Source organism: Chryseolinea serpens (genome assembly GCF_900129725.1).
GTDB classification, from domain to species: Bacteria; Bacteroidota; Bacteroidia; order Cytophagales; family Cyclobacteriaceae; genus Chryseolinea; species Chryseolinea serpens.
This window is the reverse complement of sequence record NZ_FQWQ01000003.1, coordinates 691,060-921,745: the sequence shown is the minus strand read 5'-3', so window position 1 is coordinate 921,745 and position 230,686 is coordinate 691,060. Positions and strand designations below refer to the sequence as shown.

Below are 230,686 nucleotides of genomic sequence, written 5' to 3'. Positions count from 1 at the left end.
GTGGCCTCGGAGGGTGCTGGTGATGTGAATCTCCCGGGCTAGAAACTTGTTGGTGAAGAACACCAACAAGGGCGGTGGCGGGTTTATAATTTTGCGCAGGATCAGCATGTGGTGGATGCGTTTTTTATAGCGAGGGGGATGATGAAGGAGGGGGTTGCTTTGGTGAGGTCACGGTATTGGAATAAAACTTGTTAGCGTTCCGCCAACAAGTGGGTGCGCCCTTCTTATGGAGACACTGGCAAGGATGGGTAGAACTCGTTTTTGAAGGTCCAACAAACAACAGAGCGTTGGGTGACCATCATCACCCAAAATCAATGATTTGGGCTTGTCCTGTACAGGATCATTGCCGGATGGGTTAATTCCCGGGGGATTTTATCAGACGATCCAATTTCCGAAATTAGACGCCGGACAGGCGGCCTTCTGTGCGCGTCTGTTTTTGATTGTGCTGACTAAATCGACCGTCTATGAAATATGGTGTCATTGTTCTCTTTCTGGCCGCTTTGAATTTTCATTTCGCGCCAAGGAAGGTATATGTTTCCGAGCCCGTGGCCGTCGTGGAGTTGTTCACGGCCGAAGGATGTTCGAGCTGTCCGGCGGCCGATGAGCTCCTGGACGAGATGACCAGCATCATGCAAAAGGAAGGTAAGCGTGTCATCAGCCTTGCTTATCACGTCACCTATTGGAACCACCTGGGATGGATCGACCCCTACAGTGTCGAAGCCTATACCGACCGGCAAAAACTCTATCAAAAAACGTTGAAGCTGCCAATGCTTTACACGCCGCAAGCGGTGGTGAACGGAAAATATGAATTTGTCGGATCCAATCCTGTTTTCTTTCGCTACCTGGTGCAGGCTGCCCTCGATTCTGTGCCGGCGCGTTCACTCGAAGCCATCGCGACGAAAAGCGACAGTGTGGTCACCGTACAATACTCGCTCAGTAAACTCCCCAAGAACAGCGTACTAAATGTTGCCGTCATCGAGGAGCGCGTCGAGCATTCCGTGCTGCGGGGGGAAAATAAGGACAAGGTGTTGAAGCACTTTCATGTGGTCCGCTCCATGAAGCAACACGAGGCAAAAGAAAAGGACGAGATCAACCTGGTGTGGCCGCGCGGTCTTGGTGAAAATAAGGGCAGCATCATTCTCTATCTTCAAAATGCGAAGACTTTAAGGATCATCAGCGCCGCGGAGATTAAATTGAAAGCTTCGTAGCCTATCTTTCATAGCATAGTGACGGCACAAGGATGAACGTCTTCACCGTCACGCAATCATTTCAGTTTTTCCTTCACCAGGTCCAGCACCAGGTTATCTCCGATGTATCCACCATAATGGGCGGTACTCAAGTTACCTTTTTCATCGATGATGAATTCGCCCGGGATGGTGCTCGTGTGTCCATCTTGCGTCGTGGGTTCCCTGAAAAGTTTCTTTCCGGCCATGGCTTTTCCGATGAGCCCGTAGAACAATCCTTTGAAGATTTTTAAAAACGATCGCTCGATTTGATATTGTTTGTACAGTGTGTTTTCGGGATCCGCAATAAAATGAAAAGGCGATCGAATATCCACCAGGTAGTCTTTCATTTTTTCAACCGTCGATTCATAGACCAGCAGTACCGCGACTTGGTGGGTGGAGAAATAATCCACATGTTTCAAGAGTTCGTGTATCCGGAGATTGCAAACCGGGCAACCGGCGTTTCGTTCGAAGCTAAGATAGACTTTCTTTCCCCGCAATGCTTGCAGGGCGATTTCCCGGCCATAGACATCGTGTGTGGTAAAAACAGGAGCTTGTTGGTTGACTTGAAGTTTCATCGTTGGATTTTTATTCAGCTTTAATTCCAACGACCGGATCGGATCACCCGCCGCAACTAACTATTTTTTCTCGCCTGATCGAGACACTTATATTTCTGATTGTCGAACGTATGACTATTTCTATAGCCCATCTCCTCGATGAGTTGTTCGCGTGAGACACCCGCCAGAAAGGTCTTGGTCAGGAAGATCACACAATGTTTGGTGAGCTTGGCAAATATCCGTTGCAGGGCATTTTGCTTTACCGTTGCGGCTTCTTTCTCCTCCCACTCGGCCAAGGTCATGTCTTCCAGCTCATAGCTCGCGTCAAGTTTGGTGATGCGCCTGGCGTCCCTGAGCCGCTTCAGCCAAATGTTGCTGGCCACGGCAAAGATGTAGGTCTTGATCGATGAGGTAAGGATAAAATCCTCCTTGGGCACTTTGTCGAGCAAAACGATAATGGTCTCCTGAAACACGTCCTCGGCATCCGCATCGGTGCCGCTGTTCTTCTTGACGAACCCGGCGATGGTAGGGTAATAAAAAGTATACAGCAACGTATAGGCTGCATTGTCTCTTTTTCTTAAGGCCGAAACGGTGGGTTCGTTCATGGTTTCTGGTTAATTCCCATCAGGAAGGCTCAATCACCCAATTCTCAGAACTTTTTTTATAACCCGGAGGGGCCCTTTTTAGTTGCGCTGGCCCTTATTTTAGACGAAGTAATGTTGAAACGGCCAACTGGCCTTATACCGCCAGCGATGGTCACCACCATAAATAGAGCAACAGCAGCAGCACAGCCAGAAGAAATGCCGCCCATTTCAGGCCCCGGTTATGGTCCGGGAACTCATAGTTGCATACTTCGCAGACCTTGCTCCTCGCATCGATCTTCATAGCACATGAGGGGCATTCTTTCTTCTTCATATCCAAAGATAAAAAACAAGAACGACATTTTCCCGGACAGCCCTGGCGCTGACGCCGAGCCGTTACGGCTTAATTGATCCTTTCCAAAGCCTGGAGCTTGCGATCGGAATGCTCGTCAATGATCACCATGGTTCCATCGGCCTTGATGGTAGCCACGATCTTTACGCCATCCGAATAGCGCAAAGCACTAAACGTGATCTCTCCCTCACGCGACATGGTAGCGGAGTAGATCTCGTACGTATCGGTGGCGGGCAGACCTATCGGCTCCAATTGAAAGGTGCTTTTATCAACTTTATAGAACTTGTAGTTGTCTCTGCCATAAATGTGCGTATCGGTTATTCCCAATATTTTCATTTCGGGAAAGGCGCCGAGCGAATGGGCCACATAATCGCTTTTCGAAATCCTCGACCACGCCCAACCCCCGATAAAATAAATAAAGTCCTCGTCTTCCGCCCGGGTGAAATACCAGCTGCCCCCCACATTGCTGGTGTAGGCCGTGCTTTCCGTTCCCGTAAAATTCGCATTCGCGTAGTCGTACAATGAAAAAAGTATTTCCTTGGTCACATTGCCGTTTTCCACTTTATATTGAATGATCCTCTTGTCCTGTCCCTCAACCAAGATCAACCGGTTATCCAGTGTGGTGAACATCGAACCAAACGCTCCGGACATATCGGCGTAGAGTCCTCCCGATGCTTTTCTGACTTTTATTCCGTTTCCACCGGTGTATAAGCAATTACCCTCCTGATCGACCGCATAGCCTCCAGCCGTTTGGCCGTCCGGCAGATACGCTTCGCGGGTGATGTTGTCCGGGTCCGCTAAAGACATTTTCATGATCATTGATCCATACCGGTAATAAATATTGTTATTGCCATCTTGATAGTAAGCCGGGTCATCGTCTCGCGAGGATGGCACTGACTCGCCAAAATCGTAGATAGCGCCATCAACCGTTCGCACCAGCAGGTTAGTATACACCAGTGGATTGCCGATGGAGTCGTTCACCTGGAAATTTCCCGATAATAAAATATAATCATCCGTCAATTTCATCATGTTATAGACCTCCACAACCATCGTCATCTTTGTCGTATCGATGGCTGATCCATCGGCATTGACAAATTTGACCAGCCTCGACTCACCGGAGGGCAACAATTTATACAACGTTGAGCCCGAGGTTTTCACGCGTCCACCAGACAAGGCACTGTTTTCGTAGACCATCAACCCCTTAGCATCCCCTATATCGAGTTTGGCCTTTCCTTTCGTCGCGGCAGGAACATCGATGTCCTCGTCGTGACTACAGGAAAACAGGGTGATTATTAAAAGGGGTACGACACTCCATAGGAATTTCATAGACGATAACGATTTATAATTGCACCGAAAAATAGGAAGGGTTTCCCCGGGCGGTTCTTCGATAACCGCTGTGACCTATTCCATGTAAGATTTTGAGTAAAAAACATCTAGCCGCAACGGCCCCGCTAAGCTACATCCGGGATTACCCCTATGCGGACAACTCAATTGCAGAGCGACAAGGATTGATTCGCTGGCATCAGATCATTCCTTTACCACCTTAAATACTTTCACTCCATTGCCGTATTGCACTTTGACCACATACACGCCGGCTTCAAACTTTCGCAGGTCGGCTACGCGATCGGCTATCGTCAATGCTTGCGAACGGCCGGTCACGTCGGTAATGGCCACTTGCCGGATCGGTGATGAGAATGAGAAGATCAGGAAATCCGCGGTCGGATTCGGATGGACGGTTACATTCGCCAACGGGTCTTCTATGCCCGTGACGAGTTGAACCGTCAATTTTCTGGACACGGTTGCCGCAGGTTCATAGTTCCCATTGCCCGGTTGCAGGGCGGAAATAAGGGTCTCCCCTGATCCGTGAATTTTCAACACCTCGCCCTCCACGGTGGCTACGTTGGGATGTTCCGACACGTAGGAAACCGGCAACGCGGAACTCGCCACAGCATCCAGCACTACGTCATCGGCGCTCTCTGCCAATCCCATTTCACTAAAGCTGATTTGCTGAAGGGCTTTGGACACCACGAGGGTTTGTTCTACCGGGGTGGCGGGCTGATAATTATCATCACCTTGCTGAAGCGCGGTGATGGTCGTTGTGCCGGCGCCAACAATGACCACCTTCCCTGCTTCGATCCTGGCTACGCCGGGTTGCGAGCTGGTATAGGAAATCGGGAGCGCCGCATCGGTGGTGGCTGCCAAGGCAAAGGGTTCGTCGGCATATCTTTTCCCCGACAACGTTCCAAAAGTAATGCGCTGCTTCAAAAGAAGGACAGTGACTTGCCCTTGCGTTCCCGTAGGGGAAACGGAGATGTCAACTTGCGCGCTGCGAAGCCTGACGTCGGCCGTGATGGGCTCCTGCATTTGCACTTCATCCAACGCAAAAGATATAAGCACCATATACCTGCCTACGGGCAGATTGGCGAACTGATAAAAACCAGTGTCATCGGTTTGGGTCAGCCCAACCACGTTGCCGGATGCGGACAGCAGAATCACCGGCAAGCCGGCAACGGACAGGGTCTCGCTCCGTCCGTTTGGATTTTGAGTTTGACTAACGGTGCCGCTGATGACCATGGAGCCTTGGACCAATGGATTCACTTTCAGAATCGTGAATCGCACGCCTTTATCTTCTGTGAGCGACAAAAAAGCTTGATCGTCCAGTATAAGGCTCTTTCCAAGGATGGTTGGAACATAGCCGGGGAATGCTGTTTTGTCGGGAATAAAATATAAGGTGAAGGGGCTTGTATCCACCTGAAAGCTAAACGTACTATCCGTAAGCTCTCTTTGATCGACGAATTCGATCTCGTTGTTTGCCTTCCGGTATAAAAAAACTTTACCCTTCGTCAGGAACACGCCGTCTTCACCCTTTATAGTTCCATAGAGGTTGAACTTCGCTTCTTGAATGGTGAGGGGCATGGTGTAGAAGCCTCTAGCGAACCCAGCGTTGATGGTCAGCGTGTATTCGCCTGGCGCCAAAACGTGGTCTAACGGCAAGCTCCAATGAAAAGGACTGGTGCCGCCTGGGGGCAGGTAAATGTTTTCATATAGTGCGGTGGAATAGACTTCCACATTGTTCGCGTCCGTGATGAAAACCTTGTTGGGCACGGGTCCGCTGAAAAACGATCCGCGATTGATCATCGTACCATCCAGTTCAAGATGCGTATCCAGATTGCTGTATACGCCTGAAGGGCTTGCGTTCAAAATTTCTATATACTCATTCGGGGGATTGATGGTGATGGTTCCTAAGGACGTCGCCACATTGTTGAAGGTGTTCGTCTCCGGAATGGCGCCGTCGGCATTGATTTTTAGGATAACATAATTTGTCCCCCACAACCTGGGTTCACGTAAGTCGTTGAGAAAGACATCGAACGTACTGGAAATCTGACCGCCAGCAGGAACATAGAAGGCATTGTGTGTCATCGGCGCCGACGTGTTAACGAGATAGTCATTGACATCCAACGCACGATCCGCTGAAAGATATACATTGAAGGAATACCCCAACACACCGGTGGTGCCTTTGTTCAGTAAATTGAACATCACGCGGATTCCCGTAAGACCAGACTCCACATAGATGGCATCGGGCATCATGCCACTGGCTAAGTCCATGTCAACGTTGCCGTTCACCAAAGTGACCGGGGCAGAAACGGTATTGTTATTCTCGTTGGTTTCGGCAATTTCCGATTGTCCATTAGTGTTCTTATCGGCGATGGCAATAATGTAATATTGTCCGGCGGGTTTATGTGGCATCAGTAATTGATACCACGTTTGACTCGTTGCCTGCCCGGACGAGAATGCATCATAATATGCATTCAGCTTCACATCACTGGCGTCATACACGTTGTCCGTACTCAAATAGAAGGTGGTAAAAATGCTGCCCGTGAAGGCTGTGGATCCGTTGTTCTTTAGGGTGTATACCGGAACCACCACATCATCCATGGCGGCAGTTGACTTATCTAAACTAAACGACTGAAATGCAAAGTCGATATTCGGCGCCGTGACAACGTAGTCCGAAACTACCGTGATGTTGTTCGACTCATCCGTTTCCGCTTGAGCGTTTTGGGCGTCGGCCTTCAAAATAACATAGTAATTTCCCGGCGCAGATTTGATGACATTCGCACTGGAAGCCGAGAAGGAAGGCACTAAGGATTCACCTGCCTTTATAGACGTTACCGTGAAAAAACCCGTCCGAATGTCAGCCCCATCGATGGTCGCGTCTGTCGATAAATAGACGTCCACGAACGTAGTCTTGGTAATGTCCACAATACCCTGATTCTTAACGGTAGCGGAAACTGTAAACGGAACATACTGTTCGAAGGTCTTGGGCCCGCTTGTGCCGGTGATGACGAGGTCCTGACAATAGCCAACAACAGCCGTGAGCACAAGGAGTCCTGTGCCAATTAGATTTTTCATACGAAAGCCAACTTATATGACGCGTCAAAAATAGGAATTGCCACCAAACGCCCGCTAGCCATGTAAGAAAAGACCGGCGATCGTAGAAATCCCAAGCGTCTCGGCCTTCTATTGGCCGCATTATCGGGTTCCGTTATTTTTTCGACAAGTATACCTGTACGCCTATACTCAAATTGAATGAAGAATCCCGCTCTTTCCACTCCCCGCTTAGCTGACTGGCGTCGTCACGCGAAGTAGCGGTATCGTGTTGATAGGAAAGCACTCCTTCTACACCGACATTTTTTGCAACAAAGTAGGTTATACCAACCCCACCGTTGAAGCTATTCATGTTCCCTTTCACTTTCGTGGGAAAATCATTGTAGTCGGGATAGCCGGACTTCATCGTGCGCCATCCGTGCATGAAACTTGCCGTAGGAAAAACCGCCCATGATCCGAAAGGGAAATAGTATCGAACCGCGGGCCCCACAAAATAGGTGGAAGTGGTCGTAACCCGTTTACTATTGCTTGCTTTCTCATACGTATAGTCCCAGGGTGTGATCAACCCCACGGCAGCGTTATTCGCCACAAAATAAAAAAGACTAGGGTTGATGTTGATCGACCGGGTTTTCCATTCAGAGGATCGCTCCTTCGTGCTCTTTGCATTGGCTGATAGGGTCCCTCCCATCATAAAAGTTCCTTTGCTGAGTTGCGCGCAACTGTGCTGAATGCTCATGAAGATAAGGACGACGGAGAAAAGAATGGATTGGAATTTCACAAAACGCGTCATAACGAATTATTTTAACAACGGGCGCGAAGATAGAAAACGTTCAGACATCAAAAATGACAATGCCAGTAAGCATCAATCATCAAAATCTATGGACTGCCTCTGTATGACCCTATACTCGCCCAGAAGCCTTTCATGCAACCCTTCCTCTTTCGTATAGCCCGGCACCTTTATGCCCTCTTTGTTTGAGTTCGTAACCCCCACGGGAAGGGTTAGGCCACTGACGTTCATCCCGGCTCTTTGCATGCCATGGATGCTGTTGGTGAAAAAGTTGTTGTTTGCGCCTTTTCCACAAACTTCAAATGTTCTTTTAGAGTCGTCTTTTATAACTTCCCAACAGCTGGAATACATAGTATGTGCTTTAAATGATGAATGTTTGTCCTCTACCCCAACCCTGCTGTCATATCCTAACCAAGTTCAGAGACCGGGACTTTTCGGCCCGATGCAATTTAGCCAATTCTTTTACAATCAGGTTCCGGGGTTTCCGGTCAGGGATCAAACAAAAATGGAATCCCCTCCGTTTAACTCTTTTTGTCGGCCTTGGAGGAAGTTAATATATTTAGTGTGTATCCACTTCTTTGAAACTACCGACGCCAGATCACCCCCATACCCATGAAGCCCGTGACCATCATTGCCTACGAAGACCGTTACCAACCCCAGTTCAAAGCCCTGAACCTGGAGTGGCTCGATCTGCACCACCTCACCGAACAACGCGACCTCGATGTGTTGAACGATCCCAAAACACACATCCTGGAGCAAGGCGGTTTTATTTATCTCGCCATGGAGGGTGAAGAGGTGATCGGTTCCGCAGCCTTGATGAAAGAACACCATGGCGTCTATGAACTCGCCAAGATGGCGGTGGGCGTAAATCACCGTGGCAAAGGGCTGAGCAAGCCACTCATTGAAACCTGCATTCAAAAAGCAAGAGCGCTAAAGGCCGAAAAGATCGAGTTGTTCTCCAGCAGCAAACTCCAACCTGCCCTCAGGCTTTATGAGCGCTATGGATTTAAACACATTCCCCTAGAGGACTCTCCCTTCGAAACAGCCGATGTAAAAATGGTGCTGATGCTTTAAGATCCGCGAGACCGACACAACAAGCATGCCGGCTGACCCACGTTGCTAACTCGCCAAAACGTGCGATGGGTCTTCGTCTAACGGCAAGGTGATCGTAAAGCGCGAGCCTTGGCCCGGCACCGACTCCACCTCGATCGTTCCATGCAGTATTTCAACCTGCGACTTCACCAGGTAAAGACCGATGCCACGACCTTCCACGTGATTGTGAAACCGTTTGTAGAGCTTGAAAAGTTTTTCCTTGTGCACCCCAATATCGAATCCCATACCGTTGTCGCGGACCTCCAACCGAGCTTTCCCATCGACATAACTGCTGGTGGCGGTCACTTTCAGATCGCGGTTGGGTGAGCGGAACTTGATGGCGTTGCTCAATAAATTGTAGAACGTGCTTTGCACCATGGCCCGCACCGTGGCGATCTGGGGCAACGCTTCGAAGTTCGCCGTGATCTCTTCGTGGCCGTTGAGGCTGTCCTGTAGCAGACTAATGCTCTGCTTCCATTCTTTGTCGAGCTCCACAGTCTCGCGGTACTGGTGGGGTTCGTTGCGCAGATCCAGGATCTTGTTCAAGTCCTTTATGATCAGGTCCAGGTCTCCTGCGGTCTTACCGATCAGGGCAACCCATTTTTGGGCTTCTTTAAAATCCTGTTCGGCGATCACAATATCGGAAAGCCCCAACAGTCTCGCTACCGGGCCCCGCAAATTGTGTGATACGGTATAGGAAAATTGAAGTAATTCGTTGTTGTGCTTGGCCAGTTCCTCGTTGGTCGTGCGAAGCTCCAGTGTTTTCTGCGCTACGATCTGTTCCAGGCCGCGGTTAAGATCGCTGATGCTCTTGTTGCTGGCGGCAAGTTTGCTGGCTTGCGCCTGTATCTCTTCGTTCTGCTCCGAAACCTCGTGATACAAATGCTTTAACTCGGCATTCACCTCATGGAGTTTATCGGCTTGGGTCTGGATGCGTTTGTTTTTATCCGTGATGTCTGCATGGAGCACTTTGATGCGTTTATAAAAACGATAATACACCAGGGCCAGCGCACCCAACAAGGCCAGGCTGATGACGCCCCCGATCAGCATAATAAATTGCTGGCGTATCTGTGCTTGCTGCAAGTTTATTTTATTCTCCGCCAGTTGCTTGTCATTTTGCAACGCCTTGATGTCGCGGTCGCGTTGTTCGATCTCCTGCATTTTCTCCAGGGTCACAAACCGCCGCGCCAGGTCTGTGCGGTGAATGGAATCTTTCAACTGGCTGGCCAGGACGGAAAATCCCAAGGATTCTTTAAATCGATTTTGCGCGGCCAGCAGATCTCTTCGGGTGTTGTAGTTGATGATCAGGATTTCGTGGGCATGGATGACCCGGCAATATTCTTCCGATCGGTCCAGAAACTGTGCGGCACTTTTGTAGTCACCCTGTTTGAAATAAATGTCGCCCATTCCCCAATTCGACCAAGCCAGGCCATAGATATAATGGGACGCTTCGGCAAGCCGGATGCTTTCTTTGTACAATCCAAGGGCCTGCGAATACCGCTTCTGTTTCTCCTCTAAAAATCCAAGATTCATCAGTCCTTCACTGATCCCGCGATTGTCGCCCAACTGCTTGTAGATTTGAATAACAGAATCCAGGCAGGCCTTGGCGTGTGTGAATTCATTGAGGTCGGTAAGGACCACGCCCTTGAGGTTAAGCGCGTTCGCGATGTCTGCTTGCGGCTGGCGTTTGGTGGTATAGTTCAACGCTTCGTTCGCCAGTCGAAAGGCTTGTTTTAAATCGCCGAGGCGAAAATTTATCCAGCCAATACGCGTACGGATCACATGGGTCTCGACTTCATAACCACGCAGCTTGGCCAGCTCCAGGGCGACATATAAATTATCGAGGGCTAGTTCGTATTCACCACGATCGGAAAACACTTCTCCAATGTCGATGAGCATCGTCACGTATTTCCGGTACAGGGATGTTCTTAAATAATAATTGCGGGCCGAATCAAATAGCGCGACCGCTTCGTCGAACCGACCTTGTTGAAAAAAGACCATCGACTTCAGGTGGTGAATGTCCTGGAGATTTTCCTCGTCCTCAGGATGCTTGACGGCGACTGCCAGCGCTTCGTCGAGGAGGGCTTCGGCGGCGGGGACGTCGCCCATCATCCATTTGTTTGTGGCTTTGAGGGTCAGGGCGTCGGTGAGCAGGGTTTGGTCGGGTAATAACCGGCGGATCGCAATGGCGCGATCGAGATACACTCCTTGTTTTTCGTATTGATAGCGCTGGCCATAGACCGCGCTCATATTCCGGTAGATCTTGGAAAGCGATGCCGGCTGGGTGCTGTCTTTAAAAAATTCGTAGGATCGTTGAAGGAAAAGTAGTGCCGAGTCATTCTCCACTTCTTCGAGGCTGCAATTGCCTAACTGAAGCAACGTGTATCCCTGGTTTATTTTATCGTCCACTTGCGCCGACAACGAAAGTCCCCGGTGCAGATCTTTATGGGCTTGCTGAAGTTGTCCGGAAAGATATTCTTGCACGCCCCGGTAGGTATAGGCAATGCCCTCTCCTTTTACGTAGCCGATCTTGTGTGAAAGACGAAGTGCGTCATCACCATATTGCAGGACCTTGTCCGTGTTAACGGAAATGAATTCGTAAGTAAGTTGATTGAGGACGTCGACGCGCTCGCGATCGCGGGCATTTCCGAGTTTTTGTTCAAGGCTGTCAATAACTTTCGTCTGACAAAAGGCTTCCGCACCCAGGAACCCGAAAACGCACATGAGCCATAGGCCTTTGCTGAAAAGCATCCACTAAACGTTAACAGCCAGCAAGATAGCCAGATTAGACCGCTAAAAAAACCACCGTTGAGCGAACGGTCGCCCAGCGTGCGTACATGGCCGATGGACTACATTTGCCGAGGCTATGCCAATCCATATAAAATTCTGATCAACGCAACTCTGTTACAAAAAAGCGTTGTCCTTCCCGCATCTTGCCCTATGACCCACTCCCCGAACATTGTTGCACGGTTCAACTAAACTTTATTATATTTTTTTTTCGGTGGTTACCTTTTCGCGAACAGAGGCCTTCCTATGAGAATGATGCGGCGTTTGCAAACGTATGAAAGGAAAAACAAGATCTGGAAACGGTGATATGCTATCTTTTTGACAGAGGCTGCTTCCAAACACTTCCCTTAGCTCCTTCGGAGCAGGCCGTCAATGCTTAAAAAATTGATTATTCAGAATCAAAGAGTCATAAAAATCGTTTTTCAAAAACTTTCCGTTTTCGTAAACGCCAAATCCAATCCGGAGATTTCTAAGCACCTTTGCCGAATCGTTTGCCGCCCTTTCTAAATCTTCCCTTCCCAATATACCCCGGAAGAATTTTTTCTTGAATTCCGGATTAATATCGTTTATGTTCTCAGCAAGAAGGAAGACATGAAAAGAGTCTAATTTTATTGACCGCTGTATGTCCGACATGTAGTCATTGAACTGCGCTTCAGTAACCGGCTGATAATTTTTTAAGTAGACTTGATAAGGGCTCCATTTCTCTTGTTCAAATTCAAGCTTTGCCTTCTTTTCTCCACAGGATGCGATGAGCAATGACAATAGCAGCAGTCTTTTCATTTCATTTTTCATTCTAAACGTCATGCGAAAACAAAACTAATCCTTTAGAGACCATCCTCATACTCACTGCCGCAAAAGACGTGAAATCATTGCCCTGCCGGAAACACCACGAAGCGATGTTTTTCTACGCGTCTCCGGATTTTTTAATAACTTATCCCTTCAGAATCACCTTTCATGGCATCTCCCAGACCAGCGATGACAACCTACGCTTACCCCAAGATATTCCTCTACCGAAGACTTGTGCAAGCCAAGCTTTTCATCGATGCCCATTACGCAAGACCCATCGACCTCGACAACATCGCCGATGAAGCCTACTCTTCCAAATTTCATTTCATCCGGCAGTTTAAAAGCATCTATCGCCGAACGCCACACCAATACCTGATTTCGGTGAGGACAGAAAAAGCAAAGATCCTCTTGAAGGATGGCATGGCCGTTTCTGAAGTGTGTTATGCCGTCGGGTTTGAAAGCCTGAGTTCTTTCAGTGGACTGTTCAAGCGACTCTATGGCATCACGCCTTTGGCGTATTCCAAACAGCAACAACATGTAAAGGCGCAAATCAAAGAAACGCCACTCCGCTTCATCCCGGGTTGCTTCGCGCACAAAAGCGGCTGGCTCTGAAAAACAGCAATTTTAGAGAAATCAAAACCTCCGTCAGGACCGTTCTTTGTCCAAAAACAACCATGAAAACAGTATACGACAAAGCCACGCGCGACGAGTTGATCCACCGCATCAACACCCTGCAGGAGAACAGCGCGGCGCAGTGGGGCAAAATGAAAGTTTACCAGATGGTGAAACACTGCCGTCTCTGGGAGGAGATGATGTTGGGGAAGACGAAATATGATCGCGCCTTCATCGGCCGCCTGTTCGGCAAAATGGCCTTGAACAAGCTGCTGAAAAATGAAGCACCCCTGACACGAAATTCTCCCACGATCTCAGCGCTCATCATAAAAGATGATGGCGATGTTTCGATCGAGAAGTCGAAATGGATCGCCCTCATCGAGGAACACGCGCAGACGTGGGCGCCCGATCTCGTCCATCCCTTCTTTGGTAAATTAACCCGGGAACAGATCGGACGATTGGTCTATAAACATTGTGACCACCATCTCCGGCAATTCAATAGTTAACCCTACTCAACCCATGATCACAAAACTAACTCACGTGAGCATCTACGTGCTCGACCAGAACAGCGCTTATGATTTCTATATCAACAAACTTGGCTTCAAAGTCGTCATGGATGTGCCCCTCGTGCCGGCCAATGGCCATCGCTGGCTCACGGTGGCACCGCCAGACCATCCCGACTTCGAGATCAACCTGACGCCCATCACCGAGGGCATGTGGTACTCGAAAGAAACCGCCGAAACCTTGAGAGACCTTGTAAAAAAAGGAACCTTCGGCTGCGGCGTCCTCACCTGCGACGACATCTATGCCACCTATGAAGAGTTGAAGGCGAAGGGTGTTGAATTTACGAAGCCACCCAAAAAGGAATTCTATGGCGTCGAGGCCCTCTTCAAAGACGATTCCGGCAATTGGTTCTCGCTCGCGCAATTGGAAAAAGGGTAATCTGATTTACCGCACTCAATCTTTCTTTTCCTTTACCGCCAGCGCCCTGACCAACCGGACAAAATACACCGTCAACGGAATGGCCACAACGCCTTGCAGCACGCCGGTGAATTCAAACCAAAAGTCATTGGGCATTTCATATGTCGGCGGGGGGAATAGAAAGAGCAGCGTATCGTGGCTGACTCCCGTATAGAACAGCGCGTTTTTCAGAAGGTGATTGTAGACGCCCTCAAAGAGTCCGATCAACGCGACCGAAGCAACCAAGGTCAGCACCAGGTATATTCCAAAAAACAAGCTCCGGGTGCGGATTCCCTTTTTTAAAAACCAGTAGTAAAAAATAATCGTGAAGACGATCACCGGGACGCTGATCATTAGAATATGCAAACGCCAGGGCGTGTTGTAAATAATAGCACCATAGGCATGGTGGATCGATGTCAGGACCATTAGCGCTACGCTAAGACGACTGACGGTGGTAACTTCTTGTTTCATCATAACGTTGCAAGGTTATGAACGGGCGCACCGCAGGTCAAGTAGTTACCGGATGGGAACCGCGTGCATCCTGAATTAACCGACTGACAATCAAACGAATTGTTTTTTTATGGCGACCACCACCTACGATGCCTCCATTTGCATGATGACCCGGATCTTCGAGATGATCGGCGGAAAATGGAAGCCGATCATTTTATACCTGATCCAACACGACATCAACCGGTTCGGGGCGTTGCAAAGAAGCATGCCCCGGATCAGTAAAAAAGTGCTCACCGAGCAATTGCGGGAGCTGGAACAGGATCAACTCCTTGTGCGCCATATTGTTGTGGCCCATCCACCGCAAATCATTGAATATCACCTGACCTCTACAGGCGTTTCCCTGCGTCAATTGCTCGATGACATGGTGCGCTGGGGAACAACCTAAATCCGTGTGTGTCAACGGTTGACACATACGGAATTTTCCGGTTTTTTCTGTGCTCATAATTGCGTGAGTTACCAATTCGCACTCGCTGAAGATGAACATTTGTTCTGTTTGTAGTCACTTTCAGCAATGAATTGCGTATATGACCTTTCGATGAATTAAGCAGCACCACGACACAGTTCTTGCGGGTGTAAGAAAAGGGCGCGATTTCACAAGTTTGCTGCTTGAAATGCAATGAATTTTCGGCGTCTAAACTATTTGGCCGCAAATGAAGACCGTGCTTGTGCTGTTGAGTACCGATCAGTTTTCAGTGCCGTTGGTCCGTTATCTGGCGTTGGAAGGAAAACGCTATGGGTGGAAGATCTGCGTGGGAAGTATGTTTGGGGAAAGTTGCGTCCGGCGCATGCGCGAGGAAAAATTCAGCAACGATGTTCTCTTCATTAATATCACCGACTACCGCCAATGCGATCACGCCATCCGCAAGGTGGACCTGGTCATCGGCATGATTCCGGATGTTATGTTATTGCAGGTGGCCGACAGTTGCATCGCCCACGGAAAAGATCTTATTACGCCATCCCGTCTCACCCGTCAGTTGGTCGCTAAAAAATCGCAAGCTGAAAAAAGCGATGTCTTATTGCTTTTCGAATGCGGGTTCTCCCCCGGTTTAGATCACGTCACGCTAAAAAAAGCCATCGACAATATTCATATCCGCGGTGGCAAAATTGCTTCCCTGAAGACCTACAGCGGAAGCCAGATCGCAGAGTCTTATATCGACAATCCGTGGGAATATAAATTGACGGAACCGTCGCGCGAACTCATCAACCTGGGGAAGGGCAACAACCGTCACCTGCTCAACGGCCAGCTTCAACATATTCCTTACCATCAACTGCTGGACAGAAGCGAACCGATCGTCATCCAGGGCCTTCCCGATATCGTAGCCATTCCCGAAGGCGACGCGCTATATTATCGCAAGCTATACGACCTCACCGAGGCCCATACGGTGACGAAGGGAAGACTGGTGCGAAAGGGATTCGAGCGCATTTGGAAACTCATCGTCCAACTGGGACTGACCGACAACACCAACCGGATCGAGCTTTTTGAAAATAAATCCATTCGTTATTTCCTGCGCTCCCTCCTACCCTACTCACCCACAGAACCCCTGGAGACCCAACTCCAAAAACACCTGGGTGCAAACTGGATCGAATTGGAAGCGCTCCGCTGGCTCGGCCTGTTTGAAGACGATTGGCCGGAGGGACACCGGGAGATTACGCCGGCTATCATTCTGCAACACTTGCTGGAGAAAAAACTCAGCATGCGCGCGGAGGATAAAGATTGCATTGTCATGCGACACGAACTGGAGTACGACTACCAGAACTTCCGCCACAAATTCACGTCCACCCTTATCACGCAGGGCGAAGACCTCTTGAATTCGGCGACCGCCAAGGCCATCAGTCTCACCACCGGCGCCGCTGCAAAAGCTTACCTGGTGGGCAACATCAAAGTGAAAGGGCTTCACACACCCACAAAAAAAGAGATTTACGATCCCATCCTGAACGAGCTGGACGACCTGGGCGTGGCGTTTCATGTCGAGGACAAAAAGATCCTGGACGCCGATGTGAAAGAACCCTTTGATCAGATCGAATACATTGTTTCACAACTTCATACTCCACGTTACTCCTGAGAACCTTTACCAAATTCTATACGCAATGAAAAAGATCATTGATTTTCTTAAATCCGAAACGCTTGTTTTTCTTACGCTCATTTTTGTGCTCGTCGCCCAGATCATCCACACGATGTATATTTTCGAACACATCCGCGTGGCCGACATGAGTTTTAATTATGGGGGAGTAAGAATCACCGCGTTCAACTGGGCCCATGCTTTCATCTTTGCCGTCTCCATCGAGGCGGCCATCCTGATGTTTATCCTCAATGGAAAACGTCTGCCTTCCAAGATCTACGCCGTGGCTTCTTTCGCCACCAACATTCTTTACTACGGAACCTGGAACCCGAAACTACCGATACCCGACATGGTGGCCACGATCATCGCCAGCAGCATGCTCGCCGGCTCCATCTGGTTCTTCTCCGACCTGTTTGCCGAAAAGGTAGACTTGTTGCCCTACGGCCAGTCGCAGGAAGAGCTGAAAAAATTCCTGGCTTCGCAAGAGTTGGAAGAACGCAACAAGGTGACCTTTAAGAAGGCATTGTAAGCACGCTCCAATCGCCATCAAGTAATTTATCCCCTGGTTTCGCCAGGGGATTTTTTTTATCCTACGCGTTATTTGTACGTGACGTTGCCAGATTTACTTCAAGCTCGTCCCCGGCAGCCACTTTGCAGCATTCTTGAAATATAGTTTGTCCACCACCGTACGGGGCAACTTCAGTCCTTTGAATTCGCCATCAAAGCCATTCGATGTCATTTTGTTTTCGGTTGTAAAAAATTCCCAATCGCGCAGCCTGGCTTCGTGCACGAGCGTTTTCATTTCGACGGAATCTTTATCCGGATTCACCGCACGGTCGGTTGCGTAGAGCAGGCGATCCTGGTATTTCACAAAAAAATCGTGTGTCTTTTGCCAGTCCGTCATGGCATGATGCTGCAGGTTGGACATGCGCGCCAGGTCTACCGCCATGTTGGGAAACCGGTCGAGTCGTTTCGCCAGCTCATCCAGGCTCCATTCCAGGCTGCCCAAGTGCGCCCCAATGAAAAACAGGTCACGGTGTTTCTCCAGCATATGATCCCGTGCTGCGATCTGGTCGTCATAGGATGGGAACTCCGGGTGCAGATACATGTGATAGTCGGGGTGCTCGGCGTAGTAAGCACGGTTTCCCTTCATCGTCATTTTGTCGAGGGGCAGCCAGCAATCTTTGGGTTCGCCCAGGTGACCGATGAGTGTGATCTTATTTTTAGCCAGGTAGTTCAACAGGGAGTCAAACCTGGGATGGTCGATCATGACAAACTTCCCGTCCCTGTCGCGCAAGCTCATCCCCACATTCTTCCAAACTTTAACGGCCACCGCCCCGTGAGCGAATGCATTCTTCAGGTGGTCGATCGTTTCTTGCTCCCAACGATCGCTGTTCCAGTGCTTCACCGAAAACGTAGTAGCGTATGCCACACGGCCGGGGAATGTCTCCACTTGCTTCTGCGCAATCATTTCCTGGTCTTCCATCGGCAGACCGAAAGGCCGGTCATCGACAATGTCGAGGAAACGAAAATTGTCTTCGGCCGATTGGTGTATGAAAGCAGGAGCGTCCGTGTTCAAATGAATGTGGGTATCGAATTTTTCAACCGCCGCAAAATCGCTTACCTGATAAAAATCCGAAACCGGCGCTGCGGTTGATTCGGTGCGTTTTGCTTGCGTACAACTTTGTGAAACGAGAAGGCAAAAAATTAGAAAGCGATGATTCTTAAGGCTTGAGAAGTTTTTCATGGTTAGGCTGATCAGGTTTCCGGTAGACAACCGGTTCACAACCTAATCTGCTAAAACATACCACGCCATCAAACGGCGTTGTGGCGGATAGCCAAATAGACATTTTAAAGGCCGGAAGAAAGGATGAAAAATCCAACCACAAAAAATCGGCACCTCCACGATGTCAGGCTACTTCAATTTCAAAGCCATCTGAATATTGCAGCGTTCATAGGGGCTTGGTTCTCCAAATGTTTTTTGAAAGCCGAGTTTATAGTATAGGCTGATGGCGGGCTTGAGAATAGTATTGCTCTCGAGGTACACCGACGACCCGCCCAGTGCCTTTGCTTTTTTCAGGATGGCCTTGCCCAGCAGATAGCCGATGTTCTTCCCTTGCGCTTTTGGGGAGACCGCCATCTTGGCCAGTTCGTAGCTGTATTCCGGATGGTTCATCTTGATGAGGGCGCAAACGCCAACGGGTTCCCCTTCGTATAGCGCCACTAAAATAGCACCCCCTTTGTCGAGAATATATCCCTTCGGATTTTCGAGCGACTTAAAATCCGCGGCTTCCATCTTGAAGTAGGTGGAGATCCATTCCTTATTCAATTCCTTAAAGGCCTTTGCGTAAGCCGGCGTGTAGTCGACGATCTTCACTTTCTTGCTCTCGCGAAGCTTCTTTTTTTCGTGCACGCGGCGCAGCAGGTTTTTCTGATCCAAAAGGATTTCCCATTCCTCGATGGCTTTCCAAAGATCGTTTGTGGTTTGCGTCAGCATTTCCTCGATGGCCTCGTTCACGTCTTTATACTGATCCTGAATGCTCGTGGCAATGGCTTTCCCTTTTTTTGAAAGGCTGATCACATTCCGGCGCTTGTCGGCTTTGTCCTTCTTCTCCGAGACCACGCCTTTCCGCAGCATTTCGCCCACGATCTTGCTTACGGAAGGATGCGAGTGGCCGATTTGCTGGGCGATCTCCGTGATCGTCGAATCCCCACTGCACAGGGTGTAGAATACCGGGAACCACTTGGGTTGCAGGTCCACGTCATACAATTTGTAGATCTCCGCCGCGTCGGTAGTGACTTTGTCAGTGAGCAACCTCAATCGGCTGCCGATGGCCATTTTGCCGGTTTTGTTGTAGAAATCCATGGTGATCCCTTTTATGTTAATCAATTACGTAACCAGTTACATAAATATACCGAGCGGATTTGAGAAATCAAAATAATCACGTTTATAGTCGTGGGGGCTGACCCTAGCGTCCCGGGTCACGGACCCAGGGCAAGGCCCTCCAATGTTCCCCGGTTTTATGCTTATTTCTCTGTTTCGTCGTCATTTCTGCGTAATTTTTCCATATGAAAAAAATCCCCCTCTTGGTTTTCCTGGTGGCTTGTTTTTGTGGTTGTAAAGAGACCTCCCATCTCACCGACCAGGCCGGCGCCGATTCCCTGCGCGAACAAAAAATGCAGGAAGCCCAACTCGTGGCCGGCAATTTCAGCGACCAAACCTCCTTTCATTTCGACAGCAGTGCCTTGCTCTCGTTTGTGAAAAAGTACCCCGACTTTGCTTCCTACACCGACGACCTCGAGAAATTCTATCGCGCACGCAGCTACTCCTATGCCTGGTATGACCGCCGCGGACTGATCGAGCAGGCCACAGGGTTGTTCAACCGGATCCGAAATCTAGACGAAGACGGCCTCACCAAGACATTACCCTACATCCGTTTGTTCCAGGCCCTGATGGACGACCGGGACACGCTGTTGCAACGCGAGCCCATGAACGCCGAGGCCGAACTGATGCTCACCTCGCAATACTTCAGTTTTGCCCGTCACGTCTGGCAAGGCATCGGCGAAGACGAGACGCGTAAACTCGAATGGTATCTGCCCCGCAAAAAACTCGATCTCAAAACACTTATGGACTCCCTCCTCCTGCCGTCGGGGCATGCGTTTGTGGCGCGCGAACCCGTTTACCGCCAATACGCATTGCTGAAATCGTATCTAAAAAAATACAAGGAGATCGAATCGGCCGGTGGATGGAAACCCATCTCACCGGAAAAGAAATCCTATCAAAAAGGCGATTCGTCGTTGGTCGTTCTCCAGATCCGCAAGCGACTGTTCGCCACGGGAGAGTATGCCGGAGATACGACCTCGCTGCTTTTCACCCAAGATCTTGAAACCGCTGTCAAAAGTTTCCAGGAAAGCCGGGGTGCCATGACCGATGGCGTGGTGGGCACGGGCGTGATCCGTGAAATGAATATACCGGTGGGCGATCTCATCGAGAAGATTGTGGTCAACATGGAACGGTGCCGGTGGGTGCCCGAGCGGATGGATGGCGATTATATGGTGGTAAATATTCCTTCTTTTAAGCTGTATGTGTATCAGTCCGATTCGCTGGTTTGGGATATGAATATCGTGGCGGGGCAGGTGCTTCACCAGACGGTGATCTTTACGGGCGACCTGAAGTATATTGTATTCAGCCCGTATTGGAACGTGCCCACGAGCATCCTGCAAAACGAGATCATGCCGGGCATTCAAAAAGATCCGGACTACCTGGAGAAGCATAACATGGAGCGCGTAGACAACATGGTGCGCCAAAAACCGGGTCCACGAAATTCGCTGGGCCTGGTGAAGTTTCTCTTCCCCAACAGCTACAGCATTTATTTTCACGACACACCCTCCAAAAGCCTGTTCGACAAAGACAACCGTGCCTTCAGCCATGGTTGTATCCGGTTGGCCGAGCCCAAAAAACTGGCTCAATATCTTTTGCGAAACAATCCAGAGTGGACAACAACGAAAATAGATGCCGCCATGAATGCGGGCCAGGAAAAATATGTAACACTCAAAAAAACAGTCCCCGTGCTCATTGCCTACCTCACCGCGTTTGTCGGCCGCGACGGAAAACTGAATTTGCGCAAGGATGTATACAACATGGACACGCGACTCGGACAAATGATGTTTCAATAATCGTCATGTCGCAGGCACGAATGGTTTAAAACCGCATGCAATTCAAGACATCCCGAGTTTCGAGAGCACGAAATCCGGAAGCACTACAAAAGAGATAAAACGAAACCCGGCAAATTCAGAAAGCGCGCCACCCGTTCAGAAATGGGTACCACGCAGATTCCGGGGTGATTTATTTTATCAACATTTTAAATGTCTTGATCTAAATATCCGCTATCAATTGTGTCTATGAACGGTCGGCGTGTTCCCTCCAAACTCATGTTGGTGAAGAACACCAACATGGGCAAATTTCAATAAGAATTCGTACCTTATATATCATCGGGTGGATAATCATTATCAAAAATCATCATGCGCCAATCAATCTTACTTTTGTTTTCGGTCCTTCTTTCAACCAAAGGCATCTCGCAAGATCCTCCCTGGACAAAACTATTGACTGAAAAAGATCTGGCCGGCTGGGATACGTATTTGGGTCCCTCCTACGACACGATCTTAAACGTGTGGGACCACACTCCCCTCGGTCTGAACACCGATCCCCTGAAAGTCTTCTCTATCGTGACCATCGATGGCCGCGCGGCACTGCGAATATCCGGTGAACGTTTCGGCGGCATTTCCACACAACGGGCGTTCAAGAACTATCACCTGCGGCTGGAGTTCAAATGGGGCCAGTCCAAATCACATCCCAAGAAAAACAACAAGCGCGACAGCGGCTTGCTCTACCATGCCGTTGGCGAGCACGGGGCCGACTTCGGATTCTGGATGCGCTCACAGGAATTTCAACTCCAGGAAGGCGACTGCGGCGACTATTGGGGTGTTGCCGGCGGATCGTTTGAAGTGACCGCCAAGGGAGATTCTGCTAACTACATTTACAACCCCAAAGAAAAACTACTCCTGTTCAACGAGAAATCGCCCCAGGGAAGACACTGCATAAAAAATCCCGACGCCGAGAAACCGTCTGGCGAATGGAACGTGGTGGAGCTCTATTGTTATGGTGGCACGGCGGTGCACGTGATGAATGGGAAAGTGGTCATGGTGCTGCAACATTCCAGTCAGCTCGACAACGGCAAGCTGACGCCATTGCAGGAGGGGAAGATCCAGTTGCAAAGCGAAGGCGCTGAGGTTTATTACCGGAATATTGAGATTCAGTCCATTAGTAAAATACCAGCTAATTTGTTGAGGTGACACCCTATCGATATGTCGCAGGGCCCGCACGTCATGTCGCAGGCACGAATGGTTTAAAAACGCACGCTCGTAATTCAAGACATCCCGAGTTTCGAGAGCAGTGAATCCGGAAGCACTGCACGAGAAATAAAACGAAACCCGGCAAGTACAGATAGCGCGCCGCTCGTTCAGAACGCGTCACCCTGCAGATCCAGGGATTCGTTTTGTTTTATATGACATGAGATGTGCTCCACGTTGAATAATGCCAAGCGCACACCGAAAGCGTTCCGCCCCCTTCGAAATGCATCACCACACGGATTTCATTGCGCTATCCACGGGGTTCCTTGAACGCGTGCGAGGCTCGAGGCAGTTTGTGCCTGCGGAACGACATGCGCTGTCGGCAAATCTGTAGGGCTTCTTTAATTGCATCACCACACGAATTTCATTGCGCTATCCACGGGGTCCCTTGAACAAGTGCGAAGTTCGAGGCAGTTTGTGCCTGCGGGACGACGTGCTCTGTCGGCAAACTTGTAGGCCTTCCTTATTCCTGTCGCAATGAGTTTGTTGGGTTGGCGGTGGCGGCGCGGAAACAGATGAACCCTACCGTTGAAATGGAGATGATCAGCAAGATGATCAGGGGCGCTACGTACACATCCCATCCCGGAGAGATGTGGAAGGCAAAGCTCGAGAGCCAGCGGTTCACAGCAAAATATACAAGGGGCATGGCGATGAAATAGGCCACCAGCAGGAGCTTTATAAAATCGCGGGAGAACAAAGCCAGGATGGTCGTTACCGACGCTCCCAGCACTTTGCGGATGCCGACTTCTTTGGTGCGATGGACCACGGCAAAAATCGAAAGCCCCAGCAAGCCCATGCAGGCAATGATGATCGCCAGGACGGTGAAGATGCCAAAGACACTGCCGAGGCGGACGTCGGAATTGTACTGACGGTTGAAGTATTCGTCGAGGAAAAAGTACTCGAATGCGTTGTTGGGGAAAGCTTCGTCATATACTTTTTTTACGGCGTCGATCGATGCGGTCATGTTGCCGGTGCCCAGGTGGATGGAAATATAATTCCAGGAAAAGAAATCGGGGTTGATGAACATCATCGGCTCATAGCTCTCGTGCAGTGAAACCTGGTGATAGTTTTTGATGACGCCCACGATCTCTCCGTGTTGCTCGTTCGGTCCCATGCCAAAGGATATTTTTTCGTGGAGCGCATCCTCCGGTTTGGCAAAGCCTAACTTTTGGCTCATGACTTCGTTGATGAGGATCGGCGCTTCCTTATCATAGACAAACAAATCTTGCTTGGTCAGATCGTGGCCGGCCAGCAGCGTGATGCCGAAGGTGGAAAGAAAATTTTCATCGATTGATTTCTGGTAGCAGTTGAAGTTTGCGTCGGGCGCCTGGCTGATCCTGCGGGCTCCGTTGCGGGCCAGTAGCACTTTGCCCGGAACGCCATTGGAGACGGTGGCATTTTTTACGGAAGCCAATTGGGTCACGGCATCTTTGAACCATGAAATATGGGTCATGATCGTGGAGTCGAACACGGCCGGTGTCTTTAGCACCAGCACCTGGTCTTTCGCATAGCCCAGATCCTGTTTCTGCATGAACGACAATTGACGGTACATGGCGATCGTGCCCGCGATCAGAAAAATTGACAACATATATTGAAAGGAAACCAAACCTTGTCGCAGCCATTGACCCGACGCCGATTTATAGAATTTTCCTTTCAACACCTGCGCCGGATTGAACGACGACAGCAATAATGCGGGATAAGCGCCCACCAAAAGCGTTCCGATAAAAAGAATGAGGAGGGCCAGGATCAAAATGCCGGGGTTTGCCCACAAGCCATGCTCATACAATACACCACTGATATCCTTTTCAACGATCTGCTCAAAGAACGGCATCGCCACCACCAGCACGCCGGCCGACACCACCATCGCCAGGAAGTTCACCAGGAAAGCATCGAAGAAGAATTGGATGACCAATTGCTGTTTGCTCGCCCCAACCACTTTGCGCAGTCCTACTTCCTTGCTGCGTTCCAGTGACTTGGCCGTAGACAAGTTGATGTAGTTGATCCACGCCACCACCAGGATGAAAATGCCCAGCAAGCCCAGGAAGTAGACCACCCGTTCGCTTCCGTTGGTATCTTGTTCCAGGGCCAGGTTGGAGGTGAGGTGAATGGAAGACACGGGTTGCAGGAACATGCGGATGTCCCACTTGTACTCGCGCTTCACGTCGCCCAGGTATTTATCGACAAAGGCCGGCAGTTTGCTTTCTAACGCGGTGCGGCTTGCTCCTGGTTTGAGCAAAATGTAGTTGTAGAATTCCGGCCAGCGCCATTGATCATAGCCCCACTTTTCGCTGAGGGAAGAGAAGGAGACGAGCACGTTGAACGACAGGTGTGAATTTTGAGGAACATCTTTTAACACGCCTGTTACTGTGAGGCTGACTTCACGGTTCAGGCTCAATTGTTTTCCCAGTGCGGGTTCATCGCCAAAGAATTTTTTGCTGATGGTCTCGGAGATAACGATGGAGTTCGGCTCCTTCAGCGCCGTGGCCGGGTTGCCTTGCAACAGCGGATAGGAAAACATGGTAAGAAACGGCGCGTCGGCCAGAAACATTTTCTCTTCGTTGAACGCCAGTGCATTTCCCTTTTTATCCTGCGTGGAGAGGGTGACGGAGCTGACGAAGAAATTGGTCCGCGCCAAACGCGAAAACGCCTCCACTTCGGGGAAATCGGCCTTCATGGCCGGGGCCACAGCCGGGTGGTTCGTAGCGGACTCGTGTTGGGAATGGTCGGCGTCAATGTTGCTCAGGGTGACGCGATAGAGCCGGTCGGCGTTGGCATTGAACCGGTCGTAGCTGCGTTCGAATTGAATGTATTGATAGATCAGACCACAAATGGACAGGCCGATGGCGAGCCCGGCAATGTTGATGGTTGAAAACACGCGATTCCTTACAAGGTTGCGCCAGGCTACAATTAAATAATTCCGGATCATGCGCTAAAAGTTTTGGTTGGCGTTACCAAATTCGTTCCACCTTTCAAACGGGTCGAAAGGCTCATTTTGAGGTCATTTTGCGCCCATGCCGGGTGCGTTGTATCCGTTTTTGAAAATGGGGGGTTCGGAATCGGGCAGCGGCGCGGGTGTGATCCAGACCTCTCCGCCCATGGCACTGGCGCGATGCCGCTTACACTTCAAGTCGTGGAATTTTGATTGGCGTATGATCGTATCCCGTGTTGAGATTGATCTGCTGGGGGCTTTGCAGGCAACGAAAAAGACCAAGTGAAGAAGAAGAGCTTTTTCTCTTACCGACTGATAACTATAACGGGTTGTGTCCGGCTTGCTGATCTCCCCGCTTTCTTTCGTCCGCTTCCGTTTGCTCAAATACTTTTTCCCACTCGTTCCAGTCTACGCTGTTAAGGTATTCTCTCGCCTCTTGATTTTTACGAAAAACCTCCACCTTCATTCTTGTTAGTCCATAGATCGGAAAATAGATTTGAATTTTTTTTTAGATGATTGAAAATCATCAATGAGACATTTCCATGGCTAACATTTTGAAAGAATTACCTAACGCGATCGCTCTCCGGACACCAACACAATGTTAGCATCCATCACTGAAAGGATTTTGCAGCCTGTAAATTCGTGATGGCTTTCTCAAATATTTTTAAGACACAAGGCGGGCGTTCCACCAAACGATGTTATAATCCAGTCCCGGCAATAGTACAATAAAGAAAGTGGCGTTGTAAGACAGAACCTTCTTCGGCGAGCGCCCGTTTTAAATTCGCTATATTCGACGATTGGAATTTTCGGATTACACATTTTTTGATTCAGTTGGTCTATGGATAAAGCTTATTTACGTCTTGCCAGGTATTTCCAGGAAAACACGGCATTGAGCGAGGCCGATATTGAAGCCGTGATTTCGCTGTTCCATTATAAAAAGGTGAAGCGTCATCACATGCTGGAGCAAGAGGGAAAGGTGTGCAAGCATTTTTATTTCGTGGCCACGGGTTGCCTGCGGCTTTATGAAATCGATAAAAAGGGAAATGAGATCACGGGCAAGTTTGCGCTGGAGGACAGTATCATCAGTGCCATCACCAGTTTCATCACCCAGAAAAAGTCACGCGATTTTTTGGCTGCGCATGAGCCCTCGGAGCTTCTGATCATCAACCGGGAGGATTTCTACAAAGCCTTTCAAACCTTTCCCGCGGTGGAGGCGCTCTACCATAAGTTTATGGAGTTTGCCTTTGTCCATTCGCAAATGCGGGTTTATATATTTCTTGGAATGGAAGGCATCGACAGACTTAAATGGGTCATGGAACACGAGCCCAAGCTTTTGACCCGTATTTCGAGCAAGGCCGTTGCCTCTTATCTGGGCATGACCAACTCCACGCTGAGTAAATTAAAAGCAAAGCTCTAAAACGTTGTCATATGACAACGTTTAGGAATGATCGCCCCGGCATCTTTGCATAGTGATTTAAGTTTCATCCTTAAAAATTATTCATTATGCCACTTACAGTAATTGCAACACAAGGTGTCTTCTCACCTGCCAACGAAAAGAAAATCGTGCCCCAGCTATCTGCATTGATGCTTCGCGTGCATGGTCTGACCGGCAACAAATTCATGACCCCGGTGGTGATCGGTCACCTGGAGGTGGTCGCTCCGGACCTGATCTTTTCAGGAGGCGTTCCCGTCACTTCCGTTTTTATCGAATGGAAGGTGCCGTCCTTTGGTTTTGCCAGCCAGCAAATTCTGAATGACTATGTTAAAGAAGCTACCGAAGCGGCAGTGGAGCTCTCGGACGGAAAACTATCAAAGAAGAATGTCTTTGTAAATGTTGTTCATGCCGTGGATGGGTCGTGGGGGATCCATGGGAAGGCGTATACCAATGCAGAACTCGGCGCAGCAGTGCAAGCCAATCTGCCTTATTAGTACACATTCCTTGCGTTCGACGGTTGCCATTCAGATCGGTCGACGCAGGTCAATGCAACGGTTGCGGATATTGTAGGGACAAGAAAAACCAGTGACCATCCGCGCTTCACAGAATTCCCGCATGCCGGTCATGACATCCTTAACCGTTTTCAGGGACGCGCCAAGCATCATGCATTCCTCCTGCTGTGCGCGTCCCTATCGCATCACATTTCTGTAACAAAATGCACAGCAAATGGAACAAACCTGCTATCGGCGCACAAGTGACAAAACGAACTTCATGTCCCATTAATTTGGATCAGACAACAAGTTAGGACAACCAAAAAAGTACCCTTATGAAAACACCCTCACTCACGTCGTGGAGGATGCTCCTCCTTGCGCTCTTTGTAACCTTGCGTGCTGCAGGCCAGTTTAGCCCCGTTGCATTGCCCCTCGGCCTTCAGCCGACCGAATCCGAGATGGTCGTTTACCAGAACAACCTGTACCTGGTGCTGCAGAATGCGACGCACGACAGCTTCTCGCTTCACAAATACAACGGCAGCGTGTTCACGGCTGTGCCGCTGCCGGCCAGCTACAAACTTTATCCCAACACCCAGTTTGAAGAAGTGAACGGCCAACTCTATTTCATGCCCGACCACACCGCCGGCGATTTGGTCAACACCGCCGAGCTGATGCGCTATGACGGCACCACCCTGACGGCCATCGACATTCCCGATGCCATCATTCCCAGCGACATCCTGCAACTTTCAGGGCACCACCCGTTTGCCTTTGGGAACACGCTCTATATCGAAGCCGTGCACCTGGATTCCATCACATTCGATCTTTTCACACAGACCGTTTGGATAAAATATGATGGCACCACCTTCTCCCGGATGCAGGTGCCCTATCGGTTCACGTGCCAGCCCGTAGGCGAACCGGCGAGACCCAGCGACAAGAGGATCTATCAAGGCAAGATCTATATGCGTTACCAGGACCACATCACGGGCAGACGCGAGCTGATCAGCTTTGACGGCACCACCGTTAGTGTCGAGACGATGCACCCGGATGAAATCGCGCTTCCCGGTGGATGCGACATGGAGGTCTACAACGGAAATCTCTACATACCCACGTCGACCCCAACCTCACCCGACCGACCCTTTGCCGGCAAACTGGACCGCTATAACGGCACGGCCATCACGGCGGTGACTATACCTGCCAGCCTCAGTTATGCCAAAACAACACTAGCGGAATACGGCGGAAAATTATTTGGCGCCATGCACGATGCCAGTGTCGCGCCGCGGTGGTATGCCTATGATGGCACAACGTTCACCCTGGTTCCCACACCCTCCGGAACCGCCATCCACCCGGCTGGCGATCAGCAAGTCTTCCAATGCAAGCTGTACATCAACCTGCAAATCGGCATCTATGCCGGCACGCTCATTCATGCGCTCTATACCTACAGTGATATCGCAGCATGTTCTATAATACCCCTGCCCTTCGAACGGTTCGACGGGTTTGACATCCGGAACTATCGCCGGGAGCGCGACTGGTGCTGGACCGGGCCCGAAATCGATTGGTCGATTACGCCGTGCACATTGCCCGATTGCATCGACCCGCTCGTCCGCCTGTCGCTGCTTGACAAAGATTCCAAGACGGTGTGGTCGGAGACTTATCAGAAACCCTTCAGCACCGTCTTTCCCGTGGAAGACAAGCAGCCGCTAACGGAAGTCGTTGCCTTGGGACAAAAAGACAAAACCTTCCAGGACGCGCTCATCTTCGACAAGGATCTTGTTCCCGGCGGCATTCAGACCATCGGTCTGTCGATGAAGCCAAAGCAAAACAAGGTTCAGCTCGTCGTGGAAACCCAAAAAGGTCAGACAGTCCCGATCGTCATGGCCTTGCTGGATAGCAAAGGGAAAACATTATGGCAAGAAAAATTTGTGGCACCGCTCAATACTCAAGTCAACGCGGTGAGTTCCCAACGCGGCGTGACGTTGCGCTTTACGCTGGCCGAGGCACTGAAGGGAATAACCTCCGTATCCATTTTCCCTAACCCGGCCGTGGGCGCACCAGCCATCAACATCGCGACCAACGGTACGAAGGTACCGGCCACGGTGACGATCACGAACTTTAACGGCAAGACGGTCTACCAGAAAAATCTCACTGCCCCGATCATTGACCACCCCGATCTTTCGTTGGCGACACCCGGTTTGTATATCGTTACCGTTACAAGCGGAGTGGGTAGTGCGTATAAGCAGACTATTGTAATTAAATAAAAGGAGCCCATCGCGCTGGAGTGACTAGTGCGTGTCCGCAGAATGATGAAGTACTGCCGGTTTTCCGACAACGCTCGTCGTTCCGCAGGCACGCACGTTCCCCGTGCTTCGCACGTGTTCAAGGAACCCCGTGGAGAGCACAATGGAATCTGTGTGGTGATGCATTTCTAATCGGGCGGGACACTATCGGTGTTTGCCGGTTTTCGTTTTAACCCGTGTGCAGTACATCCGAGTTTTGTGCTCTCGAAATTCGGGATGTCTTGAATTGCGCGCGTAGGTTTTAAATCGTTCGTGCCTGCGACATGACGTGCGTCCGTCTTTCGTACAGCAAAAGATTAGAGCACCAAGTCATGTTTGACCGCTACACGTAACACCTCCGCCACACCCCAGGCCTGTGCTATGCAGCCTCTTGGGGTATGAGGAGCTTCCCCATCAAATATTTCAGAGACCGATCCAATGCAGGCTTCGTCCAGATGATGGAAGAATTTCAAAAGGAGGCGCGTCGCTTCCGCTTTGCCTTTGTCTTCTTTCACATACATCACGGCGTCGATATACGGCCCCAGCAGGAAGCTCCACACCGTGCCCTGGTGATAGGCACCGTCGCGGTACCAGAGGTTGCCCATGTACACGGGTTTATATTCGCTGTCGGTGGGCGACAGGCTGCGCAATCCTCTTGGTGTCAGCAAATGACTGCTAATGGTCGCCAATACTTTTTTTGCACGTTCCTTGGTGAGCAAAGGAAACGGCAGGCTTATGGCGAAAACCTGGTTGGGGCGGAGCGCGCTGTTTTTTTCTGTTTCCGTTATATAATCAAACAGCGCTTGCTGGTCTTCATTCCAGAACAGGATGTTGAATTGCTCTTTTACTTTTGCAGCTTTGACAGCATAGGGTTTTCCCAGGTCGGCTTTGCCGCTTTCGGTGAGCAGGAAATTCATGATACAATGTGCATTGTACCAAAGGGCGTTGATCTCTACGGCTTTTCCGCGCCGTGGCGTCACCACCCAATCGGCAACCTTGGCGTCCATCCAGGTGAGTTGCACGCCCTCTTGTCCACCGGAGAGGAGGCCGTCCGCTTCGTCGGCTTTGATGTTGTAGCGCGTACCCTTTTCGTGCCACATCATGATGTCTTCCAGGATGGGAAGGATCTTTTTCAGGAAGGCCTTGTCTGTTGTGCTGTTGTAGTAGTGATAGATGGCTTGAAAAAACCAGAGTGTGGCGTCGATGGTGTTGTATTCGGGTGGTTCGTCGCGGTCGGAGAAACGGTTGGGCAGCATGCCTTCGCTGACGATGCCCGCAAACTGAAGCAGGATTTTCTTGGCTTCATCAAAACGGCCGGTGACCAGGCATAGCCCGGGCAGCGCGATCATGGTGTCGCGGCCCCAGTCGGCAAACCACGGATAGCCGGCGAGGACGGTGCTGAGCGCTCCCCGCTTCACAATAAACTGATCGGCCGCGAGTGCGAGGCGCTTCAGATTTTCGTTGCTGGAAAATTTACCGACCAGGCCTTCCCTTCTTTTGGTTTCCCGGGCAAACAGTTTGGCCGCATCCTTTCCGGTAGGATCGTCTGTAGAAATGATCACACCCAAGGTGTCGCCTTTCTTTAGGGTGACGGAAAAGTTGCCGAGCGTATAAAGATCCTCGCGATAGTCCAACCCTCGCTCCTGCTCTACGGCATATTCAAAATTGCGATACCAGGTTTGATTTTCGGTGAAGCTTGAACCGGGCACCGCGATAAAAATCTCCGGGCACGTCAGATAATTCAACGTTCGAAAAATACCTTCATCAAAAATATACTGGGTACCAATGGCATCGTTGGCAAACGTGAGGCTGTGAAAATCGCGGCAAGAACTCAATGGCAGCAACTCCAACGTGAAGGGCCGCCGGGCGCGGATCACTTCGTATATCACGAGCGTTGTGTTTTCGCCGTGCACGGCAGCAATGGTTTTCCGGATCTCGACACCACCGGCCTCGTAGGTGAACACGGGGAAAAGCTGCCGTTCAAAATTTTTCAGATATTGAAATCCTTTTGGGTGCACAGCACCGGGATATTGGTTGGCGCCCAGCTCGAAACGCTCTTCCGTGTTGCCAGGCCCTTTCACCACCAACGTCTCTTCCAACTTCGACAACGCCACCACGCGACCCACGGGTGGATGTTGTGCCGACACCAGCAAGCCGTGATACTTGCGCGAATTTGCCCCGGAGACCGTACCGCTGGCGTACCCTCCTATACCGTTGGTCTCCAGCCACTCCAAACGAAGGGACTGATCAAAATCTGAAAGCGTTTTCTTGTCAAACTTCATGGCCTCATCCTTTTGTGGACGTTTAGCTTCCTCACTAAAAAAGAAACGGGATGAAATAGTTCCTAATTCTTTCTCCGCGGTTGTATCAATTTGGCAACGAGACCCGTCCAGCCCGTTTGGTGCATGGCACCCGCGCCCCGTCCCGTGTCGCCGTGAAAGTATTCATAGAAGGGTATATAATCCCGGAAGTGGGGGTCGTTCTGAAATTTCTTAGATTCTCCGAACACCGCGCGATGGCCATTGGCATCCCTGCGGAAAATACTGATCATGCGTTCCGACAGATCGTCGGCAATCTGTTTCAGTGTCCGCATGTTACCGGAGCCGGTGGGGTGCTCCACTTTGAAGTCGTCGCCATAGTAGTGGTGAAAGCGTTGCAGTGACTCGATCAACAAAAAGTTTACGGGAAACCAAATGGGGCCACGCCAATTGGAGTTTCCTCCAAACAGGGAGGAGTCGCCTTCGCCGGGCGTGTACTTCACCTTGAACTCGTTGCCGTTGGCGTGCAACACATACGGATGATCGAGGTGATAGCGCGACAAAGCGCGGATGCCATAGCCTGACAGGAACTCGCTTTCGTCCAGCATGCGCTTCAACAGCCGTTTCATGCGGTGGCCGCGCAACAGCGACAACAAGTGACGCGCGCCCTTGCCTTTCACGGTCCACCGCGAAATGAGGTTGGCCAGGTCGGGACGATTTTGCAGGAACCACCGGGCGCGTTCATAAAAGGCCGGCATCGCGTCGTAAAGCTCCTGGTCCAGCACCTCCACGGCAAACAAGGGGATGAGGCCCACCATGGAGTGGATCTTCATCATCGTGCGCTGGTTGTCGGGGGTGCGCAACACATCATAAAAAAATTCATCTTCTTCATCCCACAAGTCGATCTTTTCATTGGCCATGGCCCCGGCAATGTAGAGGAAGTGTTCAAAGAACTTGGTGGCCAGGCTTTGATAGATGGGGTTCTCTTTTGCCAACTCCAGCGAGATGCGCAACATGTTCAACGTGAACATCGCCATCCAACTGGTGCCATCCGACTGCTCGATGTATCCTCCGGTGGGGAGCTGCGAACTGCGATCGAACACGCCGATATTGTCCATTCCCAGGAAGCCGCCTTGAAAAATATTGTTGCCGTTATAATCTTTCCGATTCACCCACCACGTGAAATTGAGCAGCAGCTTGTGAAACACTTCTTCCAGGAATTTCCGGTCGCCTTTTCCACCTTGCAGCTTCTCGTCCATTTTGTAGACCCGCCAGGTAGCCCAGGCGTGCACGGGTGGGTTCACGTCGCCCAATGCCCACTCGTAGGCCGGCAGTTGTCCGTTGGGGTGCATATACCACTCCTTGGTGAGCAGCACCAATTGGTGTTTGGCAAACTCGGGGTCCACCATGGCGATGGGAAGACAGTGAAAGGCCAAATCCCAGGCGGCATACCACGGGTATTCCCAGGTGTCGGGCATGGAAATGATGTCGCAGTTGCTCAGGTGTGTCCAGTCGTGGTTGCGGCCATGCTCTCGTTGTTCGGGTGGCGGCGGTTGCGCCGGGTCGCCTTTTAGCCATTCCGATACATCGTAGAAATAGAACTGCTTGCTCCACAGCATGCCGGCAATGGCCTGGCGTTGGATGTTCTTCTTGTCGTCGTCGGCAATGCCGGTCTGCACCCTGTCGTAGAAGGCATTCGCTTCCTGCAGGCGTTGCTCAAACAAAGCATCGAAATCCTGGAAGGGATCGACTAAGTATTTTGCCGACAATCGCAGGGTGATGGTGCTGGATTTTCCGGCAGCGATGGAAAGGTTGTAATCGAAGGCGCCCTTTGTTCCGCGGTGCACGCTGCTGATGGCCTCGCGGTTGCCGTGCACGACAAAGTCGTTTATGCCATCTTTAAAAGGACCACTACCCTCGACGTTGTAGAGGCGCTTGAGGTTGGTTTCGTTCTCGCAGAACAACACTTCGGGCTTGCCGGCACCCACCAGGTAGTAATTGCCAAGATCGCGGTGATTGATCTCGATCACGCCGTCTTCGTCGCGGGACGCTTCGGGCTTATAGTTGTCATAACCCCACGCCCATGTGTTTCTAAACCAGATCTGCGGCAACACGCGGAGCGATGCTTTTTGGGGTCCGCGGTTGTGCACGGTGATGCGGATCAGCAAATCGTCCACGTCGGCTTTGGCGTATTCCATGAATACGTCGAAGTAGCGATCATCGTCGAAGATGCCGGTGTCGATCAGTTCATATTCGGGATCGAGCTTGCCGCGACGGCGATTTTCGTCTACCAACTGGCTGTAGGGGTATGCTTGCTGCGGGTATTTGTACAGCATCTTCATGTAGGAGTGCGTCGGCGTGCTGTCGAGATAGTAATAGATCTCCTTAACGTCTTCGCCGTGGTTTCCTTCGTGCCCGGTGAGGCCGAAGAATCTCTCTTTCAGAATGGGGTCTTTTGTGTTCCACAGCGCAACCGAAAAACAGATGCGCTGTTTCTCATCGCTTATGCCGCCAATGCCTTCTTCGCCCCAGCGGTAGGCCTTGCTTCGGGCAGCATCGTGCGACACATATTCCCAGGCGGTGCCACCCGGACTGTAGTCTTCGCGGACGGTGCCCCATTGCCGTTCGGTGAGGTAAGGTCCCAGAAAGCGCCAGTTCGCTTTCTTGTCGCGGTCGTCCAGCAGGCGTTGTTCTTCGGCAGTTGGCGTCATCGTGGTGGTGCTTGCGCAGTTTACGCTGAGTATTATTTTTTCAGGAATGAATTTTTATAAGGGAAGCTTCTGCAGATAGAAGTTTCCGTTAGCCGTTGTCTTCAAAGCCGGGATAGAGCAACATGCCGCCGTCGACAAACAGCGTGATGCCGTTCACATAGTCCGAGTCGTCGGAAGCCAGCCACACGGCTGCGCCGCCGATGTCTTCCGCTTCGCCGATACGTTTTTGGGGGATGAGTTTTAGCAACTGGTTGTACGACTCCGGCGTTTGCCAGGCCGCGTGATTGATGGGGGTGCGGATGGCGCCGGGGCCGATGCTGTTGACGCGGATCTTTTGCGGTGCATATTCCTGGGCGATGGTTTTCATCAGCATCATGATGCCGCCCTTGGAGGCTGCATAGTTGGCGTGGCCTGCCCAGGGAATGACTTCGTGTACCGAGCTCATGCAGATGATCTTGCCCGCGGCCCTCGAACGTTCGGGCACCACACCGCGGCGCAGGAATTCTTTTATGGCTTCGCGGGCGCAGAGGAACTGGCCCGTGAGGTTGATGGCGATGACGCGGTTCCATTCGTCCAGCGTCATGTCGTGAAATTTGGCGTCCTTCTGCAATCCGGCGTTGTTCACCAGGATGTCGACGGTGCCAAATTGTTTGATGGTTTCCTGGAACATGGCCTGCACGTCGGCTTCGTTGCTCACGTCGGCCTTTACGACGAGGCCGTTGCCCCCAGCGTGTTTTATCTCGTTCAGAACGGCCATGGCCTTGTCGGCGCTGGCGGAGTGGTTGATCACGACTGCGGCTCCTTCGGCCGCCAGGGCTTTGGCCACTCCCGCGCCAATGCCCGAGCTGGCGCCCGTGACGATGGCGGTTTGTCCTTCCAGTTTACGTCTCATGCAGTAGGGTTTTTTACGTAGGTCAAATTACGGGTTTTATCGCTATAAATTTATTGCACAACGGTAGTCTTCGGCTATATCTTTTACGGGTGGCCATTCAGGTTTGTTTGAGGATGCAAAGACGGCGGCCTCCTCTGTGAACACGAAGTCATTTTTTGGGCTCGAAAACCTGCCTCCGGGTGAGGCTTCCATTGCTAACTCGGCCGGGTCAGGAAGTGAAAAAAGCGTTTCGAGACCAAAAACAACATGGGTAACGCTTGCGATAGTGTGTGCCCAACACACTTTTTTATTTACGGCAAAGGTCTTTACCTTGCCACAAGTTTGTTTTACGGATCCCGCATTGCCCCGGGCCTTTACCTTGTTATTTGTATGAGATTTTTGACGGTTATCACGTTGTCCTGTTTTACCCAGAGACATCATTACCCTGCCCAAAACTTTGTTCTGTTAACCCCCTAACCCCCTAGTCCTTTTAGCTATGAGAATTTTGTTTGTTATTGTTTTGTCCTGTTCCTTTTTGCACGCTTTTAGTCAAATTGAATACGAGAAAGGTTATTTCATCAACAACGACGGCGTTCGAACCGACTGCCTGATCAAGAATAGCGATTGGTTTGGTAGTCCCGACAAGATCCGGTATAAGAATTCAGAGAGTTCCGACCCCGTTTCCCTGAGTGTTTCCGAGATCAAAGAGTTGGGCGTTGGCAACGCCAGGTTTATCCGAACAACCTTGATGGCAGAACTCGCGACCCGGGATATCCGGAAGATCTCGGTCAATAAAAATCCGGAGTGGAAGGAACAGACGCTCTTTCTACGCGTTCTGGTTGAGGGCAAAGCCAACTTGTACCATCACCGCACAAAAGGTTTTGACTACTTCTTCTTTTCCATCGACAATGGTGACATCAAACAACTGGTATACAAACTGTACCTGCTCACCTACGAGGAGATGAGGAGCAACGTGTATTATAACACCAATACCAACTATGGCGAGAACCGTGAATACATCAATCAACTTCAAACCTATGTGTATTGCGCTTCGTTTTCCATCGAAAAAGTAAAGCAGGTCAAATACGAACGGAAACCCCTCGCCAAATATTTCACCGACTACAATACCTGTCATGGCATCGTGGCGGTGGATCGCGAAAAGCATTCTAAACAAAAGGTCCATCTCAAGATCGCACCCGGCATCGGCACAGGTTCACAGACCCGGACCGGGACCGTTACGCATATTGATTACGGCAAAGGAACCGACTACCGGTTGGGAGCCGAACTGGAATTTGTTTTGCCCTTCAATAGAAACAAGTGGTCCATCTTTTTGGAACCGGGATATCATTCTTTTAAGACGACCGGAAAGAACGCCGTCACCTATCAATCCATCGAAACTACTATTGGTGCACGGTATTATTTTTTCCTGGGTAAAAACACGTCCTTGTTCCTCAACGCAGGGATAGTCGGCGATCTGGCCCTTACCTACCAAGCTCGCGATTTCAACGCATCGGGAGTCAGCATAAGTTTCGCGGGCGGCGGCGGCTTTCAATATAAAAAGTTTAGCCTTGAGGCGCGCCAATACGGCACCCGGAGACTGCTTACCGACGGATCAGACACTTGGTTAAATTTTCAGAAGCTATCTTTCATCTTGGGGTACAAGATCTTTTAAAGCTCATGTATAGACCATCATCAAAAAAATATTCAATTGAACAAGTTCGTCCCGCTCATATGAAATTCAAACCTTAACCAACCTTATATCTTATGACACAAACACAGAAACCATCCAATGCTTTTATCGCCGCATCCTGGATCGCACTCCTCGCGGGCATGGTCTCCTTCAACATCGGGCTCTGGAATGCTGAAATGATGCTGAACGAAAAAGGATATTACTTTACCGTGCTCATGTACGGATTGTTCTCTGCCGTGTCGCTTCAGAAAAGTGTGCGCGACCAACTGGAAGGCATCCCCGTCACCAACATCTATTATGGCCTCAGCTGGTTCTCGACCATTCTCGCCATCCTGTTGCTCGTGGTCGGTCTCTGGAATGCAACGCTGACGCTGAGCGAAAAAGGATTTTACGCCATGTCCTTTTTGCTGAGCATGTTTGCCGCCATCGCCGTACAGAAGAACACGCGCGATATGGCTAAAGCCGAAAAGGAGCAGGAACAACCCTAGTACGAATCGACCGACCGACACAAAAAAAACGTCCTGTGATCCAGGACGTTTTTTTTATTTAAGGGTATGTAGAAGCCGTCAGCTTCGCTGTTGACTGCTTAGAACTTAGCTGATTTCTTTACGATCTTACCCAACTTGCCTTTCAGTTCTTCGAACAATGCATCGGTGGCGTCCTGGCAAAGGGGTTGGATTTTGTTTACGTCCATGATCGGAATATTGCCTACTGCGGGCACTTTTCCTTTCGATTCGCCGAATTCGCGGATGCGGAAAACCTTGTCGCATTTCTTATCATACAAAAACATGTTGAGGTAGGCTACGGCTCCTGCCGCAAAGCCCATGCTGCGTCCTTTGAACTCGTAGTCCATGGTCACAAACAAAATGCCGTCAGCCTGGGGGAAGATCTTGGCCAGGTTGCAAGGGTCGCGCTTTTCTTCTTTCAGCAAGCCCTGGATATCGCCATAGGCCCAGATCATGCCTTTTACCATCGCGTATTGGATACCCATCGACTTGTTGAAGCCGCTGGAGGTGTCGGCCAACATAGACGACTTGAAGTTCTGATAGTCCGGGTTGCTGCTGATCTCATTCTGATCGATCAACTTGAAGGGGAAGTCTTTGGCAAACTCGTTCACGAAACGCTCGTAGGCTTTGTCTACCAGGGGTTGAAGGTTGAAGTTGGGATCTTTCATCAACGATTCGCCTATGGTGCTCATGCCGGTGCCACCAATTTTTTTGTCGCCATAAAACGTGACGAGCGCTACTTTCTTTTCCTGGCTAAAGCCGGTCAAGATCAAACTAAGGATGAGGGATGCAGATAAAATGATTTTTCTCATAGATAAGGTTTTAGGTACACAAGTCGAAAGATACGGGGACTTACCCATACTTTCTCCAGGGCAAATATTAAGATATTATGCAGGATTCGTGTTACCACGTAATAATTCCCTTCCTTTTCCAGAAATTCAGCGTGGTCTTGTCCCTTAAACCAGTTAGAGCAGTAGGGTTAGGGTGGTCTATTTCTTCAGGTCGGCATAACTGACCAACTGGACGCCCTTTCGGCGTATAGCCTCCCGTATACGATTGTCGGTGAACAAATCCGTTACCCCCTGCCGGTCCGTGGCCACATTCTCATAGCCAATGTGGAAGATGGCCTGTAGCTCGGGCGTATCCAGACCGGGGTGGTCTACAAACAAGTAGGTTTCTCCGGGCTTTAGCGTCTCCAGCATCGCCAGGAAGCTGCTCACCTTCTCTTCAACGGTTTGGTGAGGGCCCTTGTAGCCCACTCCCTTCACCCCTCGCTCGGCCGGGTCGATGTCGATCTTGTATTCTACGGCCAACCGTTTGGCTAGTGCCTTCACGGCCGGATCCATGTCGTAGCACCCCATGTGGGCACTGATGTGACTTATGCGCGGGATCTTTTTCAGCGCCAGCCCGATCTGTGCGCGCATCTCTTTTTCGATGTCGGCCAACGTCCATTTGTTTTCGGTGAGCGATTGGCCTGGGTAGTTCTTGTTGGGCCAGATCATGGGATAGAAATAGCCATCGGCGTCCGTCAGACTGGGACACGCCGAAACGGGGCGGTACTTGATGTTCTCCCATTCGCTGGTCAACGCAATGTGAATGCCGACGTCGATGCCCGGGTTATCGCGCAGCAGCTTCACCGCCTCCGGGAACCACGGCGAGGGCACGATCACTTCGATGGACGTTTCGATGCCGTCCTTATAACTCTTGATCAAGGCCTCGTTGCCGGCGTGTGAAAATCCCATGTCATCACCACGCACAATGAGCCGGGGCGGTGTTTGGGCCTGGAGCGTGGCGGCGGCCAGGAGCAGGATGGGGAACATGCTTTTCATGCGTTCTTTGCTTTGGGTGGATATTAATTATGGGTTGTCGCTTCAAAGGTGTAGTCGCCGCTGCTGATCTCTACCACACCGTAGCCGTCCACATAGCGCACATGCTTCGACATGCCCTCCTTGCCGATGATGGTGCCATTCTCTTTCAAGTCGCCGCCCGGCGTCAACGGGACCCACACTTCGCCGCGGGTGTTGGCGGGTATGGACACCGTGAGCAGAAAGCGGTTCTCCTCTTTTTTCCAGTCGCTCACGATCTTGCCCTGGATAGACGTATAACTGCCTTTTGCCCACGTCAGGTCACCGGCGGGCTGTGGCTTGATCTGTATTTTGCGGAATCCAGGGGCCAGCGGGTTGATGCCCAGCAACGAGCGGTAGAACCATTCGTCGATAGAACCGAACATCGGATGGTTTTGCGAGGGCGCGTTGTCGGGATATTCCCACGACTCCCACAAGGTGGTGGCGCCTTCATTCAGCATAAATCCCCACCCGGGATAGTCCTTTTGATTGGCGATGCGATAGGCCACTTCATTCTGCCCGCTTTGTCGCAGCACATCAAACATCATTTTAACACCAAAGATGCCCGACGCCACGTGATCCTTATGACGCGCAAACTCGCTCATCAACACCGCCCACGTTTTGTCTTTTTCCGGCGACAGGTCATACCACAGCGCAAACAGTTGTGCCGACTGCGTGCCGTTGTCGAAGCGGCCCGTATGCGGCACCAGGTATTTCTCCGCGATGCGCTGCCGGGTCTGACTGGCCAGCTTGGCATACTTCACGGAATCTTCCGGCTTCTTCAAGATGCCCGCAAACTTCGCCGCCAGCAACGCATGGTGATAATAGAACGCAGACGCGCTCAAGGCTTCCGGTTTTGGATCGATCGCCACGTGGTCGCTAATGTCCCAATGAAAGAGGCCGTCGATGGCTTTGGATTGGAGGAAGGCCAGTTGCCGGACCACGTTGTCGTATTGTGTGGCGATGATGCGTTCGTCGCCATAAAATTCATAGAGTTGTTCCTGCAGGTAAGGGAACCCCAGCTGCCATCCCAACGGACCCGATTCGTCGCCCAGGCCTTTGTCGGCGATGCCCGTGTAGGGCGCGGTTTCTGTGATGCCGCCGCCGGGTCGTTGTTCGTTGGCGAAATCGCGCACGGCCTTGGTGTAGAAGGTGCTCATGTCGAAGTTGTACATAAAGGCATCGGCGGTCACCACCATGTCGGCACCATAGCCCATCTTCTCCCGACCGGGACAATCGGACTGAACGCTAAACACGTTGCTCAAAAAAGTCCACTGGATGGCTTCGTGGATTTTGTTGAACATGGCATTGGAACAAGCAAACTCGCCGTTGCGGGTCAGGTCGGCGTTCATGCGCAGGCCTTCGATGTTGTCAACCGTGGGCTTGCCAGGCCACCCGGTGATCTCTACGTAACGAAAGCCGTGAAAGGTGAAGCGGGGCGACCACGTTTCGGTGCCTTCCCCTTTCAGCGTGTAGCTGTCTTCCTGCCAGGCCGTGGCCGGCGCACCCGGACCGCCGTTCATGTTCCATAGGGCTTTCAACTGGCCCGCTACTGTGGTGAGATAATTCAAAGTGCCATCGGGGAGCAAGGCCTCTCCATAGCGCAGGCTGACCCGGGTTCCTTTCTTTCCTTTGACCGTGATGCGTGCCACGCCGGCAAAATTCTGTCCCATGTCCGCGATGTAGACGCCGGGTTTTATTTCAAGGATTCGGGTGGGCTTTAGCGTGCGGGTGATCCGGATGGGGGGCTGCATTTGGGCGTGTAGCGCGCCCGCCGGGCCCTCGGCAAGGGATGCATTTTTCCACGCGTTGCCTGAGGGTTTCAACCCATTCCAGCCCTTTATTTCCAGGCGGGCGTCATAGTGCTCGCCCAGGTAAACGTTGTTGCGCACGATGGGGCCGTTGGCGGTTTGCCACGAGGCATCGGTGCCGATCACGTCGCTCGTGCCGTCGGTATAATTCAGATGGATCTCTGCCTTCACGCAAGGCCGGCCCGTCTGCTGCACCGTGCGGAGATTGAAACGGCCAAATAGTTTCAGGGGCAGCGGATCCCACCAGCCATTGCCCAACATGATGCCGATGACGTTCGGGCCGGCCTTTAGCGTTGGGGTGATGTCGTGCACGACATAAAGGGCTTCTTTTTTATAGGTGGTCCACCCAGGATCCAGCACGTGGTCGCCGATCTTCTTTTCATTGAGATAGGCTTCGTAGTAGCCTAACCCCGAAATGTAGAGACGCGCAGAGGCGAGTTTCTTTTGGACGTTCAGCGTTTTTCTAAACAAAGGCATCGGGTCGTCTTTGTAAAAATCCTCGTCGCGTGCGGGCAGCGTGCTTCCGTTGTCGATCCACTTGGCCCGCCAGTCGGATGGTTTCAACATAGCCGTTTCAAACCAAGCTTCACTGCTCCAGGAAGAGGGAGGATCGTGTTCGTGGTAGGTGCGCACTTTCCAATAGTAGCGGGTGAATGAGCGCAAGGGTTCGCCCTTGTAGTCGATCTGTGTGTTTCTATTGCTGATCACCTTGCCGGTCGACCAGACCGTTGATGGCCCGCCTTCCTGGCGAACCTCGATCTCATAGGCTGACTGGTACTGGTCTTTTGCCGCCGTCTCAAAATTCCATCCCAGCCGTGGTGTGTCCGTATCGATGCCCAGCGGATTACTTTGGTATTCGCAGGTAAGGTGTGCGGGTTGAAGGAAAGAAGTGCGTTGTGCAAAGGAAGCGGGAACGAGGACGAGGGCAAGCAGAAATGAGATGAGCGTTTTCAAAGGCGTACGATTTAGGGAGATGTTCAAAAGTATCGGGTATCACAGGAGTGGCTATCCTGTGCTGTCGGGCAACATGGCGTTCCGCGTGTTCATGAAAGTTACACAACAACGCGCCATCCTGAAATAACCCGGAAGTGAAATTTTTAAAGTACATTTCAGGAATTATGAAGCTTCACATTTACCCCGACTATAAAACCCTGAGCCGCGCCGTGGCGGATGTGGTCGGTCTGTATATTTCCAAAAAACCAAAATCGCTGGTTTGCCTCGCTTCCGGGCATACGCCAATGGGTGTGTTCCAATGTATGGTGACGGATATTTTGGACAAAAGACTGGATGTGAGTCAATGCACCTTTGTCGGCCTAGACGAATGGGTAGGCTTAGGCCCGCAAGACGATGGCTCTTGTCGCGCCATGATGGACGATTCCTTTTTTATCCCCGCCAGCATTCTGCCGGAGCAAATTCATTTCTTTGATGGATTGGCGACCAACCTGCAACACGAAGCCGAGCGCATCAACGCACTGATCAACAAGCACCACGGCCTGGATATTATGCTGGTGGGCGTTGGCACCAACGGTCACATCGCCATGAACGAGCCGGGAACACCGTTTGACACACCGGCCCATGTGAGCACGCTGGCCGAAGAAACCAAGACGGTCGGACAAAAATATTTCTCCCAATCCACCAAGCTCGACAAAGGCATCACCCTGGGGCTACGACACGTTCGCGAAGCCAGGCTGCCCATCCTCATTGCCAATGGCTATACAAAGAACGCCATCCTGAAAAAAGCCCTAGGCCTTCCTCCATCCGAAGCACTGCCGGCAAGTATCTTTCAACAATTGGAACACGGTGTGGTCATGGTCGATGCGGAAGCCGGCGAGGCCTTGTAACGCCGGGATAGTGGTGCAGAATTCAGATCAGACTAATCTCCGACAACTCCTTCCCTATGGCTTGCATGCCTTCCAGAATTTTCTCGGTTTGTTTTGGCGAAGGTTTTTTCACGCCTTTCACATATTGGATCAAAAGCGTGTAGTTCATCCCCACACGGTTTGAGAACGCCTTCACATTGATGGGAAAAATTTCAAACAGGTTGCTCATGTCAAGCTGAAAGTCAAGGTCGCGCGCCGTCACCTCCCGCCCTTTTCCCTCCTCCTCCAAATAGAGATTTAAGGATTCGATCATATTGGTGGAGAGTTCTGTCAACGTTTTTCCCGTGGTAAAGGCTGGATACTTTTCGCAATAGGCGGAAAAACCTGTTCCTGTTTTCTCAATTTTTACAACCAACTTCTTCATGTTGTTCTTTTTTAGGGTCTTAAAAAATTAGGGTCACTATTCTGTTTCTAAAGGCCTGCTCTTTTTTGAATATTCCGGAGAAGCCCTTTACCGATCTCCGCACTGCCATGATTGGGCACGGAGATAAACGCCTTTTCTTTTTCCGGATGCTTCATGATGACGTGCGATCCGCTTTGCCTGTCCACGTACCACCCCGCACGCTGAAGCCTGCGCAGCAATTCACTCGCTTTCATGCTTTTTCATTTGCCCCCAACGTTTACAACAAAGTAAATAAAAGTTTACCTACAACACAACAAATAAGTAAATAAAAATTTACCTTTATTATGCCCTTGGTGTCGAATTACAACGAACTTTAGCCGCGATGTTCCTCTCACATTTCCAACCGATTACTAACACCTGAATTCTAGCTCCCGACTCCCACATTCTGACTCTGGCTCCTGGATTCTGGATTCTGGATTCTGGCTCCCTGATCACAAAGGGTCTAGTCCTCCGTAAGTGGTCAGCCATCTTCGAAAACGTTCCTTAATATCCTTCATGTAAGCAATAGACCTCACGATGCGATCGTGACACCAGGGATCATCTGCACAGTCCGTTAGTAAAAGTTAATATGATCGGCGCTTCATCGTGCCTATACCTTTATCCGCAGAGGAGAATTTTATTTTTTATCATAAGAATAATCTTAACGAAATAATAATCAATACTTAATACTTGTCATATGCTATTCATGAAGAGAAGAAGAACGCAACGAATGAACATTGTCCGTGTGGGATTACTGTTGAGTCTGGCGATTTGTATCCGTGGTGTTTCCTTGGCGCAGACAGGCTACGTTAATCCGTGGGCGATAAAAGATGTGGGCACATTGCCGCCGGTTGCCAGTCTTACCGATGGCGTGTGGCTAAAGGGTGATCTTCATGTGCACTCGCGGCATAGCAAAGAGTCTTCGAATCATCCGATTTCAAAAATCACAGCCTTCGCAAAATCCGTTGGTATAGACTATCTCTGCATCACCGATCACGACAATCATGTGAATGGCGATGTTGCGCACAACACGTGGGCAGATCCTGAGTTCAAGTCATCGCCGGTGTTGCTTTTATATGGTGCGGAGTGGACTACCACCCGCGGTCATGGCAACACGTTCTCGGCGAAGCCTTATGATCACCAGCGGCTCTATGATGTCCGCGATCAGCGCGATGCAACGGTGGGTGCGGTGAAGAAGGAATTGGGCATTCATCTTTCGGCCAATCACCCGAGTGGGAAAGACCATTTTGGATATTCGTATGATATGATCGAGTCCATCGAAGTCTGGAACTCGGCCATCTGGTCCAAGAATGCCAACGCGATCATGATTTGGGATGACATGCTTTCGTCGGGCCGCAAGCTCACCGGCCGCGGGGGCAGCGACGTGCATCATGGCACTCCTGACACACCTGAACAGGCAACAAAAAATACGCCCCAGGCAAAGGCCAACTACATCGGAACGCCCACCACCTGGGTGTTTGCCACGGCAAGGACTTCACAAGCGATCATCGATGCGCTCACCAATGGGCGGGTTTCGGTCAGTGCAAATCCTTATGCACCCCGCGTTGAATTTTATGCAGACCTCAACCAGGATGGCAAGATGGACATGATGATGGGCGACAACGCCAAGGCTGCCGGAAAGCTCGTCACCTTCCGCGTGCAGCTCTCGGGAAGCGCTGCGGATGGCGAGTACACGGTGAACGTGGTGAAGAATGGTGGTACGTTCGGCACCTATCAGATCAGTGGCAAAACACCTTTTGTCGAGTTTACAGATACACCGGCAGCCTTGGGTCGCACCTATTACCGCGTCGTGGTCGAGGGCACACCCACGGCCTATCCGCAGGTTCCCGAATCCATGGCGTTGAGTGAGCACATGGTTGGGTTGTCGAACCCGATCTGTTTCAACTTCGACCCGAACTTCTGATACCCTGGCCCGACCCCTGGCCGGACCCCTGGCCCGCTACGCGTTGGCCAGTCCCCTATCGAGATGAACATATCCACCGTCCACGTAGACAAGTTGTCCTGTGGTGTGGCTGGAGCGTTCGGAGAGCAGGAAGGCCACGGCGTTGGCGATTTCCTCGGCGGTGGTCATGCGCTGGCCAAGCGGGATCTTGGATTCGATCTCGGCTAATTTTTCTTTGGGATTGGGCAGCGTTTGGATCCATTTTTCATAGAGCGGCGTATAGCATTCCGCGACGATGATGGCGTTGACCCGGATGTTGTATTTCAACAACTCGACCGCCCACTCGCGGGTGAGTGCGTTGCGGCCACCGTTGGAGGCGGCATACGCCGAGGTGCCGCCTTGACCCGTCTCGGCGGTCTTTGAGCCGATGTTTACAATGGCACCCCGGGTCTCTTTCAAGGCAGGCAGCGCGTAGTGCGCCATGAGGTAGTAGTGGATGAGGTTCTTATGCAGGGAGGCCACAAATTTTTCGTAGGAGCCATTCTCCAAACCCACGCCATCGTTCACGCCGGCGTTGTTCACGAGACCGTGGATCTTACCATATTTTTGCAAGGTGGCTTTCACGGCCTGTTCCGAAGCTTCGGGGTCTGTGAGCTCGGCTACGATCTGCGAAGCTTTGCCCCCCGCGGCCACGACTTCGTTGACGATCTTCAGGTTGTCTTCTTCGCTGCGGCCAACCACCACAGGAATGGCACCTTCGCCGGCCAGCACTCTCACGATGCCTTCGCCGATCCCTTTCGCACCGCCCGTGACGATGATCACTTTATCTTTCAGGAGTAAGTCCATATATAAATATTTTTATAGGTTATAGAATTTCATTGCGTTGGTTCCAAAGATCGCGGCTTGCTCGGATGTGCTGAAGGGCGAAAAATATTTCTTCGCCAGGTCATGCACTTCCGCATAGGAGGCTGCTACCAGGCACACGGGCCAATCGCTGCCAAACATGAGCCGATGGGTTTCAAAGGCTTCCACGACCGTGTCGAGATAGGGAACAAAATCGGCGGGCTTCCAATGTTTCCAGTCGGCTTCGGTCACCATGCCGGAGACTTTACACCAGACGTTGTCGTGCGCCGCCAAGGCCTGAATCCCTTTCTTCCACGACGACAAGTCGCCTGTGCGAATGGAGGGCTTGGCGATATGATCCAGCACAAAGGGTTGATCGGGAAATGCTTTTGCGAATTTTTCAGCGTATGCCAATTGATCCTGGTGGATCAGTATATCGTAGGTGTACCCGAATTTCTTCAATTTCCCAACGCCGCGCATGAACGCCGGGTTCAGCATATAGTCGCGCTTCGGTTCGCCTTGCAATACGTGGCGGAAGCCTTTCATTTTTGGAAAGGATTTGTAGTGCGCCAGTTGATCCTCCACGTCCTCCGCCTGCAGATCGACCCAGCCCACCACACCTTTTATAAAATCATGACCTTCGGAATGCTTTAACTGAAAAACATTCTCCGCCTCCGATTGATCCGACTGCACGACTACACACCCGTCGATCCCCTGGGCATCCAGCAACGGCTTCAGGTCGCCGGGGAAAAAGTCGCGTTGGATGGTGGCCATGGTGGCGTCGATCCAGCTGTCGCGCACGGGATCGAACTTCCAGAAATGTTGGTGAGCGTCGATGCGCATGCCGAGAAGTTAGAGTTGAAAGATCTTTTCCATGGGTATCCACTTCTCGCCGGGCTTGGCGTGCGGAAGCGGTTTCTGATAGTTCCACATCAGCTCCTCCCATTGCTGCACTTTGGGGTTGGCGGCATCTTGTGCGGCCTTGGCTTGTGGATCGAAGCTGTCGGTGGTTTCCATGATCATGAAGAGCCGGTTCAGGATGCGGTAGATCTCCATGTTGGTGATGCCGGCATCCAAGATGCTTTTCCGTATCTCGGGCCACACATTGCGGTGCCAGAATTCGTATTCAGAGATCAGGGCGGGGTCGTCCTGCAAGTCCAGGGCAAAGCAAAAACGTTTCATAATACGCTTTCCATTTTTATCGGTGGCTTTCGTGGGGATCGAAAGATATCTTTCCGATCCGTCATTCTTTAATTTTTTACAATCGTGTGTAGTCCTTAAATATAGTAGGATTCCGGCAACACAAACAATTTATCTTATTTCCCATCCGGGACAGCGCATCACAAAAAAGCATTTTCGTATTTTCGCCCGTGCCTTTCCAGAGGCAAAAACGAAACGCGCACGACATGAAGGCATGGCTTCTTTCTGTAGGAAATAAAATCAAAAACGTTTTCCTGTTCCTGTTTGCCGCCCAACTCATCTACATCATCATCCTGAAATGGGTTGACCCACCCGTCACGGCCACACAACTCATCAGTTGGGTAAAGGGCGACGGCCTGAAACGCGACTACATCCACCTGAACGAGATGTCGCCCAACGCCTGTCTCGCCGTCATGGCCTCGGAAGACCAGCTCTTTCCCGACCACAACGGCTTCGATGTGAAGAGCATCAAGAAGGCCATGGAGATCAACAAGAAAAAACCAAACCGCCTGCGCGGCGCCTCCACCATTAGCCAGCAGGTGGCAAAGAATGTTTTTCTGTGGCAAGGCCGCAGCTGGCTGCGCAAGGGCCTGGAGGTATACTTCACGTTCATGATCGAGGCCGTGTGGGGAAAGAAACGCATTTTGGAGATGTACCTCAACGTGGCCGAGATGGGCAAGGGGGTGTTCGGCATTGAGGCCGCATCCCGAAAATTCTTTAATAAGCCCGCCAAGAAGCTCACCCGTACCGAAGCTGCCATGATTGCGGCCTCGCTACCTAATCCCAAGAAATATACCGTGAAGCCGGTGTCTAAATACATCGCCAGGCGCTATCCTTGGGTGATACAGCAAATGAATTTCTTGGATGGGGATGAGGATATTAGGGCGTTAATGCCTGTGACGAAGGGGAAGCAATCTTAGGAGCCAGGAGCCAGGAGTCAGCAGGCGGCCTTCAGTAGCCAGTAGCCAGTAGCCAGTAGCCAGTAGTCAGTAGCCAGTAGCCAATGATTCGGTAAGCAATTGGCCACGCGAGTTGTTTGAGAACAAACATCATTACGTATATTCTACCGGTCACCGACCAGGGCATTGACCATTAACTACTTTGGCCCATAGCATACCGACTGCCAATCGATTGGCTATTGACTTCTAAATACTGGCTACTAGCTACTGAATACTGACTACTAGCTACTGACTACTGAATGCCGAGCACAAGCTCCTGACTCCTGGCTCCTGATTCTTTTACACTGGCGGCAACCTAACCGTAAGCTAAATTTAGATTCTTACCGTACCTTCACTGCACTATTATTTATCCCTATATGAAACGAGCATTATCCTTTATCTTTTTTGTGTTGGGCCTTGCCACTGTGGTGGTGGCGGCTCCAAAGCGTGAATTCTACGAGATCAAGATCTACCATGTTGCCAACAGCACCCAGGAACAACGGGTGGAGAAATTTTTGAAGGAGGCCTATCTGCCCGCCTTACACCGGGCGGGCATCACCAAGGTGGGTGTTTTCAAACCCGTTGAAACCGACACCACGTTTGGCAAACGCATCTATGTGCTTACCCCGTTTTCCTCGATGGATCAGTTTGTGAAGCTTCCCGAAACCTTGTTAAAGGACAAACAATATGAGTCGTCGGGTACGGACTATCTCAATGCCCCCTACGATAATCCACCCTATGCGCGCATCGAGACCATCGTGCTCCAGGCCTTCGTAAAGATGACACAACTGGAAGTTCCCAAATTGTCCACGCCGGTGAACGAGCGCGTCTACGAGTTGCGCAGCTATGAAGGATATACGGAAAAGATCTACCGGAACAAAGTAAAGATGTTCAACGACGGCAACGAAGTCGCCCTGTTCAAACGCCTCGGCTTCAACGCCGTCTTCTATGCCGAAGTGCTCTCCGGCAGCCGCATGCCCAACCTCATGTACATGACCACCTTCGCCAACCAGGCTTCCCGCGACGAGCATTGGAAAGCATTTTCCGCGGACCCCGAGTGGAAGACGCTTTCGGGTATGAGCGAGTATCAGCACAACGTCTCGAAAATCAACATTTATTTTCTGCGGCCCGTGGAGTATTCGGATATCTAGGGATTCAGGAGCCAGAAGCCAGGAGCTTGTTCTCGGCATTCAGTAGTCAGTAGCCGGTGTCTGTTGTTTTAAGAAGCAATAGACACTGGCTATTTTGTTTATGGGCAGCTGATTGGGTATTGGCTGGCAACTACTTGGCATATGATGACTACTTTCTGCTGGTGCACGATGACTGACTTCTCGCTACTGACTACTGACTACTGGCTACTGACTACTGATCTCCGATTCAAAAGATTCTGGCTCCTGGCTCCTGGCTTCTGGCTCCTCATTTCACCACCCCCATCACCTGGCGCAACGAATTATAATCCGCATCCGAAGCTTTCACAAATCCTTCCGATCCATACAATTCCCGAAGAATTTCCTTGCCCTTTTGTTCCGTCGTGAGTTTCACCAACGCGACGTACAGCTTTCGGGCAGCTTCGGGATCAAAGGCTTTGGAGAACACGATGGGATCGTTTGGAATGGCTTCGGTCTTAACGAGGGTGATCACTTTCTTTTCCACATCGGGATATTTGTCTTTGATGCGGGCGCGGGCGTCGTGCATTTCGCCGTCGGGGCCGGGAGGGGAGTAGAAGGCGGCGCCGGCGTCTACTTTGCCTTCGTATACCATGCGCACGACTTCATCGTGCTTTTTGGCAAACACCACCTTGGCCGGTTTGATGTTGTTCTTGTCCAGGATCTGTTTGGGATATAAGTAGCCGGATGTGGAGAGCTCGTCGGTGTAGGCGATGCTTTTTCCTTGCAGGTCTTTGATGGTCTTGATGCCTGAGCCGGCGCGACAAATGATCTGGCCGTAGTATACCGACTGGCCATAGCGCAGCGACCGGAGCTTTACCTGGGCTCCGAATTTTTCGTGGGCCAGCACATAGCTTTGGCTACTCATGATGGAGAAGCAAGGCTCCTTTTGCCCGAACTTGTCGACCAACTCGTCGTAGCTAGGTGGCACCCCCAGCTTGATGGTCATGCCGGTTTCCTTCTCCAGGAAATCCTTGATGAAGTTGCCACTCTTCTCCATGGATTCGACGGATACAGAGGGCGTGAGATAGAAATAGATGACCGGCTGCGTCTGTCCTTTCGCGGGAAGGCCATAGAAAAGAACAGATGCTACGATCGAAACGACCAGCACAACCAATTTTGATTTTCGCATGATGAGGGATTTAGAGGGTTTTTAAAGTTTTACTAACGATTTACAGGGACACCTGCTGGAAGCCTTTATAAGCCATACTACCCAACAACACTTTCGCAACCCTATTGAGCTTCCTGCAGCAATTCCAAATATAGGCAGCTTTCCAAACAGTGGAAACCGGGAAAGACCGTTCTGGAAGGAATTTCCGGCGTATGGTCAGCAGGATAAGGCTGTCCACCGAACAGGCCGGAAAAGGCGTTTTGGGGATGTGTGATAATTTTAGTTTTTTCGGGCTTTATTTATCCGTGTTCCTCATGAAGCATTCTCTCTTTGTACCGGTTGCCGCCCTCCTTTTCCTGCTCGCTTCGTGCACGAAAAATTCAGACTCCAACACCGAAACGCCCGCAGACACCCTGGCCTTGACCTACAGTGTCCTGAAAACGCTGCCCCACGACCAGGAAGCTTATACGGAAGGGTTGCTGATCTACAAAGGGAAGGTGCTGGAAAGCACCGGGCTGAACGGGAAATCATGGGTCGCCGAGGTGGATCCGGGCTCGGGCGTCCACACCAAAAAGATCATGCTCGATCAGCAGTATTTTGGTGAGGGCATTTCGGTCATCAACAATAAACTGTATCAGCTCACCTATCGCACCGGGGTCGGGTTCATCTACAACGCCACAACCTACAAACAGATCGGTGAGTTCAAGTTCAGCAACGCCGAGGGCTGGGGCATGACGCATGACAACAAAAACCTGATCATGAGCGACGGCACCGAAAAATTGACCTACCTCGACACCGCCAACCTGAGCGTAGTGCGTACGTTGACCGTGACCAACGAAGGCCAGAAGCTGAAGAATGTGAACGAGCTGGAGTATGTTGACGGCTACATCTACGCCAACGTTTATGAAACCTCCTGGATCGTGAAGATCGACGCCACTTCAGGAAAAGTAGTAGGGAGAGTGGACCTTTCACCCCTCACCGAAGAAGTGCGGCGCATGTATCCCAACATTGACTATTTGAATGGCATCGCCTACGATGTGAACTCCAAGGCATTTTTGGTTACGGGAAAGAATTGGCCAAAGGCCTTTTTGATCCGGATCCAAAAGCCTGCTGTAGCAAATCCTTAGTGCAATGCGTAACCGTCATCCATAAGGATTCAGGTATAGACACTTGAATCCTTTCTTATTTTTCGCTGACGTGCATTTTCCGCTCCGCGAAATGCTTCACGGCAAAACCGATCATCAACCCAAAGCAAGCAAAGCCCAGCACGATGAACAGGAGGTTGTCTTCAAAGACAGACGTCTTGAGGTCCAGGAACCGGCCGATGGAATAGCCCACCGCATTCACGGTCGACGACCAGATGAGCCCACTCAGCAAACTATAGAACAGATATTGCATGGGGCGGATGTTGCTCATGCCGATCACCAGGGGAATGATGACCCTGAAACCATAGAGGAAGCGGTACGAAAACAAGATCTGTATTTTATGCGTGTCGAAGAACTGTCGCACGGGGGCGAGCTTTTCTTTTAGGGCCGGGCGTTTCTCAACAAAGTATTTTCCATTCAGCCGCCCGATGGTGTAATAGAGCCAGTCGCTCACAAACGATCCGGCAAACCCAAAGAGGATCGTGTAGGGCGCTTCGAACAACCCCTGGTGAATGAGCGACGACGCTACCAGGATGGCGGTTTCGCCTTCAAAGAAGGTCCCAATGATTAGAGCGATGTATCCGTATTGATCCAGAAAATTTTCCACGCTGTTTCATTTACTTCACTATCCTAAAAACCGCCGGGCGTAACGAAAGTTACCTTAGTCTTCGGCAGGCTGGTCGAGCTTACAAAAATTGTCCATGCCCAGGTGCATGAGGGCATCTCCCGCGTTGATGACGGGTATGTTGTTGAGGCCGATGACAAACGCTGTCTCCGGTGCCATCACTTCTTCTTTGAATTCCCCGAAAGGGTCGGTAATGGTCCCCACCCACTCGCCTTTGTGCACCAGTTGTCCGCACTTCACATTGGGCTGAAACAGGCCGGCGTGGTGCGCGCGGATCCAGCTGGTGTTCCAGACGATCCGGTTTTCGTCCGTTGCTTCGGGCGCCACGTCGATCATGTTCAGGTGTTTCATAACGCGCAGTGTGCCGGCAATGCCGATTTCGATCGCCTGCTGGTCAAAGCGCAGCGACTCGCCGCCTTCATACACGATAATATATTTACCCCGGCGTGCTGCCTCCTTGCGCAGGGAGTTAGGGCGATACGGTGCATCGATGGTGAAGGGGGCATGAAAGGCTTCGGCAAGTTTCAGGTTGGTTTCGTGTCTCAACACGGCCCGCACCTGGGGATAGTTGGCGCGCATGGCGCCCCCGGTATGAAAGTCGATGCCGATGTCGATGAGGGGGATCACATCGTGCATGAGGTGATAGGCCACCCGGCTGGCCAGCGACCCCGATTTGTTGCCGGGGAAAGACCGGTTGATGTCCTTGCCATCGGGCACGTCGCGTGAATAGTTGAGGAAGCCGTACATGTTCACGATGGGCATGCAGATGGTCACGCCGCGCTTGGGTTTGTGCAGGCCGCTGTCGAGCATGCGGCGCACGATCTCCATGCCGTTGATCTCGTCGCCGTGCATACCGGCGGTGAGGGCGAGCACCGGCCCTTCTTCTTCGCCCCGCGACACATAGATGGGCGTGTCGATCACCGTATGCGAAGGAAGCCTTGCAATGTTGATGTCTATTTCCTTGAATTCCCCGGGCAGGATCTCTTGCCCGGCTATGACGATCTTACGCAATGGTGATATGGGTATGTGAAATCACGCGTTAATTTTATCCTTCTGGATCTTTTTCTTCCCCGCATTTTTCTCAATATACTGAAAAATCTTCCCCGCGATGTCCACCTTGGTGGCCCCTTCGATGCCCTCCAGTCCGGGTGACGAGTTCACCTCCAGGATGAGCGGCCCGCGAGCCGAAGGTAGCATATCCACACCGGCCACGTCAAGACCCATTTTTTTAGCGGCAGTGATGGCCGCCACTTTTTCGGCACGGCTCAGTCTCACCACCTTGGCGGTGCCGCCGCGATGCAGGTTGGAACGGAATTCCCCTTCCTTGGCCTGCCGGCGCATGGCACCCACCACTTCGCCGTTCACGACGAATGCACGGATGTCGGCACCCTTGGCTTCTTTGATAAATTCCTGTACGATGATGCGGGCATGCAATCCATGAAAGGCCTCGATCACCGACTTGGCGGCCTTCTTGTTCTCGGCCAGCACCACACCCAAACCCTGCGTGCCTTCCAGCAATTTGATCACGACCGGCGCACCGCCCACGGCCTCGATGATGCCTTCGGTTTCGCGCGAGTAGTCCATGAAGATCGTCTTGGGCAACCCCAACCCTGCGCGCGAAAGGATCTGCAGGCTGCGCAGCTTGTCACGCGAGCGGATGAGCGCCTGCGACTCCACGGCGGTGAACACCTTCATCATTTCAAACTGCCGCACGACGGCCGCACCATAGAAGGTGACCGACGCACCGATGCGCGGGATGATGGCGTCGAAATAGTCGAGGCGTCGGCCCTGGTAAAGGACCACTGGGTTTCGCTTCTCGATAAAAAGAACGCACTTCATGTGGTCGATGATCTCAACCTTATGGCCACGCGCCTCCCCGGCCGCTTTGAGACGGCGGGTAGAATATAGCTTGGCGTTTCTCGACAATATGGCGATGTTCATGAGGGACTGGTTTGCTTTACGCGTTATCGATTTTTACTCTTCTGCGCCCGGCGCTGCCGGCGTTTTTCCTGGTAGGAAAGGTTCTTTTTTGTGACGTCGATGAGAAAGCGGTTTCGCAGGATCTTTCGCCCGATCAGGATCGGAAATTTAAGCGAACCCCGGTTGCTGAGCGAGAACTCGGTCGTTATGTCTTCGTTAAAAATTTTTAGCGTGGTGTGGATCACAAACCGGCGCTCCACTTCACCAAACGAATTTTTGATGAGGCGCTCTTCGAATTCGCGGAACTGAAACTTCATCCCCGTAAATTCCGGATGCTCTTCATCCAATAAAATAAATTCAAGTACACCGTCGATCACTTCGGCCCGGTGGCAATGGAGGCTGGAAGTGAAGGCTCCCGTATCCACCTTCGCATGAATATTTTTCAGCCCCAGCAAGGGTAAGTCAACCCGGTCGTAACGTCCTAGAATATACATGGTGGCATGGTAAGGGATGCCAATATGCGGAAAATAAAAAAGCCCTGCCAGTGCAGGGCTTTTTTATTATTTATAAGAAGATTAACCTTTTATTTTGAATGCTACAGCGGTGTTCTCCCATTTCAATTGCACGTCGTCTTTGCCGAGTGCAATGTTGAAGGTTTCCACGGCAGCGGAAGTTTTGGTGGGTTTCACGGTCACGCGCAGCACGTCGTCTTTGTCCTTGTAGCTGTAGGCGCCCCACTGTTTTGCGTCTTTGTTGATGATGATGGTCCACTCATTTTCACCGGGGATGGTGAAGAGGGCGTATTTGCCGGCTGCCAGGTCTTTGCCTTCGATCTTTACGGGCTTGTCGAATTCGATGGTCGTAGCATCGTTCGCACCCGTTCTCCACACTTCACCATAAGGAACAAGGCCACCCATGATCTTGCGACCGCGGGCTGAAGGTTGACAATAAACGATTTTTACATTGGTGGCTCCGATCTTGCCTTCCACAGTGGCCTGGGGGCTGGCGGGTTTGTCCTGGGCAAATGCAGTGGTCAATACGGTTGCCAGGGCCACCATCAGAAATGTAATTCTTTTCATACGTTGTTTGAGTTTGGTTTAAGTGTTTTTACGATGTTGTATATACGTAAAAATGCCCCGAGTAGTCGGGGCATTTTCTCTAATTTATATAACAACCTGTAAACTACTGTAAGAACGGTGATATTGCCCGTTTGGTTTGTCTCATTCCCCTAAATTTTTCAGAAAAATTAGCACCGCAACCCGGCCGTTATCCGGCTTCTTTCTAACGTATTGAACGGCAGTAGCTTCACTGCTACCGGCAGGAAACCATGCATTGCACAACAAAAAAAATGATCCTAAGCCTTGGGTTTAGGATCATCATCTGAGAAAAGCCTGCGATTATCGTCCAAACGGATTCAATGCTGAAAGCGCACGTTTGCCGCCGCCCATTTTATTCATGGTCTTCATCAGTTTGCGCATGTCACCAAACTGCTTTAACAGCTGATTGACTTGTTGCACCGACGTGCCACTGCCCGCGGCAATACGATTCTTGCGACTGCTGTTGAGCATGTCCGGGTTTTCGCGCTCCTGCAAAGTCATCGAGCGAATGATGGCCTCGATGGGTTTGAAGGAATTATCATCGATGTCCACGTCTTTGATGGCCTTGCCCATGCCGGGGATCATGCCCAGCAGGTCTTTCATGTTCCCCATCTTCTTCACCTGTTCCAACTGTGACAGGAAGTCGTTGAAGTCGAACTGATTTTTGCGGATCTTTTTGTTGAGGCGGGCGGCTTCTTCCTGGTCGAATACTTCCTGTGCTTTTTCCACCAGCGACACCACGTCACCCATGCCCAGGATCCGGCTCGCCATACGTTCGGGATAGAACCGGTCGATGGCTTCCATTTTCTCCCCGAGGCTCATGAACTTGATGGGCTTGTCCACCACACGGCGAATAGAAAGCGCAGCACCCCCGCGGGTATCGCCATCCAATTTCGTGAGCACCACGCCATCAAAATTGAGGCGGTCGTTAAAGGCCTTGGCCGTGTTCACGGCATCCTGACCGGTCATGGAGTCGACCACGAACAAGGTTTCGGATGGATTGAGGGCGGCCTTCAGGCGGGCGATCTCATCCATCATCTCTTCATCCACCGCCAAACGGCCGGCGGTATCGACGATCACGATGCGGTGGTTATTTTTCTTGGCGTGCTCAATGGCGGCCTTCGCTATCTTTACGGCGTCTTTGTTTTCGGGCTCGGCATAAACCTCCACACCCACTTGCTCGCCCAATACTTTCAACTGGTCGATGGCAGCGGGACGATAGATATCGCAGGCGGTGAGCAACACCGAGCGGCCTTGTTTTTTGAGATAGTTGGCCAGTTTTCCGGAGAATGTGGTTTTACCGGAACCTTGCAAGCCGGCGATAAGAATGACGGCCGGGCTTCCTTCGATCTTGATGTCTTCACTTTGACCGCCCATGAGGGACGTCAGCTCATCGTTGGTGATCTTCACCAGCAACTGGCCGGGCGAAATGGCCGTGAGCACATCCTGGCCCATGGCCTTGTCGCGGATGTCGTCGGTGACTTCCTTGGCGACCTTATAGTTCACGTCGGCGTCGATGAGCGCCTTGCGGATTTCCTTGACCGTGGTGGCCACGTTAATTTCGGTGATCCTTCCCTGTCCTTTCAGGCTCTGAAAGGCTTTATCCAGCTTAAGACTTAAATTATCGAACATGGATCGTTGTATTATTTTTTAAAAATGAATTCAGATGCTTAAAAACGGGGTTTTCCGTCCTCTCCCTGTGGGATAAGGGGCCAAAGTTAAGGCGCTGAGGGCTAAAGAAAAAGCGGAATAATTTCTTCTTTGATCCGCTGCCGGATCAGGGAAAAGGCGTGATGCATGGCCTCCTTTTCGGAGGTCGTTTGATTGACCAGGTCCACCACTTTCACGGCCCCCAGTTCCAGCAGTTCGGCCGAGGTTAGGTCGGACGTTCCCGCCACAATGAACAGGGGCTTACTGTGTTTTACGGCCAGTTCCGAGACGCCTTTCACCACTTTGCCATACAGCGTCTGGTGGTCGACCCTTCCTTCTCCCGTAAAAATGATATGACTTTGAGCTACCTTCTCTTCCAATTTCACAAAGGATTTCAAAAAGTCGATGCCCGGCTGAAAGGTGATGTTCAAAAACGCCCGGGCGCCCGCCCCGATCCCGCCGCCCGCCCCAGCCCCGGGGAAGTTAATGTCCACCCCAAACTGGCGTTCCACCACCGCGGCAAAGTTGCGCAGACCATCGTCCAGGCAAGCCACGGCCCCGGCGTCGGCGCCTTTCTGGGGACCAAAAATCTGGGCCGCACCTTCCGGACCATACAAGGGATTGTTCACGTCGCACAGCGCCGTGAATGTGATTTTCTTTAGGGCCGTATCCAGGTGTGACGCATCGATGCGGTCGACATGCACCAGGTTTTTTCCCACGGGCAGCAACGGTTCGCCTTGCGCATTCAGGAAGACAACACCCAGTGCATCCAGCATGCCCATGCCCGCATCGTTGGTGGCGCTGCCGCCGATGCCGAGGATCACCTCTTCCACGCCCTCCCCGATCGCATGATGGATCAACTGGCCCGTGCCCCGCGTGGAAGTTTCCAGCGGGTTTCGCTCGCCCGGCTTGAGCCATTGCAAACCCGATGCAGCGGCCATCTCGATGAAGGCCGTGGTGCCGTCGCCGGATATGCCATACGTTGCAGGCATGGGTTGGAGACGCGGGCCGGAAACGGGTACGCTGATCTTTTGGCCGTGGCTGAAATGGGTGAGCATGTCGCACGTTCCCTCGCCGCCATCGGCCATGGGCAAATGGAGCGCGTGGAAATTGAAGCCGCCTTCATGCATGCCCTCTTCCATGGCCTGGCAAACCTGCGCGGCGTTGAGTGAGCCTTTAAATTTATCGGGCGCGAAAAGGATCGTCATCATAGCCGATGCGGGTAAAGAGAGGGTTGGTCGGTTATTGCCGGAAGGGAATATACGGAAAAGTTTCGCCCGCCTTAAAGGTGGATGCGGTGGCCGGCAATTCCAGGAACCCGGTAACGTTTTTCAAGTTTGCAAAATCACCCGAACCGCCACCGGCTTCGGGGTAGGCCATGAGTTTTCCATTTTCATTTTTTACGGTCACCTGCAGGAAGTAAGTAAGCGAGGGAGCGAAAGCGAAATCCGATGCCAATACCGCATAGGACGGATCGACGGACGTTTTCAAACTCTTCATCACCCACGGCCGGATGTAGCGATAAAAACACATGTAGGTGGACACCGGGTTACCGGGCAACGCAAACACCGTTAACCCTGCAGGGGAAACACCAAACCAAAAAGGTTTGCCCGGCCGCTGACTCACCTGGTGAAAGAGTTTCTTAACACCCAATGCCTCCAGAGCATCGGGCACAAAATCAAATTTCCCTTTGGAGACACCTCCCGACAAAATAATGACCTCGGCCGTCTGCGCTATTTTCTTCAAGCCTTCGATCATCGATGCTTTATCATCTTTCAAATGATGGATCGCTCCCTCCCAACCCAGCGTCTTCATGGCGGCTTGCAGCGCGTAGGTATTTGACCGGCGGATCTGGTGTGGAAGGGGTATGTCGTCGATGTGCACCAACTCATCGCCCGTGGAAACCACCGCGGCCTTGGGGAACACATAAACCTTCACCCGGCTTTTGCCGACCGAAGCCAGCAACGCAATTTCAGCGGATGACAAAAGGATGCCGGGTTCGAGCAGCACGCTGTCTTTCGCGGCGTCGACGGCCTGCCGGTGAATGAACGCGTTGTCGGCGGCCATCTCCGAGGTGATGTGCGCTGTCGCCTCCTCTATGCGAAGATCTTCATACCGGATCACCACATCGGCTCCGTCCGGCATGGGGGCGCCGGTCATTACTTCGATGGCGTTTGTTTTATTTTTTAATGTTTTGCGCGGTTCGCCCGCGGCTTGCACGGCCTCCAACTTAAAGGCGCGCTGTCCCATTTTCCAAGCGTCGCGGCGGATGGCGATGCCGTCCATGGCCACGCGGTCGAAGGGTGGGAAGTCGCGGTCGGCCGTGATGCGTTCGGCCAGCACCTTGTTCACGGCGTCCGTGAGGGAAACGGACATGGTGGTGGGTTGGAAGAGATTTGAAAAAACGACCGAGGTGGCTTCTGCTACGCTTACCATGTTAATTCTTTTTACCTTTACTGGCACCCAAGATACATGAGTACAGAACAATTTACACACATCGACGACGCGGGCAATCCCCGGATGGTCGATGTTTCCGAAAAGAAGGTCACCACCCGCACCGCCAAAGCACAGGCGCTGGTTCAGGTTGGCCCGGAAATTCTGCAACACCTGCAGGGCGACGAGCTGATCACCAAAAAAGGGCCCGTCTTTCAAACCGCCATCATCGCCGGTGTGATGGGCGCCAAACAAACGTCATCGCTCATCCCTTTTTGTCACCCCCTCGGGTTGGAGGATTGCCAGGTGCACATCGCTGTGCGGAATAACAAGATTGTTATCGATAGTGTTGTCACCATCACGGCGAAGACCGGTGTCGAGATGGAGGCGCTGACCGCGGTTACGGTGGCTGCCTTAACGGTTTATGATATGTGTAAAGCTTTGTCGCATAATATTGTGATCGAGGAAATAAAATTGATGAGCAAGACCGGTGGGAAAAAGGACTTTACCCGCTGACCCCCCGAAGCCCCCTTACCCTATGACCTTACGCCGAAGACTCTACCTCATCCTGGACCCCACAGCCAAGGGCGACATCTGGGAACGCATTTTCGAAACGGCGCTGATCGCCATCATTCTTGTGAACATCCTGGCCATTGTGGTGGATTCCGTAAAGGAGATCGATCATCAATATTCCGCGCTGTTCCGTCAAATTGAAGTGTTCTCCATTTTTTTCTACACAGTCGAATATGTGGCGCGGATCTATTCCATCGTGGAGAATCCAACCTATGGCGAACCGATGAAAGGCCGTCTGAAATACATGGTCACGCCCATGGCGATCATCGATTTACTGGCGTTCCTCCCTTTCTATCTGATCTTTCTTCCCCTCGACCTCAGGTTCCTGCGGATCTTCCGGCTCATGGCCCTGTTTCGCGTCTTCAAAATTGCCCGCTACCTGCAAGCCCTCACCATTTTCAAACAAGTTCTTTCGAAGCGCAAGGAGCAATTGGTGCTGAGTTTCTTGTTTATCCTTTTCATTTTGGTGATCATCAGCTTCATGATGTTCTATGCCGAACGCGAGGCGCAGCCGGATAAGTTCAGCAGCATACCGGCCACCATGTGGTGGGGCATCGCTACGATCACCACCGTGGGGTATGGCGACATGGTGCCGATCACTCCGTTAGGGAAATTTCTTGGGGGCGTGTTTGCCATTGCCGGTGTTGGGTTACTCGCGTTGCCTGCGGGTATTCTTTCTTCTGGTTTTTTCGAAATGCTCCACAACGAACCCATCAAGGAAAAAGGATCATCCATCTGCCCGCATTGCGGACGGGATATTCACGAAGGGACGGAACATAAAGCTGAATGATCTTTGTATCAAGTAATCAACTTGGGTTGATCTATTGCCGATACAGGATGGTTAAATGCAACCTGAGTAACTCTGGCCTTCAGACCTGGTCTATGCACACATCTTTCGAAGAGAAATGTGAATAACCCCGGACTTTAGTCCGGGGAAATACAAGCCATATCTACTCACGGGCTTTAGCCCTGACCACGCCGATGATCGGGCGGACAGCGATACATACAGACGGAAAGTCAGGGCTAAAGCCCGTCATAAGTGGGTGTCTGTCCCCCGGACTAAAGTCCGGGGTTATTCAAGACATTATTGCTGATATAGGATGGTCAACTCCACTCTTCGGTTCTGTGACCGGCCTTCTTCCGTCTTGTTGTCGCGGATGGGTTCGCTCATGCCTTTGCCATCGGCGGTGATGCGCGAAGGCTCCACGCCGCGTTCCAGCAGGTAGTCTTTCAACGTTTGCGCCCTGTATTGTGAAAGCTTGAGGTTGAATTTTTCGGAGCCGATGTTATCGGTGTGCCCGGTGAGTTTGATCTTCAGTTCAGGGTTGTCGTGCAGGGCCTTGGCCAGATCGTCGAGGTATTCGCGGGAATGTTCATCGAGTTCGGTGCTGTTGAACTCGAAGTTGAAATGGAGCGTGGCTTTTTCCAGGACCAGCGGGGTGTGGCTCACGGCGCCCACTTGCGCTTGCGTGCGGACGGAGTCTTGTTTCTGTTTGAGACGTGCGCTGAGCGCGGCCTCTTTTGCCTTCTTGTCTTTTATTTGAAGCGAGTCCTTTGCGATCGTACGCGGCTGAGGTTTTTTTACGGCGACGGTCGCTCCCAGTTTCTTTCCTCCCTTGCCTCCTGTTGTCTTGCGCTGTGCTTCATCGCGGGTGCGTTTTTTGGACACGACCAGCTTACGAAATATCACGCCGACTTCTATCGCACCTGTGTTGGCCACGTTCCGCGTAACCACCGGAAAATCGTAGCTGATGCCAACACCAAACTTCTCGCGATGCAATTGCAACCCCACAATGCCCGAACGACCGATGACATATTTTGTGATGAGATCCAAATGTGTTGCCGGTTGATTGGCCACCGGCTTGAGATCATAGCGCGTGATGCCACCCACATTGAAAACGGCTGTTCCGGAACCCATCGTCAACAGCGCCTCGGGGAAGATGCTGATGTTTCCTTTTTGATAAACACGAACGCCCACCGTGGCCACCGACGTGCTGTGCAGCGTGCTCGCCGCATCGAGGAAGGCATCGTCGGGATGGTTGAAGTCGAAGAACGAAAAGCCGGCATAAGCCAGCCGGTTTCCTTTGCGGTCTTCTTGTTGCCAGAAGAGGCCCGCGCTAAAGGTCATGAAGCTGGTGTTGAGTTGTCCCAGGTTCTCTCCGGATGCGAGCGATTCGTCAAAGCCGCGGTCAGGAATATATTGCGAGCCGGTGTACAAACCGTCGAGATTGATCTTGCGGGTTTGATACAGCACCTTCACGCCCATGGCCAGCACCTGGTATTTAGCCATGGGAATGTTGATCGCATACGACACGGCCGCTTCCTGTGTATTGAAGATGCCTGCTTGCCCGGACCGATCGTCCATCAATGAAATGCCCACCCCAGACCAACGCGTTCCATTGCGCGACAGGATGGGATAAGACGCGTTCACGATGTTGCTGTTCAGATGAAAGCCTCCCGCCGTCGATTGATTCCTGTAGTCAAAACTTAATGAAGCATAGTCGCTCGTGGCCACGGTGGCCGGGTTGATGCGTTGGGGGGTGAAATTATACTGGCTGAATTGAAAATACTGTGCCCTGCACCCTATTGATGCTCCTAAGCAAATTGCAGCCAGTATGAAATTCCTCATCTTTATTTGTTCTTATCGCACCAACACGATAGATCCGCTCTCTTTGCCATTTAACAATACCTTTTCTCCGTCGGCCAGGACGCCTTTCACTTTCCAGAAGTAGACACCCGCCGGTTGTCGCGACCCGTTCCGTGTTCCATCCCAACCCCGCTGTACAGCGTCGTTCACGTCCTGTGTTTTGAAGACCAGGTTGCCTTCGCGGTTGTAGATGCTGAGTGAGAAGTTCTGGGCGCTGGTAAGGCCATACACTCTAAGCTCATCGTTCTGACCGTCCTCGTTTGGTGTGAACAGGTTGGGAATGAACCCGGACACTTCCACGATCACGTTGGCATGGGCTGTGCCCTGACATCCCAACGAATCATAACCCGTGACAGTATAGAGCGTGGTCACGGTCGGAGATACAACCGGCCCCGAAAGATTGGCATCGATCAACCCCGTGGTAGGCGTCCAGGAATAACTGGCGGCGCCGGTGGCGGTCAGTTGCACCGAACTTCCTTTCAAGATCTTGACTTCTTCCGGCGTCACCTTCACATCCGGCACGCTAATGCCCAACCCTGTTTTGCGGATGATCGTGCAACCCACATCATTCGTCAGGACGACCGTTACCGTGTCGGGCTGGGTTGCCGTGTAGTTGATGGAAGGCGCAGACCCGAGCCCCTTTTTGACGTCGCTCATCCAGGTGATGGTTTGCCAACCGGGTTCGGTGGTGAAGGTGATCGGCGCATCTTTACATACGTAGCGTTGCGACCTCTCTGTTTTTATGGTATCGTTCTTTATTTTCCATGTGTAGCGCTTCAAGGCCGCACAGCCACCGCGCGCCGGCGTGTAGGAGAATACCGTATCGGTTTTATCCGCCCCTATAGTCCACGTAGAACCCTGTCCTAAAAATCCGCTCGCAAACGAAAACCACAGGGTCTCGGGTGGCGCGGTGAGGTCGGCTTGTTCGTTTTTGCAAAGCGACAATTCCTCGGTGGTGGCGTCGGCACAGGGTGTGCGGCCGCCGATACACAACGCACCTCCATGCAACGCATTGTCTACCGCCTGCACCGAGAAGTTAAAGGCTCCTGCCGGAATGTCTCTCAACAACTTGAAATTGTTCGTGCCATTGTTGCCATGCGCCGATACCAGTCGCTTTTCATTCAGCAAGTCGAAGCTACCCGTCTGATATTCCTGTGCGCCATTCAAAAACACATCGAAGGTTAGTGAAGCCTTGGGCGTGTGGTCGTCGCCAGGCTTTTCCCAATACAAAAAGGTGCGACCGAATACCGGCAGGGCCAGCCCCTTGGCAGGCGTGCCGGGCGCTTTGTTCTTTTGCGCCTCCGTATTTTTATAGATCACCACATGCAGAGCCGTTTCTTGTACCAGTTGGACCACATCCAGATCGCCGTCGTGCTCCAGGTCGCCGACGGCCTGTTGGATTAGGTTGACAGACTCCAATGTGTCATAATCACCTGCAGCATATTCGATGATGTTTACGGCATCACCCTCTGCGTTTGTGCCACGATACTGGACGTCGGCCACGCCGTTGGAGTTGAAGTCGGCCACAAAAAGTTGTGCATGGTTCAACGTAATGGGCAACGGCACGCTGGCATACAGTCCTTTGTTGCTTTGATACAGGCTGGTAAACCCTGTTCCGTTTTTATCCTTGCCGGCAACCCACACATCGAACAGGCCATCGCCATTCATGTCGCCGATGGAGGTTGTGCCCTGTCGGGACGACGTGAGGTAGGGCTTGAAATATGAATTGCCGTCGTTCTTCAGAAAGCCTGTGCACAATGAATCGGGTTTCACGCTTCCGCTGACGAACAAGTCGATGTCGCCATCACCGTCGGCGTCGAAGGTTTCGAGGGCGGTGGCTTTGATTTTCAGGGAGTCGAATACGGTAAACGAGAGGTCATCGCGTTGGGAGTAAAGCGAGGTGGGATAGTCCCAGGTCCAGGGTTCGCCGCTGGCGATCCATTCCTCGCGGCCGTTGTTGTCAAGGTCGGCGCGTTTTAAGATCGCGAACGGCCTTAGAGAGAGCGGCTGCTCTGCAAAACCAAAGCCTCCCTGGTTCACATACACCGCCGTTACGCGCACTGCATTCTTCAAACCACTGACCACAACGTCCATACGATTGTCGCGATTATAATCGGTCACCACGAAAGCTGATACCTCCATGGTCCGCGTCTTCTGTGCCGACAACACCGGCGTGTTCACCGTGTCGCCCTTCACAAATTGAAGATAGCTCCTTCCCCCTTGTGACTTCGTGAGCAACAAGATGTCCAACACACCATCGTTGTCGAGGTCGGCCCATTGGGTGGAGGCCGTGCCGATGGAATCGGGAAGCACGATGTCGGGTTGCTTTGCAAAATGCTGCGCAGTCGCTGTCATGGCCACCATCAGCAGGAAGCACCATAAGGTCCACGTGCGTTTCATAGCTATTCCTTTGATTTGATTCTCTGAATTTGAAAGGTAATGGGCAGCGCAATGCTGCTGGGCACCGGGCGACCATTGAGGGTTGCCGGTTTCCAGGCAGGCATACCGGCCACCAGGCGGCGCGCTTCCTTATCGAATGCTTCACCCAGTGACTGTTTCACCTCCACCTTCTCTGCCTTCCCTTCAGCATTGATCACAAATGAGATCGTCTCCACCCCCTGAACCGAATCTTTCACAGCCGACGGCGGGTAGACCAGGTGATCATTAAAGTAAGCATACAACAAAGCATAGCCCTGCACCGGCTCGGCCTGCACATAAACATCCTCCACTTTGGTAGAAGAGATGGCGCTGCCGGCAGGCTTAGGATCATTTTTCTTTGCGCGGGCAGGTTTGGTTTCTTCAGTTTGGGCCGGCCCCTCTTCCTTTCTCAACGGAACGGTAGCCTCCGGCTTCACTTCCAACGCGTTGGGGTCGGTCTTGGATGGTGTCTCTGCAGGTTCAGCTGCCGGGAGGGTTTCCTGCGGCGGAACAACGGCAGGCTTTTGTTCTTCCCGGAAGAAATACAGACTGCCTCCCACCAAAACCATGAGCGTTATCACGGCCAGCGACCACTTCACCACCGTATACTTTTTATTTATGCGCACGGCCAGTTGCTTATCGGCCACGAGGCGGTCGAAGTCCATGTAGCTTCGAATCTCTTCATCCGGGAGCTCAGGCTTGTGTTTCATTATCGTAAGGGATTGTTTCATTGTCGTTCTCAAGTCGTTTTCAAAAAGAGCTTTTTCATTTTGTCCAGTGCGCGATACACTTTCACTTTGGCATAGGTCTCACTGATCCCCAGGATGTCGGCCACTTCGCGGAAGGGCCGTTGATCGAAATAGCGGAGCTCGATGATCTGCAGGTCGTCGGCGCTCAGTTGCTGCAGGATGAGGGGCAGTTGTTGCTCCAGGTCTTCCTGTCGCGCGGCGGCGGTGAGTTCTTCGTGCAGGTTTTGAATGGTGTGTTCGTCCAGGCTCACCACGCGGTGGCGTTTGTGTTTGCGGAAGAAATCGTGGCACTCGTTCAGCGCGATGCGGAAGAGCCAGGCCGAAAACGGGAGACCACGGAAGGCATACTTGTCCAGGTGAAGTAAAGCTTTAAGAAAGACCTGGGAAGTGATGTCGGCCGTGAGCGCTTTGTCGCCCACGCGGTGCAGCACGAAGAGGAAGATCTTCTTGAAATACTTCTCATATAAAGGCCTGAATGCTTCGGGGTTGGCTTGCGCTTGCCGGATCATCGACGCTTCGTCGGCCGTTTCCTCGCGGGGTTGGATGTTTTCCTTGTGCACGTACAACTTGGTGAATTTATGGGTTCAAGTTTCTGAATTCTAAATGCAGAATTTCCAAAAAGATACACGCACAGCAAAACTCTTTTGCAAATTATTACAACGGGGCCGGTTACGGGAACAACTTTTTCGCGCATCTAAGCGTTAGAGGGTGAAAACTAATCCTCTCACACTTAAAACTAGTTGGTTATGAAAACGCTTAAACTTCACGTCAATCCCATCCATCGCGACTTGTTCATCGCTTTGCTGGCAGGTTTCTCGGTGGCCGTGTTAATTGTCTCGGCCCTCGTGATCGCGATGGGATAAAAAAGAAAAAGGCTCCGACACCGGAGCCTTTTTTTTATTGCCAGCTATTTGACCAACCCGGCTCAGGCTTTTTCCGCCACGGCTGCAGGCCGCGCGGAGATCCACTCTTCGCCATCTTCAAAAACTTCCTTCTTCCAAATGGGCACGTTCATCTTTACGTTGTCAATGATATATTCGCACGCATCAAAAGAATCCTTACGATGAGGTGTGGAAACCGCCACTGCTACTGCTACCTCCCCGGGTTTCAACGTACCAATGCGGTGACTGACGGCAAACCCTAACAAGGGCCATCGGTGCGACGCATCGTCAATAATTTTCCTGATCTCGCCTACGGCCATCGTCTCGTAAGCTTCATATTCCAGCCAAACCACGTTCTTTCCGTTCGCCTGATTGCGCACGGTACCGACAAAAACATTTACAGCTCCGGCACCTAAGCACGAAGCTGTATCAATGACCTTCTGAATGTCAATGGGCTTTTCCGTTATTTTAATCATGTTTAATAGGGTTGGATTGAACAATAAGGAAGAGGTGATGAAGGTAACGAAATGCCACCCAAATCACAAAACAAATCCCTTTTAGCCCCCGCTCACGGGCGGAATGAGGGCGATCTCGTCGGCGGCGGTGAGTACCCGGGTTTCGTCGGCATAGTCGTTGTTGACGGCGATGTAGAGGGAGCGCAAACCCAGCAATTGCGGGTATTTTGCCGTTAATTCGGCCCTTAAAGCCCCCACGGTGTTCCCTTCGATCGTCACTTCCGAGTCCCTTCCCCCCAGGAAATCCTTCGTGATGCCGAAGGCTTTAATGCGAAATGTATTCATAGGCCCTAAATTTACTAAAGGTTTCAATTTCCCGAAACCGGGGTGATCCCTGGGCTTGGTTAGATTCCGGAAATTTCCTTATACTTGTATATCAGTAACCAAAAAGAAGAATTTGATAAAACTCTCTACCTAACCTAACCTAATGAAAAGACCGCTTACCTGGCGGTCTTTTTCGTTGGGGCCATGTTGCTAGGTTATTGGCAACGAACACCTTGTTGCTATTCCTACGCATTAATAATATTTTTCGCCGCGTCTGTTATCGCTGTAGACGCCAACAGCGCTGTAGAGCTTTATGAATAAGTACACACTTGTTTCCGGTTTCCTGGACAGACCCCGGGAATTGATTATGGCTTCGGATCATATCGCCTATGAAAACAAGGATACAGTCGGTGACACCTTTACCAAACTTCTCCAACCCGATATTATTGGCCTGAAATGCAAGACGGAGGCAGTCTTCTGGTACGATGTGCGCGTGGGGGAAAAGTTCGCTTTCGCATTAAAAGACAAACATGGCAAAGAAATTCATGTGGTTATTAAAAATCACTTTGGCCTACGGAAGGACTTTGATGCATTGCACAAAGACATCGTCGCCGATCTGAAAAAATATTTCCTGATGCCACTTGCCCGCCACTACCTGGACACCTTCTTTGAGGAAAACTCGCTAACGCTCGGCTCATTAACGCTTGGGCCCTCCGGCATACAAACCCCTACCCTAGTTCTCTCCTGGCATGAACTTGCCATACGCGAATATCATAGTTACTTTGTCCTTTACAAGGCGAATGATCCGAACCTACATTATCGCGTGGGATTCACTGAATGGGACGCGAGCATCATGTTTACCGTTGTAAAGACTATTATACAAGTGAAAGCGTCTGAGGCATAAACCGCGCCGTCCGCATTTCGGGCCATATTCTGGGGCGTCGTGGCCCCATCTGGAATGAGGAGTTTACCGCGCGGGCCAGCTTGCAATCCATCATATTAGTACCTTAATTTCCATCATGAAAATCTTTGGCGTCAATTTCGGTTCCAGCAGCAATCACTTTAAAATTATTGAAGACGACAGGACTTGGTTGGAAGAAAACTTTAGGTGGTTAAAAAGTGCATTTGGCTATCCTAACAAGAGACAGGAGCAGGTGTTGCTGACGCCGAAATTTTTCCCGGCTACCTATTCCGTGACAACAGTTAGCGTCGACAATATAGTCACCGATCTCTGCAAATTGTTTGGCTTAGCCCGAAATGCCGTAGCATTCGAAATCGTGACCGACATCCGCGACTTTGGCATTCCGTACCAGATGGAAGGCCCCCCTTTTGAATGCGAAACCGACTTAACAAAAGGGCACTATAAAATTTCAATCGCCAACGACTTGCAGAAACGTCCCCAGAGATTGCTTCACCGACTTATCTACGAGTTTATCCGCATTCGGCTCACCGAAAGCAAAATTGAGTTCGATGGCGACGACGACGCTGGTCCGTTCATCTACCTCGCCGGTATCTATTTTGGATTTGGAGTTATTCTCTCACAAAATCTTTCGGATGTTGGGCGAAGCAGTCAAGGGGGATGGCAATCCAAGTGGGGCTACGTTTCTGAAATAGCGGAACCTGTGATGGCCTACGGCCTCGCGATGCCAACCTTTTGGGCGATAACGATCCTTCCTGGAAAAATGAGTTGAGGGCCGATTTCAAAAAACTGTTCGACGGTGCAATTGCTTATCTCCAAGCCAATCCAAATGATATCTATGATGAAAAGGAAGTAAAGGCCAACGATCTGTTCAACGAAGCCTGTAAATATTCCGAAAGCAATCAGTTTGAAACGGCTATCTCCACGTTGCAGAAAATACTCTTCCTGACCAAGGATGATCTTTTGAAGACAGATGTGTACAACAACATTGGCTATTACTACGCACGACTAAAGGATTATCAGCAAGCCATATCGAACTACAGAAAGGCATTGACTATCGATCCTGACCATGCATACACCAATGATAATCTGGGCTTTGCGCTAATCATGACAGGCGAGCCAAATGAAGGCGTGTTATGCCTTGAAAAAGCTATGCAAAACGAACAAAATGATCCGGCCTATACATACCGGAATTTTGCATTGTATCATCAGCACAAGAAAGCGTTCCACCTCGCCGAACAATTTTTCCAAAGATCCTTCAACGAAGGAACTCCTGTCGATTTGCTGGAGTATTACTACGCTGAATTTTTGCTTGAGCAAGGCGACATCGAAAACGCAAAGGCGTTCTTTCTAAAGTCCGCTCAGAAAAACGAGGAAGAAGGGATTGCCAGGCTTCGCCAATTCGACAGATCAGATTAATTGAAATATGTAACCATCCCCGGAGCAGCGCGGGAGAGGTCAGGGCCAAAGCCCGGTATTTGTCTGCTTGAGATAACGTTAAATTAACAGTGTCCAAAACCGTTCCCAAGCGTTTCGATTCCGGCCACCCTCTCCGCTACACGCCGTTCAATTTCAGCACCCATACAATCTTTTCGCCTTTAGCACAGTCTTTGCTAAGTGCCCTTCGTCAAACCGTCAACTCCCCCTTGAACTTTATAGTGGACGCGGGCGGTGGACCTTTAGCACATTCACCATGATCAGGAACTACTTCAAAATCGCACTTCGCTCCATCTTCCGGAACAAGCTCACCGCCTTCATCAACATCGCGGGCCTTGCCATCGCCATGACGGCCGTCCTCCTCATCTACTTTTTCATCAGCGACGAGCTCAGCTACGATCGCTATCACAGTAAAATAGACCGTACCTATCGCGTGACCCGCGAATTCCTCGGCGAGAACGGCGAAACAACCCTTAACCTCCCCTGCATCGCCGCACCCTTTGGCCCCTTCCTCAAAAACGACTTTGGCGAGATCCAGGCCATGGCCCGCACACTCGCCTACGGCCGCTACGGCTTCGACATGGCCGTCGAAGAAAATGGTGAAATCACCAAAGCCGCCCAGGAAGAAGACTTATTCTTCGCCGAACCCGACGTCTTCAAAATATTCGACATCCCCGTGCTCAGCGGAAACCCCGCCAAAGCACTCGAGCGTCCCCTCACGGTTATGCTCTCTGAACGTACCGCCCGGAAATATTTCGGCACCACCGCCGTTGTGGGCAAGCACCTCAAAGGCAACGGCAACCTCGACCTCGAAGTCACCGGTGTCTACAAAGACCTCCCCACTCAATCACACTGGCACCCCGATCTGCTCGTAGCCTTCAGCACCCTCAACAACATCTTCGGCCCCAATGCGTTCGACAACGACTATGGCGGCAACAGTTTCTACACCTACATCCTCCTCGAGCCCGGCGCCGATCCCAAAAAACTCGAGGCCGCCATGCCCGCCTTCATCGACAAGCACATGGGCGCCCACGCCCGCGCCAACTGGGGCGTAGCACAAAACTGGGTAGCTTCAAAAACCACCCGGCTGTATGTCCAGCCCGTAGCCGACATCCACCTCCGCTCTCACCTCGATGATGAGATCGAGGTGAACGGCAACATCAACAGCGTCTACATGATGGGCGTCATCGGCCTATTCATCGTCCTCATCGCCTGTTTCAATTTCGTAAACCTCTCCACCGCGCGCGCCACCAAACGCGCCAAAGAGGTAGGCATGCGCAAGGTAGCCGGTGCGTTGAAAAGCCAGCTCATCGGCCAGTACCTCAGCGAGTCCGTGCTCATCGCCCTGTTTGCCCTCATACTGGCCACCGCCCTCGCTGGCATTGCGCTTCCGTGGATGAATGACTTCACCGGCAAGTCCATCGCCTTTCATCTCACCACCCATTGGCCCGTCGTCATCGGCACGATAGCGTTCGCTTGTATCGTCGGTCTTCTCGCAGGCACCTACCCCGCGTTCATCATGGCCGCCTTCAGACCCGCTGCCGTACTCAAAGGCCAGCAGGCTTCCGTAAACGGTAAAGGCGGAATACGCCGGGTGCTCGTCGTCGCCCAATTCGCCATCTCCATCGTGCTCATCATCGCCACCGCCGTCACCTCCCAGCAGCTTGGATACCTCAACGCCCGCGACATCGGCTACAACAAAGACCAGATCATCACCCTGCGCAGCTACCCCGAGCTCGCCGATAACTACGACGCCTTCTACAACCAGCTCACCGGCTCCTCCGCCATACAAAACATCGGCCGCTCCTCACGCATCCCCACAGGCCGCCTCCTCGACTGGCAAGGCAACGCTTCCGTTGTCAAAGGCGATAGTCTCGTATCCACAGACATATTGCTCAGGTCCCTGCAAGTAGACTACGAGTTCTTCGCCACCTACGGCATCAACGTCGCCGCAGGCCGCCTCTTCTCGCGAAACATACCGAGTGACGACACCATCGCCTTCATCATCAACGAAACCGCCGCACGCCAGATCGGCTGGAAAAATATCGACGATGGCATCGGCAAAGACTTCGAAGCCGGCGACGCGAAAGGAAAGCTCATCGGCATCGTCAAAGACTTCAACTTCGAATCGCTCCACCAGGAGATCGTGCCCATGATTTTCCGCATCGGCGACCGTTCCAACAACAACCTCTCTGTCAGGATCGATGGCGCCAACTTCCAGCAAGCCATCGCCGATCTCGAAAAGAAATGGAAAGCGTTTCTCCCCACGCGCCCTTTCGAATACCAGATCATGAGCGACCGCTACCGCCTCCTCTATGAAGACGATCAGAAACAAAGCCAGCTCTTCACCATCTTTTCCGGCATGGCGATCTTCATCGCGTGCCTCGGTCTGTTCGGCCTCGCCACGTTCAATACCCTGCAACGCATCAAAGAGATCGGCATTCGCAAAGTGCTCGGTGCGTCGGTACCGAACATCCTCGCGCTGCTGTCGCGCGAGATCGTCACACTTATCCTCGTCGCCAGCTTCATCGCCTGGCCCGTAGCCTGGTTTGTCATGAGCGAGTGGCTGGATTCGTTCGCATATCATGTGGATATGAATGTGTTGGTATATGTGCTTGCAGCAATAGGCGCTGTATTCGTCGCCCTGCTCACCGTAAGCGTGCAGACTCTCCGTGCAGCCCTCACCAACCCGTCAGACACCTTGCGCTACGAATAGCAGCATACGTCCTGACATTAGGGTGAAACCGAGCGAAAAGAAAATTCACAATGGTGTGCCAGCGGAATGGCTGGATCAGGCTTCATGCTTTCTGGCCCGCAACGGCGCCCTGCATCCAGGCGCTGCGACGATGCGCCATGAACGCGGGCGCTTCGATTTCAATTCCTGCGTGGCGCAATTATTTTACTGCCTTTGTTTCCCCCAGTTTCACTGGGGGCTATGGTCGGTAACCCCATTCGGGGTTTAATGCAGGCAAAGCATAGTAATGTTTGCTGCCATATCTGTTGTTGGTGAAGAACACCAACAACGGCGGGCGCATTGCAACCCCGAAGGGGTTAACGAACAATGGCCCCCGGTGAACCCGGGGGAAAAAGCGAAAATTTCACGAGGGAGTGCCACAGGAACGATTGGATCTGGCTTCGTGCGTTCTGGCACGCAACTGCGCTCTGCATCCGAGCGCTGCGACGATGCGCCATGAACGCGATGCTCTTCGATTTTAGCACGAGCGTGGCGCAATTGTTTTTGTCTTTGGTTTCCCCCAGTTTCACTGGGGGGCCATTGTTCGTTAAACCCCATTCGGGGTTTAAGAATACAGGCAATGCGTAACAATGTTTGTGAGTCGCATCTGTTGTTGGTGAAAACACCAACAACGGCGGGACAATGGCGGAACGGCGGACAGCTACCGGTCAGCCGATCTCAGTTTCTTATTTTCTTCTTCCAGTTCTTTGATGTAGGCGTTCTGTTCTTCCACGATTCGCCTGAGTGCTTCCATTTCTGCTTCCGTGGTCCGGCCCGGGGTTGCTTGATCGTTTGAAGGAGTGCTTGGATTTTGAATTTGTTCGCGGATGTGCGCTAGGTATTGTGTAGCCTCCTGATAGGCAGGATTCATGTAGGTTTCGTATGCATCCTCGGCGAGCAGCAGGGTGAGGGGGTCGTCATAGTTCTCTTTCGACTGCAGATTGGCAACGATGGTCTGTTTGGAAACCATGGCTAACGTGTCCAGCCTGGCCGCTAGCAGGGAAGCTTGGGAGGCATGCTCACCTTCTAATCCCAATCGTTGGCGTAGCGTTGACAACAAAGCCGGTAGTTCGACATCGAGGTCTTTTTTAAGGGCCTCTTTCGATCGAAAGTCTTCGGGGCGATAGAGCCAGCTCAGTGTCCGGGTGTGAATTTCCCAGGCCATGCCTTCGGCCTGATAGTAGCTGCGCATCCGTTTATGACGGTTAACAATCGCTTGCACATCGGCATCGTCGTTACCCGCAGTCTGCGCTTCAAAGAGCGAGTCCTGTCTTGACAAGATGTCGTTGTAGCGCAATTCCAATGCATCAAAAACGGCGCCGGCCCTTTCGCTGAACGCGATGGCTTCGGCCATTTTCATATCATCTTCATAGTCCTCGAACGACAACACCGTACCCATCGCGCTTGCTGCCAGATCGACCAGCGTGTCCATCTCCACAAAGCCGACGTCCTCCTTCACATCGCCATACTTATGTTGCCACTGACCTTTCAACACCACATAATCAATTTGTGTGCTGCTGCGGAGGGCATCTTTGCTGCGGGTGTCCGTTTGTGTGTATACCCAGTGCAACATGCCCGAATATATATTCCGATAGAGGTATTTCAATTCATGAAGCGCGGTGATGGTCGAATCGGCTTTCTGCAAACGGGCGAGCCGTTCGGCCTTTTCTTTTTGGCCGCAGCCTGCCAAAATAATAGTCACTGCGATGAGGATGGCGAACAGTACCTTGATGGATGGCGTTTGCATGATAACGTTTTCGTTGGAGGATGCAAGATCAGAAAAAAAGTTAAATCATCAACAACATGCTTCAGTACACCGTTATCCTCGAAAACGATACCGGTATGGAGGCACTTTATCTAACTTGTGTTCCCCTTCTTTGGACTCTTAATTCATGAAGTTTTTTGTTGCTATTCGGCGCTGTCAACAATGCCCCTCGTCGCGTCTGTTGTTGGTGAAGAACACCAACAACGGCGTGGGACACCAACAACGGGGTAGCTGGTGTTGGTTGTGCGGCTGGTGAGGGTTTGTGATTGGGCACGTGTTTGGCGGTGGCCCGGCCAGGGATAGTAGTGGAAAGCCCGTAGTGGGTGGGTCGTGCGTGGACGGACTTGGAACGAATAGCCCGGCCCCGAGGTACGAGGGGGGGCCGCATGGGGCACTGCTGTTTCGGCACTGTCAACAATGACTTTCGCCGCGTCTGTTGTTGGTGAAGAACACCAACAACGGCGGGAGAACACCGACAACGGCGGGATTTTATTAAATTGGCGAATGAAGAAACTCCACTATGTTCTTGCGCTAGCTTTTCTAGCGCAACCTACGCCGGCCTATGCCGATCATGAAGAGGGGTTGATACCTTTGTTCTTGGGGTTATTGACGGTTATTGTGCTTGCTGTTGTGGTGCTTGGCGCGCCCCTGAATAGAATCGGCACACTAATACTTGCGACCATCTGTCTGTTCGCTATCGTACTGACGTTTAGCATAGTCGATTCGCTGCCGTTGCTCGACAATTTGGCCACGATCAATTTACTGGTTGTTGGTGTACCCACCATGGCATGCATTATTGGTTATTATGCCTTAAGAAATCGATTTGGAAAGAAATGAAGGTTAATGTTTTTTCGCGAATCCCTATGGAAAATAAGCATGCGTATGAAATTCTGGCGGAGGTGGTTCCGCATATGAAGGAGCGGCCGGGAATGTATTTTCATCCGGTGAACTTCAACAATTTGAGGCTTTATATGGAGGGCTTTATCACGGGCCTGGCGTGGGGTCCGGGCGAAGAAGGGAACCGGGAAATATCGCGGTGGCTGGGCAAGAAAGTGCAGCGGGGATCCAATGTTATTTGGACCGCTCATGTGCTTGCGTTGGCAAACGACGACGAGCAGAAAGCCTGGGATCTTCTCTTTCACTACCTGGAAGAGTTCTTGAAAGAAAAAGGAAACCCGCCTTCCAAAGAGTGAACCTTTAGAAAGCAGGTATTCATCTTGCCCTTGTGCGCCAACGGAGATGATCTCCACCCGCCGTTGTTGGTGTTCTTCACCAACAACAGATGCGGCGAATCATTGTTGATGGAAGAGAACGGCAGTAGTTATCCAATTCCTGCCCGAATATTGATTTGGTTCGGTCAATGTACGTTGCCATCAAATGTTGTTGGTGAAGAACACCAACAACGGCGTAGGGTGGGATTAATGACTCAACTGGAACCGGATGGGTAACACCATGCGGACCATGACGGGTGTGTTGTCTTGGTGGCCGGCGATCCATGGCGGCATGTTCTGCACGACCCGTACCGCTTCTTCGTCGCACTCTTTCATGATGCCCTTGATAACTTTCACATCGATGACACGACCATCGGTGTTGACGACGAAGCTGACGAACACGGCACCTTCAACCGTCATGCGGCGCGCGATGGCGGGATACTTCAGGTTTTTGCGCATGTATCTCGCCAGGGCCTCCGGGCCGCCATCGAATTGGGGCATGGCCTTGACCCAAGTGAGCGGGTCGGAATGTGTTTCCGGGGGAGCTATTGAAACGACCTCGGTCTTTGTTTCTATGGCTCCCGGGTCTGTGGGTTCCTCGCCAACGAGCGGGCCATCTGCAGTTCCTGAAGTGGCGTCGGTTTGTTGTTCCTTTACTTCCTCGGGGTCGCGGTGCGTTGATACGGTAGGTGCCACGTTGCTTTGTGCGCGACGCACCGGCGCTGATGGAGCGCGTTTCTGTGGTGTTAATTTGAATTGCGGGAAATCATTCCATACAATGCCCGTGTTGGGCTTCGTGTCTACCAGCATGGGCTCGCCGTGAAAAAAGAGCGTAACGATCAGGGCGGCGGCGAGAGCGGCGAGCACAAATAACAACGCTTTTTGAACATTGTTGGCGTAGGCCTGTCGGATGGAGTAGGCACCGTAGGCTTTGTTCCGGTTTTCAAAGACGAGGTCATTCATGCTTTGTATTTCTGCATTTTCGATTCTCATAAGACAGTCGGTTTAGGATGAACGGGGAGTAAATGTTTTCGCAACGAAAGTAGCGGACAGAGTTTGCCGGGGTTGGTGTACTTCACCAGCCCGGTCAACTCAATCTTGCCCCTGTGCGCCGAACCAACGGAGATGGCCTATACAACGGGGATGCGGTAGGCAAGGCGCACAGGGGAAGCCTGATGGGGTTATCGATTCAATTGAAATCGGATGGGCAGTACCATGCGGACCATGACGGGTACGCCGCCTTGGCGGCCGGCGAGCCAGTCGGACATGGCGGATACCATGCGAACGGCTTCTTCGTCACATTCCTTGCTGATGCCTTTTATTGCCTTGGCCTCGATGACACGGCCATTGGTGTCGATGATAAAGCTTACGTAAACTAAGCCTTCCGTCTCCATGCGCCGTGCCACGGCGGGATACTTCAAATTTCTTTGCACAAATCTTGCCATGGCTTGCAAGCCACCTTTGTATTGCGGCATGACTTCAGCGATGTCAAGCGGTCCTTTAGGTGCTGTTTCCACAGGCGTGGCTACAACGGGTTCGGCAGTCGCAGGTCCCGTACCTTCCATGGGTGCCACACCATCGACGGCGCCATCCGGCACACCCGTGTTTGTGTCCGTTGCCGGCGGAGTGATTTCCTCGGGGACAACGGCCGTTGTTACCGTGGGGGCTACGTGCGAGGCCGCTCGCCGCACCGGAGCACTAGGAGCCGCCGGACGGGGTGCTTCTATGGTTGGAAGAATATTGAATTGAATGATTTTCTTGGCGACTTCCGGCACCTTGATCAGGGGCTCGCCCGGATAGAATATTGTCAGCAGCATGACGCCGGCGAAGAAGACCATGACATATAACAGGGCCTTGTGAACATTGTCGTAGTAGGCTTTACGGATGACGTAGGCGCCGTATTCTTTGTTCCGGTTTTCAAATACCAGATCATCCATGCTGGGAACTTCTGCATTTTCGTTTCTCATAAAAACAGACGGTTTAGGTTGAACATGAACTATATGTTTTCGCGACGAACATCAGGGGCAAAGTCGTTCCTGTCCGGGTCGTTTTTCGCTACCGGCTTTGCCATTTGTGTGTTGTCACGGGCAATTAGAGTGTGATTCTTAGAAGCTTGTTTCCCCTATAAGTTCGGCGTCACGGAAAAGTCACGGGGTTTATCAGAATTTATTTTCACCCAACCTGGGCCATCCGCCGTTTGCGGAAACGGATCACAAAACCTATGACCGCAAAGCCTACGAACGCCCACGGCCAAACGCTGACACACGCCAGCACGGCGTTCATGACGCTGCGCCAGCCGTTTCTCAAGGCTACACTAAACTCCTGGGCGAAGCCCGTTGGCGGGGCTTGCAGGCGCTGAATGAAAACAACGTCGAGCGTGCAGTAGGTGGTGAGGTTGGTCATGCGCTTGAAGCGTGCTTCCATGGATTCGATCTCTTCGCGGGTCGTGCCCAACTGTTCCTCGATGGCAAGCATGTCTTTTACGGTCTTGGCTTGCTTGAGTATTTCGTGATAGCGGACCTCCAATTCTTTTTTGGAGCGAAGACGCGCCTGGAGGTCGGTGTATTCCATGGTGACATCCTGCGTGGTGACCGACCGTTCGACGATGCGCGTGGCCAAGGTTTCCAGTCGTTTCATCATGGGCTCAAACTGCGCTTCGCCGACGCGGATGGTCATGGTCTTTCGAAGATCATACCTTTGATTTTCCTGCGCTTCGTTGGAGGCATAGGCTTGGTATTGGCGCAAGAGCACGCTCACGGAATCGCTGATATTTTTTAGCGAGGCAACGTCCATCTCCAGTCGCGCCTCGCGGATGAGTTTACGATCGGTTTCTGCGGGTGGGGTGAGATAATTCTGCGCCCCCGGAGCTTCATCTGCGGCTGCCACGATCAAATCAGAATACGTAACCTTACTTTCTTGTTCTTTTTCACTACGGGGATGACACGCCATCAAGGTGACGACGGCCAGGGAAAAACAAATTGCTTTCATGGCTTTAACGTTTAGATAACACCCCTCATAATTCTCTTACACGAAGCAAGTCACAACAAAAGGCAAAAGAAATTTTGGAGCGAGGGCCTTCTTGGGAATTTGCGTGGTTTCAAATAGCTTTGCGTTACTTCAAATACCCTCTGTATGTCCCTCACTATCATTCGCGAAAGCAAGCAGTACAAGATCGCCGTGTCACCGGAAAAGAACCGGGCCTATTTGACCATCGTTGGTTTCTGGAGAAGTCCGGAAGTGGTGCCCGACTATTTGCCGGACTGGACCAAGGCCGTTTCAAAATTAAAAAGTGGTTTCACGTTGCTGACCGATGCGCGTGAAATGAAAACCCATCCCCAGGAAGTGCGCAAGCTTCATGAGCAGGCCCAGGCGACGTTGTTGAAGGGCGGTGTCAGGAAAGTGGCCGAGCTCGTGAAAGATGATGTGGCGGAGATGCAGTTGGATGCGGTGGCGAAGACTACGCAGTTTCCGAAGAAGAATTTCAGGAGCGCGGAGGAGGCGGAGAAGTGGTTGGATGAGAACGCATAGTCCCTGGAGAACGCATACCTTGAGGCAGGAGACCAGGCTGCCGCGGAGAACGCATAGTCACTGAGGCAGGGGACTATGCTACCACGAGATCGCATAGTCCCTGAGACAGGAGACTATGCTACCCCGGGATCGCATGGTCCTGAGACGGGGGTGCTGTGCTGACGTGCTGGCTGGGAAGAATATGTCGGCAGCCGCTGTAACCTTCTTTAAAAGTGATGGTATTGTAGCTATGTACCAAACTCCCAATTCGCTATGAGCCCTTTTAGCCGCTTCCTTGTCGCTTTCGCGATGATTTTTATGATCGCTGTGCCTGGTTTTTCGCAGGCTGTCGGCCCCGCACCTGCAAAGCAGGAAAAGAAGCCTGAAAAAGAAAAGATCAAAACAGATGAGCCTACTGACGAGTCAGACCGGTCAAGGGGTCTGAGGAAAGTATCTACCCGATCAAATGAATGGGATATTGATATTGACATAGACGAGGCGGAGATCGAAAACGAGGTTGAATCGAGTATTGAACTGGCCATGGAATCGATGGAGGAGGAGCTGGAAGACCTGGACATTGATGTTGAGCCAGTAGAGGTTGATATCGAGGATATCGACGTTGATGTTGAACCTGTGGAAGTTGATATCGAGGATATTGACGTTGATGTTGAACCCGTTGAAGTTGATGTCGAGGAAATGGATATCGATGTTGAGCCTGTAGAAGTTGATATCGAGGAAGTGGATATCGATGTTGAACCCGTGGAAGTTGATGTCGACATGGATGTTGATGTAGACGTTGACCTGGATAATGATCGCTTCGATTGGGATGATCATGATGATGACGAAGCCATCTTACAAGACGAGTTGAATTCATCGGCTGATAAGGATAAAGACAAGGATAAGGATAAGGATAAGATTAAGGAAAAGACTAAGGATAAGACCAAGGTCAAAGACAAAGACAAAGACAAGCAAAAGGACAAATCCGATACCAAAGAAAAGTATAAGCCAGCTAAGAAGGAGAAGAGTAAATCGAAAGGAAGTCGTGCGGATGAGTAGTCGTGCGTGTGGGTAAGGGGACGCATAGTCCCTGAGACAGGAGACTATGCTGGGACGGATGAGTGGTGGCTACTGCTTTATTTCCCAGCGGCCGTTTTGGTCTTTGCCGTAGGTGAGGCCGTTGCTCATGGTGTGTAAGGTGTTGCCGGCGGCGTCGGTGTTGGCGCGTTTTTCGTAGACGCGTATGCCGCCGTTCTCGAGGGTGAGGAAACGGATGAGGGCGTTTAGGGTTGGGTCGATCTCCGACAACGATTGTTCGTCGCCTTCTCTGACAAATGCCTGGCTCATGGTGGTGTGTTTATGATGTAAAGATACGTATCGTTGGCTGGTATTGGGAATGAGTGACGAAGCTGGTGTTGTTGGAGAAGAACTCCAACAACGGCGCTCCAACAACGGCGTGTGGCGGGTGTGTCACATTTTTCTTTTCAAATTCCATCCTTTGTCTAACAACCCTGAAGCGATCCTGTTCGTTCTGTGGACATGGATAGACGCGTAAAATTTGATTTTGAGATTTATTTCACCAATGGTGGCAACATCAAGGGGGAAGATTTTCGCCTCGACATCGAGGGGGATACTATTTCTGACAAAGCCCTGGCCGACTATATCATCGCCGACCTGCGGCTGCTGATGGTGGGGGAAGCCAAGATTCTGAACAAAGAAATTCTGACGGAGCCGCATAAGCGAAAGCCTATCAAGGAACAAAGCGGGTCGTCTGTACTCATCGATCTTAGTCATACCATCACGGCCGGGTTGGTCACCTACAAGGGTTTGCCTGCCCCGGTGATCTGTGATTATTTGAGTCGCGAGGATTCGAAACAATTTTATGCGCCGGGCACAACCTTTCAGATCGGGAAAATAGAAATGGTGACCAACACGGGGACCTACATCGATTGTCCCTTTCACCGGTTTGAAGATGGCAAAGATGTTTCCGAGTTTGGGTTGGAACGGTTTGCCGACCTGGAAGGGGTGGTGATCCGCGTGCCCTACACGGAGTCGCAAGCCATCACGCGGGAGCATGTGCAAAACTATGAAATACGGAACCGCGCGGTGTTGCTCCACACGGGCTGGGATGCGCATTGGAATACGGAAAAATATTATGAAGGCCATCCCTATGTGACCCGTGAAGCCGCCGAATTCCTGCGCGACTGTGCCGTGAAACTGGTAGGCATCGACTCCCACAACATCGATGATACCCGGGATAAGGAGCGGCCTGTACATACCACCTTACTGGGGGCAGAGATACTTATTGTCGAACATTTGTGTAACTTGTATACACTGCCGGCCGATGGGTTCACGTTCAGTGCCGTCCCACCCAAGTTCAAGGGCGTGGGCACATTCCCGGTTCGCGCCATGGCCCGGATACGATAGAGGGCGTAAACGGTTTTGACTTCCCCGCGAATCCATTCGTCGGGAAGGGAATGCAGAGTGTGCTGTGCTTCTGGTTTTCTGTAGAAGCGTGTGGATGGTTTTAGCAACCTAATGCTGCCCTTATGCGACTCCGAGTAGTTGCCGTGATCCTGATCGTGACGGGTGCCTTCTTTACCGTCTTTCAACTGGCCCGCACGGGCAATACGTGGTATTGCCTTGTTTACGTCATATTTTCCATGTTCTATATAGTGTTGGTGAACACCCCAGCGGCGCGAAAGCATCACAAACATTGAAAAGCATTGAATTCTATGGGCCAGGAAAATGTTGTAGAGACACCCCGTTTGCTTGAAACAGGCGACCGGGGAATTGTCAAATATTGAATATCTTTGACATTTACGACTGGTAAATTCAACGCTGCTGTGACCCCGCTTTACGACAATCATGGAAGGCCCCTCACCTACTTGCGCCTGGCCGTAACCGACCGCTGCAACCTGCGTTGCTTTTATTGCATGCCCGAAGAGGGCATCCGCTACCTGCCCAAAAAAGACTTGCTCACCTTCGAAGAGATCGAACGCCTCATCACACTCCTGGCGTCGCTCGGCGTGTCGAAGATCCGGCTCACCGGCGGCGAGCCCTTTGTACGGCACGATCTCATGGACCTGATGCAGCGCATCACCGAAATTCCAGGCATCAAAGACCTGCACCTCACCACCAACGGCGTGCTGACGGCACCACATGTGGGCGCTCTCAAAAAGATGGGCATCGCCTCTGTAAACCTCAGCCTGGACACGCTCGACCGCGAGCGCTTCCGGGTCATCACCCGCCGCGACGAATTTGAGCCCGTCATGAACACCCTGAACCTGCTGCTGGAACACGACATTGCTGTGAAGATCAATGCCGTGGTGATGGAAGGAAAAAATATCGACGACATCGTGCCGCTGATCGAGCTCACCCGAAACCAGCGCGTCGAGGTCCGGTTCATCGAAGAAATGCCGTTCAACGGCGAGGGCAACCACTACCCCACCCTGCATTGGACGTACACCCGCATCCTGGACTATATCAAATCGCATTACCCCAACCTGGTCAAACTTCCCGACCCGCAGCACTCCACGGCCTACACCTACTCCATCCCAGGCCACCTCGGAAACCTCGGCATCATCGCCGCCTTCAGCCGCACCTTCTGTGGCACGTGCAACCGCCTTCGCATCACCGCCCAAGGCACCCTCAAAACCTGCCTCTACGACGACGGCGCCCTCGACCTCCGCGCCCTCTTGCGCGCGGACCACTCCGACGACTATATCAAACAACAACTCCACACCGCCTTCCAACACCGCGCCAAAGACGGCTTCGAAGCCGAACAACGCCGCAAAAATCACCTCCCCGTAAGCGAATCGATGTCCACCATAGGCGGATAACCTGCACGCGTGGCAGGCACGTAACGCACTGTCCGATAAACAATTAAATCCCGTTAAGCCGCACAAAACTCCTGGCTCCTGGCTTCTGGCTCCCGGCTCCTATTTCTCCCAAATCCTTCTTATTTTGCACCCCTTATACCACATCCCCTTAACGGATTCATGAAAAAAATAAACTTCGCCAAAGACGTTCTGCCCCACGGCGTGGCCATTGGAATCTTCCTGATCGTAACGTTCTTCTTCTTCAACCCGGTGTTCTTCGACCACAAGGTGATCAACCAACATGACATCCAGCAGTGGGAAGGGTCTTCCAAGGCATCGCGCGACTATCGCGAGAAGACCGGCGAAGAACCGCTTTGGACAGAGACCATGTTTAGCGGCATGCCCGCCTACCTGGTCAACGTGCAGTGGAGCAACCAGGCGGTGTCTTATGTCAAGGCCGTCATCAGCTTCAAGCTTCCACATCCCGTTGCCAATATCTACCTCGCATTTTTGTGCTATTATATCATGCTGATCACTTTTGGCGTGCGACCCTATTTGGCGATCGCGGGTGCGATCGGGTTTGGGTTGTCGACGTATATGATCATCGGCATCATGGCCGGCCACAATGCGCGGGTCGGCGCTATCGCTTTCATGCCCTTAGTAGTGGCGGGAATTCATCTTGCTTTTTCAGGGAAGCGAATCCTTGGGTTTGGTGTGACCACGGCGGCGCTGGCATTGCACTTTCGTGAGAATCACTTGCAGATGACCTATTACTTGTTGCTGATCGTTTTGATCTATGGCCTGATCCGCCTCATCGAAGCCTTCCGCGAGAAGACCCTCCCCGACTTCGCGAAGACGATCGGTGTTCTGATTGTGGCGGCCGTCATAGGTGCCGGCACATTCTTTGGACCGATGTGGGCTGTGACGGAATATACATCCTATTCCATTCGTGGAAAGTCGGAGTTGGTGGCACACGGGGCCGAACAAAGTCAAACCGGCCCTGGCAAAAACTGGGCCTTCGACTACAGCAACAGCATCCTTGAACCCATGGTGTTGCTCATCCCGAATTTCTATGGCGGCAGCACCAGCAACCTGATCGCGAACGATCAGAACAGCGAGGTATACAAAGCACTGGTGCGCTCGAAAGATGAACAAATGGCCAACCAACTGGCGAACTACACGGTCGCCTATTGGGGCGAGCAAGGCCTCACGGCGCCTTACTATGCCGGCGCAGTGATCGTTTTCATTTTTGCCTTGGGAATCGCCTTCGCGGATAAAAAGTATGTTTGGTGGCTGGCATCAGTGGCTGTGCTGGGGATCATGTTGAGTTGGGGAAAGAATTTCTCGACCTTCAATTATTTCCTGTTTGACTACCTGCCGGGATATAACAAATTCAGATCTGTAACCTTCACCCTGATCCTGTTCCTGTTTGCTGCACCCTTCCTGGGATTGCTCGGCGTGGAGAAGATCATGCAAAAGGGATTGACAAAAGAAGCCAAGCGGAAAGTGCTTATCGCCTTTGCCTCCACTGGCGGCTTGTGCTTGTTGCTCTGGATGGGCGCGGGCATGTTCAGCTTTCTCCGCGAAGGCGAGAACCAACTTCCGGTCTGGTTCACCGGCGCGATGATCGACGACCGCATGAGTCTTTTCAGAAGTGACGCGTTCCGCTCCCTCGTTTTTATTGTGCTGGCGTTTACCACGATCTACTTTGAAGTTTGGACCAAAATATCGCCCGTGGCTTTCTACGCGTTCTTCATCGCCCTCATCACCCTCGATGTGGCCATTGTCGACAACCGTTACTTTACGAAGGCCAACTATCAGCGCAAGCGCGAAGACACGTTCTATACGATGACCGAGGCCGACAAAGCCATCGCACAGGACAAGACACTGTATCGCGTGTACAACATTCAACCCGGCGCCTTCACCAGCGAAGCCCACACCTCCTACTTCCACAACTCCATCGGCGGCTATCACGGCGCCAAGTTGAAACGCTACATGGATCTCTATGATTCTTGTCTCTTCAAAGAGACCAACGCGTTCATCACCGATGCGCAAGCCGGAAAGTTTGATCTTGAAAAGCGGGGCATCATGAATATGCTCAACATCAAGTACCTCGTATATGGCCCCGGACGCGACAATATCATACCCAACTCAAGCGCATTGGGAAATGCCTGGTTTGTCAACGATGTGGTCACGGTTAATTCCCCCACCGAAGAGTTGGCCAAAGTATGCAGCCTCGATACGCGCCATGCGGCTGTAGTGGATGCCTCGAAGTTTAAGGCGGGAAGTTTTTCGGCGGATAGCGCAGCAACCATTACGTTGACCGAACATTCACCAAACCGGATGAAGTACGAAAGCCAATCGCAACAAGACGGTTTCGCGGTGTTCTCAGAAATCTATTATCCGAAAGGATGGAAAGCCACGATCGATGGAAAAGAAACCGAGATCCTGCGCGCCAACTATGTGCTGCGGGCATTGAACATCCCGGCAGGCAAGCATACCATTGAATTCAAATTCGAACCTGCTGCTTATGTGACGGGCAATAAAGTGACGATGGCGGCTTCATGGATGATGCTACTGGTGTTGGTCGGTAGCATTGGATGGTCGTTGCGCGAAGAAAAATCATGATTTGAACCGCCTCACCTTCACTAAAGCTTCGGCGAGCGAAGGTGAGGCGGTGAAAAATTTTATACCGTCGGATACACCCACTCTCCCCGATACGCCCGGCTCAACAGCTTATTCGCCTCCGCGTCGTTCTTGATCAATCCCTTCTCTCCATCCCACTCCACACTTCTTCCCAACTTCCAACTGAGCATCCCCAATAAACTCATGTTTGTTGACCGCTGCCCTATTTCAATATCACACATAGAAAGCTTATTCGTTTTGATGGACGTTAAGAAATCCGCCCACAGCGCCGCGATGTTTTGCTGATCGGGCTCGTCCAGCTTTGGTGCTTCATGAATGATCTGTTTTTTTGTATCTGCAGGGTAGAACGTCCAGCCATCGAGCCACCCCATGTGGAAGGTGCCTTCCGTGCCATAGAAGTAGCAGCCGAGGTTGGTCTTCTCCGCTTCGTTGCCGGCATAGAGGCGGTGTTCCCAGGACGCCGTGAACGTCTCAAATTCGAAGAGCACGTTTTGCGTGTCAGGCGCGTCGGTGCTGTCCTGGCGGATGAAGCGGTTGGCCGTAGAGTAGACTTTCTTGGGATGTTTTTCTTCGGTCCACCACAGGATCTGATCCATCCAGTGAATGCCCCAGTCACCCAATTGGCCATTGGCATAATCCAAATACGAGCGGAAACCCTTCGGATGCATGGTGGGATTGTAGGCGCGCAACGGTGCGGGACCACACCACATGTTCCAATCCAAGGTAGACGGCGCTTCGGCATCGGGTGTCTTCTGGCCGGGGCCGCCCGGATAGTGCACGAATGCTCTCACCGATCCGATCTTTCCTGCCTTACCCGACTTCAAAAACTGCATACCGGAAATATTATGCGGCGACGCACGGCGATGCGTTCCCACCTGCACGATGCGCTGTGTGTCGCGCGCCGCTTTCACCATTGCTTTGCCTTCGTTGATGGTGTGACAGATGGGCTTCTCCACATACACGTGCGCCCCGGCCTTCATGGCCGCGATGGCGATGAGTGGATGCCAATGGTCGGGCGTGGCCACGATCACGATCTCGGGTTTTTCCTTGGCCAGCAACTCGCGATAGTCGCGATAGATCTTCGGCGTGTCGCCGCTGAGTTTTTTTACTTCCGCCAGCGTGGCTTTGATTTGATTTTCATCGACATCGCACAAGGCCACCACTTTACTTTCGCCGGCCTGGATGGCGCAGCGCAAAATGTTGCCGCCCCACCATCCCGAGCCAATGAGTGCCGTGGTGTATTTTTTATCCTTCCCCAAAACTTTGATGAGTGGTGCCGCCGCAAATCCCACAGTGGCAGCAGCAGTCGTTTGAATAAATGTTCGGCGTTGCATAATTTTTATGGTTGACGTTTTACTGATCGTCGCCTTTAGAATATGACTTCAATGTAACCCTGCGAGGGCAACTTCTCATAACCATGCAATAAACCGGGACGCCATGGAGGTCCTTCCTTGATAAGGCGGATCGCTTCCGCATCGTGCTCCGACGACACGCCCTCGATGATCACAAAGTCCCACATCGACCCATCGGCCCCTACATTGAATACCAACTTCACTGTACCACTCTTGAACCCCGGTGGCTTGCGTGTGTTAAGAAAAAGATATTTCCGGTATTCCGCCATGCCCTTTACAGGAAAGGCATAGAGGCTCGTCTGATCATAGACATAGCGCTTGCCCTTACGGTCTTCCGATACACCGCGAACGATACGGTTGTCGCGATAGATCTCGTGGAAATAGGGCTTGCCATCGGGATGAAACCCATACCAGTCGCCATCGCGGCGGCCGTTTTGATAGGGGCCTTCTTCAGAAACCTGTCCCGTGGTGTACCAGCGGATGGCTTTGCCTCGGCCGTTCTCGACTTGTGGGTTTCCCAACGAGTCCCATACACTACGGGTGTAGCCCTCGCCGTTGTAGAACACTTCACTTTCCAGCTTGCCGTTCCAGTGATATATTTCCCAGCGCCCGATGGACTCTTCTTTATCATAGCGTCCTGCGGAAGAATAGGTTCCTCGTTCCGAATAGTAAAGAAAGATGCCATTCTTCATGCCCCGCAGATATTGTCCTTTCATCTGGATGGCGCCGTCGCGATAATAGTCGCGCACGGGTCCCTGCCATCGGCCTGCCGAGTCCTGGGTGCCGATGCGATAAAAGCGCGCGGTGTTGGGGTCGTCTGTTTCGCGCCAGGCTGAATCAAAGAAAACCTTCTTCATCGCCATTGAAGGCGAAGGCGAATCGGTGCTGTCGGGTTCCGGCTCGCTGGGGCGCTTCGTGAAGGTGAGGCCATATTGCAACGGGGGCACGGTGCCGAGTTTTGCCGCCACCACCTCGAGGCTGTCCATGTAGACATAGGATTCGCGTAGGATGAGGTTCACTCGATAAGCTGTTTCATCTGCCCGGAAGCCCACGTACATTTTCATGGAGGCCGTGTCGGCGGCAAGCTTCTGCGGGACGGAGGGTAGATCTTTCAAGGATTGTCGAATGTCTTGCCAGCTGGTTAAGATCAGGCGAAGGCTGTCGCCCAGTTCGGCATCGGTGCGGAGATCGCGAAAGTAATGATGGGTTTGGTCTTCCGTGGCGCGAACGCGTTGATAGATGCGATAGTATTGAAGCTGGCCTTTCGGAAGCAACAGCAAGGTGAAGGGCAGCGCGACGGCGATCACGGCCAGGTACCGGTTGTCGATGAGGACACGCAGCTTAACGTGCAGCACCGCCAACACTACTCCCGCCACAAAACCTCCGGCATGGGCGGCGTGATCGAGGTTCATGAAAAATGAAACCCCCGTCATGATCACCAGGAAGATCACAAAATTGATGATCACCGACGTGAATTGTTGACGATCTTCGTATGTTCCCAGAAGATCGGCCACCAAACGATAGGCAAACAATCCGAACAACGCTCCCGACGCGCCCGCGCTGGGTACATAAACATTGAAGGCCAGGCTCATCACCCCTCCCGCCAATCCGCAAATAAAATAAAGAATCACAAAGCGAAGCGAACCAACACCCTCCTCCAGGTCGCGACCTAACGAATACAAGGCAAACATGTTGACCAGCAGATGAAGAATGTGAAAGTGGAGGAACATGGACGTGATCAGCCGCCAGGGCTCGCCACCCAGGGTGAACGGATTAAAATTAGCGCCGGCTTTTAAGATCGTGATGATGTCGACGGTGTCCAGTATGGGGCTCTGCTGGTGAATGGCCAGTATAGCATAGGCCACGAAATTAATGGCCATCAGCACATAAGTTGCAATCGGTTGGTTCTTCATGAGCAAGTGTGAAAGTAGCAAAAAAACGTTTTAAATCACGGGAGTGTTTTGTGGAGGTATCAAGGGGTTCACCGCCTCACCTTCGCTGAAGCTTCGGCGAGCACAGAAAGACGCAAAGGCGCAAAGCTAATGCGGAGAATTCTCGCATAACTTTGCGCCTTTGGGCCTCCGAGGTAAAAGTATTTTATCGGCCTACCAGAGCACTCAATTTAGCCTCAACCTCCGCGAAACGAAATTCCGCCAACGCGCGCTCCATGGCACTGCGTATCTCGCTAAGACAAAGGTTGCCAATGCTCCCCTCATGCGTATGATGCACGGTCGTATCGGGGTGATAAAGACCTTTCTCGATGTCCATGCCGACTTTCTTATAGGCATCCCGGAAGGGCATGCCCGCCAGTACCAGCTTATTCACCTCCTCCACACTAAAAAGGAATTTATACTTCTCGTCGCTCAGGATATGATCTTGCACCTTGATGTTTGAGAGCATCAGCTGCATCATCCGCAAGCAATCCTTCAGGTTTTGGATGGCCGGAAAAAGCAGCTCCTTCAAAAGCTGCATATCGCGATGATAGCCGGAAGGCAAATTGACGGTAGCCAGCGCAATATCGTTAGGCAATGCCTGCAACTGATTACACCGCGCACGGATCAGCTCAAACACATCCGGGTTCTTTTTATGCGGCATGATGCTGGACCCCGTCGTCAACTCATCCGGGAACCCGATAAAGCCAAAGTTTTGATTCATGAACAAACAAGCATCCATCGACAGCTTGCTCAACGTGGCCGCAATGTTTGCCAAAGCGCTAGCCACAATGCGTTCGGTCTTTCCCCTTCCCATTTGCGCATAGACGACGTTGTAGTTCAACGATTCAAACCCTAGCAGATTCGTGGTCATCGTCCTATTCAAGGGAAACGAAGAACCATAGCCCGCCGCGGAACCCAAAGGATTTTTATTGGCCACGCGATAGGCCGACTGCAGCGTGATCACATCATCCACCAAACTTTCCGCGTAAGCGCCAAACCACAAGCCAAACGACGAGGGCATGGCCAACTGGAGATGGGTGTAGCCAGGCAACAGATGATCTTTATATTTTTCACTTTGTTGCAGCAACAATTCAAAAAGTGGTTGTACTTCGCCGATCACATTTTCAATCTCCGCGCGAAGGAACAGCTTGATGTCCACCAGCACCTGGTCGTTGCGCGAGCGGCCGCTGTGGATCTTCTTGCCCATTTCGCCGCACCGCTTTGTGAGCTCCAACTCCACTTGCGAGTGCACATCCTCCACACCGGCTTCTACTTTGAAGTCGCCCGCGGCGATGCTGGCATAGATATTTTTCAACTCTGCCGAAAGCACTTTCAATTCTTCAGCGGTCAACAATCCGATCGACTCCAGCATGGTGATGTGGGCCAGCGACCCCAGCACGTCAAATGGCGCCAGGAACAAGTCCATCTCCTGGTCTTTCCCTACGGTGAATTTTTCGACCTCTTTCAACGAGGCCTTATCTTTTTGCCAGAGTTTCATGCGATTAAGGGTTTGCTTGTGGGAGTCAGCGACGCGATCACTTCCGCCGTGGTGGCGATGGAAGCATACTCGTCTTTCAAATTGGACAACGATACCTGGTGGATCAACGTGGAGGAATAGGTTGCACCGTCCACCCCAATCTTATCAAAGCTCGCCGTGGCATCCGACACCACCGTGGTGCGAAAACCCAACTCGCCGGCCATACGCGCGGTGGCCTCCACGGAATTGTTGGTGACAAAACCCGTGATGATCACTTTTGAAATATTGTGTGCCCTGAGAAAGTTTTCCAGGTCGGTTCTGATAAAGGCGTTGGCCGTTGATTTATGGATCGATTTCTCACCGGGTAAAACCGTGACGAAATCTTTTAATTGATTTCCTTTCTGTCCGGGACGAAAAGGCGATGAAGGATCGACTGAATCGTGTTGAATGATGACGATGGGCAAATTCAATGCGCGGCAGTGTTTTAATAACCGTGCGATATTGTCTTCCGCCGAAGGATTGTTCCGGTTGCCACCCCAATGCCCGGCCTCGTCAATCCCGTATTGAACATCGATCACGATCAAAGCCGTTTTCTCCGAGGCGGTCATGATACGATAACGTTGTCCAACAGTTTGATGTAGGTGGTGATGCCTTGTTCGATCTCATGCGCAAAGATGAATTCATCCGCCGAATGAGAGCGCGCCGAATCTCCAGGGCCCATCTTCACAGAAGGCACAGGAATAAGCGCCTGGTCGGACGTTGTCGGGGAGCCATAAAGCTCGAGCCCCAATTTCTTAGCGGATTGCACCAGGGGATGATCCAGGGCGATGCCCGACGAGCGCATGCGCAATGAGCGAGGTGTCACCTCGCAAGTAACATGTTGTTTGATGATCTCGAGTGCCTCTTCCAGCGTATAGGCGTCCGTCACCCGGACGTCAACCGTGAACCGGCATTCGGCAGGTACCACGTTGTGCTGGCTTCCGGAGTTGATGATGGTGACGGTCATTTTCATCTGTCCCAGCGTCTCCGAAACTTTCGGATAGCGGAAGGTTCTGAACCATTCGATGTCGGGTAAAGCCACATAGATGGAGTTGATCCCTTCCTCGCGCGCGGCATGACCAGGCTTGCCCTTTGCGAGGCAGTCCAATACCATCAATCCCTTTTCGGCAGTCGCCATGTTGCAGAGTGTAGGCTCGCCCACAATCGCAAAGTCGATGGGTGTCAACGACGACCAGATGCTTTCCACACCGCCCGTGCCGGAGATCTCTTCTTCAGCAGTGGCCGCGATCACGAGGTTGTATTTGAGATCGGTGCGATGATAATAATGCAGGAAAGTGGCCATGAGCGACACCAGCGGACCACCGGCATCGTTGCTGCCCAAACCATACAACTTGCCGTCGATGATCTCGGGTTTGAAGGGGTCGCGTGTGTAGCCGGAGTTGGGCCGGACCGTGTCATGGTGGGAGTTGAGCAACACCGTGGGTTTGGCGGGATTGAAATGCTTGTTGCGTGCCCATACGTTGTTGGCCCGGCGATAGGTGTGCACGCCATGCTTCTCAAAAAACTCCTCGATGATGAAGGCCACTTCCTCCTCTTCCTTACTGAAAGAAGGGGTAGCGATAAGCTTCATCAGGAGTGCCGTGGCTTCTGTGTGTAATGATTCCATAGTTATTTTGCCGCTGGATGCCGAAGCAAGCCCGCAGCTTTTACAAAGTTATCAAAGTACCTTCCGTTTCCGGGCCGGTGTTCTTCACCAGGTCGATGGCTTCGCCGATCAGCACCTCTTTCACGCCTGCATTCAATGCAGCGTAAGCATTCTCCAGTTTGGGCAAGATGCCATCGGCAAAAACGCCCTGCGGCAAGAGCTGGTCGTAGAGCTCGCGGGGCAAATGCCGGATCACCGATTCTGCTTTATTCACATCGCGCAACACGCCTTTCTTCTCAAAGCAAAAGATCAATCGCACATCATATAATTTTCCCAAGGCCACGGCCAGCACCGAGGCAATGGTGTCGGCATTGGTGTTCAGTATTTTTCCGTCGGCGTGTGTGAGCGGGGCAAACACGGGAACCACGTTTTGCTGCAAGAGCGTGGCCAGCAATTTCGTGTTCACACTTTCCGGTTTGATGTCGCCCACAAAACCGTAGTCAATATCTTTCACGGGTCGCTTGGTGGCCTGGATCAGGTTGCCATCGGCGCCGGTCACACCCCAGGCGTTGCATCCCAGGCGCTGCAGTTGGGCCACCAGTTGTTTGTTCACCAATCCGCCATACACCATCGTGACCAGGTCCAGCGTGGGCGCATCGGTGATGCGGCGGCCGTTGTGATAGTTGGCCGCTATGCCCAGTTGCTCGCCCAGCTTGGTGGCGATCTTGCCACCGCCGTGGATCAATATCGTATGCGCCTTGATGGTGGCAAAGTCTTTCAGGAAGGCGTCGAGCGCCCCTGCGTTGTCCAGCACATTGCCGCCGATCTTGATGATGAATAGTTTCTCCATGCGTTCTATCGACCCGCTAATCTAGTGTTTCTCTTTCAAAATCTCCGACAGCACCGCCTGCGCCGCCCACACGCGGTTTGAGGCTTGTTGCGTCACCACGCTGTTGGGACCGTCCAGGATCTCGTCGCTCAGCTCCACATTTCTGCGCACGGGCAGGCAGTGCATCACCTTTGCGTTGTTGGTGAGGGCCAGCTTTTGGTTGGTCAGCATCCACTGGGGATCGTTGCAATAAATGCGGCCGTAGTCCGTGTAGGTGCTCCAGTTTTTTACGTAAACAAAATCGGCTTGCGCGAGGGCCTCCGATTGGTTGGTGGTGATGGTGGCGCCTTTCGTAAAGCGTTCGTCCAATTCGTAATCTTCCGGGTGGGTGATCACAAAATCCGCCTGACCCCAGGCGTTGATCCACTGCGAGAAGCTGTTGGCCACACATTGCGGCAAGGCCTTCACATGCGGCGCCCAGCTCAACACGATCTTGGGACGGCGCTTCGTGGTATCGAAGTTCTCCATGATGGTGATCACATCCGTCAGGCTCTGCAAAGGATGGAGCGTGGCGCTTTCCAGGCTTACCACCGGTATGCCGGCGTATTTTATAAATTGATTGATGTAGAGCTCGCTGTAGTCATCGACCTTGTTTTGCAACGACGGGAACGTGCGAATGCCCAGCACATCGAAATAGTTTCCCAGGATCGGGGCGGCATCTTTCACGTGCTCCACGGTGTTGCCGCTCATGATGGCCTCGTCTTCAAACTCCAGCGCCCAACCGTCCTGGCCCACATTGAACACGATCGCTTCCATGCCAAGATTTTGTGCCGCCAGTTGCGTGCTGAGGCGTGTGCGCATACTGGGATTCAAAAACAACAACCCCATGCGCTTGCCTGCGCCCAGCGATTTTGCCTTGAAGGGGTTGGCTTTGCATTCCAGGGCTTTCTTTACGAGCCCCGGGATGTCGGGGACATCGGCGGCGGAAATAAAGTTCTTCATGACAGCGCTGCGTTGAGGGCGGTGAGGAAAATATCGATTTCGTTTTTGGCCAGCGCCAACGAAGGCAACAACCGGATGGTGTTGGGCTTCGCTTCGCCGGTGAAAACTTTGTGTTTCGTGAGCAGGTCGTTGCGCACGGATTTCTTTTCTTCGGGAAGATCGAACCCGATCATGAGCCCTCTTCCGCGAACATTTTGGAGAAGCGGGAATTTCTTCAACTCCTGCATACAATAGTCGCCCTGTTTCGAAGCGTTCTCCAATAATTTTTCATTCTCCATCACTTCCAACACGGCCAGCGATGCCGCTGCGGCAAGGTAGTTACCACCAAAAGTGGTACCCAGCATGCCACTCCACGGTTTAATATCGCCCTGGATCAGCACGCCCCCAACAGGGAAACCGTTGCCCATGCCTTTTGCCATGGTGATGAGGTGCGGCTTGATGCCGGCAAACTGGTGCGCAAAGAATTTACCCGTACGGCCATAACCGGACTGGATCTCATCCAGGATCAGCATCGAGCCGTTGGCGCGACACTTCTTATCTAAAAATTGAAGAAACGAATCGTGCGGAAGTTGGATACCGCCAACGCCCTGGATGCCTTCGATGATCACAGCAGCCACTTCGTTGTTCAAGGCTTTCTCAAAAGCAGCTTCATCATTGAACGGAACAAAAACAATGTCGTGCCCCGCGTTGAACGGCGCCACGATCTTCGGATTGTCCGTCGCTGCCACAGCGCCCGAAGTGCGGCCGTGAAAAGCTTTCGTGAAGGCGATGACTTTTTTACGGCCCGTCACAAACGACGCGAGCTTTAATGCGTTCTCGTTGGCTTCGGCGCCAGAATTGCAAAGAAAAAGTTGATAGTCAGGATAGCCCGAAAGCTCACCTAACTTTTCTGCCAGTTTCACCTGCAGCGGGTTCTGCACGCTATTGGAATAAAACGCAATCTGGCTCAATTGATCCGACAATGTTTTCACATAATGCGGATGCGAATGGCCAATGGAAATAACGGCATGGCCACCGTACAGATCGAGATACTTCTCACCTTTATCGTCCCAAAGCCACGAGCCCTGGGCCTTGACAGGCGTAATATTGAATAAGGGATATACGTCAAATAATTTCATGGTTCAAGATTTTGTCGGGAGACACTGCCAGCAGCGTCTTCACGTTGGCTTATGACATTATTACTCAGGAAAACAAGACTAGAAAACGATGCTCTTCAGCTTCAGTCCCGCGGTTTCTTTCAGTCCGCACATCAGGTTCATGTTTTGAACCGCCTGACCCGAAGCGCCCTTCAACAGGTTGTCGATGGCCGTGTGCACCACCAGCTTGTCGCCTTCTTTTTCCAGCGACAGCAAACACTTGTTGGTGTTCACCACTTGTTTCAGGTCGATGGTCTCGTCTGACACGATCGTGAAGGGGTGTCCTGCATAGAACTCCCGATACAGCGCACGAAGCTCTTCCAACGATCGGTCTGCCGCGATGATGGAACTCACAAATATGCCGCGCGTGAAATCACCTCGCCAGGGAACAAAGTTTATCGGCGCTCCAAAACCTGGTTGCAATTGTTGAACCGACCGGCCGATCTCTCGCAGGTGTTGATGCGTCAGGGTTTTGTAAGCAGAGATGTTGTTGGCGCGCCAGGTGAAATGCGTGGTGTCCTGCAGTTTTTGTCCCGCACCGGTCGAGCCGGTAATACCCGTTGCATAGACTTCCTTCAACAAGCCCGCTTTCGCCAAAGGCAAAAGACCCACTTGTACGGCGGTAGCAAAACAACCGGGGTTGGCAATGTTGTCAGCTTTTTGGATAGCGCTCTTATTCAATTCCGGAAGGCCATATACAAATGACCGCGCACCACTTGTTTCTCCCAAACGGAAGTCCTGGCTTAGGTCGATCACTTTAGCCTTAACATCCAGGGGATTCTCTTGCAGGAATTTTTTACTCTCCCCGTGCCCGAGACACAGAAAGATAACATCCGCGCCCGGAACAATCTGATCCGAAAACGTCAGGTCTGTATCGCCCAGCAGATCGGGGTGTACTTCATGCAAGGGGTTGCCAGCATTGCTGCGGCTGTGCACGAAGGTCAGCGTCACGTCGGGGTGGTTCAGCAGCAGGCGAATGGTCTCGCCGCCGGTATAGCCCGCACCCCCTACTATTCCGACTTTCAATTTACTTGCCATCCACGTCTTCTTTAACCTGGTGGAAGATGGCAGCCTGGTTGCCAAAGATCTTGGTAAACCCTTTCACATCGTCGCCCGTCCAGCCCAGGTTCATTTCACCATACTTGCCAAACTTGGACGACATGAGGTCGTAGGCCGACTCGATACCCAGCACCTGGAAGCGGTAGGGATAGAGTTGGATATGCACATCGCCGGTCACATGCTCTTGCGAGCTGGTGAGGAACGCTTCGATGTCACGCATGATGGGGTCGAGGTATTGGCCTTCGTGCAGCCAGTTGCCATAGAATTGCGCCAGCTGATCTTTCCAGCTCAGTTGCCACTTGGTGAGCACGTGTTTCTCCAGGGCATGATGGCCTTTCAGCACCAACATGGGTGCGGCCGCTTCAAATCCCACACGACCTTTGATACCGATGATGGTATCGCCCACGTGGATGTCTCTCCCCACACCGAAAGGTCCGGCGATCTGTTGCAAATATTGGATGGCTTCGGATGGGTGACCAAAAGCCTTGTCGTTCACTTTTGTGAGTTCGCCTTTCACGAACGTGAGCTTCACCGTTTCGGGCGTGGTCTTGGTCACCTGCGTAGGCCACGCTTCCTCGGGCAACATGCCCAGCGATTTCAGCGTCTCTTTTCCACCGACCGATGTTCCCCACAATCCTTTGTTGATGGAGTACATGGCCTTCTCAAAGTTCATGCTCACCCCTTTCGATTTCAGGAAAGCGATCTCTTCCTCGCGTGACAATTTCAGTTCGCGGATGGGTGTGATGATCTCGATGCCGGGCACGAGAATGTTCAGGATCATATCAAAACGCACCTGGTCGTTGCCTGCACCCGTGCTGCCGTGCGCCACAGCGTCGGCTTTCAATTCCTTGGCATAGATGGCCACGGCCAACGCCTGCGACATGCGCTCGGCGCTAACGCTCAACGGATAGGTATTATTTTTTAAGGCATTACCATAGATGAGGTAACGGATCACCTTATCGTAGTAGTTCTTTGTTTCGTCTACAGTCTTATGAGAAGCCACGCCCAGATTTTTGGCGCGGGTCTCGATCTCTTGGATCTCTGTTGCATCAAAGCCGCCGGTGTTGACGGTGATGGTATGAACTTCATAACCTTTTTCTTCGCCCAGGTACTTTACGCAGTAGGAAGTGTCTAATCCTCCGCTGAATGCTAATACGACTTTCTTTTTCATGTCTATTGTTTATGCTTCAACCGTTCCGGCGCAGGCCGGCGATCGAACGCTATTACCAAAAAAATATGCTCAAGAGGGATCTCTTTTTATCGGGCGTGTCGCCGTTGTCGTCGTCCTTGCGTTTTGCTTTCAAGAGGACGAATTGCTTGAAACGCACCCACCGGTCGAACAACGTGAGGTTGCCCTTGAAGTGGCGGTGACGGTGGTGCACCAACTCGCCTTCGGACGAAATGGTGGTGGAGACGTCCTTCTTTTCTTCGGCTTCCTTGGCGGCGCGCGCGGCTTCGGCGGCTTTCACTTTTTCCTCGGCTTCGGCCGGATCGAACAGCATGGCGGTGCACATACAGTTCTTTCTGCCCTTGCTCATCAGGATCTCATAGTTCACACAGCTTTTGCAGCCCTTCCAGAATTCCTCATCCGATGTCAGCTCCGAATAGGTAACAGGTTCATAGCCGAGGTCGGAGTTGATCTTCATCACGGCCAAGCCGGTGGTGAGTCCGAAAATTTTGGACGTGGGATACATCTCCCGCGAAAGCTTGAAGATGCGTTTCTTGATGTCGGTGGCCACGCCGGTCTTGCGGAAAGCCGGCGCTACGATAAGTCCCGAGTTGGCCACGTACTTGCCGTGCTCCCAGGCCTCGATGTAGCAAAAGCCCACCCAGGTGCCGTCGGTGGTCACGGCGATCACGGCCTTGCCTTCGTCCATCTTCTTTTCGATGTAGGCGGGCGAACGCTTGGCGATACCGGTGCCCCGCGCTTTGGCTGATTCCTCCATCTCGGTGGTGATGGTCTCAGCGTAATGTTTGTCGCCGGCTGTTGCCAGTCGGACGATGAGATTATGTTTTTCCAATGTATTTTAAAATTATAACCTTGATGAAACATCCGTGCCAAAAGCACAAAAGGCGCAATGTCCTGGACACCACGCTTTCTTAACAAAAAAGATTTGTAATGGAGGTATCAGATACGCACAAAGCGTGTCGGTCGAGGTCGCCTGGTCACCGTGCAGGCAATAGTCAAGAACTGAACCGTTCTCTGGGAATGGTACGCAGCGATAGCTGCTGATAGGATGGTGAACAATGTTTTCAATTTCTTCCTTAGCGTTTAATAGTTGAACGTCAGATAAAAATCATTCAGTTTAATTTTAGTTGTCATTCAAGAATGCAAAATTAAACGATAAAGTTTGGTAAAAGATAACCTTTAGATTAAAAGACTGTAATTTTTTTTGTTTTGCTAACGAAAGTTAGTACTGATCTTTTACTTCAGGATCGTTGCGGTTCTTTCTTCAGAATGGGTTACCTTTGCGCATCGTTTACGATTAGCTGTTATGGTAAGAAAGAAAATTGTGATCACCAGCATTTTTGCAGGGCTTATTGTTTGCCTGGCCGCGATTTTCCGGCCGGTGCCCGCCGCCTCACCCGAAAACACCCTCAAGAGCCACGGAACGGTCGAGACTGTGTTTGAGACAGGCGAAAATGATCTCGTTTTCAAGCTCAAAGGCGACGACCGCATCTATTACCTCAACCAAGGCCTGGAAAACGGCCTCACCCTCGCTGAATTACGGGAGGACCTCTCCGGACAAGCCGTCGAGATCTACTACGTGAAATACTGGACTCCCATCGATCCCCTCAGCAAACTGAAACACATTGCCAAAGTGGACGTGAACCGGACCACGCTTTACTCCGAAATCAAATAACAAACGTTTTTTTGCTGCGATGGCCCGGAATCTCTTGGGCATCTGTTAAAATGATCAACTCTCGTTCCTCCGGGAACTACCGAAGCAACACGACTTTGCCCTGCCGGGTAACCATTTTTCCCTCGACGGAAAGCATCATCTTGAAGATATAGACCCCGTTGGGAAGAGGGCTGCCGTTGGCACTGCCATCCCACCCAATCTCATTTTTGCCACTGTGGAAAGTGGGGAAATCCTCCGTTTCGAAGGTCGCCACCTGCTGGCCGTTTACGTTCGTGATCTCGAGGGCGGCTTGGTCGGGCAGCAAGTCGCCGGTGATGACCACCCCAAAGTAAACCTGGTAGCCGAAGGGGTTGGGATAGGGCGGCGTCACGGTGAGGGTGTTCTGATTCTTCACCACGAAGGTGATCACATAGGGCTCGATGCCACTCTTATTTCCCCGAGCATCCGCTCCCTCCACCTGCAATGTGTAAGTACCATCCGCTAATGATTTCGGGTTGAATTCTACCCGGAAGGGTGAAGAGGCCGTGGCCGGATACCACTTCGCGGTCTCACTGCCCAGCGATATTTGAGTGGCCGGGCAGGATTCCTGGTCACAGGGATAGGTAAGGAAAATACGCACGCCCACCGTGTCGGTCTTCAACACCAGCGGGTCCTCATCCCAAACCTTCACCACGATGGCGGGATTGGGCGAAACAAAATCGCCGTTCTCCAGGTGACGACCGTCGACGATCACGTCGAGCACCGGGTTGAGCTGGTCGACATGCACGTTCAGGTGGGCCGCCAGTTGCAGGATGTTGTTGTCATAATACTGCTCAGGCACCACGCGTGGGTTGACATAGACATCGATGTCGTTCAATCCTCCCTTTTGGGTGGTGTTCACCCGTACCGAAAACGCAGTGGTGTCGCCAGGCGCCGGGGCTTTGATCTTGATGTGCTCGTTCTGCGACGTCCGCGAGGTTTGGTTGAAGATGTCGTAGGCCACCGTCAGGGAATCTTTGAAGGTCTTGTTGCTGATGTTCACAAAACCGTAGTCCCCTTGCCAGGAGTCGCCTTCATTCAGCTTTTCCTGTTCCGCTTTGCCGTGATATACCAGGATGCCTTCGGGAACCGGCGTATAGGCCACAACCCAGTTCTTCAATTGGGCGGCGGTGAGTTGGGTGTCGTCCCCGGTCTTGTATATGATCTTGAGATAGGGGTAGTCGTTCGCAGAGATCGCGGTCAGATCCTGGTTGCCGGCAACGTCGGCCATCAGCGTTTGTTCGGCACCATTCAGTTTCACGCCGACGATGTCGAAGCTCACCACATCGGTCGCCCCCACTTCGCGGCTGCGGGTGCTGAATGAGGCCCAGGCCGCTGCGGGACCGATAAGACCTGAACTCATCGTGCCGGATGAATAGCCGCCGGTGATGGTCTGATTAACGTTCAACACATCGGTGGTCGGCGTGGGATTTGTGCTTCGAAAGATCTTTGCCGTTCCCGGGGCACTCCCTTTGCGACCAAAAATGATCAGCGGTTCACCCGCGACAACCTGGTCCCAAAAAGCTGCGTCGATACCCAACTCCGCCAGTTTCGTTTTCGCTGCAGCGGGCCAGGACGCTACCCCGGGATTGCCATAGCTGAACAAGAGCACCGAGTCGCCGGCGTGGACGTTGTCTACATACTGAAGGATGTCATCGTTGTTGCCCGTCACCATCTGCGTAGCCTGGAAACTATTGATCACCCAAGGCTCGCGACCACAGGCCCGGCCGTTGCGATCATACCACTTGAAGGGAACGCCGATATACGGTGTGGTCGATTTACGGTCGAAAGCGATAAGGTTGATGGTGTTCCCGCCACAATAAAATCCCTGGCGGGTCAGGTTATATTCCGCGCCGGAAATTTTCACACTCAACGTGGTCCAATTCGGACTGGCACTGCCATAGACCGTCAGCGACACGGGCGTAACCGTCTCGAGGAATTCAAATCTGCCAGGAGGAATATCTTTCGACAGACCCACCGCCTCATTATATAAGTATTGCGGAAAGTCTACCTGGGCCCATCCCTCGGGACCGTCTTTGATATACGTAAACGAACTCGATGTCCACTCCACACTTTCGCCAGGCTTGGGATCGGCCAGTTTGGTCCGCCAATAATATACCAGGGTGTCGGCGTCAAGCATCGCTATGTCCTGGCGGGCCAGGACCTGTCCCTTTAGCTTGAACTGTTTTTTATACTCGCTGTCGAAGGTATAGGCCGTGTCGATCTCCAACAAGAAATCGCGCTCGGCCGACAACAGGTCGGTCGACTGAAAAGATACACTGACCTGCCCGGTGTTCACAATGGCATAGGCCGAAGGATATAAGTTCTTCGTGCCGTTGGAGGGAATGAACAAGGTTTTGCCGGCGACGTTATTCTCTTCATTCAACTCGGGCAAGATGTGATCGGGATCGAGCGTGACCCGGAAGGTATTGTTCCCAAATCCTTCTTCCCTGCCTTTGCGGACCACAAACGTCAGCGTGTCGCTGTATTTCGTGGCAGGGATCAACGAATCGTAGGTGATGGTGGAGTTGTCGTTCAACGTGCGCACCACTTCAATGCGGATGGTGTTCTCCTTGGCCTGGCCAAAATTCCTGACGATCATCTTGATCGCAAAGGAATCCGAGAGCGCGGTGATGGGCTGTCCATCAAAAGATTCAAAGGAAAGATGGTTGTCGTTGATTTCCAGGTCGGCCTTGCGTGGGCCAAACAGTTTTACCGCGGGGTCGCCCAACAAGATCATCTGCTGCACCTGGGTGATGTTGGCCGGGGAAATAAAGGCATCGGCCATATAGCGCTTCGCGGTCTCCCGCTGGATATCGCCAATGCCTTGCCGGATGTAGGTGGAATCGCCATACCCAACTTGGTAGAGTGTCTCTGAATATTTTTTCAAGAGCTCCACAAAGCCAAAGGAACTGTGACCGATGAACCCGGTAGCCCCCTTGTCGCGGGCCAGCACCCAATCTTCTCCAAACAGGGTGTAGTTCACAAAGAATGAACCGGCATTACAGCCATTCATAAGCAGGATCGGATACTTTCCTTTGTTTTTATATCCCAGCACCGGGTCCGTTACATAGCCGACATCAAAATCCAGCGTACTCACCGACGAGTGCCCGAAAAACGTGACCAGGCTCAAGCCCGCATTCACTTGTTCGGCAATGTTCACGTGCTGGATCTCCTTGGAGTATTTCGCTAACGCAGCCACCTTGGCTCCGTAGTGATACCCCTCGGCGATGGTCTGAAATCCTTTCAAGTACGATTGGAACAACTGCGGTTCACCCTCTTCGATCCCACCGCTCAGGTGAAGGATGTTCTTGCGCCAGAGGTCGTCGAACGGAGTGGCTTCCATTTCTTTTACTTTGTCCAGGTAGGCCGCAACATCGTCGGGCTTGAGGGCGGGTATGCGTCCCGTGGCGACGGCAGGGTCATACGTCGTCCCTCCCAATCCAGCCGTGTAGGCCGCATCGGATGCCGGAACGCCCGAAGAAGGAATGAGGTCGCGGAATCCACCCAGGCCGTTGGGGTTGCGGAAGTAACGGTAGTATACATCAAGCCCCTTCCCTACCAGCAATAAATACTTCGGCATCTTCACGCTGGCCAGGTAGGTCATGAAATTGAAGATAGCCGTGGGAGAAGGCTCGCCATAGTTAAACTGATCATACACCTGCTGCACATTGACCAACAGCGTGTCATAGCTGCCCCCTTCCGGGGAAGCCCGGTAGGCGGCAAAGGCCTTGACCGGATCGCTATACCCGGCCGCCGCCTGCCGGAGCAGCGCGTGACTGATCATAATATAGTCATGCTGCGCCGGGTTGATGGGACGGAAACTAACCGGCTTGATAGACGGCGTCAGGACATTGGCCGTGCTGTATATTTTTCTTTCTGTATCCGTCGCGGACACTACGGCGTTTAGGGTCGTGGAAAATGTGGTGCCGATGCTGGAAACGGTGTTGGGATCGGTGACGTCGAACAACCGGAGCCCAGCTGCATTTTGGATCTCGATGTAGGACTTGCCCGTAGGATCTGCGGGCAAGATAAAGGTCTTCTCACTGGCCGACGCTGCATCTGTTTTTTGAGGGTACCGGAGTTTGACATAGACCGTGCTAAACCGATCAGGCTGTCCGCCAATGCCAATGGCCTTCAGCGTCACCGTTACGGTCCCCGAGCCGGGGATAAACGACCAGTCCATCGCCTGGCTTATGGTGTAGGTGCCAAAGCCGGTGAATTGAAAGGAGGTGAGGAATTGATTGTTGATGTAGACCTCACCCGAATGTTGCATGGGTCCCCTGCCCACCACCTCGATTTCCGCCACGGGCGCGCCGCCCGCCGGATAGGTCTGCAGGACATTGTTCAGGGTATAGGTGATCTGTTGGTTTTCATAGACCGGCTCGCCCATCCATCCTTCGCCCACGTCGTAGAAAGAGTTTTGAATGTCGCCAAACTCTGTGCCCAGCGAATAGCTGGTGGTGAGCACCATCAGTTTCTCGTCGTAGTGAAACGCCGCGGTGGGCAAGGCACCGGGGGCCTCGGAAAAGTTATTCATCCGCTTTCCCGATGTGCCGGCTACCGTGAGGAAATAGCACGTGGTGTCGCTATAAAGATTATAGTATTTGTTGACCTGGGCCGTGATGGGCTTGTACAGCCCGGCGTCTTGTGTGCCGTCGTTTCGCTGGCCATAGAATTCTATGAAATCGGCCGCATCGAACTGGGCGTCGCCTTGCCCTTCCACATAAATGGCCTGCTCCACACCGCGGTGATAAAGCTTGATCCGGGAGGGGTCTACGGCTCCCACGGGAAATCCTGCTGCTTGCAGGTCGGAGTACGTGAGCCTATAAATGCCTTCTTTGGCGACGGGAATTTTGAAATAGGGCTGGTTAAAATCGATCCACTCATTACCTACCTGCGAATAGGCTGATGAAGCCGCGAAAAGCCAGAAAAAAACAGCCAGGTACGAAGATCTCATCAGCAAACGAACAGCCCTCATGGTGTATACCAAACGAAATGCGAAAGTAATCAAAAAGCAGGAGACGCCTGGGCTCTCTGGCAACGTGACGTGCCGCACTCCCGCATGGCAATTGCTATATCACGGCTATGTCGACGACCGTGATGGAAAACAAATCGCAAAAATCCCTGCTGGATGCACGCCTGCGCGGTTATCGCAGCGATTTGACAAAAATTGTGGGGCTGGATGGCCTTCAGATCTTACAAATTTTGAACACAGCACTGTCCACATGTGAACATAATCGGGCTTTTTTGAAGGCGAATGGTTCACAGACTAAAAACATAAACCTCTTTTTTAGCACAAAAAAGGCACTTTTCACAAAATTTTAAACTTTTCAAAAGGTACTTGGTCATACATAGTACTTTTGCGTATAAAGAATTAGAAGAACTAAATAAGGGCGGTATGAATCTCGAAAACACGCAAGTACAAATGAGGAAGGGAATATTGGAATACTGCATCCTCCACATAATTTCGCGGGGCGAAGTTTACGCTTCAGATATGTTGGATGAATTGACGTCAGCAAAGATCATCGTCGTGGAGGGCACGCTGTATCCCCTTCTTACCCGGCTGAAGAACGCCGGGCTGCTGGAGTATAAATGGGTGGAGTCCAAATCCGGGCCTCCGCGCAAGTACTATAAGCTCACCGACAAGGGAAGCAAATTCCTGGGAAGCCTTACGGCAACCTGGGACGACCTTGTCCATTCTACCCAAATGATCACCTCCAGACCCATAGCTTAATCCCCTAACGAGACTTACAGAGTTTATGAAAAAAAATATAAGCATCAACATCAGCGGTATAATCTTTCATATTGAAGAGGATGGTTATGATACGCTCCGGAAATACCTGGACTCCATTAACAAGTATTTCGCCACCTTCGAGGACAGCAGCGAGATCCTGGCCGACATCGAAAGCCGCGTCGCAGAGATCTTCCTGTCCAAGCTCAACGAGGGCAAGCAGGTGATCACGGCCGAGGATGTGAGCGCGCTGGTGGCTACCATGGGTAGTGTTAGCGATTTCAAAGCGGCTGAGGAAACGGATGGTGCACCCGAACCGGAGCGCCGTCAATCCACGCAGAATTCCCAAAGGGCTGAAACCGAGACCAACACTTCTTCCGGTGGAAGCGGCGCGGGCACGGGTGCAGGCAGAGCTTTCCGGCCCTCCCAGCAATTATTGCGCGACCAAAAGCGAAAAATATTGGGCGGTGTCTGCTCGGGTATCGGCAACTACTTCAGTATAGATCCGGTGTGGATCAGGCTTTTCTTTGGCTTGCTGGCCTTTGCCTATGGCCTCACCATCTTGGTCTACATCGTGATGTGGATCGTGGTGCCTGGGTCGTATGAACTGGAAGAGACCGACATGGGCAAAAAGATGTTCCGCGACCCCGAGCGCAAAGTGATCGGCGGTGTGTCGGGCGGTGTGGCTGCCTATTTTGGAATGGACATCGTGGCGGTGCGGTTGTTGTTCGTGCTGTTCACCATCTTCTTCGGTGTGGGATTCCTGATCTACATCATCATGTGGATTGCCCTGCCGGAGGCAAAAAGTCTTACTGACCGCATGGAGATGCAAGGCGAGCCGGTGACGCTGTCGAACATCGAGTCTAACATTAAAAAAAATCTCGGTGACACGGGCACTGGCAAGCAAGAAAACCTGGCCACCAAGATCCTGTTGTTTCCCTTTCGATTGATCGGCTTGTTGCTGAGCGTCCTGGGCAAGATCCTGGTGCCGCTGGTGGAGGTGTTGAGAGTTGCCATCGGTATCGTGGTGATCCTGGTGGGGCTGAGCTTTATGCTGACCGCCATCATTTGCGGCGGCATCCTGATCGGGTTGTTCTCCGTCTCTGCCTTCTCGTGGGTGAACCAGGCCGAGATGAGCTTGCCCCTGCAGGCCTTCACCAACAGCTTCTCGGGATGGATCGTTTTTGCGGCCTTCCTGGCGCTGGTCATCCCCGCCTCTTTTGTTACCTTGTTGGGATCGTCCATCATTGCCAAGAAATATGTTTTCGGTCCCACGGTGGGCTGGACCATGTTTGTCTTGTTCTTTGTGAGCATCGCCATGCTGAGCGTAGGCATTCCCAAGATCGTTTATTCCTTTAAGGAGGAAGGCGAATACAAGGTAGAAGACACCTATAAGATCAACGGCAAGACTGCGGTCCTCAAGATCAATGAAGTGGGCATGGACGACTACCACGCCGTTAACCTGACCTTGAAAGGATATGAAGGCCCCGGTCTGAAGCTGGTACAAAATTTCAAGGCCCAGGGCACCACCAAGCAACAAGCCATTGAAAACGCACACATGGCCGACTATCATGTCAATGTGCAGGACTCGGTGCTGACGTTCGACTCCAATATCCAATTTGGCAAGGACGCGCTCTTCCGGGTACAACGACTGGACATGACCTTATATATCCCGTATAACTTTCCGTTCATCATGGACGAACATTCCAGCCGTTTCATCAGCCAATATGTTGACGATGACAAACGGGACGGCAACACCTGGACGATGACCGACAAAGGATTGGTGTGTGTGACGTGCCCTAAATCGGAAGAAGAAAAGAATTCGATCGCCGACGAATTTGGCCTGCGCGATTTTGAAGAGTTGGAAATCAGCGGCGTATTCGATGTGCACATCAAGCCCGGCGAGGACTATGCCGTGGAATTGATCGGCTCGGAGTCGGAGAAAAACAAGTACAAGATTTTCCGCTCCGGCGAAACGCTGGTGATCCACTACGAGAACAAAAAGAAGTTCAAATGGAACACCGACATGACCAACATGGACGAGATCCGCATCAACATCACCATGCCCAGGCTTGAAAAAATTGAAGCGGAGGGCGCCGGCAAATTGCGGTTCGAAAACTTTACCATGGACAACCTGGATATCGAAGTGCGTGGCCCGGTGAAAGTGCATGGTGAATTGGATGCTCACAACCTGGTGATCCACATGACCGGCGCATCGGAAGTCGAGCTTTCCGGCCGGGCGACCAACCTGGATGCCGAACTGCAGTTTGCCTCCAAACTGCGGGCCTACAACCTGGAGGTCCAAGATGCCATGGTGGACGCCAACGGCGCCTCCTCGGCCAAGGTGAACGTGAGCGGCAGCCTCGAAATGGAAGAAGGGATGGCCAGCGACATCGACTACCGGGGCAATCCTAACGTTATAAAGAAAGACTAAAGACTAATCCCAAACCCTGTTGTTATGATCATTTTTATCCTTTTCCTGCTCGTGTACCTGGCTAGCCTGGTACTTTAGTAAACGCTATTTTTGTACCGGCGCCTTAACCGTTTCGCATCGATCCGGGTTAAGGCGCTGAGGTATTTTACGGGGTTTTGGCCCGGAAAACAATTTTTCCGGCGTCGCGCAACCCCGGCCCCGATCGCTGCATCTTAGATGCTGGAAACCCTTTAAATGCAATTCAAAATTTACCGGGCAAAAGAAGACGAACTGATCAAAGGATGCCTTCGGCGCGATCGCAACGCGCAGAAGCTGCTCTATGACACCTATTCGTCAAAAATGTATGGCCTCTGCTATCGCTACGTGAAAGACGTGATGGAAGCGGAAGACATCCTGGTGACGGCATTTATGAAGGTTTTTGACAAGATAGCGCAGTTCAAGAGCGAAGGCAGCTTTGAGGGGTGGATCCGTCGGATCGTGGTGAACGAGGCGCTCACCTATCTGCGCCGCCACCGCTCGATGTACCTGGAAACCGAGCTGGAACAGGCCGACCGTGAACCGGACTACAACAGCCTGAGCGACCACCTGGAAGCCGAAGACCTCCTGAAAATGATCCAGGAGCTCCCCACCGGCTATCGCATCGTCTTCAACTTATACGCTATCGACGGCTACTCCCACAAAGAGATCGCCGAACAATTGGGCATCAGCGAAAACACGTCCAAGTCGCAGCTGAGCCGCGCACGGACCTATTTGCAAAAAGTATTACAGGATAAAGATTGGGTGGAGAACAAAAAATTAAGCAGCGATGAATCAGCAACCTGACAAATTCTTCCGCGACAAGCTGGAGAACTACCAACAACCGGCCCCTCCGCGGGCCTGGGACAAGATCGAAGCAGAACTTGAAAAAAAAACACATAAAGGATTATGGTGGAAAATAGCGGCGTCCCTCCTGTTGACCGCCCTGGTGAGCTATACCCTTTGGATGGGAATGAACAAATCAGACGTCAACCAAACGGCCACTACCGCTGAACCGAAAACTCAAAAGCCCGTTCAGAAAGAGACCTCTCCGACAACAACAACCGAATCGGCTACACCGGCGATCTCGCCTCAAGTGAAAAAAGATCCGGCGTCTTCAGGTGTTGCGCTCGAATCAAAAAGAAATCACGCGGTCACTGGCACACCTAAAAAAGAACTTCCGCGTCAGGCAGAAAAGAAAGAAGCACCGGCGTCCACCGACGTCATCCCCAACGAACCGGCGTATACCAATGACGTTGTAAACAGCGTGGCCATGGAGACCTCAACACCACAGGCTTCTGCACCGGCTGTTGCCGAAACAACTGCGCCTGCAAACGCTGCTCCGAAAAAGATCATGATCACCATCACGGCAGCAGAGTCGGAAAAATATTTGGATAAAGTTGCTTTGGCTGAAGCAACCTCTGAAGAAAAGAAGCCATCTACGTTTCAGAAGCTGTTGAAGAAAGCAGACGACCTGACAAACAATCAGGATCCGTTCGGCGGTCTGCGGCAGCGGAAAAATGAAATTCTCGCGCTGAATTTTAAGAATGAAAAACGTGGACAAAACAAGTAAAAACACATGGACAAGAAAATACTTTTAACGCTACTGCTAGGCGCCGCAGCTACCTTCGGCATGGCCCAGCAAAAAAGCGACACGGTGATCGTCGAGCTGGGAAAGACCAGCCGCGTCATCTTCACAGTAAAAGACCGCAAGGATCTGGATATCTTAAAGCACTACGACTTCCAGCAACTCTTCCAGGACATCCTGGTGAAAATTGAAAAAAGCGATTCCACATCGCTCGCGAAAAACGATTCCACAAACACCAACGCCGTAGCGACCGCCGAACCGACAACAGAAAATTGGAGCAGCAGTTCAAGCAGCAACGACAATGATGATGACGACGACGATCACGACGACTGGAAAGTGAATGTACATGAACGCGGCTGGGGTCGCACATGGCAATCGTTCAACTTCGACCTGGGAACCAACAACTACCTGCACAATGGCAAGTTCCCCGACGCCGACAACGCGCTGTATTCGGTTCGCCCCTGGGGATCGTGGTATGTGGCCCTCTCCTCGATACAACGCACGCGGCTGGGCAAGAAATTTTTCATGGAATGGGGCATGGGCGTGAGCTGGTACAACTTCAAATTCCAGAACGACAAGGTGCTCATTCAGAAAGACGACATCGGTGTTCATTTTGTGGAAGACCCGCGCGAGTTGAACTTCACCAAAAGCAAACTCACAGCGTCCTACGTCATGGCCTCACTGGTGCCCATCATCGACTTCGGCGATCACAGCCGCAAGTCGCGCATCTGGGAAGGCTACGACAACTCGTTCCGCATCGGTCTTGGCCCCTACGTTGGCTATCGCATCGGCAGCCACTCCAAGCAAGTCTATCACGACGACGGCAAGCAAAAGGACAAGAACCACGACAGCTTCTACCTGAACAGCGTCCGCTACGGCGCCCGCCTCCAGATCGGCTACCGTGCCACCGACTTGTTCCTCAACTACGATCTGAACGAGTTATTCTCCGCAGGCAAAGGACCCGCACTGAATGCCTTCAGCTTCGGAGTTATATTTTAGAATAAGTCGTCAGTATTCAGTAGCCAGTAGCCAGTAGTTAGTAGCGAGCATTAATTTCTAACTACTGGCTACTGAATACTGGCTACTAAAGGACTCAGTCCCTTTGAAACTCCCCAGGTGATAAATCGCCTGGGGATTTTTTTTCCACTAACGATTGTTTGTGTTTTATGAAGGTGAACAATCCCGAATGTGATGGGTTAATATCATTTTGAGATTTCACGCTCATTAACAGATTAAATTTTTTAACTTTAAGTTATTTAATGAGTATGTCAGACGCCATCGCCAATCTTTCAAGGAAGGAACAAGTCATCCGGAAGGCTGCAGAGCTCTTCAAAGACAAGGGGTATGCCGCCGCCTCCATGCGCGATCTTGCCCAGTTGTTGGGCATAGAGGCAGCCAGCCTTTATTCACACATTAAATCCAAAGAAGAAATTCTCCGCAGCCTTTGCTTTGATATGGCCGCTGAATTCAGGAAATCACTGGAAGAGGTGGAGAAGCAAAATGTGCCCGCCAGCGAAAAGCTGCGCAACGGCATCATTGGCCACATCCAGGTGATGGCCAAAGATCTTACCGCCTCGGCCGTCTTCATGAACGAGCATCGCCACCTCAGCGAGCCCTACTTACGCGACTTCTTATTGCTCCGCATCAACTATATCAACCGGTTCAAGACCATTTTCGAAGAAGGGGTCCGCACCGGTGAATTCAAGAGCACCATCGACAAGAAACTGGCCGTGATGACCCTGTTCTCGTCCCTCAACTGGATGCCCATGTGGTATGATCCGGACTCCTCCATCGACCCCCAGGCCCTGGGCGACCAGTTGGCCGACATGCTGGTGAATGGCTTGAAGGCAACTTCGACCGCCGGCTAACAATCGTTTGGTTCAAACGTTTTAATGTTGTAAAATCGCTGCTATTACCGGGGTCACGGATTTGACCGGGTAATGTCTACGAACGGTTTTTCTATGTTTAAACGTCAAAAACTATGTACGGTGGGGGAAATACTTTTGAGGGGATAGCATCCGACAGCCTGGCCACTGAGGACCCCGAAAAGCTCGCCGCTTTCGAGGCCCGCATTGCACGGGGCGAAAAAATAGAGCCTGCCGACTGGATGCCGCAACTCTACCGCAAGCAGCTCATCCGCATGATCGAGCAGCATGCCCACAGCGAGATCATCGGAGCCCTGCCCGAAGGCACGTGGATCACCCGCGCCCCCGGGTTTAAGCGCAAACTGGCGCTCATGGCCAAGGTGCAGGACGAAGTGGGCCATGCCCAACTGCTCTACAGCGCCGCCGAGACCCTGGGCAAGACCCGCGAGCAAATGATCCAGGACCTCATTTCGGGCAAATCCAAATATTCCAACATCTTCAACTACCCGGCCTTTACCTGGGCCGACGCCTGCTTCATTTCCTGGCTTGTCGACGCCGGGGCCATTGTGAACCAGTTGGCCAACGTTAAGGGCAGCTACGGCCCCTATTGCCGCGCCCTGGACCGGATTTGCGCCGAGGAATCATTCCACCTCAAATACGGCCACCACTGCGTGATCTACCTCGCCGCCGGCACCCCCAAACAGCGGGAAATGTTCCAGGAAGCCATCAACCGCTGGTGGGCTCCCATGATGCATTTCTTTGGCCCGGCCGACAAGATTTCGGCCCACACCCAGGTGCTCATGAACTGGAAAGTGAAAATGGCCACCAACGACGACACGCGAAACCAGTTCCTAGACATGTATGTACCCAAGATCTGGGAATTGGGATTTACCATCCCCGACCCGGCGCTGCGAAAAAATACAGAAACCGGCCGGTGGGAATACACCGAACCCGACTGGGAGGAATTCAAACGCGTGATCAACGGCGATGGGCCGTGCAACAAGGAGCGATTGGAAGTACGGAGAGTGGCAGAAACTCGTGGAAGATGGGTGCGGGAAGCCTTGCGATCGGCGACGATGAAATATGTAGAACCCTTGGTGTGAGGCTTAATTGTTTCGCGAGAACGGGCCGGCCAGCAGCAAAATCTCTTTCCAAACGGCAGTGAACGCTTCGTAGGGCGATTCGAAACAGCTCTTCAAATAAATGAGGCTGCTACTGTCTTCAGGGAGTTCGTTGTTGATCCACTTCCAGATATCATCGGCCAGCAACAGCAATTCGTTGGAGTGATATTTCGGATAGTAGCGATAAAGCAAATCCAAAGCCCAAAGAAAGTCCAGGTATTTCATACGCGCACGGGTGGTAGCATGAAAGGTAACACCAATTGCAGGCGTAAAGTTTTAAAAATACACGAGCGGAAAACCCTGAAGGATGATCCGGCATGAAACTTAAAAAAATAATGTATCCGTAATATGAAATCCCTTGATCCACGCGTAGAACGATTGCCTATTCCCGCCGCTGTGGGAGCGCCCTCACCCTTGGATCAATTCGGAACGTTCGAAGTTTTTGTGCAACCCAAAGAAGGCAAACCGTTTCAGCACGAAGGCGCCGTGCATGCACCGAATCTGGAAATGGCGTTTGTGTTGGCCAAGGAAACGTTTACGCGGCGCTTCACATGCGTGTCGCTCTATGTGGTGGAAACAGACAACGTCTTTGTTTCGGCGGTGACGGAAGGAAATCAAAATGTGTACGACGTGCTGCCTGACGCAAAAAACGGTAATGGAAAAGAAGAATCGTTTGAAATCTATCACCTGCTGAAACGCGGCAAGCAGCCGGTGCACGTGGGAACGGTGCAGGCGACCGATGCTGCGCGCGCCATGCTGCGCGCCCGCGAGCGCTTCAACAGCGGCGCCGTCGTGTTCAATGTGTGGGCGGTGCGCACTAGTGACATCCGGTTTACTTCCCCCGACGAAAACGATTTTTGGCAGACCCTTCCGGAAAAAAAATTCCGCGACGCCGGTGACTATAAAGGCGGCGACAAACTGAAAGAATTTCTAGAACGCTCAAAATAGATTTGTATTCCCCGAAGCTTATGAACACACCGGCACTGACCGAACTACTTTTTAAAATGGCCGACGATCAACTCATCCTCGGCCACCGGAATTCCGAATGGACGGGCTTTGGGCCGTTGCTGGAAGAAGACATTGCGTTTTCCTCGATGGCGCAAGACAAGGTGGGCCACAGCCAGGCCTTGTACGAACTGTTACACAGCCTGGGCCAGCCCGCTCCGGATGAAGTGGCCTTTCTGCGGCCGGCCGGCCAGTTTCACAATTGCATCTTTGTGGAGCTTCCCAACGGCGAATACGACTTTAGCCTGATCCGTCACTTTTTATACGACACGGCCGAATCTATCCGGTTCGAGCTGTTGCGAAAATCCTCCTTTGAGCCCCTGGCACAACTGGCGCACAAAATCCACGGCGAGCTACGTTACCACACCCTGCATGCCAACACGTGGATAAAACAATTGGGCACTGCAACCGAAGAAAGCATTTCCCGTTTGCAACATTCACTGGCGTTTGCTCTGCCCTATGCGTTGGGCATCTTTGAACGATCGCCGTTTGAAAAAGAATTGGCTGCCGACGGCATCTTCGAAGGCGAGGACGTGTTGCAGGAACGCTGGAGGGCGAAAGTGGAGGAAGTCATTTCTCAAACCGATCTGACGCTGCCGGCATGGAACACGATCGCGCCGGTTTTGGGTGGGCGCCAGGGAAAACACAGCGAACACCTCACCCCGCTGCTGGATGAAATGGGCGAAGTGTTCCGCATCGACCCCACGGCCTCCTGGTGAAGTATCGCGCGAAAGCGCTAAAAATTATAGTAAAGGGACATGAAACATACGATCGATGAACTGCGCCGCCTGGTGATCGAATACACCGCGAAGATCAGCGCCTTGCCGGAACCGGAATTTTCCGCAAAGCCTCTGCCACACAAGTGGAGCAAGAAAGAAGTGCTCGGCCACCTGATCGATTCGGCTCAAAATAATTTACGCCGTTTTATTTGCGGGCAGTACGAACCGTTCCCACCCCACATTGTTTATCACCAGGACTTCTGGGTCTATGCCAACGCCTATGGCCACGCACCCAAAGACGACGTGATCCAACTCTGGCGATTGACCAACGAGCGCATCTGCGAAATACTGCACACGATGCCACCCGAAAATTATGCCCGCACCTGCAACACCAGCAAGGACGATGTTCAACTGCGCACGCTGGAGTGGCTGGCCGATGACTATGTGAAGCACATGAAGCATCACCTGAACCAAATCATCCCCGGTTCGTTTGACATTGTTTACAAATAAAAAATGAAACCTTCTCCGATAACTTCGCGTGATGTGTACACCTGGCTCGAGGCCGTGAAAGACCCGGAGATCCCCGTGTTGTCGCTGGTCGATCTCGGGGTAATTACGGACGTGGTGGTGGAGAACAACAGCGTGGATATTGAAATGACGCCAACGTTTGTAGGCTGCCCTGCATTGGAGATCATGAAGCAGGAAATAACCGAAACATTGCTGCAGCGGGGCATGAAGGAAGTGCGCATCGTGGTCAACTTTCGCGACCCGTGGTCGTCGGACAAGATCTCGGAAAAAGGACGGCGCGCGCTGAAGGAATTTGGGCTTGCGCCACCCATGGCAGCGAAAGTTTTTACCGATCTGGACGTGCTGGAGCATGTGTCCTGTCCGCGGTGTGAGGGGACAAATACGACACTGAAAAGTGTCTTTGGCCCAACCTTGTGCCGGTCCATTCACTACTGTTTTGACTGCCAGGAGTCGTTTGAACAGTTTAAGCCCCTTTAAAATCAGAAAAAACCATACATATATTACAAATCACCCGAAACGCAAATAACATTTCATTTCTTTGCCACGTATTTGACCAACAGGAGCCAAACGTAAATCATGAGAACTGTCCTTCCCATCCTTTTAATTTCCTGTTGCGGAATAGCGTTGATGAACTGCGGGGAAAAAAAGGCCGATGGCCCCACCACCACCTTCACAAAGATCGATTCCCTGACCGACCGCTACCTGTCCTTACAAGACAGTATGTTGCAGTCGTGGAATATGATGATCAACGACGACAACCAGAAGCTCAAAGCCATGCACAACCTGCTGCACGAGCTCATTGTTTCCACCCCCGACAAACGCGACGTGCTGAGCGGCTACGAAGAACAACTGAGCCAGCTTTACCGATTGCGATACACGCAAAAATCCATGGGCAATGCCGACGTGGTGGAAGAATATGATTTTGCCTCGACATCGCTCATCAACGAGCTGATCACTCTCACCGAATCCAAAAGCGAATTCACCTACAACACCACCCTGCAAAAATTGGTGGACGATATCCAACAAGCCGACCAGCGGGTGAACAACTACCGCGAAGAATACGACTTTATCGCCAGCCACTACAACCAATTCCTCACGCGGAACAAGCCCGATCTGAGAGAGATCGCACACAGCGATTCGCTGGAGATGAAGCCGCTGTTCCAGATGGTGTCAGTCGAATAAATTTTCTTGATTAGGCTCGTGTTCGTGCGGGCTTCGTCATTCCACAAATCGCGCTTCTACCCTCCTATTCAGCTGGCGGGCTTCTTCAGTGGATGCAGCTACCAGCGGTTTGCTTTTTCCATAACTAAAAATTCGGATCCGCGAAGGCGCGATGCCCTGTGACGTGCAGTAGGCGGCTACTGTCTGGGCGCGCTTGAACGAGAGTTCTTTGTTGTAGCGGTCGCCCCCCACATCGTCGGTGTGGCCCGAAAACTGGACGTTGGTGTCGGGATGTGTTTCGAGCCATCCCACCAACTGGTCAAGCTCTTCAAACGATGAGCGGAGGAGTTTGTAGCTATCGAATTCGAATTGGATGTTTCGCAGCACATAGTCCTTGTCCCACTCCACCTCGCCCGCCAAAAACACGGGAGCACTGGGCGGCTCCACAGGCATTGCGTTATGCGGGATCACCTGCACATCGTCGATGTAGTAATAAGCGCTGTGGGCCAGCATGGCTTCTTGTATGGGCTGAAATTGAATTTTGTAGAAACGCGTGTCTTCATCGGAAGAGAAATTGCCGATGAGCAAATATTTCTCCCCTCCCCTGGCCCGGTACTCCATCGAGGCCTGTTCCCAATAGCCCGTCCGCAAAGTCAAAGCAGAATCCTGGACGATGGCAAGCGTGGGTTCGAGCTTCAACACTTTGTCGTGCCGTAGCGTCGCCGTGGTGTCCGCCAGGTGCAGGCCGATGCGGTCGATGGCATACATTGAATAAGAAGACAATTTATAGCGAAACTCGATGTGGTAGAGCGAGTCTTTCGCGAGGGGTGTCGTGAGGCGGCATTGGAGGTATTCGCGGTAGCTCTTGCCGTTGTCGGACCAGGCATAGACGCCTGTATAGCCTTGTCCCTCGTAGGCTTCGGCAACCCCTGCCCAATTGTAGGGCACGCCGGCTTCGCCGCGGCTGCAGGCATGAAAATGGTCGGGGGTGCCGGCGGAGGCACTGTGCCAGCCGGGGATTTTGAAGTCCGCTTTATCATGCGTGTAGCTGCCGGGACAGTGATCGTAGTCTTCAAAACCGCCGTTGGGCACCAGGTTCTGGGCGGCGAGAGGGGTCACGGTCAACAGGGCGGTGAACGTTGTGAAGAGGAGTTCAGAACGCAGCGCAAGCTTCATGGTGGTGCAAGGTTTATCATCCGCGAGCAGAGGCGGAATCATTCCATTTCCTAAAGCAAAAAAAGGAAAAATATTGTCCCGGCTGACGAAAATGTTGGGCGGGAGCACCGGGAGCCGCCTGCCGCCGTTGTTGGTGTTCTTCACCAACAACATTGGGGGGCGAGCACCAATAAATGCAGGGTACGCCCATGGACGGCTTATGTATTCTTGACTAAGGACAATACCCGTGGCCCGATGAGTTGTTGGTGAAGAACACCAACAACATTGGGTGGCGAGCACTAATAAATGCAGGGTACGCCCATGGACGGCTATGTATTCTTGACTAAGGACAATACCCGAGGCCCGATGAGTTGTTGGTGAAGAACACCAACAACGGCGAAGGAACACCAACAACGGCGAGGCAACGGCGATGGGGTTACTTATAATACGTCACCTCTACGCGAAAGCGCGGGTCGATGGCGCCGAGACGGTCGTAGGCTGATTTGGAAACCTTGATGACCAGCTTGTCGGTGAGGGCCGTCTCGGGCAATTTGCCCATGACCCGCACAAAGACTTCGCGGTTGTTCATTTCATTTTTCACTTTCAGGATGGTGCCCACGGGAGCGGTGCGGTGCAAGGCCAGGTATTTCCGGTTGCCATCGGTGCCTTCGATCAACTCGGCCAACCCGCTTTGCACGATCTCGTCGGTGTTCTTCACCGATTCGGAAATGGTAATGTTGGCGGGTTCTTTGACAGGGGTGGATTTAGGCGGGGTTGAAACAACAGGGTCCCTCTTTACCGTCTCAGTCTTTACTGTCTCAGTTTCTTTTTTTACGCCCGTCTCATCCTTTTTTATATCCGTCGGCGGAGGGATCACTGCCGTTTGAACTTGTGTTTGGGTTTGCGCCTGTGCGGGAGCTGCTACCAGCAGTTCCTGGCCGATGCTGATCTCGTTTCCTTCCAGCTTGTTCCAATCCTTGAGTTGCTGCACGGTGATGCCATACTGCTTCGAGATGGAGAACATGGTTTCCTTGGCCGCTACGAGGTGAACACCCTTCTTGGGGCCAACGACTGGAGGCGTGGTAGATGCATGCGTTTCAGATTGTGTTGCAGCGGTGGTGTGGCCGTTTTTCTTGACGATGATCTCCTGGCCGATGGAAAGGTTGTTGTCGGTGAGGTTGTTCCATTGTTTGATCTCGTCTACGGTGACGCCGTATTGCTTGGAGATAGAAAACATGGTTTCCTTGGCCGCCACGGTGTGTGTGGTGGTGGTGCCGTCAGCCTTCTTGGCCGTGGTGCGGGGTGTATAGGGGATTCGCAGCACCTTGCCAATCTCGAGCCCGGCGTCGACACCGGGGTTGTTTTGGATGATGGATTCGACCGTGGCGCCGTAGCGTCGGGAGATGCCGTAAAGGGTTTCTTTTTCGTCTACCTGGTGGAGCACGAAGATCTTGCCGTTGACGGTCTCTGTTCCGATAGAATCCTGCTGCACATGCGGATGAAAAAATGAGACACCCGCCAATATCAATTCATTAATCATAGATCTTGTAACTATCCAACTCTCTTGTATTCTTCACGAAAAATACGCAACCTGAAAGGATGAAAAAAGTATCCAGACCGATTCCTTTCCGCTGTTCGTCTAATTTTTCTTTCAACAACACGTCGCCTTCCGCGGAAAGCACCAACAAATAATTCGCCAATTCTTCTTCCCGGAGATAAAAGGAAATAAAAATCAAGGAACCATGCTCCAGATACTCCAACGCCACCACAGGAGATAAATTGAATTTCTCCTCCAAAAATGTTTTCACCGTGGCAAAGTGCGGGTTCTCCTCCAGGTATTGATACGGCCTCCGGATCGCCGAAGATACACGCGTCTGGACCGCCTGCGCGGGATCAACAGCCTGGCCCGTGGCCGCATCCAGCACCACCTCCCGGTGACCATACTTGGAGGCGATGCCCCGCACGTACGCCCCCGACACTTCCGTCAAAGAGAGATCATTGTTCCACCAGAGGATCTTCTGTTCGGTGAGATGATAGGCCAACACGCCCTTGCGGTCGGGATTCTGCGTTTCCAGGTATAACGTAAACAGCACCACATCGCCGGTCACGCCCGCCAGGTTGATCCACCAAGGCTCATCGAAAGTGACGTCGCGCCAGAGGAATTGGCCTGTCTGGCAATGACATGCGGAGAACGTAACCTGCTTTTTCTCGTGGTTACGCACCTCGGCAATGAGCACGTCGTGTTTTTCGGAGGCGAGCAGGTTCCAGACGGTGCCGTCAAAAACATGCGAAAAGTTGTGTTCTATGCTACGCCCCAACCGGTTTAATCTTAATTTTATGCAAATTAAAACAGGAATCCGACAACTATCGGAATCCGACACGATAGTTTATCGAGCCGATACTTTACCGGAGCCGATAGCTATCGGCTTAAAGTCCTGCACCGATATGAAAACGCTAAAACCCTGGTTAGCCCTCCTCCTCCTGGTCGTGTCGTCTCTTTCCACCCTGGCCCAGCAAAAGCGGGTGATGGTGATGGGCATCAAAGACGAGATCGACCCCCGTATGACCCGCTCCGTGTCGCTGGCCCTGGAGCATGCCGAAAAAACAAACGCCGACATCATCATCATTGAAATGGACACCTACGGCGGCGTGCTCACCGATGCCAAGGACATCGTGGACATGATCCTGAAGGTGAAAAAACCGGTCTGGGTGTTCGTCAACTCCGATGCTGCATCGGCCGGCGCGCTCATCTCCATTGCCTGCGACAGCATCTACATGTCGCCCGGCGCCAGCATTGGTGCGGCCACCGTGGTGGATGGCAGCGGCCAGAAGGCTCCCGACAAGTACCAGTCTTATATGCGCTCCATCATGCGCTCGACCGCCGAGGTCAATAAAAGAAACCCGACCATCGCCGAGGGCATGGTGGACGAACAAGTGCAGATCGACAGCATCAAAAAGATCGGCCAGGTGATCACCTTCTCCACCTCGGAAGCCATACACAACGGGTATTGTGAAGGCGAAGTGAATTCCGTAGAAGAGATCCTGAAAAAGAACAACGTAAAAGATTATACGCTCGATCAGTACGAATTGGGCGCGGCCGACAAGATCGTCGCCTTTTTTCTGAACCCCTTCATCAGCGGTGTGCTCATCCTCATCATCCTGGGTGGGATCTATTTTGAGCTGCAGGCACCCGGCGCAGCCTTTCCAGCCATTGCCGCCGTGATCGCGTTGATCCTCTACCTGGTGCCCTACTATCTCAACGGCCTGGCGCAGAACTGGGAGATCATCGCGTTTTTTGTGGGGATGTGTCTCATCGCCGCGGAGGTCTTTGTCATTCCCGGGTTTGGGGTGGCCGGCATCGCGGGGATCGTGCTCACGGTCGGGTCGCTGGTGCTGATCATGATCAACAACAAAGATTTCGATTTCGAATTTGTGCGGATGAACGACATCTTGCTGGCCCTCGCCGCCTCGGTGGGCGGACTGCTGGGAAGCGTGATCTTATTTTTTATCGGCGGCGCCAAATTGCCCGACACCCGTTTCTACAAACGCGTGGCCCTCACCCACACGCAAGACAGCAGCAAAGGCTATAACAGCAACTTCAACAAGGAATCCCTGAAAGGCAAGAACGGCACGGCCCACACCGTGCTGCGGCCCAGTGGCAAAGTGATCATCGACGGGCATCTCTACGATGCCTTCACCCGCGGCGAGTACATCGACCGGGGCGCGCCGGTGGAAGTGGTCGGTGAGGCGGGGTCCAGTGTGCAGGTAAAACAATTAACAGAACAATAGATGAAGATAATCGGACTGATACCCGCGCGGTATGCGTCATCGCGGTTTCACGCCAAGCCGTTGGTGGACATCAACGGAAAATCCATGATCCAACGGGTATGCGAACAAGCGGCAGCCGCCAAAAGCTTGTCGAAAGTGGTGGTGGCCACCGACCATGAAGAAATTTATAATCATGTGAAATCCTTTGGAGGCGACGTCTGCATGACGCGCGAAGACCACGTGAGCGGCACCGACCGCTGCTACGAAGCCCTGGCCTTGCAAAAAGAAAAATTCGACTACGTCATCAACATCCAGGGAGACGAACCCTTCATCCAACCCGACCAGATCGACCTCGTCGCCGCCACCCTCGATGGCAAAACCGAGATCGCCACCCTCATCAAAGCCATCGACGACCTGGAACAACTTTTCAATCCCAGCGAAGTAAAGATCGTGTTGAACGCAGCACGCGAAGCTTTGTATTTCAGCCGCGAAGCCATCCCCCACATCCGCAACACCGACCGGAACCTGTGGCTGGAGAAGCACCGGTTTTACAAACACGTCGGCATGTATGCCTACCGTTCCGACATCCTCCAAAAACTAACACAACTCCCCGTTTCCGCCCTGGAGAAAGCCGAATCACTGGAACAATTGCGTTGGCTGGAAAATGGATTTAAGATCACCGTCGTAGAGACCTCAAAAGAAACCTTCGGTATCGACACCCCTGACGATCTGCTAAAAGCGATCGAGTACTTAAAAGCATAAGACTCCACTTCTTTGCTTCGCCCGCCGAAGCTTTAGCGAAGGAGGGCGGTTCAAACCCTCACACCCGCACCAAACTCACCAAAAAGAAAAGGAGTTGCATCAAATGATGCAACTCCTTTCTTATTTTGATCGCGTGCTTCTTCAGCACAGTATCTTCAATTCTTCACCAACATCTCTTCTCCAGTACGCGTCAGTTTCAGTTTCTCCAACGCAAATTTCTCCACTGCCCCATACACCGCCGGATAGTCCTTACATTTTTTCTCAAACCCCAACGGATGAACACCAGCCCCAGGAATGGGCACAGCTTCCTTCATGTCATCAGGAGTGCCCAGCGCTTTATTCATTTCCAGCATAGCGCTGACTTTTACTGTAGGGTCCTGATCTTTCTCATCTTTGTAATAATACACCGTGAGCGACGGTTGCTTAACACGTTGAAAAAGATCTTTGGTCATGGTAGACTCCACCAGTTCTTCCAGCTGTGTGGTAGCTTCCAGTCTGTATTTAGTATACCAATACTGGGGAAATTCCTCTGTCTCGTCAATGGAATATTCTCCTCCCTTCACTTTCCGCACGATCTGCAATCCCCACGGATTGTTCAGCAGGAACGCCGCACCATTGTTGATGGCGATGTTAGGCGAAAGGTTGATGAGGGCATAAACATCGTTGGGATATTCGGCGGCCAGCTTCAGCGACAGTGTTCCGCCGGTGGACGTGCTCATAAGGATCACTTTGTCGCCCAATTGTTTTCCAATGGCCAGCGCTTCTTTGGCGCTTTCCCAGAGTCGGTCGGGTGTCATCATGAGCAAGGCCTCGGTGGTGTCGATGCCGTGGTCGGCCAGGCGGGGCAAGTAAAGGTTGCAGCCAAATTCCTTAGCAAAGCGACGGTGAGTCGGCTCGCCCTCCATGGGGCTGGCCGAAAATCCATGCACATACACCACAGCATATTCGGTGCGTTTCGGAACGCTGTCATACCACTCGATGCGCGATTCGTTGTCGGGCTTAATTTTGTGATGCGATTCTTTCTCCTTCACATAGGCCACCAGTCCCGTGGGGTCGGCCGGAACTTGCGGCAAGGCCAGGTCATACTTGGGCTTCGCCGGTTCGGAGCCTAAGAAATAAATGCCCGCCAGCAAGATGAGCGGGAAGGTGATCTTGATGATTTTTTTTGTGTTCATGAAACTAACGTTAGCAGCCGTAAGATAATGAAAGCCGGTTCGAAACCCAATGCGCTCCCCGCACGGTGCCGACTACGGGCCTTTAATCCCTCCGATTTTGTTTCTATATTGACCCACCACGGCCACACCGCAGCCATCAAATACATCCGGCGTATGGAAAAATCTTTATCAGGATCACCAAAACACGAACTGAAAAAAGTGCTGGGTGTCAGCTTTGGCGTGGCCGTCATGATCGGGGGCACCATCGGCGCCGGCATCCTGCGCACACCGGGCACGATTGCTTTGATGCTGGACAACTACTGGCTCATTGTTTTGTGCTGGCTTTTCGGTGGACTGTATGTGTTGATGGGTGTGAGCTCCTTTTCCGAAATGGCTACCATCATGCCGAAGGCGGGGGGACCGTATAACTATGTGATGCGGGCCTTCGGCACGTACTTCGGCTTCCTCACGGGCTGGCTCGATTATCTCATCAATGCCATTGGGCCCGCTTATTTTTGCATTGTGATCAGTGAATATGTGACCATCCTGTTCCCGGCCTGGGCTGGCCGCGAAACGCTGGTGGCGGTGGGATTCCTGTTGGTGTTCACGGCGTTTCACTTGGTGGGTGTGCAAGGCGGAAGCATCGCACAGCAGATCATGAGCCTGGCCAAGGTGATCTTTTTCGTGGTGCTGATCGCCGCTTGCTTTTTTGTGAGGGTCGATCACATTTCTTTCCGCCAACCGTTGCCTGTAGTGGGAGGCGGGTTGCTCATCGGCATTCTTAAATCGATGCAGCTGATTGTGGGGGCATATGATGGATGGTGGTCGGCTTGCTTCTTTGCCGAAGAGGATAAGGACCCCGAAAAAAATCTGCCGCGCTCGTTGTTTATGGGCGCTGTCACTGTCATTCTGATCTATGTGATTTTTAATGTTGCGCTCTTTTATGTTGTGCCCATCGGTTCCATTTCCACTTCCACGCTGGTGGCCTCAGATGCGGCCAAGATTGTATTTGGAAGTGGGGGCGCTACGTTTGTGGTGGTGCTGGCGATTGCTTCGTTGGTGAGCATTCTTAATGCTTATATGATGATACCGGCGCGGATTCTTTTTGGGCTTAGTCGCGATGGTTTCTTTGTACGGCAAGGGAGCGTAGTCAATAAAGGGGGCACGCCAACTGTAGCGTTGCTTTGTTCGTCGGGGCTTGCGTTGGGATTGATCTTGGTGGGGTCGTTCGAAGCGTTGTTTTCACTTAGTGCTTTTATATCATTGATCGTGTTGGGGTTTGCATTCGGGGCGCTTATCAAGTTGCGCAGGGCTGAGCCTAATTTGACCCGGCCTTATCGGGCGTGGGGTTATCCATGGACGTCAATATTAGTGTTGCTAGTAACGGTTGGGTTGTTTGTGGGGTTTGCAATTAGCGATTGGTATAATTTCGTACTCATTCTCATTATTGTGGGCTTGTCTTATCCGGCTTACCGTTTAATCAAGAAGGTTTAGCTAGCAAGCCCGTTAGCAACAAAATCAAAGTCATGGACAAAGAATTATCACAATACATCGCCAGCTATTATTCGAATTTGTTACCAAATAAGGACATACAAACAATACTCACCTTAATGGGTCAATACAACACTGAGGGTAGAGAGGGCATTGAAAGAAAGATCGCAACCTACAAGAAACAGGGTTGGCTTACATCCGATAAGGATGTTTTGGAGATGATAACCGGTGGGCCAGAACAATACACGCAAATCATGGCAAGGCGAATTCTATCAGATTACCCGGACAAAATATTTCTAAACAACTGCCCCAACTGCCGACGTCTTGCCAGAACACCATATGCAAAACAATGCCGTCACTGCGGACACGCCTGGCGGGACTGACAACACCGGAGATTTTTGAGGACTGGGATGGATTATACAAGATCAGAATTTTGGTTGACAAAGAGGATTTTGAATAACCTTGATCTGGAGGCGCGTGCTTCGTTACCATTATTGTTTCACAATTGTCGCATGCCTCCGAACCTGGCCGTTATATGCATCTCTAACGATTATGAAAACTGACAAAATAAATATTGACACCTTTGAAACCCCATTAGGTGTTATTAGACTTGATATTAGCTCCACTGTTAGTCTTAACACCATCACAATTTCGCAGACAAATTCGATGAAACTCGTTGACACCCCAAATTACCACATTGAAGTTATTCCATTTAGCAACATAAAAGGCTGGATGCGAAATACTGAGTTTCCAGTTGATGATTCCAAGGGATGGATATTTCGTATTACTAAGAAGAATAGCAACGTCGAACAGCTAAAAATAAATTGCGAACTAGTCAGCACTGACTCAGGCATTACCTCAACACCTGACAGTGGCGAGGACTTAGACGCAATCTGGATAGAGAACAAAACCCATGTTTTAAGCATAGGAACTGAAGATGGCGAAAGACTGAAATGCAGGGCATCCCATGACGACCTTATGCCTAAGCGGCTAGAAAAAGAACTTGGTTATCAACCAAAGAGCTCTTCCTTCACAAACTCTTCCTTTACAAACTATCTAGAACGAGAATTCGAAATATCAGTACCAGAATTAAAAACGGATGAAAGAATATATTTTCACTACTTAGTAGCTACTAAAAGCAAGGAGTACTCTATGGAGGGCGATATCTCCACAAACCTTGCTGTCGACTTCGCTAAGTGGACATTGCTAGAAACACTTGGATTGAATGAATGGGCAAACAAAGCCAGTCTCGGAGATTCATGACGTTGAATTTGATTGACGGCAAGTTCATCACCCATTTAAAACAGGCCACAAACTGCAACGCCATGGCCGGGAGTCTATCGGCTTCTATTTCTCCACCCCTTATCCTTTCCGGTTCCCCCGTTTTCTGATGCGGCAATTCGCAGGAAGTCGAGCAGCAGGTACATTTGGTGACCCATGCTGTCGAAATTCACGAGCCGGTGGCCGTGTTCGTGCGAGAGGTAGCCAAGATAGATATCAATGACAGTGTCGCGATAGGCCATGGGCGGGTAGGTGGTGAAGAGGTGAACCATGCCCTCCGTGATCGCGGGTGTTAACTTGAACGATGATTCCATAACCGTATTTTTTTTGGCTGATCTTTCCAATGCCACACACCGGACTATGCCAATGCGCCGGAAAAAGCTCAAACCAAAAAGACGTTGCCAGCGCTGCTGCTCAACAACGACGCATGAAACAAAGGAACGGCCAGAAACAACCCAAAAAAGCGCATGGCACAACCGCCCGGGTTGTTTTTCACAACTCGGGATTTAACAAAGACAACCCACATCGGCCACACGATCATGCGCCTGCACGAACTGAGACAAATGAAACAGGACACTCTGGCCGAAGCGTTGGGCATCAGCCAGCAAGCCATCTCGAAGATCGAACAAAGCGAACACGTGGAGGATTTGACTTTGGAAAGGATTGGGAAGGTGCTGGGGTTTCCGACGGATGTGACTAAGAATTATAATGATGAGGTCACCATAAATAATATCCAAACCAACTATGAAACTATAGCACCCAATAATGGAGGAACGTTTCATAATTGCAGTTTCAATGACGCGCTGTTAGCGGAAAACAAAAGGCTTGCTGAGGAGAATAAGAAATTGACGGAGGAACTGTTGAAGGACAAAGACGAAAAAAATTGCGTTACTGGAAAGACTGTTAAGCAAAATAAGCCCCGCACTAATCACTTGGAGCGGAGTAGATTCGGATTTTGCCGGGTAGTGGAGTTCCCTCACAATGAAGCAATTTGTCTTATCTAATGATGAAAGACTAATAAGATCACCAATTTTCCTTGTATATTATGGCAAACGATACTAACTTAGGTAAAGCAAGGAGAGTGTGTGGTAATACTCGCCTTATTCCTGCAGCTCCTATGCCGGATGTTAGCGGATAGAACCTAAGAAGTTGAACCAATGAGCAAAAAGTTAAAAACAACCAAAACGAGTTCTTTAAAGTTTGAGTCTGTAAATCTTGATTTCATATTCCCAACATTGGATGCAATTGCATGGTTAAACTTGCCAACAGTAAAATCAATTAGCCAGTTTGCAGGTATCGATCCTAGAACCACTGGCAAGATTTTGAAGAATTGCTTGACTATTGAAATTATTCAAAATTTAGCTGGAGACACTTTTTCGCTTAATTGCGCCTATCCGTATAAGGGGTCAAGCGCTCAAAAAGAAGCTGTTATCAAGGAGGCCCTTGTAAGACTTCCACTTATGATCCACTTAAAACAATTTCTTAACTTAGGTGATAGCGTGGATGCTGCAACAAGGAAAGCCGCCACAGTTGTTGGAATATTGAATTTTAACCCAAAGGACACGGCACCTCTATTGAAATGGGCTAAAAGTTATAAAGTTCTTGACCCATCGCTATTGATTGAAGATCTGATTGAAGAAGCGTCGACAATCAAGGAAAAAAGACACCAGACGGACTCAAAAAAAATTATTGCTTTCATTTCTCATAGTTCAAAAGACAAACCATTTATTCGACAATTAACAGGAGACTTGACGAAAGCAGGAATCTCGGTTTGGCTAGATGAACAGAGAATCTTGGTGGGCGATTCAATTGCAGAAAAAATATCTCAGGGACTAGTTGAGTCGGATTACTTTTTGTTAGCAATGAGCGACGCCTCGGTTAATTCTTCTTGGGTACAAAAAGAATTGAATACGGCCTTAATTAACGAGATTGAAAAGAGAAAAGTCAAGATTCTTCCGATCAAACTTTCGGATTGTGAGATACCCCCTCTAATAAAAGATAAAAAATACGCAGATTTCACAAAATCGTATAAAGACGGCTTACAAGATTTACTCATTGCAATAAAAACACTTCCGGATGACTGAACAAGCAAAACGTGTACCCCCCAAAGGAGGAAGAAAAGGCGGTACGCTATTTCCGAAAATAGACTTAAAAAAGGCGATTGAGTACAACAAGAAAATTGTTTCAAAAACTCACACCTCACCTCAACCCGAATCGATAATTCTACCAGGGGTATTTAATAATAATGGACCAGATGGCAAGATACGTGCATCTGCATTACGTCAATTTGGCTTACTCAATGATGACAATGTCAAAATGGAAGCAACCCCTCTTGGCAAGGAGATAGCTTCATCCCCCGTAGATGAAATTATCCCACATCTTCAAAGCGCTTGCCTCAAGCCCAAACTTTTCAAACAACTTTATGAGACTTTTAAAGGAGATACTGTTAATTTCCCTAAACTAAAACAACAGGCTGCAAAGCTCAAGGTACACCCAGACTCCGCGGACGAATGTGTTCAAATTTTTACCAGTTCACTAAAATATAGTGGTCTTGCGGAACTTGATGGTGACGCTTTTAAGTTTGTGAGCCAGCCGACCTCAAAGAACGCTAGTGACGCTAAGCCTCAAGATAATAAAAACGATGATGTAGAAGACACTAACAGTGGCGATGTTGATGGTGATGATGACAATGAAAACAACACACCTCCACCTCAACTGCCTATTAGACAGCACGCACCATCGTCAGTTCAAGTTAATATTAGCCTAGACCCTTCTATGGATCCTGAAAAATTGGAAAAGTTACTCAAACTCCTAAAGGCCTACGGAGCTATCTAGTTTACCCTCACTCCTCCTCGACGCTCTTTTCCCACTAAAAGTCCCTAAAGCAAATAATACGACACCCACGCGACGCAGCGCACGCCCTTCGACGCGTTGACAGCAAAGATGTTTGCCGGTTGCTGCAAAAGCTTCCCTTGGTTACGTCGTCACATCTCAAGAAAGCGCACCAAATGAAAACTTGGATCGTCGCACGATCTGGCACGCAATCGGTGCGCTGCATCCAGGCGCATCGGGGGATGCGCCATGAAAGTTAACCGCTCCATTTCCGTGCGCATGTGGCGCACGGTTGTTGTGTTGCTTTTCTCCGGGCACCCTGATCGCATCGGGGTACCCGGAGTTATGATGGAAAGTCCGCCTAGGCGGACTAAATTCAAAAGGGCGAAAAAAGTATCCCGAAAAGGCCGTGGGTTGACATGGCGTTGTTTCTGGGTCAGTCTGGATGCCCCCCCACGTAGAATGGGAAAGAAGGCTAACTTGACGGAGGAAATCATCAGCACGTCCAAAGCAGCAGAACTGGCGCGTTGCCGACTTACGCGACGAACTTGCAAGGGGATAATTTAGCCATTCAAATAAAGCATTCGGTGCCTTGTCATGTTGCTTTGTATATAAGGTCATAGTCATGTGCCGTCACCAACAGGGGCACGTTTACCCACGTCTTGCCTTTGGCTTTTCCGGCCTTGACGGCTTCTCGCATCAGTTGTTGGAGCCGGAGAATGATGATGAGTTCGCAGACTTCGCTGCCGCTGCGTTGTCGCTTGTCATGATATTTTTCTTTTTCCATGTAGTCGTCGTAGGCCTCTTGCAAGTCTTCAAACCCGGTGAGCAAGAAGGGGTCGTTCGCGGTGGAGTTTTCCAGTTCAACATCGGCGAGCCAGTCCAAGTCATCGAGGCCTTGGTATTCGTCGTAGGCAAAGACATCGACATACCAGAGATCGGGATTGATGGTGAAGCCGTTCATTTCGGCATAAAGGGCTTTGGTGGTAATCGTTGGTTTCATCCATTGATAGAAGGCATCCAAATATTTCGCCATGGGATCGACAAGGTGCAGCAGGTCTTTGCCTAAGATGGCATGGAAAGGAGTTTGCGGCAAACCCCAAAGTTCCTTTTCGGCCAGGGTGATGGCTTCATCCAATTTGTTGCTAGTGATGAGGGTGTCTAGTTTCTCAGCCAGTTCAAAGTTCATGAGTCGTAGGATGTACGTTGATTCTTTAACGCCAATATAGTGAGACTAAGATAAATGGTAGACATCTGGGACCTATTTCTCCCACCCGCCGTCCTCTCCATTTTCGCCGGTTTCCTGGGCAACAACTCGCGGGAAACCGAGCAGGTTCGTTGGAGAACCTGGATGAGGGTATACGCTTTTTACTGCGGGCGTATAGGGATGACAAAGCGGATGGTGCTCCATTCGAAGACGGCATCAATGCCTGGTTGGACTTCTGTCATAGAAATCGTGAATTTTTCTACGGCTGTGGAAGCGGTGGTGACCGGAACTTTTGTTTGCAGAATGTCGAATTGATGGTCGGGCATTTCGGCGCCGGATTTGCCGAGCTCGGTGTTTAGCATGATCTCGAAGCTGTCGGGGCCGGGGATGGCGTACATTCTGTACGTTCCCGCCTCGACGGGTTGACCGTTGAAGGTAACGTTGTTGCTAAGCGTTATTTGAGTGGCTTTGTTGGCACCGAGGCGCCAATATTCACCATAGGGTTGCAAGGCTTTTTGTTCTTTGGGGCCGAAGATGAGGCGACCGCGCACGGATGGCCGGTTGTAGGATATAGAGACCGTCAGGTCACCGACGGTAAGCTCAGCGGATCCGGGAGGGCTGGGTCGGGTGGCGCGGTAGATAAAGAAACCGGCGGCAATGGTTGCCAAGAGGATGATGCCGATGAAGACTTTCTTTTTCATGATCGTTGCATTATTGCCAAAGATAGGGATTGAATCCTGACACGGGGTGAAAAGATGGCCAAGGTCACAAAGATTACCCGGAGTTAGGATGGAATATACCTCCCGATCCGGAAGATGGATACAGATCAAAGCGGCGTTTTTATATCTTGCGCGAATGTATTCATCAACGATCTCCCAGCGGCGGGTGTGGCTGTTCACACTGTTTGTTTTATTTTTTGCCTGTTCCGGGAAAAAGACCCAGCGAGAGCTTTATGAAGATACCGTTTCCGGGTTGACCTATCGCACCTATAAAGCCACTTCGGGCACGACCCTTGGGCCTGCCGTAAAGTTGTATAACAACCAGCGGCCCGATTCGCTGGCGCCGCTGGATCCGGCGTATGCACATTTGCTTCTCGGGTATGGCTGGACGGTTTCTGCAAAGCCTGCCATGGCGTTTGCCGAGGCCGACCTTGCCGCGGCAGAAGGCGACGCTACGGTCAAGTACCTGGCGCTATCGCTGCGGTCCATTACCATGTATGAGCAGGGTTGGGACAGCCTGGCCCGCGAAGAATCGCAGCTGGCGAAAAAGCACCTGCTCTTAAAACCCGGCTCTTCGGTGCAGTATGAGGCTGCGGTATTCTATATTTTGATGGGGTTGTCCAGTGCGTACGATAAGGATTTTGCGCAATCTAAATTTTACTGGGCAGGGTTTGCCAACGAAACGGCTATTCATTGGCCCTATAAATTAACCGATGCCATCGATGACCTGCAGAACCATCGGCTCCAGGCCGGACTGATCAAGCTCAAGGCGCTGTCGCAGGATCCGGATGTGCCGCCGGCGTTGCAACAGGCATTGGGAGAGCAGATCACTTCCATCGAAGCAAAAGCAGGCGACGTCAATTCGCGGTTGTTCTGGCCGAAGCTTATTTCGGTAGTCGTGCTGGATCAATTGAAGAAGTCCTCGAATTCACAGTTGGGCGCCGTGGTCAGGGTGGTGGAGAATTTACGGGAGAAGGTGTGACGCGGAGTGCTTACCCCCTTCTTCCCGGGAGCCTGTCAAAAAAATGACGATTTTTTACAATGATCGGGATGCCGGTGTTTTTCAACTTAGGCGTCTAAGAAACTATCTCGCGGGCTAATAGTCGGCAGTAGTAATCAGAGACTTTAGTGCTCTGTTATTCAACTATGAATAATTTTTAACCTCATTACCATCGTGAACAACGTTATATCAAAAATCAACTTCGACAAGGCCGGCTATTATGTTTTCGGATTGGGGGCGATTGTTTTATTGGGATTTTGGCACGGGTATATTTCCGAATTGATCGCCGGCACGAGCAGGCATGCTTCACTTTTTCATTTTCATGGCGTCATGATGTCGCTTTGGATAGCGATGTTGATCGTGCAACCGATCCTCATCAGAAAAAAGAAATTCGCAGCCCACCGGCTGATCGGGAAATTCTCTTTTGTGGTTATGCCCTTGCTTGTTCTTTCCATACTGCAGGTCATGCACTATGAGGGACTGCTGTTTCCTGAAGAGGCGTTGACATTCTTAGGGGTGATGAATGGGTCGATCCTGATGTCGACGTTTTACCTCATTGCCATCGCCAACCGGTCTCGTGTAGCCATCCACGCCAGGGCCATGGTTTGTACCGGGATCACGATGATACAACCGGCTTCCGACCGCGTGCTGTTCCATCTTTTTAAGATGGAATTTCCCACCATTATTTTTGTGAGCTGGGCCATGATCTACGCTCTCTTGATCGTACTTATCGTTATGGAAAGAAAGGAAAAAGCGGGAAGGTGGGTATTTCCGTTTTATATCTTTATGCACGTCCTGCTGGTCGATAGTACGCTCTTCAACGCCAGAATACCCGGGGTAGATCCAGCTTTCGGGAAGTGGTTTTTAACCTTATCATTGACCACCAAGCCAACCGTAGTAGTGAAAGATCTGCCTATCCCAAAAAATGAAATTGACCGTTATCCAGGGGAATGGGGCGAATATGACGCCGGTCAACATAATGACAAATTCACCATCCACAAGCATGGCGACCAACTGTGGGGAACGCGGATCGAAAATGGCAAACCGGACAGCACCCGATTGTTGTATCAGGGCAATGGCGAATTTATTCCCGATAAATACAAGCCTTTCGCCAGGCTGATTTTTCGGATGAAAGATGGCAAGGCTGAGGCCTTCACGTTTTACTATGGAGCGATTGGCAGAAGTGGTCAAACCAAAAGGAGAAAATAGGAATAACACTTTTGCTATCCTTGCCCCACGTGTACGATTAACTCACGCAGCTCACTGTCTATTCCACCGGGCAATTTGTCCACTTCACCTTTCGGCCCCTTCGATGCTCTTTGGTTTTAAAGAACCTTTGTTTATTAAAACCAAGAAGATCATGAATTTGAAAACAGCAAAAACAATTTATTGGGTAGGCACCGCTCTGACCGCGTTGTGGTTTGGTGCAAGCAGTTTTTTTGAGCTTACTACAAACCCTGTTGTATGGGACGTCACGTTGGCACTGGGATATCCGGCGCACTTCATTTACATACTCGGCGTTGCTAAATTTCTAGGCGTCGCCGTGCTTTTAATACCCGGCAAATTGCTTCGACTAAAGGAATGGGTATTTGCAGGCATATTCTTTGACATCATTTTTGCCTTCTGGTCGAAACTGGCGGTGTTTGATTTCGCTTCGACGGGCGATGCCGTTTTTGCGCTGGTGATGGTCACCGTTACTTACCTCATGTTCAGGAAAGTGTACCCGGCAACCTATGCCGAAAATGTGGCAGGCCAATAGGAAATCAAAAAAGTTCGCGTGGCGCACGCTTGCAGAGTTGCTTTTACTCCGGGTAGCCCGATATCGGGGTACCCGGATATCTAATGAAAAATCCTACCAGATTAAAATTCGAAGGCGTGCATTTTGGCGAGTTAGCTAACAGCACTAAGCATCATGACAAACACCATAACTCCAAACGCAAGACAACCAACTGGTATGAATATTAGCCTGCGGGAGTAAATTTCAACTTGCGACGAATCTTCGGGGTCGTACATAATTTCTATTTCCTCTCCCTCGGGAAGAGCCTGAGGTATAAAGCTGCCAACCCGTTGAGTTATCCATTCTTGTTTGTCGGTCTGAAAGCGAACGACCGGGCAGTAGAACGAGCCTTCTTCGTCTGACGGATATGCACTGGTTTTTACCACAACGCCCATTGTGGTCCGGGCATTCTTAAGAAACCGGGAAACTTTCAACAAACGGGCGGTTGAAAAATAAATGAAGGCCATTGCCATAAGAAAAAAAAAGATCGCTGCAACATCTTGCTGGGCATTCGTCAACGGGACCAATAATACACTCCGGCTCATTTTCGATGCCGCAGCTTTGCCAATGCTTCGTTCAGTTTCTTGCGGTCATGCGCATAAGGTTCGAGATCAACAATCTCCACCTTTCTGAATTCAACCGGGTGGCTTTCGCTTTGCAGGGAAATATATCCCTTGGTGAGTGCTTTGCCGTCGACCATTTCTTTGGGGTCGTAGTTTGAAACATTGCCGCCGCCGATTTGGGGCTTTTCATAGTTCAGCACGGTGTCGCCCTCCACGATGTGTTTGACGAGCGAGTCGCCCAGCACCAATACTTCAACCCGGACCCACTGGTCGCCGTGATAGGTCTTGGAGGTAGAGTTGATGCAATGATTGGTGAAGAGATTGCCGTTCATCACCACGTTGGTGCCCGGGGTGCAGAGGTTGGCGGTGGAGCGCTCATCCTTGCCGTTGCCGCCCAGCAACTGCACTTCGATGGAGATGGGGAAGTCCTGTTTCACCCCCATCGATTCGGGCGATTGGCAATGGATCATCGCCCCGCTGTTTCGAAACGCCCAGTCGGGACCGCCCTTTACCTGCTCGCCCGTGAACCGGTATTCCACGGCCAGCAGGTAATAGGAAAAAGGCTTTTTATAAAAAAGGTGGCCGTAGCGTTCGTCAAAGTTTTCGTAGCCTTTATAGCTCACTTTTATCTTCCCGTCGCTCACACCGAAGGTGCCGGCAAAGTTTTCACCCAGCGGATAGCCCGCTATTTTCGGTTTCCAGTCATTGAGGTTCTTTCCGTTGAAAAGTTGGATCCATTTCACATGGCGATCCTTTTCGGGTACCGCCGCAACAAATAGAACCGCCATCAGGGAGAATACGATCCAGCGCATCATAGGCATTCAGTTTTTTTTTGCTAGATAGTAAATTGCCGGCAGTCCAGGGCCGGGTTTGTGATGAAAATTATAGCGATGGGATCAAGGCTTCTTTTCAGGCCTGTTATGAAATGTTTTATCTTTACCCTATTCCGTAGCCCATGAAAAATATTTCGATCCGACAAGGTTTGGCAGCCGATGCTCCGGTCATTGCCGCTCTTCACGCCGCGAGTTGGAGAATTGCCTACCGCGGACTCCTCCTCGACGAATACCTTGACAACGATTTGGCCGGCGAACGCGCGCGACATTGGTCAGAAAAGATGGCAAACTTAAAGGACAACGAATTCGTGCTCCTGGCCGAGCTCGACAACAACGTGGTGGGCTTTATCGCTGTCATGGACGTGCCGGATGCCGGCTACCAAGCATTGGTGGACAATCTGCATGTCGTACCTCACCTGAAAGGACATGGTATCGGTGGCAAGCTCATGCGTGCGGCTGCCAAAAAACTGTTGGCCGATGGAAGGAATAATTTCTACCTCTGGGTGTTGGAAGGGAATCATCCTGCTGAAAAATTTTATACGGCCATATCCGGCCGACCGATGGACCGTCATCAATCTGATTTTGGAGGTAAGGAAACGTGGGCCACGCGTTATGTTTGGGACGATTTTAGCGAGCTGCTGGGCGGGGATGACGCAGGGTAGACGAACGATTTGAAGCAACCTTGGATATTTCGAAATTCCAACGGAGAATCGCACCGTTGCCGATGTGGTTGTTAAGCCTCACGGAAATCAGCAAACCATTCTCGAAAGATGCTGCATGAAAAAGCACTGCGCGTACACCGGCGTTCGGACGAAGCGCAGGTGACACAGGCAGTGCCCTCTCAGCAATTTGTCAAAAATGATCCTAAAACTTCACCTTATTGAAAAACCACCTTTTTAAAATGCGCTCGCCCATCAACATTTGCTTTCACCATAAAAATGCCTTTTGCGTCTGAAGGAATGGTCACGTGTACTACCTTTTCAGTTTCCTTTCGGAGAGAAACATCCTTCATAAGCTGCCCTTTTATATCATACAGCTCGACATTGCTTATTTCTCCCGCGTCGGATTTCACGAGAACATAGCCGTTCAAAGCCGGACTTGGGAACACCGATAGAAAAATATCTTCTTCAACAGGATCAAGCACAATGATCTCAGGCTCCAGATTGGTCGCAGCAATGGTTTCATCGGGAAGTTTTTCAGGTACGTTTTGAGAGGCAATTCTTCCACCCGGTGGTGTGCCATTGTTAAAGTTCGCACATCCTTTCGACGCAATTTTAAATGTGCTTCCTGACTTTGCCGTGAAGCCTGGCTTCAAGCTTGCCGAGATACTGGCCAAATAACTTATGGACGAATTCGGCTGATAAACGGTCGCACAGGACGGCCCGCCCAACACAATGGACTTTCCATTCACAACACCATTGGCGCCCGTAAATGTCTGATTGCAAACAGCGATGTCGCTGTCAACCAGGTTTGAAAAGAGGTCGTAAATAAATGCTGAGCCGGAATAGGTGCAAGTGGTTTGGCTTTCAGGCCGCCCGACGACAAGATAGTTATCGGTTAACGCGACCGAGTTCCCAAATACATCATTGAGTCGCACATCATGAGGATCACGGTCGATTGTCTTGAAAACATTCCAAACACCGTTCGCATCCTTCTTTAAAAATTTGACCGACGTATTATAACGAACCACAGTTGCCACATCGTTGAGTATGGCAGGATTACCACCAAGGCCGGCGACGGATCCCTTCGAAACCCAATCGCCATTTTCCCATCGAAAAGACTGAACAATCCCTTCAGTTCCACAATTGCTCATAATTTCTTGTTCATCATTGGACATCGCCACCCTGTCATCAGAATATGAGCTATAGGAGCCGAATTGAATCCTTTTGAAGAGATTCCAAATATAGCTGCCATTCAAGAGTTGGTATCTGTATATATAAATAGCTTTTGTACCGGTACCCGCGACAACCGCCCAATTTTCTTTCACCTCCACAACTTTCCCAAAGTTTATCGACTTACCGCTCGCCTGCGGATCGAATTCCGGTTGTACTACCCGGGATACGAACGGCCAGGTTCCATCAGGCTGTTTCCGGTAAAAGTATGCAAGATCAAGAAAGGTGGTAGGAGAAGTAGGTTGATTTTCGAGGGGCGATCCAATGGCGATGTTGCTGGCACTGATCGAAACCGAATAACCAAAGGTATAGGATCCGGCTCCCCCCGCCAAAGTCTGCACCTTTGCCCAGGTGTCCCCTGTCTTTTTGTAAATATAGGCGGCGCCCAAAACTATGCCATCGCCAGGATCTCCGACGACGAGGTAGTCGCCGTACATATCGACTGCGAACCCAAATCGCCCGACCGTGCTCCCAATGGAAATTTGCTGGACCATCTTGACGTTGCAATCCAATCGTTTATAAATATATACTTTGCGTTCCCACGGGGCGCCCACGGCAATGTCATCACCATAGGCTGCCACCGAATAACCCAAACCCCGCCTCAAGTCGTCGGGGAAGGAAAGCACGAAGGAGTTCGGATCCTCAAGGGGACGCACCACGCAGGGGTCCGTACCACCACCACCGCCACCGGGATTTGTTGGCGTCGGGTAACTGTAGGTATCTATATACTGCGCTCCTGTCAGCGTTCTATCCAAATAGGAAGATACTGGATTAAAATTAACCCAGTCGTTACTTCCTGGATGATCCCATAACCAATCGAAGCGATTGAAAAAATCCGGTCCTGACAACGCATTGGTCTGGGAGCAACTACTTCCTATTGGGTCCGGCGAGTCGCTGCAGCGGGACACTCCGCCGCTAAGCACCCCGATGGCCCTTCCCGCGCTGATCAGCGGCGACCCAGACGAGATCGGTTGTGTCACGCCTTGGCTCCACGACACTTTCCAGACTTGCATGGTGTTATTCAAGCAGTCGCTATAGGTCATTAATCCGGTCGCGACGGGGTTCGATCCCACGGCCACTTTCTTGGCATCGCCCACCGGATGACTCACATTATAAACGGTGCCACCTTGACCGGTTTTTCTTTTATCCCATCCCAGATAAGACACCTCCATATAATTTTGAGGCCTGTCCATCATTTCAAGAAGACCGTAATCGGCATCGTTATAATTCCAGTTGTCATCCGCCATACTTCGGAGATAAGCGCCTTGAAAGGTCTTCGTCGTTGCGCTATTCTTAGGATCTGTAAGCTGATTATCGCACGTTGTGCTCTGATAGTTGAAATAAAACATAAAATCAAAGTAATACCCATCGGGTCTGGTGATAGGCAAACAGTGTCCCGCGGTCATAAAATAGGGATTTTTCGACATGGGGTCATCGGTAGAATTGATGAGAAACCCAGTACAAAAGGCACTCAATCCGACGTTTTCGTCATACTTTGAAATAAGGGCAACCGCTTTTGCCGGCGTCGCCACCGGACTGCCTTGCGTACAATTAATATTAATGGTGCATGATCCGCTTGCCCCATAGCCCTCGGCGTTGCCACTACGGTCCACTGATCCCCCTTGCAGCCCCAGGTTTTTGAACACGTGAATGATCCGGTTGATCACCAGTCTACCCGGTTCTTTACTGTATTTAGGCTCAAAGTATTCAATGATCGCAGAACCTGCAGGAAATATCGCCGTGGCAAATTTGCCACCTTCGTGTACGTTTTTCTTTGTAAAGGCCCCCATGATGAAGTCGGTCTGGTCGCTATAAATATGTAGCGTAGCGCCTTCCGGAATCCTGAATTCACTAAAATAGAATTGAAAACCCTTTGCCGACTTCGAATTGATCTTTACGGTCCAAATCGTGCCATCATCGGCTTCCATAACTTTGCCAGTGCGCTTGATGTCGATCTCAAAATCAATTCCCCTTCCGTAGAACTCCTTTCGGCAGGTGACACAGGTTTCTTGTCTAATCCTTTCGGCTCGTTCCCCCTCCGCTTTGTTATCGAGAGCAGGAAGCTCGACGCCCGAGTCACTACTCCGTTCAGTCGTCGCTCGCTGACGACCCATCTGAAAAGATCTTGGCTGAATGTTTTCGCTAATTTGAGCGTAACCGGTTATTGAAACCAGGAAAGCGAAAAAGAGGTAAAGTTTTTTCATGGCAGGTTAATGTGGGTGTATGTATCGGTTAAATTTCACTTCGTAAGGACCCTGTGGTTTGTCAATGATCATCCAAGCCACATTTCTGAAGCTCCGCCGGCAAATTCCATAGGTTTGAATGTCAACATTTATCGTATAAAGCTTATCGTGCACCTCAATACGGGCTGTCCATTTGGGTGGCAGACATCCCGACACCGACATGGTGTAGCCGATCAGTAATTTTGTATTAAAGTCGATATCCGGCAAAGGGTCGCAGTTGAATGCATCGTTAAGGACTTCAAGTTTTCCATAGTCTGCCGGGTCATCAACGACCAATGTTTCCTCCTTGATCCTGTCCAGGCATTCGGATGAAAGCGTATCGTATGGAATTGTGGTGGTGGTCTGTGAAAAGACGTCAAATGTGCAGAGACAAAAAACACATATCCTTAAGAATTTCACCAACGTAATAGTCAAAACGGTCATGAGGCTATAATAAATACAAACAAGGACTTAGTGAACGGACCTTCTACAAGATTTTATATTCAATACAACCAACGTTTTCCCCACACTCAGCTTACGTCACCGCTATACGTTCTTAGCCCACTAAAGATATAAAAAAGATAATAGAAATTTCGGTCTACAGCAAATAGCAACAAAAAAATAACAGCTTCGGCGGCAAATAATAAATCAACCGACGGAATAACCTCAAGATGCCTTGAACTTTGAGAACCCTGGGCAATTTCGGACTAAAGGGTAAAAGACCCTCACGCATTCGGGCCTTTAGCTTTGGCGAATGTCTTCTTTTTCCCTTAAGGATGGATGTAAAAATGCACGCCTTCTCACCGAATCAGTTGCCATTAATTATTAACTTGAAACGCCTTTATTTGAATGGCCTGTAACGCCTTGTGTGCCATTAAATTCAGAAAAGAAACGTTTATACATGAAGAGAGGAATTGCGTTATTGACATTGCTGGCTATTGGGACGGGCTTATACTTCTATCAAACGAATGCTGACCTTAAGTCAAACGTTGACAAGTGGATTGCTGGGCTAAGATATGACTCCTTAGACCGTGATGTTAAATGGGACACCACAAAGACAAGCCCACAGAAAGCGAAACCTAAGCCGAGAGAAAGAGTTCCTAAAAAGTTAAAACCGGGTGCGTTTGACCGATTGGACAAATACGCGAGAAACACACCTGAAAAGTATTCAAATCGCCTTCAGGATTTGACCGCCTATCTGGCTACTCCCGCTCAAAATGATTTGGAAAAAGCGAGATTAATTTACACCTGGATTGCCACTCACATTCGGTATGACGCAGACGCCTACAATACCGGAATTTATAAGGATGAATTTTCGCCCGCCGCTGTGCTTAAACGAAGGACCGCCGTATGCGAGGGCTATAGCACGCTATTCAAAGAATTGGCGCGACGAATGCATCTGGAGGTTGAAAAAATATCGGGCTATGCAAAAGGATACGGACTTAAAGAAGCAGCCAGGTTTTCAGACACCAATCACGCCTGGAACGCTGTTAAAATAGATAACGAATGGCAATTGATTGATGTGACCTGGGGCAGCGGCTATGGATTCACCCACAACAAAAAGCTTGAGACAAAAACCAGGTTTGATGACTTTTGGTTTTGTGTATCGCCCGAAGAATTCATTTTTTCTCACCTGCCGGAAAGCGAGGAATGGCAGCTCACGAATCCAAAGATCACTCTTAGACAATTTGAAGCCATGCCACACCTTGATGACAGCTTTTTCAAGCTTGGTTTCAATGCTGGAGATGCCTATAGGGATGTGCTTTCCGGAGCCATCAAAGAATTTGTGTCAACCTATTCCACTGATTTTCCGGTTCAAGCGATCGATGTGCCGTTGAATAAAGTAATGACGAAGGGGCAGGAATACGCATTGATCCTGGAATCAGATTATGCGGAGGAAATAGCCATCATAGATGACAGAGAATGGACCTACTTAAAAAAAGAGAATAGCAGATTCAGTTCGAACTATATTCCTAAAGGGAACAAATTGAGAATTGCTGTAAAGATTAACTGGTACGACAAAGCTTTTTCAACCATTTTAGAGTACAAGATTGATGACGAAAAAATTTAAGCACACAACGATTTTTAAATGAATGACGTTTGACTAGTCTAAGGGGAGGAAATTACGTTTAAATAACGGACAATTTGCAATATCAACAAATGTACCGGACAAGATACATCCTCAGAGCACTTTTTCTCCTGCTCACGGTTTCCCTACTTTACTATTTAAACAAAAGAACCGACCTTAATCTCGGGGCAATTGCCAAGTTCAAATACGAAACACTCAACAAAATCCAGTCCGACTCCTTGGACAGTAAGAATAAGCTCGACGTGTTGATACATGAGACCGAAAAGTTTAATGAACAAATTAATGAAGACTCCTCGCGTACCCTGAAAGTGATATACTTATTAATCGGCGTTGTGACCCTCTTCATGGTGAGCGAGCTGATTTTCACGATCATAATGAAGAGAGCGATTGTCGACAAAAGTCAGAATTGATTAATCATTTCCACAACCCGGCCGAATACTTCCTGATAAAGCAAATGGAGAAGCCTACACCGCTTAATTCGTATTTTGCTTTTATTTAATTTGTTTTTACATTGATTAGAAGAATTGGATCGATGGGCGATTCAAAGTCTGATTATATCGAGTTTTTTTAGCAGCTATTTTAAACGATATTAACTTGAGACTATTCCTACTAATTTTTACAGCGCTGTTTGTCCCGAGTCCAGGCGATATGTTGACAAACAACAACTTATTCCTTCCATCGACAGCAAATGCTCTTCCAGGTGAAGGCGTTGTGATTTTGAATAGTTATCCAAAAGCCGGACGATATACTGATTCTGAAGGACACGAATTTGGTTATGGAATAACCCGCACGACTTTGATTAATGTATCCGAGAATCCCTTACAATTAACAATTAATTTTCCGGCTGATTCATTTGCTTTCTCTACATTATCAGGTTCGTACGTAAAGTTGTTTCTTCCGCCAGATACAATATCATTCAATGATATGCCGTTCGATAATTCATCCTGGTATGTCGATGACGATTTAAGACCATTTTTGAATACAGGCCTTCATACACCAACCGCACTGCAAGAAACCATTAGCCCTAATCACGAGCGTGTTTTCTATATCGGAGCGCTCTATCAAAAAACAGCCGGTGTTCCAAGGGCCGAGCTTGTTTTAAAAGATCACAATCTTTTTTTTAGACCTTCACGGCTTGATTCATTATTAATTCCGTGTGGGGAAATTATTTTTAAAAAATAGCTATCCCTACCGAAGCGCCTACTTCACCATTACCACCTCACTCCTCGCCGACACGCCATTCTCACTAAAAGCTTCAACGGCAAAATAATAGGTAACCCCACGCGACAATGCCCGGATCTCTTTCGACGCAGGTTGGTCGGCAAAGACCTGATAGGTTTGATAAAGCTTGTCCTTACCGATACCCCACAAAATATTATAACCTACAGCACCCGGCACCGGCGTCCATGAAACAAAAGCATTGCGCACATCCGTGTCCCGCTTGGCTGTGATTTTAGAAGGTGCGACCGGGGGTTTTCCTTGGCCATTCCCAAAAACGCGAATATCGCTAACGGCCAGATTAGGCGACGCCACATAAACGTGTTCATACTTGATATAGCGGGCCTTCACCGGTTTTTCAAATTCCACATAGGCGTTTGGGCGGTCGCGTTTTTTTTCGCGTGTGAGATCGGTGATCAAATCCCATTGCTTGCCATCGCGGGAGGCAAATAATTTGAATTGCGTGTAGACCCGGGCCGTATCGTTGTCAAAAATATCCGACTTGTAGTCTGTATAATTTATTTGCACGGCTCTTACTTCCTGTTCTTTCTGAAGGTCGATCGCTGCCCACTCCCCTGCTTTGTTTTGGCGCGCCACCCAAAACGTCCGTGGGTTTTCGTCTGTTAAATTGGAGACGCGAAAAGTATCGCGCACCGATGAGGCTGTGGCCGTTTTCTTGTAGGACAGCAACATCCAGCCGGTGAACAACTCATCTTTGCTCGTCCATTTCTTTGTTGGCAGCCGGTGGGGCAAATCGCCAAAACGTGTGTTGGAAAACATTTGGCCGTCGGCGTCGAAGCCGGCGGGGAACATGGCGATGCGGCGTTCGAAGTTCCAGTTCACGGCAATCCAGGGTGTGCCGGTGTTCCAGTAGTTTCCATAGACATCCTGGAAGGTGTTGCCATGGCCTGCACCCGTAACAAAGCCGCCGGGTTTGTAGGAAACAGGATTGTAGGGTGCATAGGTAAAGGGTCCCAGCGGACTATCGCCCACATACGTACCGTTGGCATACACGTTATATTCCGTCCCTGGCGCCCCGTATTGCAGATAATATTTGCCGTTGTGCTTCGTCATCCAGGCGCCTTCCATGAAGGGCTTGATGCTGCTGGTGTGATCTCTTCCGAAACGCTCCCAGCCATGTTCCTCCGGTTGCAGGTAGAGCATGGGTTTGTAGGCCCCCTTATAGCTGAGGCGTTTGTGTTTGTCCAGTTCGCTGCCATACATGGGAAACACGTTCGACGAGCCCCAGTACATATACCATTTATTCAGTTCTTCGTCATAAAACAACGCGGGGTCCCAGGGCCCGACTTCCTTGGGTAACGCGGGGAGCCAGCGGTTGTAAAATTTCAGCTTTCCCTTTTCCGGTTCAAGTGAATAAAAGATGGGCCGTTGCTCAAAAGTGGACTGAAAGAGATACAACGTGTCTTTCACCGACATGGCCGCCGGTGCGCACATATCTTCCATGGGCCATTTATCGGGTACGATGTAGGACCAATCGACCAGGTTGTTGGAGTGCCAGTAGCCTCCCGAGATCGTCACAAAAAGAAAGTAGGAGCCTTTGTGGTTGACGATCACGGGGTCGGCGCCCGCGCGGTAGGAAATGCTGTCGTTCAGTTGCTCGTAGTTGTATTTGTAGTCGATGTCCATGGGGTTGCAATAGGTGGTCCGGCCGCCGGTTTGCGCGGTGGCCAGCAGGGGCAACATTCCCACGATAATGCTCCATCCTAACCTGGTAATGATCGATCGCATAGTTCTACAGTCAAGACCGTGAAGGTAGACACATTTTGGGCGACGGTGAAGCAAAGACCACCGAAAAACGAACATCGCGCTGCACAAAAATGAACACTCTCAAAAAATAAAAGCGTCATTCCCGACTCCAGGCAACCTTTTGGAAAAAAGCACAGTCTTTGTGTAACCAGAGTCTATCGATTCAGTTTACCCTGTTTGTAACCCTATCTGTATGATCAAAAACTATTTAAAAGTAGCCCTGCGGTCCATCTTCCGCAACAAGCTTACGGCCTTCATCAACATCGCCGGGCTGGCGTTGGCCATGATGTGCTGTATGCTCATCTATTTATATATCCGCGACGAGGTGAGCTATGACAAGCAACATGCCTCGGCCGACCGCATCTACCGCGTCACCCGCAATTTCCTGTCGGACGACGGCACCCCAAACCTGCACCTGGGCAACGTGGCCCCTCCTATCGGTCCGCTGCTCAAGAACGACTTTGGCGAGATCAAGGTCCTGGCCCGCACGGTCAATTTTGGGATCGTTATGGGGCTGGAAGAAAACGGGAAGCTGGAAAAGAATTTCTCGGAGGACCACCTGTTCCTGGCGGAGCCCGACATCTTTAAAATTTTCGATTTCAAGATCGTGACTGGCGACCCGGCCACGGCCCTCACGCGCCCGATGACGATCATGCTGTCGCGCAAAACGGCCATGAAGTTCTTCAACGATGTGAACGTGACCGGCAAAAGGCTGCGCGCCAACAATCAATTCGACATCGAAGTGACCGGCGTCTACGAAGACCTTCCACCCCAGGCCCACTGGCATCCCGAATACCTGATGGCCTTTAGCACACTGGACGACGACAAGATCTATGGACGCAAAAACCTGGAGACCAACTGGGGCAACAATTCTTTTGGCACCTACATGCTCCTGGAAGAAGGCGCCGACCCGAAAAAGATCGAAGCCCGCTTCCCCGCCTTTCTCGACAAACATTTTGGCAACTACGCCAAAGCCAACTGGGGCGTTCCCGCCGACTGGGTAGCCTCCAAGTCCACCACCCTCTTTCTCCAAAAAGTGACCGACATCCACCTTCGCTCACACCTCGACGACGAACTCGAAGTGAACGGCAACATCAACACGGTATACATGATGGGCATCATCGGTTTGTTCATCATCCTCATCGCGTGCTTCAACTTTATCAACCTCTCCACCGCCCGCGCCACGAAGCGTGCAAAGGAAGTGGGTCTGCGCAAAGTGGTGGGAGCTTTCAAGATGCAATTGATCAGCCAGTACCTCAGCGAATCGGTGCTCATTTCCTGGTTTGCGCTGGTGTTGGGGACAGGCCTTGCGTTCATCAGCCTGCATTGGCTCAACGTGTTCACCGGTAAAGCCCTCTCACTGAATCTCATTACCAACTGGCCGTTGTTGATCGGGCTGATCGCCTTCGCATTCTTTGTGGGGATCCTGGCGGGTGTGTACCCGGCCTTTGTGGTTTCCGGTTTCAAACCTGCTTTGGTGCTGAAGGGTCAACAAGGTTCCACCCGTGGCAAAGGCGCCCTGCGCAAAGCGCTGGTGGTAGCGCAGTTTGCTATTTCCATTGCCCTCATCATTGCCACCGCCATCACCTTCCAACAACTGGGTTATCTCAACAGTCTGGATTTGGGCTATAGCAAAGACCAGGTCATCACGTTGCCTTACTACGATGAGGAGCTGGATCCGGTTTATGACGCCTTTTATAACGAAATGACAAAATCGTCGCATATCAAAAATGTGTCCCGGTCCTCGCGTGTCCCAACGGGAAGGCTGTTGGATAGCCAGGGCGCGCCGCTCATCATGAAAGGCGACAGCCTGGTGTCCTCGACCGTGACCACAAAGGACGTGCGGGTAGATTATGAATTCTTCAAAACGTTCGACATCCCCATCGCCGCCGGCCGTGATTTCTCGAAAGACATCACCACCGACGACACGCTGGCGTTCATCGTCAACGAGGCTGCAGCGAAGGCCTATGGCTGGAAGACGCCTGCTGAAGGCGTCGGGAAAGATTTCGCCTATGGCGGCACGACGGGAAAACTCGTGGGCGTTGTCAAAGACTTCCACTTCGAGTCGTTACATCAGGAAATTGTGCCGCTCGTGTTCTATCCCCGCAAAGGCGGCTACCGTCGCATGGCGGTGAGCATCTCTGGAAAAAATATGGAGGAAGGCATGGCCCACCTGGAAAAGCTGTGGCATGAATTTTTGCCGAAGCGTCCGTTCGACTATGAATTCCTTAGTGAGCGGTATCAACAACTCTATGCGTCGGAACAAAAGCAAAGTCAATTGTTCACGATCTTTGCAGGCCTCGCCATCTTTATTGCCTGCATGGGGCTTTTCGGGTTGGCAACCTTCAACACGATGCAACGCGTGAAAGAGATCGGCATCCGCAAAGTCTTGGGTGCTTCCGTGCCGAACATCCTGGGATTGTTGTCGAAGGAGATTGTCGTGCTCATCGTGGTTGCCAATGTGATGGCCTGGCCCGTGGCATGGTACTTCATGCAAAAATGGTTGGGCACCTTTGCCTACCACATCGACATGAATTTGCTGGTCTACTTCCTGACGGCCGCGTCGGCCATTGCGCTGGCACTCGTCACCGTAAGTATGCAAACCATCAAAGCCGCCACAAGCAATCCCACGCAGACGCTGCGGTATGAATAGGACCCGTTGACGCTAAATCATAAAACAGAAAAAGAGGCTGCCTCAAAAAGGCAGCCTCTACTTTTTTGAGAGCGCCAGCAACCGGAACAAACCATGGGCACCCACTCCGGGTTTTAGTAATCCCAGGCTCTAGCCCGGGGTTACGGGCGCTATGAAAACAAGGCGCCACAGGAAAGTCGGATCGATCTTCACGTTTCTTGGCGCCGACCGCACGCAATGCCTCGTGCACCGACGTGGTGAGCCCTTCTCCTGTAGACTATCCATCCTTTGAGCGGGTGGCCCAATCGCACTTCGGTGCCAGAGGTGGTGAAGGTGCGCCATGAACGTTCGTGCTACTACCGAAATGCGAACGTGGCGCAGTGGCAGGCAGCCGCGCTAACCCCAGGCTAAAGCCTGGGGTTACAAGAAATTTTTTTTGAGATCGCAGACGATGCTCTCCATGCTAAGGTATTCATAATAACCCCAGGCTTTAGCCTGGGGTTAGCGGCATAACGAGAACAAGGCGCCATAGGAAAGGCGGATCGATCTTCACGTTTCTTGGCGCCGACCGTACGCAATGCCTCGTGCGCCGACGTGGCGAGCCCTTCTCCTATAGACTATCCTTTGAGCCGGTGGCCCAATCACACTTCGGAGCCAGAGGTGGTAAAGGTGCGCCATGAACGTTGGTGCTTTCAGTAACATGCGAGCGCGGCGCAATGGCAAGAGTCAGCGCTAACCCCCAGGCTAAAGCCTGGGGTTACAAAAAAGAGAGGCTGTCTTTTTGAGACAGCCTCCTTCAATAAATCCTCATTCAATTTTATCAACAAATCAAAAATCTCACAAGGAATTCAAACCCTCATTTCAACACAGTACACCTGTGAGATGGATTGATTTGATTGATTTTGATAAAATTTCATTGGGACTAGACATTTGTACCTCCTTTCTTTTAGTGAAACATGCGAAGCGGGTTAACAGTGCAACGACTGTCGTCGCAGCTTCGGATAACGTCCGTCATCAGCAATCAAAACGCAGAAATTTCGAAATTTGTTTGTGCGGTGGCGATAATATTTTCAATCTGGCAATTTGTCAGCCAGGTAGAAATAGGGTTCAAAAAGGTGGTGTGTGAAAATTTTTTCTTTGCTGTCGGGGAACTTTGTGAAGTATTCCTGATCGGCCAGCAAGATGATGAATGCTCCTGTGCGCACATAATCCGTCGAGTGTACGAAAGCGGGTGTGACATAGCCGGGCAAAGCCTTCTTTACGCGCTTTGACAGGAAGCTGCCGAGGTATTTTTCATATTTGCGCTGCGCTCTCCGCGGTGGTTTCTCTAGTTTGTTATACACGTGCTTCAGCGCGAGTTTCGCTGGGAACTTTTGCTTTTTGATGAACGGCCTCGCATTCACGAAGGCGTTGGTTTTGTTGAAGTCGTTCACCGTTTGAAGGCTGATGGGAGTCTCCGGCACCCAGTCGGCCGAGTTCACTACGTTGAATGCCCATCCCAGGGTGATGCTTTCATATTCGTAGGCATAATATAAATTGCCGGGCTTCGGTCCTGCGCTGCAATAGGTCTTGAATTGTATATCGGCCGGCAGATGTTTTTGTTGCTGCAGGCTGCGCAGGTGGGAGGTCATCAGGTACGAAATGGCTCCGCCCTGGCTGTGACCGACGATCACGAAATCTTTCATGCCGGCCTTATAGCAAGAGTCGATCTTTGGAACGATGTCCCTGGCCAGGAAGGCCGTGCCGATGAGCCAGCCGAGGTGCACAGCGGCTTTTGGGTTTTGGCTGAGTGCATAGCTGAATTCATAATCACTGGCCACCCTAATCTTGCCCGCTGCCGGAACCATAGCCGCATAAAAATTTTCCAGCCATCCCTTTGGATTCGCCGTGGTGCCGCGAATGCTGATCACGCCAACGCCATCACCATTGGTCCAGAGGTCCCACCGGTTGTCGAGACCCATCACGGGTGACCTGTAGGCCTTTCTAAAATCTTTCGGCCCGGGAATTTTGAGAATGGAAGCGGCCGTGTCAAAATGCCGTGACGTTATCCGAAGCATTTCGATGTATTCCGCTTTGTTGAATCCGGGTTTTAATTTTTGCGCTGTAGCGAACGTTGTCAGCAAGATCAACACCAACAGGGCGAAGTATTTTCTCTTCATGTTCTACAAAAAACGTTTTACCTAATTTACTATAATTGTTGGATCTCATCCCAAACCTTCTTCAAAACGGGTATTCCATTCTTTGTGTTTTCTTCGCGGGTGGCCAGCACCCTTTCGCCCGGGAAGATCACACGCGAATTCCCATCGGGGCGCGAGGCATGATAGTCATCGAGGATCTGTTGCAACGAGGCGGCCATGGCCTTGTAGTTCCCCAGCCGTTTCAGGTCGATGGCCATGAACACCTGGGAAACACCGGTCTCTGCTTTTTGTTGGGAGACGCCGGCGGTGGAAAGTCCACCCGAAAGCAACGTGGCCACGATATCCAACAAGAGCGATAAACCGGAGCCCTTCCAGTAGCCAATAGGCAAAATGCGTTGCGACTCGCGGATGGCCGAAGGGTCGGTCGTCAGCACGCCGTCTTTTGTGAAGCCGCCGGGTACGGGGAGTTGCTGTTTCTTGAGTTCATAGAAATCCAGGGCGCCATAAGAGTATTGAGACATGGCCATGTCGAGCACGATCGCTTCGCCCTCGTGGGGCACGGCGATGACGAGCGGGTTGTTGCCCAGTTTGTTGTCGAGGGCACCCCAGGTGGGCATGTTGGCGGTGGTGTTGGTCCAGCCGATGAAGACAAAGCCTTCTTTGGCAGCCTTCCAGCCATAGGTTCCGCCACGCATCCAGTGGTTGGTATGCGCGAGGGCCACACAACCCATGCCCTGTACGCCGGCGATCTCCATCACGCGCTCGGTGCACTGCAAGGCATTGAGCGGCCCTGCAGCCGACTGACCATCCCATTGCTCCAGGCACCCGGCGGCATGTTTCAGCACGGCTTCTTTCTCCGGGAGAATATGGCCCTGTTGGGTGTATTTGACAAACCGGGAGAAGCGGTTCACGCCGTGGGTGTACACGCCATCGATGCTGTTGTCGGTGAATATTGCCGCACACGTTGCCGCTTTGGCGGTGGGGAAACCATGGCGAAGCAGGATCTGCCGGAAGGCTTCTTCCATTTGAGGTTTAGGGATGTGTATGAATTCGGGTTTTGTCTCGCGCATAAGGCTGGTTACCGTTTGTTAGGGTTGATAAGGCTTACTAGTTCGTTAAAATTTAAACTGATTTTTATATTTTTTGTATTCTTTTGGGCTTCCCTGGGTTGTTTCTGACCCTTGATTTTGTAGATCCATCCAAACTACTTTATTTTGCCCCCTAAATTTAGGCAGCTCGTGCCATACCTGAACGGCTTTTCTTCGGTTCGACCGAGGGCCCTCCAAGTTAAGCGATGCCTGTCTCAGTTTTCATATAACCAGACCACCAATTCGCCTTAAATGAAAATTACTACGCGCTTCCTCCTTTTGCTGCTGGCCTTCACGCTTTTCCCTGCTGCTCACTTGTGGGCTGCCGATGCGCCGGTCATCGATTCCGGTGCCACGGCCTGGATGCTGACCTCGGCCGCGCTCGTGCTTTTAATGATCCCCGGCCTGGCCATGTTCTATGGCGGCCTCGTACGAACCAAGAACGTGCTGGGCACCATGATGCACAGCTTTGCCGCCATGGGCATCATGACGGTGCTGTGGGTAGCCTGTGGGTATAGCATGGCCTTCGGCCCCAGCGTATTGGGAGGCTGGTTTGGGTGGAGCGACGACTATTTCTTTCTCGGCGGCATCGACGACAAAGTAATGGCCGCCGGCATTCCTGAATATGTATTCTCCATGTTCCAGGCCAAGTTCGCCATCATCACGCCCGCACTCATCGCCGGCGCGTTTGCCGAACGGGTGTCGTTCAAATCCTATTGCTTCTTCATTGCCTTGTGGGGCATCCTTATTTACAACCCGCTTTGCCACTGGGTGTGGGCAGCAGACGGGTTCCTGTTCAACCTTGGCGCGAAAGGCGCGATTGATTTTGCGGGGGGCACGGTGGTGCACATCTCTGCAGGTGTGAGCGGGCTTGTGGCGGCCATCTATTTGGGCGGACGCAAGTCGTTCCCTCACCTTCCCATGCGTCCGAACAACCTGGTGATGACCATGATCGGTGCCGGGTTGCTTTGGGTTGGATGGTTCGGCTTCAACGCCGGCAGCAGTATCTCCAGCGGACTTAGCACAGCACAGGCCTTGACGGCCACACAAGTGGCTGCCGCGGCGGGAGCGCTTACGTGGATCATCATCGAAGGATTTCACCAAGGCAAGGCTACTGCCGTTGGATTTGTGAGCGGTATCCTCGCCGGTCTTGTAGCCATTACGCCTGCCGCAGGCGTGGTGAAACCGGTTGGCGCTTTAGCACTGGGAGCCCTGGCGACCGTGATCTGCTACCTGGCCATTATCCTCAAAAACAAATTGGGCTACGACGACACGCTGGATGCTTTTGGGATCCACGGTGTGGGCGGAATTGTAGGCGCTCTTTTCCTTACGTTCTTTATCCGCGACACCTGGATGGCTGAAGCAGCAACCGCTGCAGGAAGCTGGACCGTATGGCAACAATTGGGTGTGCAGGCATCAGCAGTAGGCATTGCCATTGTTTATGCAGGTGTAGGGACATGGATCATCCTGGTGGTCCTGAACAAGATCATCCCGCTACGCGCCAACGCCGAGGCCGAGATGCGTGGTTTGGATAACTACTACCATGGTGAAAGAGGATACGGCATGACGAATCCCAGCTAATTCATTCACACAAAAAAGTTGGGCATTCCACCCGGCGCTTTACTAAATTGAAACATCCATGAAACTCATTATAGCAATCATTCGCGAAAATCAACTCGACCAGGTGCGCGAGGCCCTGATCGATGCCGGCATCACGCGCATCACGGTGAGCCATGTTTCCGGTCACGGCCGCAGCAAGACAGAGGAGATCTATCGCGGGCAGGTGGTGATCCCCAACCTGGTGCCCAACATCCGTCTGGAAATTGCCGTCAACAACGAGTTCGTAGACGTCACTTGCAACGCCATCATCAGCGCCACCAAGGCCAACGATGGCGGATTGGTCGGCAGCGGAAAGATCTTTATCACCCCGCTGGAAGAAGTGATCCGTTTGCGTACCGGCGAACGCGGGCCTGACGCTATTTAAAGAAGTTCAGTACTTCGCTGGAAAATTCTTTGGTGGACGATGCGCCGCCATGATCGCCGGGCACGGTGTGAAACGTTGCTTTCGGGATCAAGGCAGCCAGCTTGCCGGCAGACCCATTATCGGAGTCTTTGTCGCCGCAAAGCACCAACACCGGTTTCTTTATTTTTCCCAATGCTTCTTTGCTGGTGGAGGGCTGTTCTTTTTGCATGAGCGCCAAGGCTTGTTGATCGAGGCCGGTATCTTGTATGCGTTTCACCACGGCTTCCAATTCTTTTACGGGCTCTCCGCTAAGGGCTTTGTAGAACATGATCCTTCGGGGCCACTCGGGGTTTGTAAAGTCGTCGCCCATCCCGCCGAGCACAGCATGGTCTACGCGTTTATCCAGCACCAGCAGCCGGGCGGTGATGATGGCTCCTCTGGAATAGCCCACCACGTCGTACGATTTGATCTTTAAGAATGAAATCAATCCCATGATGTCGCGTGCTTCCGCGTCGTTCGCGTAGGCTTCTGCAGTGTGAGGTTTGTCGGACTTGCCGTTGCCGCGTTGGTCCAGGGTGATCACTTTGAATCCGTTTGTCAGGAGATCGTTGTAGAGTGCTGTGCGCTTCCAGGATTCACCGTCTACAATGAATCCGTGAACAAGGACTACAGCTTTGCCTTCGCCTTTCACGTCGTAGTGGATCTTTACACCGTCGGCAGCGGTGAAGAATAGTAGCGAGTCAGCAGAATTGGATGATGGTTCCGCCGCGCGTACCGTTGCGAGCGTAGGAATGGTGACTGTTAAAAACAAAAAGATAGAAACAAGCTTGCGCATAGAGGGCATTTTTTGGTTGTCCCCTAAAATACAATTTCTTTGTTCCTTTCCCACATCGACGGTCAGGCTCAGCGACCTTCTCCTGCTAATGCCTCGATACCAAAGGCCAGGTATACCAACGGTGCATTCCAGTTGATCGCGATTTCATTGGATGCATAGGAACACACATTATCCACATAGGCTTCATCCGGGACGGCGCTGGGGTATTGACACTTATCCTGCATCGATGGATTGGGTCCACCCGCCAACAGTCCGGGCACTGGCTCAGCAATGCCGTCGGCTTCGGATGGGCGGTGGTGTGGGTGCATGGGTGTTTTCGAACCGAAGCCCGTAACAAAAGAATAGCCCGTGGCATTTCTTCCCAGGAGGTAGTCCAGGTTGGTCAGGGCGTAGAACACATATTTTTTGTCCTTTGTGAGGCGATAGCATTGCAACAGCAAGATCCCCTGATTGGCTGCCACGGCGTTGCTGCCCCAAATAAAATCTTTGGCCGTCTGCCCCATCACGGTTTGATAAGGTTGCAGGTCTACTTTCCGGGTGAGATCATCACCGGTTTGCAGCAGTCGCTTTTTGATCTCCGGGAAATCTTCCTTTGCTTTCCCCGTCAAGACCTCGGAAAAGCGCGCCAGCGAATAGTATCCCAGCAGTCGCACCTGTGGCCACGACGGCAACGGCATCTTTTCGTCCGGCAACATCGCCACAGCTTTGTAGTACGTTTCTTCGTGCGTGGTGAGATACAATTCGGCCGCGGCCCACATCCATTCGTCTTTCACGTCACTGTCGCCATACGCCCCGGTGGTGATCTTCGGTTCGAAGGCGGCATTGAGCTTGTTCTGGTCGTACAGCACCTCCGGATTTTTTGTCGCCCATTGCCATGCGTTTGTGGATGCGTTCAAACAAGAGTCGGCCAAGCCCGGGAATTCCGTGTCAAATTTTCTGTACACCCGGGAAGCTTGCGCCATGACCGCAGCCAAATCCAGCGCGGCCGCCGTACTTTTCTGTACGACATAACGGGGGTCTTTGGTTACTTCGGGCATCACCATCCCGTCGAATTTTGCATTGGTGCATTTGTGATAGACGCCTCCGTCGTTGGGATCTTGCATGGTGAGCATCCAGCGGAGGTTCCACAACACTTCGTCCAGGAGATCGGGGACGGCATTTTTGCTTTCGGGAATGTTCCAGGACGCCGCGTTCATGTATTGGGGGAAGTCTTCGTAGAGCGAAAGCAATGTCCCCGTGGTGATGCCGCTGTTCACGACATACTTATTGTAGTCTCCCGCATCGTACCAGCCGCGCGGCGATGAAATGATGGTGCCTGCTTTTCGTTGTGCTGAGGCGGCAGAGGGGTGAACCAGAACTTTTGTATCCGGATGTCCAGCCGCGCGAGCCCACTTGCCGGCATACGGTTTGGTGAGTGCTGTGGAGGCTCTGATAAAGTAAAACGCTTTTATAGAGCCTTTTGCCACGGCTTCGTGAACGTTGTTTTGGATGGCGAAGGGATGGGAGAATCCCAAGTCCTTCACGACAAGGCGATAGTTACCTTGTTGTTGAAACGATGTGAAGTCGGCGATGCGGGTCTTTTTGCTGGTGAATGTTGCCGGGCGATAATCGGTCAATTTTCCTTCCCATACTTTTTTCTTTTCTCCGATGGTTTCGATATAAAATTCAGCTGGGCTTTCAGCGGTGATCACGGCCACTTTTTGGCTTCTGGGGTAAAAGCCTGTTTGGTTGAGTCGGATGTCTGTCGAAAGACCATCTTGTGCTTTGCCTGCACACGTAGCATGGAGTAACAGGATGGTGATGAGGATGCTAATTTTGGATGACATAGAATTCAATTTCGTATTTTATTGCAATGCCGGATGACCGCGTCATGTCGCAGGCACAAGTTCTTTAAAGATCTACGCCCGGAATTCAAGACATCCCGAATTTCGAGAGCAGTGAAACTGGATAACCTGCGCATGTGCTGAAACGAACACCGGCAAACACCGATAGCCGCACGCCCGATTGAAATGCATCACCACACAGATCCAATGCGCCATCCACGGGGTTCCTTGAGCCACATGCGAAGATCGAGGAAGTGCGTGCCTGCGGAACGACGAGCTTGTCGGAAAGCCCGGCAGTACTTCGTCATGTCGCAGGCACACACTTTTTAAAAATCTACGCCCGTAATTCAAGACATCCCGAATTTCGAGAGCAGTGAAACTGGATAACCTGCGCATGTGCTGAAACGAACACCGGCAAACACCGATAGCCGCGCGCCCGATTAAAATGCATCACCACACAGATCCAATGCGCTATCCACGGGGTTCCTTGGGCCGCACGTGAAGATCGAGGAAGTGCGTGCCTGCGGAACGACGAGCTTGTCGGAAAGCCCGGCAGTACTTCGTCATGTCGCAGGCACACACTTTTTAAAAATCTACGCCAGTAATTCAAGACATCCCGAATTTCGAGAGCAGTGAAACTGGATAACCTGCGGATGTGGTGAAACGAACACCGGCAAACACCGAGAGTCTCACGCCCGGTTGAAATGCATCACCACACAGATTCAGTGCGCTATCCACGGGATTCCTTGGGCCACATGCGAAGATCGAGGAAGCGCGTGCCTGCGGAATGACGAGGTTGTCGGAGAGCTCGGCAGTACTTCCTGCATATCCTGTCATCGGCCGTGATGTAAAGTAACGCTAAATTACTGTGTCATTAATTTATCCAGCAAAATCATTTTGGAGCCGGAGACCCGGATGAAATAGAGCCCCGCGGGAAGATGGGCGTGAAATTCCGCGGAGGTTTGGGATGGATCGATGGCTGCTCTGAAGGCGGTTTTGCCCGTGGTGTCCAACAGTTCCATCCTGTCGAATCCGGCGGTCGGGAAATCCAATCTGAAATTTTCCGTGGCGGGATTGGGATACACTTTCATTTTCTGGACCGGTTGTTCTTTTTCTACGGGGGTGACAATGTTCTCGCCATTCTCGACCAAGACATAAACCACTGACCTGGGGGGAGCGGTCACTTTTACGCCGCTTCCGACAAGCGCCGACCGGGCTTTGATACTTTCCACATTTGCCGGCCCACCGGACGACAGCGTGGGCCCCTGACCGTTGACCGAAACCTTTAGCGAGAATTCACCATTGTCGGTGCCGCCGGACAGCGTGTGGGTATAGAATCGATTGCCATAGCCAAAGTGCTGCAGGTTTACGCTTACGGTTTGTTCGGAAGTGCCTTTGTTCACAACGACCAACCCGACCTCTCCGGAATGAAACGTAGAAGCGTAGGCCACGACATCCGAACTGCCCGAGACGGACGCGCTCACCATGTTATCGCCAAAGTATTGTTGAAAGTAATACATGTAGAAATAGATCGGTCTTGGATTCCACTTCGGGATGCCTCCTGGCTCGTCTCCGTTGTTGAACATGCCATGGTCGTCGCCGTTGCTCCATCCATTGGCCAGGTCCCAACGGCTGGCCATGCCGTATTTGTTTTTTATCAGTTCACCCAACACCATGGTTGCGTGCACGCCGCTGATGTAGGACACCATTTGTTTGGAATGTACAGCAAAGATATTCCACTCCGTGAGCGCGATGGGTTTTATAGGTTGGCCTGCGTCGGATATGGTTTTCTTCAAAAAGCTCATGATGTCTGTGGGGACGGTCAACGCGGTGGCGAGAATGTCGGCGGCTTTCGAGTCGGTATCGTAGGGTGTGAAGTAGCTGTGGGCAATATAAAAATCCGGGGTTGATGTTGCGTTGGACAACACGCCCGTGTTCCAGTTCCGTTCGATATCACCCGACCAACTTGCGGGTGGTGCTTCGAACAACTGGGCACCAATGTGAATTTCCACACCGAGCTCTGTGGCCGCTTTGCGCATGGAGTCGGCAAATACTTTGAAGTGTTTGCCATAGGTCTCACCGGTCATGATCTCGGGCTGGCCGTCTTTGTTGTCTGCGGTCTTGATGCGGTAGCCGGCTTGCCATGTGCCGTAATTTTCGTTTCCAAGCTCCCAAAACTTTGTACGACCGTTGTCATAGCGCACCCAATCGGCGGCGAGGTGCGCGGCGGCAGCGACGGGATTTTCGGCGGTGCTGTAGCGCGCATAGCTGTAGTTCACCGTGATGATGCCGGTGCTTTTTGTTTGCTTCAGCATTTCATAATAGTTATCCAGCGACATCGTCCAGCTGTCAGCATTCTTCCCAAACCAATAGGGATTCGGGTCGCCGGTGGTGCCATCGGCATTGATGAGTGTCGGGGGGACATCGGCCGGAAGCTGTGACGCATTTTGGGCATTCCAGAAATAAACGCTGCTGAGATTCCCGCCAGGAAAGCGCAGCACATTTGGCGATAAGGTCTTGATGTAACCCAGCAACGTGGGCTGATCTACCATTTGTGTCATGTAGACGTTGGCGTTGTTTCCGTAGAGATATTTCGATACGGGCGCCACCACATTGGAGACATCAACCGACACGGTGGCGGTGGAAGGTTTTGAGGGTTTATCAAATTCTGCAAAGGACGGAATAACAGCATCCTTTGCGGTTGCATCGTCCAGGAAAAAACCTTGCGTATCCTGGGCCATGACCGGCAAGGACAGGAGGTTCACAAAAAGAAGAATAGCGTACAGTCTCTGCATGTAAATGAATGAGTTGTCGGCAAGGGATACCGGGGTAAAAAATCCGGTGGCACATCTTTGCGGACGTACCACCGGTATAAGATCAAAATGCTCTAAAAGGTTTACAATAATCCGATATCATCTATAAAGATCACGTAGGGTGCTCCGCCCTGATCCTGAAAAACAAATTCATTGATGGTCGACGGGCTGCCCAATTCCGTTAGCGGAATGGTATAGTCGGTCCACACGCCCTCCGTGATGGCCAATGACTTTTGTGTACCCACTACACCGTCGTTGTCTTTGATAAACAACATCACGTTCTTCCCGGTTGTACCGGCTCCTCCAAAGATCGACAACTTCACCGCGGTATAATTATTGACCAACACAAACGTGTTTGACGGGTGCGATTGAGAACCACCCCAGGCGCCATCGTAGGTGATCTTCATGGATTTGTCGCCGCGCTTGGCTTGCTGCGTGCTCGTCCAATCGGTGGTGCTGCTCCATCCACCCCATTTCTGCCAGGTGGCCACGAGGTCCTCGTCGTAGATCACGAATTTGAAACCAAAGGCCGATGTTGACTTCACCGTGCCTGCCGAAGTGGTCACGTACAAGTAGGCGGATGTCACACCGTCGGGAACTTTCACTTCGATCTCTTTTCCGCTGGCAGAGACGACCTCCGCTTCAGCATCATCGAACTTGACGCTTTGCAGGTTTTCAAAGAACTCGCCTTCGATGGTCACGATGCCGCCGGCGCCGATAAAGGCAGGATCAAAACTGGTGATCTTCGGTCCGGGTTGCTGGATCACGAAGGGTAGCTCGGCTTGCCCGAATTCAGTAACCACCCTGATCTTGTTGGGCACATCGGCAAACGGTGCGTTGTCGGGAATGCGGATGATGATGTTGTCGTTGCGCACCAGCGTGACGTTCAGCGGCGCCAGCGATTCGTTGAAATAGACTTCGCGGGTTGTCGCCAGGTTGTTACCGTAGATCACATAGGTGGTCCCTCTCTTTCCGCTTTGCGTGGTGGAGTCTTTTGCCACCAAACTCACACGCTCCAGGGCCGGGGTGCCACCGGGCTCGTCGTCGTTACACGACACAAACAACGAAGCCGCACCGATCAACAGGCCCATGGCCGTCAATACTTTTCGTGTTATTTTCTTCTGTATATCCATAAGATTATTTTTTATGCTGTGGCAAGGCCTTTCATTTTCTCAGGCCTCGCCCAGCGCTTTTGTCGATCAGTTAAAAACATAAGGAACGGGTGTCTTCGACAGGTTGGGAGCCCGCAACACTTCGGTGGAGGGAAGTGGGATCTTAAAGTTGCCGTCGTCGACCGGGAAGGTCCGGGTTTGATCGTCGGGATCCGGTGCGATCGTCCACTTTGTTGGGTCGGGGGTTTTATCCGGTGTGATGCGATAGAAGCCCCGGTCTTGTGTGCTGAGGATGTCGTATGCCTTTTGCGGATTGTAATAGTGCAGGCGGACGAAATCATACCAGAGTTGTCCTTCCATGGCGAACTCCAGGTGGCGTTCGTCGAAGATATCCTGCCACGTGATGACGCCCTTGGTCGCAACGTTCGCGCGAAGGCGGACGCGGTTATAGTATTTCAAGGCTTCCCCGTCGGAGGTTGATGCCGCATCACCCAATATTGCTTCCGCATAGATCAGGTATACTTCGGCAAGACGCAGCATGTAGGTGCCGTTCTCCGTGTGTTGCTGAGAAACTTTTCCGTCGTTGTCCTCGGGACGGCCTACGACATATTTCTTCACCCAAGCACGGCTGTTGTAGCCACTGCCTCCGAGTGGAACGCGCAGCTCCTGGGTTATCGGATTGCCGGTGTTCGGATCAATCACCTGTTGGTGTATGTAGGTGTAGTGATCGCCCGGGAACATAAAGGTTGCTTTGCGTCGCGCGTCGGGTGTGTTGCCGTTGTCGATCAAACCGTCATACTTGTTCAACATATATAAAGAGGCACCGATATCGCCACCCCATCCATCGGCAAAGCCGGTGATGCTGGAACCGAAGGCAAGAAAAGCCTGCACGCTGTTCTGCGAACCCCAATCTGCACCATTGTACACCCACTGCAGGGCGAACAAGGTTTCTTGATTGTTATTGTTCTTGGTCTTGAACAGTTCTTCATAGTCTGTCATCAACGTAGCACCGCTGTTCTCGATCACGTCTTTTGCCAGGATGCGGGCGCTGTCCAGGAACACGGCATCGCGTGTTATGCTTTTACCCACGCCGGCGCGGGTCAGGTAAACTTTGGCCAGCATGCCTTCGGCGGAATATTTTGTAAGTCTTCCTTTCATGATGGGCGTCGCAGGAAGGTGGGTTGTTCCATAGCGAATGTCGCGGGTGATGAATTCCCAGATAGACGGCACGGTATTGCGCGTGATCGTCGTGTCCTGAAGCAACGCAGTGTTGTCGGTGATGATGGGCACCTCACCCCAGTTCTGCACCAGGAACATGTAGGCCATGCCGCGCATAAAGCGGGCTTCAGCGATGGCGTGTTCTACGATGTTCTGAGGCACATCTTCTCCCGCATATTTGCGCAGGTTGCTGATGAGGGTGTTGGATTGCCCTACGATGTTGTAGAAAGCACGCCATGCACTCAAATTCTCCGCCGTAACACTGGTGGTTTTGAATTCCACGTTCTCCAATTGATAAGAGCCCGACGTGAGCACGCCGCCTCTTCCATCGCCGATACCGTGCGATGCTTTGTCGTTGTAGGCGAACCACACCACGCCATACAACGGTCCACTACCCGCCAATACCTGTTCGGGTGTTTTGTAGAAGTTTACGTCGAGGATCGTGTCCTGCGGCGGCTGGTCCAGAAAGTCGCTGCTGCAGCCGGCAAACAGTCCAACCAAAAGCAGGACAGCGAGGTACGTTTTCATATGTTTTAAAGTTTTCATTGCTCTTGCTTTTTTTGTGACTTAAAAATCAACGGCCAGGTTGAAGGTATACACCGGTGTCATCGGGTACCGTCCAAAGTCCACACCGATGGATTGATTCGTGGATTGCGAATCGCGCCCCACATAGGCGCCCACTTCCGGATCATAGCCTTTGTACTTGGTGAACGTATACAGGTTTTGCACACCCACGGCTAATCGCACGCCCTGAACGACGTTTTGTTTTCCAATCAGTGTCTTGGGAATGCTGTAGCCAAGTGTGATGTTCTTGATGCGGATGTAGGATCCATCCTCTACAAACTTGTCCGTAAAGCGCAAGCCATTGCCGTTCACGTCGGGTGTTACAATGCGGGGGATGTCAGTACCCGGATTGGTCAGGTGCGCTTCCGAACCGTCACCTTCCACGCGGGCATAGTTGAAAGTTTCCGCCATCAAATTTCTACCCAGGTTGATGTTGTTGGGATTCGTGTTGCTGAACCGGAGGAAGTTGTAAATGTCGTTGCCATAGGAGGCTGTCAACAATATATTCAAATCAAAGCCCATGTACGTAAAGGTGTTGGTAAACCCGAAGGTTGCTTTAGGCCAGGGGTTACCAATGTTGGTGATGTCCTTTTCGTCGATCTTGTTGTCGCCGTTCAGGTCTTTGTATTTGATGTCGCCCACCCAAACTCCACCGGGCGCTACATCCTGGCGATCGCCATTGACCTTGACGGGGATGGCGCTGTTGTTGATCTGGTCTACGGATTGAAAAATGCCGTCATACAAATATCCGCGGAACAACCAGGGTGCCTGGCCCACGGCCGAACGTTGTGTCCAGTTATTGCCGGAGCCTGTGTCGCCGATGAACCAGGCGGTGTGATCAATAAAAGCATTGTCGGAATAGAGCTCCGTCATCTTCGTCTTGAATCCCGACACGTTGAAATTGCTTCGCCAGCTAAATCCATTCCGGTCGATATTCACGGTATTCAAGGTGAAACCCCAACCTCTGTTCTCCAGAGAACCGACGTTCACCTGAGGCGGGGAAATCGCTCCCTCGGCGCTTACTCCCATATAATCGGGAAGCGGACTCGTCATCAACAGGTTGCTGGTTTTCTTTACATAGAAATCACCTTCCAATTGAATGCGGTTCTGGAACAGGTTCAGGTTGAAGCCAATGTTGTTTGTATGCGTCTCTTCCCACTGCAGCGCAGCGTTTGGATAGCGAGACAACGGGAAGCCTGTGCCCCAAGGGGTAGACACACTGGCCAGGGGCCCATAATACGATGTACTTCCCTGGTTACCCGTTATACCCGTCTCGACTCTCAATTTTAATTCATTGATAAACGACACGTTTTGCATGAAAGGCTCCTGTGTAACTCTCCAGGCAGCGGACACCGAAGGGAAGTATCCCCATTTGTTGTCGGGGCCAAAATTGACCGAGCCATCGGCGCGGATCGAACCTTGCACGATGTACTTGTCATTGAAAGTATAGTTTAATCGTCCGAAGTATGATTCCATCGCCCAGGGTGACTGTCCACCCGAAGTCGTTGCGCCTTGTGTGTTGCCCACGTTCAAGTCGGGTACGCTGTTGGTCACGAAGCCTTTCTTGGATCCACTCACATTTTCCCAATGCGATTCCTGCGATTCGTGGCTGGCCATCACCCCAATATCATGTTTCCCAATGCGCGTATTGTATTGGAGCATTTGGTTCCAGTTCCAATACGTATTGTCGCTGGCGCCGGAAGTGAGGCTGGCCACGTCATTCGTTTTGTCGCCTAGCCGGTAAGTGGGTATGAAATAGTCGGTGCGGTTGAACCCGAGGTTTCCGTTGAGGGAGGTTCGGAAAACCAAACCCTTCAACAAGGTCACATCCACATTTACACCACCCAAAACCTGAAATTTCTTTTGTTTGTTCTGGATCAGGCTGGAGATTGCCACCGGGTTGAGGGGCGTGAACTGCACGCTGCTCCCGTTGGTGCCGTTGGCACCACCCCATGTTCCGTCAGGGTTTTTTACCGGGATGTTCGGTGCCAGTTGAAGGGCGTTGAGAATGGTGTTCTCCTGCGTGGCCGTGATTTTTTCCTTGGTTTGGTTCACGTTCAGGTTTGCACCGATCTTTAACCATTTACGCGTCTGGTTGTCGACATTGAGGCGAATGCTGGAACGTGCAAAGCTCGACCCGAGCGCTACGCCTTCCTGATCGAAATGTTCACCGGACAAATAGAATGTCGTTTTTTCACTTCCTCCACTAAGGCTTAATTGGTGTTTGGCGAGTGGTGCGGTCTTGAAAAGCGCATCTTGCCAATTGGTGCCCGGTCCCAACAACGCAGGATTGGCAAATTCCGGCGGCGGTGTGCCCCCGGTGATCGCGCGGATCTGGTTTGTCATTTCTGCAAACTGCGGCAGTGTCATCACCGGCAGGTTCTTCGGTTTCTCCTGCAAGCTATAAGTGAAACCATAGTTCACTTTCATTTCACCGGCCTTACCGCGCTTCGTGCTGATAAGCACCACGCCGTTCGTTCCCCGTGATCCATAGATGGCCGTGGCCGAAGGACCCTGAAGAATTTCAATGTTGGAAATATCCGAGGGGTTGATCCCTGCCAAAACGTTGGAAGAACTGGTGGCACCATAGCTGAGCGTCGATGGCTGGATCTGCACGCCGTCCACCACATACAGCGGCTCGTTCGATCCGGTGATGGTGTTCACGCCGCGGATGTTCACGGAGATACCACCGCCGGGCTGGCCGGTGTTCTGCGTCACATACACCCCTGCGGCCCGGCCTTGGATGGCCTGCTCGATGGTGGTGTTGATGGTCTTCGCAATTTGCTCGGACCCCACAGACGTTTGGGCTCCCGAAAGATCGGTGCGTTTCATTTCACCGTATCCGACCACCACCACTTCCTGGAGGGTGGATACATCTTCGCGCATGTCGGCATCGATGCGGGTTTGGTTGCCCACCCGGATCTCCTGCGATCTGTAGCCGATGAAGGAAATGACGAGCACATCTTCATCGCTTGCCTCCAGGGTATAGTTTCCGTCAATGGTGGTCGTGGTCCCATTGCCGGTGCCCTTGATGAGCACGTTCACACCGGGCATAGGACTGCCCGCGGGGTCCTTGATTGTTCCCGTGACGATGTGCTGGCCATAGGCGGCCACACTCGTCAGCAGCAACAAAAACACGGAAGCCCTTTTGAAAAAGCTTCGGTAGACTTCTTTCATAATCATAGATTTGGTTTAGTGGATAGAGTATAGTTGTTTGGGTAAACCACGTTCGTTCGGAACCGCGCCTGCCGGGAGGGTTGCCGGAAGGAAGCTGTTTCTATCAGCCAGCCTCCCCGGCAACGCCCGAATCATACCTAACCCAGGTACCGTTCTTTAGCAGACCAATCGTTGGATTTCTTTCGATTTCACAAACGATTGAAATTCGTCATGACAAATTTGGACTGGAAAGGCGCGGAGGAGGGTATGGAAATGTTGCGGATTACTTCCCGTGGCGTTAACCGGGGGGATGAAATGTTTCAGGAGACAGGGCAATTTGTTAACGCCGCGCGAAGAAAAGCCCGGAGCGGGCGAAAAAAAGGCGTTCAGGAGTCATCCTAAACCTGCTTTCAGTGCCTATCTAAAATCAGTGCTTGTCGGTCTGGGATGAGTCGGCGTCTACCGTACCCAGGAGGATTTGCGTGCCTAAATGGAGTTTATAGACTTGGGGAAAATCGTTGTTCACTCCGACCACCAGGGTTTTGTCATCTACAAGAATCATGCGACGAGCGTCGCCACGAACGGAAAGGCCGGTCGTGAGACTCAGGGGATCAGCCAACCTGAATTTGCCCTTGCCATCGCCCAACATCACCGTACCGAAATTTCCAGTAGCCTTACCGAAGCGTGAGCGAGCGGCGGAAATGTTGCCCGTTGCCACGATGTCGGCATGGTCGTCGCCGTTAACATCGAACACCGACAACGCCATCACCGGCGAGAACTGCAATTGAACCGGCAAGGGATAGGCCTTAAAGCCCGTGCCGTCATTTCTAAACCAGGTGGTTTGGAACGTGAAGGCCTGTAGCATGTGCCCCTTCTTTAGGTCCTCGGGCGTGAGCATGGTTTGCAACGTGGCCTGGGTGTAAGACGCATAGTCCGGAAATTTTTTCTTGAAGGAAGGTAGTTGGTCGGTCAGTTCATCGCGCGTGGGCATGGGATAGGACTTGTCGCCGATAAAATAGCTCATCAACGGGTCGATGGATCCGTTGTTATCTATATCGGCAGCAAAAAGCGTTACGGGTCTTTCGGGTGTTGCCTTGAATTGGTTGTTCATTCCAAAATTGCCGACCACAAGGTCTTTGTCGCCGTCGCCATCGAGGTCTTCGGCAACCATACAGCTCCACCAGCCCTCCGTGTTCTTATCTATATAGCCCTTCGATTGGTCTTCCAGCTTTCCTTTTTTGTTCAGGAATACTTTCACCGGCATCCACTCGCCCACCACGATCAAGTCGGGCCATTCATCGAGATCGATCTGCATCCATAACGCGTCGGTTACCATGCCGGGCCGCAGCAGCTCTGGGGCTATGGCCTGGGTCTGTTCCGTAAAATTCCCTTTGCCGTCGTTCAATAATATATAACTACGCGGCGCCTCGGGATATCGGCCGGGAATTATTCTTCCACCCACAAACAGGTCGAGGTCACCGTCGCGGTCGAGGTCCGCCGGTCGTACGCACGAACCGCTGCTGATCAACGCCGGCAATGCCACGGCGCTAAAATTTCCTTTGCCATCGTTTCGATACAAGTGATCGGCCAACGCCACATCGAGGGTGTCGTACTCATATCCGCCGCTCACCACATAGAGGTCCTGGTCGCCATCTTTATCCATGTCGAAGAACACGGCGTCTGTTTTTTCAGAGGTATCGTCCTTCCAGGCTTGTGCTTTCTCTGTGAACGTTCCGTCGCGGTGCTGTATAAAAAGCGCACTGCGTTGACCCTTCGCACCGCCGATGAACACATCGGCCAGGCCGTCTTTGTTTACGTCGGCGGAAGTCAATGCTGGTCCTTCCGTTGAATACATGCGCGGCAGCAGGGGTTGCACTTTAAAATCGATGAACGCATTTTCTTTGTGACGGAAGGGAAGCGCGCGCTCAACTTTCCCGAACCACGGTGGCGTTGCATTTCTCAATCTTCCGCCTTTGTTGATGGCTTCGGTTTGCTTCAATACCAATACTTGATCTGCGGCCACATTCTTTATTATTTGGGATTCACCACCCGGCCATTGGACCCAGAGCCAATCGATTTTCTGTTCTTTTCCCAATCCAAAAAACAAAGCAGGCTCCATCGACGATTGAAAACCTCTGTAGGGGCATAACGAGCGTGTCATCGACTGCCCACCCACGCTGATGTGCACCGTCCCACCTAACCCTGCGGTGTTGCCGTCATTTCCTTTTAAGCGTACGGTGAGGTAATGATTTTGTTTTTTATTGGCCGCGTCGTTGCGGTAGATGCCGGCAGTTTCATCGAGGTTATTCATCACCAGGTCCAAATCGCCGTCGTTGTCGAGATCGGCATAAGCGGTCCCATTGGTCAGATTTTTTGGTGCAAAGCCCCAGGTGTCGCTGACATCCTCAAATTGGATCCCGTTCGTGTTATGGAACATGTAGTTGTGCTCCTTGCTGGAAGGCATTTTGTTGAGCACATCCTGCAGGGTGGCATCGCGTTGGCCTTTCTGCGCTTTCAGGGCCAGGTCGATCTTGTAGCGAAGAAAATCGTTGCTGGTGAAATTGCGTTTGAAGCCATTGGACACAAACAGATCCTGCCACCCGTCGTTGTCATAGTCGGCGATGAGGGCCGACCAACTCCAGTCGGTGTTGGAGATGCCGGCCAGTTGCCCGATCTCGGAAAACGTACCGTCACCGTTGTTGAGGTGCAGCATGTTGCGCATGTACTGGTGGTGCCGTCCGCTCTTCACCATGGCGGCATATACATCGTAGCGATCGGGCCAAAAGAATTCTTTTTGACGTTGATTGTTGTCGGGAAGCATGTCCAGCGTGACCAGGTCGAGGCGACCGTCGTTGTTCACGTCGGCCATGTCCACACCCATGGAGAATTGCGACATGTGGGTGAGCAGGCTGTCGCTGACTTCGTTGAAGAACCGTCCGCGGTCGTTCAGAAGCACGTTGTCCTTTTCGGTGTAGTCGTTGGACGTGTAGAGATCGGGCCAGCCATCGGCGTTCAGGTCCCCATACGCCATGCCCAGTCCATAGTTGGAAGCCGGACCATAAATCCCCATGGCATCGCTCACGTCGACAAACTTTTGGTTGTCGTTCCGGAATAGCTTGTTCCCCACATAGGGCACGCGTGTCGTCTTGTAGCGCTGCGTGATGTCGTATGAATTGGAGATGGTGAGGCGCGAGTGATTGAGGAGAAACATGTCGAGGTCACCATCGCGATCATAGTCCAGGAAGGCGGCCTGGGTAGAATAGGAATTATCGTCTAACCCGAAGTCTTTGGCCTTGTTGGTAAAGGTGAGGTTCTGGTTATTGATGTACAGTGCATTTTGCCGGAGCATTTCGTGTTGCGGGCCGGATCGGCATACGTAAATATCCAGGTATCCGTCGGCGTTGATGTCCACCATGGCCACGCCGGTCTTCCAGCCGCTTTTGGCTCCCACGCCGGCTTTCTCGGTAATGTCTTCGAACGTGAAGTTCCCTTTGTTGAGGTAGAGTTTGTTCTCGCCTTGATTGGATGAGAAATACAGGTCGACATAGCCATCGTTGTTGATATCACCTGCCGCTACGCCGCCGCCGTTGTAAAAGTACTCGTAAGCGAGAATGTGCTGCCCCTGGTCTTCATGGTTGAGGTTGGCGAATGACACACCGGTTTGTCCGGGCTCCAGCTTCTGAAAAAGGGGACTTGGGGTTTCGGATGCAGGCTTGCTGCAGGAAAGCAAACCAAAGAGGGCCGCGGCAAGGACGATGGGGATACGCATGCTGGTCATGAAGCGGTACGCCTGGCCACTAGTTTACGATCGCATAGGCCATGGCGGAAGCAATAAATATATAGAGAATAATCTCGAGGACGAGCATGAAGCGGGAAAGTTTCTTCTTGTGACGGTCGGCCGGCATGATGGTAGCTGCGGTGTAATTTTCTTCAAAGCTACACGCTGGCCAAGCCCCGCACGGTTGTCAAATCGTAACAATATGGGTTTGAAATGTTGCGTGATCCAGAATTTCACAGCACAGAACGTTAACCCGTAGGGTTGCAAATGTTAAGTCTATCCTGCCGCGGGCGCTGGACCATTCTTTTTTGTGGCCACATACGCTGACGGGAGCATCCCAAACTCGTCCTTGAAATACTTGGCAAAATACTTCGGGCTGTTGAAACCCACTTTATAGGCCACCTCCGAAATGGTGAGCTGACTTTTCTCCAGCAGCTGCGCCGACCGTTGCAGGCGAATGGTGCGGATAAACTCCAACGGAGCTTTCCCGGTGAGGGCCAGCAGCTTCTTGTACAGGTGCACCCGGCTCATCCCAAGCTCGCGGCTCAGGTCTTCTACGGAAAAGTCGGCGTTCTCCAACTGATCCTCCACGGCCTTGATGGCATTCTTGATCAGTTTCTCGTCCAGGGAAGTGATGTTGATGTCGGTGGCCTTGACCTCGATCTGTTTGCGAAACTCCTTGTGGAACATTTCGCGCTGATGGATCAGGTTGCGGATGCGCGACTGCAGGATCTCGAAGTTAAAGGGCTTCGTCACATAGTCGTCGGCGCCAATCTCGAAGCCTTCCATTTTTTGTTCTTCGTTGGTGCGGGCCGTCAACAACACCACGGGGGTGTGCGAAACGGAGGGATCGTTTTTGATCTTCTTGCACAGTTCGATCCCGTTCATTACCGGCATCATCACGTCGCTCACCACCAGGTCGGGAAGGTGCTGCACAACTTTCTCCCAGCCTTCGCTGCCGTTCCGGGCCTCCAGGATCTGGTATTGTCCTTTCAAGTTGTCTTTCAGATAGAAACGAAAGTCCTCATTGTCCTCCACTAACAGCAACACGGGCTTTTTGAGTTGAGATGATTGGTTATCGTGGGTCGTCCACGCCGCCACTTGGTTCAGGTTGGTCTCTTCCCATTGGGGCAACGGATCCGGTACGCTTTCGGTCGATAGTTCGACAACCGGGATCCTCACCGTAAAACAGCTTCCCTCGTTGGGCGCGCTCTCTACCGTAATGGATCCGTTATGCGCTTTCACAAATTCCCGGGTGATCGACAGGCCGATGCCGCTCCCCTGGTTCACCATCGTGCGGGGCAGATCGTTTTGAAAAAAGCGCTCGAATATTTTTTCGTGTTTTTCGGCCGGCACACCGATGCCGGTGTCTTTCACTTTTATTTCCATCCATTTTTCGTCATCCTGCACGCGAACGGCCATGGCCACATCCACGTGGCCACCCTCGGGTGTAAATTTGAACGCGTTCGACAAAAGATTGAACAGGATCTTCTCCAGCTTGTCCTTGTCAAAGACGGTCTCCAGGGAAGGCACGGCCGTATGAAAGGCAAGCCCGATATTTTTCTTTTCCGACAGATCGGAAAACGAAAGTGTCGCTTCTTTTACAAACGCCACGATGTCGCCTTCGGAACTGTTCAGCTTCACCTCCTGCACCTCCATGCGGCGAAAATCGAGCAACTGATTCACCAGGTTGAGCAGGCGGCGGGCATTGCGATGGATGAGTTGAAATTGTCCGCGTTGTTCGTCGTCTTTGGTAACCTTCAACAAGCGCTCGAGCGGGGTTAGGATGAGCGTGAGCGGTGTGCGGAATTCGTGGCTCACGTTGGTGAAGAATTTTATCTTCATCATGTCCAGCTCATGAAGCTGTTGCGCCTCCTGCCGTTCTTTTTCGATCCGGTATTTCATGCGCTCGCGTTCCAGGATGAGCTGTCGTGAAAGCAACAACGCGCCGAGGATGATAAACACATAAAGGACAAAGGCCGTCTTTGTTTTCCAGAACGGCGGCAGGATGACGATCTTGAGCCGCGCCGCCTTTTCATTCCAAACTCCTTCGTTGTTGGATGCCGTCACCAGAAACGTGTAGTCGCCCGGATCCAGGTTGGTGTAGGTCACTTTGCGCTGTGTGCCGTCGGTGGTGAGCCAGTCTTTGCTGAAGCCTTCGAGCTTGTATTTGTATTGGCTTTTCTGGGGATGAAAATAGTTGAGGGCCACAAATTCGAGGGAGAATACGTTGTCGTTGTGGGGCAATGTGATCGTTTCGGTCTCGCCGATGGAACGCTCCAGGATCACTTGCTTGTGAAGGATCTCCCCGATCTTCACGCTCTTGTTGAAGATCTGCAAGTCGGTGAGGATCACCTTGGGAATGTTTTTATTGACCCCGATCTCGTCCGGCCGGAAAAGATTGAAGCCGTTCGATCCCCCGAAAACAAGTTCGCCCCGTGGGGTCTCCCCTACGGCGTTGTCGTTGAATTGCCGGCCTTGCAATCCATCCGATTCATCATAGTTCTTGCAGGAAACTTTAATCGCATGCGTAGTCGAATCATAGTCTATGATAACATTGGAAAGTCCATGGGGTGTGCTCACCCACAAATTCCGCTGGTTGTCCTCCACCAGCGTAAGAATGGAATTGTGGGGCAAGCCGTCCTCTTCGGTAAAGTGCTTGAACGTTTTGGTGCGGGCATCGAAAACATTGAGCCCGCCGTGTGTTCCAGCCCAAACCAGCCCGCGGCTGTCTTGCAGCAAGAAAAGCACACTGTTGTTGCTCAGGCTGCGGGGATCCTTCGGGTCGTTGAGATAGTGCGCTATTTTGCCGGTGGATTTTTCCATGACGTCTATCCCATACCCCGTGCCCACCCATAAATTGCCCTCCACGTCCTCCATCAACGACGGGACGTAGGTGGAGTGAACGGAATTTTCGCCGATCGGGTAATGATGGAATTGCGGGGTTTGTTGATCAAACCGCTCGAGTCCCTGGTTCAATGTACCGATCCACAACTGATGTTGCCGGTCTTCCAGGATCTCCCACACATTGTCGTCGGCAAGGCTCGACGGATTGTCGGGGTCATGTTGGTAGCGGGTGAACTTCACACCGTCGAACATATTGAGACCGCCGAAATAGGTGCCGATCCATAATTTTTTGTCGTGTCCCATCCGCAGACTTACAATCACATTGTTGCTGATGCTTTGCGGGTTGCTGGGGTTATGAAGGTATTGCGTGAACTTGTTTTTTTCACGATCAAAAAAGATGAGGCCCCCTCCGTTGGTGCCGATCCACAAATTGCCTCTCTCATCGCTCACAAATGCGTTGATGTCATCAAAGGGTAAACTCGTCGTGCCGGGAGCATGGCGGTAGAGGTTGAAACGGATAATGTTTTCGTGGTAGTAGTCCACGCCCTGTTTAAACGTGCCAATCCAGATGATCCCTTCATAATCCTTGTACATCGTGTTGATGCTGTTCTGGCTCAGGCTCTTTTCGTCGGAGGGGTCGTTGAAGAGATAGGTCACCTGCTGCGCTTTCTTATGGATCAGGTTGATGCCCCCATGATCCGTCGCTACCCAGATCACGCCTTTGTTGTCTTGCACGATGCCCCGCACGATGCTGGTCTTTAGCCGCAGCGGCGATGAACGGTCGTCGATGTGAACAAAGGTTCTCCCTCCGTTGGAAAATTGAAAAATTCCCCGGTTGCTGTCGGACATAAAAATCCAGGCATCGCCATCGGTGTCTACGGTAATCACATATTTTTGATCCTCACTTTTCAGCAGGTTGCGCAACGCTGCGCTGCGCCAGGTAACAGCGCCTGTCTTTAGATCTGCCTTTTCCACGATGCCATTCTTATGCACGAGCCAGAGATTTCCATATGCATCGTCGGCCAGCGACACGATGTGATTGGTGGCGATCGAAGTGGTGTCGGCTTCTTTGTGAAAGAGCGGCATCAGGGTTTGGGTGGCCGGCTGGAATTTGAAAAGTCCTAAAGTGTTGTGCACAAACCAGAAATTCCCCTGGCGGTCTTTGCGGATGTCGTTGATCGTGCCCGCGGGGATGCCAAAGCGTTCGAGATACACGCGGGGATCGTGATAAAAAGTTTCGGTTGCCGGGTCGTACACGTCGATGCCGGTCCAGGTCGAGATCCAGATCCGGCCATCGGGATCCTCGAACATTTTGTTGATGTCGCTGTTGCGGATGGAGGTGGTGTCGCCGGCCGTGTTGCGAAAGACTTTGATGGTATAGCCGTCGTAGCGGTTCAAACCTGAAAGGGTCCCAAACCAAACAAAACCGCGGCTGTCTTTGAGAAAGCATTTGATCTGGTTGTGGGATAAGCCCTGGTTCACATTGACGTGCGAAAACTTGTATTGCTCTGTTTGCGCACAAATCTCCTCAAAATCGCATACGAGGATCGACAGGATCAGGAACAGGTGTAGTCTCTTCTTCACAGGTGGAAGAAAAGTAGGAAAAATCTTTCGGATAATCACGCGCTTGTTTCCCGAGGGCTATCGCGTGATGTTGGGATGGCCAATAAAAGCTGGCTTTGGATGATCTCGCAACGATTTTATCCGCAAATGCAACATCCCTCCGGTCAACCCATAACCCAAATTCAAAGTAGCGTTCGAATGAAAATAAAAAAGGCTGTCACCTCTTTTTCGTGACAGCCCTTTCAACGCGTTTACCGAACGCGCCTCATATTTCTACACGCCGCATTTTCGGCACCAGGAAATGCATGATGGCCCAGGCCAGCAGGTAGGCCGACCCGCAGATGATAAACATAATATAGTAGGCCGCTTCGATGTTGCCGATCGCTCTATAATGCACGAATAAATCTTTCTGTACAAAAAGGCTGAAGGCAATTCCACCCAGACCGCCAAACATACCACCGATGCCGGTAACCGAGCCTACCGCCTTTTTGGGGAACATGTCCGACACCGTTGTAAAAATATTGGCGCTCCACGCCTGGTGCGCGGAGGTTGCAATGCCGATCACGATCACCGCCAGCCACATATTGACCTGTCCGGCAATCTGTGCAAACACGATGGGAATGACCAGGAAAGCATAGATGAGCATCGACGTCTTCCGCGCTTTGAACGCCGGCCACCCTTTTTGGATGAAGTTGAGCGGAAGCCAGCCTCCCCAGACGCTGCCGAACGTAGAGATCACATACACCATGGCCACCGGCAACGACAATTGGGTCCCCTTCAATCCATACTCGCTGGTGAGAAAATCGGGGAGCCAGAAAAGATAGAACCACCAGATGGGATCGGTCAGAAATTTCCCCAACACGAAAGCCCACGTCTGGCGAAACCCGAGCAACCTGAACCAGGAAACTTTTTCGGTCGACGACGCTGCATTGTCCTCTACATCGCTGTGAATGTATTCGAATTCTTCCTTGGAGAGTTTTTTATGTTTCGACGGCACGTCGTAGACAACGATCCACAACACCAGCCAGATGAAACCAAACGAGCCCGTGATGATAAAGGCCCACTGCCATCCCCATTCTTCAATAATAAAAGGAACACTGAGGGGCGCAATAATGGCACCGATATTGGTCCCGGAATTGAAGATGCCCGTGGCCAATGCGCGTTCTTTTTTCGGGAACCATTCTGCCGTGGTTTTGATGGCCGCAGGAAAATTTCCAGATTCCGTAGCGCCCAGGGCGCCGCGCGCTAAAACAAATCCCAACGTGCTGCCAGCGAACGCGTGGCCAATAGCCGCCAAACTCCACAAGCCGGTAGCCAGGAGATAACCCAGTTTCGTTCCCAGTTTGTCCATCAACCTCCCCGCGCCCAGCATGCCTAACGCATACATCAATTTGAAAGCGATCTCGGTGTTGGTATAATCGCCGTCGTTCCAATGAAACTCCGATGACAGTTCGGTTTTCATGAGGCTGATCACCGAACGATCGAGATAGTTCACCGTCGTGGCAAAGAACACCAGGGCGCAGATGGTCCAGCGGTAGTTGCCTTCGGGTTTGGACAGGTTTTGCACAATAAAATGTTTAGGGAAAGAAGTTTATTTTCGGATCGCCTTCACCAGGCGCAAGGTCTCCTCCACACGTTGTTTCAACAAAGGCCAATTCCGTTGTTGAAGTATATCTTTTGTAAACAATTGAGAACCCATCCCCACGCATACCGCGCCTGCCTTGAACCACGAAGAAAGACTCGCCTCGGTGGGTTCAACGCCACCCGTGATCATGAGCTGCAGATCCGGTACAACGGGCATGATAGACGACACAAAGTTGGGACCTAAGACCGAACCCGGGAAAAGTTTTATGATCTCGGCGCCCAGTTGCTTCGCGTTCACGATTTCCGTCGGCGTGGCACAGCCCGGAATCCACAACATGTCGTGGGCATGGCAGACTTCGGCCATCTCGGGTTTCATGATGGGCGAAATGATGAAGTGTGCCCCGGCGTCGATGAAACGTTTCGTCATGGGTCCGTCCATCACCGTGCCAATGCCGAGCATGAGATCGGGGTATTTTTCGCGGGCACTGAGCAAGTGCGAAAATACTTCAAAAGAATTTTTACGCCGGTTGGTAAACTCGAACACGCGAACGCCGCCGGCATAGGATGCTTCGAGTACCTCCTGTGCGTCTTTGGGATCGTCGTGTGTGAACAACGGGACCATGCCCGATGCTTTTATGGTGTCTACTATCTGTTGTTTGCTGAATGTCATGATCGTTATCGTAAAAGTTTTCCAATATTTTCACCCTTCACCAACGTCTCCACCTCTTCGACGGAGGCCAGGTTCACGTCGCCCTCCATGCTGTGTTTGAGCGCCGTGGCGGCTGCGGCAAACTCCACCGTTTGCTCATCGGTCTTGCCGGTGAGCCAGCCATAGATAAGGCCGGCCATAAAGGCATCGCCTCCGCCCACGCGGTCAACGATGTGTGTGAGCGCATAGGTTTTCGAAGTGCTCAACGTCTTGCCATTCCAGATCACCGCCGACACGTTGTTGTGCGATGAGCTGACCGACTCCCGGTAGGTGCATGACACCTTTTGGATGTTGGGGTATTGTTTCATCGCGTGGTGACTGACTTCTTCAAACGTCTTGCCGCTCACACCGATGCAGTTCTCAAAATCGGTGATGCCGGCCACGATGCGGTCGGTGAGTTGAATGAGGTCGGGCATTATATCGCGGGCGGTCTTGCCGTATTGCCACAAATTGCGCCGGTAGTTGATGTCGCCGGAGATCATCACGCCGTGTTTACGCGCCGACACCAGGGCCTCGTGACACACCGTGGCGGCACCTTGCGAGATGGCCGGTGTGATGCCGGTCCAGTGAAACCAGGCGGCGTCTTTCATGATGCTATCCCAGTCCACGCTGCCGGGAGCAATGTGCGCAAAGGCGGAGTCAAAGCGGTCGTAGATGATACGCGACGAGCGCTGCATGGCGCCGTTCTCCAGGAAATAGAGACCCATCCGTTCGTCGCCATAAAGGATGTGGCGCGTATCCACGCCGTTGCGTTGCAGGCTTTGGGTGGCCGCTATGCCCAGGTCATTGCTGGGAAAGCGCGTGACGTGGGCGGCTTCAAATCCAAAATTGCGCAGCGACACGGCCACGTTCGCCTCCGAACCGGCATACAACACCTGAAAACTTCCGGCCTGCGTGAACCGGGCAAACCCCGGCGCAGAAAGCCGCATCATGATCTCTCCAAAAGTGACAATCTTCTTCTTCATCGTTACTATATTACACCGCTTCAGTGAAGGAGGCGCCTCTCTTTGCTTGCCGAAGCTTTAGCGAAGGTGAGGCGGTTTAAATTCTTTTTTTACGCTAAGCCGATACCGCCTTATTCAACTTGCTGCTCTCATAACACAATTCAATCAACCGGATCACATCCCGCGACTCCTCCGGCTTCACCGCTACTGCCTTCCCTTCCCGTATGGCTTCATACACATTCTGGTAGAATCCCAGGTAGTTCCCCGGCACGGTCTCCACAGCCCCCTCCACATGGAGCGACCCAATGCTAGTGTTCAGCGTCCCCCACCATTCCTTCGTCTCTATAGCCCATGACGTAGATTTCGGGCTCTTACCCTCTTTCAAAGCCTGTTCTTGCAGATCAATTCCATATTTCACAAACGAACCGTCCACTCCGTGCACAATATAGCGGGGCCCCGGCTCGCGCACGAGGTAGCTGGATTTCACAATGGCATGAAAACCATCATACTGCAGGCGTATATCATAATAATCGTCCACTTTTCCACCCGGGCGCTGTGTGCCGATGCGGGCGTCGACGGTCTTGGGCATTCCGAACATCAACAGCACCTGGTCCAGCATGTGTGACCCCAGGTTATAAAGAATTCCCTTTCCGATGCCGGCCTCTTCTTTCCAGGTGTTGGGCTCGATGTAGTTGCGGAAGCGGTCATAATGCATCTCGATCTCCACGATCTTTCCCACAAGTTTGTTATCGATGACGCGCTTCAGGGTGAGAAAATCTCCATCCCATCTCCGGCTTTGAAAAACGGTGAGGGTCTTGCCCACCTTTTTTGCCAGGGCGATCAGGCTGTCGGCTTCTGCCGTGGTGACGGTGAAGGGTTTCTCCACGATCACGTGCTTGCCCGCTTCCAGGGCCTTGGCAGCATAGGGTTGGTGTGTATCATTGGGTGTATTCACCACGACCAGTTCGATGCTCTTGTCGTTGATCACCTCGTCCAACTGGCGTACGATCTTCACGTTGGGGTACAGGTCCTTGGCACGCGAGGAACTGCGTTGGAGGACGGTGGTGAGGTTAAATCCGGAATGGGCGTTTATTAAAGGGGCATGAAAAACTTCTCCTGACATGCCAAAGGAGAGGAGCGCTGTGTTGATGGGAGTCATTTGAGGATATTCAGGGGTTTTACCGTGGCCTGAATTTTACGAATACTTTTCAATAATGCTAAAAGATTGTGTTCAATGGCTTTCCAGTTTTTTTCCGCGATCAGGTCCTTCGTGAAAAGCAGGGCGTTCAATTTCACGGCCATCGCCCCGGACTCGAACCATTTCATCAACTCGGCATCGCGCAGGTCGGCTATGCCCGACGGTATAAATTGCAGGTCGGTGAACTGCCGCGCCACGGTGGCGACAAAGTCAGGACCGAGCACGTTGCCGGGCGATACGTTGATGACTTGTGCGCCCAATGCTTTTGCTTTTTCTATTTCGGGTGCTGCTGAACATCCGGGCATCCAGAGGATGTCGTGACGTTGACACACTTCGCCCATGTCGGGGCGCAGAAAAGGTGAGGCTATAAAACTGGCACCGGAGTGAATGTAGCGTTCCGTCATGGTGGCGTCCAGCACCGTGCCCACGCCGAGCATCAGGCCGGGAAACTTATCGAGGCGTTCCACGAGGTATTCGAAATAGCGCAGACCCTTGTTGTCGCGTTGGTGCATGAACTCGAAAGCGCGAATGCCACAGGCATAGCTCACCGACACACTGCGGAGCAACATGTCCACATCGTGGTGAAAGTAGACTGGGATGAGGCCGGTTGCCTTTATATTGATAATCGCGTCTTTCTTGCTTACTGACATTCTGGTATAGATATTTATGCAGGATTCGTCCAAATAAAATTTTCCTGTATTAAAATTTTAGATTTATCACTTGCAATCGATTGCGCAAGATAGTTTTTTTACCAGTATGTCAAACACGTTTTTAAAGATTCACCCGGCCGACAATGTGTTCGTCGCCTTGACCGACCTCAAAGCCGGAGAAAAAATTTCTTATGAAGGCAAATCGCTCGTGCTGAAAGACGACGTGAATGCCAAACATAAATTTGCCGAGAACGATCTGGCGCCCGAGGACGAAGTGTTCATGTATGGCACCGTCGTGGGCAAAGCCACACAGCCCATCAAACAGGGCGGTGTTATCGGCACACACAATCTCAAACACAAAGCCGCGCCGTATTCCGGAAGGACGAAGACCTATCAATGGACGCCGCCGGATGTTTCGGCATTCAAGAGCAAGACCTTTATGGGCTTTCATCGCGCCGACGGCCAGGTGGGCACCGCCAACTATTGGCTTGTGATTCCCCTGGTCTTTTGTGAAAACCGGAATGTGGAAATGATCCGTCAGGCCTTCCAGGACGAACTGGGGTTCACCAAACCGGATGTTTATAAGCACTATGTCCACGAGCTGGTCAATCTCTATCGCGAGGGCAAAACCGAAAAGCTCGGCGATGTGCGTTTTCAGCCGGCCACGGAAGTGCCCTCGAAACGCGTGTTCAAAAACATCGACGGTATCAAAGTGCTTACCCACCAGGGCGGCTGTGGCGGCACACGCCAGGATGCACAAACCTTGTGTGCGCTGTTGGCCGGCTACATCCACAACCCCAACGTGGCCGGGGCGACCATCCTAAGCCTGGGCTGTCAGAACGCAGAAATAAAAACGATCCAGGAAAGACTGGCCGCGCTCGACCCGAAAAGTTTGAAGCCCGTGATCATCCTGGACCAGCAACAATCCGGCACCGAGCAGGAATTGCTGAGCCAGGCCATCCAAAAAACATTCCTGGCCCTCATCGAAGCCGACAAGACCGAGCGCAAGCCCGCACCCCTTAATAAACTCGTGGTCGGCCTCAAGTGCGGCGGCTCCGACGGCTTCTCCGGCATTTCCGCCAACCCGGCGATCGGCCACACCTCCGATTTGCTGGTAGCTTTAGGAGGGAGCACCATCCTTTCCGAATTCCCGGAACTTTGCGGTGTGGAGCAGGAACTCATCAACCGCTGCGAGGAAGACGAAGCCGGCAACCGGTTCATCCAATTGATGCGCACCTATTCCGATGCCGCCGAAGCGGTAGGCTCCGGCTTTGACATGAACCCCTCACCGGGCAACATCAAGGACGGCCTCATTACGGACGCCATCAAGTCGGCCGGCGCTGCCAAAAAAGGTGGTACCGCGCCCGTTGCCGATGTGCTGCCCTACGCCACCTACATCCGAAAGCCCGGCCTAAACCTGCTGTGCACGCCCGGCAACGACGTGGAGAGCACCACCGGCACCACCGGCTCCGGCGCACAGATCATTTTGTTTACCACCGGCCTCGGCACCCCCACGGGCAACCCCGTGTCGCAGGTAATCAAACTTTCCACAAACACCCGGCTGGCACAAAAGATGCCCGACATCATCGACTTCAACACCGGCCAGATCATTTCGGGGGAGAAGACCATCGAGCAGGTCGGCGAAGAGATCCTCGACTTCATCATCGAGGTGGCCAGCGGCCGGACCACAGCAAAGTCCGTCGCCCTGAACCAGGATGATTTTATTCCCTGGAAACGCGGCGTTTCATTGTGACCATCCCTATCCACAAATTTCAGTCTTTACTCCGGTAATCCTTTCGGCGTAAAGACTGAATACTATACCGTCCCGGGTCAGCGTTGATCCTTTGCTGAAGCCCACTCCCGCAAGCAGGAGTGCGTATTTTTACTAATTTTGCCGGAATACTTTTTAGAGCCCGGCGATCCGGCTTCATTTTTTTAACCTTCTTCTGTGACTCGGAATAAACTGCATTACGTTTTCGGTCTCTGCCTGCTGGTCATCGGCTTCCTGCTGATCCTGTCGCGGGTAAAGCCTTTTGCGATCGGTGCATGGAAGGTCAAGAACGTCGACCCGCTTGCCGACATCCGCGTGACCGAGCCCGACACGGCCTTCGCGGAGTTGGATTCCCTGCAACGCGACTCCACCTTCCAGAAAGTGGACTCGCTGGCGAAGGTGGCGCGAAAGGGTTGTCCTGTCGGGATCACTTGTATCGAAGATTATTCCCCCGACAGCACCGGGATCCGGAATTTTGTCAGGGCGCTGAGTCATATCAAGGAGAAGCACAACGCTGTGCGCATTGCGTTCTATGGTGATTCCTTTATCGAAGGCGATGTGTTTTGCGGAAGCTTGCGCGATACGCTGCAGTCTGTCTTTGGAGGCGAGGGTGTTGGCTATGTCCCGCTCACGTCGGAAGTCGCGGGCTTTCGCACGACGATCAAGCATCAATTTGAAAATTGGAAAACCTACTCGCTGATCAGCAAGAAAGATTCCACCGTGACGGTTGAACTGGGACCGGTGGGGTTCAGCTTTGTGCCGCAGGAAGAGAACTGGGTGGAATACAAACCTACACACCATCGTTTTTTGAAGACCTTCAATACCGTCAAACTTTATTATAAGAATCAAGGGCACGCCAGCGTGGAGTACACCTTGAACGACACGATCACTTCCACCGAAGAATTAAAGACCTCCGACAAGCTCCAGGAATGGACACACAAAGGCAAAAACATCGAAGCCGTGCGCCTCGCGTTTCTTCAACCGGACAGCCTGAATTTGTTTGGTGCAAGCTTCGAGGCACGCGAGGGTGTTTATGTCGACAATTTTTCCATGCGTGGAAATTCCGGTATCGGCCTCTACAAGATCGACGACGCGATGTACACGGATTTCAACCGCTATCGCGATTACAAATTGATCATCCTGCAATATGGCCTGAACGTGGTGCTGGAAGATTCGATGAACTATGGCCGGTATGCACACGGCATGATCAAAGTGGTGAACAAGTTAAAGAGCGTTTATCCCAAGGCGAGCATTTTACTGATGAGCGTCAGCGACCGCAGTTCGAACACGAGCGGTGAATACAAAACCATGAAAGCCATCCCCATCATGCGCAATGCCCAGCGCCTGGTTGCCGAGCGCACCGGCATTGTTTTTTGGGATTTGTATGAAGCCATGGGTGGAGAGAACAGCATGGTGAAAATGACGGAGGGCAAACCTGCGCTGGCCGCCAAGGACTACACGCACCTCAACTTCAAAGGCGGCCGGAGGCTTTCGGGCAGGATGGCCAAAAGTCTTCTCTACGAATTGGAAAAGTATAATAAAAAGAAATAAGCATGATCGTCGCCTCACCCAAAACCAGCAAACACGCCGTCGCGATGACGCTGTTGCTGCTATGGGCGATGACACATCAAGCCCACGGCCAGGCCACGGTCAACTTCACGTTCCCCTCCTATGACCTCGCAGACGACACGGCCAATCTCATCCAAAACGCAGATTACCTCGACAGTTTTTTTGAGTCGCTGATCCAGTTGAAAACCACCGGGCGTGGCAAAGTGAACATCATTCACCTGGGCGACTCACACATCCAGGCCGATTTCATTACCGATGTGGTGCGTCGTAATTTTCAAAACGATTTTGGGAACGCCGGCCGGGGCCTCATCGTGCCGGGTCGTGTGGCGGGCACAAACGAACCCAACAACATCCGCACAGGATCGACCACCGCCTGGAAAGCCAAACGCTGCACCTACCCCGAGCAGCCGCTGCCGATTGGCATCGGGGGCATTACCGTGAACACGGAAGAATCCGATGCAAGCATCTCCATAAAAGTAGACAACACGTTGAACGATTACAGTTTTAGTTCGGTCACCTTGTTCTTTCAAAAAGATCCCAGCAGCTACAGTTTCTCCGTGAACGATGTTACGGGCCAGGAGTTGGGCATCACCGGACCCTACGAAGAAGGGATGGCAAACGTGTCGCACATCGAGTTGAACAATTGTGTCGACCAGGTATCCATCCAGGCCGTAAAATCAAACGACGATCAAAAACAAGCAACCCTTTTCGGAATCGAATTGGAGAATGGCAACGATGGTGTGTTGTATCATGCCATCGGCGTGAACGGCGCCAAGTACAAGCACTACAATGCGGCCGTTCACTTTGCCAAACAGACTGCGGCGCTTAAGCCCGATCTTTTTATCATCGCCCTGGGCACGAACGAATCGGTAGAGTACCCCTACCTGGACCCTACCCTGCTCTATCACATCGACAAGCTCGTGCAGTCGTTGAGAGAAGTCAATCCCGAGACAAAATTTATCCTGGTCACGCCCCCGGATGCGTTTCGCAAAAAGGTGAAACCCAATCCCGGTGTGGAGAAGATCCGGAACCAGATCATTCAATATGCAGTGGAAAACGGGCTCGCCTTTTGGGACTTCTACAAAGTAGCCGGCGGCAAACACTCCGCAGCCAAGTGGCGGGCAAAAGGCATACTCCGACCCGACGGCATTCACTTCACCAAAGAAGGCTATGCATACCAGGGAAATTTATTATACGAAGCATTTATAAAAACCTACAATCGCTATGTTGGGCTTCGACATCCATAAGCTGGCGGAGCAATTCGCCTATCACGCCGACGAGCCGCTGTTGTTCAACAGCGGGTTCTTCCTGTTTTTGTTTACGGGGTTTATTTGGGTCTACATCATCCTCAGCCCTATGCAGCGGCCGAAGCTGATCTTTGTCACGCTTTTCTCTCTGTACTTCTACTATAAATCGAGCGGTGGCTATTTCGTGCTGCTCATTTTTGCAGCCGTCGTGGATTTTACGCTGGCCAAATGGATTCACGCCAGTACCGATCCCTGGCGGCGAAAATTCTTCATCGTCGTGACGTTGCTCATCAACTTGGGTCTGCTGGGTTATTTCAAATACAGTAACCTGCTGTACGAGTCATTTTGCTTTGTCGCCGGCAAGCCTTTCGAGCCGTTGGATATCTTTCTGCCGGTCGGTGTCTCGTTCTTCACCTTTCAGTCGCTGAGCTATACGCTCGATGTGTACCGTGGCACGCTGAAGCCTGTGGATCATCTTGTCGACTACGCTTTCTTTGTGTCGTTCTTTCCCCAACTGGTAGCAGGCCCCATTGTGCGCGCGGCAGATTTCATCCCGCAGATCTATAAGCCGACGATTGTTACCCGGGAAATGCTGGGCCGCGCCATCTTCCTGATCGGCTGTGGGCTTTTCAAAAAGGCCGTGATCGCCGATTACATCAGTGTCAATTTTGTCGATCGCGTGTTCGACGCCCCCGCTTTATACACCGGTCTTGAAAATCTTTTTGCGGTGTATGGCTACGCTCTGCAGATCTATTGCGACTTCTCGGGCTATTCCGACATGGCCATCGGCATCGCTTTGTTGTTAGGTTTTCATTTCAACATCAACTTCGATTCGCCTTACCAGTCCAGGAACATCATAGAGTTTTGGCGGCGGTGGCACATTTCGCTGTCGTCGTGGCTGCGCGACTATCTGTACATTTCGTTGGGTGGCAACCGCAAAGGAAAACTTCGCACGTATCTCAATCTTATGATCACGATGCTGCTTGGCGGCTTGTGGCACGGTGCGTCGTGGCGTTTCCTCATTTGGGGTGGACTGCATGGCGGCGCCCTTGCATTTCACAAATACATCACCGAACGCGTCGACCTCTCCTGGCGTGGCTGGCGCATTGCCGGCGTGGTCATCACGTTTCATTTTGTTTGCTTCTGCTGGATCTTCTTCCGCGCGCCCGACCTCGACACCGTAGGTCAAATGCTGGCACAGATCGTCACCCATTTCAAACCGCAAATTTTCTTCGACTTTATTGCCGGTTATAAGGGCGTGGTCTTGCTTATGTTGTTAGGTTATGCCCTGCATTTCATGCCGAAGCGATTCGAATTTAGCGCCGAAGAAATCATTACCCGTCTGCCGCTTGTCGGGCAAGCCGCGTGCCTTACTGCCGTGATTGTGTTGGTGTTGCAGATGAAAATGGCGGGGGTGCAGCCGTTTATCTACTTTCAATTTTAAATCAGGAGTAAGAAGTAAGAAAGCGGGCAACGCCACATCTTACACCGCGTCGAATCTGCATAATTGCATATATTCACACGTAGCTGTCATTTTGACGAACGAATCCAATGATCAAACCGACAATAGTTTTAATGCTAGGAATTTTTGCATGTAGTCCTTCTAAGGATCCCCGCGACACGGTGGTCATTACCCAATCGGATATTGACAGTACGCTAGTCTCTTCCCACACCACAACAATCTTAGGAGAGGAATATAGAGGCTTTGGAACAAGCGAACAGAAACTATTTGTATTGAATTCGAAAGGAGACACAGTAGTTAGCCAGTCCGACATGTACTTTGATTTTGAGTTTCGCGATTTTGATGGCGACAGCTTAAAAGACATTGTCGTACACGAGTTAAGCAACACTCCCTCCGTCCAGGATTTACTTTTGTTCGACAGGGCAAAAATGACCTTCACCATGGTGAAGGGATTTAACAACTTTCCCGATCCCCAACCCATTGAAGGGACAGGCTATTATTACTCGTATCATCGCAGTGGTTGTGCCGACAATTTTTGGAACAGTGACTTATTTTACATTGCCAATTTCAAGACACAACGGGTAGCTAATATTTCAGGAAATGAATGTAGTGGTGAAATGGGGATAGTTGTGTCCAAAGTAAAGGATGAACAAAAGAAAATAGTTGAGAAATTTCCATTGGACATTTTGGAAAAATACCACGATCGTAAATGGGGATTCATTGCCGATTATTGGGCCAAAAATTATTCAAAGTTTATAAAATGACAGTCAACAAAAAAACAAGGCGTATAAATTAACGCCACCCTCGTTGCTGGAGTTCTTCTCCAACAACACCTCAACGCCAAAACGCTAATGGCGCTTCCTATATTTACGCTACCCATGACGCATGTAAGTGTTTATGTAACATTGGAAATTGTCTTATGAAAATCAACTGGCTGCTATTTCTCATCCTCCTTTGTTCACCCCATTCGATATATGGACAGATTGAGCCCTGTGAATGTTGCTCGTATACGTCTCTAAAATTTAAGATTGACTATGAGCCCCTTTTTCCGCACAACAAAATTCAAAATGGGAACATCCACGGCGTGACGGTTTTCACGCAGGGAACCGACTTACCTTCGAAAGAAAAGACTGACAGGTATCGGGAGATGAAGTTCAACTTTGACAACAAAGGACAAGTTGTCTCCAGGACAGAATATAACCGGGAAGGCAATCCTTCCCTTTATGAATTTGACAGAAATTCTTCCGGAAACATCGTGAAGCAAACGTTCACGTATCTTGACAGCCTGGAGCAAAAAAACACCAGTTTTTCATCCGAAATCACTGACTATACTTATGACTCCAAAAATAGGTTAGTCAAAAGCAAAGAACGCGACGGGAAGGGCAACGCCTTGGCAGACGAGCAGTCAGATTACTCAGCATTTGCCTATGACAGTAAGGACAGGCTAGTAAAGGAGATAAGGCAGTATTACGATCCCGGCGCAGGTCACGAAAACTCTGTATACACCACAACATTTAAATATGTGGATGACAAACTGACTGGTCAATCCCAAACCTATGAGAATAAAAGACTATTCCTCACCACAAAGCTTAAATACAACAGAACATGGAAACTCTTAAGAGTGGATGACTACAACAACTTAACAAATCGTCCTTCGACCAAGACGATCTATCAATATGATGCAATGGACCGATTAGTTTATTATGCCACCAGCGGTTCATTTAGTGAATGTCCGGACGGAGGAACCTATAACGAGGCCTACGAGTATGACGACAAAGGACTTCTATTGCGGATCACGCATTCGTACGGCGACAAACGATGTGTGATGACGTTTGAGTACCATTGACTTTGCCCAGCAGCGCCGTTGTTGGAGTTCTTTTCCAACAACATTTTCTAAAGGATTATTTCTTCTCCTCAAACACCGTTGTCCCCTTCTTCTCCACATCCTTTGCCCAAATCCTGATGTTATCGATCTTCCCACTATCATCAAACGACCCAAAGCCAACATAACCCTTCCCGAACGTCGTATCCTTCGCCTCCTCCACTAAAGTGCCATCGAAGAACACTTTGATAGTACCTTCCTCAATGTTCCGCTCCACCCGCACTTTATGCCACACATTTTGACCCCATGCCACACCTTGCGTGGTGAACGTGCTGATGTTGGTTCGCGGCGCGTTGTTCACCAGCATGATCTGGTGTGCGTTCGGGTCCATAGCCGTGGCAATGTGCGTGTAGTAGAAATGGGATGGATCATTGAATCCAAAGATGATGCACATGTCGCGGTGCCCATACTCACGTCCCGTCTGCAACATATCCACCTCGAGCACAAAGCTTCCCACCTGGAGCGTCGACAGCAAGCCGATGGTGTGTGGCGATCGAAACGGAGGCGTATAACCATCGCTGATGCCGGTGAACTCCAACGCCATGCCCTTGTCTTCTTTGCTCAACAACCATTTGACGGGTTGCGTGAACCGAAAATCCTTCAGCGCCTTATCTGAATTGAAGTCTTGCTTGTAGACTTCTTTATATCCCTTTGGAATTTCTTGCGCAACCAAGGAAGCGGTGACGAAGAACAGGCAGAGTGCCGGAATGCAGATGCGTTTCATAGTATTTTTATTTTGGTAAAAAATCTTTTCTGATGGGGTTAAAACTATCGATGATCCTTCCCTTCTCCGAAAGGAGTTGAATTTTATGTTGCTTGCCGGAAGGCACACTGAACATGTCGCCGGCTTTTAATCGCTGATCGGGTTCACCTTCACAAAAAAAGATAAGCTCACCGGAGACGACATAGGTAATTTGTTCATGCACGTGATGATGCGGTGGTTCAGGCTCCGGCCAAGGCCCTTTGTCAAAGTCGATCACCACCATCATGAGGTCGTTGGTGTGGATCAACCTTCGTTGAACTCCGTCCCTTACGGGGACGGCGGGCACATGATCGGCTTTCAGAACAGGCATGGCTATTTTTTGATGTATTTTATTTTTACTGGTGAAGCCAATCGCTGCGACATCTCCGTGAGATAGGCCGTCCATTTTTCAAACGCATCGAAGCGACCGGCTTTCTTCCATCCAAAACCATTGTAGTAAGTCACTTTGCCATCGATGGGCTTCGCCACCACATACAAATGACTCAGATCTTTTTTCTCCGTACGGAATTCCTGGAAGCGGATCACATCCTGCGGATTGATGATCACACCCGTGCCCAGATAGGAATCGTCGAGCGGCTCCCAATAGCTGGTCCAGCCGTGGATGGAGTCGGTCTTGGTCTCCCCTTTCTTGTCGTGAAGCGTGATGCCGATCGTGACATTGGGAAGCGGCGCCGACGTGCTGAGACTCACTTCAACCTTACTCATCTGCGTGCCCAGGTCGATGGTGATCCGTTTGGTCTCGTTCACCGTGACGTCGTCCACTTTCCAGGGCGCATAGGTGAGTTCGAAGAGCGTCCGGAGTGGGCCATTCGCAAGGCGCTTGTAGGTCGTGAAATTTTTTGAAACATAGAGTGAGTCATTTTTCCAAACACCGATACCACCATTCCCGCGGCTGGCGCCCACGTGGTAGTTGTCCAATCCCTCGCCGTCGTCGTGGTGATAGGTGCCACCGGTCTCGCCCTTTTTATACCATTTGTTGATGATGGGATAGTCAACACGCTTCAGCCAGCAATCTATTCCGCTGGAAAGCGTTCCCCCCGGTTGATTCTCGTCTACGAGGCGCTGCGCTTCGGGGCCATAGGTGCGAAAGGCCACGCGGTCGTTTTCCCAGGCGTAGTCGTCGATGCGTTCAGGTACAAACCGGGCATAGGTTCCCTGGGTTGTAGTGGTGTCGCTCGTTTTTTCCGTCCTTTCAACAGACACGGTTTGGGTTTCTTTTGGCTTCAGGGTGGCCTGAAAAATGATCTCTTCCGGCTTTCCGTCGCCATCCTCATCCAACTCCTGGCTGGGCAGGATATTTCCTTGCGCATCCTTCATCTGGAGATGCGCATTTTTATAAAGAGAAGAATCCAGCAGGTGCAGGTTCAGGGAGATCATTTCGGTGCGCTCCAGGTCCAGTTCGTTGGAGAGTTCGATGGCGGCTCCGGGCTTGCTGCAGGAAGCCATCGCGATGCATCCGGCGGTCAGCAGGACATAAGGCTTCAACTTTGTTTTTAGAGGAGTTTCTTTCATGTCGAAGAGACGTTCGGCGCTTACAGGTTTTATGCAAAGGATTTACATGTTATCAACTTATTCGCATAATGAAAAGCAAATCGTTCATTTTCTGCCGGAATCCGTTTTGTACGGTCGCACAGGCATCACACCTTAGCGCTTTTCACCCGCATTGCTCGAGGCTAAAACCATCATTTTAAATTTACAGTATATTGCATCCCTCACGACTCGATCTTATGAAACACGAAATCCGCTACGCCATCCATCCCGACGCCGTAAAAACATTTCAAACCCAGCAACTTCGCGAAGCCTTTCTCGTGGAGAACCTCTTCCCCGAAAATGAGCTGAGGGTTTGCTACACGCACTACGACCGCCTGATCATCGGCGGCGCCAACCCCGCCACAGCCCCGATCCAACTCACAACGTTCAACGCCCTCAAGGCCGACTTCTTCCTGCAACGCCGCGAGATCGGCATCATCAACGTGGGAGGCAAGGGCACCGTGACCGTCGACGACATGGACTATCCGCTCGCGAACAAAGAAGCGCTCTACATCGGCCGGGGCACCCGCGAAGTGACCTTCCAGCCCGGCGCCGACAAACCGCTTTACTATTTTAACTCCGCCCCTGCACATACCACCTATCCGCGACGCAAGGTCACCTTAGAAGAGGCAGAGACCGTCACCATTGGCGGACCCGAAACATCCAACCACCGCACCATACGCAAGCTGTTGGTGAATAGCGTGCTGGAAACCTGCCAACTCCAAATGGGACTAACCGAATTAAAAACCGGAAGCGTCTGGAACACCATGCCGCCACACGTACACGACCGGCGGATGGAGGCTTACTTTTATTTTGATCTTCCACCCAACCAGGTAGTTTGTCATTTCATGGGTGAGCCTGCAGAGACCAGGCATTTGTTTGTGAAGAACCATCAGGCGGTGATCTCGCCGCCCTGGTCGATTCATAGTGGAGCGGGAACGAGCAGCTATACTTTCATCTGGGGAATGGCGGGGGAGAATTTGGATTATGGAGATATGGATGCGGTGGCGCCGGGGGAACTGCGGTGAGTCAGGAGCCAGAAGCCAGGAGCCAGGAGCCAGAATTTTTAGGAGATAGAATTCAGGAGACAGAAGTCTTTAGGAGTCAGAATTCAGGAGACAGGATTTTGGTGTCGGTGATTCAGGCGTCATAAAAAAAAGAAACCGGCGAGCTTGTAACGCGCCGGTTTCTTTTTTTATGGCAACTGAGCTTTTAGGTGGAGCTCTTTTCGGTTTTGTCTTTGGATGAAGGGATCTTCTTGATGATGTCGTTGGCGAAGATGAAGACCATGAGGGCCAGGAGGAAGACCATGCCTACTTTTTGGGCGGTCTCCAGGAATTTGTCGGAGGGTTTGCGGCGGGAGATGATCTCGTAGGAGAGGAACATCACGTGGCCACCATCCAGGGCTGGGATGGGCAGCAGGTTCATGAACGCCAGAACGAGGGAGAGCATGCCGGTGAGTGACCAGAAGCGCACCCAATCCCATCCGGCATCAAAAGCATCCATGATGCCCAGCGGACCCGACAAGGATTTGTTGACGGACAATTTTCCAGTGATCAATTTGCCAAAGGCTTTCACTTGCGTGAAGAGCATCGAGAAAGCGCGCTCCGTTCCAAGGGGAATGGATTCGCCCAAACCATAGGTCACGGTTTCGAAGAGCGCGGTAGGCCGTTGTGCCTGAAATCCGATCATCGGCTTTTCTGTGTTGAAAGCTTCTTTGAAAGCGAGAATGTTACCATCGCGCGATACTTTGAATTCGATCGAATTGGTTTTTATGTTGCGGATCTCGCGATCAAGCTCATCCTTGTAGGTAATGGGTACACCATTCACCTCCACGATCCTGTCGCCCTTCTTCAGACCTACTTTCTCGGCAATGGTCTTCGGTGCAACCAATTCCACGATGGGAGCGAAACGGAACGTTACAAAATTTCCAGAGCTTCCTTTTTCGCTGAATTCTTCGATGAAATTGGCAGGGATCGGAATGTCTATGCGCTGACCGTCGCGTTCGATGGTGTAGGAGCTTGCGCCGATCAATGTTTCGGGCTTGGTGACGTCATCGGCATACTCGAAGTCCTTGCCGTTAATGGCAACGATCTTGTCGCCCGTTTTCAGACCGAGCGTTTCGCCGATGGGTCCCACCAAAAAACCGCCGTTATCATTCACGGCTTTTTTCAGTACATAGGTGTCGCCATAAACGTATGTGATCCCGATAAAGATGATGATCCCCACCACCACGTTCACAAAGATGCCGCCCAACATCACGATGAGGCGTTGCCATGCGGGTTTGGCGCGGAATTCCCAGGGTTGGGGTGGTAGCTTCATGGCCTCGGTGTCGAGCGACTCGTCGATCATACCCGAGATCTTCACATAGCCACCCAGCGGTATGGCGCTGATGGCGTATTCGGTTTCGCCTTTCTTGAACGACCAAAGTTTTGGAGGAAAGCCGATGGAGAATTGCTCCACGCGCATTTTAAAATATTTCGCCGCCAGCAAGTGCCCCATTTCGTGCACAGCCACCAAAAACGATAAGCTCAGCAGCAGCTGCGGCAATTTTATCATCCATTCCATTCTGTATTCCTCGTGTTAAGTATGTTAAATTCCTTTAATATTCCTGCTAAGACCTGCCATTGAGAAACTCGGATGCCCGGATTCGTGTCTCTTTGTCAGTATTTACGTAATCTTCGTAGCCCGGAGTCTTTATATAATCCATTTTTTGCAGGCATCGTTCCACTACGTCCGGCATCTCCAGAAATCCTATCCGCTCCTTCAAAAATGCTGCCACAGCCACCTCATTGGCAGCGTTGAGCACGCAAGGCATGTTCCCGGCCCGGTTCAGGGCTTCAAACGCCAGCGCAAGATTACGAAAAGTTTCCATATCCGGCTTTTCGAAGGTCAGCGAGGGGTAGTTCAGGAAGTCGAACCGCGGGAAATCGGACTTCAGGCGCTCCGGATACGACATGGCAAACTGGATGGGCAGCCGCATATCGGGCAGCCCCATCTGGGCCTTCATGGACCCATCCTCAAATTGCACCAGGGAATGGACGATCGATTGGGGGTGCACAATCACCTCCACTTGTGCTGTGGTGAGCCCAAAAAGCCATTTTGCCTCGATCACCTCCAGCCCCTTGTTCATGAGCGTGGCCGAATCGATGGTGACTTTCGCGCCCATAGACCAGTTGGGATGCTTCAAGGCCTGCGCCAGGGTCACCCCCTTCAGGTCGTGAGGCTTCTTTCCCCGGAAAGGTCCGCCCGAGGCCGTGAGGATGATCTTTTCGATCTTGTTATGGAATTCGCCAACTATGCATTGAAAAATGGCGGAATGCTCCGAATCCACGGGATAAATGTTCACCCCCTTTTCACGCGCCAGCGAAGTGACGAGTTCACCCGCCACCACCAGCGTCTCCTTGTTGGCCAGGGCGAGCGTCTTGCCGGCTTCGATGGCTTTGATGGTGGGGCGCAATCCGGAGTAGCCCACCAGCGCGGTCAGCACCATGTCGATGGTATCCATCTGCACCACCGAACTCAATGCGTTTTCGCCGGCATATACCTTGATGGGTTCGGTCTTTAATGATTCCCGCACAAACTCGTAGTGCTCCTCATTCACGATGACCACGGCATTGGGCTTGAAACGGCGCGCCTGCTCCACCAGCAACAAGGCATTGTGATGGGCCGTGAGCACCTCCACCTCGAACACATCGGGATGCGACGCCACCACGTCGAGGGCTTGTGTGCCGATGGACCCCGTGGAGCCTAAAATTGCAATTCTCTTTTTATCTGTGGTCAAGCGTAGAGCGGATTAGTCGTGTGGATATTAAAGTTCATTCAACGCGTTCGCGATCTTGCGATCGTTCGACAGGCGGGGCACTTTGTTCTGGCCACCCAGCTTGCCCATAGAACGCATATAGCTGATGAATGCATTTTTTTTCACGTCGCGGATGCGCAGCCTGCTCAGGATGTTCCCGGAGATGAGATCATCGTAATACACATTGAGCTTGCGCAATTGATCGTCGAGTTCCTGCGAGAATGCTTCCAGGTTGTCGGGGGCCTTGGCAAACTCGACGAACCATTCATGGTGTGGCAATCCTTCGCTGGGCGTTACCTCGGGCGCGACGGTGAATTCGATCAACTCTACACCCGGGAATTTTTCCATGGTAAACTTCATGGCCTTCTCCACTTCTTCGCCGATGACGTGTTCGCCGAAAGCGGAAATAAAATGTTTGATACGGCCCGTGACTTCAATGCGATAGGGATTCTTCGAAACAAACTTCACCGTATCACCAATGGAATATCCCCAAAGCCCTGCATTGTTGTTGATGATGACGGCATAATTTTTTCCGACCTCCACCTCTTCGATGCCGAGGCGGCGCGGTTTTTCGTTGAAGTATTCTTCGGTGGGAATAAATTCATAGAAGATGCCGCCGTTCAGCAGCAAGAGCAACCCGGGTTCGCGCTGGGAATCCTGGTAGGCAATAAAACCTTCCGACGCCGGGTAGGTCTCGATGCTGTCTACCGGTTTGCCAATGGAATCGAACAACTTGGCGCGATAGGGTTCGAAATTCACCCCGCCATAGACGAACAGGGAGAAATTGGGAAATACGTCTTTTATTTTCTTGCCCGTGCGGGCCCGGATGCGGTCGAAATACATTTGCGCCCAGGGCGGTATGCCCGAAATGAGACGCATGTCGGCCTTCAGGGTTTCGTCGATGATGCGGTCCAGTTTCTCTTCCCAATCGTCGATACAGTTGGTCTCGTAGCTGGGCTTTTGATTGGTGCGCAAATACGCCGGCACATGGTGGTTGATGATGCCCGACAAGCGCCCGGTTTTGATCCCCGCCTTTTCGTCGAGCACTGGGCTTCCGGAAAGAAAGATGAGACCACCGTCCAGGAATTGGGAGCGGCCGGTTTCGTGTACATAATTCAAAACCGCATCGCGTGAGCTGGTGAACTGGTGCACCACCGATGCTTTGGTCATGGGAATATATTTTATCCCCGACGTCGTGCCCGAGGTTTTGGCGAAGTAGGTGGGCTTTCCCGGCCACAGCACGTCGCGTTCGCCGTGTAGCACCCGCTCGATGTAGGGTTTCAGGTCTTCATAGTCGCGAATGGGCACGCGCTTGCGGAAGTCTTCGTGATTTTTTATCGATTGAAAATCATGATCGCGACCGAACTGCGTGTTGCGCCCTTCGGCAATCAGTTTATCGAATACCCGTTGCTGTGAACGAAAAGGGTCCAGGGACCATTTCCGGGTTTCTGAAGCGATGTAAGCGGCAATCGGTTTTGCCAGGCGAGATCGTATACCCATACCTTGCAAAACTAAATAAATTTGACCGCTCAACCACACTCTCAAATTTCCCCCGCCGTTCAATACCCGGCAGGCGACAAACTTCCGCGTGGATTGGTGCGTTATTGCTAATAATTTGAAACTTTTTGATTTTCGCACCCATCAGACAAAGACGTAAACTTTTCTTTCCTTATAAAAGATGAAAAACGCATTCAAGATCATCCTATTGGGCGCCCTGGCCGGTTTTGGGGGAGCTTTTTTATTTTATATCGGTTTTATCAAACCGGAACTGGCTCAGCGTCAATCGGAAGCACGATTCAACACGGTCAGCTACGATACACCGGCCACTACCTCCCCGGCCACTCCTTCCTATTCCACCTCTCCCACCACAGCCGTAACCCCGATCGACTTTAGCGACGCGGCGGCCAAAGCCACCCAAAGCGTGGTCTACATCAACAGCATTTCGCGCGGGGCCACGTACTCGACGTGGGACTGGTTCTTTGGCGAAGGCACGGGCGGTGGGCGCACACAAGTGAGCAGCGGCTCGGGTGTGATCTTTTCGGCCGATGGCTACATCATCACCAACAACCACGTGATCGAATCGGCCGAACGCATCGAAGTGAACTATAACAAACGCGTTTACCCCGCCGAACTCATCGGCACCAATCCCTCCACCGACCTGGCCGTGATCAAGATCAACGAATCGGGTTTGCCCGCCATAGCGCTGGGCAGTTCAAAAAATCTGCAAGTCGGCGAATGGGTGGTAGCCGTAGGGAATCCTTTTTCGCTGGCCTCCACCGTCACCGCCGGCATCGTGAGCGCAAAAGGACGTCGCATTGGCATCCTGGAGGACAAGTTCCCCATCGAATCGTTCATCCAAACCGACGCCGCCATCAACCCCGGCAACTCGGGTGGAGCGCTGGTGAACAAGAGTGGTGAGCTGGTGGGCATCAACTCCGCTATCCTCAGCCGCACCGGGTCGTACACAGGCTATGCCTTTGCTGTGCCGGTAGACATCGCGCGCAAAGTGTTTGATGATCTCGTGAAATATGGCGTGGTGCAGCAAAGCTTTATCGGTGGCCGCGTGATCGAATATAATTTTGAGAACGCCACCAAATATGATTTAAGCACGACGGTCAAAAATTTCAATGGCGTGCTCCTGGAGAGCATCGAAAAAACAGGGCCCGCCATCAAAGCAGGTCTCAAGCCCGGCGACATCATCACCCGCATCAACAACACGGACGTGAACACACAAAGCGCTTTCGAAGAAGAACTCAGCTACCACTACCCCGGCGACAAGATCTCGCTGACCTACATCCGCGACAACAAGACGTCCACCGCGAACGTCACCCTGGTGAACCTCAACGGCACTACGGACACGATCAAACGCAAAATTTTCACCAACGCCGCCATCGGCGCGCAACTGGAAGCCACACAATACGGCGTGAAAGTCTTCAAGATCAAAGACAACAGCATCTTCAAAAAAATCGGCGTCCCCGAAAACTTCACCATCATCGCAATCAACCGCGTGCGCGTGAAAGAGCCGGAGGAGATTGTAGAGTTCTTTGGAAAGTATAAAGGAGAAGGCTACCTCTTCGGCATCAACAGCTCGCGACAGCAGGTGGAGATTTCTTTTGCCGTGCCGTAATTTTAGCGCGTGTACGCTGTGGAGATGTTGTAGTTCAATGTGACTCGCACGCAATTCTTGTTGGTGAAGAACACCAACAAGGGCGATCCCCCGCCTTTGTTGGTGTTCTTCACCAACAAAACCAGCTGCCAACACACAATCCTCCGGCGAAAAGTGAAACGAGACGATAGTAGTTAGCGCACATTTGGCGGCCCCCCTCGTACCTCGGGTCAGGCTATCCGTTACAAGTCCGCCCATCACCCCAACCCAGCGCACTTCGGGCTTTCCACTTCTATCCTTGGCCGGTCCACCGCATGTCAGTTGTTTCTTGTTTGTGTTCTTCACCAACAAAGGTGAGTCGCCAGCACTAACATACGAGTTCCCTTCTAAACAAATAACCCCGGCCTTTAGGCCGGGGTTAACCAACAACATCGAAAACGTGCCACAGGAAAGATCAGATCGATCTTCACACTTCCTGGCACGAAACGCACGCACCGCCTCGCTCTTCGCACCGGCGGACGCGCGACCCTTACTTCAGTTCCTTTATCTTGATGCTGCGATACGACACATTATCACCATGATCCTGGATCAGGATGCGTCCTTTCTCCGCCATCCCGAAGTTCGGCCACTCTGCATATTTGCTGCGGGCCACGAGCGCATAGAAGATCGGTGTGCCGCGTTGATATTCCACCACTTTATAGCCATTCAACCAGTGCTCTATGCGTCCATCCGGGAAAACCACGACGCGTCCGAAATTCCACTCACCAATCGGGTGCTGACTTCCTTTGGGTTTTAGCGAGGGAATGAGATCATACAACGACGCGATCGTCCGATTCCCCACCGCGCCGAGTTTTGCGTCGGGATGTTTCTCGTCGTCCAGCACCTGGTATTCGAGGCCGATGGCAGACCCTTTGTTGCCTTCTTTTTCGGTCACAAAATATTTCACGCCGCTATTCGCTCCTTCGGTGAGCCGGAATTGAAATTGCAGATCGAAGGCTCCGTATTCTTTTTGGCTCACGATGTCACCGCCGTTTGCCGACTCGGCGCCAGCAGATTTCACGACGCTGAGCAGGCCGTCTTTTATTTCCCATCCGTTGGTGGGGAACTGATCTTTATAAGCACCACGCCAGCCCGTGGTGGTCTTTCCATCCCAAAGCAACGCATAGCCATTCTTTTTTTCTTGTTCCGATAAAGCATTCGGAAGCGTGTTCATCACAAAGATGTTGTCAGGTGGCGAGGCTTTCAAGCCTTCGGTTTGAATACGGATGTTGCGCCAACGCACTTTCTGTCCGGCCTCTTCGGGTTTGCCCACGGCGTGCACTTGCAAGCCGATGAAACCTTTCAAGGTGAGATCGTCAGAAAGATTGGCAGTAGCCACGCCGTTGATCCAGGTGCGAATGACCGGGCCGATGCATTCGATGCGGCACGTGTTCCATTCACCTTTCTTAAAAGCTTTTTTGGCGTCGGGGTTATATTCCAGCGAATAAAGCCAGCCACGTCGCGCCTCATCATAGATGCCGCCGGTCCATGCACGGGCAGAGGGATCGATTTCGGATTGGTAGCCGTGTACGCGGCCGTCCTGGTAGTCGGCTTTGCTCTCGCTTCTGAATTGGATGCCCGAGTTCATATCGGCGTCCAGTTTGAAGTCAAGCTCCAGGATAAAGTCGCCATACGTTGCCTCGGTCACCAAAAAAGAATTGGGTTCATTAAAGACCGTGGTGCCCACGATTTCTCCATTCTCGGCTTTGTACTGGGCCTTGCCGTTCAATTGCTTCCACCCGCTCAGGTCTTTCCCATTGAAAAGTTTCACCCATTTCGCCTGCGCCTGGCAAAACCCGGCCGCGAGAACCATGGCCATCACGGCCAGCATTTTGTTTTTCATATGGAGTACAAGTTTTCGATTTGCATATTTACCGTAAGACGACGTTTCTTTCACTATACCCTTACATGACGGACGGGGAAGATGGATGAGTGGTCACATTCCGGCAGCCTTGGCATTAGACTAGGATGATCGCTGAACAATTCTTCCTACCTTGCCCTGCTAAAATTTGTGATGAACCGCCAGCAACTCATCTCCGCCCTACAGGCTTACGCCTCGTCTGATCCCGATGAAATCGCCTTTGTCCCCCAATTTCTCGAACTGCTGCGTCATGCCGACGCCTACCAGCGCACGCACCTGCCCGGGCACATCACCGGTTCGGCCTGGATCGTAGACACCTCAAGAAAGTTTGTCCTGCTCACGCACCACGCCAAGTTAAACAAATGGCTTCAACCGGGCGGTCATGCCGACGGCGACGAAAATATTTTGCGCGTCGCGCTTCGCGAAGTCAACGAAGAAACGGGCCTTCACCCGCCCGACCTGCCACAACAAAGCCCCTTCGACATCGACATCCATCCTATTCCTGCGCGCCCCGATTTTCCGGAACATCTTCACTATGACGTACGGTTTCTCTTGGTCGCCGATAAAAATGATCCGTTGCTGCTCTCGGAAGAATCGCATGCCCTCGCCTGGGTTCCCTTGACGGAAGTGGCCGCGATCTCTCAAAACAACCGGTCCATGATGCGGATGGTCGACAAGCTACTTTGAGCTCACCAGCAACAGGCCAAACGCCAACACGACGATCCAGTATTTGTAGGGGTTGATGGCCGGGATCAACACCCAATGGAATTGCATGACGAGGGTGAGCAGCACTAGGATCACGGCTGCGACTTTGAGGATAGAACGGGTGCGGTTACTCATAGGATATGACCAGGTTAAAAGGTTTCAATCTAAATCAAATTTCAGAATTCGGATATTACTTTTCGCCGAGGGTCAAATTATTTCAAACAAAAGACATCAATACCAATCTTCGATCTTGTCGGCAGGCTTCCATTGGGAATCGGGCTCGAAATAATTCCACAACAGTCGCGACACTTTGCGCAACAACACATAGCCCTCGTTCGCCGGTGTCCAGCTTTGATCTTCTTGCTTTTTGGTGATCACACAGAAGACATAATCCCCGTGGGGCGCATTGACCAGCACGACTTCGGAGCGCGATTGGTCAACGGCACCTTGTTTGGAGGCGGCCTGTACGTAGGGTGGTATTTGTGAAAGCGCTTCGCTGTCCCAATAGATGCGGACCATGTTCCGGTAGATGCGTTCGCTCGCGCGTGGACTGATGACTTTGCCTTCGCGGATGCGGGTCACCAGTTCTGCCATTTCGCGGGGTGTGGTTTGCCCCCATCCATAGCGCGTGCGGTTGGCTTCGCGGCCGGGTGTTCGCGAGTTTACACGTGTATTTTCAAACCCGTTTTTCTCCAACCAGGCGTTGATGGCGGTGCCTGTGCCGGCGAGGGATTGGCACCAGAGGCTGGCGGTGTTGTCACTCGTGGTGATCATGAGCATCATGACCTTGCTGAGGGCAATCTGCTCTCCGTTTTTAAATGAGCCCAGGATGTCCTCGCCTTCATAAAGCAAGGAGTCTTTATAGGTGAGGGTGCTGTGATAATCGATCTCCCCCCGATCGATACGGTCGAACATCCCTATGGTGATGGGGATCTTTATCATGCTGGCCGTCGGAAAAAGGGTGTCAGCGTTTATGGTGACAGTCTTGCCGGTGCGAAGGTTGCGGACATACACGCCGGCCACGCCTTTGAAGCCCTGCAGCGTTTCCTGCAGTTTGCCGGTGAGCACCTTGTCCTCCTTCTGACCGTATGTCGAAAAGGTGAGCAAACTCATCCAAAAAAGCACGGTATATTTCATGGGGGATATCGTTTCCTTAAAGCGTTGAATAAAATTTTTATTGCAATTCTTTGAGACTAAATTCGCGTCCTCGTTTCGGGCAGAACAAAAGAACATTCCCAAAATTGGCAACCGTTGAACGACAAATTCTTGGTCAACAATAAATTCATGGCTTCCTTTAAACACTGAATTATATTTTTTATAGATTGAAAAAAAAGGACGTCAAATTCTATTTTTCAATAGTTAAAGTATACTAATAAAAGAAGAACAATACTAATTCCCGGCATATAAAAAGGGCGACATCCCTGAATAATATCCGGCTAGCTTTAAACAGAATGGCAGAAATCGGGACCGACATTTTAAAAGCGAAGGCCCTCCTGGAAAACGGAGAACTGGTTGCCATTCCCACCGAAACCGTCTATGGGCTTGCGGGCAATGCGCTGCAGCCGGAAGCGGTAGCAAAGATCTTTAAAGTAAAGGAGCGTCCCGAATTCGATCCGTTGATTGTGCATGTTCCCAACTTTGACCACGTGCAAAAATATGCCGCGGAAATTCCGGCCGGCGCGGCGTTGCTCGCCAAACATTTCTGGCCTGGCCCGCTCACGCTGTTGCTGAAAAAAAAGGACATCATCCCCGACCTCGTAACCTCCGGGCTGGACACCGTTGGCTTGCGTTGTCCCGATCATGCGCTCACCCGCGAACTGCTCTCGTCATTGGGCTTTCCCCTGGCCGCTCCCAGCGCCAATCCCTTTGGCTATGTGAGCCCCACACGCCCCGCGCACGTGAACGATCAATTGGGACAAAAGATCCCCTACATCCTCGACGGCGGACCCTGTGGCGTGGGCATTGAATCTACCATTGTAGGGTTTGAGAAAAACGTTCCCGTCGTCTATCGCATGGGCGGGCTTAGTGTGGAAGCCATCGAGAGCGTGGTAGGCAAAATTATTTTGCAGGCCTATTCGTCTTCAAACCCCAAAACACCGGGCCAGTTAAAAAGCCACTATGCACCCGGCCACAAAGTGGTGATCGGCAAGATCGAAGAATTGCTGCGCCGCTATCCAACCCAGACCTGCGGTTTGCTCACGTTCCAGAAGAACTATCATTTCCCTTATCAATACGTGTTGTCGCCATCGGGCACGCTGGAGGAAGCCGCGCAAAATTTGTTCACCGCGTTGCGCGAATTCGACAAAATGCCCATCGACATCATTCTTTCAGAGCCCGTACCCGACCAGGGCCTGGGCCGCGCCATCAACGACCGCATCCGCCGCGCCGCAGCCACCGACACCCCCTGAAAACCCGTTGTCAACTGTCAACTAATTTTTTTAATATTGACTGCAACAACCGTACTGCCATGTCTAAAAAGATCCTTATCCTCACCGGGGGTGGTGACTGCCCCGGGCTCAACGCCGTCATCCGTGGAATTGCAAAACGTGCCCGCAAGGAGAAAGGCTGGGAAACCTACGGCTGTATCGAAGGGTTCAATGGCGTGTTCAACGAACCGCAGGAACTTGTCCTCCTCACTTCCAAGCGCACCGCCGGCATTCACGTGCGCGGCGGCACGATCCTGAAGACCACCAACAAATCGAATCCCATCAACTTCCCCATGCCGCAGCCCGACGGGACCACAAAGTTTGTGGACCGCTCCGACGAGCTGGTCGCAAAATTGAAAGCCCTTCACTTCGACGCCGTGATCAACATCGGTGGCGACGGCTCCCAAAAAATATCGAAAGTGCTCTTCGACAAAGGCATTCCCGTCATCGGCGTACCCAAGACCATCGACAACGACCTCTCGGCCACCGACATGACCTTTGGCTTTCAAACGGCCGTACAAATTGCAACCGACAGTTTCGACAAACTCGTGACCACCGCCGAAAGCCATCACCGCGTCATGATCATGGAAGTGATGGGCCGCGACGCCGGTTGGATCGCCCTCCACACCGCCATTGCCGGCGGCGCTGAAGTTTGTCTTATTCCTGAAATTCCATACGATGTTCGCAAGCTGGTGAAACGCATTGCACTGCGCTATAAAAAAGGTCGCGGCTTTGTGAACATCGTCATTGCCGAAGGCGCGTGCCCCAAAGCGGGAACCATTCATTCCACGGCAGGCGACAAAGGTTCGGAACACGTTCGGCTGGGCGGTGTGGCTTACCAACTCTCCAAACAATTGAAAGACGCAGGCTGTACAGCGGAGATCCGCGAAACCGTGCTGGGCCACGTGCAGCGCGGTGGAAGCCCCGTAGCGTTCGACCGCGTGTTGGCCACCTTGTTTGGCGTAAAAGCTTTTGAGTTGGTGCTGGAGAAAAAATTCGGCCGCATGGTGGCCTACCAGAACAACAACATCACCTCCGTGACCCTGGAGGAAGCCACGAAGGATTATAATTTTGTGAAAACGGATTCATACCTCGTCAAAGCTGCCAAAGGATTGAACATCAGCTTTGGCGATTGACGCCCCATCGAAGCATGTTAAAAACGCATTACCGCCTTTCGCTGGAGCGCATAGAAAAAGCCGCCGAAAAAATTGACAGCGTCTTTCTTCAAACACCACAATATGTCGACGACGCCTTGAGCCAGGCGCTCGGTGTACGCGTCGTACTGAAAGTAGAGACGCTCAATCCCATTCGTTCGTTCAAGGGCCGCGGTGCCGGCTTGTTGGTTTCGGAGGCGGATCCCCACACGCCACTGCTCTGCGCCAGCGCCGGCAATTTCGGACAGGCCATGGCCTATGCCTGCCGCAAGCGAAACATAAAGCTCACCGTCTACGCCAGCGTCCACGCCAATCCATTAAAGATCGAAAAGATGCGACACTTCGGCGCCGGGGTGATCCTGCACGGCGATGACTTCGACGCGGCGAAGCTGGAAGCAAAACGCGCAGCATCCCAATCCGGCGGACGCTTCGTGGAAGACAGTCTCGACATCGAAACCCTGGAAGGTGCCGCCACCATTGGACTGGAACTATTAAAATTTAACGAACCGATCGATACCCTTTTGATCGCCTTGGGGAACGGCGCCATGGTCAACGGCATCGCCCGGATCTTTAAAGCGCGCAGCCCGGGGACCAAAATCATCGCCGTGCAAGCCCAGGGTGCACCGGCCATGGTGGAGTCGTGGCAACAAAAGAAAATGATCACGCACGAACGCGTCCAAACCATCGCCGACGGTGTGGCCGTACGCATCCCGGTGCAACAAGCCCTGGACGACATGGAAGGACTCGTAGACGACGCGCTGTTGGTAGCGGAAACATCGATACTAAACGCCATGCAACTCATCCACCTCCACACCGGTGTTGTCGTCGAACCCTCGGGAGCCCTCGGCATCGCCGCCTTGCTGGAAAACAAAGATCGTTTCCACGGCAGCACCGTAGCCACCATTCTTTGTGGTGGAAATGTCACCGAAAAACAAATGAACGATTGGCTCTGACGACGCGTATAAAGAACATGAGTGCATTGTACTTCGCTGCGAAAAAAAACACCTGTGTAAAAGTCCTCACCACACTTTGTCTTGGATTTTGGCTGATGACCGGAACGGTTGTTGCCCAGGAAAACCCCGAAGAGCAAGCCCTGCTTCAGGCCCAACGGATGGCCGCAGTCTTCAACAACCGGAACTTTGTCAAGTATACCAACTTCATGGCTCCCGGCGCCTATGGCAACCAGGAAGCGCGAAAGGAAAGATTCGTCGCTTCATTGAAGGAAAATGTACCCGGCGGCGCAGAGATCGTGAACCTCGAACGAGTGGCTTTCAAAACATTCGGCACCTCGCAGCAAATCCTTTTGCTCTCCAAATATGACGGTCAATTTCGTTTCATCGCCGGCATCTCGGACGACGGCGGCGAGCGTTGGTTGTTCACACAGCCCTTGCATCAATCCACGCACTTCGAGATCATCCAGGAAGTCATCCCCTCCTTCGATACTTCCTTTGCTGCGCTCATCGATCCGGGTTTCTACAAGCGTGCGCGCTTCACGTTGGGAAAGCCATTGCCTCCGTTTACGTTCATCGATTTGAAAGGAGATTCCATTACCCTGGACCAACTGAAAGGCAAACGCATCGTGTTAAGCTTTTGGTTGACGGGATGTAAATTCTGTGTAGAGGAGATCCCACAACTGAACGAATTCGTGAAGGCCTCCGACGGGAATACAGCATTCATTGCCCCTGTCTTTTACGCATCAAAAGAATCACTCGAAACCTCGCTGCCCGCGCAAACATTTTTATACACCGTGGTCACACCACGAAACGCTGACGACTACAGCGTCCACTATTTCCCCATGTACATTGTGACCGACGAGAACCACATCGTGGTGTTGAAATTGCAAGGCGATGATCCCGACCACCTGAAAAAAATAAGGGAAGCGTTGGAGAAGCACGGGCGATAGTCTCCCCATTTTTTACATTTTATCGAAGAAGTGGATCACTGCAAATGGCTTGCAGTAGGTCGGTCTATATTTGCTTCCGAACGCACAAACAGTAACCAATCCAAACGTTTTGTGTTTGATCCCTGGACTATTCATTTCACCTCTCCTAATACGTATTCAAAAAAGACCGACACCATTTTCAATGACTTGATCACGATTTCTCCTCGATGGCTAGACAGAAGAACTATGAATATGAAAAAACGAAATTCAAGTAAACCGGTCATTCCCCTTCTTTACTATCTGGTGGTGGGCGCCGTGCTCGCTTATCTGTTCCGGCACGGCGGCTCCGAACACGATGGGTGGCTGGGGCTCATGATCTTTCGGACAGCCTTCTTGTTGAGTTCGATCCTGCTGTTTTACACCCTAAGCAAAGCCATAAAAGGAGACCAGGCTTCCACGCTGGCGGCCATGGTCCACGCCATCGCCCTATTCTCGTCGATCGTGAGACTTGCCTTCCTTTAAAAAATGGACTGGCAAGGCTTAAACGGCCTTTTGATTCGTTTAAATCGTTTGCTGAAAAATAAGCGGGTGGCTTGCGAGGAGTTCTGTCGAGTTTCCTAAATTCGTCCCCGATCTACAAACAGCCAGACCTCATTTATGAAAACCATCAACGACATTAATTTTAAAGGCAAGCGCGCCCTGATCCGCGTTGACTTTAATGTTCCCTTGGACAAAAGCTTCAACGTAACGGACGACAACCGGATCCGTGCCACCATCCCCACCCTGAACAAGATCCTTCAGGACGGCGGTAGCTGCATCCTCATGTCCCACCTGGGCCGTCCCAAGGAAGGACCCGAAGATAAATACTCACTCAAACACGCCATCTCAAAGACCGAGCAACTGCTGGGTCGCACGGTAAAATTTGCCGGCGACTGCATTGGCGACGAAGCCTATAAACTTTCCGCCGCCTTGCAACCCGGTGAAGTGTTGCTGTTGGAAAACCTGCGCTTCTATAAACAAGAAGAAAAAGGCGACGTGGCCTTTGCTGAAAAACTTTCCAAACACGGCGACATCTATGTGAACGACGCTTTCGGGACCGCTCACCGCGCCCACGCCTCCACCACCATCGTGGCCCAGTTCTTCAAAGAGAAGTGTGCCGGCTATGTGATGGCCGCCGAACTGGACAACGCCAAGAAAGTGATGGAAAAAGCCGCGAAGCCTTTCACCGCCATCATGGGCGGCGCCAAGATCAGCGACAAACTGCTCATCATCGAAAACCTCCTCGACAAAGTGAACAACCTCATCATCGGGGGCGGCATGGCCTACACCTTCTTCAAAGCATTGGGAGGCCACATCGGCAACTCGTTGGTGGAAGAAGATAAACTTGAATTGGCCAAAGACCTGATCCAAAAAGCAAAAGCAAAAGGCGTCGACCTCTTGTTGCCCATCGACTCGATCGTGGCCGACAAATTTGCCGCCGATGCCAACACTGCCATCGCCAACAACCACGCCATCCAGGATGGTTGGATGGGGCTGGACATTGGTCCCCAATCCATCGCCGTCTTCTCCAAAGCCATTGGCGAATCCAAGACGATCTTGTGGAACGGCCCGATGGGTGTTTTCGAAATGGAAAAATTTGCCGGCGGCACCAAAGCCGTCGCACAAGCCGTTGTGGACGCCACGAAGAAAGGAGCATTCTCCCTGATTGGTGGTGGTGACTCTGCTGCTGCTGTAGCCCAATTTGGGTTTAATGATGACGTAAGCTACGTATCTACCGGCGGTGGCGCACTGCTGGAATACTTCGAAGGAAAAGTCCTTCCCGGCGTGAAGGCGCTGGAATAAGGGTTCCGATCATCCTAAACCAAAAATATAGAGGCTGTCCCATAAAGGACAGCCTCTTTTATTGCGTCCGGGCTTGAACCCGGCATCCTAAAAAAACATCAATCAGTTTATGCATTTCCCTCCCTTCATGCATCCTAAAGGAAAAAACGGCTATGAAAACGACGCTACTTTTTCTGGCACTTGCCATCGCCCAACCCACCATCACAAAACTTTCGGCGCAACCCGTTGAGGTTGCCGAAGATCAAACGGAAGATCAACTCGCCTTCGCCAAAGCGTTTGCCCTCTATGACAGCGGCGCTTATGAAAAAGCCGTGCTGGGCTTCTCGGATTTTATGGAACGCTTCCCCAGGTCGCCCCTGCGGGCGCGGGCTCATTTCAATGTGGCCTATCTATACCACGAGCTTCACTACAATGCAAAGGCCGCTGCCGTCTTCAAGGAGATACTGAACGAGGGTTACAACGAGAATGACGAAAACTCATTGATGGAACCCTATACTCTCTACAAACACAACAGTTGCCGTCACCTGGCGGAGATCTACCTCGATGAAAAAGATTTTACACAGGCCGAGACGTATATGGAGATGTTTGACAAAGAATATCCCTACCAGCATTTCTGCGGAAATGAATGGGCGGCCTATGACCACTTCAAAGCCACGATGTACGCCCGGCTCTATGAGGGCAAAGGACAATACGCGCGCGCGGTGCGCAACCTGGTTCCTTACACCTTTGACAATGGACTGGCATCCAATGCGGGTTTACTGCATGAACTCGTTCAGATTCTCCGCGCGCATTACACCACAGCAGAAATACAAACAGAGCTTCGCCGCGCGCTGACCACGCTTTCCATGCAGGCAAAAAAAGGAGGTGTGCAAGCCAGGCTGACGTTGTTTGGTGAGAAAGTGAACGTCACGCCGGATTATTTCATCCCGGATGTCGACTTTAACAGCCTCGATGGTTACAAGGTGGTGGTCAATGACAACGAACTTTTTAAGACGTTCTTAAAAGAATAATGCAACGCTCAAAAAATTGAACGTCCAGATCACTCCAGGTCAAATCGTTTTTAGGGTGATTTACTTTACGGCCTTCCGGATGGCTTCTGCAACTTGGGTCAGTTCGGCAGAAGACGGGTTGAGTTTGGGGCGCGTGAAGTTGATATCGTTCATGGTGTTCATCGGGATCAGATGAACGTGTGCGTGCGGCACTTCCAAGCCGATTACCGCTACACCTACACGACGGCAGGGCACGGCCTTCTTGATGGCATGGGCCACTTTTTTTGCAAACACATTTATTCCGGCGAGCGTGTCGTCGTCCAGGTCAAAGAGGAAATCGATCTCTTGTTTGGGAACCACCAGGGCGTGGCCCAACACCAGCGGGTTGATGTCGAGGAAAGCGATATAACGCTCGTCTTCGGCCACGATGTGGGCCGGGATTTCGCGGTTGATGATCTTCGTGAAGATGGAGGCCATGCTGTCTGCGGATGATTAGGCGGTGATCTTTACCACTTCAAATTCCATTTCACCGGCTGGTGTTTTGATGGTGGCCGTCTCGCCTTTTTTCTTTCCCAACAATCCTTTGCCAATGGGCGACATGGTGGAGATCTTGCCGGCCTTCAGGTCAGCTTCTTCTTCCGACACCAGGGTGTAGGTGACCGAAGCACCGTTCTTTTTATTCTTGATGGTTACTTTCGACAAGATAGATACTTTCGAAGTATCGATATTGGTTTCATCGAGCAGGCGCGCGTTGGACACGAGGTCTTCCAGTTGGGCGATCTTGGCTTCGAGGTGACCTTGCGCATCTTTGGCAGCATCGTATTCTGCGTTTTCACTGAGGTCGCCCTTGTCGCGGGCTTCCGCGATCTGGTGAGCGATGTCGGCACGACCCTTCGATTTGAGATGGGTCAATTCGCCTTTCAGTTTTTCCAATCCTTCCTTCGTATAGTATGATATTTTCTTACTCATAACTAAACATGTTTTCTCGTGAGATGTATAGTGGACGACTCCGCAGGTTTCGACAGAGGTCAAAAAAAGAAACAACGGTCTCATCGCTGAGACCGTTGCTAATGCACAAATGTAATACTTTTTTATTCGGAAATGCAAAATCAAACGCCCACCAGGGCCGGCAGTGCGGTTTTGATCTGCTCCAGGATCTCCTCGTCGAACTTGGCCAGGTAGAGGGTTTTCACTTTGGCCAGTTGTTCTACGGTCAATCCTTTCGCCCCGCGCAAGTCGGCTTTGTACAAGCTGGCATTTTCAAAATCAGCACCCATGAGGTAACAATTTTGCAGGTCGGACTCCATCAAAAAGGCATTGTTGAAATTGGCTTTGATGAGGAAGGCGTTCTCGAAGTGGGCCTTGATCAAAAAAGCATCCTTGAAGTTGGCCCCGCTGGCGTAGGCGCCCTTCAGATTGGCCTGGTTTAGGTTGGAGTTCTCGAAATTCGTTTGGTTGAGCCGCGCATTCTCCAGGTTCGATTCAATGAGCGATGACTGCGAGATGTTCGCCGAGTTCATGTTGGAGCCCGCGAGGTTGGCATAGTTCAGGTTGGTCCGCGACAGGTAGCAATTCACCAAATTGATCTCATGGATCTTATGACGGTTCAGACGCTTGATATTCCCCACCGTACGAAAGGCCGCTTCTTCCGACTCCCACAAACGAAAGTCATCGATCTCGTCTTTATACGTCCGGATGCGCTGGCGGATCTCGCCGTTTTGATTTAACCAGAAAATGAGAATACCGATCACCGCGATGTCGAAGATCATGCCGTGCGCCTCGGCCAACACCTGCTGAATGAAGGTGTCGAACTCGTTAATGTAGTACTGCATGCTGAGGCTCAGCACAATGATGGTGACCGCTACCAGGACCAGCGTGGAAGTAAGGAGCGGCTTTTCAATGATGCTATTGAAAAGTTCGTTCAGCTTCTTCAACCGCTTCTGTACAAAACTCATTCGGCGAGTAGAATTACGAAATGGAAATTAACGATTTTAATCTAGTAACGCTAACCTTTTTTCTCCAACTGTAGCGCCTTGATTTTCTCTACCAAAGCTACATTTATTTTTACATGTGATTCAAATGTCCAGCCCGCAATGTGGGGGGTCAATATTACATCCGGACGTCCGGCCAGAAAATCGAAGGCCTGGCGTTGGTTTAGGTTGAGTGTTGCGAGCTTTTCGTTCTCCAGCACATCCAGCACCGCACCCCGCACCTGCCCTTTCTCCAAAGCGGCGGCCAGGTCGGCCAACGACACAATCTCGCCCCGGGCCGTGTTCACAAAAACAATGGGCTTTTTGAAACGTGCCAGGTAAAGGGTGTCTACCATCCTCCGGGTCTCTGCCGTCAAGGGGATGTGGAGGCTAAAGATGTCGGCTTCCGCCCACAGGGTTTCCATCGATGCCTCGCGCGCAAAAGTGTCGCTGAAGCCGGTTTTATATTTGTCGTAGGCCAAAACCTTACATCCAAAACCCGAGAGCCGGCGGGCAAACGACTGGCCCATGTTGCCATAGCCAACAATTCCCACCGTCTTTTCCATGATCTCTTCGCCCCGGTTGCCCTCGCGGTCCCACACCTCTTGGCGCACTTGCGCGTTGGCGCGCGGTAGGTTGCGCAGGAGGCTCAACAAGGCCCCCACAGCATACTCCCCCACCGCATCGCGATTGCCTTCCGACGCGTGCAACACGTGAATGCCTTTCTCCTGCATGTAGTCCAGGTCGATGTTGTCCAACCCCGCACCGGCCCTGCCGATCAACCGGATCGTGGGCGAAGGCCCCAACAGGTCGCGGTCGATGGTGGTCTTGCTGCGCACGATGAGGCCATCATATCCGTCACGGATGGCTTTGATCTCGTCGCGCGTGATGGTGGGTTTGTAGTCCACTTGCCAGCCGATCGCCGTCATCATGGCGAAGAGGCTTTCGTGCATGGGATCGATAACAAGGCAAAGAGGCATATGCTTAAAGCATTACGTGAACCGTAAAAAAGTAGATCGTCAAGCCCAGCAAGTCGTTGGTCGTCGTGATGAAGGGGCCGGCGGCCAGGGCGGGATTGAATCCGAATTTATTCAAGATCAAAGGCGTGATGGTACCGATAAAAGAGGCGAACAACACCACGCTGAACAACGCCAGCGAAACCACCAGGGATAATCTGTATTCTCCAAACAGCAACACGTTGGCGCCGAACACCAGCAGGGCCAGGAACACCCCATTGAGGATGGCCACAAAAAATACTTTGACAAGCCGTTTCCACAAGCCTTCATCCACAAAATCGGGATTGGCCAACGACTGCACGATGAGCGACGACGATTGTATGCCCACGTTGCCGCCCGTGGCCTGAATGAGCGGCGTAAAAAAGGCGATGGCCGTGATGCGCACCAACTCTGCCTCGAACAAGCCCATGAACTTAGCGTTCATCAAGCCTCCAAAAATACCGATGAGCAGCCAGGGCAGGCGCGCGCGGGTGTTGCGCCACACGCTGTCGTCTTCCTCGATGTTCTCGGTGATACCGGCCATGATCTGGCGTCCTTCTTCCGCTTGTTCGGTGATCACGTCCACCACGTCGTCGATGGTGATCCGCCCCACGAGCTGGCCTTGTACGTTCACGACGGGGATGGATTCCAAGTCGTATTTCTTCATCATCTCCGCCACCTCAGTATCCGGCAAATAAGTCTCGGCCGAAACCACATCGTGCTCGTAGATGTCGGCCACCAACGTCTTCGCGTCCGACACGATCAGGTCTTGCAAGGCCACGCGGCCCAACAACACATCGCGTTCGTCCACCACGTAGACGGCATAAAATTTATTTACATTTTCGGCTTGCTTGCGGATCTCGTTCACGCACTCTACCACGGTCCAGTTGTAGCGCGCTTTGATCAATTCTTTGGCCATCAACCCGCCCGCTACGTGTTCTTCGTAGCGCAGCAGTTCCGTTACCTGCACTTTCAGTTCCGGCTCCAGACCGCTCAGCACTTGCTCGCGTTCTTTGATGGGAAGCTCGTTCAGGATGTCGGCCGTGTCGTCGGAGGCCAGTTGATTGAGAAAGTTGACGATCTCGGCTGGGGGATAGACTTTCAGGAAACGCTTCCGCGTATCGCGGTCCATGTCGCTGATGATCTCGGCCTGGGTCTCGATGTCGAGCAGGTCCATCACATATTTCGACTCCTCGGAGGTGAATTCATAGAGGAGCGTCGTGATGTCGGCCGGCTTCACATCCGCCAGGGTCTTTCGAATGAAATCGGCATCGCGCTCGTCCAGGGCTTCCTGGAAACGGGTCCGGAATTCTACCGTCAACTCAAATTCAACCAGGGGTTGTTGTTCCTCCACGACTGCGCTCGATTAAAGATGTGAGTTCTACAAAATCATTGACCGACAATTGTTCAGCGCGTTTCTCCATGATCGGAAGGGCTGAAATTTCGGCTGCCAAAGTTAGATTTTTTAAAGCGTTGCGCAAGGTCTTGCGACGGGTATTGAACGCCTGCTTCACCACCTGCACAAACAGCGTTTCGTTACAGGCCAATCGCTCCACACCATTGCGTTTCAACCGGATCACGGCCGACATCACTTTGGGCGGGGGCGTGAAAACTCCGGGCGGCACCTTGAACAAATATTCAATATCAAAGTAGGCTTGCAACAACACACTCAGTATCCCGTAGGTCTTACTGCCCGGGGGCTCTGCGATGCGCTCGGCCACCTCCTTCTGCAACATGCACACGACCTGCGTCACGCGGTGGCGTTGCTCCAGGGCGCGGAAGAAGATCTGAGAAGAAATGTTGTAGGGAAAATTGCCAACGATGGCGAAGGGTCCGGGGAACAATTTGTCGATATCGATCTCGAGAAAGTCGCCTTCGATGATCCGTCCCTTCAAGACCTCGGGATAGTGTTTATGAAGATAGGCCACCGAGTCGCGGTCGATCTCGATCACCTTCAAGTCCAGCTCGGCGCGCTGGAGCAGGTATTGCGTGAGCACACCCATGCCCGGGCCGATCTCCAGCACGGCAGCATCGGGTCCTTTCACGTCCAACGCATCCACAATGCGCCGGGCAATTTGCTGGTCGTGCAAGAAATGTTGCCCCAACGACTTTTTAGGTCGTACCTTGTTCATGGGTTCTCTTCTATACATCCGGCGCAATACTACAAGGAACAAATAGATATTTTCACTAAATCGCAAAAGAATTGAACGCAACCTAAACGATGCAACCACAGAAACCACGAATCGGTATCACCCTTGGAGACCTGAACGGCATAGGCCCTGAAGTCGTCATCAAAGCACTCGCCGACAACCGGCTGCTCGCCATGATCACGCCCGTCATCTACGGCTCGGCCAAAGTCATTTCGTTCTATAAAAAACAACTCAACATCGAGGAGTTCAACTATACGCAGGTGCGCAACAAAGGACAGTATGCACCCAAGAGCATCAATGTCGTGAATTGTTGGGAAGACAACCTGGAGATCAGCCCGGGCAAAGCTTCCAAAGAAAGCGGCAAAGCTGCCTTTATCGCGTTGAAACAGGCTTGTGAAGAACTGAAGGAAGGACTCATCGATGCGCTGGTGACCGCTCCGATCGACAAGCACTCCATCCACAGCGACGACTTTCCCTTCAAGGGACACACCGAATACCTCACGCAATTCTTCGGCGGCGAAAGCCTCATGTTCATGGTGAGCGACACGCTCCGCGTAGGCCTCGTCACCGAGCACATCCCCGTCAGGGAGATTGCCGCAGCGGTGACCAAGGAGAAGATCGAAGCCAAGCTGAAGGTGATGGACCACTCCCTGCGCAACGACTTTGGCATCAACAAACCCCGCATTGCCGTGCTGGGCCTCAACCCGCATGCCGGCGACGGCGGCCTGATCGGCCAGGAAGACGACCAACTTATCAAACCGGTGGTAGCCGACCAGAAGAACAAGGGCAAGCTGGTCTATGGCCCTTTTGCCTCCGACGGCTTCTTTGCCACGGGCAGCCACATGAAATACGACGCCGTGCTGGCCATGTACCACGACCAGGGACTGCTGCCTTTCAAGACGTTAGCCTTCGAAGAGGGTGTCAACTTCACGGCCGGGCTGCCCATCGTGCGCACCTCGCCCGACCACGGAACGGCCTACAACCTGGCCGGGAAGAACCAGGCCAACGAGAGCTCCATGCGTGAAGCCGTCTATCGCGCTGCGGACATTTTTAAAAGCCGGAATGAACCGTCCACAGAAAAATAAGCTTATTTGGAGCGGTCTTTCCCCTTTTGACCGGACAGAACGCCTTATTTTTTATTATTAATTATATTTGGTCTTCAAGTATTAGTTGAAATGGATATTGTCACAAAAAAGCAATTGAACATACTTATTCAACTGGCCGAGGCCGATAAACACTTCGCCAAGATTGAGCGGGAAATGATCTTTAAGATAGCCCGGGAGCGCAAATTCCCTGAAGAGGAGGTTCACGACCTCATCCGGAACCCCGAGCCGATCGACTCGTTGGGGGCGCTTTCCATGGATCAGAAGTTCGACTACCTGATGTCGAGCATCGAACTCGTTTTCGTGGACCAGAATGTGTTCGAGAGCGAGATTATTTTCTGCAAGAACATCGCCATCAAATTGGGCTTCAAAAAGGGCGTAATCGACTATTTTATCGAAAATTATGGGAAAAAGTCCCATAAAGAGTTCCGTGATGCTGCCATTCTGGAGTACATCTAGGCCCCAATTTTCTTCGTTTTTTTACTTTCTGATATAATTATCATAAATTTGCCGACTAATTTTTAACGCCCGGTAGGGTTTAGAGTTGGGGGCATACGGGATCAATATCGTCGGCCTGAGTAACAAAGAACACCAATTTGAATTCGAAATTGGTGACGCGTTTTTCAGGAAATATGGGTCGGACCTTCTGTCGGAGGGCACTTTCCATGCTGACGTCTTATTGTTTAAACACGAAACCTTCCTCGAAGCCGAGTTCAAGATCAAAGGAATCGCGAAACTGGTCTGCGACCGCAGCCTGGAACCCTTTGATTATCCGATCGAGAACGTGCACAAGGTCATGTTCAAGTACGGAGACGCCGACGAAGAAATTACGGATGAGATCATGATCATCCACCGCGACACGGCCACCCTGGAACTGGGACAATTGATGTACGAGTTCATCAGCCTGGCCGTTCCGCTGAAGAAGCTTCATCCTAAATTTCAGGACGAAGCCGACGATGACGACTCGGAAGGAAAGATCGTCTATTCATCCGGTGGCGACCCGGAAGATGGCAAGAGCAACGACAAAGATGACGATGATATAGATCCTCGTTGGAATATTTTGAAGAATTTACAATAATAAATGTATTAGACTATGCCGAATCCCAAGCGAAAACTCTCGAAAACCCGTAGAGATAAAAGAAGAACACACTACAAGGCTTTTGCAAAGCAACTGGCCGTGTGCCCTACTACAGGCGAACACCACCTGCCCCACAGAGCTTTCTGGCTCGAAGGCAAGCTTTACTATAACGGTAAGGTGGTTATGGAAAAAGAAGTTCTGGCATAACATTGCATGAGCCCGCTGCACCTCGCGAAATTTCAGTTCACTGAAAGCAGTATTCAAATTTTAGTGATCGAGGACAAGCCGGATTATCCGTGTTTCCCCTAGGAGAATTATGTTTCATGCTCGGTGTTTAAAACGCCGGGCATTTTCTTTTATATAAAATTGCAACTCCACCAGGAGTTGAACAAAAGTTAACAAAAACTATGACCAAGATCAGAGCGGCTATTACAGGTGTCGGAGGTTATGTTCCTGACTACATTCTTACCAACCAGGAACTGGAAACCATGGTCGACACCAGCGATGAGTGGATCGTTTCCCGTACCGGCATCAAAGAAAGAAGAATTCTGAAAGGCGAGAACCAGGGCGTGTCGGTGCTGGGCATCAAGGCTGTGGAAGACATGCTGGCCAAGACCAAGACAGACCCCAAAGAGATCGACCTGCTCATTTTTGCCACCGTAACCGCCGACATGACCTTCCCCGCCACGGCCAACATCGTGGCCACGGCCATCGGCGCCACCAACGCCTTCAGCTTCGACATGAGCGCGGCGTGTTCGGGTTTCCTCTATGGATTGACCACGGGCGCGAGCTACATTCAGTCGGGCATGTATAAGAAAGTGATCGTGATCGGCGGCGACAAAATGTCGGCGATCATGGACTATACCGACCGTACGACCTGCATCATCTTCGGCGATGGTGCCGGCTGCGTTCTTTTGGAGCCCACCACGGAGGACATGGGGGTAATGGATTCCATCCTGAAAAGTGATGGCAACGGCGAAGCCTACCTGCACATGAAGGCCGGTGGTAGCCGCAAGCCCGCCACCCACGATTCCGTGAACAATCGCGAGCACTTCGTTTACCAGGAAGGTTCGGCCGTCTTCAAATTTGCCGTGACCAACATGGCCGACGTATCGGCACAGATCGCCGAGCGCAACAACCTGAACGGCGCAAACCTGCAATGGCTGGTGCCCCACCAGGCCAACAAACGCATCATCGACGCCACGGCCAACCGCGTGGGCATCACCGAAGACAAAGTGATGATGAACATCGAACGCTATGGCAACACCACGGCCGGCACGATACCGCTATTGTTGTGGGACTATGAAAAGCAATTAAAGAAAGGCGACAACCTCATCCTCGCCGCTTTCGGCGGAGGCTTCACCTGGGGTGCGGTCTATGTGAAATGGGCCTATAACAGTTAAAATACGAAAGGGTTTCAAGCCGGTAGCCCTGGGGCATGTTGGCGCGAACTCTTGCAATTCATCAATTCATTTGTAACTTAAAGTTTGATTTTTTTATGGCAACCGTCTCTGATTTAAGCAAAGGAAATTACATCCGCTACAACGGCGAGGTGATGCAGGTGGAAGAACTCCAGCACCGCACCCCCGGCAACCTGCGCGCCTTTTATCAAATAAAAATGCGCAACGTACGCAACGGCAAAGTAGCAGAAAACCGTTTCCGCCCCGGAGAAGAAGTTGATATCCTGCGTGTAGAGACCAAAGAATACCAATACCTCTATGCCGACGGCGACAGCCTGGTGTGCATGGATAACATTACGTTCGACCAGGTATACATCGACAAGCGATTGCTTGGCAACTCTGTGAATTTTATCAAAGAAGGTGTTACTTTGCTCATCGCCTTTGAAAATGGCGAAAGTGCCATCACCGCGGAAGCCCCCACCCATGTCGTGATGGAAGTGCAATACACCGAGCCCGGCATGCAAGGCGATACGGCTACCCGTACACTGAAGGCCGCCACGCTCGAGAACGGCGTTGAGATTCGTGTGCCCCTGTTTGTCAACACGGGCGACAAGATCAAAGTCCAAACCTCCACGGGAGATTATGTTGAACGCGTAAAAGAATAACTACACCATGAGCAAAGCACGCGCAGTAAAACCCGCAGCCAAAAAGGAGTCTGCTCCTTCGAAGACCGCGAACGAATCAGGATCCGCTAACCAACCCGCAATGAAAACGACAGAAATAAGAGACCTCATCGACTTCATTTCCAAGTCGGGATTGAACGAAGTAAACATTGAAACCAAAGAGCTGAAGCTTCACGTGAAGCGTGAGCCCGATCAAAAGGTATTCAAGTCAACCCCCGTGATGACGCAAGCCGCGATGGCGCCCGTAGCGGCAGCCGCAGCGCCTGTAGCACAAGCCGCAGCACCCCGCGTGGAAGCGGCACCCGCAGCAACGGGCAAGAAGACCGTAGAGATCAAGTCGCCCATGATCGGAACGTTCTACCGCTCCTCGACACCCGACACGCCTGCATTTGTTTCCGTTGGCGACAAGATCACCAAAGGACAGACGGTGTGTATCATCGAAGCCATGAAGTTGTTCAACGAGATCGAATCAGAAGTTTCGGGAACCATCGTGAAGGCCATGATCGAAAACTCTTCGCCCGTGGAATACGATCAGGTTCTGTTCGTAGTAGAACCGGATTAATGAATACCATATTCCGAAGTCTTTTTGCTTACGCTGTCGCGTGATCCTTTCGCAGAGAGAGCACACCGGGCAGCCGAACAAATTTGTAACGGAACATGTCATGATTAGACGTTAACCCCAGACCACTGTGTTTAAGAAAATATTAATAGCAAACCGGGGCGAGATCGCCCTGCGGATCATCCGCACCTGTCGCGAAATGGACATCAAGACGGTAGCGGTATACTCCACCGCCGATCGCGAAAGTCTTCACGTGCGCTTTGCCGACGAGGCCGTGTGCATTGGCGGTGCGCCGAGCAAAGAGTCATACCTCAACATACCCCGCATCATTTCAGCCGCTGAGATCACCAACGCCGACGCCATTCACCCTGGCTACGGCTTCCTGTCTGAACGGGCAGAGTTCTCGGCCATCTGTCATGAGTACGGCATAAAATTCATCGGCCCCACGCCGGCCATGATCGAAGCGATGGGCGACAAGTCTACCGCGAAAGACACCATGAAAAAAGCGGGCGTGCCCACCATTCCCGGATCCGACGGTTTGTTGGACTCCATCGAACAAGGCATAGAGATGTCGAAAGAGATCGGCTATCCCGTGATCGTGAAAGCGACCGCAGGCGGTGGTGGAAAAGGCATGCGCATCATCAACAACGAGTCCGAATTCAAGAAGGCTTGGGATGATGCCAAACGCGAAGCCGGTGCTGCCTTTGGCAACGACGGTCTTTACCTCGAGAAATTTGTAGAAGAGCCCCGCCACATCGAGATCCAGATCGTGGGCGATCAATACGGAAAAGTATGTCACCTTTCCGAACGCGATTGCTCGATCCAGCGCCGTCACCAGAAACTGGTGGAAGAAACCCCCTCGCCCATCCTAAGCCAGGAATTGCGCGAGCGCATGGGTGAAGCAGCCGTCAAAGGCGCGAAGGCCATCAACTATGAAGGCGCCGGTACCATCGAGTTTCTCGTGGATAAACACGGCAAGTTCTACTTCATGGAGATGAACACACGGATCCAGGTAGAGCACCCCATCACGGAAGAAGTGACGGACTACGACCTCATCAAAGAACAGATCAAGGTAGCGGCCGGTGTTCCCATCTCGGGCACCAACTACTTCCCAAAAATGTTTGCCATGGAATGCCGCATCAACGCGGAAGATCCTGCGAACGGCTTCCGTCCTTCCCCCGGAAAGATCACCAACCTGCACATGCCCGGCGGCCACGGTGTCCGCATCGACAGTCACGTGTATGCCGGTTATACCATCCCGCCGAACTATGACTCGATGATCGCCAAACTGATCATCACCGGACAGTCGCGCGAGGAAGTGATCACCCGCATGAAGCGCGCGTTACAAGAGTTTGTCATCGAAGGTATCAAAACAACGATCCCCTTCCACATCAGTCTGATGGACAACGCCACGTTCCGCTCCGGCAAGTTCACGACGAAGTTTCTGGAAACTTCATTCGATTTCAGTACGCTTTCCGAGTAAGCACGCGCGATCCGCGAATAACCACTCATATAATCTATTGACAGAGGATACCTTTTTAGGTATCCTTTTTTGTTTCTTTGATTATTTTACAATGAATAACTCACAGGAATAACTCATTAACCTAAACCCATTACCCTTGAAAAGAAGAGAATTCGTTCAACTGGCCGGGCTCGGCATTGGCGGGATGCTGATGACGGTGCCCCTGATGGGCAACCCCATTCCCGTTGAAGCATTGTTGGATGTCCCCCTGGATGCGGTGCAAAAAAAGCAACTCGCCGATGTTGCCCTGAACACCGCCAAATCCCAGGGCGCCACCTATGCTGACATCCGGATCGGGCGTTACCTCAATCAATTTATCTCGACGCGCGAAAACAAAGTACAGAACATCGTAAACACCGAATCGTTCGGCGTGGGCATCCGCGTGATCGTGAACGGCACATGGGGTTTTGCTTCCACCAACACCGTCACACCCGATGGCATCAAAAAAGCCACCCAACAGGCGGTAGCGATCGCGAAAGCAAATTCGAAATTCCAGAAGGAGCCCGTGAAATTGGCTCCGGTAAAATCCTACGGCGAAGTGACGTGGAAAACCCCGATCGAGAAAAATTCTTTCGAAGTCCCGGTTTCCGAAAAAGCAGACCTGCTGCTCAAGACCAACGCCGCCGCCCAGCAGAACGGCGCGAGCTTTGTGAGCTCAAACCTTTTCCAGGTGAATGAACAAAAATATTTCGCCTCCTCAGAAGGTTCCTACATCGACCAGGACATTCATCGCATCTGGCCCACCTTCTCGGTGACCGCTGTCGACAAAGGTTCCGGTACGTTCAAGATCCGTCAGGCGTTGAGCGCACCGATGGGTATGGGCTATGAATACATGATCCCGAAAGCGATCGACAAACTTCACGGACCTGCCGATGTTATGTTGTACCGGAATAGCTACGACATGATCGAAGATGCCACCCTGGCCGCTAAGCAAGCCAAGGAAATGCTGACGGCAAAATCGGTGGAGCCCGGAAAATACAGCGTGGTATTGGAACCCAATCACCTCGGCCTCACCATCCACGAATCGGTAGGCCACCCGTTGGAGTTGGATCGCGTGCTCGGCTACGAAGCCAACTACGCCGGCACCAGCTTCGCCACACTGGACAAATGGAAGACCGGCAAATTCAACTATGGCAGCAAGCTTGTCAACATCTTTGCCGACAAGGTGCAGCCCGGTTCGCTCGGCGCCGTGGGCTATGACGATGAAGGCGTGCAGTGCAAACGTTGGGATCTGATCAAGGACGGCATCCTGGTGAACTATCAGGCGATCCGCGATCAGGTGCATATCCTGGGACAAAACGAATCGCACGGTTGCTGCTATGCGCAGAGCTGGAGCGATGTTCAGTTTCAACGCATGGCTAACATCTCGCTGGCGCCGGGCAAAGACCCGTATTCGATCAACGAGATGATCAAGGATGTGGAAAAGGGCATCTACATCGCGGGACGGGGCTCCTACTCGATCGACCAGCAGCGGTATAATTTCCAATTCGGAGGTACCGTATTTTACGAGATCAAGAACGGCGCCATCGCCGGCATGCTCAACGATGTGGCCTATCAATCCAACACGCAAGAGTTCTGGAACAGCTGCACGAAGATCTGCGACGAAAAAGATTACCGCTTGTTCGGATCGTTTTTCGACGGCAAAGGCCAGCCCTCGCAGGTCAGCGCCGTATCGCACGGCAGCTCCACGTCGCGCTTCGACGGCATCAATGTGATCAATACAGGAAGAACCATTTAACCGGCATACGTATGAAAAGAAGAGACTTTATTCAATTGGCCGGGATGGGCGCGGGCGCGCTGATGCTGCCCGTGTCTTCACTGGCAAACACCATCACCGCGGAGGAACTGCTCGTCCCCGGCCTGGACGTTTCGCAGAAAAAACGCCTGGCGGATGTAGGCCTTAACACGGCCCGCTCCAATGGAGCAACCTATGCCGACGTTCGCATCGGCCGTTACCTCAACCAGTTTGTCATCACCCGTGAAAACAAAGTGCAGAGCGTACGCAACACCGAATCCTATGGTGTGGGCATCCGTGTCATTGCCAATGGCACCTGGGGCTTTGCCGCCACCAATGAGGTGACACCCGATGGCATCAAGAAGGCCACCGAACGCGCGGTAACCATCGCGAAAGCGAATTCAAAATTCCAGAAAGAACCTGTGAAGCTCGCTGCCGAGAAAGGCTATGGCGAAGTGTCGTGGAAAACACCGATCCAGAAAAACGGCTTTGAGGTTCCCATCAAAGAAAAGGCCGACCTCCTGCTGAATGCCAACGCGAAAGCGATGGAAAAAGGAGCCAACTTTATCAACAGCATCATGTTCCTGGTGAATGAGCAAAAATATTTTGCCTCCACCGAAGGTTCCTACATCGACCAGGATATTCACCGCACCTGGCCCAACTTCCAGGTCACGATGATCGACAAGGCATCGGGCCAGTTCAAGACACGTTCTGCGTTCAGCGCGCCCGTGGGCATGGGCTATGAATACCTGGATGGAAAGGCACAGGACAAGATCCAGGGCCCCGGAGGCATCACCCTCTACAACAAGTCGTATGATATTGTTGAAGACGCTACGTTTGCTGCCGAGCAGGCCAAGCAGATGATTTCTGCAAAATCGGTAGAGCCCGGAAAATACGATCTCGTGCTGGAGCCCTCACATTTGTGGCTCACCATCCACGAATCGGTAGGTCACCCGTTGGAGCTGGATCGCGTGCTGGGGTATGAAGCCAACTATGCGGGAACCAGCTTTGCCACACTGGACAAATTGCAATCGAAGACGTTCCAATACGGCAGCAAGGCCGTGAACTTTGTGGCCGATAAAGTTCAGCCCGGATCGCTCGGCGCCGTAGGCTATGACGACGAAGGCGTGAAGACCAAGCAGTGGGACCTGGTGAAGGACGGCATCCTCGTGAACTATCAAGCCATCCGCGACCAGGTGCACATTCTCGGGCAAGGCGAATCGCATGGCTGCTGTTATTCGCAGAGCTGGCGCGATGTGCAGTTCCAGCGCATGGCCAACGTGTCGCTACAACCCGGCAAGACACAACTCACCCCAGACCAGATGATCGCGGGCGTGGAGAAGGGTATTTATATCGTAAAGGACGGATCTTTCTCGATCGACCAGCAGCGGTATAATTTCCAGTTCGGCGGTGTGTTGTTCTTCGAGATCAAGAACGGCAAGATCGCGGGCATGTTGAAAGACGTGGCCTATCAATCCAACACGCAGGAGTTCTGGAATTCGTGCGCGCAGGTTTGCGACGAACGCGACTACCGTATGAACGGGGCCTTCAACGATGGCAAGGGGCAACCCGCGCAGTCGAACGCTGTGTCGCACGGCTCGGCAACCGCCCGCTTCAACGGCGTGAATGTGATCAATACCGGAAGAACTCTTTAACCTAACCTATAACAACAGTATCATGGCTATATTTTCAAAAGAAGAATCGAAAAAAATATTGGAGAAGGTGATCGCCTTTTCCAAAGCAGACGCCTGCGAGGTGAACCTGAACGGTACCAACGGAGGTAATATACGCTACGCCCGCAACAGCGTTTCCACGGCAGGCGAGAACAGCGACGTTACACTGATCGTGCAATCCAACTTCGGCAAGAAGTCGGGCGTGGCCACGATCAACGAATTTGATGACGCGTCGCTGGAGAAAGTGGTGCGCCGTTCGGAAGAACTGGCCAAGCTGGCACCGGAGAACCCTGAGTTTATGGAGCCGCTTCCGCAACAAACCTATGGTGAATCGAAAACGTATTTCGAATCCACCGCGAAGATTACCCCTGAATATCGCGCGCAAGCCGCAGCCAATAGCATCAACCCAGCCATCGCAAAAGATGTGACCGCGGCAGGGTTCCTCGAAGACAACTATAGCTTCGCATCGATGATGAACACGAAAGGATTGTTTGCCTACAACCAATCCACGGGCGTGAACTTCACCGTGACCATGCGCAGCAACGACGGCACCGGTTCAGGCTGGGTGACGCGCAGCTTCAACGACGTGAACAAACTCGACACCGCCGAGGCCTCGCGCATTGCCATTGACAAAGCTTTACAATCACGCCAGGCCAAAGCCATCGAGCCCGGAAAATACACCGTGATCCTGGAGCCCGCCGCTTCTGCGGAATTGATCCGCAACATGCTGTTCAACATGAACGCACGCCAGGCCGATGAAGGCCGCAGCTTCCTCGCCAAAAAAGGCGGTGGGACCAAGATGGGTGAAAAGATCATGGACGAGCGTGTAACCATCTACACCGATCCCTTCAACCTCGACGTTCCTGCCTCTCCCTGGTCGGGCGATGGACAAGCGCGTAAGAAAATGGACATCATCAAAAACGGAACGGTGGCCAACATGTTCTATGACCGCTATTGGGCATCGAATAAAAATGTTGCTCCTGTGCCGTTCCCCGGCAATGCCATTATGGAAGGCGGCAACGCTTCGCTGGGGGATCTCATCAAAGACACCAAGAAAGGTATCCTGGTCACACGCTTCTGGTATATCCGTGCCGTAGATCCCCAGACTCAACTTTATACCGGCCTCACACGCGACGCCACGTTCTTTGTTGAGAATGGTAAAGTGAAGCATCCCATCAAGAACTTCCGCTTCAACGAAAGCCCCGTCATCATGCTGAACAACGTGGAGACGTTGGGCAAGCAAGTGAGGGTTGACGTGGACGGTGGTCCTGGGGGCGGGGCCAGCTTCCTCATCCCCTACATGAAGCTGCGCGACTTCACGTTCACCAGCTTGTCGGACGCTGTTTAGTCATCTAGTACTTCGATAGAAATCCCTGATAATCGTCAGGGATTTTCTTTTTATACCGGATTTTGAGGTATTGTCCAAACAAAAAATTGTAAGGGGACCGGTCCAAAAGATTGAATTTTGCAAAACTTTTGGATATTGCTTTTCGATAAAGCTCATAACGAATAACTCTAAACCCTTAAACTTTGAAAAGAAGAGACTTCCTTTACCTGACCGGCATGGGCACCACAGCGGCCATGTTATCGGCCATTCCCGGCATGGGTCGCCCCATTGCCCCGGAAAGAGCGCTCGAAACGGTTGACGTGGCCCTGAAGAAGCAGATGGCCGACGTCGCGCTCAACGCAGCCCGCGCCAAAGGAGCGACCTACACCGACGTGCGTATCGGTCGCTACCTCAATCAATTCGTCATCACCCGTGAAGACAAGGTGCAAAACATCGTGAACACGGAATCCTACGGCCTCGGCGTTCGCGTGGTGGCCCAGGGCGGTTGGGGCTTTGCCGCCACCGACAAACTGGACAAAGACAGCATTGCCAAAGCCGCAGAACTGGCGGTGGCCATCGCGAAAGAAAACTCCCGCCTGTTGACAGAGCCGGTTCAACTCGCTCCTCAAAAAGGCTATGGCGAAGTGAGCTGGAAAGCACCCATCGAAAAAAATGCCTTCGAAGTTCCCATCAAGGAAAAAGTCGACTTGCTGTTGGGCGTGAATGCTGAAGCCATGAAGGGCGGCGCCGACTACATCAACTCGTTCCTCTTTATGGTGAACGAACAGAAGTATTTCGCATCCTCCGATGGTTCCTATATCGACCAGGACATTCACCGCATCTGGCCCACGTTCTTCATCACGAAGATCGATGCCGCCACCGGAAAGTTCGAGACGCGCAATGCATTGAGTGCGCCCATGGGCATGGGCTATGAATATTTGTATGCCCGTCCGCAAGATAAAATTCAAGGCGTGACCACGCTGTACAAAGGTCGCTACGACATGCTGGAAGATGCCAAGGCTGGCGCCAAGCAAGCAGGCGAAAAGATCAAAGCAAAATCGGTTGAGCCCGGCAAGTATGATTTGATCCTCGATCCTTCACACTTGTGGCTCACCATCCACGAATCCACAGGTCACCCGACCGAATTGGACCGCGTGCTCGGTTATGAAGCCAACTTCGCCGGCACGTCCTTCCTGACGCTGGATAAATGGGAATCCAAAAAATTCAACTACGGCAGCAAGCTCGTCAACATCGTGGCTGACAAGACCCAAGTGGGTTCACTGGGCGCAGTAGGCTATGACGATGAAGGCGTGAAGTGCGGTCAGTGGGATGTTATCAAAGACGGCACGCTCGTGAGCTACCAGGCGATCCGCGACCAGGCGCACATTTTGGGATTGCCTGCTTCACAAGGTTGTTGCTATGCCGACAACTGGAGCAGTGTTCAGTTCCAGCGCATGGCCAACATCTCGCTACAGCCCGGCAAGGAAAAGAAGAGTATTGATGACCTCATCAAAGGTGTTCAAAAAGGAATTTATATCATCGGCGACGGATCGTTCTCCATCGATCAGCAGCGGTATAACTTCCAGTTTGGCGGACAGCTTTACTATGAGATCAAGGATGGAAAGATCGTGGGGGCATTGAAAGATGTGGCCTATCAATCCAACACCCAGGAATTCTGGAACTCGTGTGTCGGCATTGCCGATCAGAGCGACTATCGCCTGGGCGGATCTTTCTTTGACGGAAAGGGACAACCTCAACAGGTTAGCGCGGTGTCGCACGGCTCGTCCACGACACGCTTCAACGGAGTTAACGTCATCAATACATCACGTAAAATCGGATAATCTATGCCACTACTCACACAAGACGAAGCTCAGGCTTTATTGAAAAAAGTATTGAGCTATTCAAAAGCAGACGAATGCGAGATCAACCTCACCGGCACCATAACGGGTAACATCCGGTATGCACGCAATTCGGTCTCCACCAGTGGCGGCATCAGTACCAATACACTGGTCGTTTCTTCCGCCTATGGCAAGAAACTCGGGGTGGCTACCATCAACGAATTTGATGATGCTTCGCTGGAAAAAGTTGTCAGACGCGCCGAAGAGTTGGCCAAGCTGGCACCCGAAAATCCGGAATTTGTTTCTTTCCTCGGGCCGCAAAAATATGCAGAGCCTGTGATGTTCGTGCCGGCCACCGCGGCCATCACGCCCAAGCAACGGGCCGACGCCGTGGCGCAAAGCCTGCAGGTCGCCAAGGATACAAAAACAGTCGCTGCCGGCTTCATGGAAGACACGACCACCATGAACGCCATGATGAACAGCAAGGGACTTTTTGCTTACAACACATCGACCGGCGTGAACTTTTCCATCACCATGCGCACGGAAGATGGCAAAGGTTCGGGCTATGCAACACGCGGCTACAATGACTTCACCAAACTCGATACGAAAAAGGCATCGCAGATCGCCGCCGACAAAGGCTTGAAGTCAGCGACCGCCCGCGCCATTGAGCCCGGAAAGTATACCGTGATCCTGGAGCCCGCAGCCGCCGCCGTGCTGCTCGAAAACATTTTCTTCGGTCTCGACGCACGCCAGGCCGACGAAGGCCGCAGCTTCCTCAGCCAACCCGGTGGCAAGACCCGCCTTGGCGAAAAGCTGGTGGACGAGCGTGTGAACATGTATTCCGATCCGCTCAACCCAGAGCTGCCCACCAGCACCTGGGCCGGCGATGGAAGACCGCAGGAGAAAGTGAGCTGGATCGAAAAGGGCGTTATAAAAAATCTTACTTACTCCCGCTACTGGGCCGAGAAGAAAGGTGTGAAAGCGATCCCCGGCCCCGACGGAGTGATCATGGAAGGTGGAACAAAATCCCTCGAGGAATTGATCAAAGGCACCAAGAAAGGCATCCTGGTAACGCGCCTGTGGTATATCCGCCCCGTTGATCCCCAGACCCTCCTGCTAACCGGGTTAACCCGCGATGGAACGTTCTACATCGAGAATGGGGAGATCAAATTCCCCATCAAGAACTTCCGCTTCAACGAAAGCCCCGTGATCATGCTGAACAACCTGGAAGAGCTGGGTAAGGTTGAGCGCACGGTGAGCGTGGAGTCGAACGTGAACTATCTCATTCCGCCCATGAAGATCCGGGACTTCACGTTCTCGAGTTTGTCGGACGCGGTATAATATCTTCTATGCTTATGGACAAATCCCCGGCCACCACGCCGGGGATTTTTTTCTTTTGATATCCCTCGAAATCGTGTTCGGAAAAATGGATCCGTATGATCCCTGACCCCCCGTTCCCGCTTGTATAATTTCGTGGTGGTGATGCCAAAAGAAACCGCAAATTGCACGATTATCGTATGCGCGACGCGAACAAATTTTTCTTTACACGCCTGCAGTATGAGTCGGGCGACTGGGATGTTGATCAGCGCATGCCGGCCAACTTGCTGAACTCACTCATCGAGTACACGACCCTGCCCGTGGACACACAGGAAAATATTGTGCCCCTCAGCAGCACCGACATCTTTCAGTGTCCCTTCTGTTACCTGAGCGGTCATAAGCTGGTGGAGTTCACCCAGCAGGAACGCGAGAACTTTGAACGCTATGTACGGCAGGGTGGGTTTGTCTTTGTCGACGACTGCAACCACGATATCGACGGTCTGTTCTCAAAATCATTCGAAGGACAAATGGAACGGATCTTCGGTGCCAATGCCTTGAAGAAAATACCGAATCATCACCCGATCTATTCCATGTTCTTTCAGTTCGACGGACCGCCCACCACCTCGCAAGAGTTGAATGGCTGGGGAGACGACATCGTGCACGATTATTTAAAAGCGATCGAGATCAATGGCCGGATCGGCGTGTTGTATAGCAACAAGGACTATGGCTGCGAGTGGGATTATGATTTCAGGAACAAACGATTTTACAAAATTGACAATACGCGTTTCAGCGTGAACATCGTGATGTATGCCATGATGCGTTGACAACAAAGAAAACAAAACCGAACGTTTAGACATTTTACTGATATGACCCAGGATCTGAAAAACACCGAGCAAGCCGTACAGGAGATCATCGGCAAGCTGAATGCCCTCAAGCAGGAAATACGAAAAGTGATCGTCGGCCAGGAAGAGACCATCGACCAGCTGCTGATCACGTTCCTCGCCGGCGGACATGCACTGCTGGAAGGTGTGCCCGGGTTGGCAAAGACCCTCATGATCCGCACACTGTCGGATGCGATCGATTTGAAGTTCAGAAGAATTCAATTCACACCTGATCTCATGCCTTCGGACATCATCGGTACAGAGATCCTGGAAGAAGATCATACTACAGGAAAACGTTTTTTCAAATTCAACAAAGGTCCCATATTCTCCAACATCATTCTGGCCGACGAGATCAACCGCACGTCACCAAAGACGCAAGCCGCCTTGTTGGAAGCCATGCAGGAATTTGAGGTGACCTATGGTGGCATCACCTATCCCTTGGAAAGACCCTTCTTCATATTGGCAACGCAAAACCCGATTGAACAAGCCGGAACTTTTCCGTTGCCGGAAGCGCAGCTCGACCGGTTCTTACTTTACGTGCGAATCAACTATCCCACTGCCGAAGAAGAGCGCGCCATCCTGGAAAGCACCACCGGAAGAAAAAGCAATCCCGTTCAAAAAGTAATTGAAGGAAGCAAGATATTAGAGGCGCAACGTCTGGTTCGTGAAGTGCACATCAACGCCGACCTGATCGACGTTGTCAGCCGGATCGTTCGCGCCACACGCCCTGGACAAAGCGAAGTCGCATTCGTGAACGAGTGGGTTCGCTGGGGCGCAGGTCCCCGTGCCGGCCAAGCCATGATCTTGACGGCCAAAGCGCGGGCGTTGCTGCACGGCAACTTTGCCGTCACCATGGAAGATATTCAAAAGGTGGCTTACCCCGTGTTGCGCCATCGCATCCTGATGAACTTCAAGGCCGAAGCGGAGGGTGTGACACCCGACCAGGTCACGGCAAAATTGTTTGAAAGCATCGCGACGATAAAAAGCAATCGAATCTAAAAAATCGTGAACCCGCAGATCAAAGACTTGCTCAAACCCGAGATCCTGAACACGGTGAACGGCCTCGAACTGGTGGCCCGGATCATCGTGGAGGGATTTATGAGCGGGAGCAACAAGAGCCAGGCCGTTGGCGCGGGTCAGGAGTTTAGCCAATACCGCAGCTATGAACCCGGCGACGATCTGCGACAGCTCGATTGGAAGATGTATGCGCGATCGGAACGGTACTATATCAAGCAAGCGGAAATTGAGACCAACATCACCGTAAAGTTTATTATCGACGCCAGTCATTCGATGGCATATACGGAGGCCGGTGTGAGCAAACTTCAGTATACCAACGTTCTCGCCGCCGCGCTAGCCTATCTCTGCCGGAAACAAAGCGACACCTTCGGGCTGTATACGGTCAACAATAAGATCCTCAACACCGTGCAGCCGCGCTTTGAACAACAGCAATTCATCCGCTTTATCAATGCACTGATCCACATAAAAAGCGAAGGCACCTGGAAGAAAGACAACGGACTGGAACAGTTGTTTGATCACCACGGCAAAGAACTGATCATCTTCTTTACGGACCTCTACGACGATGGCGAAGACCTCCTGCATTTCATCTCGCGCCTGAAAACACCCCGCAACGAAGTGATCGTCTTTCACCTGATGGGCCATCACGAAATGGAACTGGACCAGGAAGGTTCGTTTACCTTTGAAGACCTGGAGACCCGTGCCCAGGTAAAAGTCGATACTGCACAGCAACAAGAACAATATACGGCCCGCATCAAAGAGTGGATCCGTCGCTCGCGCATGTGGATGTTGGAAAAGCATATCAGCTATCAACTGGTTTCCATGGGCGATCCCTTTGAAAAGACGTTGCGCGATTTTCTAAAAGTACGTAAATCCATGATCCGCTGATGATGTTCGCGCACCCGATATGGCTTTGGGGGTTGACGGGGCTACTCGTCCCGATCGGCATCCACTTGTTGAGTCGAAAGGAAGGCAAGGTGTTGCGCATGGGTAGCATCCGGTACCTGGAAGATTCCACCACCAAACAATTCAGAAGCCTGCGGCTGAACGAAATGTTGTTGCTGGCGCTACGCTGCCTGGCCATCGCGCTACTGGTATCCTTCTTAAGCGGGTTGCAATTCAACGCATCCGGCAGTCATCAAAAGAAATGGCTGGTCGTGGAAGCCGGCCTGGACAATGAAGCCCGCTTTTCCTCGCTTAGCGACAGTCTAAAAAAAGAGGGCTATGAATTGAAGCAATTGTCCAAAGGCTTCCCCTCCCTTGACAGCGCAAAGACAGAACGACTCGACTACTGGTCGGCGGTGGATCTGCTGAAAAGAAAATCGCTTCAGCAAGTGGTCGTTCTTTCATACAATTACGTGTCGGGATTTAAAGGTAAACGCCTGACGTTACCCACAAACATACGATGGATCACCGCGGCGCCCGAACCCATAGAGTTCCCGATACAAGCCGTCAGGCTGGCTGGCGATTCTCTTTCGATTCGCAAAGGAACCTCAACCCCTCAAGAAACGAACTTTGAAACGGTAAAGGCAATCACGCCACGCGGTGGGTACTTTCACATGGGCAAAGACTCCATTCGCATCAACATGCCGGACACGGTATCGCTGGCCTTTGTGGGTGATGAGGTGTTTGCTTACGATCAGATGATCCTGACAGCCTCTCTTGAGGCATTGAAAGGATCCATACCAACGCACATTCAATGGAAAAACTATAAACCCGAAAATATTTCGCAAGCTCCGAAGACCGCTTGGGTTGTCTGGCTCTCCACAGAAAAAATTCCAGAAGGAATGATCAATCGCCAAATCATTCTAAAACCGAACGGCGTTGAATCTGGCCCACTGCTATCGCGTCAACCGGGTAAGGAGGGATCCGAAACATGGATCATCACAAAACGACTGAACGAGGAGATCGCCCTTCAGGAAAAACTTCCCTGGCAGTTGGCCAACATCATACTTGTCAAACCCGAAGTCGATCCGGGATTTGACCGGCGAGCCCTGCCCGACATCGCACAGTGGTCAACCGAAGCCACCACGGGCGGACTACAGGCAGATATACCGGCAGGTCAAAATGATCCTTCCCCCCTACTGGCCTTTGCTTTCATGGCGGTGTTATTAACTGAACGGCTGGTGGCCTTTAAACGAAATCAATGAGCGCAACGGAGGCACGATATCATCTTCTTCGCCTGAAACGGAAATACCGCATGATCCGTGTGACGGAAGCCTTGTTGCTGGCCCTCGCTGCGGGATTGATCACCTACGCCGTGGCCTACTGGTTTATTCTTTCCGTATACGGACTCTGGCTGTTGGCGGGCATCGCGGGCCTGAGTTGCTTCATCGTGCGAAGCATTCAACTCGGCCTCTGGCAAATTTCGGAAGCCGGCGTGATCCACTATATGAACCAGCATTATCCCCAACTGGAAGAAAGCGCTGACCTGTTCACAAAAAAAGACGACGACCTCACGTCTTTGCAGCAACTTCAAAAAATAAAAAGCCTCCGTCAATTTGAGATCCTCTACCCTTCTGTAAAACTTCCGCACAAGCTTTTGCAAGCCCTGGTGATTTTTGCATTAAGTGCGCTGATCTCCTTTGGGTCGATGGGGTTTGCCGGAAAACACAAAATATCGCGAGAAACGGCAATTCCTTCCAACGAGCAGGCCGGCCCCTCCACCGAAGAAGTTTTGCCGGCCGCCATTCGCAGCGCCGCCATCACCTTCACGCCGCCCTCCTATACCGGAATTCCCAGGCAAACCGTGAAGACGTTCAATCTTCGCGTACCCGAAGGAACCAACGTGCAGTGGAACATTGCTTTCACTGAAAAAGTACTGGATGCCAAGATGATCTTCTCCACGCACGACAGTGTGAAACTCTCCAACACCGCCAGTGGCGAGTTCTCCATACAAAAACAATTTTCGGAGACAGCCTTCTATCAGATTGCCTGGAGAAATGCAGACGGCACCGCCAAGTACTCTGACTATTTTACTGTTGAAACCATCCGCGATCAGCCGCCCGTCATCGCCATAGAAAACCTGGATCAGTTCATCACCCTAAGCCTGACCGACAATTTAAAGATCAACCTGCAATCCACCTTGACGGACGATTACCGGGTCGACGACGCCTACATCATTGCCACGGTCAGCAAAGGAAGTGGTGAGTCCGTTAAATTCAGAGAGGAAAAATTGCGTTTCGACAAACCCGGCAAGATTTCCGGCAAATCCCTGCGCGCCAACCGCACCATCGACCTGGTGAAACTGGGACTCGATCCCGGCGATGAATTGTATTTCTACGTCGAAGCCCTCGATAACAAAGCACCCCAACCCAACAAGGCGCGCACGGAAACATTCTTTATCGCGCTCCAGGACACCACACAGCAAACCACGTCCATCGACCCGGGCCTGGGCGTAGATCTCATGCCCGACTACTTCCGGAGCCAGCGCCAGATCATTATCGACAGCGAGAAGTTGCTGAAAGAAAAAAAGAACATCACGAAAGAAGTCTTCAATTCCCGAAGCAACGACCTGGCCTACGATCAGAAAGTGCTCCGTCTCCGCTATGGAGAATTTTTGGGTGAGGAATTTGAATCGGGCATCGGTCCGCAGGCCGCCCTTCCCAGTGACGATGATCACGAAGAAGATGTGACCAAAAAGTATGGCCACGTGCACGACACGGAAAACGAACACAACCTCGTGGAGGAGAAAAAGTCAGCGCCCGCCCAGGATCACCACGATCACGGTGGCGACGACAAGGACGATCCCGTGAAGGCCTACACCCACGCCCACGACAGTGAGGACGAAGCCACCTTCTTTGCCCAATCGATCCGCTCGAAACTGAAAGCCGCCATCACGGTGATGTGGGATGCCGAACTGCACCTGCGTCTCTACGATCCGGAAAAATCATTGCCGTATCAGTACAAAGCGCTCAAACTGCTGAAAGAGATCAGCCAGGATTCGCGCATCTATGTTCATCGCACCGGGTTCGATCCACCACCTTTGAAAGAGGAAAAACGATTGACCGGCGATTTAACCGAATTGAAAAACGCCACAGCCGAAAAATCCAGTTCGAAACCGGAAACCTATCCGCATATTCGAAAGGCGGCGGCACTGCTGGAGCACATGTTGCAATCTGGCACGGTGACGATAACACCCGATATCAAAAACGATCTCCTCAAGGCAGGGCAGGAACTCTCGGTGGTCGCCATTGCCCAGCCGGGCCGTTACCTCAAGAGTTTGTCGTTATTGAAAAGACTCTCTGAAAACGAGATCGAGCCTGCACAGCAACCCGTCGCGATCGAAGCCATACGGGCGTCGTTGTGGCAGGTGCTTCCCAAAGAGGCCGCCTCACCCCAATCACACACCCGGCCCGTCCACGCATTGGACGAACGTTTCTTAAAGAGCATGGAGGCATTGAAGCAAAAATGAAAGTCATGATCACGTTCCATGCACTCGTATCGCCCACGCTCCTCGCCGCGCTGCTGGTTCCGTTAACCCTGCTGTTCTTGTGGCTGGAGTGGAAACGCAAACAACGCTTTCTCGTGTTGCGCTGGATTGCCGTGGTCGTGATGATGGCGATGGCCGCAAGCTTGTTCCTGCGACCGGTCGTGACCTCAGAAAAGAATTCATCCATCCTGTTGTTGACAGCGGGGTATGAGAAACAGAAAGTCGATAGCCTCCTCCAACATCATCCCGACTTGCAGCTGTGGCATCTAACGGGAGTAAATCCTTACAAAAAATCGTCCCTGCTTGCCGATCACGAATTGCCCATCAAAGGAGACCAGATCCGGTTTGTGACGGGAGAAGGCTTACCGGCCACTGACCTCGATTTACTCGACAACAAAACGTTCACCTTCATCCCAAGCCAACCCACGGCCGGCATCATGTCGTTGTCGGTTGTCCAGCCCGTGTTGGCGCATCACCCGGCACAGGTCCAGGGAACATTCTACAATACTACGCCGGAAAAAAAATGGATCGTCATCAACGGCCCCAACGGAAAAGAAGACTCGGTGCTGATGGAGGGACGAGGACTAAAATCATTCCACCTATCGTTCACACCTAAGCAAAAGGGCGAATGGTTGTACACGTTGGCCATACAAGGCAGCGATGAAAAATGGCAAGCGGAAAAACTTCCGGTTTATGTCGAGGCCGACGCGCCCCTCCGCCTGCTCTTCATCCAGGACTTTCCAACCTTCGAAACCCAATACCTGAAGAGCTACCTCGCGCATGCCGGTCACAAACTCATCTTGCGCTACCAACTCTCCCAAAAGATCTTCCGCTTCGAATTCGCCAACCGCCAACCCACCCAAGTCAACCGGCTGACGCACGATGTGCTTGACGAAACCGATCTCCTCATCATCGATGACGGCGCTTTACAAAAACTTACCGCCGGCGAAAAGAACATTCTGAAAGAATCCATTCACTCGGGACTCGGTATCCTCATTCTGCCCCATGCCACGAAAACCAAACGCGACGGTCTTTTCCCCTTCACCCTCGCGCCGGTAAAAACGGACAGCGCCACCATCGTCCTGCAAGACAAAGCCGTTACATTGCCCGCGTTGCCCGTGCGCCTCCAAAATAATTCAACCGTCCAATCGCTCGTGCAAAACAAGAGTGGCATACTGACCGGGTATGCATTCTCCGGAGCGGGCAAACTCGGATTTCAATTGCTCCAGGAAACCTATCGTCTCACCTTATCCGGCGACTCCGTGGGCTATGGCGCATTTTGGTCGCCCGTGATCGAAAAATTGTCACGCCGTGCAACACAGGCGTCGTCCATACAAATCACCACCCCC

At 51.7% G+C, this 230,686-nt stretch carries 198 protein-coding genes (1 of these 198 cut by a window edge); 100 read left to right on the top strand and 98 right to left on the bottom strand.

The window, feature by feature from the left end; all coding sequences use genetic code 11:
- Nucleotides 1–464 precede the first annotated feature (464 nt).
- On the top strand, nt 465–1,208 hold the full coding sequence (locus BUB30_RS23740) for a DUF1223 domain-containing protein (protein WP_073138998.1): 744 nt from the start codon (nt 465–467) through the stop codon (nt 1,206–1,208).
- A 56-nt stretch (nt 1,209–1,264) separates the two neighbouring features.
- On the opposite strand, the gene BUB30_RS23735 is transcribed toward BUB30_RS23740, so the two are convergent.
- From BUB30_RS23735 to BUB30_RS23710, 6 genes are all read right to left on the bottom strand, one after another.
- Entirely contained in the window at nt 1,265–1,801 is a 537-nt protein-coding gene (locus BUB30_RS23735; RefSeq protein WP_073138996.1) for a redoxin domain-containing protein, read from the bottom strand.
- Nucleotides 1,802–1,857: 56 nt separating this feature from the next.
- Nucleotides 1,858–2,385, bottom strand: coding sequence for an RNA polymerase sigma factor (locus BUB30_RS23730; protein ID WP_073138994.1), 528 nt, complete (start codon nt 2,383–2,385; stop codon nt 1,858–1,860).
- A gap of 379 nt (nt 2,386–2,764) precedes the next feature.
- Nucleotides 2,765–4,039, bottom strand: a complete 1,275-nt coding sequence (locus BUB30_RS23725) for a hypothetical protein (protein ID WP_073138993.1) — start codon at nt 4,037–4,039, stop codon at nt 2,765–2,767.
- 201 nt (nt 4,040–4,240) lie between these two features.
- Entirely contained in the window at nt 4,241–7,123 is a 2,883-nt protein-coding gene (locus tag BUB30_RS23720) for a CARDB domain-containing protein (RefSeq protein ID WP_073138991.1), read from the bottom strand.
- Between the two features lie 133 nt (nt 7,124–7,256).
- Nucleotides 7,257–7,889: an outer membrane beta-barrel protein gene (locus BUB30_RS23715; protein WP_073138988.1), complete on the bottom strand. Its 633-nt coding sequence runs from the start codon at nt 7,887–7,889 to the stop codon at nt 7,257–7,259.
- Between the two features lie 72 nt (nt 7,890–7,961).
- Nucleotides 7,962–8,237, bottom strand: coding sequence for a hypothetical protein (locus tag BUB30_RS23710; protein ID WP_073138986.1), 276 nt, complete (start codon nt 8,235–8,237; stop codon nt 7,962–7,964).
- A gap of 261 nt (nt 8,238–8,498) precedes the next feature.
- Here BUB30_RS23710 and BUB30_RS23705 point away from each other — a divergent pair, with 261 nt between their 5' ends.
- Nucleotides 8,499–8,960, top strand: coding sequence for a GNAT family N-acetyltransferase (locus tag BUB30_RS23705; RefSeq protein ID WP_073138983.1), 462 nt, complete (start codon nt 8,499–8,501; stop codon nt 8,958–8,960).
- A 45-nt stretch (nt 8,961–9,005) separates the two neighbouring features.
- Here BUB30_RS23705 and BUB30_RS23700 read toward each other — a convergent pair whose 3' ends face one another.
- Together BUB30_RS23700 and BUB30_RS23695 are read right to left on the bottom strand one after the other, a co-directional pair.
- Nucleotides 9,006–11,729 (bottom strand): tetratricopeptide repeat protein, encoded by a 2,724-nt coding sequence (locus BUB30_RS23700; protein ID WP_073138981.1) that lies wholly within the window; start codon nt 11,727–11,729, stop codon nt 9,006–9,008.
- A gap of 405 nt (nt 11,730–12,134) precedes the next feature.
- Nucleotides 12,135–12,545, bottom strand: coding sequence for a hypothetical protein (locus BUB30_RS23695; RefSeq protein ID WP_143165054.1), 411 nt, complete (start codon nt 12,543–12,545; stop codon nt 12,135–12,137).
- Nucleotides 12,546–12,719: 174 nt separating this feature from the next.
- Here BUB30_RS23695 and BUB30_RS23690 point away from each other — a divergent pair, with 174 nt between their 5' ends.
- The 3 genes from BUB30_RS23690 (at nt 12,720) to BUB30_RS23680 (ending at nt 14,105) form a co-directional block, all read left to right on the top strand.
- Complete coding sequence (locus BUB30_RS23690; RefSeq protein WP_245804154.1) at nt 12,720–13,163, top strand: helix-turn-helix domain-containing protein; 444 nt, start codon at nt 12,720–12,722, stop codon at nt 13,161–13,163.
- Nucleotides 13,164–13,225: 62 nt separating this feature from the next.
- A complete protein-coding gene (locus tag BUB30_RS23685; protein ID WP_073138973.1) occupies nt 13,226–13,669 on the top strand; it encodes a DUF1569 domain-containing protein in 444 nt (147 codons plus the stop codon).
- 13 nt (nt 13,670–13,682) lie between these two features.
- Complete coding sequence (locus tag BUB30_RS23680) at nt 13,683–14,105, top strand: VOC family protein (protein ID WP_073138969.1); 423 nt, start codon at nt 13,683–13,685, stop codon at nt 14,103–14,105.
- A 15-nt stretch (nt 14,106–14,120) separates the two neighbouring features.
- Here BUB30_RS23680 and BUB30_RS23675 read toward each other — a convergent pair whose 3' ends face one another.
- On the bottom strand, nt 14,121–14,597 hold the full coding sequence (locus BUB30_RS23675; RefSeq protein WP_143165053.1) for a hypothetical protein: 477 nt from the start codon (nt 14,595–14,597) through the stop codon (nt 14,121–14,123).
- A 106-nt stretch (nt 14,598–14,703) separates the two neighbouring features.
- Here BUB30_RS23675 and BUB30_RS23670 point away from each other — a divergent pair, with 106 nt between their 5' ends.
- The 3 genes from BUB30_RS23670 (at nt 14,704) to BUB30_RS23660 (ending at nt 17,222) form a co-directional block, all read left to right on the top strand.
- Nucleotides 14,704–15,018, top strand: a complete 315-nt coding sequence (locus tag BUB30_RS23670) for a winged helix-turn-helix transcriptional regulator (RefSeq protein WP_073138963.1) — start codon at nt 14,704–14,706, stop codon at nt 15,016–15,018.
- A 265-nt stretch (nt 15,019–15,283) separates the two neighbouring features.
- The gene (locus BUB30_RS23665; RefSeq protein WP_073138961.1) at nt 15,284–16,696 is read left to right on the top strand and encodes a saccharopine dehydrogenase C-terminal domain-containing protein; all 1,413 of its coding nucleotides are present in this window, start codon (nt 15,284–15,286) and stop codon (nt 16,694–16,696) included.
- Between the two features lie 25 nt (nt 16,697–16,721).
- Entirely contained in the window at nt 16,722–17,222 is a 501-nt protein-coding gene (locus tag BUB30_RS23660; protein ID WP_073138958.1) for a hypothetical protein, read from the top strand.
- A gap of 93 nt (nt 17,223–17,315) precedes the next feature.
- Here the strand turns inward: BUB30_RS23660 and BUB30_RS23655 are convergent, their stop codons facing one another.
- Together BUB30_RS23655 and BUB30_RS23650 are read right to left on the bottom strand one after the other, a co-directional pair.
- Nucleotides 17,316–18,440, bottom strand: a complete 1,125-nt coding sequence (locus BUB30_RS23655; protein ID WP_084138371.1) for an amidohydrolase family protein — start codon at nt 18,438–18,440, stop codon at nt 17,316–17,318.
- Nucleotides 18,441–18,608: 168 nt separating this feature from the next.
- Nucleotides 18,609–19,559: a bifunctional helix-turn-helix transcriptional regulator/GNAT family N-acetyltransferase gene (locus BUB30_RS23650; protein ID WP_073139679.1), complete on the bottom strand. Its 951-nt coding sequence runs from the start codon at nt 19,557–19,559 to the stop codon at nt 18,609–18,611.
- A 203-nt stretch (nt 19,560–19,762) separates the two neighbouring features.
- Here BUB30_RS23650 and BUB30_RS23645 point away from each other — a divergent pair, with 203 nt between their 5' ends.
- Both BUB30_RS23645 and BUB30_RS23640 read left to right on the top strand, forming a co-directional pair.
- Nucleotides 19,763–21,370 (top strand): L,D-transpeptidase family protein, encoded by a 1,608-nt coding sequence (locus BUB30_RS23645; RefSeq protein ID WP_073138955.1) that lies wholly within the window; start codon nt 19,763–19,765, stop codon nt 21,368–21,370.
- Between the two features lie 345 nt (nt 21,371–21,715).
- A complete protein-coding gene (locus BUB30_RS23640) occupies nt 21,716–22,546 on the top strand; it encodes a 3-keto-disaccharide hydrolase (protein ID WP_073138952.1) in 831 nt (276 codons plus the stop codon).
- 520 nt (nt 22,547–23,066) lie between these two features.
- Here BUB30_RS23640 and BUB30_RS23635 read toward each other — a convergent pair.
- Nucleotides 23,067–25,529, bottom strand: a complete 2,463-nt coding sequence (locus BUB30_RS23635; RefSeq protein ID WP_073138949.1) for an ABC transporter permease — start codon at nt 25,527–25,529, stop codon at nt 23,067–23,069.
- 841 nt (nt 25,530–26,370) lie between these two features.
- On the opposite strand from BUB30_RS23635, the gene BUB30_RS23625 reads away from it, so the two are divergent.
- The 3 genes from BUB30_RS23625 to BUB30_RS23615 all read left to right on the top strand — a co-directional run bounded on the left by BUB30_RS23625 (nt 26,371) and on the right by BUB30_RS23615 (nt 29,713).
- A complete protein-coding gene (locus tag BUB30_RS23625) occupies nt 26,371–26,949 on the top strand; it encodes a Crp/Fnr family transcriptional regulator (protein ID WP_073138944.1) in 579 nt (192 codons plus the stop codon).
- 86 nt (nt 26,950–27,035) lie between these two features.
- The gene (locus BUB30_RS23620) at nt 27,036–27,461 is read left to right on the top strand and encodes a hypothetical protein (protein ID WP_073138941.1); all 426 of its coding nucleotides are present in this window, start codon (nt 27,036–27,038) and stop codon (nt 27,459–27,461) included.
- A 332-nt stretch (nt 27,462–27,793) separates the two neighbouring features.
- The gene (locus BUB30_RS23615) at nt 27,794–29,713 is read left to right on the top strand and encodes a T9SS type A sorting domain-containing protein (protein ID WP_084138330.1); all 1,920 of its coding nucleotides are present in this window, start codon (nt 27,794–27,796) and stop codon (nt 29,711–29,713) included.
- Between the two features lie 335 nt (nt 29,714–30,048).
- On the opposite strand, the gene BUB30_RS23610 is transcribed toward BUB30_RS23615, so the two are convergent.
- The 3 genes from BUB30_RS23610 to BUB30_RS23600 all read right to left on the bottom strand — a co-directional run bounded on the left by BUB30_RS23610 (nt 30,049) and on the right by BUB30_RS23600 (nt 35,592).
- A complete protein-coding gene (locus BUB30_RS23610) occupies nt 30,049–32,013 on the bottom strand; it encodes an amylo-alpha-1,6-glucosidase (protein WP_073138936.1) in 1,965 nt (654 codons plus the stop codon).
- Between the two features lie 62 nt (nt 32,014–32,075).
- The gene (locus BUB30_RS23605) at nt 32,076–34,700 is read right to left on the bottom strand and encodes an MGH1-like glycoside hydrolase domain-containing protein (protein ID WP_073138933.1); all 2,625 of its coding nucleotides are present in this window, start codon (nt 34,698–34,700) and stop codon (nt 32,076–32,078) included.
- An 88-nt stretch (nt 34,701–34,788) separates the two neighbouring features.
- On the bottom strand, nt 34,789–35,592 hold the full coding sequence (locus BUB30_RS23600; protein WP_073138930.1) for an SDR family oxidoreductase: 804 nt from the start codon (nt 35,590–35,592) through the stop codon (nt 34,789–34,791).
- 475 nt (nt 35,593–36,067) lie between these two features.
- On the opposite strand from BUB30_RS23600, the gene BUB30_RS23590 reads away from it, so the two are divergent.
- The gene (locus BUB30_RS23590; RefSeq protein ID WP_073138925.1) at nt 36,068–37,243 is read left to right on the top strand and encodes a hypothetical protein; all 1,176 of its coding nucleotides are present in this window, start codon (nt 36,068–36,070) and stop codon (nt 37,241–37,243) included.
- A gap of 92 nt (nt 37,244–37,335) precedes the next feature.
- Nucleotides 37,336–37,749, top strand: coding sequence for an inner membrane protein YiaA (yiaA, locus tag BUB30_RS23585; protein ID WP_073138922.1), 414 nt, complete (start codon nt 37,336–37,338; stop codon nt 37,747–37,749).
- Nucleotides 37,750–37,847: 98 nt separating this feature from the next.
- On the opposite strand, the gene BUB30_RS23580 is transcribed toward yiaA, so the two are convergent.
- From BUB30_RS23580 to BUB30_RS23570, 3 genes are all read right to left on the bottom strand, one after another.
- Nucleotides 37,848–38,579, bottom strand: coding sequence for a hypothetical protein (locus tag BUB30_RS23580; RefSeq protein ID WP_073138919.1), 732 nt, complete (start codon nt 38,577–38,579; stop codon nt 37,848–37,850).
- Between the two features lie 177 nt (nt 38,580–38,756).
- The gene (locus BUB30_RS23575; RefSeq protein ID WP_073138917.1) at nt 38,757–39,596 is read right to left on the bottom strand and encodes a polysaccharide deacetylase family protein; all 840 of its coding nucleotides are present in this window, start codon (nt 39,594–39,596) and stop codon (nt 38,757–38,759) included.
- Between the two features lie 23 nt (nt 39,597–39,619).
- Entirely contained in the window at nt 39,620–42,376 is a 2,757-nt protein-coding gene (locus tag BUB30_RS23570; protein ID WP_221408781.1) for a family 78 glycoside hydrolase catalytic domain, read from the bottom strand.
- A gap of 164 nt (nt 42,377–42,540) precedes the next feature.
- Here BUB30_RS23570 and BUB30_RS23565 point away from each other — a divergent pair, with 164 nt between their 5' ends.
- The gene (locus BUB30_RS23565) at nt 42,541–43,263 is read left to right on the top strand and encodes a 6-phosphogluconolactonase (RefSeq protein WP_073138915.1); all 723 of its coding nucleotides are present in this window, start codon (nt 42,541–42,543) and stop codon (nt 43,261–43,263) included.
- A gap of 22 nt (nt 43,264–43,285) precedes the next feature.
- Here BUB30_RS23565 and BUB30_RS23560 read toward each other — a convergent pair whose 3' ends face one another.
- The gene (locus tag BUB30_RS23560; protein WP_073138912.1) at nt 43,286–43,666 is read right to left on the bottom strand and encodes a hypothetical protein; all 381 of its coding nucleotides are present in this window, start codon (nt 43,664–43,666) and stop codon (nt 43,286–43,288) included.
- Between the two features lie 47 nt (nt 43,667–43,713).
- Nucleotides 43,714–43,899, bottom strand: a complete 186-nt coding sequence (locus tag BUB30_RS23555) for a type II toxin-antitoxin system HicA family toxin (RefSeq protein ID WP_073138909.1) — start codon at nt 43,897–43,899, stop codon at nt 43,714–43,716.
- A 491-nt stretch (nt 43,900–44,390) separates the two neighbouring features.
- On the opposite strand from BUB30_RS23555, the gene BUB30_RS23550 reads away from it, so the two are divergent.
- Entirely contained in the window at nt 44,391–45,608 is a 1,218-nt protein-coding gene (locus tag BUB30_RS23550; protein WP_221408780.1) for a CehA/McbA family metallohydrolase, read from the top strand.
- A gap of 36 nt (nt 45,609–45,644) precedes the next feature.
- Here the strand turns inward: BUB30_RS23550 and BUB30_RS23545 are convergent, their stop codons facing one another.
- The 3 genes from BUB30_RS23545 to BUB30_RS23535 are packed head-to-tail and all read right to left on the bottom strand — an operon-like array spanning nt 45,645 to nt 47,612.
- A complete protein-coding gene (locus BUB30_RS23545) occupies nt 45,645–46,433 on the bottom strand; it encodes an L-fucose dehydrogenase (protein ID WP_073138904.1) in 789 nt (262 codons plus the stop codon).
- Nucleotides 46,434–46,445: 12 nt separating this feature from the next.
- A complete protein-coding gene (locus tag BUB30_RS23540; protein ID WP_073138901.1) occupies nt 46,446–47,273 on the bottom strand; it encodes an amidohydrolase family protein in 828 nt (275 codons plus the stop codon).
- A gap of 9 nt (nt 47,274–47,282) precedes the next feature.
- Nucleotides 47,283–47,612, bottom strand: coding sequence for an L-rhamnose mutarotase (locus tag BUB30_RS23535; protein ID WP_073138898.1), 330 nt, complete (start codon nt 47,610–47,612; stop codon nt 47,283–47,285).
- Nucleotides 47,613–47,836: 224 nt separating this feature from the next.
- Between BUB30_RS23535 and mtgA the strand changes: the two genes are divergently transcribed.
- Together mtgA and BUB30_RS23525 are read left to right on the top strand one after the other, a co-directional pair.
- Nucleotides 47,837–48,550 carry a monofunctional biosynthetic peptidoglycan transglycosylase gene (mtgA, locus tag BUB30_RS23530; protein ID WP_073138895.1) on the top strand — a complete coding sequence of 238 codons (714 nt, stop codon included), beginning with the start codon at nt 47,837–47,839 and terminating at the stop codon, nt 48,548–48,550.
- Nucleotides 48,551–48,945: 395 nt separating this feature from the next.
- Nucleotides 48,946–49,719, top strand: coding sequence for an NIPSNAP family protein (locus BUB30_RS23525; RefSeq protein ID WP_073138892.1), 774 nt, complete (start codon nt 48,946–48,948; stop codon nt 49,717–49,719).
- 265 nt (nt 49,720–49,984) lie between these two features.
- On the opposite strand, the gene BUB30_RS23520 is transcribed toward BUB30_RS23525, so the two are convergent.
- Entirely contained in the window at nt 49,985–50,866 is an 882-nt protein-coding gene (locus BUB30_RS23520; protein WP_073138889.1) for a phosphate/phosphite/phosphonate ABC transporter substrate-binding protein, read from the bottom strand.
- A 293-nt stretch (nt 50,867–51,159) separates the two neighbouring features.
- Here BUB30_RS23520 and BUB30_RS23515 point away from each other — a divergent pair, with 293 nt between their 5' ends.
- Nucleotides 51,160–51,972: a glutaminyl-peptide cyclotransferase gene (locus BUB30_RS23515; RefSeq protein ID WP_073139676.1), complete on the top strand. Its 813-nt coding sequence runs from the start codon at nt 51,160–51,162 to the stop codon at nt 51,970–51,972.
- 55 nt (nt 51,973–52,027) lie between these two features.
- Here BUB30_RS23515 and BUB30_RS23510 read toward each other — a convergent pair whose 3' ends face one another.
- The 8 genes from BUB30_RS23510 to BUB30_RS23475 form a co-directional block, all read right to left on the bottom strand.
- The gene (locus tag BUB30_RS23510) at nt 52,028–52,597 is read right to left on the bottom strand and encodes a DedA family protein (protein WP_073138887.1); all 570 of its coding nucleotides are present in this window, start codon (nt 52,595–52,597) and stop codon (nt 52,028–52,030) included.
- A 54-nt stretch (nt 52,598–52,651) separates the two neighbouring features.
- Nucleotides 52,652–53,626 carry a succinylglutamate desuccinylase/aspartoacylase family protein gene (locus BUB30_RS23505; RefSeq protein ID WP_073138884.1) on the bottom strand — a complete coding sequence of 325 codons (975 nt, stop codon included), beginning with the start codon at nt 53,624–53,626 and terminating at the stop codon, nt 52,652–52,654.
- Nucleotides 53,627–53,647: 21 nt separating this feature from the next.
- Nucleotides 53,648–54,556, bottom strand: a complete 909-nt coding sequence (gene rimK, locus BUB30_RS23500; protein WP_073138881.1) for a 30S ribosomal protein S6--L-glutamate ligase — start codon at nt 54,554–54,556, stop codon at nt 53,648–53,650.
- A gap of 23 nt (nt 54,557–54,579) precedes the next feature.
- Entirely contained in the window at nt 54,580–55,029 is a 450-nt protein-coding gene (locus BUB30_RS23495) for an ATP-dependent zinc protease family protein (RefSeq protein WP_073138878.1), read from the bottom strand.
- A gap of 81 nt (nt 55,030–55,110) precedes the next feature.
- Nucleotides 55,111–55,614: a DUF2911 domain-containing protein gene (locus tag BUB30_RS23490; protein ID WP_073138876.1), complete on the bottom strand. Its 504-nt coding sequence runs from the start codon at nt 55,612–55,614 to the stop codon at nt 55,111–55,113.
- 318 nt (nt 55,615–55,932) lie between these two features.
- Nucleotides 55,933–57,264 carry a signal recognition particle protein gene (gene ffh / locus BUB30_RS23485; RefSeq protein WP_073138873.1) on the bottom strand — a complete coding sequence of 444 codons (1,332 nt, stop codon included), beginning with the start codon at nt 57,262–57,264 and terminating at the stop codon, nt 55,933–55,935.
- 101 nt (nt 57,265–57,365) lie between these two features.
- The gene (locus tag BUB30_RS23480; RefSeq protein ID WP_084138328.1) at nt 57,366–58,493 is read right to left on the bottom strand and encodes a glycerate kinase; all 1,128 of its coding nucleotides are present in this window, start codon (nt 58,491–58,493) and stop codon (nt 57,366–57,368) included.
- 31 nt (nt 58,494–58,524) lie between these two features.
- Nucleotides 58,525–59,718, bottom strand: a complete 1,194-nt coding sequence (locus BUB30_RS23475; RefSeq protein WP_073138867.1) for a molybdopterin molybdotransferase MoeA — start codon at nt 59,716–59,718, stop codon at nt 58,525–58,527.
- Nucleotides 59,719–59,754: 36 nt separating this feature from the next.
- On the opposite strand from BUB30_RS23475, the gene moaC reads away from it, so the two are divergent.
- Entirely contained in the window at nt 59,755–60,231 is a 477-nt protein-coding gene (moaC, locus tag BUB30_RS23470; protein WP_073138864.1) for a cyclic pyranopterin monophosphate synthase MoaC, read from the top strand.
- Nucleotides 60,232–60,253: 22 nt separating this feature from the next.
- Entirely contained in the window at nt 60,254–61,078 is an 825-nt protein-coding gene (locus tag BUB30_RS23465) for an ion transporter (protein ID WP_073138862.1), read from the top strand.
- A 294-nt stretch (nt 61,079–61,372) separates the two neighbouring features.
- Here the strand turns inward: BUB30_RS23465 and BUB30_RS23460 are convergent, their stop codons facing one another.
- The 6 genes from BUB30_RS23460 to BUB30_RS23435 form a co-directional block, all read right to left on the bottom strand.
- Nucleotides 61,373–62,917, bottom strand: coding sequence for a PorP/SprF family type IX secretion system membrane protein (locus tag BUB30_RS23460; protein ID WP_073138859.1), 1,545 nt, complete (start codon nt 62,915–62,917; stop codon nt 61,373–61,375).
- Nucleotides 62,918–62,929: 12 nt separating this feature from the next.
- On the bottom strand, nt 62,930–65,335 hold the full coding sequence (locus BUB30_RS23455) for a T9SS type B sorting domain-containing protein (protein ID WP_073138856.1): 2,406 nt from the start codon (nt 65,333–65,335) through the stop codon (nt 62,930–62,932).
- Between the two features lie 2 nt (nt 65,336–65,337).
- Nucleotides 65,338–66,063, bottom strand: coding sequence for an energy transducer TonB (locus BUB30_RS23450; RefSeq protein WP_178377179.1), 726 nt, complete (start codon nt 66,061–66,063; stop codon nt 65,338–65,340).
- 29 nt (nt 66,064–66,092) lie between these two features.
- A complete protein-coding gene (locus tag BUB30_RS23445) occupies nt 66,093–66,662 on the bottom strand; it encodes an RNA polymerase sigma factor (protein WP_221408779.1) in 570 nt (189 codons plus the stop codon).
- Nucleotides 66,663–67,027: 365 nt separating this feature from the next.
- Nucleotides 67,028–67,459 (bottom strand): molybdenum cofactor biosynthesis protein MoaE, encoded by a 432-nt coding sequence (locus BUB30_RS23440; protein ID WP_073138849.1) that lies wholly within the window; start codon nt 67,457–67,459, stop codon nt 67,028–67,030.
- An 81-nt stretch (nt 67,460–67,540) separates the two neighbouring features.
- Nucleotides 67,541–67,783 (bottom strand): MoaD/ThiS family protein, encoded by a 243-nt coding sequence (locus BUB30_RS23435; RefSeq protein ID WP_073138846.1) that lies wholly within the window; start codon nt 67,781–67,783, stop codon nt 67,541–67,543.
- Between the two features lie 292 nt (nt 67,784–68,075).
- Between BUB30_RS23435 and BUB30_RS23430 the strand changes: the two genes are divergently transcribed.
- The 4 genes from BUB30_RS23430 to BUB30_RS23415 all read left to right on the top strand — a co-directional run bounded on the left by BUB30_RS23430 (nt 68,076) and on the right by BUB30_RS23415 (nt 72,834).
- Complete coding sequence (locus tag BUB30_RS23430; protein ID WP_073138843.1) at nt 68,076–68,666, top strand: hypothetical protein; 591 nt, start codon at nt 68,076–68,078, stop codon at nt 68,664–68,666.
- 115 nt (nt 68,667–68,781) lie between these two features.
- Nucleotides 68,782–69,453, top strand: a complete 672-nt coding sequence (locus tag BUB30_RS23425) for a hypothetical protein (protein ID WP_073138840.1) — start codon at nt 68,782–68,784, stop codon at nt 69,451–69,453.
- Nucleotides 69,417–70,100: a tetratricopeptide repeat protein gene (locus tag BUB30_RS23420; protein ID WP_084138327.1), complete on the top strand. Its 684-nt coding sequence runs from the start codon at nt 69,417–69,419 to the stop codon at nt 70,098–70,100. The genes BUB30_RS23425 and BUB30_RS23420 overlap by 37 nt, the downstream gene beginning before the upstream one ends.
- A gap of 274 nt (nt 70,101–70,374) precedes the next feature.
- The gene (locus BUB30_RS23415) at nt 70,375–72,834 is read left to right on the top strand and encodes an ABC transporter permease (RefSeq protein WP_073138834.1); all 2,460 of its coding nucleotides are present in this window, start codon (nt 70,375–70,377) and stop codon (nt 72,832–72,834) included.
- Between the two features lie 679 nt (nt 72,835–73,513).
- On the opposite strand, the gene BUB30_RS23410 is transcribed toward BUB30_RS23415, so the two are convergent.
- The gene (locus BUB30_RS23410; RefSeq protein ID WP_073138831.1) at nt 73,514–74,599 is read right to left on the bottom strand and encodes a hypothetical protein; all 1,086 of its coding nucleotides are present in this window, start codon (nt 74,597–74,599) and stop codon (nt 73,514–73,516) included.
- Nucleotides 74,600–75,034: 435 nt separating this feature from the next.
- Here BUB30_RS23410 and BUB30_RS23405 point away from each other — a divergent pair, with 435 nt between their 5' ends.
- Both BUB30_RS23405 and BUB30_RS23400 read left to right on the top strand, forming a co-directional pair.
- Nucleotides 75,035–75,454, top strand: coding sequence for a hypothetical protein (locus tag BUB30_RS23405; RefSeq protein ID WP_073138829.1), 420 nt, complete (start codon nt 75,035–75,037; stop codon nt 75,452–75,454).
- A 26-nt stretch (nt 75,455–75,480) separates the two neighbouring features.
- Nucleotides 75,481–75,810: a hypothetical protein gene (locus BUB30_RS23400; protein ID WP_073138826.1), complete on the top strand. Its 330-nt coding sequence runs from the start codon at nt 75,481–75,483 to the stop codon at nt 75,808–75,810.
- Between the two features lie 225 nt (nt 75,811–76,035).
- Here BUB30_RS23400 and BUB30_RS23395 read toward each other — a convergent pair whose 3' ends face one another.
- From BUB30_RS23395 to BUB30_RS23385, 3 genes are all read right to left on the bottom strand, one after another.
- Entirely contained in the window at nt 76,036–76,821 is a 786-nt protein-coding gene (locus BUB30_RS23395; RefSeq protein ID WP_073138823.1) for an energy transducer TonB, read from the bottom strand.
- A gap of 188 nt (nt 76,822–77,009) precedes the next feature.
- Nucleotides 77,010–77,795, bottom strand: a complete 786-nt coding sequence (locus BUB30_RS23390) for an energy transducer TonB (protein ID WP_073138820.1) — start codon at nt 77,793–77,795, stop codon at nt 77,010–77,012.
- A gap of 205 nt (nt 77,796–78,000) precedes the next feature.
- Nucleotides 78,001–78,816 carry a DUF4349 domain-containing protein gene (locus tag BUB30_RS23385; RefSeq protein ID WP_073138817.1) on the bottom strand — a complete coding sequence of 272 codons (816 nt, stop codon included), beginning with the start codon at nt 78,814–78,816 and terminating at the stop codon, nt 78,001–78,003.
- Between the two features lie 144 nt (nt 78,817–78,960).
- On the opposite strand from BUB30_RS23385, the gene BUB30_RS23380 reads away from it, so the two are divergent.
- Both BUB30_RS23380 and BUB30_RS23375 read left to right on the top strand, forming a co-directional pair.
- Complete coding sequence (locus BUB30_RS23380; protein ID WP_073138815.1) at nt 78,961–79,356, top strand: hypothetical protein; 396 nt, start codon at nt 78,961–78,963, stop codon at nt 79,354–79,356.
- Between the two features lie 252 nt (nt 79,357–79,608).
- Nucleotides 79,609–80,391 carry a hypothetical protein gene (locus BUB30_RS23375; RefSeq protein WP_143165052.1) on the top strand — a complete coding sequence of 261 codons (783 nt, stop codon included), beginning with the start codon at nt 79,609–79,611 and terminating at the stop codon, nt 80,389–80,391.
- 69 nt (nt 80,392–80,460) lie between these two features.
- Here the strand turns inward: BUB30_RS23375 and BUB30_RS23370 are convergent, their stop codons facing one another.
- The gene (locus tag BUB30_RS23370; protein WP_073138810.1) at nt 80,461–80,679 is read right to left on the bottom strand and encodes a hypothetical protein; all 219 of its coding nucleotides are present in this window, start codon (nt 80,677–80,679) and stop codon (nt 80,461–80,463) included.
- 192 nt (nt 80,680–80,871) lie between these two features.
- Between BUB30_RS23370 and BUB30_RS23365 the strand changes: the two genes are divergently transcribed.
- The 4 genes from BUB30_RS23365 (at nt 80,872) to BUB30_RS23355 (ending at nt 85,781) form a co-directional block, all read left to right on the top strand.
- The gene (locus BUB30_RS23365) at nt 80,872–81,759 is read left to right on the top strand and encodes a cyclase family protein (protein WP_073139670.1); all 888 of its coding nucleotides are present in this window, start codon (nt 80,872–80,874) and stop codon (nt 81,757–81,759) included.
- 122 nt (nt 81,760–81,881) lie between these two features.
- Nucleotides 81,882–82,052 (top strand): hypothetical protein, encoded by a 171-nt coding sequence (locus BUB30_RS35260; RefSeq protein ID WP_178377178.1) that lies wholly within the window; start codon nt 81,882–81,884, stop codon nt 82,050–82,052.
- Between the two features lie 93 nt (nt 82,053–82,145).
- Nucleotides 82,146–83,174, top strand: coding sequence for a GTP 3',8-cyclase MoaA (moaA, locus tag BUB30_RS23360; RefSeq protein ID WP_245804153.1), 1,029 nt, complete (start codon nt 82,146–82,148; stop codon nt 83,172–83,174).
- Nucleotides 83,175–83,333: 159 nt separating this feature from the next.
- Nucleotides 83,334–85,781, top strand: coding sequence for a YfhO family protein (locus BUB30_RS23355; protein ID WP_073138804.1), 2,448 nt, complete (start codon nt 83,334–83,336; stop codon nt 85,779–85,781).
- Nucleotides 85,782–85,840: 59 nt separating this feature from the next.
- Here the strand turns inward: BUB30_RS23355 and BUB30_RS23350 are convergent, their stop codons facing one another.
- The 11 genes from BUB30_RS23350 to BUB30_RS23300 form a co-directional block, all read right to left on the bottom strand.
- A complete protein-coding gene (locus BUB30_RS23350) occupies nt 85,841–87,133 on the bottom strand; it encodes a Gfo/Idh/MocA family protein (RefSeq protein WP_073138800.1) in 1,293 nt (430 codons plus the stop codon).
- Nucleotides 87,134–87,168: 35 nt separating this feature from the next.
- Nucleotides 87,169–89,085, bottom strand: coding sequence for a rhomboid family intramembrane serine protease (locus BUB30_RS23345; protein ID WP_143165051.1), 1,917 nt, complete (start codon nt 89,083–89,085; stop codon nt 87,169–87,171).
- A gap of 163 nt (nt 89,086–89,248) precedes the next feature.
- The gene (gene argH / locus BUB30_RS23340) at nt 89,249–90,583 is read right to left on the bottom strand and encodes an argininosuccinate lyase (RefSeq protein WP_073138794.1); all 1,335 of its coding nucleotides are present in this window, start codon (nt 90,581–90,583) and stop codon (nt 89,249–89,251) included.
- The gene (locus tag BUB30_RS23335; protein WP_073138792.1) at nt 90,580–91,170 is read right to left on the bottom strand and encodes a cysteine hydrolase family protein; all 591 of its coding nucleotides are present in this window, start codon (nt 91,168–91,170) and stop codon (nt 90,580–90,582) included. Before BUB30_RS23335 ends, argH begins: the two co-directional genes overlap by 4 nt.
- Nucleotides 91,167–92,228, bottom strand: coding sequence for a M20 family metallo-hydrolase (locus BUB30_RS23330; protein ID WP_073138789.1), 1,062 nt, complete (start codon nt 92,226–92,228; stop codon nt 91,167–91,169). The genes BUB30_RS23335 and BUB30_RS23330 overlap by 4 nt, the downstream gene beginning before the upstream one ends.
- Before the next feature lie 40 nt (nt 92,229–92,268).
- Nucleotides 92,269–93,057, bottom strand: a complete 789-nt coding sequence (gene argB / locus BUB30_RS23325; RefSeq protein WP_073138787.1) for an acetylglutamate kinase — start codon at nt 93,055–93,057, stop codon at nt 92,269–92,271.
- A gap of 21 nt (nt 93,058–93,078) precedes the next feature.
- Nucleotides 93,079–94,038 carry a Rossmann-fold NAD(P)-binding domain-containing protein gene (locus BUB30_RS23320; RefSeq protein WP_073138785.1) on the bottom strand — a complete coding sequence of 320 codons (960 nt, stop codon included), beginning with the start codon at nt 94,036–94,038 and terminating at the stop codon, nt 93,079–93,081.
- Complete coding sequence (locus tag BUB30_RS23315) at nt 94,035–95,156, bottom strand: aspartate aminotransferase family protein (RefSeq protein ID WP_073138782.1); 1,122 nt, start codon at nt 95,154–95,156, stop codon at nt 94,035–94,037. The genes BUB30_RS23320 and BUB30_RS23315 overlap by 4 nt, the downstream gene beginning before the upstream one ends.
- A 78-nt stretch (nt 95,157–95,234) precedes the next feature.
- Nucleotides 95,235–96,212, bottom strand: coding sequence for an N-acetyl-gamma-glutamyl-phosphate reductase (gene argC / locus BUB30_RS23310; protein ID WP_073138779.1), 978 nt, complete (start codon nt 96,210–96,212; stop codon nt 95,235–95,237).
- Complete coding sequence (gene argG, locus BUB30_RS23305) at nt 96,202–97,404, bottom strand: argininosuccinate synthase (protein WP_073138777.1); 1,203 nt, start codon at nt 97,402–97,404, stop codon at nt 96,202–96,204. The genes argC and argG overlap by 11 nt, the downstream gene beginning before the upstream one ends.
- 52 nt (nt 97,405–97,456) lie before the next feature.
- Nucleotides 97,457–98,254: a GNAT family N-acetyltransferase gene (locus tag BUB30_RS23300; protein ID WP_073138774.1), complete on the bottom strand. Its 798-nt coding sequence runs from the start codon at nt 98,252–98,254 to the stop codon at nt 97,457–97,459.
- Between the two features lie 474 nt (nt 98,255–98,728).
- Between BUB30_RS23300 and BUB30_RS23295 the strand changes: the two genes are divergently transcribed.
- Entirely contained in the window at nt 98,729–99,097 is a 369-nt protein-coding gene (locus BUB30_RS23295) for a hypothetical protein (protein WP_073138771.1), read from the top strand.
- 76 nt (nt 99,098–99,173) lie between these two features.
- Here BUB30_RS23295 and porU2 read toward each other — a convergent pair whose 3' ends face one another.
- On the bottom strand, nt 99,174–104,075 hold the full coding sequence (porU2, locus tag BUB30_RS23290; RefSeq protein ID WP_073138768.1) for a putative type IX secretion system sortase PorU2: 4,902 nt from the start codon (nt 104,073–104,075) through the stop codon (nt 99,174–99,176).
- A gap of 128 nt (nt 104,076–104,203) precedes the next feature.
- Between porU2 and BUB30_RS23285 the strand changes: the two genes are divergently transcribed.
- The 8 genes from BUB30_RS23285 to paaA all read left to right on the top strand — a co-directional run bounded on the left by BUB30_RS23285 (nt 104,204) and on the right by paaA (nt 111,854).
- Complete coding sequence (locus BUB30_RS23285; protein WP_073138765.1) at nt 104,204–104,443, top strand: hypothetical protein; 240 nt, start codon at nt 104,204–104,206, stop codon at nt 104,441–104,443.
- Nucleotides 104,444–104,516: 73 nt separating this feature from the next.
- A complete protein-coding gene (locus BUB30_RS23280; RefSeq protein ID WP_073139667.1) occupies nt 104,517–104,852 on the top strand; it encodes a PadR family transcriptional regulator in 336 nt (111 codons plus the stop codon).
- Between the two features lie 25 nt (nt 104,853–104,877).
- Complete coding sequence (locus tag BUB30_RS23275; RefSeq protein WP_073138762.1) at nt 104,878–107,283, top strand: PspC domain-containing protein; 2,406 nt, start codon at nt 104,878–104,880, stop codon at nt 107,281–107,283.
- Nucleotides 107,284–107,517: 234 nt separating this feature from the next.
- Nucleotides 107,518–108,105, top strand: a complete 588-nt coding sequence (locus tag BUB30_RS23270; RefSeq protein WP_073138759.1) for an RNA polymerase sigma factor — start codon at nt 107,518–107,520, stop codon at nt 108,103–108,105.
- On the top strand, nt 108,089–108,871 hold the full coding sequence (locus BUB30_RS23265; RefSeq protein ID WP_073138757.1) for a hypothetical protein: 783 nt from the start codon (nt 108,089–108,091) through the stop codon (nt 108,869–108,871). Before BUB30_RS23270 ends, BUB30_RS23265 begins: the two co-directional genes overlap by 17 nt.
- Nucleotides 108,872–108,877: 6 nt before the next feature.
- A complete protein-coding gene (locus BUB30_RS23260) occupies nt 108,878–109,885 on the top strand; it encodes a hypothetical protein (protein ID WP_143165050.1) in 1,008 nt (335 codons plus the stop codon).
- A 260-nt stretch (nt 109,886–110,145) separates the two neighbouring features.
- On the top strand, nt 110,146–110,754 hold the full coding sequence (locus BUB30_RS23255; protein ID WP_084138325.1) for a TetR/AcrR family transcriptional regulator: 609 nt from the start codon (nt 110,146–110,148) through the stop codon (nt 110,752–110,754).
- Nucleotides 110,755–110,867: 113 nt separating this feature from the next.
- A complete protein-coding gene (gene paaA, locus BUB30_RS23250) occupies nt 110,868–111,854 on the top strand; it encodes a 1,2-phenylacetyl-CoA epoxidase subunit PaaA (RefSeq protein WP_084138324.1) in 987 nt (328 codons plus the stop codon).
- Nucleotides 111,855–111,857: 3 nt separating this feature from the next.
- On the opposite strand, the gene BUB30_RS23245 is transcribed toward paaA, so the two are convergent.
- Entirely contained in the window at nt 111,858–112,097 is a 240-nt protein-coding gene (locus tag BUB30_RS23245) for a hypothetical protein (protein WP_073138749.1), read from the bottom strand.
- 123 nt (nt 112,098–112,220) lie between these two features.
- Between BUB30_RS23245 and BUB30_RS23240 the strand changes: the two genes are divergently transcribed.
- The 5 genes from BUB30_RS23240 (at nt 112,221) to BUB30_RS23220 (ending at nt 115,306) form a co-directional block, all read left to right on the top strand.
- Nucleotides 112,221–112,820, top strand: coding sequence for a phenylacetic acid degradation b (locus BUB30_RS23240; RefSeq protein WP_073138746.1), 600 nt, complete (start codon nt 112,221–112,223; stop codon nt 112,818–112,820).
- Between the two features lie 20 nt (nt 112,821–112,840).
- Nucleotides 112,841–113,596: a 1,2-phenylacetyl-CoA epoxidase subunit PaaC gene (gene paaC, locus BUB30_RS23235; RefSeq protein ID WP_073138743.1), complete on the top strand. Its 756-nt coding sequence runs from the start codon at nt 112,841–112,843 to the stop codon at nt 113,594–113,596.
- 39 nt (nt 113,597–113,635) lie between these two features.
- The gene (locus BUB30_RS23230; protein WP_073138740.1) at nt 113,636–114,106 is read left to right on the top strand and encodes a DinB family protein; all 471 of its coding nucleotides are present in this window, start codon (nt 113,636–113,638) and stop codon (nt 114,104–114,106) included.
- A gap of 3 nt (nt 114,107–114,109) precedes the next feature.
- Nucleotides 114,110–114,601 (top strand): 1,2-phenylacetyl-CoA epoxidase subunit PaaD, encoded by a 492-nt coding sequence (paaD, locus tag BUB30_RS23225; RefSeq protein ID WP_073138738.1) that lies wholly within the window; start codon nt 114,110–114,112, stop codon nt 114,599–114,601.
- 99 nt (nt 114,602–114,700) lie between these two features.
- The gene (locus BUB30_RS23220; protein WP_143165049.1) at nt 114,701–115,306 is read left to right on the top strand and encodes a hypothetical protein; all 606 of its coding nucleotides are present in this window, start codon (nt 114,701–114,703) and stop codon (nt 115,304–115,306) included.
- A 36-nt stretch (nt 115,307–115,342) separates the two neighbouring features.
- On the opposite strand, the gene BUB30_RS23215 is transcribed toward BUB30_RS23220, so the two are convergent.
- The 3 genes from BUB30_RS23215 to BUB30_RS23205 form a co-directional block, all read right to left on the bottom strand.
- Nucleotides 115,343–116,461, bottom strand: coding sequence for an OmpA family protein (locus BUB30_RS23215; protein WP_178377177.1), 1,119 nt, complete (start codon nt 116,459–116,461; stop codon nt 115,343–115,345).
- A 415-nt stretch (nt 116,462–116,876) separates the two neighbouring features.
- Nucleotides 116,877–117,980, bottom strand: coding sequence for a LysM peptidoglycan-binding domain-containing protein (locus BUB30_RS23210; protein ID WP_073138729.1), 1,104 nt, complete (start codon nt 117,978–117,980; stop codon nt 116,877–116,879).
- Nucleotides 117,973–118,758: a DUF4905 domain-containing protein gene (locus tag BUB30_RS23205; protein ID WP_073138726.1), complete on the bottom strand. Its 786-nt coding sequence runs from the start codon at nt 118,756–118,758 to the stop codon at nt 117,973–117,975. Before BUB30_RS23205 ends, BUB30_RS23210 begins: the two co-directional genes overlap by 8 nt.
- A gap of 127 nt (nt 118,759–118,885) precedes the next feature.
- Between BUB30_RS23205 and BUB30_RS23200 the strand changes: the two genes are divergently transcribed.
- Together BUB30_RS23200 and kdsB are read left to right on the top strand one after the other, a co-directional pair.
- Entirely contained in the window at nt 118,886–120,229 is a 1,344-nt protein-coding gene (locus BUB30_RS23200) for an NfeD family protein (protein WP_073138724.1), read from the top strand.
- The gene (gene kdsB / locus BUB30_RS23195) at nt 120,230–120,970 is read left to right on the top strand and encodes a 3-deoxy-manno-octulosonate cytidylyltransferase (protein ID WP_073138721.1); all 741 of its coding nucleotides are present in this window, start codon (nt 120,230–120,232) and stop codon (nt 120,968–120,970) included.
- Between the two features lie 155 nt (nt 120,971–121,125).
- On the opposite strand, the gene BUB30_RS23190 is transcribed toward kdsB, so the two are convergent.
- On the bottom strand, nt 121,126–122,145 hold the full coding sequence (locus BUB30_RS23190) for an alpha/beta hydrolase (RefSeq protein ID WP_073138719.1): 1,020 nt from the start codon (nt 122,143–122,145) through the stop codon (nt 121,126–121,128).
- A 153-nt stretch (nt 122,146–122,298) separates the two neighbouring features.
- Between BUB30_RS23190 and BUB30_RS23185 the strand changes: the two genes are divergently transcribed.
- From BUB30_RS23185 to BUB30_RS23175, 3 genes are all read left to right on the top strand, one after another.
- Complete coding sequence (locus BUB30_RS23185) at nt 122,299–123,618, top strand: APC family permease (protein ID WP_073139662.1); 1,320 nt, start codon at nt 122,299–122,301, stop codon at nt 123,616–123,618.
- 32 nt (nt 123,619–123,650) lie between these two features.
- Nucleotides 123,651–123,998 (top strand): hypothetical protein, encoded by a 348-nt coding sequence (locus BUB30_RS23180; protein ID WP_073138716.1) that lies wholly within the window; start codon nt 123,651–123,653, stop codon nt 123,996–123,998.
- 169 nt (nt 123,999–124,167) lie between these two features.
- Entirely contained in the window at nt 124,168–124,878 is a 711-nt protein-coding gene (locus tag BUB30_RS23175) for a hypothetical protein (protein WP_073138713.1), read from the top strand.
- Between the two features lie 74 nt (nt 124,879–124,952).
- Here the strand turns inward: BUB30_RS23175 and BUB30_RS23170 are convergent, their stop codons facing one another.
- Nucleotides 124,953–125,210: a hypothetical protein gene (locus BUB30_RS23170; RefSeq protein ID WP_143165048.1), complete on the bottom strand. Its 258-nt coding sequence runs from the start codon at nt 125,208–125,210 to the stop codon at nt 124,953–124,955.
- Nucleotides 125,211–125,363: 153 nt separating this feature from the next.
- Between BUB30_RS23170 and BUB30_RS23165 the strand changes: the two genes are divergently transcribed.
- From BUB30_RS23165 to BUB30_RS23155, 3 genes are all read left to right on the top strand, one after another.
- Nucleotides 125,364–125,900 carry a helix-turn-helix domain-containing protein gene (locus tag BUB30_RS23165; protein ID WP_084138321.1) on the top strand — a complete coding sequence of 179 codons (537 nt, stop codon included), beginning with the start codon at nt 125,364–125,366 and terminating at the stop codon, nt 125,898–125,900.
- Nucleotides 125,901–126,053: 153 nt separating this feature from the next.
- On the top strand, nt 126,054–126,980 hold the full coding sequence (locus BUB30_RS23160) for a toll/interleukin-1 receptor domain-containing protein (RefSeq protein WP_073138704.1): 927 nt from the start codon (nt 126,054–126,056) through the stop codon (nt 126,978–126,980).
- Entirely contained in the window at nt 126,973–127,731 is a 759-nt protein-coding gene (locus BUB30_RS23155; RefSeq protein WP_073138702.1) for a hypothetical protein, read from the top strand. Before BUB30_RS23160 ends, BUB30_RS23155 begins: the two co-directional genes overlap by 8 nt.
- 592 nt (nt 127,732–128,323) lie before the next feature.
- Here BUB30_RS23155 and BUB30_RS23150 read toward each other — a convergent pair.
- Nucleotides 128,324–128,917, bottom strand: a complete 594-nt coding sequence (locus BUB30_RS23150) for a hypothetical protein (RefSeq protein WP_073138699.1) — start codon at nt 128,915–128,917, stop codon at nt 128,324–128,326.
- Nucleotides 128,918–129,096: 179 nt separating this feature from the next.
- Nucleotides 129,097–129,636, bottom strand: a complete 540-nt coding sequence (locus BUB30_RS23145) for a DUF2911 domain-containing protein (protein WP_073138697.1) — start codon at nt 129,634–129,636, stop codon at nt 129,097–129,099.
- Nucleotides 129,637–129,790: 154 nt separating this feature from the next.
- On the opposite strand from BUB30_RS23145, the gene BUB30_RS23140 reads away from it, so the two are divergent.
- The 3 genes from BUB30_RS23140 to BUB30_RS23130 all read left to right on the top strand — a co-directional run bounded on the left by BUB30_RS23140 (nt 129,791) and on the right by BUB30_RS23130 (nt 132,413).
- On the top strand, nt 129,791–130,636 hold the full coding sequence (locus BUB30_RS23140) for a hypothetical protein (protein WP_073138694.1): 846 nt from the start codon (nt 129,791–129,793) through the stop codon (nt 130,634–130,636).
- A 192-nt stretch (nt 130,637–130,828) separates the two neighbouring features.
- Nucleotides 130,829–131,863 carry a hypothetical protein gene (locus BUB30_RS23135; RefSeq protein ID WP_073138691.1) on the top strand — a complete coding sequence of 345 codons (1,035 nt, stop codon included), beginning with the start codon at nt 130,829–130,831 and terminating at the stop codon, nt 131,861–131,863.
- Nucleotides 131,820–132,413 (top strand): DoxX family protein, encoded by a 594-nt coding sequence (locus BUB30_RS23130; protein ID WP_245804152.1) that lies wholly within the window; start codon nt 131,820–131,822, stop codon nt 132,411–132,413. The genes BUB30_RS23135 and BUB30_RS23130 overlap by 44 nt, the downstream gene beginning before the upstream one ends.
- A gap of 131 nt (nt 132,414–132,544) precedes the next feature.
- Here the strand turns inward: BUB30_RS23130 and BUB30_RS23125 are convergent, their stop codons facing one another.
- Both BUB30_RS23125 and BUB30_RS23120 read right to left on the bottom strand, forming a co-directional pair.
- Nucleotides 132,545–132,976: a DUF3592 domain-containing protein gene (locus tag BUB30_RS23125; protein WP_073138689.1), complete on the bottom strand. Its 432-nt coding sequence runs from the start codon at nt 132,974–132,976 to the stop codon at nt 132,545–132,547.
- A complete protein-coding gene (locus tag BUB30_RS23120; RefSeq protein WP_143165047.1) occupies nt 132,973–133,809 on the bottom strand; it encodes a 3-keto-disaccharide hydrolase in 837 nt (278 codons plus the stop codon). Before BUB30_RS23120 ends, BUB30_RS23125 begins: the two co-directional genes overlap by 4 nt.
- A gap of 140 nt (nt 133,810–133,949) precedes the next feature.
- On the opposite strand from BUB30_RS23120, the gene BUB30_RS23115 reads away from it, so the two are divergent.
- Nucleotides 133,950–134,489 carry a GNAT family N-acetyltransferase gene (locus BUB30_RS23115; RefSeq protein WP_073138685.1) on the top strand — a complete coding sequence of 180 codons (540 nt, stop codon included), beginning with the start codon at nt 133,950–133,952 and terminating at the stop codon, nt 134,487–134,489.
- Between the two features lie 215 nt (nt 134,490–134,704).
- Here BUB30_RS23115 and BUB30_RS23110 read toward each other — a convergent pair whose 3' ends face one another.
- Together BUB30_RS23110 and BUB30_RS23105 are read right to left on the bottom strand one after the other, a co-directional pair.
- Nucleotides 134,705–137,923 carry a trypsin-like peptidase domain-containing protein gene (locus tag BUB30_RS23110; RefSeq protein ID WP_073138683.1) on the bottom strand — a complete coding sequence of 1,073 codons (3,219 nt, stop codon included), beginning with the start codon at nt 137,921–137,923 and terminating at the stop codon, nt 134,705–134,707.
- Nucleotides 137,924–137,929: 6 nt separating this feature from the next.
- On the bottom strand, nt 137,930–138,385 hold the full coding sequence (locus BUB30_RS23105) for a hypothetical protein (RefSeq protein WP_073138680.1): 456 nt from the start codon (nt 138,383–138,385) through the stop codon (nt 137,930–137,932).
- A 457-nt stretch (nt 138,386–138,842) separates the two neighbouring features.
- Between BUB30_RS23105 and BUB30_RS23100 the strand changes: the two genes are divergently transcribed.
- Nucleotides 138,843–140,012 carry a transglutaminase domain-containing protein gene (locus BUB30_RS23100; protein WP_073138677.1) on the top strand — a complete coding sequence of 390 codons (1,170 nt, stop codon included), beginning with the start codon at nt 138,843–138,845 and terminating at the stop codon, nt 140,010–140,012.
- A gap of 612 nt (nt 140,013–140,624) precedes the next feature.
- The gene (locus BUB30_RS23090) at nt 140,625–141,212 is read left to right on the top strand and encodes a hypothetical protein (protein WP_143165046.1); all 588 of its coding nucleotides are present in this window, start codon (nt 140,625–140,627) and stop codon (nt 141,210–141,212) included.
- Nucleotides 141,213–141,230: 18 nt separating this feature from the next.
- Here BUB30_RS23090 and BUB30_RS23085 read toward each other — a convergent pair whose 3' ends face one another.
- Entirely contained in the window at nt 141,231–142,997 is a 1,767-nt protein-coding gene (locus BUB30_RS23085) for a family 43 glycosylhydrolase (protein WP_073138669.1), read from the bottom strand.
- 211 nt (nt 142,998–143,208) lie between these two features.
- On the opposite strand from BUB30_RS23085, the gene BUB30_RS23080 reads away from it, so the two are divergent.
- Nucleotides 143,209–145,668, top strand: a complete 2,460-nt coding sequence (locus BUB30_RS23080) for an ABC transporter permease (protein WP_073138667.1) — start codon at nt 143,209–143,211, stop codon at nt 145,666–145,668.
- Nucleotides 145,669–146,717: 1,049 nt separating this feature from the next.
- Here the strand turns inward: BUB30_RS23080 and BUB30_RS23075 are convergent.
- Both BUB30_RS23075 and yiaK read right to left on the bottom strand, forming a co-directional pair.
- Complete coding sequence (locus BUB30_RS23075) at nt 146,718–147,806, bottom strand: lipase family protein (RefSeq protein ID WP_073138664.1); 1,089 nt, start codon at nt 147,804–147,806, stop codon at nt 146,718–146,720.
- 29 nt (nt 147,807–147,835) lie between these two features.
- The gene (gene yiaK, locus BUB30_RS23070; protein ID WP_073138661.1) at nt 147,836–148,855 is read right to left on the bottom strand and encodes a 3-dehydro-L-gulonate 2-dehydrogenase; all 1,020 of its coding nucleotides are present in this window, start codon (nt 148,853–148,855) and stop codon (nt 147,836–147,838) included.
- A 270-nt stretch (nt 148,856–149,125) separates the two neighbouring features.
- On the opposite strand from yiaK, the gene BUB30_RS23065 reads away from it, so the two are divergent.
- Both BUB30_RS23065 and BUB30_RS23060 read left to right on the top strand, forming a co-directional pair.
- On the top strand, nt 149,126–150,454 hold the full coding sequence (locus tag BUB30_RS23065) for an ammonium transporter (RefSeq protein WP_073138658.1): 1,329 nt from the start codon (nt 149,126–149,128) through the stop codon (nt 150,452–150,454).
- A gap of 58 nt (nt 150,455–150,512) precedes the next feature.
- Nucleotides 150,513–150,857 carry a P-II family nitrogen regulator gene (locus BUB30_RS23060; RefSeq protein ID WP_073138656.1) on the top strand — a complete coding sequence of 115 codons (345 nt, stop codon included), beginning with the start codon at nt 150,513–150,515 and terminating at the stop codon, nt 150,855–150,857.
- On the opposite strand, the gene BUB30_RS23055 is transcribed toward BUB30_RS23060, so the two are convergent.
- From BUB30_RS23055 to BUB30_RS22995, 13 genes are all read right to left on the bottom strand, one after another.
- Nucleotides 150,850–151,671, bottom strand: coding sequence for an alpha/beta fold hydrolase (locus tag BUB30_RS23055; RefSeq protein WP_073138653.1), 822 nt, complete (start codon nt 151,669–151,671; stop codon nt 150,850–150,852). The genes BUB30_RS23060 and BUB30_RS23055 overlap by 8 nt on opposite strands.
- A 68-nt stretch (nt 151,672–151,739) precedes the next feature.
- Nucleotides 151,740–153,497 (bottom strand): glycoside hydrolase family 9 protein, encoded by a 1,758-nt coding sequence (locus tag BUB30_RS23050; protein ID WP_073138650.1) that lies wholly within the window; start codon nt 153,495–153,497, stop codon nt 151,740–151,742.
- A gap of 860 nt (nt 153,498–154,357) precedes the next feature.
- A complete protein-coding gene (locus BUB30_RS23045) occupies nt 154,358–156,289 on the bottom strand; it encodes a T9SS type A sorting domain-containing protein (RefSeq protein ID WP_143165045.1) in 1,932 nt (643 codons plus the stop codon).
- A gap of 101 nt (nt 156,290–156,390) precedes the next feature.
- Nucleotides 156,391–157,440, bottom strand: coding sequence for an IPT/TIG domain-containing protein (locus tag BUB30_RS23040; RefSeq protein WP_073138644.1), 1,050 nt, complete (start codon nt 157,438–157,440; stop codon nt 156,391–156,393).
- A 66-nt stretch (nt 157,441–157,506) separates the two neighbouring features.
- A complete protein-coding gene (locus tag BUB30_RS23035) occupies nt 157,507–159,165 on the bottom strand; it encodes a RagB/SusD family nutrient uptake outer membrane protein (RefSeq protein ID WP_084138320.1) in 1,659 nt (552 codons plus the stop codon).
- Between the two features lie 39 nt (nt 159,166–159,204).
- A complete protein-coding gene (locus tag BUB30_RS23030) occupies nt 159,205–162,378 on the bottom strand; it encodes a SusC/RagA family TonB-linked outer membrane protein (protein WP_073138638.1) in 3,174 nt (1,057 codons plus the stop codon).
- 406 nt (nt 162,379–162,784) lie between these two features.
- Nucleotides 162,785–166,135, bottom strand: a complete 3,351-nt coding sequence (locus tag BUB30_RS23025) for a VCBS repeat-containing protein (protein ID WP_073138635.1) — start codon at nt 166,133–166,135, stop codon at nt 162,785–162,787.
- Nucleotides 166,136–166,411: 276 nt separating this feature from the next.
- The gene (locus tag BUB30_RS23020) at nt 166,412–170,566 is read right to left on the bottom strand and encodes a hybrid sensor histidine kinase/response regulator transcription factor (protein ID WP_073138632.1); all 4,155 of its coding nucleotides are present in this window, start codon (nt 170,564–170,566) and stop codon (nt 166,412–166,414) included.
- A gap of 244 nt (nt 170,567–170,810) precedes the next feature.
- Nucleotides 170,811–172,112, bottom strand: coding sequence for an MFS transporter (locus BUB30_RS23015; protein ID WP_073138629.1), 1,302 nt, complete (start codon nt 172,110–172,112; stop codon nt 170,811–170,813).
- Between the two features lie 24 nt (nt 172,113–172,136).
- Entirely contained in the window at nt 172,137–172,799 is a 663-nt protein-coding gene (locus BUB30_RS23010) for a beta/alpha barrel domain-containing protein (RefSeq protein WP_073138626.1), read from the bottom strand.
- Between the two features lie 5 nt (nt 172,800–172,804).
- Nucleotides 172,805–173,803 (bottom strand): sugar kinase, encoded by a 999-nt coding sequence (locus BUB30_RS23005; protein WP_073138623.1) that lies wholly within the window; start codon nt 173,801–173,803, stop codon nt 172,805–172,807.
- Between the two features lie 94 nt (nt 173,804–173,897).
- On the bottom strand, nt 173,898–174,941 hold the full coding sequence (locus tag BUB30_RS23000; RefSeq protein ID WP_073138621.1) for an oxidoreductase: 1,044 nt from the start codon (nt 174,939–174,941) through the stop codon (nt 173,898–173,900).
- The gene (locus BUB30_RS22995; protein ID WP_073138618.1) at nt 174,938–175,630 is read right to left on the bottom strand and encodes a bifunctional 4-hydroxy-2-oxoglutarate aldolase/2-dehydro-3-deoxy-phosphogluconate aldolase; all 693 of its coding nucleotides are present in this window, start codon (nt 175,628–175,630) and stop codon (nt 174,938–174,940) included. Before BUB30_RS22995 ends, BUB30_RS23000 begins: the two co-directional genes overlap by 4 nt.
- A gap of 106 nt (nt 175,631–175,736) precedes the next feature.
- Between BUB30_RS22995 and BUB30_RS22990 the strand changes: the two genes are divergently transcribed.
- The 6 genes from BUB30_RS22990 to BUB30_RS22965 all read left to right on the top strand — a co-directional run bounded on the left by BUB30_RS22990 (nt 175,737) and on the right by BUB30_RS22965 (nt 183,525).
- Complete coding sequence (locus tag BUB30_RS22990) at nt 175,737–177,383, top strand: UxaA family hydrolase (protein ID WP_073138615.1); 1,647 nt, start codon at nt 175,737–175,739, stop codon at nt 177,381–177,383.
- 195 nt (nt 177,384–177,578) lie between these two features.
- Complete coding sequence (locus tag BUB30_RS22985; RefSeq protein ID WP_073138612.1) at nt 177,579–178,952, top strand: SGNH/GDSL hydrolase family protein; 1,374 nt, start codon at nt 177,579–177,581, stop codon at nt 178,950–178,952.
- 2 nt (nt 178,953–178,954) lie between these two features.
- On the top strand, nt 178,955–180,217 hold the full coding sequence (locus tag BUB30_RS22980; RefSeq protein ID WP_073138610.1) for a GDSL-type esterase/lipase family protein: 1,263 nt from the start codon (nt 178,955–178,957) through the stop codon (nt 180,215–180,217).
- A complete protein-coding gene (locus BUB30_RS22975; RefSeq protein ID WP_073138607.1) occupies nt 180,195–181,661 on the top strand; it encodes an MBOAT family O-acyltransferase in 1,467 nt (488 codons plus the stop codon). The genes BUB30_RS22980 and BUB30_RS22975 overlap by 23 nt, the downstream gene beginning before the upstream one ends.
- A gap of 107 nt (nt 181,662–181,768) precedes the next feature.
- Entirely contained in the window at nt 181,769–182,443 is a 675-nt protein-coding gene (locus BUB30_RS22970; RefSeq protein ID WP_084138319.1) for a hypothetical protein, read from the top strand.
- Between the two features lie 383 nt (nt 182,444–182,826).
- The gene (locus BUB30_RS22965; protein ID WP_143165044.1) at nt 182,827–183,525 is read left to right on the top strand and encodes a hypothetical protein; all 699 of its coding nucleotides are present in this window, start codon (nt 182,827–182,829) and stop codon (nt 183,523–183,525) included.
- 55 nt (nt 183,526–183,580) lie between these two features.
- Here the strand turns inward: BUB30_RS22965 and BUB30_RS22960 are convergent, their stop codons facing one another.
- The 3 genes from BUB30_RS22960 to BUB30_RS22950 are packed head-to-tail and all read right to left on the bottom strand — an operon-like array spanning nt 183,581 to nt 185,836.
- Nucleotides 183,581–184,285, bottom strand: a complete 705-nt coding sequence (locus BUB30_RS22960) for a LamG domain-containing protein (RefSeq protein WP_073138602.1) — start codon at nt 184,283–184,285, stop codon at nt 183,581–183,583.
- A 7-nt stretch (nt 184,286–184,292) separates the two neighbouring features.
- Nucleotides 184,293–184,634, bottom strand: coding sequence for a cupin domain-containing protein (locus BUB30_RS22955; RefSeq protein ID WP_073138600.1), 342 nt, complete (start codon nt 184,632–184,634; stop codon nt 184,293–184,295).
- A gap of 2 nt (nt 184,635–184,636) precedes the next feature.
- Nucleotides 184,637–185,836 carry a DUF4861 domain-containing protein gene (locus BUB30_RS22950; protein WP_084138318.1) on the bottom strand — a complete coding sequence of 400 codons (1,200 nt, stop codon included), beginning with the start codon at nt 185,834–185,836 and terminating at the stop codon, nt 184,637–184,639.
- A 215-nt stretch (nt 185,837–186,051) separates the two neighbouring features.
- Here BUB30_RS22950 and kduI point away from each other — a divergent pair, with 215 nt between their 5' ends.
- A complete protein-coding gene (gene kduI, locus BUB30_RS22945; protein WP_073138598.1) occupies nt 186,052–186,882 on the top strand; it encodes a 5-dehydro-4-deoxy-D-glucuronate isomerase in 831 nt (276 codons plus the stop codon).
- A gap of 184 nt (nt 186,883–187,066) precedes the next feature.
- Here the strand turns inward: kduI and rseP are convergent, their stop codons facing one another.
- Genes rseP through BUB30_RS22930 form a run of 3 tightly spaced genes read right to left on the bottom strand, consistent with a single transcriptional unit; the run spans nt 187,067 to nt 191,156 of the window.
- Complete coding sequence (rseP, locus tag BUB30_RS22940) at nt 187,067–188,422, bottom strand: RIP metalloprotease RseP (RefSeq protein WP_073138596.1); 1,356 nt, start codon at nt 188,420–188,422, stop codon at nt 187,067–187,069.
- A gap of 46 nt (nt 188,423–188,468) precedes the next feature.
- Nucleotides 188,469–189,638 (bottom strand): 1-deoxy-D-xylulose-5-phosphate reductoisomerase, encoded by a 1,170-nt coding sequence (locus tag BUB30_RS22935; RefSeq protein ID WP_073138594.1) that lies wholly within the window; start codon nt 189,636–189,638, stop codon nt 188,469–188,471.
- 27 nt (nt 189,639–189,665) lie between these two features.
- Nucleotides 189,666–191,156 (bottom strand): GH3 auxin-responsive promoter family protein, encoded by a 1,491-nt coding sequence (locus BUB30_RS22930; RefSeq protein WP_073138592.1) that lies wholly within the window; start codon nt 191,154–191,156, stop codon nt 189,666–189,668.
- Between the two features lie 178 nt (nt 191,157–191,334).
- Here BUB30_RS22930 and BUB30_RS22925 point away from each other — a divergent pair, with 178 nt between their 5' ends.
- Complete coding sequence (locus BUB30_RS22925; RefSeq protein ID WP_073138590.1) at nt 191,335–192,783, top strand: S1C family serine protease; 1,449 nt, start codon at nt 191,335–191,337, stop codon at nt 192,781–192,783.
- Nucleotides 192,784–193,291: 508 nt separating this feature from the next.
- Here BUB30_RS22925 and BUB30_RS22920 read toward each other — a convergent pair.
- Complete coding sequence (locus BUB30_RS22920; RefSeq protein ID WP_073138588.1) at nt 193,292–194,644, bottom strand: 3-keto-disaccharide hydrolase; 1,353 nt, start codon at nt 194,642–194,644, stop codon at nt 193,292–193,294.
- A gap of 171 nt (nt 194,645–194,815) precedes the next feature.
- Between BUB30_RS22920 and BUB30_RS22915 the strand changes: the two genes are divergently transcribed.
- Entirely contained in the window at nt 194,816–195,349 is a 534-nt protein-coding gene (locus BUB30_RS22915; protein ID WP_073138586.1) for an NUDIX hydrolase, read from the top strand.
- Here the strand turns inward: BUB30_RS22915 and BUB30_RS35255 are convergent.
- Nucleotides 195,341–195,502 carry a hypothetical protein gene (locus BUB30_RS35255; RefSeq protein ID WP_178377175.1) on the bottom strand — a complete coding sequence of 54 codons (162 nt, stop codon included), beginning with the start codon at nt 195,500–195,502 and terminating at the stop codon, nt 195,341–195,343. The two genes, BUB30_RS22915 and BUB30_RS35255, sit on opposite strands and share 9 nt — an antisense overlap.
- A gap of 96 nt (nt 195,503–195,598) precedes the next feature.
- Complete coding sequence (locus tag BUB30_RS22910) at nt 195,599–196,504, bottom strand: serine hydrolase (protein WP_073138584.1); 906 nt, start codon at nt 196,502–196,504, stop codon at nt 195,599–195,601.
- A 314-nt stretch (nt 196,505–196,818) separates the two neighbouring features.
- On the opposite strand from BUB30_RS22910, the gene BUB30_RS22905 reads away from it, so the two are divergent.
- From BUB30_RS22905 to BUB30_RS22875, 7 genes are all read left to right on the top strand, one after another.
- Nucleotides 196,819–197,775 carry an L-threonylcarbamoyladenylate synthase gene (locus BUB30_RS22905; protein WP_073138581.1) on the top strand — a complete coding sequence of 319 codons (957 nt, stop codon included), beginning with the start codon at nt 196,819–196,821 and terminating at the stop codon, nt 197,773–197,775.
- A 59-nt stretch (nt 197,776–197,834) separates the two neighbouring features.
- Nucleotides 197,835–198,929, top strand: a complete 1,095-nt coding sequence (locus BUB30_RS22900; RefSeq protein ID WP_073138578.1) for a 6-phosphofructokinase — start codon at nt 197,835–197,837, stop codon at nt 198,927–198,929.
- Between the two features lie 14 nt (nt 198,930–198,943).
- Nucleotides 198,944–199,900 (top strand): threonine ammonia-lyase, encoded by a 957-nt coding sequence (locus BUB30_RS22895; RefSeq protein ID WP_073138575.1) that lies wholly within the window; start codon nt 198,944–198,946, stop codon nt 199,898–199,900.
- Between the two features lie 17 nt (nt 199,901–199,917).
- Nucleotides 199,918–200,850, top strand: a complete 933-nt coding sequence (locus BUB30_RS22890; RefSeq protein WP_143165043.1) for a TlpA family protein disulfide reductase — start codon at nt 199,918–199,920, stop codon at nt 200,848–200,850.
- 231 nt (nt 200,851–201,081) lie between these two features.
- Nucleotides 201,082–201,351: a hypothetical protein gene (locus tag BUB30_RS22885; RefSeq protein WP_143165042.1), complete on the top strand. Its 270-nt coding sequence runs from the start codon at nt 201,082–201,084 to the stop codon at nt 201,349–201,351.
- Between the two features lie 135 nt (nt 201,352–201,486).
- A complete protein-coding gene (locus tag BUB30_RS22880) occupies nt 201,487–202,671 on the top strand; it encodes a phosphoglycerate kinase (RefSeq protein ID WP_073138569.1) in 1,185 nt (394 codons plus the stop codon).
- Between the two features lie 152 nt (nt 202,672–202,823).
- Nucleotides 202,824–203,681 (top strand): tetratricopeptide repeat protein, encoded by an 858-nt coding sequence (locus BUB30_RS22875; protein ID WP_073138566.1) that lies wholly within the window; start codon nt 202,824–202,826, stop codon nt 203,679–203,681.
- A 60-nt stretch (nt 203,682–203,741) separates the two neighbouring features.
- Here the strand turns inward: BUB30_RS22875 and BUB30_RS22870 are convergent, their stop codons facing one another.
- From BUB30_RS22870 to rsmA, 6 genes are all read right to left on the bottom strand, one after another.
- Nucleotides 203,742–204,137, bottom strand: coding sequence for an HIT family protein (locus BUB30_RS22870; protein ID WP_073138563.1), 396 nt, complete (start codon nt 204,135–204,137; stop codon nt 203,742–203,744).
- Nucleotides 204,138–204,152: 15 nt separating this feature from the next.
- Nucleotides 204,153–204,629, bottom strand: a complete 477-nt coding sequence (gene greA / locus BUB30_RS22865; protein ID WP_073138560.1) for a transcription elongation factor GreA — start codon at nt 204,627–204,629, stop codon at nt 204,153–204,155.
- Between the two features lie 140 nt (nt 204,630–204,769).
- Nucleotides 204,770–205,615, bottom strand: a complete 846-nt coding sequence (locus BUB30_RS22860; RefSeq protein ID WP_073138558.1) for a pentapeptide repeat-containing protein — start codon at nt 205,613–205,615, stop codon at nt 204,770–204,772.
- A 50-nt stretch (nt 205,616–205,665) separates the two neighbouring features.
- Nucleotides 205,666–206,610 carry an NAD(P)-dependent oxidoreductase gene (locus BUB30_RS22855; protein ID WP_073138555.1) on the bottom strand — a complete coding sequence of 315 codons (945 nt, stop codon included), beginning with the start codon at nt 206,608–206,610 and terminating at the stop codon, nt 205,666–205,668.
- A gap of 4 nt (nt 206,611–206,614) precedes the next feature.
- Nucleotides 206,615–207,979, bottom strand: coding sequence for a magnesium transporter (gene mgtE / locus BUB30_RS22850; protein WP_073138552.1), 1,365 nt, complete (start codon nt 207,977–207,979; stop codon nt 206,615–206,617).
- On the bottom strand, nt 207,954–208,757 hold the full coding sequence (gene rsmA, locus BUB30_RS22845) for a 16S rRNA (adenine(1518)-N(6)/adenine(1519)-N(6))-dimethyltransferase RsmA (RefSeq protein WP_073138550.1): 804 nt from the start codon (nt 208,755–208,757) through the stop codon (nt 207,954–207,956). The genes mgtE and rsmA overlap by 26 nt, the downstream gene beginning before the upstream one ends.
- An 89-nt stretch (nt 208,758–208,846) precedes the next feature.
- Between rsmA and pdxA the strand changes: the two genes are divergently transcribed.
- The 19 genes from pdxA to BUB30_RS22750 all read left to right on the top strand — a co-directional run.
- Nucleotides 208,847–209,860, top strand: coding sequence for a 4-hydroxythreonine-4-phosphate dehydrogenase PdxA (gene pdxA, locus BUB30_RS22840; RefSeq protein WP_073138548.1), 1,014 nt, complete (start codon nt 208,847–208,849; stop codon nt 209,858–209,860).
- Between the two features lie 90 nt (nt 209,861–209,950).
- Complete coding sequence (locus tag BUB30_RS22835) at nt 209,951–210,337, top strand: hypothetical protein (RefSeq protein WP_073138545.1); 387 nt, start codon at nt 209,951–209,953, stop codon at nt 210,335–210,337.
- Nucleotides 210,338–210,557: 220 nt separating this feature from the next.
- The gene (locus tag BUB30_RS22830) at nt 210,558–210,956 is read left to right on the top strand and encodes a YceD family protein (RefSeq protein WP_228450522.1); all 399 of its coding nucleotides are present in this window, start codon (nt 210,558–210,560) and stop codon (nt 210,954–210,956) included.
- 15 nt (nt 210,957–210,971) lie between these two features.
- Complete coding sequence (rpmF, locus tag BUB30_RS22825) at nt 210,972–211,163, top strand: 50S ribosomal protein L32 (protein ID WP_073138540.1); 192 nt, start codon at nt 210,972–210,974, stop codon at nt 211,161–211,163.
- Nucleotides 211,164–211,363: 200 nt separating this feature from the next.
- Nucleotides 211,364–212,359 carry a beta-ketoacyl-ACP synthase III gene (locus BUB30_RS22820; RefSeq protein WP_073138537.1) on the top strand — a complete coding sequence of 332 codons (996 nt, stop codon included), beginning with the start codon at nt 211,364–211,366 and terminating at the stop codon, nt 212,357–212,359.
- 95 nt (nt 212,360–212,454) lie between these two features.
- Nucleotides 212,455–213,021, top strand: coding sequence for an elongation factor P (gene efp, locus BUB30_RS22815; protein ID WP_073138536.1), 567 nt, complete (start codon nt 212,455–212,457; stop codon nt 213,019–213,021).
- Nucleotides 213,022–213,121: 100 nt separating this feature from the next.
- Nucleotides 213,122–213,601 (top strand): acetyl-CoA carboxylase biotin carboxyl carrier protein, encoded by a 480-nt coding sequence (gene accB / locus BUB30_RS22810; protein WP_073139647.1) that lies wholly within the window; start codon nt 213,122–213,124, stop codon nt 213,599–213,601.
- Between the two features lie 127 nt (nt 213,602–213,728).
- Nucleotides 213,729–215,081 (top strand): acetyl-CoA carboxylase biotin carboxylase subunit, encoded by a 1,353-nt coding sequence (gene accC, locus BUB30_RS22805; protein ID WP_073138533.1) that lies wholly within the window; start codon nt 213,729–213,731, stop codon nt 215,079–215,081.
- A gap of 136 nt (nt 215,082–215,217) precedes the next feature.
- Entirely contained in the window at nt 215,218–216,858 is a 1,641-nt protein-coding gene (locus BUB30_RS22800) for a TldD/PmbA family protein (RefSeq protein ID WP_073138531.1), read from the top strand.
- 11 nt (nt 216,859–216,869) lie between these two features.
- Nucleotides 216,870–218,510: a TldD/PmbA family protein gene (locus BUB30_RS22795; protein WP_073138528.1), complete on the top strand. Its 1,641-nt coding sequence runs from the start codon at nt 216,870–216,872 to the stop codon at nt 218,508–218,510.
- Between the two features lie 22 nt (nt 218,511–218,532).
- A complete protein-coding gene (locus BUB30_RS22790; protein WP_073138525.1) occupies nt 218,533–219,876 on the top strand; it encodes a TldD/PmbA family protein in 1,344 nt (447 codons plus the stop codon).
- A gap of 182 nt (nt 219,877–220,058) precedes the next feature.
- A complete protein-coding gene (locus tag BUB30_RS22785; RefSeq protein WP_073138523.1) occupies nt 220,059–221,696 on the top strand; it encodes a TldD/PmbA family protein in 1,638 nt (545 codons plus the stop codon).
- Nucleotides 221,697–221,699: 3 nt separating this feature from the next.
- A complete protein-coding gene (locus BUB30_RS22780; RefSeq protein ID WP_073138520.1) occupies nt 221,700–223,034 on the top strand; it encodes a TldD/PmbA family protein in 1,335 nt (444 codons plus the stop codon).
- A gap of 176 nt (nt 223,035–223,210) precedes the next feature.
- Nucleotides 223,211–223,834, top strand: coding sequence for a DUF4159 domain-containing protein (locus tag BUB30_RS22775; protein WP_073138518.1), 624 nt, complete (start codon nt 223,211–223,213; stop codon nt 223,832–223,834).
- 42 nt (nt 223,835–223,876) lie between these two features.
- On the top strand, nt 223,877–224,890 hold the full coding sequence (locus tag BUB30_RS22770) for an AAA family ATPase (RefSeq protein WP_073138515.1): 1,014 nt from the start codon (nt 223,877–223,879) through the stop codon (nt 224,888–224,890).
- A gap of 6 nt (nt 224,891–224,896) precedes the next feature.
- Nucleotides 224,897–225,793 carry a DUF58 domain-containing protein gene (locus tag BUB30_RS22765; RefSeq protein WP_073138514.1) on the top strand — a complete coding sequence of 299 codons (897 nt, stop codon included), beginning with the start codon at nt 224,897–224,899 and terminating at the stop codon, nt 225,791–225,793.
- A complete protein-coding gene (locus tag BUB30_RS22760; RefSeq protein ID WP_073138511.1) occupies nt 225,793–227,055 on the top strand; it encodes a BatA domain-containing protein in 1,263 nt (420 codons plus the stop codon). Before BUB30_RS22765 ends, BUB30_RS22760 begins: the two co-directional genes overlap by 1 nt.
- Nucleotides 227,052–229,319 (top strand): hypothetical protein, encoded by a 2,268-nt coding sequence (locus BUB30_RS22755; protein WP_073138508.1) that lies wholly within the window; start codon nt 227,052–227,054, stop codon nt 229,317–229,319. The genes BUB30_RS22760 and BUB30_RS22755 overlap by 4 nt, the downstream gene beginning before the upstream one ends.
- Before the next feature lie 5 nt (nt 229,320–229,324).
- Nucleotides 229,325–230,686, top strand: partial view of a hypothetical protein gene (locus tag BUB30_RS22750; protein ID WP_143165041.1) — the 5' portion only. 381 nt of this gene lie beyond the right edge of the window; only the first 1,362 of its 1,743 coding nucleotides appear in the window; the start codon lies at nt 229,325–229,327; its stop codon lies off the right edge, out of view.

Bases quoted from the DNA above. Each gene is read 5' to 3' on its own strand.
- BUB30_RS23165 (WP_084138321.1), top strand. From the start codon at position 125,364: ATGGCACAACCGCCCGGGTTGTTTTTCACAACTCGGGATTTAACAAAG.
- BUB30_RS23440 (WP_073138849.1), bottom strand. From the start codon at position 67,459: ATGATTAAAATAACGGAAAAGCCCATTGACATTCAGAAGGTCATTGAT.
- BUB30_RS23690 (WP_245804154.1), top strand. From the start codon at position 12,720: ATGGCATCTCCCAGACCAGCGATGACAACCTACGCTTACCCCAAGATA.
- argG (WP_073138777.1), bottom strand. From the start codon at position 97,404: ATGAAAAAGAAAGTCGTATTAGCATTCAGCGGAGGATTAGACACTTCC.
- yiaA (WP_073138922.1), top strand. From the start codon at position 37,336: ATGACACAAACACAGAAACCATCCAATGCTTTTATCGCCGCATCCTGG.
- BUB30_RS22890 (WP_143165043.1), top strand. From the start codon at position 199,918: ATGAGTGCATTGTACTTCGCTGCGAAAAAAAACACCTGTGTAAAAGTC.
- BUB30_RS22950 (WP_084138318.1), bottom strand. From the start codon at position 185,836: ATGAAAGAAACTCCTCTAAAAACAAAGTTGAAGCCTTATGTCCTGCTG.
- BUB30_RS22880 (WP_073138569.1), top strand. From the start codon at position 201,487: ATGAAAACCATCAACGACATTAATTTTAAAGGCAAGCGCGCCCTGATC.
- paaC (WP_073138743.1), top strand. From the start codon at position 112,841: ATGAACACACCGGCACTGACCGAACTACTTTTTAAAATGGCCGACGAT.
- BUB30_RS23185 (WP_073139662.1), top strand. From the start codon at position 122,299: ATGGAAAAATCTTTATCAGGATCACCAAAACACGAACTGAAAAAAGTG.
- BUB30_RS23055 (WP_073138653.1), bottom strand. From the start codon at position 151,671: ATGCGCAAGCTTGTTTCTATCTTTTTGTTTTTAACAGTCACCATTCCT.
- BUB30_RS23700 (WP_073138981.1), bottom strand. From the start codon at position 11,729: ATGCTTTTCAGCAAAGGCCTATGGCTCATGTGCGTTTTCGGGTTCCTG.
- BUB30_RS23450 (WP_178377179.1), bottom strand. From the start codon at position 66,063: ATGAAACACAAGCCTGAGCTCCCGGATGAAGAGATTCGAAGCTACATG.
- BUB30_RS22965 (WP_143165044.1), top strand. From the start codon at position 182,827: ATGAAGTTCAACTTTGACAACAAAGGACAAGTTGTCTCCAGGACAGAA.
- BUB30_RS23495 (WP_073138878.1), bottom strand. From the start codon at position 55,029: ATGTATATTCTAGGACGTTACGACCGGGTTGACTTACCCTTGCTGGGG.
- BUB30_RS23005 (WP_073138623.1), bottom strand. From the start codon at position 173,803: ATGAAGAAGAAGATTGTCACTTTTGGAGAGATCATGATGCGGCTTTCT.
- BUB30_RS23565 (WP_073138915.1), top strand. From the start codon at position 42,541: ATGAAGCTTCACATTTACCCCGACTATAAAACCCTGAGCCGCGCCGTG.
- moaC (WP_073138864.1), top strand. From the start codon at position 59,755: ATGAGTACAGAACAATTTACACACATCGACGACGCGGGCAATCCCCGG.
- BUB30_RS23740 (WP_073138998.1), top strand. From the start codon at position 465: ATGAAATATGGTGTCATTGTTCTCTTTCTGGCCGCTTTGAATTTTCAT.
- BUB30_RS23270 (WP_073138759.1), top strand. From the start codon at position 107,518: ATGCAATTCAAAATTTACCGGGCAAAAGAAGACGAACTGATCAAAGGA.
- BUB30_RS22875 (WP_073138566.1), top strand. From the start codon at position 202,824: ATGAAAACGACGCTACTTTTTCTGGCACTTGCCATCGCCCAACCCACC.
- BUB30_RS23065 (WP_073138658.1), top strand. From the start codon at position 149,126: ATGAAAATTACTACGCGCTTCCTCCTTTTGCTGCTGGCCTTCACGCTT.
- BUB30_RS22760 (WP_073138511.1), top strand. From the start codon at position 225,793: ATGATGTTCGCGCACCCGATATGGCTTTGGGGGTTGACGGGGCTACTC.
- BUB30_RS23025 (WP_073138635.1), bottom strand. From the start codon at position 166,135: ATGACCAGCATGCGTATCCCCATCGTCCTTGCCGCGGCCCTCTTTGGT.
- BUB30_RS23660 (WP_073138958.1), top strand. From the start codon at position 16,722: ATGAAAAAGATCATTGATTTTCTTAAATCCGAAACGCTTGTTTTTCTT.
- BUB30_RS23315 (WP_073138782.1), bottom strand. From the start codon at position 95,156: ATGAAATTATTTGACGTATATCCCTTATTCAATATTACGCCTGTCAAG.
- ffh (WP_073138873.1), bottom strand. From the start codon at position 57,264: ATGTTCGATAATTTAAGTCTTAAGCTGGATAAAGCCTTTCAGAGCCTG.
- BUB30_RS23695 (WP_143165054.1), bottom strand. From the start codon at position 12,545: ATGAAAAGACTGCTGCTATTGTCATTGCTCATCGCATCCTGTGGAGAA.
- rsmA (WP_073138550.1), bottom strand. From the start codon at position 208,757: ATGAACAAGGTACGACCTAAAAAGTCGTTGGGGCAACATTTCTTGCAC.
- BUB30_RS22855 (WP_073138555.1), bottom strand. From the start codon at position 206,610: ATGCCTCTTTGCCTTGTTATCGATCCCATGCACGAAAGCCTCTTCGCC.
- BUB30_RS23400 (WP_073138826.1), top strand. From the start codon at position 75,481: ATGGAAAATAAGCATGCGTATGAAATTCTGGCGGAGGTGGTTCCGCAT.
- BUB30_RS23670 (WP_073138963.1), top strand. From the start codon at position 14,704: ATGGCGACCACCACCTACGATGCCTCCATTTGCATGATGACCCGGATC.
- BUB30_RS23335 (WP_073138792.1), bottom strand. From the start codon at position 91,170: ATGACCGCCTCGGAGAAAACGGCTTTGATCGTGATCGATGTTCAATAC.
- argB (WP_073138787.1), bottom strand. From the start codon at position 93,057: ATGGAGAAACTATTCATCATCAAGATCGGCGGCAATGTGCTGGACAAC.
- BUB30_RS23285 (WP_073138765.1), top strand. From the start codon at position 104,204: ATGTCGACGACCGTGATGGAAAACAAATCGCAAAAATCCCTGCTGGAT.
- BUB30_RS22860 (WP_073138558.1), bottom strand. From the start codon at position 205,615: ATGAGTTTTGTACAGAAGCGGTTGAAGAAGCTGAACGAACTTTTCAAT.
- BUB30_RS23295 (WP_073138771.1), top strand. From the start codon at position 98,729: ATGGTAAGAAAGAAAATTGTGATCACCAGCATTTTTGCAGGGCTTATT.
- BUB30_RS22795 (WP_073138528.1), top strand. From the start codon at position 216,870: ATGAAAAGAAGAGACTTTATTCAATTGGCCGGGATGGGCGCGGGCGCG.
- BUB30_RS23130 (WP_245804152.1), top strand. From the start codon at position 131,820: ATGGAGCGATTGGCAGAAGTGGTCAAACCAAAAGGAGAAAATAGGAAT.
- BUB30_RS23580 (WP_073138919.1), bottom strand. From the start codon at position 38,579: ATGAGAAAAATCATTTTATCTGCATCCCTCATCCTTAGTTTGATCTTG.
- BUB30_RS23515 (WP_073139676.1), top strand. From the start codon at position 51,160: ATGAAGCATTCTCTCTTTGTACCGGTTGCCGCCCTCCTTTTCCTGCTC.
- BUB30_RS22990 (WP_073138615.1), top strand. From the start codon at position 175,737: ATGTCAAACACGTTTTTAAAGATTCACCCGGCCGACAATGTGTTCGTC.
- BUB30_RS23380 (WP_073138815.1), top strand. From the start codon at position 78,961: ATGTCCCTCACTATCATTCGCGAAAGCAAGCAGTACAAGATCGCCGTG.
- BUB30_RS23265 (WP_073138757.1), top strand. From the start codon at position 108,089: ATGAATCAGCAACCTGACAAATTCTTCCGCGACAAGCTGGAGAACTAC.
- BUB30_RS23395 (WP_073138823.1), bottom strand. From the start codon at position 76,821: ATGAGAATCGAAAATGCAGAAATACAAAGCATGAATGACCTCGTCTTT.
- BUB30_RS23600 (WP_073138930.1), bottom strand. From the start codon at position 35,592: ATGAGACGTAAACTGGAAGGACAAACCGCCATCGTCACGGGCGCCAGC.
- BUB30_RS23415 (WP_073138834.1), top strand. From the start codon at position 70,375: ATGATCAGGAACTACTTCAAAATCGCACTTCGCTCCATCTTCCGGAAC.
- BUB30_RS22835 (WP_073138545.1), top strand. From the start codon at position 209,951: ATGGATATTGTCACAAAAAAGCAATTGAACATACTTATTCAACTGGCC.
- BUB30_RS23375 (WP_143165052.1), top strand. From the start codon at position 79,609: ATGAGCCCTTTTAGCCGCTTCCTTGTCGCTTTCGCGATGATTTTTATG.
- BUB30_RS23075 (WP_073138664.1), bottom strand. From the start codon at position 147,806: ATGAAGAGAAAATACTTCGCCCTGTTGGTGTTGATCTTGCTGACAACG.
- BUB30_RS23460 (WP_073138859.1), bottom strand. From the start codon at position 62,917: ATGAGGAATTTCATACTGGCTGCAATTTGCTTAGGAGCATCAATAGGG.
- argH (WP_073138794.1), bottom strand. From the start codon at position 90,583: ATGAAACTCTGGCAAAAAGATAAGGCCTCGTTGAAAGAGGTCGAAAAA.
- kdsB (WP_073138721.1), top strand. From the start codon at position 120,230: ATGAAGATAATCGGACTGATACCCGCGCGGTATGCGTCATCGCGGTTT.
- BUB30_RS23280 (WP_073139667.1), top strand. From the start codon at position 104,517: ATGAATCTCGAAAACACGCAAGTACAAATGAGGAAGGGAATATTGGAA.
- BUB30_RS23625 (WP_073138944.1), top strand. From the start codon at position 26,371: ATGGATAAAGCTTATTTACGTCTTGCCAGGTATTTCCAGGAAAACACG.
- BUB30_RS23545 (WP_073138904.1), bottom strand. From the start codon at position 46,433: ATGGACTTACTCCTGAAAGATAAAGTGATCATCGTCACGGGCGGTGCG.
- BUB30_RS23535 (WP_073138898.1), bottom strand. From the start codon at position 47,612: ATGAAACGTTTTTGCTTTGCCCTGGACTTGCAGGACGACCCCGCCCTG.
- porU2 (WP_073138768.1), bottom strand. From the start codon at position 104,075: ATGAGATCTTCGTACCTGGCTGTTTTTTTCTGGCTTTTCGCGGCTTCA.
- BUB30_RS23590 (WP_073138925.1), top strand. From the start codon at position 36,068: ATGAGAATTTTGTTTGTTATTGTTTTGTCCTGTTCCTTTTTGCACGCT.
- BUB30_RS22955 (WP_073138600.1), bottom strand. From the start codon at position 184,634: ATGCCTGTTCTGAAAGCCGATCATGTGCCCGCCGTCCCCGTAAGGGAC.
- rimK (WP_073138881.1), bottom strand. From the start codon at position 54,556: ATGAACATCGCCATATTGTCGAGAAACGCCAAGCTATATTCTACCCGC.
- BUB30_RS23120 (WP_143165047.1), bottom strand. From the start codon at position 133,809: ATGATGCGCTGGATCGTATTCTCCCTGATGGCGGTTCTATTTGTTGCG.
- BUB30_RS23145 (WP_073138697.1), bottom strand. From the start codon at position 129,636: ATGAAAAAGAAAGTCTTCATCGGCATCATCCTCTTGGCAACCATTGCC.
- BUB30_RS22920 (WP_073138588.1), bottom strand. From the start codon at position 194,644: ATGAAAAACAAAATGCTGGCCGTGATGGCCATGGTTCTCGCGGCCGGG.
- BUB30_RS23220 (WP_143165049.1), top strand. From the start codon at position 114,701: ATGAGAACTGTCCTTCCCATCCTTTTAATTTCCTGTTGCGGAATAGCG.
- BUB30_RS23665 (WP_073138961.1), top strand. From the start codon at position 15,284: ATGAAGACCGTGCTTGTGCTGTTGAGTACCGATCAGTTTTCAGTGCCG.
- BUB30_RS23390 (WP_073138820.1), bottom strand. From the start codon at position 77,795: ATGAGAAACGAAAATGCAGAAGTTCCCAGCATGGATGATCTGGTATTT.
- BUB30_RS23675 (WP_143165053.1), bottom strand. From the start codon at position 14,597: ATGATGAAACAAGAAGTTACCACCGTCAGTCGTCTTAGCGTAGCGCTA.
- BUB30_RS23060 (WP_073138656.1), top strand. From the start codon at position 150,513: ATGAAACTCATTATAGCAATCATTCGCGAAAATCAACTCGACCAGGTG.
- BUB30_RS22960 (WP_073138602.1), bottom strand. From the start codon at position 184,285: ATGAAACGCATCTGCATTCCGGCACTCTGCCTGTTCTTCGTCACCGCT.
- BUB30_RS23435 (WP_073138846.1), bottom strand. From the start codon at position 67,783: ATGAATACATTTCGCATTAAAGCCTTCGGCATCACGAAGGATTTCCTG.
- BUB30_RS23365 (WP_073139670.1), top strand. From the start codon at position 80,872: ATGGATAGACGCGTAAAATTTGATTTTGAGATTTATTTCACCAATGGT.
- BUB30_RS23035 (WP_084138320.1), bottom strand. From the start codon at position 159,165: ATGAAAACGTACCTCGCTGTCCTGCTTTTGGTTGGACTGTTTGCCGGC.
- BUB30_RS23555 (WP_073138909.1), bottom strand. From the start codon at position 43,899: ATGAAAGCGAGTGAATTGCTGCGCAGGCTTCAGCGTGCGGGGTGGTAC.
- BUB30_RS23685 (WP_073138973.1), top strand. From the start codon at position 13,226: ATGAAAACAGTATACGACAAAGCCACGCGCGACGAGTTGATCCACCGC.
- BUB30_RS23050 (WP_073138650.1), bottom strand. From the start codon at position 153,497: ATGTCATCCAAAATTAGCATCCTCATCACCATCCTGTTACTCCATGCT.
- BUB30_RS23615 (WP_084138330.1), top strand. From the start codon at position 27,794: ATGAAAACACCCTCACTCACGTCGTGGAGGATGCTCCTCCTTGCGCTC.
- rseP (WP_073138596.1), bottom strand. From the start codon at position 188,422: ATGGAATGGATGATAAAATTGCCGCAGCTGCTGCTGAGCTTATCGTTT.
- mtgA (WP_073138895.1), top strand. From the start codon at position 47,837: ATGAAGGCATGGCTTCTTTCTGTAGGAAATAAAATCAAAAACGTTTTC.
- BUB30_RS23455 (WP_073138856.1), bottom strand. From the start codon at position 65,335: ATGAAACGCACGTGGACCTTATGGTGCTTCCTGCTGATGGTGGCCATG.
- BUB30_RS23465 (WP_073138862.1), top strand. From the start codon at position 60,254: ATGACCTTACGCCGAAGACTCTACCTCATCCTGGACCCCACAGCCAAG.
- BUB30_RS23520 (WP_073138889.1), bottom strand. From the start codon at position 50,866: ATGCGAAAATCAAAATTGGTTGTGCTGGTCGTTTCGATCGTAGCATCT.
- BUB30_RS23525 (WP_073138892.1), top strand. From the start codon at position 48,946: ATGAAACGAGCATTATCCTTTATCTTTTTTGTGTTGGGCCTTGCCACT.
- paaA (WP_084138324.1), top strand. From the start codon at position 110,868: ATGTACGGTGGGGGAAATACTTTTGAGGGGATAGCATCCGACAGCCTG.
- BUB30_RS23110 (WP_073138683.1), bottom strand. From the start codon at position 137,923: ATGAAAAAACTTTACCTCTTTTTCGCTTTCCTGGTTTCAATAACCGGT.
- BUB30_RS23240 (WP_073138746.1), top strand. From the start codon at position 112,221: ATGAAATCCCTTGATCCACGCGTAGAACGATTGCCTATTCCCGCCGCT.
- BUB30_RS23100 (WP_073138677.1), top strand. From the start codon at position 138,843: ATGAAGAGAGGAATTGCGTTATTGACATTGCTGGCTATTGGGACGGGC.
- BUB30_RS23045 (WP_143165045.1), bottom strand. From the start codon at position 156,289: ATGCAGAGACTGTACGCTATTCTTCTTTTTGTGAACCTCCTGTCCTTG.
- rpmF (WP_073138540.1), top strand. From the start codon at position 210,972: ATGCCGAATCCCAAGCGAAAACTCTCGAAAACCCGTAGAGATAAAAGA.
- BUB30_RS22755 (WP_073138508.1), top strand. From the start codon at position 227,052: ATGAGCGCAACGGAGGCACGATATCATCTTCTTCGCCTGAAACGGAAA.
- BUB30_RS35260 (WP_178377178.1), top strand. From the start codon at position 81,882: ATGCGACTCCGAGTAGTTGCCGTGATCCTGATCGTGACGGGTGCCTTC.
- BUB30_RS23170 (WP_143165048.1), bottom strand. From the start codon at position 125,210: ATGGAATCATCGTTCAAGTTAACACCCGCGATCACGGAGGGCATGGTT.
- BUB30_RS23560 (WP_073138912.1), bottom strand. From the start codon at position 43,666: ATGAAGAAGTTGGTTGTAAAAATTGAGAAAACAGGAACAGGTTTTTCC.
- BUB30_RS22980 (WP_073138610.1), top strand. From the start codon at position 178,955: ATGATCGTCGCCTCACCCAAAACCAGCAAACACGCCGTCGCGATGACG.
- BUB30_RS23000 (WP_073138621.1), bottom strand. From the start codon at position 174,941: ATGACTCCCATCAACACAGCGCTCCTCTCCTTTGGCATGTCAGGAGAA.
- BUB30_RS23260 (WP_143165050.1), top strand. From the start codon at position 108,878: ATGGACAAGAAAATACTTTTAACGCTACTGCTAGGCGCCGCAGCTACC.
- BUB30_RS23480 (WP_084138328.1), bottom strand. From the start codon at position 58,493: ATGATGACGATCCTTTTCGCGCCCGATAAATTTAAAGGCTCACTCAAC.
- BUB30_RS23680 (WP_073138969.1), top strand. From the start codon at position 13,683: ATGATCACAAAACTAACTCACGTGAGCATCTACGTGCTCGACCAGAAC.
- BUB30_RS23705 (WP_073138983.1), top strand. From the start codon at position 8,499: ATGAAGCCCGTGACCATCATTGCCTACGAAGACCGTTACCAACCCCAG.
- BUB30_RS23180 (WP_073138716.1), top strand. From the start codon at position 123,651: ATGGACAAAGAATTATCACAATACATCGCCAGCTATTATTCGAATTTG.
- BUB30_RS22900 (WP_073138578.1), top strand. From the start codon at position 197,835: ATGTCTAAAAAGATCCTTATCCTCACCGGGGGTGGTGACTGCCCCGGG.
- BUB30_RS23245 (WP_073138749.1), bottom strand. From the start codon at position 112,097: ATGAAATACCTGGACTTTCTTTGGGCTTTGGATTTGCTTTATCGCTAC.
- BUB30_RS35255 (WP_178377175.1), bottom strand. From the start codon at position 195,502: ATGAGTAACCGCACCCGTTCTATCCTCAAAGTCGCAGCCGTGATCCTA.
- BUB30_RS23715 (WP_073138988.1), bottom strand. From the start codon at position 7,889: ATGACGCGTTTTGTGAAATTCCAATCCATTCTTTTCTCCGTCGTCCTT.
- paaD (WP_073138738.1), top strand. From the start codon at position 114,110: ATGAAACCTTCTCCGATAACTTCGCGTGATGTGTACACCTGGCTCGAG.
- BUB30_RS23230 (WP_073138740.1), top strand. From the start codon at position 113,636: ATGAAACATACGATCGATGAACTGCGCCGCCTGGTGATCGAATACACC.
- BUB30_RS23405 (WP_073138829.1), top strand. From the start codon at position 75,035: ATGACTTTCGCCGCGTCTGTTGTTGGTGAAGAACACCAACAACGGCGG.
- BUB30_RS23645 (WP_073138955.1), top strand. From the start codon at position 19,763: ATGAAAAAAATCCCCCTCTTGGTTTTCCTGGTGGCTTGTTTTTGTGGT.
- BUB30_RS23320 (WP_073138785.1), bottom strand. From the start codon at position 94,038: ATGAAGAACTTTATTTCCGCCGCCGATGTCCCCGACATCCCGGGGCTC.
- BUB30_RS23350 (WP_073138800.1), bottom strand. From the start codon at position 87,133: ATGCAACGCCGAACATTTATTCAAACGACTGCTGCTGCCACTGTGGGA.
- BUB30_RS23730 (WP_073138994.1), bottom strand. From the start codon at position 2,385: ATGAACGAACCCACCGTTTCGGCCTTAAGAAAAAGAGACAATGCAGCC.
- BUB30_RS23540 (WP_073138901.1), bottom strand. From the start codon at position 47,273: ATGCGCATCGACGCTCACCAACATTTCTGGAAGTTCGATCCCGTGCGC.
- yiaK (WP_073138661.1), bottom strand. From the start codon at position 148,855: ATGCGCGAGACAAAACCCGAATTCATACACATCCCTAAACCTCAAATG.
- BUB30_RS23475 (WP_073138867.1), bottom strand. From the start codon at position 59,718: ATGGTAAGCGTAGCAGAAGCCACCTCGGTCGTTTTTTCAAATCTCTTC.
- kduI (WP_073138598.1), top strand. From the start codon at position 186,052: ATGAAACACGAAATCCGCTACGCCATCCATCCCGACGCCGTAAAAACA.
- BUB30_RS23275 (WP_073138762.1), top strand. From the start codon at position 104,878: ATGAAAAAAAATATAAGCATCAACATCAGCGGTATAATCTTTCATATT.
- BUB30_RS23125 (WP_073138689.1), bottom strand. From the start codon at position 132,976: ATGAGCCGGAGTGTATTATTGGTCCCGTTGACGAATGCCCAGCAAGAT.
- BUB30_RS23430 (WP_073138843.1), top strand. From the start codon at position 68,076: ATGAATAAGTACACACTTGTTTCCGGTTTCCTGGACAGACCCCGGGAA.
- BUB30_RS23040 (WP_073138644.1), bottom strand. From the start codon at position 157,440: ATGGATATACAGAAGAAAATAACACGAAAAGTATTGACGGCCATGGGC.
- BUB30_RS23410 (WP_073138831.1), bottom strand. From the start codon at position 74,599: ATGCAAACGCCATCCATCAAGGTACTGTTCGCCATCCTCATCGCAGTG.
- BUB30_RS23190 (WP_073138719.1), bottom strand. From the start codon at position 122,145: ATGAACACAAAAAAAATCATCAAGATCACCTTCCCGCTCATCTTGCTG.
- BUB30_RS23720 (WP_073138991.1), bottom strand. From the start codon at position 7,123: ATGAAAAATCTAATTGGCACAGGACTCCTTGTGCTCACGGCTGTTGTT.
- BUB30_RS23030 (WP_073138638.1), bottom strand. From the start codon at position 162,378: ATGAAAGAAGTCTACCGAAGCTTTTTCAAAAGGGCTTCCGTGTTTTTG.
- BUB30_RS23650 (WP_073139679.1), bottom strand. From the start codon at position 19,559: ATGGATTTCTACAACAAAACCGGCAAAATGGCCATCGGCAGCCGATTG.
- BUB30_RS23355 (WP_073138804.1), top strand. From the start codon at position 83,334: ATGAAAAAAATAAACTTCGCCAAAGACGTTCTGCCCCACGGCGTGGCC.
- BUB30_RS22905 (WP_073138581.1), top strand. From the start codon at position 196,819: ATGGCAGAAATCGGGACCGACATTTTAAAAGCGAAGGCCCTCCTGGAA.
- BUB30_RS23010 (WP_073138626.1), bottom strand. From the start codon at position 172,799: ATGACATTCAGCAAACAACAGATAGTAGACACCATAAAAGCATCGGGC.
- BUB30_RS22975 (WP_073138607.1), top strand. From the start codon at position 180,195: ATGTTGGGCTTCGACATCCATAAGCTGGCGGAGCAATTCGCCTATCAC.
- BUB30_RS22870 (WP_073138563.1), bottom strand. From the start codon at position 204,137: ATGGCCTCCATCTTCACGAAGATCATCAACCGCGAAATCCCGGCCCAC.
- BUB30_RS23575 (WP_073138917.1), bottom strand. From the start codon at position 39,596: ATGAAAAGCATGTTCCCCATCCTGCTCCTGGCCGCCGCCACGCTCCAG.
- BUB30_RS23620 (WP_073138941.1), top strand. From the start codon at position 27,036: ATGCCACTTACAGTAATTGCAACACAAGGTGTCTTCTCACCTGCCAAC.
- BUB30_RS23385 (WP_073138817.1), bottom strand. From the start codon at position 78,816: ATGAAAGCAATTTGTTTTTCCCTGGCCGTCGTCACCTTGATGGCGTGT.
- BUB30_RS23150 (WP_073138699.1), bottom strand. From the start codon at position 128,917: ATGAACTTTGAACTGGCTGAGAAACTAGACACCCTCATCACTAGCAAC.
- BUB30_RS22770 (WP_073138515.1), top strand. From the start codon at position 223,877: ATGACCCAGGATCTGAAAAACACCGAGCAAGCCGTACAGGAGATCATC.
- BUB30_RS22790 (WP_073138525.1), top strand. From the start codon at position 218,533: ATGGCTATATTTTCAAAAGAAGAATCGAAAAAAATATTGGAGAAGGTG.
- BUB30_RS23140 (WP_073138694.1), top strand. From the start codon at position 129,791: ATGTATTCATCAACGATCTCCCAGCGGCGGGTGTGGCTGTTCACACTG.
- BUB30_RS23610 (WP_073138936.1), bottom strand. From the start codon at position 32,013: ATGAAGTTTGACAAGAAAACGCTTTCAGATTTTGATCAGTCCCTTCGT.
- efp (WP_073138536.1), top strand. From the start codon at position 212,455: ATGGCAACCGTCTCTGATTTAAGCAAAGGAAATTACATCCGCTACAAC.
- BUB30_RS22925 (WP_073138590.1), top strand. From the start codon at position 191,335: ATGAAAAACGCATTCAAGATCATCCTATTGGGCGCCCTGGCCGGTTTT.
- BUB30_RS22820 (WP_073138537.1), top strand. From the start codon at position 211,364: ATGACCAAGATCAGAGCGGCTATTACAGGTGTCGGAGGTTATGTTCCT.
- BUB30_RS23640 (WP_073138952.1), top strand. From the start codon at position 21,716: ATGCGCCAATCAATCTTACTTTTGTTTTCGGTCCTTCTTTCAACCAAA.
- BUB30_RS23605 (WP_073138933.1), bottom strand. From the start codon at position 34,700: ATGACGCCAACTGCCGAAGAACAACGCCTGCTGGACGACCGCGACAAG.
- BUB30_RS22970 (WP_084138319.1), top strand. From the start codon at position 181,769: ATGATCAAACCGACAATAGTTTTAATGCTAGGAATTTTTGCATGTAGT.
- BUB30_RS23370 (WP_073138810.1), bottom strand. From the start codon at position 80,679: ATGAGCCAGGCATTTGTCAGAGAAGGCGACGAACAATCGTTGTCGGAG.
- BUB30_RS23160 (WP_073138704.1), top strand. From the start codon at position 126,054: ATGAGCAAAAAGTTAAAAACAACCAAAACGAGTTCTTTAAAGTTTGAG.
- accB (WP_073139647.1), top strand. From the start codon at position 213,122: ATGAAAACGACAGAAATAAGAGACCTCATCGACTTCATTTCCAAGTCG.
- BUB30_RS23635 (WP_073138949.1), bottom strand. From the start codon at position 25,529: ATGATCCGGAATTATTTAATTGTAGCCTGGCGCAACCTTGTAAGGAAT.
- BUB30_RS23155 (WP_073138702.1), top strand. From the start codon at position 126,973: ATGACTGAACAAGCAAAACGTGTACCCCCCAAAGGAGGAAGAAAAGGC.
- BUB30_RS23085 (WP_073138669.1), bottom strand. From the start codon at position 142,997: ATGCGATCGATCATTACCAGGTTAGGATGGAGCATTATCGTGGGAATG.
- BUB30_RS22995 (WP_073138618.1), bottom strand. From the start codon at position 175,630: ATGTCAGTAAGCAAGAAAGACGCGATTATCAATATAAAGGCAACCGGC.
- BUB30_RS23080 (WP_073138667.1), top strand. From the start codon at position 143,209: ATGATCAAAAACTATTTAAAAGTAGCCCTGCGGTCCATCTTCCGCAAC.
- BUB30_RS23255 (WP_084138325.1), top strand. From the start codon at position 110,146: ATGAGTATGTCAGACGCCATCGCCAATCTTTCAAGGAAGGAACAAGTC.
- BUB30_RS23330 (WP_073138789.1), bottom strand. From the start codon at position 92,228: ATGGAATCATTACACACAGAAGCCACGGCACTCCTGATGAAGCTTATC.
- BUB30_RS23215 (WP_178377177.1), bottom strand. From the start codon at position 116,461: ATGAAGCTTGCGCTGCGTTCTGAACTCCTCTTCACAACGTTCACCGCC.
- BUB30_RS23200 (WP_073138724.1), top strand. From the start codon at position 118,886: ATGAAAACGCTAAAACCCTGGTTAGCCCTCCTCCTCCTGGTCGTGTCG.
- BUB30_RS22910 (WP_073138584.1), bottom strand. From the start codon at position 196,504: ATGAAATATACCGTGCTTTTTTGGATGAGTTTGCTCACCTTTTCGACA.
- BUB30_RS23725 (WP_073138993.1), bottom strand. From the start codon at position 4,039: ATGAAATTCCTATGGAGTGTCGTACCCCTTTTAATAATCACCCTGTTT.
- BUB30_RS23425 (WP_073138840.1), top strand. From the start codon at position 68,782: ATGAAAATCTTTGGCGTCAATTTCGGTTCCAGCAGCAATCACTTTAAA.
- BUB30_RS22895 (WP_073138575.1), top strand. From the start codon at position 198,944: ATGTTAAAAACGCATTACCGCCTTTCGCTGGAGCGCATAGAAAAAGCC.
- argC (WP_073138779.1), bottom strand. From the start codon at position 96,212: ATGGCAAGTAAATTGAAAGTCGGAATAGTAGGGGGTGCGGGCTATACC.
- BUB30_RS22930 (WP_073138592.1), bottom strand. From the start codon at position 191,156: ATGGGTATACGATCTCGCCTGGCAAAACCGATTGCCGCTTACATCGCT.
- pdxA (WP_073138548.1), top strand. From the start codon at position 208,847: ATGCAACCACAGAAACCACGAATCGGTATCACCCTTGGAGACCTGAAC.
- BUB30_RS23655 (WP_084138371.1), bottom strand. From the start codon at position 18,440: ATGAAAAACTTCTCAAGCCTTAAGAATCATCGCTTTCTAATTTTTTGC.
- BUB30_RS23105 (WP_073138680.1), bottom strand. From the start codon at position 138,385: ATGACCGTTTTGACTATTACGTTGGTGAAATTCTTAAGGATATGTGTT.
- BUB30_RS23210 (WP_073138729.1), bottom strand. From the start codon at position 117,980: ATGATTAATGAATTGATATTGGCGGGTGTCTCATTTTTTCATCCGCAT.
- BUB30_RS22885 (WP_143165042.1), top strand. From the start codon at position 201,082: ATGAAAAAACGAAATTCAAGTAAACCGGTCATTCCCCTTCTTTACTAT.
- BUB30_RS23550 (WP_221408780.1), top strand. From the start codon at position 44,391: ATGAAGAGAAGAAGAACGCAACGAATGAACATTGTCCGTGTGGGATTA.
- greA (WP_073138560.1), bottom strand. From the start codon at position 204,629: ATGAGTAAGAAAATATCATACTATACGAAGGAAGGATTGGAAAAACTG.
- BUB30_RS23735 (WP_073138996.1), bottom strand. From the start codon at position 1,801: ATGAAACTTCAAGTCAACCAACAAGCTCCTGTTTTTACCACACACGAT.
- BUB30_RS22775 (WP_073138518.1), top strand. From the start codon at position 223,211: ATGCGCGACGCGAACAAATTTTTCTTTACACGCCTGCAGTATGAGTCG.
- BUB30_RS23175 (WP_073138713.1), top strand. From the start codon at position 124,168: ATGAAAACTGACAAAATAAATATTGACACCTTTGAAACCCCATTAGGT.
- BUB30_RS23115 (WP_073138685.1), top strand. From the start codon at position 133,950: ATGAAAAATATTTCGATCCGACAAGGTTTGGCAGCCGATGCTCCGGTC.
- BUB30_RS22780 (WP_073138520.1), top strand. From the start codon at position 221,700: ATGCCACTACTCACACAAGACGAAGCTCAGGCTTTATTGAAAAAAGTA.
- BUB30_RS23490 (WP_073138876.1), bottom strand. From the start codon at position 55,614: ATGAAAAGAATTACATTTCTGATGGTGGCCCTGGCAACCGTATTGACC.
- BUB30_RS23710 (WP_073138986.1), bottom strand. From the start codon at position 8,237: ATGTATTCCAGCTGTTGGGAAGTTATAAAAGACGACTCTAAAAGAACA.
- BUB30_RS22915 (WP_073138586.1), top strand. From the start codon at position 194,816: ATGAACCGCCAGCAACTCATCTCCGCCCTACAGGCTTACGCCTCGTCT.